This is a genomic window from Exiguobacterium sp. s70 (assembly GCF_018618315.1).
Lineage (GTDB): Bacteria > Bacillota > Bacilli > Exiguobacteriales > Exiguobacteriaceae > Exiguobacterium > Exiguobacterium chiriqhucha.
Genome location: NZ_JACSLV010000002.1, coordinates 287,401 through 518,086 on the forward strand (window position 1 = coordinate 287,401; position 230,686 = coordinate 518,086).

Genomic DNA, 230,686 nt, shown 5'->3' on the forward strand with positions numbered 1-230,686 from the left:
TCGTCGGGGACCGGGATCAATTGCCTTCGGTCGGACCGGGCCAAGTGCTCGCCGATTTGATGGCGACCGACGGCATCCCGGTCGTCCGCCTTGATGTCGTTCATCGGCAGGCGTCCGAGTCGAGCATCCTGCGCCTAGCGCACGCGCTCAACGCGAAACAGATGCCGGACGATTTGCTCGCGGCGCTGCCGGACCGCCGCTTCTATACGGCTAACCAAGAGACGGCGCTTCAAGCCATCTGCCAAATGGCAGGGGCCGCGCTACGAAAAGGCTATTCACCGTTCGATATCCAAGTGCTCGCGCCGACGTACCGCGGGGTATGCGGCATCGACGGCTTGAACGAGGCACTTCAAAACGTGTTCAATCCGAAATCGGCGGCCCGGGAAGTGAAGCACGGCAACCGGACGTATCGAAACGGGGATAAAGTGCTCCAACTCGTCAATAATGCCGAGGAGAACGTCTACAACGGCGACATCGGCGAAATCACGAATATCTTTTACGCCAAAGAAAACGTCGACAAGGTCGATAAAATCTATATCCGTTTCGATCAAACCGAGGTCGAGTATAACCGGAGCGAATGGGACCAATTCACCCACGCCTACGCCATCACCATCCATAAGTCGCAAGGGTCCGAGTTCCCGATCGTGCTCATGCCCGTCTTCTTTAACGGTGGCTTCCGCTCGTCGCGCAACTTAATTTATACGGCCGTCACGCGGGCGAAGAAGAGCCTGCTCTTGTTCGGGGACGTGCGTGCGCTCGAGGCGGCGACACGGGAAGAGGAACCGGTGCGCCGGACGAAACTCGTCGAGCGGCTAGGCGGCAAGTCTTGACGTCTCCCGATTGACGTGTGATAATGACCAATAGAAAACTGAAACGATTAAAGACGATGAAGGAAATGAGTACGTCGTAACCGCCTCACCAGAGACATCTTCCTAGGCTGTGAGAAGATGGGGGTCCGGTCGACCGAAGCTAGTCTGGAGTCCCCACTCACCCTGGGCGCCTCATCCGCGTTATCGGATGTTCGAGGCACGGCTTTGCCGTGCGAACGAGGGTGGTACCACGAAGCGATGCTTTCGTCCCTTTCCACAGGGATGAGCATCGCTTTTTTTCGTTTCGTTTAAACTGAAGGAGGAATTGTTGATGAAACCGCTCAAACCATTAACTGGCGCACAGATTCGCCAAATGTATTTAGATTTCTTCAAATCAAAAGGACACAGTGTCGAGCCGAGTGCCTCGCTCGTACCGGTCGAGGATCCGACGCTTCTTTGGATCAACTCAGGTGTCGCGACGCTTAAAAAATACTTCGATGGCCGCGTCATTCCTGCCAACCCCCGCATCGTCAATGCGCAGAAGTCGATTCGGACGAACGACATCGAGAACGTCGGGAAGACGGCTCGTCACCATACGTTCTTCGAGATGCTCGGAAACTTCTCGGTCGGGGACTACTTCCGCGAAGATGCGATTAAATGGGGCTGGGAACTCCTCACGAGCGATGAGTGGTACGGACTCGATCCGGACCGCCTGTCGGTGACGATTCACCCGGAAGATGAAGAAGCGAAACAAATCTGGCTCGCACTAGGCGTTCCGGCTGACCGCATCATCCCACTTGAAGAGAACTTCTGGGAAATCGGGGAAGGCCCGTCTGGCCCGAACACGGAAATCTTCTTCGACCGCGGACCGGCGTTCGGCGACGACCCGACGGATCCGGAACTATACCCAGGCGGCGAGAACGAACGCTACCTTGAAATCTGGAACATCGTCTTCAGTCAGTTCAACCATGACGGGCACGGGAACTACACCGAGCTCCCACGGAAAAACATTGATACAGGGATGGGTCTCGAGCGGATGGCGAGCGTCATGCAAGACGTGCCGACGAACTTCGATACCGATCTGTTCATGCCGATTATCCGTGAGACAGAAAAAATCAGCGGCGAGGCGTATCGCGCCGACAACAGCAAAGATGTGGCGTTCAAAGTCATCGCCGACCATATCCGGACCGTATCGTTCGCGATTGGTGACGGGGCCCTCCCGTCGAATGAAGGCCGTGGCTACGTCCTTCGTCGTCTGCTCCGCCGTGCCGTTCGCTATGCGAAGATGCTAGGGATCGAACGTCCGTTCATGTATGAGCTCGTCGACGTCGTCGGTGACATCATGGTCGACTTCTATCCGCAAGTCCGTGAGAAGAAAGACTTCATCAAGAAGGTCGTCAAGAACGAAGAAGAGCGTTTCCACGAGACGCTTCATGACGGTCTTGCCATTTTGAACGAAGTCGCGAAAGCACAGAAAGCAGCCGGTTCGAACGTCATCAGCGGAGAAGATGCATTCCGTCTTTACGATACGTACGGTTTCCCGCTCGAGTTGACGATTGAGTATGCTGAAGACCATAACCTCTCAGTCGACGAGGACGGCTTCAAACAAGCGATGAACGCCCAGCGCGAACGTGCCCGGACAGCCCGCGCCGACGTCGAGTCGATGCAAATCCAGTCAGGCGTACTCGCAGACATCACGCTCGCGTCATCATTCGTCGGTTACACGAACCTCGGCACGGAAGCAAAAATTATCAGCTTGATTCACGATGGTGAGCTCGTCGACGTCGTCGCAGCAGGCGAAGAAGCGCAAGTCATCCTCGACCAGACGCCATTCTATGCAGAGAGCGGCGGACAAATCGGTGACAAAGGCCAAATCGTCGGGTCGGACTTCGTCCTTCACGTGAAAGACGTCTCGAAAGCACCGAACGGCCAAAACTTGCATACGGTCACGGTCACATCGGGTGTCGCCAAGGCAGAGGTCGCGGTGACGGCGACAGTCGACTTCGACTCACGTCAAGCGATTATCAAAAACCACACGGCGACGCATTTGTTGCATCGCGCGTTGAAAGACACGCTCGGTGAGCACGTCAACCAAGCGGGTTCACTCGTGACACCGGATCGCCTCCGCTTCGACTTCTCGCACTTCGGTCAAGTGACAGCTGAAGAGCTTCAGTCGATCGAGCGTCAAGTGAACGAACGCATCTGGGCGTCAATCGCTGTTGATATCGAAGAGATGAACATCGCCGACGCGAAAGCGAAAGGTGCGATGGCGCTCTTCGGTGAGAAGTATGGGGACGTCGTCCGCGTCGTCGCGGCCGGTGACTCGGTCGAGCTTTGCGGTGGTTGTCACGTCGGCAACACGGCTGAAATCGGACTCTTCAAAATCTTGTCGGAGTCAGGAATCGGGGCCGGTACACGTCGCATCGAGGCAGTCACAGGCGCTGGGGCTTACGAAGTGATGAACCAGCATATTGAGACGCTCGAGACGGCAGCGAAACTGCTCAAGACAAAACCGCTCGAAGTGCCGACACGTGTCCAAGCGCTTCAAGCTGAAATGAAAGAACTCGAACGCGCGAGCGAATCGCTCAAAGCGAAGCTTGCGAACATCGAAGCGTCGTCCCTCACTGACGCCATCGAAACGTTCGGCGATGTCCAATTGATTGCCAAACGCGTCGACGGACAAGACATGGACGCGCTCCGTGGCATGGTCGACGAATTGAAAGGCAAGCTCGGTTCAGCCGTCATCTTGCTCGGTTCGGCGAACGGCGACAAGGTTAACCTCGTCGCAGGGGTGACGAAAGATTTGAACGACCGTGGCTTCCATGCCGGGAAATTGATTAAAGAAGTGGCAACACGTTGCGGCGGTGGCGGTGGAGGCCGTCCTGACATGGCACAAGCCGGAGGCCGTGACGCGACAAAACTGGACGAAGCATTGAAGTTTGCTTCACATTACGTTCAATCACTGGCATAATAGAATGTGAAGTGCAAACGGAAAGAGGTGGATTCTTGTGAGCCAAATGGATCGCACGATGCAATTCAATTTTCCAGAAGATGATAATCGAGCCAACACTCGGGAAACGCTGATCACGGTGTATCAAGCACTCGAGGAGAAAGGCTACCAACCGATCAATCAAATCGTCGGATACTTGTTGTCAGGTGACCCTGCCTACATCCCGCGTCATAACGATGCGCGAAACTTAATTCGCAAAATCGAACGAGATGAGCTGCTCGAAGAGCTGGTCAAATCGTATTTGAACGATCGTAGAGAGGATTAATATGAAGCGAGTCATGGGGCTCGATGTCGGTTCGAAGACGATTGGGGTCGCCGTGAGCGACCTCATGGGATGGACGGCACAAGGTGTGGAGACGGTCTACTGGACCGAGCCGGACTTTGACGAAGCCGTCCGCCTGCTTCAACCGATTATTGAGCAGTACGATGTGAAAGAAGTCGTTGTCGGTCTTCCGAAAAACATGAATGCGACAATCGGACCTCGGGGCGAGGCGTCACAGGCGTTTGCCGCGGCCCTCACCGAGGCGACCGGTTTGCCGACGGTTCTCGTCGACGAGCGTTTGACGACGATGCAAGCGGAGCGGATGCTGATTTCAGCAGACGTCAGCCGAAAAAAGAGAAAGGCCGTCATCGATAAGATGGCAGCCGTCATGATTTTACAAAACTACCTGGATCGCGCAGGCAAATAAGGAGGAATTACGTATGGCAGAACTTAGCCGTAACGAAGAAGAAATGTACCGAATTCCAGATGAAAATGGAGACGAGCATTTATTCGCAGAAATTTTCCGTATGACGAGTGACCGCACGAACAAGACGTTTGTCGTTCTTGAGCCGGTCGGCAACCCGGAGACGGAAGACGAAGATACAATCGAAGTATACGCGTTCGAAATCGAAGAACTTGAAGATGAAGAGTTCGTCTTGAAGATCGTCGAAGACGACGCTGACTTCGAGGAAGTCATGGAAGCGTTCGATATCGTCAATGACGAAGTTGGATTAGACTAATACGTGGGCGGGCGACTAGGGGAAACCCTCGTCGCCCATCTTCATAACAGAAGAACAGGGGAGAAATGCGCATGAACCATCCATCGATGTTTGATGAGAAGCGTGCACGTAACCGGATCGTTCGGCGAATTACGGTCATCATCCTTGCTGTCTTTCTTCTAGTTATCGCCACAGGTGCCGCGGTGTCGTATGCGTTCGTGAAACGATCGCTCGAACCCGTCGACCCGTCTTCGACCGAATCGGTCGAGGTCGAGGTTCCACTCGGTGCAGGTTCAGGGTACATTGGCGAACTACTCGAAGAGAATGGGCTCGTGAGGAATAGCACGATTTTCCGTTTTTATACACGATTTAAAAATGAATCATCGTTCCAAGCGGGGACGTATACATTGTCTCCGTCACAGTCGCTTGACGAGTTGATCGCCACGCTGAAAACTGGGAAAGTCATCGTTGTCCCGGATATCAAATTGGTGATTCCGGAAGGCTTTACAATCGATCAGGTCATCTCACGTCTCGCTAAAGTTGCAGAAATCCCGAAAGAAGAGATTTCGGCCCAACTGAGCGACGAAGAGTATATCCGCTCGCTCGTCAATGAGCATGAGATGTTGACCGACGAAGTACTCGCTGATGGGATTTACCATCCGCTCGAAGGTTACTTGTTCCCGGCCACGTATGAGTTCGACAAAGGTGTCACACTCACACAGATCATCGATGAGATGTTGAAGCCGACCGAACAGCTCTATCTCGAGTATGGGGATGCGGTTAAAGCGTCGGGACGTACGTTCCATGAGACGCTTGCGCTCGCCTCGGTCGTTGAGAAAGAGGCCGTGTCGACAGAAGACCGGCAAGAGATTGCCGGCGTGTTCGAAAACCGTTTGGCCGATGGCATGAAGTTGCAGTCTGACCCGACCGTCTGGTACGGCACAGGGGAGACGTCAATTTTCACATCGTTCAACGACCTTGAAAACGACTCGCTCTATAACACGTACCGCTACGAGGGCATCCCGATTGGGCCGATTGCTTCGGTCAGTCGTGACGCACTCGTCGCCACACTCAATCCGAACGATACGGATAACGTTTATTTCTACGCTCGACCACCGCGCGAAGGGTTCCCGAACGGGGAAGTCTTGTTCGAAGTGGAATATGATGCGCACCAACAAAACGTGAACAAGTACCGTCCGGAGTGGGAAGCGTTCGAAGAAGCAAACAACAATTGACGGATATGCGACCGGAAGCCTTGGCTTCCGGTCGTTTGAATGAATAGAGAGGTTGAGGTGTACGACGTGGAACATTCATCCTATGAAGGTTACGTGGAGAACTTGGTCACGCCACGGTCCCCGCTGTTAGCGGAGATGGAGGCGTTCGCGAAAGAACATCACGTGCCAATCATGGACTTGACCGGTTCAGAAGTGCTGCTGTCACTCCTCGCGATGCAACGTCCGAAGCGCATCCTCGAGGTCGGGACGGCCATCGGCTACAGCGCGATTCGCATGGCCGAACTGTTACCGGACGCTGAAATCGTCACAATCGAGCGGAATGCACGACGGCACGAAGAGGCGCTCAGTTTTATCGGACGCTCGGACGTATCGGACCGAATCACCGTCATTCATGGGGATGCGGTCGAGTTAATCGGGACGATCGAAGGAGAATTCGATGCGGTCTTTATCGATGCGGCCAAAGGTCAGTATCAAAAATTCTTTGATGGGTATGGCGCTTTAGTACCAATTGGTGGTACGATTTACAGCGATAATTTATTTTTACGAGGGGACGTCCTGCTCGAAGACGTGTCGGTACTTGACCGTCGTCGTCGCCGTCTCGTCCGTCTCGTGAAAGAGTTTACTGAGCAATTGATGGCACGGACCGATTATCATACTGCAATTTTGCCCCTTGGTGATGGCCTAGCAATCAGTCGTAAATTACGATGAGGAGGACTTAACTTTAATGCAACATAAACCCGTCATTATCGGCGTGGCCGGGGGGACCGGATCAGGCAAGACGACCGTGGCCCGCGCACTCGTAGATGCGTTCGAAGGACAATCGGTCGTCATGATCGAGCAAGACGCGTATTATAAAGACCAGTCAGAGATGACGATGGAAGAACGGTACAAGACGAACTATGATCATCCATTCGCGTTCGATAACGATCTATTGATCGAACAGATTAAACAACTGCAAGAACATAAGGCCATCGAGAAGCCCGTCTATGACTATGCGGCACACACGCGTTCGGATCAGACGATTTTGATCGAACCGGTCGATGTCGTCATCGTGGAAGGTATTTTGGCGCTCGAGGACGATCGTCTCCGCGACTTGATGGATATTAAAGTATTCGTCGACACGGATGCGGACGTCCGCATCTTGCGCCGGATGCAACGTGATTTGAACGAGCGGGGCCGGTCAATCGACTCGGTCGTCGCCCAGTACACGAACGTCGTCCGGCCGATGCATCTTCAATTTTGTGAGCCGACGAAACGCTATGCGGATATCATCGTGCCTGAAGGCGGAGAGAACTTTGTCGCCATCGATTTGCTCGTGACGAAGATTCGCTGGGTACTCACAGAACGTAACCGCGCGTAAGGGAAATAAATCGTTTTCAATTTAACCTAGCTGTAATATACTAGGAGACAATGAAGGAGTGACAGAAATGGCTGAAAAACAACATTACATGACGTTAGACGGAAAAGCGAAAATCGAAAATGAATTGAACGAACTGAAGACGGTGCGCCGTAAAGAAGTCGTTGAGAATATTAAGATTGCCCGCGATTTCGGAGACTTGTCTGAGAACGCTGAATATGATGCAGCGAAAGAAGAGCAGGCAATGGTCGAAGGACGAATCGCTCAACTTGAAGAGATGCTTCGTAATGCAGTCATCATCAAAGATGATGTAGCTGACAACTCGATGGTCGCGATCGGGAAGACCGTGACGTTCTTCATTCAAGAAGATAACGAGAACGAGACGTATACGATTGTCGGTGGCGCCGAGGCTGACCCGTTCACAGGGAAAATCTCGAACGAATCACCGATTGCGAAAGCGCTCCTCGGCCGTACGGTCGGAGACGTTGTCAACGTCCAAACGCCAGGCGGCGACATGGTCGTCGAAATTAAAGAAATCAAATAACACAAACGAGCGACTTCCGCATGGATGTCGCTCTCTTTCTGAGGAGGCAATTATAATGAAAATCGGAATCATTGGAGCGATGGAAGAAGAAGTGAACTTGCTCCGCAACGAATTGACAGAACGAACGGACACTGAAATCGCCAACTATCACTTCTATGAAGGCTACCTCGGCAACGTCGAAGTCGTCATTTTGAAGTCGGGAATCGGGAAAGTGAACGCGGCCATCGGCACGACACTATTAATCGACAAGTTCAAACCGGATGTCGTCATTAATACGGGTTCAGCTGGCGGCTTTAAAAAAGGGATGAAGGTCGGCGATGTCGTCGTCTCGACCGAAGTCCGGCACCATGACGTTGACGTGACTGCGTTCGGCTACGAGTACGGACAAGTGCCAGGCATGCCGGCAGCGTACACGGCTGACGCTCATTTGATTGATGTCTGTAAAGAAGTGATTGAGAGCCTCCATGATGTGAACGTCCATACGGGCCTAATCGTGACAGGTGACTCGTTCATCAACGACTCGAAGCGTGTCGCCGACATCCTTGGCCATTTCGAAGGCGTCGCGGCCGTCGAGATGGAAGCCGCACCGATCGCACAGACGTGCTATCAGTTCGGGATTCCGTTCGTCGTGACCCGTTCGATCTCGGACAGCGCCGATGAGGAAGCGAACTTGTCGTTCGACGAATTTTTGGAGACGGCATCGATCAACTCGGCGAAAATGGTCATGGCCGTCACGAAACGACTCGGTCAAAGTGAATAATCGAGAGGGATGCGTTGACATCCCTTTTTTATTCCCTTATATTAGTACCAGATACTAAGAATAGGGGTCATCAATATGAACATTGGAATCATTGGGATCGGTTCGTTCCTTCCGGATAACCGGATCACGAACATCGATTTGGAAAAACGAATGGATACGAGCGACGAATGGATTCGGACCCGCACCGGGATCGAGGCACGACATTTGGCCGACGCCGACTTGAGTGTCGCCGATATGGCCACACACGCTGCCGAGCGGGCGCTCCAAAGCGCAGGTGTCTCGATTGAAGACATCGATGCGATTATTTGCGCGACGGCGACGGCGCCATCGTTCCCGGCGACGGCTTGTCTCGTCCAGGCCAACCTTGGAGCCAAGCAAGCGGTCGCTTTCGACGTCAGTGCCGCCTGTAGCGGCTTCATCTTCGCGATGGATACGGCGAAGAGCATGATGCTCGCGAAAGGCTTGAAACGGACGCTCGTCATCGGGGCCGAGAAGATGGGCAACCTCATCGACTGGGACGATCGCTCGACCGCCGTCTTGTTCGGTGACGGGGCAGGTGCCGTCGTCCTCGGTGAAGACGAAGTGGCCGCCATCGATTCGATCGTGCTCGGCAGTGATGGGACAGGCGGAAAGTTCTTATATGAGAATGAAGAAGGTAAAATCGTCATGAACGGACGTGAAGTATTCAAATTCGCCGTTCGTAAAATGCCAGATATCGTGCTAGAGGCGCTACAAGGTGCCGGGAAATCGATTGATGACCTGGACGTTCTCGTGCCGCACCAAGCCAACCGTCGCATTATCGACGCGGCGATTGAACGGCTAGGGCTTCAAGAAGAAAAAGTCGTCGTCACGATTCAAGACCATGCGAACACGTCAGCCGCTTCGATTCCGCTCGCTTTGGCCGAAGCGGTCAAGCACGGTAAGATTTCAAACGGTCAGACGGTCGTCGTCGCCGGATTCGGCGCCGGGCTCACATGGGGAGCGAGTTGTCTAACATGGAATAACGCTAACATCACGGAGGAGATTAACGCATGAAACGAGTAGTCATCACAGGATTAGGAGTCGTTTCCCCACTCGGGAACGACGTTACGGCAATGTGGGAGCGACTGTTGAACGGGGAAAATGCAGTCGATACGTTAACGAAGATTGATATTAGCCAGTATCCGGCGAAAGTCGGGGCAGAAGTCAAGGAATGGAACATCGATCACTTGGTCGAACCGAAAGAAGCGCGTAAGATGGATTCGTTCATCCAATACTCGATTTTAGCCGCTGACGCCGCACATCGGGATAGCGGTCTAGATGTGAAAGCAATCGCGGACGACGTCGGGATTTGGATTGGAAGTGGCATCGGTGGTGTCGAGACAATCGACAAACAAGCGAGCATCTTGCATGAGCGTGGGCCACGTCGCATCAGCCCGTTCTTCATCCCGATGATGATTCCGAACATGGCGAGCGGTCAAGTCTCGATTTATCTCGGAGCGAAAGGACCAAGTAACTGTTCGGTCACGGCTTGTGCCTCTGGGACGAACTCAATCGGGGAAGCGTTCAAAGTCATTCAACGTGGCGATGCGCTCGCCATGTTCGCGGGCGGAGCCGAGGCACCGATTACACCGCTCTCGTTCTCAGGATTCTGTGCCAACAAGGCGTTGTCGACGAATCCGGACCCGAACACGGCGTGCCGTCCGTTCGATGCGAACCGTGACGGTTTCATCATGGGTGAAGGCGCGGGCGTGCTCGTTCTCGAGGAATATGAGCATGCGAAAGCGCGTGGAGCCAAAATGTATGCGGAAGTCGTCGGGTACGGTATGAGCTCGGACGCCTACCACATCACGGCACCGTCACCGGAAGCGGAAGGCGGCTCGAAAGCGATGAACGAGGCACTTCGGGACGCGGGGATTCGTCCAGAAGACGTTCAATATATCAACGCTCACGGGACGAGCACACCGCTCAACGATATGTTGGAGACGAAAGCCATCCACAACGTCTTCGGGGAGCACGCGCACAACTTGGCAGTCAACTCATCGAAATCGATGATCGGGCACTTGCTCGGTGCTGCCGGCGGAGTCGAGGCCGTCATCACGGCGCTATCGATTCATGAGGGACGGATTCATCCGACCATCAACTGTGAGACACCGGCAGACGATTGCGATTTAGATTATGTCCGTGACGGAAATCGGGAACTTGATATCCAGTACGCACTCAGCAACTCACTTGGCTTCGGAGGCCATAACGCGACGCTCGCGTTCGCGAAAGTAAACGACTAATAGTAGAAAAAAGTGGCAAAAACGGGTAGGGTATAAGGGTTGAGCTAACAGAGAGGAGAATGCCAGATGAAACGATTTTTCATCGGTGCCGCCTTGTTGGGTTCAGTCCTTATCCTTTTTTTCGTTATATGGTATGGACAACGAGAGCAGGCACGAGAATTAGTACCACCTGAAGAACAAATCGTGACGATTCATGGGGAACCGTTACCGGAGCAACCGAATACGCTGCTCGCCATCGATCCGAGTTCACAAACCGTGTTATCGCATATTTATGAAGGGTTGTATCGCTTCGGTGCGGACGGGGAGATCGAACCTGGACTCGTCAAGACGATGACTCGATCAGAAGACGGGGCGACATACACGTTCAAATTGAAAGAAAGTCAAACCGTGAACGGGAATGCGGTCACGGCCGAAACGTTCGTTGATCATTTCCGGATGCTCGCCGATGATGATACGAATTCTCCGTTCAGTTTCCTCCTTGAGGACGTATTGAACGGAAAAGCGATCAGCCTCGGGACGAAAGAACCAGAGACGCTCGGCGTGAAGGCAATCGACGAGCAAACACTTGAACTGACGCTCGAACGACCGATGGAAGGGTTCGAGCAGATTTTAGCGATGCCGGCCTTTTTGCCGCAGACGATGGTGGGGGAATGGCAAGAGCTTGATGCGAACGGCCCATTTCAGATTGAGTCGTTAGATGCGGCTCAAGTCACATTGACGAAAAACGAGGCGTATTACGACGCCGATCGTGTCACGCTTGAAAAGATTATGATGTTGGCGGATGAAGGACTGGATTCAGAACCTAATGGTATCCATCCGATTCCATACGGCACGGACGAGACGACGATTGACTCGCTCGAAGGGAAGCTCGTCGACGTCTCGCGAAGTGGCGTCTTCTATTTGAAACCGAATGTTGACGAGTATCCGTTCGATGATGCCGATTTCCGGCGCTCGCTCGCCCTCGCCTTGAATCGGGAAACAGTGGAAGATTCGCTCGCACGGGCTGAAGTGACGACCGAACGATTGCTCGTCACCGACGAAGCGGAACTCGACATTTCGATCGATGGGGAAGCAACCCCACTGTTCGAGGAAGTGCTCGAGCGGCTCGAGGAAGACGAGATTGAAATCGAGTTGCTCAGTTTTGTCGATGAGGAAGCGCGACAAATCGCCCAGACGATTGAAACGGAACTTGAAACACTTCCGGGTCTTCAAGTGAATGTCGTCGAACTCCCACTTGGGGACAAAGTTAGGAAAGAAGTCGCAGGCGAGTACGCGTTGTCCCTTTCCGGTTGGCAACCGGACTACCCGGCATTCAGCGCCTATTTGACTCAATTCGAGTCAGATAACTATTTGAATTCGAGCGGATTTGCCGATAAACCGTTCGATCGGTTGATGGAACAGGCACGTACGACCGAGGCGGTTACAGACAGGAACGAGACGTATCGACAAGCCGAGAAACGATTGTTGGAACAAGCTGTCGTTATTCCAATCTACCAAGCTGGAAGATCTTACACGGTTGATTCCAAATATGCGGAAATCGGTTTTCCGGTCATCGGTCCTTCGTACGTCCTAACATTTTCTAAAGTTTATGAAAAATGAGCTAAAAGCCCGTCTCCCTAGGCGGGCTTTTAGCCTATAGTAAAAATTTTTTAGAAAAATCAAAATAAACACTTTGCAAAATTATCAGAATATTGTATTATTGCTTCAACGGGATTGTGGTAACAAATTTTGTAAAGTGAACTATCAGAATTTTCTACCATCGTTCATTTCGTTAAAACGAAAAAAATCAGGGGGTCATCGCAATGAATAAGAAAAAAGGTTTTGCTTTAGCAACGTCGGTAACACTTCTATCTAGCGCATTCCTAGCGGCATGTTCGACAGGGGAAGAAGAGGGAGCAACAACTGACAATAACGCATCAGAAAATGCTGATGAAGCGCAAGTCCTCAACTTGCTCGATAGCTCAGACATCCCTTCACTTAACCCAACGCTTGCAACAGACGCAGTTTCATTCAACGTCTTGAACAACGTTAACGAAGGTCTCTATCGTATGGACGACGAAGATAACCCAACACCAGGGATCGCGGAGTCACACGAAGTTTCTGAAGACGGTAAAACGTACACGTTCAAAATCCGTGAAGGCGCAACTTGGTCTAACGGCGAGCCTGTAACTGCAAACGACTTCGAATACGCTTGGAAAGAAGTCCTTAACCCGGACAACGCTTCACAATATGCTTACGTCATGTCAATCATCGAAGGTGCTGAAGCCTATAACACAGGCGAAGGCGAGCGCGACGCTGTCGGCGTCACAGCTACTGATGAGCAGACACTTGAAGTTAAATTGACTGCACCAGCTGAGTACTTCCTCGGTCTCACAAGCTTCGGCGTATTCATGCCTAAACTTGAGTCGTTCGACAAAGAGCAAGGCGAGAACTTCGGTACATCTGCAGAGACAACTCTCTACAACGGACCGTTCAAACTCGAAAGCTGGGAGCGCGAGCAAGGCTGGAAAATGGTCAAAAACGACGACTACTGGGATGCTGAAGCCGTCAAACTTGACGAAATCAACGTTAAAGTCGTTAAAGAAGTTTCAACAGGCGTTAACTTGTACGAAAACGGCGACGTTGACCGTACTGGTTTGACTTCTGAACTCGTTGCTCAATACCAAGACAACGAAGACTTCTCTACTGTCGTTGAGCCAACACTCTTCTACCTCCAGTTCAACACTGCGGTTGAAGCACTCGACAACCAAAACATCCGTAACGCGATTGACGCGGCTTACGATAAAGCAGCGATCTCTGAAACGCTCCTTGCGAACGGTTCAATCCCTGCCAACTACCTCGTACCAAAAGACTTCGTAACTGGACCAGACGGCGCGGACTTCCGTGAAGCTAACGGCGACATCGGCGGCTACGACGTGGACAAAGCGAAAGAACTTTGGGAAAAAGGACTTGAAGAAATCGGTCAAGACTCTGTCGAAATCGAGCTCCTCAACTACGACTCAGAATCTGCGAAGCAAATCGGTGAGTTCATCAAAGGTGAACTTGAGAAGAACCTTCCAGGTATCACACTTACAATCAAGCAACAACCGTTCAACAACAAACTTGACCTTGAGAACAAAGGTGATTTCGAGTTGACATTCGCTGGATGGGGCCCTGACTACCAGGATCCAATGACATTCGTTGACCTCTTCGTCACTGACGGACCATACAACCGTGGTAAGTGGTCGAACGAAGAATTTGACAAACTCATCGAATCTGCGAAATCAAGCACAGATGCTGAACAGCGTTGGGCTGACCTTCAAGCTGCAGAGAAAATCGTTCTTGAAGAGAACGCAATCTCGCCAGTTTACCAACGTGGATCGGCTCGCCTCACGAAGCCATACGTTAAAGGAATCGTTGAACACGCGTTCGGCGCTGACTACTCGTACAAGTGGGCATTCATCGAAGGCAAAGAGCAATAAGAAACAACATGCATACGAAAAGAGACAGGGACGCCTGTCTCTTTTTTTGTGCCTTCAGATGAAGTTAATATACCGTACAAAAAAAGCCGCCCCTTGCATGCAAAGGGCGGCTAAACGTTATTTCTTCACTTTGGCCCGTTTCCGGTTGAGTCCCATCGCTTTCTCGATTTTGGCGAGGTTCTTGTTGGCGACGGCTTCCGCTTTCTCACGGCCCGCATCGAGGATGGCATCGAGCTCAGCTGAGTCGACGAGTTCGTGATAGCGATTCTGGATTGGCTCAAGCATGGCGACGACCGCTTCGGCGACGTCTTGCTTGAACGTTCCATAATTCGAATCCTTGTAGCGCTCGACGAGATCATCGATTGGGGTATCGGTCGAGAGCGAGTAAATCTCAAGCAAGTTCGAGATGCCCGGTTTGTTCTCACGGTCGAAGCTGATGACACCGCTCGAGTCCGTGACCGCGCTCTTGATTTTCTTACGGATGACGTTCGGCTCATCGAGCATCGAGATGAAGCCCTTCGCGTTCGCGTCTGATTTTGACATCTTTTTGACTGGGTTCGTCAAACTCATGATGCGCGCGCCTTCTTTTTGAATGAGCGGCTCAGGAATCGTGAACGTCTCATAGTATCGTTTGTTGAAGCGTTCGGCCAAATCACGCGTCAATTCGACGTGTTGTTTTTGGTCATCGCCGACCGGGACGAGTTCCGTGCCGTACAAGAGGATATCGGCTGCCATCAAGGTCGGATAGACGAATAGGCCAGCGCCGATATTCTCACTGTTCTGTAATTTGTCTTTATACTGCGTCATGCGGCTCAGTTCACCCATGCCGGCGATGCATGTCAACATCCATCCGAGTTGGGCGTGCGCCTTCACTTCCGATTGGACGAAAATCGTCGATTTCTCAGGATCGAGACCGCAAGCGAGATAGAGTGCCGCAAGTTTGCGCGTGTTGTCCATCAACTCGACGCGGTCCAATTGAACCGTGATCGAATGGAGATCGACGACACAGTAAAACGCTTCGTGTTCTTCCTGCAGCTCGACGAACTGTTTCATCGCGCCTAAGTAGTTGCCGAGCGTGACGACGCCGGTCGGTTTAATGCCAGAAAAGATTTTTGCCATGATTGCACCTCCAGAGAATATAAAAAAACCGCGGTTCCCCGCCCGATAAATCGGGACGAATAACCGCGGTGCCACCCAAATTTGCATGAAACTCATGCCACTTGATCGCGTTAACGGGCGTGACCGTCTCGCCGTACTATCGTTCAGGCGAGCCACTCCGAAGTCCATTCGCTCGACGCTTTCCATCTACTCGCAGCAACGTAGACTCTCTGAGGGAAAGGGGATTCGAGGTACTTGTCTTCTTCATTGTGTTTCCTATTGTTCTAGGCATAGTGTAGCATATCGACAGTGAAATCGGAAGGTCAAACGAGGGTGATCACGTAAGAAAGAACGACGCTCGTGACACCGACATAGACCCAACGCCACGCCGAACGTTTTTGATTGGCTCGATCTTCTGGTGAGGCTTCTTCGTCTTCTTCGTAGTCAGGGTCGATTTCTTTCAACTTGGCCCGACGATTGCGTTTGAACCCGTACATGAACCCGTCAAATAATCCGGTGGCACCCATATGAGAGAACATCCCGACCGCGAAGACGAGTATACCGGCCACGAACAAGCCGCCACTCAAATGGAACCCGATCGTCTCGTCTTGGTAGTATGACAAGTTCGACCAAACGGTGTAGGCAATTGTGACAATTCCCCAAACGATTAATATACTTCTAAAATTTTTCAATGTGACAAACTCCTTTCAGCGTGGATGCGCTCCATCGAGTCATCCGCCTTATGGCTCTATGATACCTGTTGTGCCACATATATGGCGAGAAGTTCGTGTTAAAAATGACAGCGGTTTATTGGGGAGTTGACAGTTTGATTAAAAATTTTTTACAATAGCCCTAACGTTCTTTCGTCGGATACAAAATGAAATATTCAGAAAATTAAAGAAAAAGTAAGATGTTACGGTCCGACGAAACGCCATGCTTCACGATTCAGAAAGGGGACATCGCAATGAAGAAAAAATCGATTCTGCTCATGATGACACTCATCTTGGCACTCGGTTCAGTGCTCGCCGCTTGCTCGACTGGCGGAGACTCTGACGGCGGTTCGTCTTCGAACGGAGAAAAGATTCTCCGCTTGACGGACACGTCTGACATTACAACAGCTGACCCGGCGCTCGCGACGGACGCTGTGGCGTTCAACTTGATCGCCAACACGATGGAAGGTCTCTATCGTCTTGACCAGGAAGGAAATGCCGTTCCAGCCATCGCTGAAGGAGAACCAGAAGTGAGTGAAGACGAAACGGTCTACACGTTCACACTTCGTGACGCGGAATGGTCAAACGGAGAACCTGTCACAGCGAACGACTTCGTCTACGCTTGGCAACGCGCCGTGGATCCTGAAACAGGTTCACAATACGCGTACATCATGAACACAGTTAAAAATGCCGAAGCCATCAACACGGGTAAACTTCCTAAAGAAGATCTCGGTGTGAAGGCAATCGATGAGAAGACACTTGAAGTTACACTCGAGCGTCCAGACCCATCATTCATCTCGCTCACATCGTTCGGTACGTTCACACCGATTAACGAAGCTTTTGCGACTGAAAAAGGCGAAGACTTCTCGACGACTCCAGAAAACCACATCTACAACGGTCCATTCACATGGTCGGAGTGGGATCGCGAGCAAGGATACGTATTGACGAAAAACGAATCGTACTGGGATGCTGAGAATGTAGCTCTAGAGAAAGTCGACGTTCGCGTCGTCAAAGACACATCGACAGTTGTCAACTTGTATGAAGCAGGAGAAGTCGACTACGCCGGCCTCTCATCTGAACAAGTTGCAGCGTTCCAAGAGAACGACGACTACAGCACAGGTCTTCGTTCAACAGTCGGTTACTTCAAGTTCAACCATGAAGATGAACTCTTTGCTGACGTCAACGCCCGTAAAGCAGTCGCTCGTGCGGTCGACCCAGCCGGGATTATCGATCAGTTGTTGAACAACGGTTCAATCGCCACGACTTCGTTCGTCCCGAAAGAATTCATCAAGTATGAAGACGGAACGGATTATGCAGAAGGCGTAACACACTTTGAGACGAACGCTGACGAAGCGGCATCACTTTGGGAAGAAGCGACTGGCGGCAAAGCTGTCACAATTGAACTTCTCTCATTCGATAGCGAAGTAGCAAAACAAATCTCAGAGTACATGAAAGGCCAACTCGAATCGAACTTGCCGAACGTGACCGTGAACATCTCACAACAACCGTTCAACAACAAGCTCGAACTCGAAGCGAACGGAGAGTATCAGATGTCATTCGCCCTTTGGGGACCTGACTATCAAGATCCACTCACGAACCTTGGTATTTTCACATCTGACAACGGTCAAAACGACATCAACTACAAGTCGGCAGCATACGATAAGTTGATTGATGAAGCATCAGCTGAAACAGCAATCGATGCGCGTTATGACAAGTTTAAAGAAGCAGAAACGCTCTTGATTGAACAAGACCAAGCCATCATGCCGCTTTACCAAGCGGGTGTCGCTTACTTGCTCCGTCCGAACGTCGAAAACTTCAACCGTCAACTATTCGGTGCTGACTACCAGTACAAATACGTCGATATCAACTAAATGAGAAGGGGGCATGCACCACGCATGTCCCCCCTTTTCTAAAAAAAAATCAGAAATTAGAGAAAAAACTATTCAAAAGTTTTGTTGGTAAAGTATAATGTAGTAACAGTGAAAATTCAGAATACTTTACAAACTAAGGATTCTTCGATTTTCATGTGCTGTGCTAAGAGCCTTGAGATGACGTTTGACCTATTCTTTCAGAAAATTCCTTTCATTTTGTGAATTCATGAAAAGGGAAATATGTCATAGTGACGCTGTTGGTGCAAGCATAGACACATTAGAAAAACAGGGGGTATTTATTTATGGGACGTTATATTCTTCAGCGGCTGACTTACGGCCTCATCACGTTCTTCTTGATTGCGACGTTCACGTTTTTCCTGATGGACCTGCTTCCAGGTTCGCCGTATCAAAACCAGGAGAAATTGACAGAGACACAAATTCAACTCTTGAACGACCGCTACGGACTCAATGATCCGCTTCCAGTTCGTTATGCGACCTACTTAGGAAACCTTGTGCAAGGGGACCTCGGTGTATCGTTCCGTACGGCCAACCGGCCAGTGACGGATTTGATCATGGAACGAATCGGTCCTTCAGCTCAACTAGGTATTCAAGCACTTGTGCTTGGGACGTTTGTTGGATTGTTGCTCGGGATCGTGGCAGCCATTCGTCATAATACGTTCATCGACTATGGTTCGATGTTCATCTCGGTAATCGGGATTTCTGTCCCATCGTTCGTCTTTGCAGCACTTCTCCAGTACTACGTTGGGGTTAAGTTGCAATTGCTCCCTGTTGCGTTCTGGGATTCCCCGGCGCATACGATTTTACCGACCATCTCGCTCTCACTCGGGGTCACGGCGTCTATCGCTCGTTTCGTCCGGACCGAGATGTTAGAAGTTACCGGACAAGATTACGTCACGCTCGCGAAAGCGAAAGGGTTGACCGGGAATGCGATCGTCTGGAAACACATGGTGCGTAACGCGATGATTCCAGCAATCACAATCCTCGGACCAATGACGGCCGGTCTATTGACGGGTACGTTCGTCATCGAAAAAATCTTTGCGGTACCTGGTTTAGGTGAATTGTTCGTCACATCTATTACGTTGAATGATTACTCGGTCATCATGGGCACGACGCTCTTCTTCTCTGGCCTGTTTATTATTATCATTCTACTTGTCGATTTGCTCTACGGAGTCGTTGACCCACGTATTCGTCTTGGGGGGAATAACTGATGATTGAAAACAAAAAGAATTTCGAGCAGTTCGACCAAGACATGTTCCAACGTGTCGAAATGAACGAACAGCTCGCTGAACGAATCGCTGGTAAAAGTCTAAACTTCTGGCAAGATGCTTGGATGCGCCTAAAGAAAAACAAAGCGGCCATCTTGTCGTTATCGATTATCGTCATTCTTGTCTTGCTCGCTCTATTCGGCCCGATGCTGTCTGGTCGTGATGCTTATACGCAAAACATCTCGCAAGCGAAACTTCCACCTAAAGTCACAGGACTTGAGTGGGCAGGGTTCGACGGGATGGCTAACCTCGGTGGCCGTGAAATCGACTTCTATGAACAAAAGAACGTCGAAGAGAACTACTGGTTCGGTACGGACTACCTCGGCCGTGATCTTTGGTCACGTGTTTGGGAAGGTACACGTATCTCACTCTTCATCGGTTTAATGGCCGCAATCGTCGATACGGTTATCGGTGTCGCCTATGGTGGTATCTCGGCTTACTTCGGAGGCCGTACGGATAACATCATGCAACGGATTGTTGAGATTTTGACTGGTGTCCCAAACTTGATTTTGATTATCTTGTTCATCTTGATCTTTGACCCAGGTGTCTTCACCATCATCTTGGCGATGGCCATCACCGGCTGGATCGGGATGAGTCGACTCGTCCGCGGTCAGATTTTGAAATTGAAGAACCAAGAGTTCGTCTTGGCTGCCCGTACACTCGGCGCTTCAAGTACTCGTTTGATTTTCAAACACTTGATTCCGAACACGCTCGGCGCCATCATCATCACACTTATGTTCACGATTCCATCTGCCATCTTCTTCGAGGCATTCCTTAGTTTCATCGGGATCGGACTTCAACCGCCACAAGCATCACTTGGTACGTTGATTAACGACGGATACAAAGAGCTACGGACGTTCCCGTACTTGCTCGTGATCCCGTCAATCATCATCGTCTTGCTCATGGTCAGCTTCAACTTGCTCGCCGATGGCTTGCGTGATGCGTTCGACCCGAAAATGCGTAAATAATTATAGAAACAGGGGGACTCGTGCATGGAAACGATTTTATCTGTCCGAGACTTAGCGGTCTCGTTCCATACGTATGCTGGAACGGTACAAGCCGTTCGCAACGTATCGTTTGATTTGAAAAAAGGCGAGACGCTCGCCATCGTGGGTGAATCGGGTTCTGGTAAATCCGTCACATCGAAAGCGATTATGCGTCTCATTCCGAACCCGCCAGGTGAAATCACGAACGGAGAAATCTTGTTCGAAGGCAAAGACTTGGCGAAGTTGTCGGAAAAAGAAATGCTTAAAATTCGTGGACGCGATATCGCAATGATCTTCCAAGATCCGATGACATCGCTCAACCCGACGATGACAATCTACAAACAGATCGCCGAAGGATTGAAGCAACACCAAGGACTCACGGGTGAGGATGCGAAGAAGCGTACGCTTGAATTGCTCACACTCGTTGGGATTCCAAACCCTGAGGCACGCCTCAAGCAATACCCGCACCAACTTTCAGGCGGGATGCGTCAGCGGATCGTTATTGCGATCGCGCTCGCATGTAACCCAAAAGTATTGATTGCCGATGAGCCGACGACGGCCCTCGACGTAACGATTCAAGCTCAGATTTTAGAGTTATTGAAAGACATCCAGCAAAAAACGGGCACAGCGATCATCTTCATCACGCACGACCTCGGTGTCGTTGCGAACATGGCAGATCGCGTTGCTGTTATGTACGCTGGTAAAATCGTCGAGAAGGGAACGGTCGATGAGATCTTCTATGAGCCGCGTCACCCATATGCATGGGGACTACTCGGATCGATGCCGCGCCCATCCGATGACCCGAACGAGGCGCTTCCGGCCATCCCGGGTACACCGCCGAACTTGCTCAGTCCGCCAAAAGGCGATGCCTTCGCACCACGTAATCCGTATGCGATGAAAATCGACTTTGAAAAAGAACCACCGATGTTCCAAATTAGCGACACACACTATGCGGCGAGCTGGCTATTGCACCCACAAGCCCCGCAAGTGAGCCCGCCGAAAGCGATCCGTGACCTTGCGCTCAAGTATCGTCCGGACAGCGCGTTCGCGAAATCGATTTTGAAAGGTGGTGCTGAATAATGGAACGCGAGAAATTACTCGAAGTAAAAGACCTGAAGCAGCACTTTAAAATCGGCCGAGGCCGCGTCGTCAAAGCGGTCGACGGCATCTCGTTCGATATTTATAAAGGTGAAGTGCTCGGACTCGTAGGGGAGTCTGGATGTGGGAAATCGACGACAGGTCGTACCATCATCGGACTTTACGATGCGACTGACGGGGATGTCATCTTCAAAGGTGAGAACGTCCACGGCAAGAAGAGCACCGCTGAAAAATTGAAGTTCAACCGAGCGATGCAAATGATTTTCCAAGATCCATACGCATCCCTAAACCCGCGTATGACCGTCGCTGATATCATCGCCGAAGGCATCGATATCCACGGTCTTGCCAAGACGAAAGAAGACCGGATGAACCGCGTCTATGACCTTCTCGAGACAGTCGGTCTTACAAAAGAGCACGCGAGCCGTTACCCGCACGAATTCTCGGGCGGTCAGCGTCAGCGGATCGGGATTGCCCGCGCTCTCGCAGTCGAACCGGACTTCATCATCGCTGATGAGCCGATTTCGGCTCTCGACGTATCGATTCAAGCCCAGGTCGTCAACTTGATGAAAGAATTGCAACGCGACCGTGACCTCACGTACTTGTTCATCGCCCACGACTTGTCGATGGTCAAGTATATCTCGGACCGGATCGGTGTTATGTATCAAGGTCACCTCGTCGAGCTCGCTCCTGCAGCGCGCCTGTATGAGAACCCACTCCACGCTTATACGAAGTCACTCCTCTCAGCAATCCCACTTCCGGATCCTGAGCATGAGCGGACACGTAAACGCATTGTGTATGAGTCGAAGTCACTCGGTGCCGTCGGACGTTCGGATGAGGATTCAAGTATCCCGCCACTCCGCGAAGTCGAGCCAGGCCACTTCGTCTCAATGACAGACGAAGAGTACGAAGCTTACAAAGTACAACTCGTATAATAGGAAAGTCCCGAATCCAGATGGATTCGGGACTTTTTTCGTACAAAAAAAACACCGTCCATAATGACGGTGTCAGGCGTTTGAGATGCGTGGCAAATTCGAGAGCCGGTCGACAACCGCGTCAATCAAGCGGACGCGGGCCAGGGCGTCTTCGATATCCATCGTCTCATAGTGGTGCAATCCACCAGGCTGTTCGACGTACGTGTCCGCATCGTGAACGAGCTGTTGGAGCGGCGTCCGTTGAATCCGGTTGGGCGGCAAGTAGGAGTCGGTGTGAAGTAATATCATGACCGAGATCTCTTTCGCGCGGGCCGGGTCTTCGCCGAGACGAATCAACAGCTTATGGGCACGTTCGGCGCCTTTAATGGCATGGATATCGTTTTGACGATACAAATCATAATTCCATTTTCCTTCGGTGTACCATTCATAATGACCGATGTCATGGAGCAGGGCGGCTTTCGTCGCTAAATCCGTATCGAGGCCTCGTCGCGTCGCCAATTCGAGAGCGCGTTCACACACATCGACGGCGTGTTTCAAGCCAGAACGGGTCAAGTATTTCTGGGTGACCGGGTGTTGCATAATCGTCTCTAACGTAATTCTCATCATCGCTCTCCTCCTTGGTGATTTCAAAGGTTATTTCTATTAACTATACGGGAATGAGATAGGAAAAGCAAATTTGGAACGTGTGAAATGATGAAAAACTTGGAGATTGTTCAACTATTTTCATAAGAATGTGCTATAATTTAAATGTAGATTAGTGCAAGTTCAAGATTTTCAGATTCAGTAACGGTCGGTCCGGTCCTTTTGGCGTTGGGGGTGAGAGACCATGAAAGAACGTAATAAAGTTTTGCAACAGAAAAAGAAACTTCTAAAAGAAGTCCTCAAGAAGAAATTGAAAGACTTGCAAGTGAAGCCAGGCAAAGAGACGGTATCACAACCGGTTTCTCGAATGCCGGCGTCCTAGAACGGTCGATCAAGGGTCGCATTCTCGAGAATGCGTCCTCTTTTCTTACCCGAGTGAGAAAAGTTATCATTGAAGTTTCAATTGATAAGAATTATTATAATTAAGTGAACGATTTTTTGGGTATACAAATAGAGTCACTTGAAAAAGATGAACGAACATTTGATCAGGGAGGAACGAAAATGGTCACACTTTACACGTCTCCGAGCTGCACATCGTGTCGAAAAGCACGGGCTTGGCTTGAAGAGCATGATATCCCATTTACGGAACGAAATATATTTTCAGAACCACTCTCACTTAATGAGATCAAACAAATCCTACGTATGACAGAGGACGGGACGGATGAAATCATCTCGACCCGGTCTAAAGTTTTCTCTAAAATCGACGTATCGGTCGATGCGCTCTCGCTTCAACAACTATACGATTTGATTCAAGAGTATCCTGGATTGCTTCGCCGTCCAATCTTGATTGATGAAAAACGTCTTCAAGTCGGGTATAACGAAGATGAGATTCGTCGATTCTTGCCGCGCAAGGTCCGGACGTTCCAACTTCAAGAAGCGCAACGACTCGTCAACGAGTGAGGAAGCATACTGTCTAAGCAGTGTGCTTTTTATTATTCCGTTTTTCCGATAAAATAATAGTAACAACCCCATTATCAATAGATTGACACGTTAAAAAAAGGGTACTATGATAACAAGACAATTTCCCCTCTCCTCCTTAATTGTTGAAGTAGGAGTGAGGTGAGAAGGGAGTGGACAATCGTGAAAATTGAGCGCATCAATGACAATACCGTCAAATTTTTCATTACGTATGTCGATATCGAAAAACGCGGTTTCGCTCGTGATGAAATCTGGTATAACCGAGAACGTGGTGAGCAGCTGTTCTGGCAGATGATGGACGAAGCGCACGAACGAGAAGATATCTCGTTTGATGGTCCACTATGGATACAAGTACAAGCTTTTGAAAAAGGACTCGAAGTGACCGTGACGATCGCGAAAAACGTGATTGGCGCCGAAGACGATTCTGAGCTCGGATCACTCCTACGCTCGGCAATCGATGAGGCACGCGATCAACAATCGGTGCTCGACCAGTTGAGTGAACTCGATGAAGAAACCGAGCAGGAGGCGTGGGCTCCGCTCGCTATGGAAACGGATGACTTTGAGGCGATCATCTCGCTCAGCAAACGGGCGGGAGAGACGTTAAGCAACGTCGACCTCAAACTGTTCCACTACGATCAGAAGTATTACTTGTGGATCGATTTCCCGGAAGAGATGGAACCAGAGGAAGAAGAGAACGTATTGAGTCTCTTGGCCGAGTATTTGACGTTCAGCACGCAGACGTTAGCGATGCTCGAAGAATACGGCAAGCTTATCCTCGATGGGGATGTCTTCGCTAAAGTACGTCACTATTTCTAAACCCCAACCGCCTGTTCATATGGACAGGCGATTTTTTTCTAACTAATACATAAACGAGGTGTCGTGATGTTCAAGCGTTTGCAGTTGATGTTGGCCGATAGTGCCTGGTTTGTCCCGTTTTTATATGGGATCGGGGGGATTGCCTTGACGTTCCTGACCCAATACTTCGGGAACTTCTTTCGGGAACTGTTGCCCGAAATCGTCTATTTAGACAAGGATTCGGCAGCAACCGTGCTGTCCTCGTCCTTCACGAGTCTGATGACGATGATGACGTTTAGTTTCTCAACGATTCTCGTCGTCTTGACGACGTACTCGTCACAGTTCTCACCACGAACAATCAATAACTTTTTGACGAACTCGGCATCGAAACATACGCTCGGCTTGTTCATCATGACGACGGTGTACGGGATTACGAACTTATTTTTAATTCGGACGTCGGATGAGGATGTCGTACTCGCCTCGGGCGTCAGCGTGTTGCTCGTCGTCAGTTCCATCTGGGCGTTCGTCAAGTTCATACAAACGATTAGCGTCTCAATTCAAGCCGAACGTCTCTTGTCAGCCCTGCATCGCGAGGCGTTGTCCGTCATCGAGACGCAACAGCAAGCGGTGGAGGACGGAAAGATGCACATCGTTCCCGAACGTTCGGTCCACACGTTCGAGGGCCAGGCCATCTATGCGCCGCGCACCGGCTATATCCAATTGTTCGCAAGCGAGAAACAAGAAAGCCATGATGTCGATTTCGAGTCGGTCGTGGCCGTCGGGGATTTCGTGGCGAAAGGAGACTTGCTCGGCTATTGGCTCGGAGAAGAAGCGCTCGATGTCGACGTGTTCCAAATTGGGGAGATTCGCTCCTCGATTCAAGACCCGGCCTTCGTCATCGAGAAATTGAGTGAAATCGCGTTGAAAGGCATCTCGCCCGGGATTAACGATCCGAATACTGCGATTCACGCCATTCATTACATCGGCGACATTTTGCGAGAACTGAGCCGATTACCTGAAGGGGATTTCTTATTTTCCAATGACAAGAGCGACTGGCACGCCAAACGTAAACCGATGGAGGCGACGTTGTTCGAGGCGCTCACCCCAATCAAGACGTATGCGAGCCATGACATCTTTGTGATGGCATCCGTGTTCGAGGCGATCCGAATCGCCCGACTGGAAGCACATGCCTCACACGAAGAGACGTTCGAGGGGTTCATCGACTATTTCGAGGAGTCGCTCGATTTTGAAGAGTTGCATCCGAGAGAACGCGCGTTTCTGACGAATCAGATGATGCGTGCCCGAAAAGTACAGACGTAAAAGGGAGGGGTCACTCGAGACCCCTCCCTTTTGGTACTTATGAGAGTGTATAACCACCGTCCACCGTGATGGCTTGACCGTTAATATAGCTTGACGCTTCGCTCAATAGGAATGTGACGACCGGTGCGACTTCCTCCGGTTTGGCGGCATGTCCCCGGAAATGATGGGTCATCGCCTCTTGGAATTTGGCCTCACCGCCATACAGTTTATGACTGAGTGGCGTATCGACCGGACCGAAACAGACCGCATTGAAACGTATTTTGCCTTTCATCCGATGGGCGAACGTCTTCGTCAAGGCGATGACGGCCGCTTTCGAGGCGGCGTATGGACCGAGCATCGGCGGAAATTTGACGTGGCCGACGATTGCAGCGTTATTGACGACGCTCCCTCCCGTCGCCAACAGCGGGATGGCGCGTTGGATAAGCCGGTTCACAGCCAACACGTTCAGTTCGAATACGTCGTCAAACGCGGTCGCCGGCAACCGCTCCGGTGTCCCGGGACGACCGAACGTCGCGGCGTTGTTGAATAATCCGTTGAGGACGACCTTGTCCTCGCTCAAGCGGTCCATCAATGCTTCAACTTGCTCGGATTCGGCTAAATCACATGTAAGGAAAGTGATGCGTGGTGAGGCGTCTTCGAGTGCGGCACCTCGTGTCTCGTCGCGGCCGATGCCGATGACGTCATGTCCGTCCTCAGCCAAACGAAGGGCGACGGCCCGTCCAATCCCGCTCGTCGCTCCTGTAACCAAAAATGTGCCCATATTTTGTTCGCTCCCCTCAAAAGATGGTGTTAAGTTGTATAATTATGATAATACAAGACAGAAACGAGGTCAGTTTATAATATGTTGCGACGCATACAAGTACTTTTATCCCTGATTTTGCTCGCAGGTCTCATTGCCGTATTATCGTATTACTGGAGCTCGCAAGTGATCGGGTTGTTCTCGGTGCTCGTCTTTTTGACGACGTTCAGCATCCTGCTCGTCATCCTGCTCGAGAATCGAAATCCGCAGCGGACGCTCATTTGGGCCATCGTCATGCTCGGCTTCCCGGTCGTCGGGCTGTTCGCCTATTTTGTGTTCGGACAGAACTATCGCCGGAAGCGCATGTTCAAAGAGAAGGCCATGTTGGACGAAGAGACGTACCTCGCTTATCGACAGAAGGCGATGACGTTGTCGCCGTCGCTCATGTTCTCCCATGACGATTATGTGAAGTTGCTCCATTTGACGTCGTCTCTGAATCAATTACCCGTTTCGTCGAACACGTATACGCAAGTACTGACGAATGGACAACAGAAGTTCTCGAAGTTGTTGCCCGCTTTGAAAGGGGCGACCCGCCACATCCATCTCGAATATTATATTTTCCGGGAAGATCGTATTTCTCGGGAAATTCAACGGATTTTGATTCAGAAGGCGAAGGCAGGGGTCGAGGTGCGCTTTCTATATGACGCGGTCGGCTCGATTCATACGAGCGGGACGTTCTTTGACGAGATGCGCCAAGCAGGTGTCCATGTCAAAGCGTTCTTCCCGGTCGTCCTGCCGCTCGTTTCGAGTAAGACGAACTATCGGAACCATCGGAAAATCGTCGTCATCGATGGAACAGAGGCGTTCACAGGCGGGTTGAATGTCGGAGATGAATATTTGGGCGAGCATTCGAAGTTCGGTTTTTGGCGTGACACGCATCTATACGTCAGAGGGGAAGGGGTGTCGGAACTCCAGCTCATCTTCTTGCAGGACTGGTACTACATGACGGGTGAGCGTCTATTCACGCCGTTCTATCTAGAGCCGCTCGAGACGGTGCGAAGTGCGAGTGGCGGCGTACAGATTGTGGCGAGCGGACCGGATGAGCCGTACGAGACGATGAAATCGATTTATTTCGCGCTGATCAATGCGGCGAAGAAGTCGGTATACATCTCGTCCCCGTACTTGATTCCAGACGAGGACATCATGAGCGCGCTCAAGACCGCTTCGTTATCAGGTATCGATGTCCGTATCGTGCTTCCGAGCTATCCGGACCATAAAATTGTCTTTTATGCGAGTCGCTCATATTTTGAGGAACTACTCAGCGCCGGGGTCAAGATTTACTTGTATGAGGAAGGGTTCATGCATTCGAAAGTCATCGTCGTCGACGATGGGTTGGCGACAATCGGAACGGCGAATATGGACTTCAGAAGTTTCCACCTCAATTTCGAGGTGAACGCGCTCTTGTATAACACGAACTCCGTCCATCAGCTCAAACAAGATTTGTATAAAGACTTTGAAGGGTCACACGAGTTGGAGATTCGGGCGTTCTCGGAACGATCCTACTTCATCAAACTCGTCGAATCATTGGCCCGAATGTTTTCACCACTATTATGAGGGGGAAGCGGGATGCGATTTGCCATCGGTCGAACTGGAGGGTATGTGGATGCCCTTACGTTGAGTCGGGGGCGGATTGAACCGTTTGCCCCTTTTTCGTGCCCAGAATGCGGGGAACGGGTCATCGTCAGGCAAGGTGTGAAACGGCGTCTCCATTTCGCCCACGTCAATCCTTGCGGATGCGGCGAGTCGACCGGACACCATGAAGACAAATGGGGAGTGCGGCAATGGCTTCAAGGGCAAGGGTATGAAGTCGAGCAAGAAGTCGTTATCGGCGCACGTCGTGCCGATTTGGTGGCAGTACGCGACGATACACGGCTCGTCGTCGAAATCCAGGCGTCCACGCTCTCAATCGAGTCTTACGTCGACCGGACGAGACATTATCGCGACAATGGACTTGACGTCGTCTGGCTGGCGAGCGGGCTGCAGCCCGGGGGTGTGACAACGTTCAAACCGTGGATGCGGGCCGAACTGGCGCGACGACATAGCCTGGTCGTCCCGACCGGACAGGCGTTATACCGCTTCGTCGGCTTTCCGGTCTCCATCCGAGCGGGCGTCGGGCAATGGCAGGTCGCGACCTCGTTCGATGTCTCGCCGTTCGCGGCATATTATGGCTTCGATGCCCATCGTTGGACCCAAGTCATTCGGCGGAGGCGGATGACGCCACCTTATCCGACGCCACAGTATCGCCGCCTCATCTTGAACCGACTGTATCCGCTCGGGATGTTGCCCTCGTTGTTACCGAGCTACTGTTATTTGCCGTTGCCGTCACTGTGGGGGGTTCATGTCCATCCGTTCATGTTCCAGACGGTGCTCTACTTGAATCGACGGGATTGCCCCGGAGACTCCATCAATTGGAGCATCGAGAAGACGTGCCGCCAGTTCGACGTGACCCCGACAAGCGACTTTCTGCAAGCGTTTGAAGTACAATGGAGACAGCTGTTGAACGTATTCGACGTGACGGAGGCGGTGCGCGATTGGCACGTGCCTAAGACGTTAGACACGGCGTTGCTTCACGATTTTCGATACTTTCAAGGGTTTCAGCGATTCATGGCGAAATCGTATACAAACTAAGAAAAGGAAGTGGACATATGTCAGAAGTACTTACACGACAACAAGTACCCGTCGAGGAGACGTGGAACTTAGAGACGATTTATGCAGACGATCAAGCTTGGGAACAAGATTTTGAGGCGCTAAAAGCAAGCGTACCGGCCTTGGTCGAGTTCAAAGGGAAACTCGGAGAATCAGCGGCTTCTTTATTCGCAGGTCTGCAACTACGCGACGACATTTCGCGTCAATTGCATAAGCTGTATACATACGCCCATATGCGCTACGACGAGGATACGTCGAACAGCCATTATCAGGCACTGAACGACCGTGCCGGTTCTCTCGCCGCCCAAATCTCGGCTCAGCTCGCGTTCATGACGCCAGAGCTGCTCGCCATCGACGAAAGCCAAATCGAGGCGTTCATGAGTGAGCACGAGTCACTCAACGTCTATCGCCACGCGTTCGACGAGTTGGCACAAGAACGTCCACACGTGTTGACGGAAGCGGAAGAGGCGATTCTCGCCCAAGCCGGTGACGTCCTCGGGCAGTCGAGCTCGACGTTCGGCATGCTCAACAACGCCGACTTGAAGTTCCCGAAAGTGAAGAACGAGAAAGGCGAAGACGTCGAATTGACGCATGGCCGCTATATCACGTTCCTCGAATCAAGTGACCGCAGCGTCCGCGAAGGCGCATTCAAGGCGATGTACGGGACGTACGAGCAATATTTGAACACGTTCGCCTCGACGTTGTCAGGTAGCGTGAAAAAAGACAACTTCTATGCGACGGTCCGCAAGTTCGAGAGCGCCCGCCAAGCGGCGCTTCACCATAATGCCATCCCAGAATCCGTATACGACGGGCTCGTGGAGGCGGTGAACGAACGTCTCGACTTGTTGCACCGTTATGTCGCGCTCCGGAAGCGGGCACTTGGTGTGGACGAGTTGCATATGTACGACTTGTATACGCCGCTCGTCAAAGACGTGGACATGAAAATTCCGTATGCCGAAGCGAAAGACTTGATGGTCGAGGGGCTCGCGCCGCTCGGAGACGAGTACGTCCAAATCGTCAAAGACGGACTTGCTTCACGTTGGGTCGACGTTCGTGAGACACGTGGCAAGCGGAGTGGCGCCTATTCATCAGGCGCGTACGACACGCAACCGTTCATCTTGATGAACTGGCAGGACAACGTCAACAACTTGTTCACGCTCGCCCATGAGTTCGGCCATTCGGTCCATAGCCATTATACGCGGGCGACGCAGCCGTATCCGTACGGGGACTACTCGATTTTCGTGGCTGAAGTGGCTTCGACGACGAACGAGGCGCTCTTGAACGATTATTTGTTGAAGACGCGCACGGACCGCCAGGAGCGGCTCTATCTGTTGAACAATCAGCTCGAAACGTTCCGGGGCACACTGTTCCGTCAGACGATGTTCGCCGAGTTCGAGCACATGATTCATAAAGCGGCCCAAGAAGGCGTCTCGCTCACACCTGAGTATTTGAATGAGACGTATCTCGAGCTCAACAAGCGATACTTCGGAGACGAACTCGTTATCGATGGTGAGATTGCGTTTGAATGGGCCCGTATCCCGCACTTCTATTACAATTACTACGTCTATCAGTACGCGACAGGGATCTCAGCATCGGCCGCGTTGTCGCAACAGATCATGGAAGAAGGCGAACCAGCTGTCCGTCGTTACATCGACAAGTTCTTGAAGGCCGGTTCGAGCGACTATCCGATTGAAGTATTGAAGGCGGCCGGCGTCGATATGACGACGAAAGCGCCGGTGCTCGCAGCACTCGATCAGTTCGAGGCCGTCCTCGACGAAATGGAGACGTTATTATTTCAATAAGAAGTATGGCGTGAACATTATGTGACAATATGAACAAAGTGCTTGTCACGGTGCGCCCGTCTCGGTATATTATAAGTGTGAAATCAATCACAAACCCCTTTATTGACCGTAAACTTTCTCCCAACCTGTGATCTGTATAGATACTCGGGTCGTGATGTTTTCCGTCCCCGCGGAGAACATCGCAAAAAACCCACGGCTCCCCGGCCGTGGGTTTTGTTGTGTCATTTATTCGTCGCCCAAGCTTGTCCGCTGCAACCTGGGACAGGTCGGCACCGTTGCTGGAGTGACAGTTTTTTCAGTTCTCTCTCGATGACCGGCTTCTCGAGCTCCAAGATGAAGGCGAGCTCGGTGATGGTCGAGGCATCGTAGCGCCCCAATACTTTCTCGACGTTCCACTCGGACTCCCGGGTTGGGACGTAACCGAGCAGTTCGGCCATGACGGCCTGATAGACGTCGTACGGGTACAATCCTTCGATTTTGAGTGCTTCGTCACGCGTGACGAACGTCAAAGCAGGAAGTGACTCAATTTCCCAATCTTTTAAGATCTCATGGTCAACAGCTAGAGCGCTGAGCAGTTGATTGGATTGGATATCGGCCGCCAACTCCTCGATGTCGAGCCCGTAATCGACGAACGAGCGGGCAATTTCCCACAAATCGCTGTCGCTAGAGCCATCCTTCAAAAAGATATCGTTTATATGCAGATGGCGTAAGAAGCGCATCGCATGACGTTTCCCTTGTAACTCCATAGCCTTAATCATCGTGAGAAGGCGAACCTCTTCTTGACATCCGCCAACACAACTAGGAACCGTCGAAACCATACGGAAACGAATCAAATGCCCGTATTCAAGTTCGAGCTTTTTAATGAGCGTCATCACATGAAGTCCATCTGGATCAGAAATGTCCATGAAATAGAATAACTCTAATGGTTTATAGGTTGCTTGGATAGGAGATTCTTCCAGTGAACAGGATGACTCATTACATTGTTCTAGTTCCATTGTGTCGCCTCCTCTCGTAAACAAAAATCAAATATATCGTATGCTCATTGTAGCAACGAAAAAAAAAGGTTGGCAACGTATCTGCTCAACCTTGATTTCGACGCACCTTTTCTTCCATGAATCGAACGATTTTATTTTTAGCGGGACGAAGAGGAATGCCATGCTCGCGAAGGAGCTGTTCGAACGCGATTTTCCCTTTCGCCTCGTCGGTCACTTCAAATTCTATTTCATAGTCGTGAATCTCCAAATAATGACTTTCATCAAGGACGAGCAAGCCGTCCGGCGTCGCGATTTCGGCCCGTTTCGTCTCGAGACGGCCGAGGTGTTCGAGCGGTCCAGACAAGTTGAATGGAGCGAGCGCGGCCGTCATTTGATCATCGTGGATGATGCCGTATTTGAACAAGTTCTCGGCTTCCTCTTCGTTGATGGCGGCGTGCGTCTCGAGCAAGCCGACTTCATGCGGCTGCTTCAGTGTCAGCACTTGGCCGTTCTTTTTCTCACGGATGCGAAGGGCGGCACCATGGTTCTTCAGTTCGAACGTTGGCGTGTCAAAGTAGTCGTTGGCTTGCCATTTCACTTCGTCTGTCAAATCGTAGGCGGCGAGCAACATTTCGTACTCGTCTTTTGTCAACATCGATTTAAATTCAATTTCCACTTCTTGGGTCATAAATCATCGCTCCATTCTATGAACAATTGTTGGTTTATGATACCATACAATCGGATACATACGGAAAAAGCAGGGCTTTCCGATACGAACGAAAGTGGTGACAGCATATGCAATCCATGGATTGGGATCAATATTTAGTGCCGTATCAAATCGCGGTCGATGAACTGAAAGTGAAATTCAAGGCGATTCGAAAGCAATATAAATCTCAAAATGACCATTCTCCCATCGAGTTTGTCACCGGAAGAGTGAAGCCGGTCGGCAGCATCCTCGAGAAGGCGAAGCGAAAGCAAATTCCTTATGACAAATTGTCGACGGAGATGCAAGATATCGCCGGACTCCGCATCATGTGCCAATTCGTGGACGATATCGTCCACGTCCTCGAACTGCTCCATCATCGGACCGACTTTAAAATCGTCGAGGAACGTAACTATATCACGAACCAAAAGGAATCGGGCTATCGCTCGTACCATTTGATTCTCGAGTACCCGGTGCAAACGATTCATGGCGAGTTCCCGACACTCGTCGAGGTCCAAGTACGGACGCTCGCGATGAACTTCTGGGCAACGATCGAGCATTCGCTCAACTATAAATACGACGGGGATATGCCGCTCGAAGTTCAAGAGCGTCTGCGGCGAGCGGCCGAGGCGGCGTTCTTGCTGGATGCCGAGATGAGCCAGCTTCGCGTCGAGATTCAAGATGCACAGCAAGTGTTCCGGGATAAAGAAATGAACGTCCAGACGGACCAAGACTAGGGGGCCACGGCATGCAGTTTGCGATTGTAGCACGGGGAGACGCGCGGTCGGCTGACATCGCGCAAGAGTTGACGAATAAATTGACCGAAGCGGGGCATTCGGTTTCGAAAGAGCCACGCATTGTCGTCTCAGTCGGAGGCGACGGGACGATGCTACAGGCGTTCCACGAGTATATCGACCGGCTCGATCAGACGTTGCTCGTCGGCATCCACACAGGCCATCTCGGATTTTACGCCGACTGGCAACCGGATGAACTCGATGAGTTGACGGAGATGATTACAAGCGAGTCGTTCGAACCGGTGTCATACCCGCTTGTCGAGGTACTCATCGATTACGAGGATGGGACGACCGATCGACAGCTCGCCATGAACGAATGTACGATTAAAAACTATAAGCGCACACTCGTCTGTGACTTATCGATTCGCGATGATTACTTCGAGACGTTCCGGGGCGACGGGTTGTGCATCTCGACGCCGTCCGGGTCGACGGCCTATAACAAAGCGCTCGGCGGAGCTATCGTCCATCCGTCCATCGAGGCAATTCAAGTGACGGAGATGGCGTCGATTAACAACTTGGTGTACCGCACGATCGGGTCACCGCTCTTATTGCCGAAACATCATCAAGTGAAGATTGCTCCGCACACGAAAACCGAGTTTGAACTCGCGTTCGATCATCAAGAAGCGTTGTCGTGGTCGAACGTGCGCTCCATCCGCTGTGCGGTCGCGAAAGAAAAAGTGACGTTTGCCCGGTTCCGGCCGTTCCCATTTTGGCGACGGGTCCGCGAATCGTTCATTGAAGAAGGGAAGTAACCGATGTACAGATTTACATTGCGTCGCGTCGCGGAGACAACCGTCCCGTTGCGCGACTTTTTAATGACAGACTGTGGCATCTCACGAAAGATGTTGACCCAAATCAAACAAGGTGGCCTCATCCTCGTCGATGGCAAGCCTCGCACCGTCCGCTATGACATCCGAGCAGGGGAGGCAGTGACCGTCCACTTCCCGGTCGAACAGCCCGCAGAGACGATGGTCCGTTCCAAGCGGCCGCTCACGATCCTATTTGAGGATGACTATTTGCTCGCGGTCGACAAACCGGCAGGCATTGCGACAATCCCGTCCCGGCTCCATCCGGATGATACACTCGCCAACGCCGTGCTCGGCTATTATGAACAGATTGGATTGCAGTCGGCGATTCACGTCATCAACCGGCTCGACCGTGACACAAGCGGGGTCGTCCTGTTCGCAAAATATGCATACGTGCATCATCGCTTTAGCGAGTTGCAACAGACTGGCGGCTTGTCGCGGACGTATCTCGCGTTAGTCGAGGGGCAGCTTGAACCACAGACGATCGATGCCCCAATCGGCCGCGCCCCCGATTCGATTATGGAGCGAATCGTGACAGCGGACGGACAGCATGCTGTCACACATATTCTCGAAGCGGAGGCGCATGGCGCATATACGGCACTATCGATTGCCCTTGAGACCGGTCGGACGCATCAAATCCGGGTCCATCTGCGCCATATCGGCCATCCGTTGCTCGGGGATACGATGTACGGTGGCAAGACCGTTCTCGACCGTCATGCGCTCCATAGCGCTTCGGCGGCGTTTCATCATCCATTGACCGGCGAGAAGTTGTTCATCCAAGCCCCTGACCCGGCTGATTTCCAATTCATCCTGTAACAACAATAGTCCCGCACTCGGATGAGTGCGGGACTATTGTTTAGTCGTCGTCGAACATATACGTTTTTGATTTAGAGGCGACGTTCATGACGAGCCCGATGGCGATCATGTTCATGATGATCCCGGTCCCACCATAACTGATGAACGGTAACGTCAGACCGGTGATCGGAAGGACGCCGATCGTCATCCCGATGTTTTGGAAAATTTGGAACGTGAACATGGCGATGACGGCCGTGACGATGTAGCTTCCGAACGGACTGCTCGCTTCGAGGGCGATATGGATCATTCGGTACAAGAACAAGAAGAAAACGATAATCACGATCGCTGCCCCGATAAAGCCATAATGCTCGGCGATGACGGCGAAGATGAAGTCGGTTTGCGACTCAGGAAGATAGACGAGTCCTTGTCCATAGCCGGCCCCGAACATTTGGCCAGATCCAATCGCTTGAAGCGATTTGATTAACTGGAACGCCAGGTCATCGGAATACTCATACGGGTAAATCCAAGCTTGGAATCGATTCAAGGCGTGGCCTGGCACGAAACTTTGTAACAACTCGAAATGCGAGAAGAACAAATACATGAAGCCACCGATCGTTAAGGCAGCGGCGCTGAACAATCCGAGCAACCACTTCCACCCGATACCAGACACGATGATAATCGCTCCGAGCATCGTGATCAACACGAGCCCTGTGCCTAAGTCTGGTTGCGTCACAATCAGCGCGAGAGGCGGAATGGCGAGGAGCACCAATTTCATTAATAGCCATGTGTCCTGTTGGGACGAACCGTAGCGTTTATTATGGTCATAGACGATCGTCGCCATGGAAATAAGTAAGAACAACTTCATGAATTCGGCTGGTTGGAAACTGAATCCCGGTACGTTATACCAGCCGTACGCCCCGTTGATGTTCGGAACGAGAGTCGTATCGCGGAGCGGAATCAAACCGGCTAGTAGCAATAACCCGAAGCCATACAAATACCAGTGTATTTTTCGCAACTGTTCATATTCGATGGTCATGATGGCGAACATGGCGAAGAACCCAATGATGTAGCGGATTCCTTGGTCAAATGCGAAATTAATATGTTGCAATCGCGTCGGCAACATCGGTTGGGCCGTATAGATGGCACCTAAACTGATGATCATCAAGAAAAAGACGATTGTCAAAAGTGTTGTGTCTAAACTTTTAAAATAAGATTGAATGCGGTTCATGATGAAGTCGTCTCACCCTTTCTCTACGTATTTTATCTTACCGTAAGTTAAAAAAATCGCAATACGTTACGCGCTAGTTGACAAAACAGACACCATTCTGTAATCTGATAACAGATATTATCACCAGGTACTAAAAAAAAGGGGAGTTTACGATGTCAATCTATCCAACGTTAACGAATAAGACGTATGTCGTCATGGGAATCGCCAATAAACGCTCGATCGCTTGGGGAATCGCGAAGACGCTCGACGCAGCAGGCGCGAAGCTCGTGCTCACATATGCGGGCGAACGCTTCAAGTCAGGACTCGAGTCGCTTGCAGCCGACTTGAACGGAGAAGCCTTGCTGTTAGAGTGTGACGTTACGAACGACGAAGCCATCGACACGACGTTCCGGACGATTCATGAACAAGCAGGCCCGATTCAAGGGATTGCGCACTCGATCGCATTCGCAGACAAAGAAGCACTCCGCGGTGAATTCTCAGAGATGACACGCGGCCAGTTCGCGCAAGCGCTCGATATTTCGGCATACAGCTTGACGGCTGTCGTCAAAGCGGCCAAACCGTACTTCGCAGAAGATGCATCGGTCATCACGCTCACATATCTCGGCGGCGAACGCGTCGTCCCGAACTATAACTTGATGGGTGTCGCCAAGGCGGCGCTCGACTCGAGCGTCAAATATTTGGCAAACGAGTACGGCCCACACGGCGTCCGCGTCAATGCGATCTCGGCTGGCCCGATTCGGACGTTGTCGGCTAAAGGAGTCGGCGACTTTAACAGCATCTTGTCTGAACTCGAGCAAAAAGCGCCATTGCGTCGCAACGTCTCGGTAGAAGAAGTGGCCTCGACCGGCCTGTTCCTCTTGTCGAGCATGGGCAGCGGCGTGACAGGTGAAGTCATCCACGTCGATAGCGGTTATCACATTTTATAAAGATGGGGAAGGGCGTAGCGATACGCTCTTTTTTGTATTATCGTTGAAGAATTTCGGGTAATGACTTGTGAAGGAGGTTGGATCATGGGTCCTTATCAGATTGATTTCACAGTCGTCCAATATGGAAATCGCCAAGTTCAACCAACAGAACGGGCGAATATCGAGCCGGTCACACGCATTCAACGTGTCCAACGAATCCGGCCCCGTCAAGAAGAATGGTTAGAAGCCGAACAACAAAACAGCCCCGGTCGTTTCGTCGACCGGAGCGTGTAATCTTATCCGCGGAACCGGAACGTCTCATAGACGTTCCATGTTTCGTTTTCGAGCTCATACATGACGGCCATGCGATTGATCGTCTCCTCGAAATGCACTTGTTCCATTCGCATCCGTTCGAGCACGTCGAACAGTTCGGCATCGGTCAAGTCTTGACCGATGGTGATATGCGGCAGAAACTCGTATTTCGGAGGCTGCTTGAGCAGACCGTCGTGCAGTTTGTCGTGAAGCGCTGACAGTTCGCGCGTCGGCAATACTTTTAAGTAGAGGACGTTGTTCGTCGGTGCGAACGAGCGGACCCCGTCGATTTTCAATTGAACCGGTTTGGTCGAGTCTGCGACTTGCTGGAGATACTCGAGCACTTTTGGCAAATCGGCCTCGTCGATTTCAGTGCGTTCCTTGATCGTCACGTGAGGTGAGATCAAGGCATACTTCGTGTCGTATCGCTTCCGATACGAGTTGGCGAAGTCTTGAACTTGTTTTGATGGAAATAAGACTACCCCAATCTTCATTCCAGTTCCCCCTTTATAAAGTGGTCTACTTTTTTATGATGACCGATTTATTGAATGAAGTCAAAGCGGGCTTAGTCTTTTTTTCGAGTTTTCAGTATAATAGACATTGAGTACTTCGAGAAGCTCTTCTCGAGATGAAAGGATGTGTAGCGGGAATGTTCCCGCATCTATGATGAAACATGTACCACACTCACGCGATGTACGCGACGCGGCACGGGCTCGCTTGATTGAACGGGGCGTATCGATCGAATCGATCGCCGAAATCGTCTATCAAATGCAAGCACCGTATTCGCCACACTTGTCATTGAAAGACTGCATGGACTCGGTCGAGGCCGTGTTAGATAAACGTGAGCTCCAACACGCGATTCTCGTCGGGTCGGAACTCGACATGCTCGCCGAGCGCGGGCAATTGTCGGAGCCGCTCTTGTCGATCGTGGCGTCGGATGAAGGGTTGTTCGGTGTCGATGAAACGATTGCAATCGGGGCCGTCAACACATATGGTTCGATTGCCGTGACGACGTTCGGATACTTAGACAAAGCGAAAATCGGGATCATCAAACAGCTCGACACGAAAATGGACGACGGCCAAGTCCATACGTTCATGGATGACCTCGTCGGTGCCATCGCGGCGAACGCCTCAGGTCGGTTGGCGCACCGTCTGCGTGACATGACCGACTTCGGCGAAGACGAGATGCGGGAACGGAAAGGGTTGTATTGATGACTTCTCGCTCACAAGAGCTGGCGATCACCGGGACGATTGGATTCGTTCTCTTCTCGGTGGTCGTCGTTTTAGGTTGGGTCGTACCGGTCGACCGCTTCGTCACGGCTTCGCTTGAACCGCTCGCTGGACCATTGTTCGTTTATGTGACCGAGCTCGGCAGTGTGAAAGTGTTGATTGGTCTATCCTTTATTGGCATGCTCTATTTCTTATGGCGAGGGAACCGCTTTGAGGCGTTCCGTTTGCCGATTGTCGTCATTGCCACGCTTCTCGTGACACAAGTGTTGAAGCTCGTGTTCGGGGTTGACCGACCGTCAATCGATGCCGCGCTCGACGCGACGACATATAGCTTCCCGAGCGGTCACGCCTCTGGATCACTCGCCTTGTACGGTATGCTGGCGATCTTGATGTACCGCCGCAATGAAAACTTGATCGGGTTCGGCTTGCTTGTCGCGATGGTGTTGGCCGTCTCGTTCAGCCGGGTCATCTTGAACGTTCACTATTTTAGTGACGTCATCGGCGGGTGGCTCGTCGCGCTCGTCATCGTGGCAGGGTCAGAAGTAATAAGGAGGAAACGAAATTGATTTTAGTCTCACAAGTCGAAACATGGTTGTTCATGGACCAAACTCGAGCGGACGCGGCCGACGCCCCGACGATTTTGGTCGAAAAAGATGCGTCCGGAGCCAAGTCATTCACGGCGATGCGAACGTTGTTCCAACTCAAGAAGTGGACGGGACAACGCCGCTTCGTGCCGCTCTTATCGTGCGATGAGACGGCGTATCGAGCCTATGAAGTGTTTCATGTCGACGCGGTCCCGCCGTTCGCCATCCTCGATTCGGGCCGAGTCTTATTAAAGGACAACGAAGTGGATGCGGCCTATGCGGTCGCCCTCGACGACGCTGCGCCAAAAACGTACGGTGAACGGCTCGCGTTTGTAGCCGATTATGTGGAGCGGGCACTCGGTGAAACGGTCGTGCTCGCCATCGATGAGCCTGTCGCGTCTCATCCTCAGGTGCCGGAAGATGTGTTCGTTCCGGAAAATGTGATGCAGACGAGCGAACGATTGTTCGCCTGGGCAAACCGACAACAAACGGAGAGGGATGAAGTGAAATGAACGAGTGGGAACCAAAAATTCAAGAACTTCTCGACGGGACGGTCGACGAACTCATCGTCCCGAAAGACGACTTTTTGACGGTCCGTTCGCTCTTGGTCGACAAGGGCTGGCTGTTTGAAGTCGTCGGTGAAGCGAAACACGGCGGCGTGACGATTTATCGCCGGAACGAATCGGGATCGGCCGTGTGACTCGATCATATAGAGGTAAGGTGAAGGACTAGTCATCCTTCGCCTTTTTTGCGTAGAGACAGAAGTTTGGGGAGTCTGTCCCGAAAACCCTGTCGTAAACGCTTACATAACCAGAAAGAAACTGTCTTATACTAAAGGTGTAGGAGGCCACTACCATGCTACTGAATGAAAAGAGTAAACGAATATTGAGTGTCATCATGCACGAACAGAACGTGACGGTCGAATCACTCGAGTTGATGCTACCGTATTCACGTCGCACTCTCGAGTATGAGCTCGATCGTATTCAAGAATGGTTGAGCGACTGTGGATTATCGCCGCTTGAACTAGAGGGAACGTCCATAAGGTTGCACGTCACACGTGAGTTGACGGAACGATTTGAACAGGCGGGAGTGATTTGGTCGGAGGAAGAGCGGGAGCTGCTCATCGTCTTGTTTACGTTGGTGAACCGGGAGTTCTTATCCGCCTTTCATTTTCAACAGCTGCTCGATGTCTCGAAATTCACGGTACAGGAAAGTTTGAATGCGGTGAAGCGAAGCGCTGCCCATTTTGGTCTCGATTTCGCCTACACCCGGAAAATCGGTTATCACTTTAACGGGCATCCTCAAACCGTCACCTTGTATTTGTTTCGAACCATCGAACGGCTCGTGATCCGCTCGACGAAGGGACGTCTCATTAGCGCAGTACTTGACGACTGGGAAGATGAGTATCATCAACTTCTGAGCCAGATTGAATCGTATGAGACGACACGGCAGTTTCAATTGGTCGAGAGCCATCGTGAAAAACTCGCCTACTTCCTCTTGTTCGGAAGTCGAGTCGAACTGTTGGCATCAATCGATGAAGAAGACGTCGTCATGGCGGAGAATACGGACGAAGTGCTTCGAGCCCACTTCAGTCAAGTGCCGCACCTTTGGGTGACGCTCGACTTGTTGATGAAGAGCGGCCCGAAAATCGAGGAAGACATGGATGAATCGACGCAATACGAATTGTCGAGCGTCATGATGGAAGTGATTGAGCGTTTCGAACTGCTCAGTTGCACGTATATCATCGAACGAGAAGCGCTTTGTCAGAAACTCGTGCTCCACTCGAAAGCGACGATGCAACGCGTCTACACAGGGCTTGAGGCACCGGAAGAACTGGAACGCTATGTGATGAAAGAACACCAAGTGCTGAACGTGCTCGTCGAACGTTCGCTCGAACCGTTCCGAAACCGTCTTGGCAAAGACGTGCCGGCGACAGAAGTGATGTATTATACACTCCATTTCGCGGCTCATTTGCATCAACAAGGTCAGCATCTCGATGAGCAGCTGAAAGCGATTGTGGTCTGTCCGAGCGGCATTAGCGTCTCGCACATGCTCGACCACATTTTGAAGAATCAATTCCCGGAGATTATCTTCTTGCCGCCGATCTCACAGCGGGACGTCGCGCAATATGCCCAACTCGTTGATTTGATGTTCACGACCGTCCCGTTGCCACGCGACATTCATGCACTGACGAACGTGACGCTCGTCCCGGCCTTGCCGACGCGACTGGAACAAATTCAGTTGAAACGGCAAGTCGAGCAACGGTTCTTAAAACGGGGCGACCGTGTCGCGATTCAACTCGAAGACGTGCTACAAATCGTCAAACAACATGCGACCGTCACCAATGAACGGCAACTGCGCCAAGACTTACGTACGTTACTGTACGCTGACACGACTCAAACTGTACACCAGGGGGGACAGCCGGTGCTAAATGAACTGATCACGCAAGAAAATATCCAAGTGTTCGATCACATCGAAGATTGGCGAACGGCCATCCGTCTCGCGTCCAAGCCGCTCGAAGCGAACGAATCGATTATGACGAGTTATATCGACACGATGATTGCCAACGTAGAAGAACATGGACCTTACATTGTGCTCATGCCGGACGTGGCCATCCCGCACGCCCGCCCCGAGGATGGGGTGCGTCAACTCGGGATGAGTGTGCTGAAGGTAGAAGAACCTGTCGTCTTCCCGGACGATAAGCCGGTCCGACTCTTCTTCGTGCTGGCAGCCATCGACCAGACGACACATTTGAAGGCACTCGCACAACTGACAGAACTTCTCAGCAACGAGGAAGATTTGACGAAATTGTTGTCGGCTCAGACGAGTGACGACATGTTACCGGTCATCAACAAGTATTCAGAGGAGGAATAAGTTATGAAAAAGATTTTAGTAGTATGTGGAAACGGGTTAGGATCAAGTTTCATCATGGAGTTGAACGTTAAGAAAGCGCTCGATCAAATGGGCGCCGAGGCTGAAGTGTCGCATACCGATATCGCGACGGCACGGACGGAACCGGCCGACATCTATCTAGGGGCCAAAGATATCATCGGGACGCTCGATGACGGGACGCGCGAAATCGTAGCGCTTGAGAACGTCATGGATATCGAAGGAATCAAAGCTCAACTAGCAGGAAAACTGTAAACGACTTCGGGGGTCGGAAGGGGGAACAATGAATGCTTGATTTGATTATGCGAGACATATTGGGGACACCAGCCATCTTGGTCGGTCTCTTCGCGCTAATTGGTCTGTTGCTTCAAAAGAAAGATGTGGCATCGGTCGTCTCGGGCACACTGAAGACGATTATGGGATTCGTCATCATCGGGGCCGGAGCGGGTGTCATCATTGCGGCGCTTGATATTTTTGGACAAATGTTCGATGAGGCGTTCAGTATTCGCGGCGTCATCCCAAACAATGAAGCGATCGTCGCGGTCGCCCAAGACGCATTCGGCGTCGAGACGGCGATGATTATGGTGTTCGGGATGGTCATGAACATCGTGCTCGCTCGGTTCACACCATTCAAGTACATCTTTTTGACAGGACACCACACGTTGTTCATGGCGAGTTTGCTCGCCGCGATTCTATCAGTATCAGGACTTGAAGGGGTCGTTCTCGTCGCGGTCGGTTCGGTCTTGCTCGGGTTATGTATGGTCCTGTTCCCGGCGCTTCTGCAACCTTTCGTACGTCAGATCACAGGATCAGACGACTTTGCGATTGGCCACTTCGGTTCGCTCGGGTATTTCGTCTCGGGGACGATCGGCAAATATGCCGGTAATAAAGAACACTCGACCGAGCACATCCAAGTTCCGAAACAACTCGGATTCTTGCGCGATACGTCGGTTGCGGTCTCTTTGACGATGACGCTCTTGTTCGTAGTCGTCGCTATCTTCGCCGGACCAGGGTTCGTCGAGAGTGAACTTTCAGGTGGCTCGAACTATATCGTCTTCTCCATCATTCAAGCGATCACGTTCGCAGCCGGGGTATACATCGTCCTCGCTGGCGTTCGGATGTTGATTGCCGAAATCGTACCGGCGTTCAAAGGGATTGCCGATAAGATGGTGCCGAATGCGAAACCGGCGCTTGACTGTCCGACAGTCTTCCCGTTCGCTCCGAACGCGGTCATCATTGGATTCTTGGTCAGCTTTGCGGCGGGCCTCCTCTCGATGTTCTTCCTGCCACTATTCGGTCTTGCCATTATCGTCCCGGGATTGGTCCCGCACTTCTTCACGGGAGCGACGGCAGGCGTGTTCGGCAATGCGACGGGAGGGCGCCGCGGGGCGATTTTAGGAGCCTTCGCGAACGGTGTGCTTATCAGCTTCTTGCCGGCACTGCTCCTACCGTTGCTCGGGAACCTTGGCTTTGAGAGTACGACGTTCGGCGACTCAGACTTTGCGCTCGTCGGGATTCTCATCAGCTGGTTCGTCTCCTTGTTCACATGAAGTTGAATCCAAACGAAAGACCACGTCCAAACGGATGTGGTCTTTCTAATGTTTTAGGCGTTAGAAGCCAATTTGATTTTTTGTCGTTTTAACTTGTGTAATAACCAGGCATGTAACACTTCACAAGAATGGTGAGGAAGGGTCAGTTCGACAAGTGGGTGTGACTGACCGAATATAGTGAAGCGCGAATGGTCCTCGTCGAGCATTGAGACTTGAATATCGGTCGCTTCTTGAAGCGAAATCCGTTGCTCGCCGGCTACTGCATCTTTTAGTTTCAGCATTTTTCCATTCGTCGCAAACTTGGTGAACGAAGACATTCCCTGTACTTTCAGTTGTTCCATCTCGTGTATCTATTCATCCGCGTGATGAATAGATTTTCACCTCGCTTTCTCTATATTGCCTTCCATTCCTCCAGAAGGTTATTCCTAGTATACCCTCCTCGCGATAAAAGAAAAGAGTTAATTTAACGAAAAATTAAGACAATTTGTTATCAATTTTTAAAAATAGTGTCTCAGGCGCTTGGTGATGGGATTTGAAACGTAATCCGTATGAGCGGGATAACAAAAAAGAACCTGATTGGCTCAGGTTCGATAAAGATTATTGCACGGGTGAACTCAAAATCGTTCAATCTCCCACGTACGACGGCGATACGTCAATTGTCCTTTCAACGCGATCGATTCTTTTTTCGCATCAAAGTCTTCTTCGAGCACCGACATGTCCTCGTAACGCCCGGCGACATAGAAGGCAATCGAGACTTGCCGATTGAACAGGCTCCGCTTCGTATGATCGAAATCGATAATCAACCCTTGCGGTGATAACGCCAAAATCTCATCGATGACCGGGAGCGGGATCGGGACGAAACTGATGTTGCGAATGTCGCGGTCGAGCTTGCTTTGCAGCACGCTCTGCAAGAAGTGCGAGATCGTCGACCAGTCTTTTATGTACAGGCTGCTATGACGATCGTTCGATTCGTTGAAGAAGGCAATCTCGTTTTGAATCGAGTTCAAGAAAGGTCCTTTTAAGCCACGTTCCATATGACTGAGGAACAAGATTTCAGCGATTTCGTGATCCGATAACGATTCAAGCAGATGATAGTCAGGAAAGTCGATGGCGGTGAAACTCGTTTGGTTATTTAAATACTTGGTCGAGAACGTCGACAGTTCGTGCGCCTCGATATAGCGAAACCGGGTCCGGGACGACTGTCTCATCCCTTTCATGTCCGTCCGACAAATAATCATCGGGCGGGCGAGTGATAACGCCTCGGTGACATCGTTTAAAGTGACGCCATGCAGTGTAAAACGTTGCAGTTCTCGGTCTTGTTTAATATAGAACAACTGTTTTGACATAATTATCCCCTCAGTTCGAAGTCACTATAGTTTGATTTTAGCAAATCCCTTCGTGGCGCGCCATGTTTGAGCGGTTCTAGAGGATTGAGATGATGGTTTTTTTGGGAAAATGGTTATAATTGAGGAAAAGAAGCAGAAAGGCGGATTCCATATGTGGGGGTTGAAAAAAAGCTTTCCCGAGCTCGTGACGAGCCGGTTCATTTTGAGGGAACTCGAACCCCGTGACGCGAGGGCGCTCTATGTGATTCTTTCGACTGAGGAAGTGATGCGTTATTACGGGTCCGATCCTTTACTGGCTGTTTATGAGGCGAAGAACGTCATCGCTTATTTCAAAGATCAATTTCAGCAAGGAAAAGCGATTCGCTGGGCGATCTGTGACCGCGACACGAACGAACTGATTGGGACGATCGGCTTTCACAACTGGACCCCGCAGTATTTTCGGGCCGAAATTGGCTTCGAGGTCGCGCCGAGCCATTGGCGCCGGGGTGTTGCGTTCGAGGCGGCGTCTGCCGTCATTCGATACGGGTTTGACGAGTTCAAGTTTCATCGGATCTCGGCGCTCGTCGCTCCAGGGAACGAAGGGTCGAACCGGTTGGTGCAAAAGCTCGGCTTTACGGAGGAAGGATTGCTCCATGACTATGCCTATAGTCACGGACGTTTCATGGATTTGACGATGTATCGTCTCTTGAAAGACGAATGGAACGAAAGGGAGGAATGACGTTGAGACAAGTTGTACTGTTACATGGATTGTGTGGATCACCTGACTATTTTGAGGAACTCATCCCATTGATGGACGCGGACGTATACGCGCTGACATTACCGGGACATGCCGGGACGGAGGCCGGACCAGAGACGATGGATCAGTTTGCGGATTGGATGCTTTCTGAGATGAAACTGCGCGATCTCAAGCGTCCAATCGTGCTCGGTCATTCGTTCGGGGGCTACATCACGACAAACCTCGTCCGCCGTTATCCGGACGCGCTATCCGGTTTCGGATTGATTCATTCGACAGCGGCGGCTGATCCAGAGACGGCCAAAGTGAAGCGGAATGAAGCCATCGAACGAGTGATGGAAGAAGGGGTACATCCGTTCATCGACACGATGATTCCGGGTGTGTTTGCCGCTGATTCCGACACCGCGTTGATTGAACGCGCCAAGCAAATCGGCTACGAGATGTCAAAAGAAGGAATCATTTCCGCGCAGATGGCCATTCGCGACCGTGCCAATGAAACGGAGACGGTCCGGTCGACGAAATTGCCCGGTCTTTTCCTCTATGGATCTAGTGATCCGAACATGGATGCGGAACGCGCTTTCCTAGGGGCGGACCGTCATACGAAACAGACGGTACCGGCTAGCCATATGGGGATGATGGAACAGCCAGAACGAGAAGCGCAACTCATCAATGATTGGCTCAAGGAGGTACAGGATGTCTAAATTCAAACTCGTTGCCGTATCAGGAAGTCTTCGTAAGGCGTCATATAACACGGCGCTGCTCCATTCCATCATCGAGCTCGGGCAAGATCGGTTCGACGTCGAGATCGCTTCGATTGAGATGCCGCTCTATAACGACGACTTGATCGACCCGGATGAACCCGAAGTCGTACGCGACTTCAAACGAGCCGTGCGTGAGGCGGACGGTCTGCTCGTCGTCACCCCGGAATATAACCACAGCATCCCGGGTGTGTTGAAGAACGCAATCGATTGGCTGTCGCTCGAACCAGGCACGCCGCTCCGTGAGAAACCGGTCATGATTGCCGGGGCGTCTCCGGGTATGCTTGGGACGGCGCGATGTCAAATTCATCTCCGTCAAGTATTTGCCACAAATCGTGCTAACGTTTTACCAGGAAATGAAATCTTTATCACGCATTGTAAAGAAAAGATTGATGATACTGGATTACACGATGAAAAGTCTCGGCAACAAATCGACCGAGTGTTATCTGAGTATTATAACTGGATTGATTTTTGGAAGCGTCACGCAAAAAATTAACTTGAAGTCGCCCTGATTGTTTGATAGAAATGAATTGTGAAAACAAACACAAAGGGAGCGACGACAAACATGCAAACGTATATTGAACTGTATAATGGCGGCGAGTTGGAGGACCGGGCAATCATCAATGACGGGATGACGTTCGGCCGGGTGACGATTGTGGAATTGTTCTATCAAACGAGCCATATCTTCGGATACGTCAAAGCCGATGGGGAGAAGCGCTTCTTCCTTGAGCCTGTGTCAGCAGATGATACGTTCATCGTCGAAGGAGAAGAGTATTCGCTCCAACAGTTCATCGCCCTATTTTGATTGTTCACGACGCAAGCGACTCGCTTGCGTTTTTTTGTCGTTTTCGTCACGATTGAGAGTGAGGTGATGAGAATGAAATTAGTAGCAATCGAACCAACTCCAAGTCCAAATAACTTGAAGATTATCGTCGAACCGGCGTTCACGGGCCGTGGTGTCACGTATGACAAGGCGAGCCGTGATATGCCGCCGATCATTGAAGACATCGTCGGCTTACGCGGGGTCAAGTCGGTCTACGCTGTCTCCGACTTCCTCGCCGTCGAACGCCATCCGAAACATGACTGGCACGACGTCATGAACGAGATTCGCCGCGCGTTCGGGGAAGACGTGCCGGAAGTCGAGGCAAGCCAAATGGCGGCGGACTACGAACCGGTGCACGTCTCGGTCCAGTTCGTCCTCGATGTGCCGATGCAATTGAAACTCGTCAAAGGCGATTCGGAAAAACGGGTCGGCCTGTCAAAACGGTTCGTCGACGCCGCACTTGACGTGCAGGCCCAAGTGAAAAACGTCATCCAAGACCGACGCTGGGTCGAACAAGCCCCGCGTTACGGTGAGCTCGAGGATGTGAGTGTCGTCGCGCAAGAAGAACTCGAGGCGGCGTATCCTGAAGAGCGGGTCGCTCGCATCGTCGCCCGGGCGTTTGGCCGGGAAGCTGACTATGAAGCCAATGCGAACCAATTGCAATCAGACGATTGGAAAGCACGTTTGGCGTTCTTGGACGAGCTCGAGATTACCCCGGACAACATGGTGTACTTCCGCCGCGCCCTCGAGGACAAGGTGATGGCCATCCGTCGACAAGCGGTCGTCATGATTGGCATGTTCGAAGAGAATCGGGAAGAGTATGTCACGTATATCGAACAGGCACTCGTCGACTCGTCACCGATTGTACGGCGTACGGCCGGCGACACGGTGTCCGATTGGGCGTTGCCGCAGTCGCAACCGTCGATGATTGAGGCGCTCAAGGATAAGAGCAAGCTCGTCCGGTGGCGGGCCGCTCGATTCTTGTTCGACTGCGGAGATGAACAGGCCGTACCCGCCCTCAAAATCGCCGAAGACGATCGTGAGTTCGAGGTGTCGTTGCAGGCACGCCTTGCCAAAGAACGGATCACGAGCGGGGAAACGGCACTCGGGACAGTGTGGCAACAAATTTCAAACCGAACGAAGTAACAAATCATTCGACAATCATGAATTTAATTTTTTTACAGTTACAGGAAGAGAGACGAATCGGATTGCGATTCGTCTCTCTTTTTGCACGAATAATTTGATAATTCATCCAAATGACTAACAATCGATACCAGCAATTCGACAGTTGGGTAAACGGGTCTTTTGGCCTGTCGAACGATGGGACGTTATTCTCAATATAATCGTTGATACACTATACATATCTTATAACCGAAAAGGAGCCACACTCATGATGCTTTTTGCAGAAACACCAGAACTCGTAGCCTATAAGGAAGTCGTCGATGGTATGATCACGGTCATCTTTGAGTCGATTCACAGCGAGACGTTCTCGATCTCTGCACAAGTTCGGTCCGATATCGACGTCGCTGACGCGTTGTTCATGACAGGATGGCAGCAATACGTGGAAAACGTCCAAGTTTCATAATAAAGGTGAATAATATCCGTAAACCCATTACAAACGTCTGCACGAACGTTTACACTAGTGCTATAGACGTTTTTTATTTTTCAGAGGAGAGTGGGATACGTGAAGAAAACTTGGTTATTGGCAATCGTTACGGCGATGATGTTGGTCGTCGCGGCTTGCAGCAAAGAAGAAGCGAACCCGAGCGATGTGGACGGTAACGCGTCGACACCGCCTGCCTTATTGACACTCGAGACGGACGTGAGCTACGATGCCGAGTCCAAACAGTTGTCGGCGACGGTATCGATGACGAATCCGAACGAGGAGCCCGTCAACGTGACGTTCAATTCGTCGCAACGCTTTCAGATGACGGTGATGAACGGGGATACGACCATCTTCGACTATGGCAGTGAATATATGTTCACAGAATCGATTATCGAAGAGACGTGGGCACCAGGTGAGAAGAAAGTGTTCGATGAAGTATTCCCACTCACGCTCGAAGCGGGTGAGTACACGGTGGACTTCGTCGGTCTGGCCCAAGTCGAAGGTGCACCTGAGATGGCGGTCACCGATCAACAGTCGCTGACCGTTGAAGCTTCCGAGGTGCTGACTGAAGAAACACCGGAAGAGCCGGCCGAAGAAACGACGGAAGAAACGACAGAAGAACCCGTTGAAGAGCCGAGCGACCAACCCGCGCAAACGGACGGTTCGTTCCGCGATGTGGCCATCAAATTGAACGGTAACGCGATCGATGTTTCTGGATACACGGACGTCGAAGAGTTCGAATGGAGCGTGTCGGACGGTCATAATCTATATGCCCAAGGTGCGGCCGAAGTGACAAGTGGCAGCTTCACATTTGGTGTCTTAATGGATGAAGAACCACCGGCAGGAAAAGCATTATTCTTGGAGATGACACCGATCGGCGGCGACGTCGCATCGTTCCGCATTCAATAACCGGACGACGGAAACTTAGGTTTCCGTCGTTTTGTTTCGGGAATGAAACAAGTTGACGGCATTCATAGATTGTCAGACAATTAGGCAAACCGATATCAGATAGGGAGGAAGTTGAGAATGCAGCAACATATTATTGAGACGACACACGTCAAACCATCCATCAACCCAGCCGAAGAGATTCGTCGCCGAATCGATTTTTTAAAGGCTTATGTCAAACGAGCAGGCGCGAAAGGGCTCGTCCTCGGCATCTCGGGAGGACAAGACTCAACGCTCGCCGGCAAGCTCTGCCAGCTGGCGATGGAAGAATTGCGTGAGGAAACAAGTGCGGACTTTACATTCTACGCCGTCCGTCTGCCCTATGGCGAGCAACATGACGAGGCCGACGCCAAACGTGCCCTCGACTTCATTCGACCGGACAAAACGTTCACGGTCAACGTGAAACCGGCCGTCGATGTCTCAGCCAACTCGTTCCATGAAGCGACGGGACTCGAACTTGGCGACTTCCATAAAGGGAACACGAAAGCGCGCGAGCGGATGAAAGTGCAATACGACATCGCAGCCACGTACGGTGCCCTCGTCGTCGGCACGGACCATGCGGCCGAATACGTCACTGGTTTTTACACGAAGCACGGGGACGGGGCGGCCGACTTGACGCCGCTCACAGGATTGAACAAGCGCCAAGGGAAAGCGTTGCTCCATGAACTTGAAGCGCATGAGAGCTTGATTTATAAAGTGCCGACGGCTGATTTGGAAGATGACAAACCGGGACTCCCGGACGAGGTCGCTCTCGGGATGACGTATGATCAACTCGATGATTATCTCGAAGGGAAATCAGTCGATCCAGCCATCGCTGAACGGATTGAGACAATCTTCAAACGGTCGCGCCATAAACACCATATGCCGGCCTCGCTCTATGACGAGTGGTGGCAGTGATCTTAAGAACCAGCCCCCGGCTGGTTCTTTTTTATGTGGTAACTTTCGAACCGTCCCGTTAGGCGCCCATGCTTTCAGCAGGCAATCCCGTAGCCTCCTCGCGCCGAATCCGGCACTGCGGGGTCTTCGTCGGATTGCTTTCCTGCATGAGTCAGGGCGCCACGGGCCGGATCGAAGGGACTTCCCTATGCTACAAATCAATCGATGCCAAAAGCCGGCAACCGAACTCCTAGGGGAGAGCGATGCAAGGACGACCCCGTAAAGCGCGATTCGCGCTGCGGAGGCATCCGCATCGCCCCAGAAACGAAGGATGCCGGCCAAAGCAATCGTAAATCAAACAAAAAAACCGGTCGGTAGACCGGTTCTTTTGTGTATCACAGATTAGCGCTTCGAGCGTGTCGGCACGAATTGGATGAGCAAGATGAGTGTGAACGCGATCAAGCTGAGCAGCGGGATCGTGATGAATCCGAAGTAGTTCACCCAACGAATCAAACAGTCGTTACTGCAGAACGCGTCGCCGTTTGGGATGCGTTCGAGAATGACGTGATAGAGGGCGATTGCCCAACCCGCCCCGGCCATGAGACCGACGAACAATTTGTTCACAGCACGGTTCGAGAGAAGCACCGTCAAGTAATAGATGGCGAGCGGATACATAAATATGCGTTGGAACCAGCATAACTTGCATGGCACGTACAGCATGATTTCCGAGAAATAAAGACTGCCGAGCGTCGCGATGGTGGCGACAATAAAGGCAAAATGATGACGTTGCATCTGATTTCCTCCTGACGATTCAAAACTAATCGACAAACATGATATGATACAGTGAAGCAATAACGTATCCAGTATACAATCTTTGAAACGATAGAGAAATAGGTGACGTCATGCAAGTATCAGAAGTGGAAGTGTTAATCGTCCTCGCCGAAGAGTTGAATATGCGGAAAGCGGCGGAGCGCTTGTTTGTCTCCCAGCCCGCACTCAGTCAGCGCCTCGTCACAATCGAGCATCAGTGGGGCAAGAAAATTTTTGTCCGTTCGACCCGGGGCCTCGCGCTCACGCCGGACGGTGAAAAAATCATCGACTTCGCGAAGAAGATGTATAGCGAGGAGCAGGAGCTGCGTGGGGAGTTGACAGCGCAACAAGGTGAGGTGTACGGTACATTAAAAATCGCCGTCGCATCCATCATGGGTCAGTATTGGCTACCGCGCGTCTTGAAGCGATTCGTCGAGCGGTATCCATCGGTTCGAGTCAAACTCGTCACGGGCTGGTCAAGCGAGATGATGCGCTATATGCTAGAGGAAAATTTCCATATCGGCATCATTCGCGGGAATCCGGATTGGCGCGGCGAGAAGATGAAATTGTTCTCAGATTCGCTTCACCTGGTCGACTTGCGGATGACCGATTTGAAACAATTAAAAAATAACGAGCGTTCGTTCATTCAATTCAAGAGCGACTCGACGTATTATCAAGAAATTTTGGAGTGGTGGCAAGAGCGCTTCTCGAGCCCGCCGCTCACGACGCTCGTCGTCGACCAAATCGAGACGTGCAAACAGATGGCGTTACACGGAATCGGATTCGCGATTTTACCTGAGTCGACGATTCGCGATGTCGAGGCAATCAATAAGATTCCGCTCACGTCGTCGGATGGGATTCCGCTCGTCCGGGATACGTGGATGTTATCGACCGAGTCGATGCTCGAGTTGGCGCAAGTGAAGGCGTTTTGGGAGATTGTTGATGAAGTGACGAAGGAGAGTGTGGAATGAGTTGGGCAATTGAGGCAAGACGGCAATTACATTTGATTCCAGAACGAGGTTATGAAGAGTTCAAGACACAGGCGACGCTTGAGGAACTGATTCGATCCTTGAACTCGCCGCGCGTGCACATCTCGCATTGGCGTACCGGTTTGTTCGTCCGCATCGACGGGCTTGTCGGTGAAAAGACGATTGGTTACCGGGCCGACATGGACGGCTTACCGATCACCGAAGAGACGGGCCTCGAGTTTGCCTCGGTCCATGAAGGGATGATGCACGCCTGTGGCCATGACGTTCATATGGCAATCGCTCTCGGGTTGATTAAGCGAGCCGTCGAAGAGCCGCTCGACCATCACCTCGTCATCTTCTTCCAACCAGCCGAAGAAGGTCCGGGCGGTGCTGAACCGATGGCCATGTCGGAACTGTTCTATCATTTCCGCCCCGATGCGATGTTCGGACTTCACGTCGCACCAGAATATCCTGTCGGCACGATCGCGTCGCGTCCAGGTGTTTTGTTCGCGAGTGCGCGCGAGTTGCATTTGACGATTCATGGGAAAGGCGGGCATGGTGCCTTCCCGCACGCCGGAATTGATGCCGTCATCGTTCAGGCCGCGTTGATTATGCAGCTGCAAACAATCGTCTCGCGGAACATCGACCCGATGGGCAGCGCGGTCATCTCGATCGGGAAAGTGATGGCTGGGACGAAAGAGAACATCATCGCGGACACGGCGAAGCTTGACGGTACGATTCGGGCCTTGTCGGACAAGGAGATGGTCGTGCTCGAACGACGCATCCGTCAAATCATCGCCGGGGTGGAGATGACGTATAACGTCCACATCGACCTCGAGTTCGGCAATCGTTATCATGAGGTCGTCAACGACGAGCGTTATTTGTTCCAATTCGAAGAAGCGGTCGAGGAAGTCGGATACTCATACAAGACGTGCGTACCGGCCATGACCGGTGAAGATTTCGGATACATGCTGAAACAAGTTCCAGGCTTTATGATCTGGCTCGGCGTGAACGATATGGGGTCGGGGCTTCACCAATCGACGCTCAATCCGGATGAGCGGGCCATCGATGTCGCCATCGAGCTGTTCGATCATTTCTTTAGAACGGCCATCATTAAATGAAGCAAGCGGACACGACGGTGTCCGCTTTTTTGTATGAAATGTGTAGAATTGTGCGTGAACCGTTAAAGATTTGGGAAAAAAGTAAGAGTTGTAAAGCGTCGATATTGTTAAGCATGCTCAAATGTGAACATTTTGCGAACTCAAGCATTGAGACATTACAGCGCTATATAAAATCATTATGATAAGGGTATCCAAGGGAAATCATCTGTGATGTTGCGCGATAGACATTGGTTTAAAGCGCTAGAGAGAGATAGGAGGTAATCGATAGATGTTTCAAGATCCTGTCCTGATGAGCCGGGCGTTAACGGCACTCACGTTGGGTTTCCACGTGATATTTGCCACAATCGGCGTCGGGGTTCCATTACTCATTTTATTGGCAGAGTTTCTAGGTATTAAAAAGAAAGATCCGAAATACACCTTGATGGCCCGTCGGTGGTCACGGGGATATGTCGTCACAGTAGCGGTCGGTGTCGTGACAGGTACGGCAATCGGGCTCCAGCTGTCTTTACTTTGGCCGAACCTCATGCGGGTCGCCGGTCAAACGATCGCACTTCCACTGTTCATGGAAACGTTCGCTTTCTTCTTTGAAGCGATCTTCCTCGGGATTTATTTGTACACGTGGGATCGATTTAAAAACCCGTGGCACCATATGCTAGTCGGGATTCCAGTCGCGGTCGGTGCCTTGTTCTCAGGGTTCTTCATTACGACCGTCAACAGCTTTATGAACCAGCCGGTCGGATTTGATATTGTCGACGGTCGACTCGCCAACGTGAGTCCAATCGAGGCGATGTTCAGCCCAGCAATGCCGACCAAAATGGCGCACGTCTTGACGTCGGCCATTTTGACATCGGCGTTCATTCTAGCCGCCATCGCCGCTGTCCAGTTGCTCCGTCAGCGACGGAACCAGCTTGATAAGTTATCAATCGAGTATCATAAAAAAGGTCTTCGCTTGACGATGACCGTCGCGCTCATCTTCGCGATTGCGACTGCACTCGTCGGCGACTTCTCAGGTAAATACTTGGCGAAGTACCAGCCGGACAAATTGGCGGCTGCGGAGTGGCATTTTGAAACCTCCTCGGAGGCTGAGCTGATTCTAGGCGGATGGCTCGAGGAAGACGGAGAGGGCGGTTACGAAGTACGTGGCGCCTTGAAGATTCCGTACGCCTTGTCAATCCTAGCGGGCGGTGTGCCGAACTACGAGGTGACCGGTCTTGATGAATTTGCGAAAGAAGATCAACCTCCACTATTCATCCACTACCTGTTTGATGCGATGGTCGGGATTGGGATGTTGCTGGCATTGATTTCGTTCTTGTTCGTGCTCGGACGATATATCAAGCGACTGCCTCAATTCAGTAAACCGATGCTCATCGCTATCGCCGCAGGCGGTCCGCTCGCGATGATGGCCATCGAGTTTGGTTGGTTCTTCGCAGAGTTCGGTCGTCAGCCGTGGGCGCTTTACGATTTGATGCGCACGAGTGAGGCGGCGACGACATCGGCAAACGTAGGATGGATGCTTATCGCCTTTGCGATCCTGTATGCAGTTCTTGGCGTGGTCACGGTACTCGTCTTGACTCGTCTGTTCAAAGACAACCCAGTAGGGAAAGAACTAAAACAATCGGAGCATCGCGGTGAAGCGATGTTCGCGGATGAAGTGTGATCGGAGGGTATGACATGCAGATTCAAGAATTAGGGATTGCCGTACTATGGACGTTTTTGTACGGCTATCTCATCGTCGCATCGATTGATTTCGGTGCCGGCTTCTTCGCTTTCTATAGTAAGTACACGAAGCGGGACCAAAAGATCAACCGTCTGATTGCACGGTATTTATCGCCGACGTGGGAAGTGACGAACGTGTTCTTCGTCTTCTTCTTCGTCGGGATCGTCGGGTTTTTCCCAGATACGGCTTACTATTACGGGACGGCACTTCTCGTACCGGCCTCGGTCGTGTTGATTCTGTTGGCGATTCGCGGTAGTTTCTACGCGTTTGCCAACTACGGCTCAAAAGAGAGCACGTTCTATATGTTCTTATATGGGGCGACCGGGCTGTTAATCCCGGCCTCGATGTCTACCGTTCTTACGGTCAGCCAAGGCGGATTTATCAATGAGACCGAGTCGGGCGTCTTCTTTGACGGCATGAAGTTGTTCACTAACTTCTACTCTTGGACCGTCGTCACCTTGGCAATCGTGTCGGTGCTCTATATCAGTGCCATGTTCCTCTTGTTCTATGCCGATAAGGCGCGTGACGCTCAGGCGGTCCCACTCGTTCGAAAATGGGCCTTGTTCTGGAGCGTTCCGACGATTGTCGCGTCGGGCCTCGTCTTCTTCGGGTTGAAGTCGCAGGCAGCTTGGCATTATGAGAGCATCTTAGCGGGCAACTGGTGGTGGTTCGCTGCAAGTTTCATCTTCTTCGCTGTAGCCGTTGCACTCGTCTACATGAAGCGAAACTACGGCATCGCGTTCTTGATGGTCATGGGTCAGTTCTTTATGGCTTGGTTCGGATACGGATATACGCACTTGCCGTACATTCTTTATCCGTACATCGACATCAACGGAAGCGTCGTCAACGAGTCGATGGCCATCGCCCTCGTCGTCGTCTTCATCCTCGGATTGCTCTTGCTCGTACCGGCGCTGTATCTCTTGCTACGCCTGTTCTTGTTCGACAATGACTATGTACGCGGAAAGCGTTCGAGTGGTAAAGCGTAAAGACCGGATATTCCGGTCTTTTTTTATATAGTTTTTTTGAGGGGAATCGGTTACACTGTACGAAGAATCGGGAACAGAAACAGCGTAGGAAAGGGATGTATGAAATTATGACAGGTGAATTTGCAGTCATCGGATTAGGACGGTTTGGCGGCTCGATCGTTCGTGAATTGTCGGCGAACGGTTATGACGTGTTGGCGATCGATGCGGATGAAGAACGCGTCAACGAGTTTATGGGATTGGCGACGCATGCGGTCATCGCGGACACGACCGACGAGAACGTATTGAAAAGTCTTGGCATTCGCAACTTTGAACACGTGATTGTGGCCATCGGTGAAAACATTCAAGCCTCGATTTTGACGACACTCATTTTAAAAGAGCTCGGCGTTCAAATCATCACGGTCAAGGCGACGAATGATTATCACGAGAAAGTGTTGCGTCGCATCGGGGCCGATAACATCGTCCACCCAGAGCGCGACATGGGCATCCGGATTGCGAACGGATTGATGAGCCAAAGCATCCTTGACTACCTCGAGCTCTCGAACGAGCACTCGATCGTTGAAATCAAGGCGTCGGACAAACTGTCGAACAAGTCGCTCATCGATTTGGACCTTCGCGCCAAATACGGCGTCAACATCGTCGCGGTCCGCCGCAATGATGACGTCATCATCTCACCGCAAGCCGACGAGATGATTTTGCCAGAGGACATCTTGATCATCATCGGGAAAGATACGGACTTGGATAGACTCGAACGCACACTTCGGTCCAGATAAAAAAACGAGAGGCGCGCGCCTCTCGTTTTTCATTAAATGAGCTTCATTGATTTTAAGCCGTACTCGATTCCATCTTCGAGAATCGATTTCGTCACGAAGTCGGCGACTTCTTTCGCTTCGACCCGGGCATTGCCCATTGCGATGCCCGTTCCGACGTATTGAAGCATCGCCAAATCGTTCAAAGCGTCGCCGAACGCGTACGTGTTCTCGAGCCGATAGCCGTTCGTCTCGATGAAGTGACGGATACCGTCGGCTTTACTGGCGCCACGATTGATGACGTCCATGGCGTGCGGATGCCAGCGGATGAAATCAAACTCGCCGTACGCATCCAAATAGTGATGTTCTTCTTCAGGCGTGCAATACAGGAGCGTCTGATAGACGGCCTGTTCGATATGGAAATTCGGATCATATGTCGGAATCGGCATATCAAGTTCTCCGAGTGACTGTTCGACGACATGGTCGTTCGCTTTCGTGGCACCGCCACGGTGTTGTCCGAGATAGACGAGCGTATGGTCGTTTGAGCCGGCATGTTCGGTCAAGCGACGGAGCGCGTCGGTCGGCAACGTGTTCCGATAGACGACCTCGCCTTGGTGGACGACGATTTGTCCGTTGTAGCAGACAAAGCTGTCGATGCCGAGCTGTTCTGGGATATCAGACAGCATCGCCGGGCCACGCCCTGTCGCGATGAACGTCTCGACGCCGTTGTGACGTAGCTGCTGAATGGCCGCGATCGTCGAAGGGGGAATGTACGACCCTTCATGGAGCAACGTGCCATCGATGTCAAAAAAGACTACTTTCTTATCTTCCATTTTTCTTCACCATGCTTTCTCTGTCTTGATTAAGTCAGTTGTATACTAAAAAGCATAACACGAAATCGAGAAACCGCCCTCAATCTTACGTCAATAGTGAAATATTGTCACAATATGAGCTATAATGAAGAAAGAATCTTACGGAACGTAATTATATTGCGAGAATCACTTATGTTTCACATAGATGAACATCAACTACTTGTAGTAAGGAGAGATTAAATGAAGTTTGTAAAGAACCACCAAACAGCTGTGTTCGCACTAGGCGGACTCGGAGAAATCGGGAAGAACACGTACGTTGTTCAATTCCAAGATGAAATCATCGTCATCGATGCGGGCGTCATGTTCCCGGAGGATGACTTGCTTGGAATCGACTACGTGATCCCTGATTACTCATACTTGATTAAAAACAAAGACAAAGTCAAAGGGGTGTTCATCACCCACGGTCACGAAGACCATATCGGCGGCATCCCGTTTCTCTTGAAACAAGTGAAGCTTCCGATTTACGCGACGAAACTCGCGCTCGGCTTGATTAAAGTGAAACTCGAAGAGCACGGGTTGCTCCGGGAAGCGGAACTGCATGAGATTGATGAGGACGCCATCGTCAAGTTCAGAAAGACGAGCATCTCATTCTTCCGCACGACTCACTCGATTCCGAACTCGCTCGGTGTCGTCGTGAAGACGCCACAAGGGAATATCGTCCATACCGGTGACTTTAAGTTCGACTTCACACCGGTCGGCGAACCGGCTGACATCGCCAAGATGGCAGACATCGGGAAAGAAGGCGTGCTTTGCCTCTTGTCCGATTCGACGAACGCAGAAGTCGAAGGCTTCACGATGAGTGAAAAAGTTGTCGGCGGCACGATCAGTGAGACGTTCCGAAAAGCCGAAGGGCGCGTCATCTTCGCGACGTTCGCCTCGAACATTTATCGCCTGCAACAAGTCGTCGACGCTTGTGCCGAGACGGGCCGTCATTTGGCCATCTTCGGCCGTTCGATGGACAAGGTCATGACAATCGGGCAAGAGCTCGGCTTCATCAACGTCCCGAAAGGCATGATCGTCGAAGCGAATCAGTTACGGAACTACGAGCCACATGAAGTGGCGATTCTTTGTACCGGTTCACAAGGTGAGCCGATGGCTGCGCTCAGCCGCATCGCCAACGGGACACACCGTCAAGTATCAATCATTCCTGGCGACACGGTCATCTTCTCGTCGTCTCCGATTCCGGGTAACGCCATCTCGGTCGGGAAGACGATCGACCAATTGTATAAAGCCGGCGCGGACGTCGTTTATGGAAAATTGACGAACATTCACACGTCGGGTCACGGATCGCAACAAGAGCAATTGCTCATGATTCGCTTGCTCAATCCGAAATTCTTCATGCCGATTCACGGGGAGTACCGCATGTTGGTGAAACACGCCGAACTCGCCGAATCGGTCGGCATCCCGAAAGAGAACAGCTTCATCATGGACAATGGTGAAGTGCTAGCTGTCGACGCTGACTCGGCCGCCATCACCGGGAAAATCTCGGCCAACGCCGTTTACGTCGACGGGAACGGTATCGGGGACATCGGCAATATCGTTTTGCGCGATCGCCGCATCCTCTCAGAAGACGGACTCGTCGTCGTCGTCATCAGCATCGACGGCAAGACGCGTAAACTAGTCTCAGGTCCAGATATCATTTCACGCGGCTTCGTCTATATGCGTGAATCGGGCAGCTTGATTCGTGACGGCGAGCGCTTGCTCAAGAAGACGGTCGAGCAAGGCTTGTCGAACAAGCAGATGAAATGGTCGGAGTTGAAACAACTCGTCTCAGATACACTCACGCCATACTTGGCACAAAAAACACGAAGACACCCAATGGTTCTTCCGATTATCATGGAAGTATGAACGAGCGGGCTGTAGAGGACTACAGCCCGTTTTTTAGAGGTCAATAATAAAGGAGATGGTGCTCGATGGAACGCAAGAAACGGAAGAAAGGATGGCTGAAATGGGGCTTGGCCGTATTCGCCTTACTCTTCCTCATCACGATGGTATATCATCAAGTCAAACCGTTGCCAGACGGCGTGTCACGCGCGTCAGAACCGGTCGCGATTTCAGATGACCAAATCGATTTTTTAGCTGATTTGACGTATCAAGGGGAAGACACGGAAGTGAACGAGCAAGAGATTTTTCAAGACGTCGAGCGGTCAATCCGTGAGGCGCGGGAATATATCGTCATGGACTTTTTCTTATTCAACCCATATTCGAACGAAGACCGGCAATATCCGGACATCACGGCCAGTCTGTCATCGGCCTTGCTCGAACAGATGGAAGCCTATCCGGACATGAACGTCGTCTTAATCACGGATGAAATCAATACGACCTATAACGGACACGCGTCCGATCATCTCGACGTCTTGAAGGAAGCGGGCGCGGAAATCGTCTACACGAACCTCGATGCGCTCCGCGACCCGAACATCTTATACTCGACGCTGTATCGGATCGGGTTCCAATGGTTCGGGGACAGCCAGAACGGCTGGTTGCCGAACCCGATGGCCAAATCGGCACCGGACATCACGATCCGGTCGTATTTACGGCTGTTGAACGTGAAAGCGAACCACCGCAAAGTGATGGTGACCGAGAATGACGGCTTCGTCTTATCGGCCAACCCGCATGATGCGAGCGGGTATCATTCAAACGTCGGGGTGCGGCTCGATGGCCCGATTTTAGCGGACATCCTCGAAGGGGAGGAAGCGATCGCGACGTTCTCGAAAGGGGATGCCGAACGTTTCCCGAGCGAGGAGAAACTCGCGAATCTGCGCGACGAGCCGTCGGAAGGCCCGATGCAAATCCGCTACGTCACGGAATCCAAGATTCAGGACGCCGTCATCAAAGCGATGGAAGAAGCGGAATCAGGCGAGACGATTTGGATCGGCATGTTTTATTTGGCCGACCGTAACATCATTCAAGCTATTCACGAGGCCGCTGAGCGCGGCGTCTTCGTCAAACTGATTCTTGACCCGAACACGAACGCGTTCGGGCGCGACAAGTCAGGATTGCCGAACTTGCCGGTCGCCGCGGAATTGAACACGGTGAACCCGGAGCAAATCGAGATTCGGTGGTACGAAGTCGGCGAAGAGCAGTACCACCCGAAAATGCTGTACGTGGAAGGGGACCGTCGCGTCGTCGTCATCGGGTCGGGCAACTATACGACCCGCAACATGAACGATTACAACTTGGAGGCGGATGTCGAAGTCGTCACGACCGAGGAGACAGCATTCATCCGCGAGGTCGACGGGTACTTCAAGCGTCTCTGGAACAACGAGCAAGGAACGTATACGCTCGCCTATGATGAGATTCAGACCGATTTGCCAATCGGAAAGTATGTGATTTATTGGCTCCAGAAACTCACTTGGACGATGACCTACTGATACGAGCCCGCCTTCCTGTGAAGGTGGGCTTTGTTGTGGACGGGCTACCATCGACATGACGACGAACAAAACCCGCTCTCACAAAGAGAGCGGGTTTTCATCATTTCGTTTCGACTGGATTGAATTCGTTCGTGAACTCGTAGAGGAACCGGCCCGTGTCGCGGAGGACGTCTGTCTTCCGATGAAGCGAGAAGTGATCGTATGGGACGGTTTCCGTCTCGATGTTGTTCGTATATTCTTCGAGCAAGAGCGAACTCGCTGGCTCAATCAAGTTGAACTCGCCACCGCGTCCCGAGAAGGAGAACACTTGGACGGAGCGTGGCCACGTCTCAAGTTTTTCTTGGAACGCCTGCAATCCGTCAGAACTCGGGGACAAATCCCGGATGGCAGGACTGCCGGTATTGATCCCGAAATTACTGGCGGACAGACCGAAGTTGGCAAGTCGTGTTCCGGCGAACGGACTATCATACGTCACGAACTTATCGACGATGTATTCGTCTTGATTCAAGATATAGTTCGCTGCCGCCACACCGCCCATGCTGTGACCGATCAAATACATCCGGTCGAACGAACGGTTTCGTTCCTGTTTATAGCGTTCGATCGCCGCATTCAACCACTTCGTCTGGTTGTTGAGCGATGCCTCGGCATCCTCATATTCAATCCGGACAATCGGTCGGTTCGAGCTGTAGTCATTGATGACGCAATCGGCCGCGCCTTTCACCGTCACGGTACAGAGGGCACCATCTTTCGCCAGCCCACGCTGTTCCATATACTGCGAGAAGCGGAGGAATGTGCGGTCGGTCCCGAGCAAGCCGTGAACGGCGAACGTCGGGATGAACTCGTCCGTCTGCGCCGCTTGGCGAATCGCCTCAGATTTCCGTTCCGTCGTCAACTCTTCTCGAATAGTCACGATCATCAACGCGAGGGTCAAGACGAGGATGAAGCCGCCGAAGATGCGAGAACGAATCGACGTCTTGTCCGGATTACCGACGTTTTGACGATATTTCCGCCAAACAAAGAAAGCGACTAGGCCAAGGACGACGATGATGACGCCTGTGATAATCCACGCCTTGACGTTCGGCACGTGGGCGACGAGCGTCATATTATTTTGACGGCCACCGTACACTTGCCACTCGACATGTTTCATCGACCGTACATCGAGTCCAGTACCGTCTTCGACGAACACCCCGGTCGGCACGGTCAGATTGAACCGGATATCGGCTTGACGAACGTAACGTTCGGCCAGTTGTTTCGGGGAGCCGCTTAAATTCAGACCTGGCAAATCGACGCGGTCGAGCCGCAGGTCGAGGTTCGTGTTCATGACGTATGAGTCAAACCAAATCCCATCTTCTTTGTCGACATCAAACTTCATATCAGGTGGGACGAGGATACCGGCCGGACCGGTCTTCCACTCCTCTTTAATGTTTTGAAGGTCATCGACGTTGTCGAACGTCTTCTTGAGCACCATGCCTTCATAGTCGTCTTGACTCGAGTAGTCACGTGTCGCATATCCGTTCTCATTCGCCTGTTGTTTCCATGTATCCCAATCGAGCCGCAAATTGAGCAGCTTCATGACCGGATGGTCGCGGAAAGCATACGTCGTCTCTAACGTGACCGATTGGTCGTAGTGGACGGTCGCATCATATTCGATTCGGACACATCCCCCGATTAAAAGAAACAGAAATGGGAATACTAACAACAGTGCCTTTTTCTTCAAGCTCGTCACCTCAAATCGGCTCACCGTAGGTCTCTAACGGGTTAGTCGTGTTGATGCGGTCGTAGAAGAGCACCCCATCTAAATGGTCGAGCTCATGTTGACAGACGATGGCGCGCATACCGCGGAGCCGCAATTTAATCGGGGCGCCGTCACGGTCGAACCCTTCAATCGTGATGCGTCGGTATCGGGGCACGTTGCCTTTGACGACACGGTCGACAGATAGACAGCCTTCACCGCCATTCAAATACGTCTGTTCGACCGAGTGGCTCGTAATCTTCGGATTGAAGATGGATAGTTTGAACGTCTCTTCTTCTTCGTGGAGCAGGACCGTGAAGAAACGGCGATTGACGCCGAGTTGTGGTGCGGCGATGCCGACACCGCCCCGAAGTTCATACTTCGCGCTCATCTCTGGATCTTGGCTGTTGACGAGGAACGTCTCCATCTCGTCGAGTAGCGCGAGGTCTTCTGCCGTCGGTGGGACCGGCACTTCGATTGAGCGGGCGCGGAGCCGCTCGTCTCCTTCACGAATCACATCTTTCATCGTTAACATGCAAAACTTCCTTTCCCATTGCGATATGACCAATTATATCATATTTATTAGTCATTTCGCTTAGATGGTACAGAAGGTGAAATGAAAATGATACAGAGGCGAAATAAGGGAAAAGATGTGTTGATGTAAGCGTTTTTATAGAGTGAGCATATTTTTTGCGTTATTATAACAACCCGTTTTATACTGACTAGGAAACGGCAGGATAAGTGTAACTTTCCTGAATCACGTTAATACAGATTGCTTTTTTGGACAGATACACTTAAGATTTGAGGTAGTGTTTGATCACAAAAAAGACAATTGTCTCATAGTTGAAAGGATGAGGTGAAACGAATGAACAACGTTCAGGTACTTCAAAACGTGGAAGAAAACTTCCAAACGTTCCGTATTCTCGACGAGAAGGGCGAGGTCGTCAACCAAGACGCAATGCCAGATGTAACGGACGAGCAACTTCAGGAGCTTATGCGCCGCATGGTCTATACACGAATCTGGGACCAACGTGCCATCTCGCTCAACCGTCAAGGACGCCTAGGTTTCTACGCGCCAGTGGCTGGTCAAGAAGCAACGATGATCGGGACGCAATATGCGCTCGACAAACAAGACTGGATTCTTCCAGGCTACCGTGATATCCCGCAACTCGTATTCCACGGACTTCCGCTTTATCAAGCGTTCTTGTTCTCACGTGGTCACGTCGCAGGTAACCGTATTCCTGAAGACGTTAACGTCTTGATGCCGCAAATCATCATCGGGGCACAAATCATTCAAACTGCGGGTGTGGCAATGGGCCTCAAACGCAACGGCAACACAAACGTCGCCATTACTTACACGGGTGACGGTGGTTCATCACAAGGTGACTTCTACGAAGGATTGAACTTCGCAGGTGCATTCAAATCACCAGCCATCTTCGTCGTTCAAAACAACCGCTTTGCCATCTCGACACCTGTTGAGAAGCAAACTGCAGCTAAAACGATCGCGCAAAAAGCTGTCGCAGCGGGAATCAACGGAATCCAAGTTGACGGAATGGACGTTCTTGCTGTCCTCGCCGCAACACAACAAGCGCGTAAAGACGCACTTGACGGAACTCCGACGCTCATCGAAGCACTCACATACCGTTACGGACCACATACGCTCGCAGGGGATGACCCAACGCGTTACCGTACAAAAGAACTCGATACAGAGTACCAAGAGAAAGATCCACTCGTTCGTTTCCGCCTCTTCCTCGAAGGCAAGAAGCTTTGGAGCGAAGACATGGAGAACGAAGTCATCGAACAAGCGAAAGCAGACGTGAAAGAAGCGATCAGCCTCGCTGACAAAGAACCAAAACAAAAAGTTTCGGACTTCATCAACAACATGTTCGAAACACTTCCTTCAAACTTGAAAGAGCAGCTTGAAGAATATACAGCAAAGGAGTCGAAGTAAGTTATGGCTCAAATGACAATGATCCAAGCGATTACTGATGCGATGCGCGTTGAAATGAAGCGCGACGAGAAAGTACTTCTTTTCGGAGAAGACGTTGGTAAAAACGGTGGGGTTTTCCGTGCAACGGAAGGTCTCCAAGACGAGCTCGGCGAAGACCGTGTCTTCGACACGCCGCTTGCTGAGTCTGGTATCGGTGGTCTTGCCATCGGTCTCGGTCTTACAGGCTTCCGTCCGATCATGGAAGTTCAATTCTTCGGATTCGTATTCGAAGTGTTCGACTCGATCGCAGCTCAAATGGCGCGTATGCGTTACCGTTCAGGCGGCGCTTACAGCCAGCCAATCACAATCCGTTCACCATTCGGTGGCGGTGTTAAAACACCAGAACTTCACGCGGATAGCCTTGAAGGCTTGATGGCTCAGACACCTGGTCTTAAAGTCGTCATCCCGTCAACGCCATACGATGCAAAAGGTCTTTTGATCTCAGCAATCCGTGACAACGACCCAGTCGTATTCCTCGAGCACATGAAACTTTACCGTTCATTCCGTGGCGAAGTTCCAGAAGGCGAATACACGATCGAGCTTGGAAAAGCAGACGTGAAACGCGAAGGAACTGACGTTTCGATCATCACTTACGGTGCAATGGTCCACACGTCACTCAAAGCGGCAGAAGAGCTCGAAAAAGAAAACATCAACGTCGAAGTCATCGACCTCATGACAGTGAGCCCGCTTGATATCGATACAATCGTCGAGTCTGTTAAAAAGACTGGCCGTGCGATCGTCGTTCAAGAAGCACAACGTCAAGCAGGTATTGCGGCTAACGTCGTAACTGAAATTCAAGAACGCGCAATTCTTCACCTCGAGGCACCAGTGCTTCGTGTAACTGCACCAGACACAGTCTTCGCTTTCGCACAAGGTGAAGACGCATGGTTACCTGACCATAAAGATGTCGTTGCAAAAGTTAAGGAAGTTATCAACTTCTGATCGTGTTCATTTAACGATGAGGGAGAATTGTCTCCCTCATTGTGTTTACATGATTAATTGATGGGAGGAAAAACCAGTGGCAGTATTTGAATTTAAATTACCAGACATCGGTGAAGGAATTCACGAAGGTGAAATCGTCAAGTGGTTCGTAAAAGCAGGGGATACAGTAAAAGAAGATGACATTCTTCTTGAAGTACAAAACGACAAAGCCGTCGTTGAGATTCCTGCTCCAGTTGATGGAACAGTTAAAGAAGTCAAAGTCTCTGAAGGTACAGTTGCGGTCGTCGGCGACGTCCTCATCACGTTCGATATCGAAGGTGACGCACCAGCCGGTGAAGAAGAAGCAGCTCCTGAACAGCCTAAAGCTGAAGAGAAGACTGAAGATGTGAAAGAAGACGTGAAAGAAGACGGCCCGCGTGAAGTTCAACTTCACAAATCGGAGCGCGTTATCGCAATGCCTTCAATCCGCAAATACGCTCGTGAAAAAGGCGTCGACATCCGTGAAGTCCAAGGTTCTGGCGACAACGGCCGCGTCTTGAAAGAAGACATCGATGCATTCGCAAACGGAGAAGCACCAACAGCAGAAGCTACAACAGAGAAAACAGAATCTGTAGCTCCAGCAGCGGCTGCGAAAACGGAAATCAAACCTTACGAGTCAGCGACGCCTGAACTCGAAACGCGTGAGAAAATCCGTGGTATCCGTAAAGCAATCTCGAAAGCAATGGTTAACTCGAAGCACACAGCTCCACACGTTACACTCATGGACGAAGTCGACGTTACGAAACTCGTCGCACTCCGTAAAGAGTTCAAACAAGTGGCTGCTGACCAAGGCGTGAAACTCACGTACTTGCCGTTCGTCGTTAAAGCATTGACTGCTGCAGCGAAAGCTTACCCAGCGATCAACGCGTCAATCGACGATGTGAACGAAGAAATCGTCTACAAAAACTATTACAACATCGGTATCGCTGCTGATACGGACAACGGTCTCGTAGTTCCTGTCGTCAAAGAAGCGGACCGTAAATCAATCTATGCACTCGCTACAAACATCAATGAGCTTGCCGGTAAAGCACGTGAAGGCAAACTTGCTGGGGACGACATGAAAGGCGGATCGATCACAATCACAAACATCGGTTCAGCTGGTGGACAATGGTTCACACCTGTCATCAACCACCCAGAAGTTGCAATTCTCGGTATCGGTCGCATCGCTGAAAAAGCTGTCGTTAAAGACGGTGAAATCGTCGCGGCTCCAGTCCTCGCGCTTTCATTCAGCTTTGACCACCGCCTCATCGACGGTGCAACAGCTCAAAACGCACTCAACATGGTGAAACGCTTGCTTCAAGATCCAGCACTTCTAATGATGGAGGGATAAGAACATGGTAGTAGGAGAATTCGCACAAGAAACTGATTTGCTTGTCATCGGCGCCGGTCCTGGTGGATACGTCGCAGCCATCCGTGGCGCACAACTCGGCCTTAAAGTCACGATCGTCGAAAAAGGAAACTTTGGTGGCGTCTGCTTGAACGTCGGTTGTATCCCATCGAAAGCATTGATCACTGCTGGTCACAACTTCCAGCACGCTAAAGGTCACTCTTCAATGGGGATCACGTCTGATAACGTGTCAGTCGACTTCACAAAAGTCCAAGACTGGAAACAGTCGGTCGTCAATAAATTGACTGGCGGCGTCAAAGGCCTTTTGAAAGGTAACAAGATTGAAATCGTTCAAGGTGAAGCTTTCTTCGCATCTGAAGACACAGTACGTGTCATCACAGAAGATAGCTCGACTCCTTACAAGTTCAAAAAAGCGATCATCGCGACTGGTTCAACACCTATCGAGATCCCATCGTTCAAATGGTCAAAACGCGTCCTTTCTTCAACTGGCGCATTGGCTCTTCCTGAAGTACCGAAGAAACTCGTCGTCATCGGCGGCGGCTACATCGGTATGGAGCTCGGCACAGCGTACGCGAACTTCGATACAGAAGTCGTCGTCGTTGAAGGCGCAAGCGACATCTTGTCTGGCTTCGAGCCGCAAATGACGCAAATCGTCAAAAAGAAACTCAAACAAAAAGGCAACGTCACGATTCACACGAACGCTCTTGCAAAAGGCGTCGAGGAAACAGAAGACGGCGTAACAGTTAAGTTTGAAGTGAACGGCGAAGAGCAGTCTGTTGAAGCGGACTACGTCCTCGTCACAGTCGGCCGTCGTCCAAACACTGGCGACATCGGTCTCGAAAACGCGGAAGTTAAAATCAGCGACCGCGGCATCATCGAAATCGACGACCAGTGCAAAACGTCGAACGAAAATATCTACGCAATCGGCGACATCGTACCTGGACCACCGCTCGCGCACAAAGCTTCTTACGAAGCGAAAGTCGCAGCGGAGGCAGCTGCCGGTAAGCCAGCTTACCTCGACTACTCAGCAATCCCAGCGGTCGTCTTCACTGACCCTGAACTTGCAACAGTCGGTTACACAGAGCCACTCGCAAAAGAAGAAGGACTTGAGATCACTGTATCGAAATTCCCATTCGCAGCGAACGGCCGTGCCCTCGCTCTTGACGAGCCAGACGGCTTCATGAAGCTCATCACGCGTAAAGAGGACGGTCTCTTGATCGGTGCTCAAATCGCGGGAACTGGCGCTTCAGACATGATTGCCGAGCTTGGTCTCGCCATCGAAGCAGGCATGACTGCAGAAGATATCGCGCTTACAATCCACGCTCACCCATCACTCGGTGAGATGGCAATGGAAGCGGCAGAAATCGCAATGGGTATGCCAATCCACGTCGTTAAATAAGTCAAAAGCTCTCTCGCTTACTCGCGAGAGAGCTTTTTTACGTAATGGACGGTCCGTTCGACTTCTTGGAAGCCGATGCGTTCATGGAACCGTTGGCTTCCGTCGTTCTCGATTTCCGTATCGGAGGCGAGCTCGTCACATCCTTTCGACCTGGCGTAGGCGGAGGCTGCTTCGACGAGCCGTGTCGCCACGTCTTGCTGTCGCACGGATGCAACGACGTAAATTCCTTCTAAAAAGGCGGTCGGGGAAGCGGTCGTTCCGGGGACGTAGTCATGACGGAAGCTGAGCTGGCAAAAGCCGACCGCTTCATCCGTTTCCGCGATAAAATAGTGCATCTTGCCGGAACGAATCCCGAGCCGCACCTCAGGGATCAGTTCGGCTTCAGGCGCGTCTGGCCATAATTGCCGCATGAGTCGCACCAGTTCGTCGCAATCTTGTTCGTTCGCTTTTCGAATCTTCATAAGTCGTCCTCCTTATGTTTCGTACGTTCAGTATAAAGGAAAATAAGGAATGAAGTGAGAAAGGAGGGAACGATGATGGCGTTCGATGAAGAATTGTTATATACCGTCTCTGAGACGAGCCGTGTCCGCTTCACGGGAATCGAGACCGAGACGTCACGTTATGACTTCGGCTTTGTGTATACGCATCAATTCATGGGGAAAGTGCTCGTCGTCTGTATGCAGACCGGGCAGTCTGCCCTTCTTGACATCCATGCGCTCGAAGAACCGAGACAACTGTATCCGATGCTCGGGATCGCGTTGCGTGATACAGATCACGTCGCCGAGTTTTTACGACTCTGTCTGGACGAAAGTGGGCAAGAACAAGAACAATCGCCAAATTCTACCCTTGAAAAAATGTAAGCGTTTTCTTATAATGGTACGTAGGGGAAGCAATTCGATCATCATAAGCTACCTTTTCTTTTGATGACACAAAGCGAGCCGGTCCATATGGACCGGCTCGCTTTCGTCTTAACGGATGGCTTTTGTCTGTTGGATGACTTTAATCATTTGAAGCGATTCATCTTCAAGTCCTTGGACGGGAAGACCGGCCTCGATGTTCGCCATGATATAGTCGAGCGTCGAAGTCGTGATGAGTTCTCCCGGGATGATGATCGGGATTCCTGGTGGATACACCATGATGAACTCGGCCGAGATGCGTCCGACGGCGTTCTCGAGCGGAATCGTCTCCGTCTCCTCGTAGAACGCGTCACGCGGGCTGAGTGCAAGCGGTGGAATCTCAGGGAGCATGATCGATAGTGAATCGTTTCCTGACTGATCGTAAACCGATACGACGTCACGCATGCCGTCAATCAACGCTTGAATCGTCGATTCGTCGTCGGCGCTCGTCACGATGAACAGTACGTTCAACAAATCTGACATCTCGACTTCGATGCGATGCGTCTCACGCAAATACTTCTCGACTTCAAAGCCGGTGATCCCGAGCTCACGGACAGAGACGAGGATTTTCGTCTCGTCGAGCGCGTACGTCGACTCTGAATGGAGTTCGGCGTGACCGTATACCGATAAGTGCGGCATATTGTCGATGGCCGTACGAGCCGTACGTGCGAGCGTGAGGGCACGTTCGTTCATCGCTTCTCCTTTCGTCGCCAATTGACGACGGGCCGCGTCGAGCGACGCGAGGAGGAGGTAAGACGTCGATGTCGTCGTAATCATCGACAACATCGCGTGAATCCGTTCCGGGGAGACGAGACCGCGACGGACGTTCAAAATCGAACTTCCCGTCATCGAGCCGCCGAGCTTGTGTACGCTCGTGGCCGCGACGTCCGCTCCGGCTTGCATCGCCGAGAGCGGGAGCTCGTCGTGGAACGGCAAGTGGACACCGTGTGCCTCATCAACGAGGACCGGTACGTCTTGCGCATGGGCGACGGCGACGATGCGCTCTAAGTCACCGGCGATGCCGAAGTAGGTCGGGTTGATGACGAGGACTGCTTTCGTGTCCGGGTGCATCTCGAGGGCGCGTTCGACGGCGCTTGCTGTGATCCCGTGGGCAATCCCGTACGTCTCATCATATTCCGGATGGATGAAGACCGGGTGGGCCCCGGTCAAGATGAGGGCGGACATGACGGATTTATGCACGTTCCGGGGAACGATGATTTTCTCGTTCGGACCGACGACGCCCATAATCATCGCCATGATGGCACTCGACGTCCCTTGGACCGAGAAGAACGTCTCGTCGGCACGGAACGCCTCGGCAGCGAGGCGCTCGGCCTCGGCAATCGACGCTTTCGGATGATGGAGATCATCGAGCGGGGCGATGTTGATCAAATCGATCTTCAAGGCGTTTTCGCCGATGAAGTCACGGAATTGAGGGTCCATCCCTTTTCCGCCTTTATGGCCAGGGATATGGAACGCGATCGGGTTCGTATCCACGTGCGTGAGCAACGTGTCAAAGAGCGGTGTCTCGAGCTGTGTAGCACCTTTAAGTTTCAATAGTAAGTCCTCCTTGATAACAGTGTGTATATGGGTTGTCGGTTTGGTTTCAAGCTTTGGGCAATCTGAACATTTCGATTCAAAAACAATGCAACAAAAAAACTATAGTGATTTCTATCCCAACTTGCAATAGTTTTTTTTGTTGATACAATGGTTGTCGAGGTGAAGAATATGCAAATTAACTATCCGATTAATCCGGACTGGACGACAGATGAACTGATTGAAGTCGTCGAGTTCTATAACCAAGTCGCCTTGGCCAATGAAGGCGGTGTCGACCGGGAGTCGTTTTTGGACGCGTATCGGTCGTTCAAACAAATCGTGACGTCGAAGTCAGAAGAGAAACAGCTGAGTGCCGTTCACGATGAGCAGACCGGATACTCTACCTATCGTACGGTCCAAGCGGCCCTAAAATCAAATGCAAAGATTATAAAGTTGTAACTGCTGGAAAGCATGGGAGGACGTAACCGTTTTCTCATGCTTTTTTTGTTATTTCTCTAATAAATAGGGTACATATCATTAATAGTTCAATCAGGTTTAGGCTTAGTTGAAATGGGAATATACTCACTAAGATAAAAAATTCAAAATAGTCAGACAATTCTCTTTCTTTTTTGAATCTCATCTGATATACTCAATTCAACTTACTAAACCGTAACTTGTAGCCCAACTAAAGGAGTGTGGCATCTCATGAAACAAGTGATCGAGGCATTCAAAAGAAAAGACGCAGAAAAACGGATTCCGGTGCTGCGCTTAGAGATTGATTATGAATTGGCAACGCTCTTCGATGCAATGGCGTCAAAAGATGATGCCACTGTCCAGGCTAGCAAGCATCGGTTAGAGAAATATCGCCAAGAACTATTGCGTCTCGAAGCCTGACCCACAACCACCCATTCAACCAGTATTCCATGCGGATACTGGTTTTTGTTTGGTACAATACATAATAGAGGTGATAAACATGTTGGAATGGTTCGCGATTGACTTGATTAAACAGGCAGGGGAGTATATCCGCTTACAGATTGACGAGAGCTATCGAATCGAACGCAAGACGGGGAAAGGTGATTTGGTCACGGAAATCGATCGGGCCGTCGAACAGTTGATTGTCGACCGGATTCGTGAGTCGTATCCCGAGCATCATATTATCGGGGAAGAGGGTATCTCGACGGAACCGGATGATTTGTCGGGCACGGTCTGGTTCGTCGACCCGATTGACGGCACATTGAACTTCATCCATCAAAAGCGGATGTTCGCCATCTCGATTGCCATCATGGTCGATGGGGTCGTCGAGTACGGCTTCGTTTACGATGTGATGGCGGATGAGCTGTTCGTCGCACGCCGTGGCGTCGGGACGACGCTGAACGGCCGGAAACTCCCGATCATCAAAGAGCACCACGTCCGGGATGCTTTCCTCAGTATGAACGCGACATGGGTGACGCCGAATCAGCAAATTGCACCGGAAGTGCTCGCGCCGATTGTGCGCGATTCCGTCGGCACGCGGGCGCATGGGGCCGCCTCGCTCGAACTCGCCTGGCTCGCAGCGGGACGAGTCGACGGGTATATCACGATGCGCAATATGCCGTGGGACTATGCTGCCGGTAAACTGCTCGTCGAAGAAGTCGGGGGACGGGTCGTCTCGATTTATGGGGAGCCGGTCCGTTATGACGGGAAGACGTCCGTTCTCGCGGGGAGCGAGACGTTCGTCAAGGACGTGGTGAAGCATTACGTCATCGCCAAGGGCGCGACCCCTGAAGTGAAGCCGGACTTGCAAATTGGAATCAACGGGTCTTACGACCGCGTCCGTGACTTGCTCGTCCTGGCCAACCCGAATGAAACGATGGTCCGCGATCAATACAAAGCCGGGACGACATATGAGGCCACGCTCGGCGGGGAACGTGTCGGGGCGTACATGCTCGTCAAACGCAGCGAGACGTTAATCGAGCTCGTCAATATCGCCGTCAAACCGGAACGGCAGAACCAGACGATCGGGCAACGCCTGCTCCAAGACGCGATTCGTCGGGCCGAGAGCAGCGGGGCGAAGCAAATGCTCGTCTGTACGGGCAACTCGAGCATCGTCCAGTTGCGCTTCTATCAACAAGCTGGTTTCCGCTTTGAATCAGTCGAGCGGGATTACTTCCCGGACCACGGTTATCCGCCAATCGAAGAGGACGGGCTCGCCTTGCGTGACCGCATCTGTCTGACGCGCGACCTATAAGCGTGGGCGTAAAAAGGACAAAATCATAAAGAAGGCCCGGGCAAAACGCCCGGGCCTTGTGTTATGGACGTCGGTTCGAGAGGACCCGGCGGCGCAAGTTGATTCCAAAAAATGTGGCGATGCCGCTCAAGGCGAGACTGCCGATGATGATGGCGGCACTTCCTTCAGCGACACCGATGCCGATACCGACGAAGCCGGCGACGACCGCGGTCGCGATTAAAACGAACATGAGTTGCATGGAGATTCCCCCTTCTTTCGCTAGTCTTCTTCATTGTAGTCAAAAATGATGCGTTTGAAAACGTTAACAGTTGATAACACTCGACAAAGGTGGTGGGACGTGTGCTATACTCTTAAAGTTGAATAAAAGATGAAACTTTTTTAAATAAGAGAGGACTAACTACATGAATGTAAGAACTAACCTTCGGAACGTAGCCATCATCGCCCACGTTGACCACGGTAAAACAACGCTCGTCGATGAATTATTGAAACAGTCTGGTACATTCCGGACAAACGAAATGGTCGCAGAACGCGCCATGGACTCGAACGACATCGAACGTGAACGCGGAATCACGATTCTCGCGAAAAACACGGCAATCGATTATAAAGATACACGCATCAACATTGTTGATACACCAGGTCACGCCGATTTCGGTGGTGAAGTAGAGCGTATCATGCGTATGGTTGACGGCGTTATCCTCGTTGTCGATGCACGTGAAGGCTGCATGCCGCAAACGCGTTTCGTATTGAAGAAAGCACTCGACCAAGGTCTCCGTCCAATCGTTGTCGTTAACAAAATCGACAAGCCGATGGTACGCCCACTCGACGTCGTCGACGAAGTTGTCGACTTGTTGATCGACCTTGGAGCAGATGAAGATCAACTTGAATTCCCTGTCGTCTATACGTCTGCTGTCAGCGGTTCAAGTTCGTTCGATCCTGATCCAGAGAAGCAAGAAGATACAATCACGTACGTGCTCGACACGATTCTTGAGAACACACCGGCACCAATCGATAACTCGGATGAGCCGCTTCAGTTCCAAGTCACGATGCTCGACTACGACAACTACCTCGGCCGAATTGGTGTCGGTCGCGTCTTCCGTGGGAAAATCAAAGTCGGCGAATCAGTGTCACTTTGCAAAACAGACGGATCAATCAAACAATTGCGCGTCACTAAATTGTTCGGTTACTTCGGCCTCAAACGTGTTGAAATCGAAGAAGCCAAAGCTGGTGACTTGATCGCCATCGCCGGGATGGAAGACATCAACGTCGGTGAGACGGTCACGCCAGTCGGTAAAGAAGAGCCACTTCCGCTTCTCCGCATCGATGAGCCGACGCTTCAAATGCGTTTCATGACAAACAACTCACCGTTCGCAGGACGCGAAGGCGATTTCGTGACGGCACGTAAAATCGAAGAGCGTTTGATGAAACAACTCGAGACGGACGTTTCACTCCGTGTCGAGAACACTGATTCACCTGACCAATGGGTCGTTTCAGGCCGCGGTGAGCTTCACCTCGGGATCTTGATCGAGAACATGCGTCGTGAAGGCTACGAACTTCAAGTTTCGAAACCACAAGTTATCATTCGTGAAGACGAAGATGGTACGAAAATTGAGCCGTTCGAACGCGTCATCGTTGATGTGCCAGAAGAGTACACAGGTTCAGTCATGGAATCAATCGGTCTCCGTAAAGGTGAACTTGCCAACATGAACACGAACGACAACGGTCAAACACGTATGGAATTCATCGTTCCTTCACGTGGTCTCATCGGCTATCGTAACGAGTTCTTGTCAGCGACACGCGGATATGGAATCTTGAACCACACGTTCGAAGAGTATCGTCCGTTCATCGCTGCTGACATCGGCGGACGCCGCAGTGGTGTCATGGTTTGTATCGAACCTGGTAAGTCGACGGCTTACTCGATCGGTGCCCTTGAAGACCGTGGAACGATCTTCATCGAGCCAGGTGTAGAAGTATACGAGGGAATGATCATTGGTGAATGTAACCGTGACGTCGACCTCGCAATCAACGCCGTCAAAGGAAAACAGTTGACGAACATGCGTGCTTCAGCAAAAGACTCGACACAAGTCTTGAAACGTCCACGCGTCTTCTCACTCGAAGAATCGCTCACGTTCTTGAACGATGACGAGTACTGTGAAATCACGCCGGAGTCAATCCGTCTCCGTAAAAAAGTCTTGAACAAGAACGAACGCGAGAAAGCTGACAAGCGTCGTAAACTTGGTAAAGAATAAGTCTTAAAAAAGGGAGCGCCTAGGCGTTCCCTTTTGTTTTGGATAGTGTAGAATGGGTGTGTAGGAAATAAAGGGGGATTATCAGCTTGAAAGCTTCTCAAACGATGGACATCACACAAATCGATGTGCCGTGGATTGCCTCGCTACTTGGCGTCGGCAGTGACGCGAACGACTTCTCGGTCGGGTTCAACGCGTTAATCATCACGGTCATCTTATTGACGATCCTTGTGTTTAAATTAGGTTTTGCGAAACAATTGACGTGGTGGAAATCACTCGTCGTCTATATGCTGCTCGCACTCGGGGCAGGCACGATGGCGCTCGTCTTCTTCACATGGCCGATTCCAGAAGTTCTCCTTGTCATGGCTGTCGTCTTGGCAATCTACCGGGGCCGCCTTTGGTGGAACCGTCGACAAGGCATCGAATCACATTAAAAAAATGGACGCTTCGCCCTCGGGCGAAACGTCCATTTTTGCTTACCATCTCCGTTTTTGGCGGAACGATGGATATAGGTGGAATTGGCCGGTCGCGGCACGCTCCGCTGTTCGCGCGGTGATGCGTTCTTGACACGTCTGGCACATATACGTTTTAGCAGGTTTATTACGAAGTCGTTTCGCTTCGAACGACCACGAATCAATCGTATCGATTTTGTCACAAAGAGAGCACTTTACGCGCATGGTCTCACCTTCCTCTTCGTTGATTATAGCATGATTTCAGGAGAGAAAAGCAGGGAAAGAGGTTTGTAAGGGCGAATCCATTTCGTATACCCGTTCGGGAGGAGGGGAGTCTATGGCGAGTAAAGCTGCGTTCGAACTTTCGAGGGCGCAACAAGACGTATTGAACGAGATGCCGTTGACGTTCTTAGTCACATTTGATGAGCCGAAACGGTGGCCGATCACCCATGCGATCAGCTGGGTGCAAGCGCCGAACGAGAGGACGATTCGCTTGGCGTTGACGAAGAATTCGCATGTGATCACGTTGCTCTCGTATGAGAAGACAGCGAGTCTCATCTTTCTTGAAGGGGGACTTGCCTACAGTATCGCCTTGTCACACGTACACGAATTCGAGCCGAGCGTGAAGCCGGCGTTACACCTTCGCTTTTTTGAAGGGAAAGTCGAAGAGGTCCGTAACATTTCCTTTTACGGGGCAACCTATGGACAACCGGACATCGTCAAGACGTACGATGTCGAAGCAGCAGAAAAGTTGGACCGTGAAGTCAAGGAGAGTTTGAATTCTTGATCACCAACAATTTTCGAGGGGCGGCAAAGTCTATGAAAAAAACGTATGTGCTCGATACGAACGTACTCTTACACGACCCACTATCCTTGTTCCAATTCGATGAGCACGATGTCGTCATTCCCGCCATCGTTTTAGAAGAGCTTGACGGTAAAAAACGTAATATGGATGAAGTCGGCCGCAACGCCCGAGAAACGGCGCGCGTGCTCGATCAATTGCGGACGACCGGTAAACTGCACGACGGGGTCCCGCTCGAGAACGGCGGACGATTGTTCGTCGAGATCGGTCACGAGCATACTGTCGATTTCCCGTTCGACGTCATGACGAACGACAATCGTATCCTGACCGTGGCACTTGGACTGATGAAACAATACGAGCACGACCGGACCCGTAAAGTCGTGGTCGTCTCGAAAGATATACTCGTCCGTGTCAAAGCGGACGCCATCGGCATTGAAGCCGAGGATTACTTGACCGACCATATCGTCGATACGACGAATTTATACGCCGGCTATCGTGAAATCGAAGTCGATCAAGCCATCATCGATGAATTTTATAAAGTCCGACAGCTTCCGCTAGAAGCCGTTTCAAAAAATCAGCTATATCCGAACTCATTCGTCGTCTTAAAGAGTAACGTCTCGAAAGCGAGCGCACTCGCGGTCGTCGATGGGTTGCAACCGATCCTCCGTCCGCTCTCGCTAGACGTCGAACACGTGTGGGGCATCCATCCCCGTAACGTCCAACAACGGATGGCGCTCGACTTGTTGTTGCGGGACGATATTCCGTTCGTGACACTGCTCGGGAAGGCAGGTACCGGGAAGACGTTGCTCGCGCTCGCGGCAGGCCTGTCGCTCGTCGAAGACGAACGTCGCTTCAACAAGCTCGTCGTGGCCCGGCCGGTCGTCCCGATGGGGAACGACATCGGTTATTTGCCCGGTGAGATGGAAGAGAAGCTCCGGCCATGGATGCAGCCGATTTATGATAACTTGGAGTTCTTGTTCAACGCCAACTCGAAAGACGAACTCGGGAACATCTTGGCCGGCATCAAATCGATTCAGCTCGAGGCGCTCACGTATATCCGTGGTCGCAGCATGCCGGATCAGTTCATTATCATCGACGAGGCCCAAAACTTGACGAAACATGAGATTAAGACGATTCTGACCCGGGTCGGCGAGAACTCGAAAATCGTCCTCGTCGGGGACCCGTATCAAATCGACCATCCGTATTTGGACGAGTATTCGAACGGTCTCACGTACGCCGTCGAACGCTTCAAAGGTCAAAACGTATTCGGACACGTCCAACTCATCAAAGGGGAGCGCTCGTCGCTCGCCCGGTTGGCCGCCGATTTACTATAACGAAAAACGCCGAGCGGCCGCTCGGCGTTTATTTCGTATTTGGATGGAGTGCCACTTGCACGTTCGATTTTTCCAGGAAGGCGTTCATCAGCATAATCAGACCGGTCACGATAAACAGTGCCGAGAATCCGAAGTGGGCGACGACTTGCGAACCGAACAACGGTCCGAGCAAGTTGCCCATGAACTGGGCCGATTGGTTATAAGAGAAGATGCGGCCGGTCGCCCGGCTCGGCGTATGTTGGCGGAGTAACGACTGTACCGACGGCATGAGTGCCGCCGTGGCGAAGCCGAGGCCGAATCGCATGATGACGAGTTGTGTCGTCGACGTCACGAACGCCTGTGGAATCAAGAAGGCGCTATAGACGATGAGCGCCCAGAACAGGATGCGTTCGGCCCCGTAGCGGTCGGAGAGCCGACCGAGACGTTGTGCGGAAATGAGGGCGGCCACACCAGGAGCTGACGCGACGATCCCTGCGATAAAGGCGAGCGACGTCGTATACGGGTTCAATTCCCGGACATACAGCGTCAACAGCGGGCCAATCGATTGGGCCGAGAACGTGATTAAGAACGTCGTCAGAAACAGACTAAATATGAGTTGCGGGTTACGGAGCGAGGCGATCATCGATCGCGTCGAATCAAGCCGCTCGCGCGCCACCGGCACAAAGTCCTCTTTGACGAACACGAGTGTGATGAGGAACGTGATGAATAAGGCACTGCCGGTCAAGAGAAAAACGGGTCGAAGCCCAATCAAGTCTGCGAGGAGTCCTCCAATCAAGGGACCGAGGAGTCCGCCGGTGATGCCACCGGTCGACAGTGTGCCGAGCGCCCAGCCACTTTTCTCTTTAGGCGTTTGTGAAGCGACGAGGGTGATCCCCGCCGAGATAAATCCGGATACGGCACCCATTAAGAGCCGTAAACCGACGAGCTGATACACGTCTTGGACGAAACTGATGAGCGTCATGACGACGGCCATACCGAGACTAGCGCGGATGAGCATCAATTTGCGGCCTTTTTGGTCGGCGAGCCGTCCCCACAGCGGGGAGACGATGGCAGCCACGAGGAAAGTGGCGCCGAATGCGACCGCGGACCACGTAACGACTTGGTCGGGATCGGTGACCCCGAGTTCTTCGATGAACAAGGGGAGGAACGGTAGGACTAGACTCATCGAGGCCGCCGTCAAAAAGCTACCGATCCAGACGATGATTAAGTTTTTCTTCCATAAAGGGTACGTAAGCGTCACGACCTTTCGAGATTGAAGTTTTTCGATACCCTATATGTTACACTTTATGAAGTAAAAAGTCTAAAAAAAGAGAAGGCGCTGTGCCTTCTCTATCATGCCTCTGTTCGCACGGCGATGTGATGGACACCGCGCCATACTTGTTGATTGTGCAAGACGTACACCGGACCGTCCGCGAGTACTTTTCCGTCTCGAGAGAACTGTAAGTAAACGCTTCTGGCCTCGTCGATTGGCAACGTGAGCACCGTCTCCCCATAAAAACTGACGTGCGTCGCCGTGGCGATCGGTTCGGCATTTTGAAGGAATGGCACGAACGGCATCGCGAACGAGTCGCGCAGCGCCGCATCCTTATCAGCCCGAGACATCGGTTTGTTATGGTCGACGCGTGACCCTTGCGTCAAGCCGTCATCCCATGCCTTCCCCATCTTGGCATAGTATGCGTCGTTGTCACTTTCTACCGCGCGGTCGAGATCCTCGACGTTTCGCTTGCGGTCATCAAAAATCCATACGGTCGGGTCGATCGTCAGCGCGTGACGAACCGCTCCGTCTAGTGGAAAAATCATGGATACGCCCCCTTTATTCACAATACACTGTACATTATACAGCTCTTTCTCAGAAAAAGGGAAACTGCGAGAAACTCGCCGCGAATCCAGACTGTTCATTGAATTATGATGAAATATAATGTACAGTTGAGTTATGACAAACAGTCTGTCATTGTACGGAGGAGGGGTCGTAGTGGCGACAAATTTGGCTGCAGTCCAACGGGAGCAAGCGCTTCAACTATTAGAGGCAGACGCAGAAAAAATCCGTTGTTTGATTGAAGTGCAGTTAGAAAACCTAAAAATGCCGAAGTGCCCGCTTTATGAAGAGGTGCTTGATACACATATGTTCGGTCTATCACGCCAAATTGATTTTGCGGTCCGTCTTGGACTCATTTCAGACATTGAAGGTAAAGGACTGCTCGATTCATTGGAACAAAAGCTGTCCGCCCTCGCGGAAGCTTCAGATTTATGAACCTTATACTCAAACTGTGCAAGCGGCGCTGTTTGAGTATTTTTTTATAATGGGTCAGTGATTGTTGTACATAAGGAAGTGAAAACATGAAAACTCGGTTTCGGTATTTTGATTTCTCGTTGTTCATTGCAGTGCTCATGCTCGTCGGAATCAGTTCGATCATGATTTATAGTGCGAGCGTGTGGAATCGCGGCGATTACGCGAACAGCGGCTTGTTCTATCGCCAACTCGTCTACGCAGGAATCGGGATTGTCGTCTACTTCATTGCGACGATGTTCCGCTATGAGAACTTTAGAAAACCTAATATTTTGTACGGCCTCTATTTCGTATCGGTCGTACTGTTGTTCATCACGTGGGCGATGCCACCGCTCAACGGGGCGCGCGCCTGGCTCATCATCGGCAGCTTTACGATTCAACCGGTCGAGATCGCCAAATTCGTGTTGATTCTACTGCTCGCCAACTATTATCACCAGTTGTGGAATGGGGAGCTGAAAGGGTTGCCTGGTCGACTAGGGCGAGCCGCTATCACTAAAAAAGGAATCCGGGCTCAGTTTGGTGCCTTCTTCATGATACCGGTCATCTACTTCTTTTTCCCATACGCCATCGCCATCAACGGACAGCCGGATATGGGGGGCTTGTTCGTCCTCGGGGCCATCATGTTCCTCATGTGGCTTGCCGTCGGGGCGCCGCTTCGGATCATCGTGCCTGCTGTGCTCGCCGGGTTTGGACTTGTCTATCTGATGTTCACGACAATCTTCTCGGAGAACCAGCGCAGCCGAATCGAAGTCGTTTTCAATCCATTCATGGACCCTGAAGGCTACGGGCACCAATTGCTCATGTCGATCATCTCGATCGTCCATGGGGGCTTGACCGGCGTCGGTCTCGGGAACAGTTATCAGAAGTATGGGTACTTGCCGGAACCGGAGACGGACTATATCATGTCCATCATCGCTGAAGAGCTCGGCTTTATCGGGGTCGTCGTCGTCCTCGCCTTGCTGTTCTTCATCGCTTTCCGGGCCGTCAATATCGCCAACCATAGCGATAGTCATTTCGCGATGTTCGTCTCGTTCGGCATCGCCGCTCAAATCATGGTCCAGACCGGAATCAATATCGGTGCCATGTCCGGTTGGTTCCCGGGTACAGGTGTCACGCTCCCGCTCGTCAGTTACGGCGGGACGTCACTCATCATGACGATGGGGATTCTCGGTGTGCTCAGTAGCATCTCGATGCGAAATCGGCACCGGGAAGCGACGAAACGGGCAGAAATTCGGGAGAAATCCGCAGAAAACGTTCAAAGTTCATCATTGCATGTTGTAAGGTAAAAAGGATTGAACTACTTAAATGGGGGGATTTATGTTGAAATCAATTAGCAAATTACTCGTAGCCAACCGTGGTGAAATCGCCATTCGCGTGTTCCGTGCCGCCACTGAATTAGGGATGCGCACGGTCGCCGTCTATTCTCAAGAAGACAGCGGCTCGTTACACCGCTTTAAAGCGGATGAAGCTTATTTGATTGGTCTCGATAAAAAACCGATTGACGCCTATCTCGATATCGAGGACGTGATCCGCATCGCGAAACAGTCGGGGGCTGACGCGATTCATCCAGGTTACGGATTCTTGTCTGAGAATATCGAACTCGCACGTCGTTGCCGTGAAGAAGGCATCATCTTCGTAGGTCCGAACGAATCGCACCTTCATGCGTTCGGGGATAAAGTTCGGGCCCGTCAAAGTGCGATCGCAGCCGGACTCCCGGTCATTCCAGGTTCGAACGGACCACTCACGTCTTATGAGGACGCTTTAGACTTTGCGAACGAGCACGGCTTCCCGCTCATGGTCAAAGCCGCGATGGGAGGAGGCGGCCGCGGGATGCGCGTCATCCGTACGGAAGCCGAGATGAAAGATTTGATTGAACGTGCCAAGTCAGAAGCGAAGCAAGCGTTCGGTTCAGACGAAGTGTACATAGAAAAACTAGTGGAACGCCCGAAACACATCGAGGTCCAAATCCTCGGGGATGACCACGGGAACATCATTCACTTGTTCGAACGCGACTGCTCGGTCCAGCGCCGTCACCAAAAAGTCGTCGAAGTCGCACCTTGTGTGACGTTATCGGATGCGTCGCGTCAAGCCATCTGTGACGCAGCCGTGAAACTGATGCGCCACGTCGGCTACATCAATGCCGGTACGGTCGAATTCCTCGTCACGGAAGACGAGTCGTTCTACTTCATCGAAGTCAACCCACGTATTCAAGTCGAGCATACGATCACCGAGATGGTGACCGGATTCGATATCGTCCAGACGCAACTCATGATCGCACAAGGTGAGTCGCTCCACGGCGACGTCATCCACATGCCGAAACAAGAAGATATCAAATTGCTCGGTTACGCGATCCAATCGCGTGTCACGTCGGAAGACCCGGCCAACAACTTCATGCCGGATACCGGTAAAATCATGGCCTACCGTTCTCCGGGCGGCTTCGGCGTCCGACTTGACGGTGGGAATGCCTACGTCGGTGCCGAGATTTCACCATATTATGATTCGCTCCTCGTGAAGCTGTCGACACATGGCATGACGTTCGAACAGGCCGCTTCGAAGATGGTCCGTAACTTGAACGAGTTCCGGATTCGTGGCATCAAGACGAACATCCCGTTCTTAATCAACGTGATGAAGCATCAGAACTTCATCAGCGGCGACTATAACACGTCGTTCATCGATGAGACGCCGGAACTGTTCGTCTTCCCGAAACGGAAAGACCGCGGGACGAAATTGCTCAACTATATCGGCGATGTCACGGTGAACGGATTCCCGGGCGTCGGTTTGAAAGACAAGCCGATCAGCCGCTCGGTCCGGATTCCGCAAGACCTGCCGGCTGAAGCCGAACCGGGCACGAAACAGATTTTGACGGAACTTGGTCCGGATGGCCTCGCCGACTGGATTAAGCGCCAGCCCGAACTGTTATTGACGGATACGACGATGCGCGACGCGCACCAGTCTCTGCTCGCGACACGGATGCGGACGCAAGACATCATCAATATCGCCGAACCGACGAGCAAGCTCATGCCGGAGCTGTTCTCGGTCGAGGCATGGGGCGGGGCCACGTTCGACGTCGCCTATCGTTTCCTCTCAGAAGACCCTTGGGTACGCCTCATGCGTCTCCGTGAGAAGATGCCGAACGTGTTGATTCAAATGTTGCTCCGCGGTGCCAACGCCGTCGGGTATAAGAACTATGCCGACAACGTCATCGAGAAGTTCGTCCACGAAGCGGCCTATGCCGGCGTCGACGTGTTCCGGATCTTTGACAGTTTGAACAACCTCGAGTCGATTCAACTCGCGATTGACGCGACGTTACCGACCGGCAAAGTCGCCGAGGCAGCGGTTTGTTATACGGGTGACTTGTATGACGGTAGCCGTCCGAAATACCACTTGCCGTATTACGTCGACTTGGCGAAGAAACTTGAAGCGAGCGGGGCTCACATCCTTGCCATCAAGGACATGGCCGGCCTGCTCAAACCGGAATCGGCGTACGCGCTCGTCTCGGCATTGAAAGATGCCGTCGACTTGCCGATCCACTTGCATACGCACGACGCGTCGGGCAACGGAATCTTCACTTACGCCCGGGCGACAGATGCGGGCGTCGATATCGTCGACGTGGCTGCGAGCTCGATGTCGGGGATGACGTCACAGCCTTCAGGCGGCAGCTTGATTTATGCGCTTGACCATCACGCGCGTCAACCGAAAATCGATGCGAAGCATTACGAGGTCATCAGCGATTACTGGCAAGACGTGCGTCATAACTACGAGCCGTTCGAGAGCGACATGCGCGCTTCGAACCCGTCGGTATATGAGCACGAGATGCCGGGCGGACAGTACTCGAACTTGCAGCAACAAGCGAAAGCGGTCGGATTGGGTGACCGTTGGAGCGAAGTGAAGTCGATGTATGCCCGTGTCAACATGTTGTTCGGGGATATCGTCAAAGTGACACCGTCGTCGAAAGTCGTCGGCGACATGGCGCTATTCATGGTCCAGCATAACTTGAGCGAACAAGATGTGATTGACCGCGGTCACCAACTCGACTTCCCGGATTCGGTCGTCGAGATGATGCGCGGCGAACTCGGGACGCCTCCAGGAGGGTTCCCGACCGATGTCCAGCAAGAGATTCTTAAAGGTGAGAAGCCGCTTGACGTACGTCCAGGTAAGTTGATTGAGCCGTATGATTTTGAAGCGGCCCAGTCGAAACTGTTCGAGAAACTCGATCGTCCGGTAACAGATTTCGAATTGCTCTCGAACGCATTGTATCCGAAAGTGTTTGAAGACTATGTCACGCATTCGACGACGTACGGGGATGTATCGGTGCTTGACACGTTGACGTTCTTCTACGGATTGAACGTCGGTGAGACGATTCAAGTTGAAATCGAGACCGGGAAGACACTCATCATCAAACTCGTTCAAATCAGTGCGGCGAACGAGGACGGCATCCGTCTCGTCTCGTACGAGATGAACGGCGTCCCGCGTGAAATCGAGATTAAAGACGTGAACGTGAAGTCGGCGACGACGAGCCGTCCGAAAGTAGACCGGGCGAACCCGAAACAAGTCGGCGCTTCGATGCCAGGTTCAGTGTTGAAAGTGCTCGTCGAACCGGGTAGCCGTGTCCACCGCGGGGAACAGCTCCTCGTCACGGAAGCGATGAAGATGGAGACGACGGTCCAAGCCGCGCAAGACGGAGAAGTCAAAGCGGTCCATATTAAAGAAGGCGACACAATCCAAAGTGACGACTTATTGATTGAGTTTGTATAATGAAAAGAAGCATAGCCGCGCTATGCTTCTTTTTTAGATAGGAGTGGGAGAGATGAGACGAGTATGCTGGTTTCGATCGGATTTTCGATTGACAGATAATCATATGTTACACCGGGCCTTGAAAGACGCTGATTCCGACGATGAGATGGAGTTCGTTTTTTGGTTCAACCCTAACTATTGCGAGCCGTTCGAGACGCGCCACGATTACTTTTTCGCGACGATGCGTCAATTCATGGACGAGTTGGAAGAACGCGGGCTCGGACTTCGGGTCATCGTGGCCGATACGGCAGAACAGTTCGTCGAAGCGCTCGGTGAGCTCGATGTGCTCTACTTCAACGCCGAGTATGTCGAACCGTTCAAACAGCGGGACGACGCCGTCATCCAAGCGCTCGGGGAAGCGGTCAAAGTCATCCGCCTGCTCGACCGCCATTTGTTCGCCCCGAATGCGTTCACGAAAAAAGACGGCGATCCGTATAAGGTATACACGCCATTTAAAAAAGCAGCCTATGCCGAGGCGCCGCCCGCGCCGTATGAGGTCGACGTGAATGCGTTGAAGCGTCACGTGACGACAGGGCATGTAGTCCCGGTCGAATTGAAGCGTCAGTTCGATCGCTGTGAGCGTTCGTGGAAAGCGCTCGGCGAAGCGGCAGCCAAACGTCGTTTGAGCGACTTCGTCGCGAATCGGATCGATGCGTACGATGAAGACCGCGACATCCCGGCCATCGCCGGCACGAGCCGTCTGTCTCCGTATCTCCGGACCGGGGTGCTCTCCATCCGGACCGTGACGGAAGCGGTGTTGAAGGCGCCGAAATCGAGCGGACGCGACACATATTACGATGAGTTGTTATGGCGCGAATTTTACTATATGATCATGGTCCAATTCCCGGGACTGAAAGACCGTCCGTTCAACGACAAGTATAAGCATCTCGATTGGGAGAACGATGACGAGAACTTCCAGGCGTGGTGTGACGGAAAGACGGGCTACCCGATCGTCGACGCGGCGATGCGGCAATTGAATGAGACGGGCTGGATGCATAACCGGCTTCGCATGATTGTCGCCTCGTTCTTGTCGAAGCATCTGATGATCGACTGGCGGAAAGGGGAACGCTATTTCGAACAGAAGCTGATCGACTATGAAGCGGCCTCGAATATCGGGGGTTGGCAATGGGCGGCCTCGGTCGGGACGGATGCGGTGCCGTACTTCCGTATCTTCAATCCGACGACGCAGTCCGAGAAGTTCGATGGGGACGGGACGTTCATCCGGAAGTACGTGCTCGAACTCGCGAATCTCGACAAAAAAGCGATTCATTTCCCTGACTTGACCGAGCGGGATGGATACGTCGACCCAATCGTCGACCATAAGGAAGCGCGTGCCCGGGCACTCGAGCGGTTCAAGGACGCGCAGTAAATAGGCATCAAAAAAAGGAGCGATGCCGTCGCTCCTTTTTGTGTACGTGATTAAATGGATTGTTGTCGTGCGGCCTCGGTCGTCTGTTTCTGACTCCGATACGCATGATATGCCAAGTACGAGATAATCCCGAAATAGCAGGTAATCAAGAAGGCGTGGAGAAGCGGGACGTACGTGGCGTGTCCCCCAAGGACGATCCACGCACCCGTGCCGACTTGAAGCAGGATGAAGAACAGCGAGGCCCACATGCCGGTCTCGACGAGGCGGTTCGTCTCCCGACGTGCCAAGTAGAGGACGTATAACGTATAGAAGACGAGCAGTCCGGCCATGATGCGGTGCCCCATTTGGACGTATGACTCGAACGTCCACACGTTCTGGTCACAAATCGGCCAGCCGACACAGGCGTACGTCGCGCCGAGGTGACGGACGTAAGCGCCCGTATAGACGACGACCATCGTATAAATCGTCAAGCCGTAAAGATGAACCTTCAACCGTTCGGAGACGGCCCGATGCACGCGTTCCCCTTCGAACAAGAGAATCGTCAAGATGAGCAGCGATGCGAACGAGACGAGCGAGATGCCGAAGTGGAGCGCGAGAATCGCGTCCGACTGTTGCCAGATGACGGCCCCGGCACCGATAATCGATTGGATGAGCATGAAAATGAACGCGAGGAACGCGAACACTTTGACATCATACCGGTTCTTGACGACCGCAAACGTCCAAATCGTCAAGGCGATGATGAGCAGTCCCTCGATGCCAGAGACGACACGGTGACTGTACTCGATCATCGTTTCGACGCTCGGATTGGTCGGGATCAGTTTCCCGTGGCAGAGCGGCCAATCCGTTCCGCACCCGTCGCCGGAGTCCGTCTTTGTCACGGTTCCACCCATGATCAGGACGAGCATCATCCCGAGCGTGACGAGCGCTGAAAATAGTGCGAGTTTTTTATGCATTCGTTTCCACCTGCTTTTGAGAAAAATCACTAGAATTGTGCCTTGTAAGTTTATATTTTTTTCGCCATACTTATTATACGGCTTTACGTCGTAAAAACGAAACGGAAAAGCTTGCAATCGCTATCAAAATCGTTATTCTAGTATTAACATGGCGTTTTTACTGTGACAATTATCACACGTTTGTCACAAAAAACTAGCTATTTTACAAGCATAAACGACGTATTCTTTTTGAAAATATGGTATCTTTGTTATGAGTTAGGTGAACTTTGTTCATATTGTGTTTTTTCTGTGAAAAGAATACGTGGATTTCGTGATTAGTAGGGGGGTCAGTATGACAAAAGTCAACCCAGGAACAATGGCAGAAGTAGAATATACAGAATCCGCCTCGTTCCGCGACTATGTTGCTCTGGCAAAAATGGGAATCGTTCGCGCCAACTTGTTGTTGGTATTCGCCGGTTTCTTTGTAGCAGCAACATATCAGAGTGATACGCCAGTCTTTTATTTATTTGAGGTTTGGCCGCAGCTCTTATTAACGATGTTAGGAAGCGCACTCGTCATCTCCGGGAGTTGTTACCTAAACAACTTCGTGGACCGTGATATCGATTACTTGATGGGACGTACAGACAATCGGCCGAGTGTCACCGGTAAAATTTCGGGAGAACGGATTTTGCTCCTTGGATTAACGCAGCTTGCGATCGGGACATTGCTCTTATTGATCGTCTCGTATGTGGCAGCAGTCTTCGGTTTAATCGGGGCATTTTTTTATGTCGTCATTTATACGATGTGGCTTAAACGGACGCACACGTTGAACACGGTCGTCGGCAGCATCTCCGGAGCGGTACCGCCGCTCATCGGTTGGGCAGCCATCGATCCCGCGCTTCATATCGACGCGTGGCTCATGTTCCTCGTCATGTTCTTGTGGCAACCGCCACACTTCCTCGCGCTCGCCATGCGGCGTGTCGAGGAGTATCGAGCGGCCGGCATTCCGATGCTACCGGTCGTCAACGGCTTTGCGATTACAAAGCGTCAAATCATCTGGTGGATTGCGACGCTGATTCCAGCATCGCTCTTGTTCATGCATTACGGGTTAGTCTACGTAATCATTGCAGCCGGTCTTGGGGGCTACTGGTTATATCTCGGGTTGAAAGGTTTTAAAGCCGAGGATGAAATCAAGTGGGCAAACAAAATGTTCTTTTATTCATTAATTTATTTAGTCGTGTGGATTGTCGCGCTGATTTTGACGGCAGCACTAGCGTAATCACACTCACTATATAGAAACCATTACACATCATTTTGGGAGAAAGTGGGGATTGTTGTGAAATCATTTAAAAAGCTTCTGTTTGGCATCGTCCCGATGATGATGTTCGCACTGCTATTATCAGGGTGCGGCGTTGAGGGATTGTCTGCATTGAAGCCGATGGGAGAAGGCGCTGAAATTCAGCTCCGGATCATTATCATCAGTTTGGTACTTATGCTCTTCGTACTCGTCATCGTATCGATCATTTACGTTTACGTGCTCATGAAGTTCCGTCGTAAAGACGATTCGATTCCGAAGCAAGTCGAAGGAAGCAGCACGCTCGAGATGATTTGGACAGTCGTACCAATCATCTTGCTCATCATTCTCGCTGTCCCGACAATCACGACGACTGTCGAACTCGCGAAAGCGAAAGAAGCGAAAAAAGAAGAAGAAATCAATGTTACGGCTAACTTGTACTGGTGGGAGTTTGAATATCCGAACGCAGGCGTCGTCACGGGACAAGAACTTGTCATCCCGGTCGGCAAACGTGTCGGCATCAACTTGACATCGAAAGACGTCATCCACTCGTTCTGGGTACCGGCTTTATCTGGTAAAACGGACACGAACCCAGGCCTTGATAACGAAATGTGGTTGCATGCAAATGAGCCAGGTACGTTCTTCGGAAAATGTGCCGAGCTTTGCGGACCGTCACACGCGCTCATGGACTTCAAAGTCATCGCACTCGAGCAAGAAGATTACGACAAATGGCTCGAAGACATGAAAGCACAACAAGACGCGAACACAGAAAAACTTGTTGCCGATAACCAAAACTTGACGACAGGTGAGGCCGTTTACGTCGAGAGCTGCTTGAGCTGTCACGGCGGCGGGAAAGTCGCGCCTAGTCTGACAAACTTCGGTGATCGTGAAAAGTTAGCTGGTTATCTTGAAAACAACGAAGAGAAATTGAAAGAATGGATTCGTGATCCTCAAGAATTGAAACAAGGCGCGCTCATGCCTGGCTTCGGTGAAGGCCAAATCAGTGATGAAGAGTTAGATGCACTCGTTGACTTCTTGTACGATCAGAAGATTGACTAACGGGAAAAGGGGGATTTCACGTGGCACAGACCACTGCATTGCAGCAACCGCGTAAATACAATGGCATCATGGATTGGGTTACGACGGTTGACCACAAAAAAATCGGTATTTTGTATTTGTTCTCAGGAATCTTCTTCCTCCTTCTCGGTGGAATTGAAGCATTACTTATTCGGTGGCAACTCGTTCGTCCGATGAACGACTTCGTCAGCGGCGAAACGTTTAACCAATTGATTACGATGCACGGGACGACGATGATCTTCCTAGCGGCCATGCCGATGTTATTCGGATTCATGAACGCCGTCGTACCACTTCAAATCGGGGCACGCGATGTCGCGTTCCCGTTCATTAACTCACTCGGATTCTGGTTGTTCTTCTTCGGTGGTGTCATGTTGAACCTTAGCTGGTTCTTCGGCGCAGCGCCGAACGCAGGCTGGACGGCGTACGCGCCGCTCTCGACACAACCGGAAGCATCAGGGGTCGACTTCTACGCCCTTGGTCTTCAAATTTCAGGTTTCGGTTCACTCATGGCCGGGATTAACTTCCTCGTCACGATTTTGAACATGCGTGCTCCAGGTATGAAACTCATGCGGATGCCGCTCTTCACGTGGACGACGTTCGTCGCTTCGGCGTTGATCGTCTTCGCGTTCCCACCGCTCACAGTCGGATTGTTCATGTTGATGTTCGAACGCTTGTTCGGGGCCGTTTACTTCGACCCGGCAGCCGGCGGTAACGTAGTCATCTGGGAACACCTCTTCTGGATCTTCGGACACCCGGAAGTATACATCTTGATTTTACCGGCGTTCGGTATTTTCTCGGAAATTATTCCGACATTCGCTCGTAAACGCCTATTCGGTTATACAACGATGGTCTTCGCAACGATGCTCATCGGTTTCCTCGGATTCATGGTTTGGGTCCACCACATGTTCACGGTCGGTCTTGGACCGGTCGCCAACTCGATCTTCGCTGTCGCAACAATGGCCATCGCCGTTCCGACAGGGGTCAAAATCTTCAACTGGTTGTTCACACTATGGGGCGGACAAATCAAGTTCAACGTCGCGATGCTCTACTCGGTCGCATTCATTCCATCATTCCTCGTCGGGGGAATGACAGGGGTCATGCTTTCGGTCGCACCGGCCGACTATCAGTACCACGATAGTTACTTCGTTGTCGCTCACTTCCACTACGTTATCGTAGGTGGAGTTGTCTACGGTCTATTTGCAGGACTTTACTACTGGTTCCCGCTCATGTTCGGCAAAGCGCTCTCTGAGAAGCTTGGCTACTGGCAGTTCTGGTTGTTCTTCATCGGGTTCCACTTGACGTTCTTCCCGCAACATTTCCTCGGATTGTTCGGGATGCCACGCCGCGTCTTCACATACCTTCCGAACCAAGGGTTTGAGACGATGAACTTGCTGTCGACAATCGGAGCCTTCTTCATGGGTGTGTCGACGATCGTCTTGCTCGTCGCTGTTGTGAAAGCATTCTTGTCGAAACAACGCGTCAAGCCGGACCATTGGGAAGATGGACGTACATTGGAGTGGACGCTTCCTGTACCGACTCCAGAGTACAACTTTGCACAAACACCGCTTGTCAAAGGTCTCGATACGTTCTGGCTCGAGAAGATGGCGGGCAACAAACGGGTATCTGTCGCTGAACCAGTAGCAGACATCCATATGCCGAACAACTCGATTATCCCGTTCTTCATGTCACTCGGCTTGTTCATCGCCGGACTCGGAGCGATTTTCCAAATGGATAACGCGGTTGTCGGTTGGTCGCTCATCGTGATCGGATTGCTCATCACATTCGTGTCGATGTTCCTCCGTTCATGGATTGACGATCATGGCTTCTACATTCCAAAATCGAAGATCGAAGCGGATTTGAAAGCGATTCGTGAGAAAGGAGACCAATAAATGGCACATGCAGTCGAAAAACACCCGGTGACCGGAATTCCGGCCAATCCAGAGAAAGCCACGCTGGAAGGGAAAAATAAATATGTAGCCTTCTGGTTCTTCCTCGGTGGAGAGACCGTTCTCTTCGCCTCGCTCTTCGGAACGTATGTCGGTCTACTCAACTCTGGTGCGCCAGAGGAACTTCGTTCGTACAATATCTTTGAGATGGGGCTCGTCTTCTTAATGACGATGCTCCTCCTCACAAGTTCGCTCACAAGTGTTCTCGCCATGATGAACATGAAAGCGAACAATCCAGGCCGCATGAAGTTTTGGTTGGTGATCACGCTTCTCCTCGGGGCAGGTTTCCTTGGAGCTGAGATTTACGAGTTCATCCACTACTACCATATCGGTCACACGTTCACGTCGAGCGCGTTCGGATCTGCGTTCTACACGCTCGTCGGTTTCCACGGCGCGCACGTCACGTTCGGTCTACTTTGGATCACGACGTTGTTAATTCGCAACTGGAACCGTCCGATCGATGTGTACAACGCACCGAAGTTTTACGTGTCGAGCCTATACTGGCACTTTATCGACGTCGTCTGGGTTTTCATCTTCTCAATCGTCTACCTCTTAGGGATGGTGAGCTAACATGGAAAAACAACCAATCAACGAATCGCACAAACAGTTAGAGCTCGAAGTAAAAGCCGAGTCACGCCGCGAATATCAACTCCAGTTGATCAGCTTCGCGATGATGATCTTGCTCACATTCGTCGCGTTCGGCGCCGTATACGCTGAACTCATGCCGGTGTGGGCAGCAGGTGGTTTCTTAATCATCCTCGCCATCATCCAAGTGTTCTTGCAGCTGTATATCTTCATGCATATGAACAACCGTGGCAACACGTGGATCGTCGGAATGATGTGGCTTGGCATCTTTGTCGCCATCATTACAGTCGCTGCACTTCGCTTGCTCATTTGGTAAATGTGACAAAGGATTGAACATCTGTGGAAACACAGATGATTCAGTCCTTTTTGCTTTACTTCAAAAATAAAGGAATAGTAATCTTGAAGTGAACGGTTTCATCGGTTTGGGAGAGAAAGAAAAGGGGTGAAGGGATGCTCTGGAATACATCAGAGCTACTCAAACAGTTCGATTGGATGACACTTTGGAGTCCATGGTTCGGATTGTTGATGGTAGGGTTGTACGTCCTCTATGCGGTCGTCACAGAGAAAATGGCGAAGCGAGGGTACGAGTCGACCACGTTACTACAAAAGTTCAGCATGTTATCCGCCATTTTATTGTATTATATCGGCTTCGGAAGTCCGGTCGATGTCCTTGCACACATCATCTTCTCGGTGCACATGTTGCAGATGGTGCTCGTCTATGTGCTCGCACCGGCGCTCGTCGTGTACGGGATGCCGTATTGGGTGTTCGAGAAATTATTTAGCTATAAGGTGATTGGGCCGACGCTCAAGTTTATGACAAAACCTTTGATCGCACTCGTTTTGTTCAATGCATTGTTCACGTTTTACCACATGCCATTCATCTTTGACTACGTCTTGACAAACTATGGTGTGCATCGTATCTTCCACGGCGCCCTCGTCGTCTTCAGTTTGACGATGTGGTATCCGGTCATCGCACCGTTCCTCTCAGAAGAAGAGGAAGGGATGTCAGATTTGAAGCGGATGGTGTACATCATCGCGAACGGTGTGCTCTTGACACCTGCCTGTGCGTTCATCATCTTCAGCCAAGGCATCTTGTATGACGCCTATACGGACGCGGAGACGTTCGCAACGGTGCTCGGCTACTGTATGCCGAACGGCGATGTGTCGGGTCTCGATTTGAATGCGCTCATGGGAGCGACGAACAGCGCTCTTGAAGACCAACGCTTCGGCGGGGTATTGATGAAGCTCGGTCAAGAAGTCGTATACGGTTTCTTCTTCGGCTGGACGTTCTTCGGTTGGGTGCGCCGGACGAAATCGCTTGCGCTTGACGAAGGCATGTCGTTCACACCGCAAGAACCAAAAGAGAAAAAATGAACTAAATCAAAGGGGAAACTACGATGAACTATCTTGCCTTGATCAGTGTGACATTCATTGTCATCAGTGCTATTTTAGTCGCAATCGGATGGACGATCATTGCGCGCGATCGCCGCAACGTCGACAAACATAAGAAAGTCATGACGGCCGCCGCGATCGCCGCGACGACATTCTTCATTCTCTACGTCTCACGGACGATTTTCGTCGGCAATACCGCCTTCGGGGGACCGGATTCAGTGAAGCCTTATTATTTGGCGTTCATGATTTTCCATATCCTGCTCGCGACGACAGGTGGGGTCCTCGGATTGATCACGCTTTACCTCGGCTATAAAAATAAAGTCGAGAAACACCGTAAAATCGGACCGAAAGCCTCAGTCGTCTGGTTTTTCACAGCGATTACAGGCGTGACGGTATACGTCCTCCTTTATGTCGCCTATGACCCGGGTGAGACGACAAACGTCTTCCGTGCCATTATCGGTGGGTGAATCGAGAGAGGGGGATGAGGATGAAACGGAACAGCTATATGACGGTCGGCTTGACGGTCGCCATTCTGGTGGCGATCGGTGTGGCCTCGTACTTCTTATTCTTTAAAGAAGAGGACCTGCCCGTCATCCAAGAGCCGACCCCGTTCACGTTGACGAATGCGCTCGACGGTCAGTCGTACAATTCGGACAATGGCAAAGTCAAAATCGTCACGTTCTTCTATACGAACTGTCCGGACATCTGCCCGCTCACGTTGCGTGACTTCATGAAGCTCGAGCAAGAGTTGAAAGCGAACGACTTGTACGGGACGGACGTCGAGCTCGTCGCCATCACTGTCGACCCTGAAGTCGATACGGTGCCGGTCCTAGAGAATTACGGGGAGGCATTCCAAGCCGAACCAACGGGTTGGAAGATGTTGACCGGTGACCAGGCCGATATCGACCGCATCACGCGTCAGCTTCAATTCTATTATTCGAAAGCGAACAGCGGACTCGTCACGCATGCGACGACGATGTATATCATCGACCGTCAGCACGACGTCCGTGCGGTCGCCCAAATGGCCACGGCAGGAGAAAAACCCGTCGATATCGAAACCATTATGGAGGACGTGTTAGTACTCGCGGCAGAAAAGGAGTGAAGAAGATGAATGATACGATGGCTGTCATCGGAAATGATTATTCCTATGGAGATGTGACGATTGCTGAGCGGGCGATTGAGGATTTGATTGCTTGCAGTGCAATCGAATTCGGATTACGTGAAGTGAAGGTCGTGTCCGTCTCGAAAGAGCGATACGATTATCAAATCGTTGCACCCGTCTCACTCGTTGAGGCTGAACGCTTATATCGGTACGTGCGCGACCAGTTCGACTTATTGCTCGGACAAGTCGATGTGACGCTCAACGTCATCGCGACATGACAAAAGGGAGGCCCTCGGCGGGTCCTCCCTTTTTTGTTTGTTGATGATGATTGTTGTCTATATTTTCCAGTGGTGAACTCTGGTATGATGAAGGCAGTAGTCACGACACGCGACTCATCGAGGGGGAAATCAGATGCAACAGCAAGCATTGGTCGTCATCGACATTCAGAATGACATCACGAAAAATTACAAAGCGGTCATCGACAACATCAACACATCGATCGATTGGGCGGTCGACAAGGGGATTCCCGTCGTCTATATCCGACATGAGAACTTATCCGCGGGGACAAGAACGTTCAAAACCGGGACGCGCGGGGCAGAATTAGCGCCAGATTTGAAGATTGTGTCCGATCACGTATTCACCAAATACAAGGGCAACGCCTTGACGAGCGAGGCGTTCGCGGCGTTCATTGAACAGCATGGCATCGACACGTTCTATATCACCGGTGCCGATGCGACCGCCTGTGTGAAGTCAACGTGTTACAATCTACGGAAATCCGACTATACGGTCAGCGTCCTGTCGGATTGCATCACGAGCTATGACTTGAAGAAAATCGACGACATGATCGCGTATTACGAGGGTAAGGGCTGCACCATCATCCAATCAGAGGACTTGTCGGCGTAATCTGCTCTGCCGATGCTTACCTCGGTTCGTTATATGTGTCCATAAGAAAAACCCCTTCGCTTATGCAAGGGGTTTTACTTCGAGTGTCTCAGCGAGTGCGGCTAGACGACGCTCGCAATCACGGACGATTTCTTCTGGGAACTCTTCGTCGTACTCGACGCCGTGCGGGTAGTAATGTTTTCCGAGAATCGGTGTCAACATTTTGACGACCGCATGACGGTCCTCGATTTGGCCTTCGATTGCATATACCGGTAAGCGAAGGTAGAACGTCTCGCCTGTCGATTGTTTCTCGTACTTCATGTCATACGTTGCACGCTCATAGTCCCAAGCGCCTTCACGGATGAAATGATGATGATCCATGATCGTCTCGAGCAAACCGAAGCGGATCTCTTTTCCCTCGATGTGGAACTGCTCAAATTTCATCATAATCCCCCTTTTCCCTAATAAACCTCATATGTCATCATATCATATTCGAAAACGTTCTTGGAATAACGTGTGTTCAAATTGTGAAAAAAAGATGAACGCCTCAAGCGCGGGGATCGAGGTATTGGGCGATCTTGTCCGAAAGCCTCACCCCGAGCGGCATGAGTCCCTCTGAGCCGAAGAAGACGTTGAACTCTAAAATGTAAAATTCACCGTCGGCGACGATGACGTCGAAGGCCGCGTGATTGATGTGGAGCGTCTTGGCGATGTCGAGCACTTCCGCGACGACGTCTTCCGGGATATCGTCATACGAGAACTGGGCGCCTTGGGCGACGTTGTTCAAGAACGCCTCGCTGACACGCCAATACGAACCGACGACTTCTTCACCGATGACGATGATCCGCAGGTCGCGGTCGTTCGGGATGTATTGCTGGACGTAGAACGTCTCGTGCTTGTCGACGTACTCGAGCCAATCCTGTTCATGCTTGATGAGCCAGACGCCTTGTCCCATCGACGACTTGGCCGTCTTGGCGACGAACGGATACTCGAACTCTTCCAAAACACGCTCGATCGTATAAGGGTTTTTCCCGTAGATGAGCGTCTTCGGGATTCGGTGCGGGAACGTCGCCTTGAAGGCGCGCGTCATCTCGATCTTATCGTGTCCGAGATGATACGTGGCCGGGGACGGGAAAATCGGTTTGTTGAGTCCATAGATGATTGAGTTGACCATCCAATATTCAGGGAACAAGACGAGGTCGGCTGCTCTTACTTTATCGAGCTGGTCGTAATAATATTCAGGTTTCGCATAGTCGGTTTTAATGCCGGCCGAGCGAATCATATTGAATGAGACTTTTTTCATAGCGAGGTGCAGGTGCGCACCTGTTCACTTCCTTTCTGGTTGGACGCTTGACAGTCACGTTCAATTATAAAGCCGATTGCTTACAGAGGGAATCAAATGTGTTAAAATCATGGCAGAAAGGGTGAAAGCCATGATTATTACTGAACAGACGATCGCCCTGCTCGATCAAACGGAATCGTTAGCCGATTTGATTGAAGCGAGCGAGTCGTTCCAAACATATATCGCCACGAAACAAGCGCGAGCCCAATCAGAGGAAGCGCGCATCGTGGAACGTGAGTTCTTGCGGATGAAAGAAGATTACGAGTACGTACAACGGTTCGGGAAACATCACCCGGACCACGATCGCATTAAAAAAGAGATGCATCTCGTCAAACGGCGTCTCGATGTCCAGCCAGAAGTGGCCGCATTTAAAAAAGCGGAACGCAGTTTAGATAAACTGCTCGGGGAAGTGAGTGAGCTGTTGGCCTTCTCGGTTTCTCCAAAAATCAAAGTCCCGACCGGAAACCCGTTCTTCGACGAAGGCGGATGTTCAGGCGGAGGAAGTTGTGGAGGCGGAAGCTGTGGATGTGCCATCTGAGACGTTTGAGTTGAATGGTCGAATCGGGTTCGTCGTCTACGTCCAATCGTTGAAACAAGTGAAGGCGTTGCGTCGCTATGCGAACCTGTATTACGTGTCAAAGCGGGAGAAGTACGCCTTCTTGTATACCGACCTTGATGGACATGAGGCGATTCTCGAACAAGTGAGCGCGTTGCCGTTCGTCGAAGCGGTCGTCCGCAGTGAGCGGCCGTTCGTCGCGGAGACGTATGAATCGAAGCAGAAATAACACAGAGATGAAGGCGGCACCGCCTTCATCTTTTGTGGTGAAGGAGAACTGATATGCGAGTGATTTCAGGAGAACGAAAAGGGACCCGACTCAAGGCGGTCCCGGGGTCGGCCACACGACCAACGACAGATAAAGTAAAAGAATCGTTATTCAACATCATCGGTCCTTATTTCGCCGGGGGCGATGCGCTTGACCTATACGCCGGGAGCGGCGGTCTAGGAATCGAGGCGTTGTCACGGGGGTGTGACCATGCCGTGTTCGTCGACAAGCAACGGAAGGCGGTCCAGACGGTCACAGACAATTTGCAGACGACACGTTACGAGTCGAAAGCGACGGTGCTCCAACAAGACGCCCGCTCGGTTCTCGACCAACTCGTCCTCAAAGGTCAGCCGTTCAAACTGATTTTCATGGACCCTCCGTATCATGCGGAGGAACATGTGCCGTTTTTACAGATCATTGAAACGAACCGGCTGTTGACGGACAACGGCGTCGTCGTCTGCGAGCATGGCAGCGACATGACGTTGCCGGACCGAGTCGGCCAGTTGGAAAAAATCAAGGTGCAACGCTACTCGGACGTGATTACGATCAGCTTTTACGAGTATGCAGCGACCGAGGAGTGAGAACATGTCAAAACGTATCGCGATTTGCCCGGGGAGCTTTGACCCGATTACGAACGGCCATTTAGATATCATCGAGCGGGCGGCGGCCATCTTCGACGAAGTCATCGTCGCCGTGCTCGAAAACTCGAGTAAGGCACCTCTCTTTAACGTGGAAGAGCGTCTGTCGCTCATTCGTGAGGTGACGACACATTTACCGAACGTCACCGCCGACGCGTTTGGGGGTTTACTCGTCGAATATGCTGCCAAGCGTGAGGCAGCGACCATCGTCCGTGGCCTGCGTGCCGTCTCGGACTTCGAGTATGAGCTTCAAATCGCATCGATCAATAAAAAGTTGAATGAGAACGTGGAGACGTTGTTCATGATGACGAACAGCCAGTACTCGTTCCTCAGCTCCTCGATCGTGAAAGAAGTTGCCAAATACGGGGCGTCCGTCGCCGAGCTCGTCCCGGAGCAAGTCGAACTCGCGTTGCGGCAAAAATATGAAGTGAGTCACGGACAATGAAGTCGCTCAAAATCGGTTTCGGTCTGCTCGTGGCCGTCCTGATTTTCTTGTTCGTGCCACTCCCGTATTACATCACGTATCCGGGCGAGGCGACGACGATCGAAGAGTTCATGACGGTCGAGGGCGGGGACAAAGAACCGGGCGAACTGAAGATGGTGACCATCTCGCAACGCCGGGCGACACCGCTCTGGCTCGTCGGCAGCTGGTTCACCCCGTTCACGGAGGCGAGTCCGGCCAGCCGCTATCTGTATGACGGGGAAAGCGAGGCGGACTACGAACGCAGACAAGAGTTGTTGATGTCGTCGTCGCAACAAGCGGCGATTCAATACGCCTATGAGTTGGCGGACGCCGATGTGACGGTGACGTTTGACGGCATGTACGTCTCGGCCCCAATCACGGGGTCGCTCGCCGCGAACGTCTTGAAGCCGGGTGACATCATCACGGCGCTCGATGGCCAATCGTTCGCATCGCGCCTTGACTTTATCGAACGCGTCGCCTCATTTGAAGCCGGCGATGAAGTCTCTGTCACGCTTGAACGTGACGGTCGCGAACGTGAGGTCGATACGCTGATTCAACCGATTGACCGGAGCGGGGACCGGGTCGGGCTTGGGATTTATGAGCCGCTGCCCGTCCAGGACGTGCGCACGGACCCGGACGTCTCGTTCGAACTGACGAACGTCGGCGGACCGTCGGCCGGCCTCATGTTCACGCTCGAGATTTTTGATCAGTTGACGCCGGGCGATTTGACGGGCGGTGCCGTCATTGCCGGAACGGGAACGGTCGATGAGTTAGGGAACGTCGGGCCGATTGGCGGGGCATGGCAAAAAATCGTAGCTGCGGACGAGGCTGGGGCATCCGTGTTCTTCGTGCCGGCCGGGTCGAACTACGACGAGGCGATGGAGTCGCTCGACCGACTCGAGAGCGACATTGAAGTCGTTCCCGTCAAGACGGTCGAGGAAGCCATCGATTATTTAGAATCGATGAATTGAGGAGTTTGCATATGTTCGACGAGTGACCGATTTCCGAGCGGAAGGCGATACGCCTCGGTCACTCGAGCCTCGAACGCAAGATCGGGATGGTACTTGCTGAGGAGCGGTACGTCTTTTTTTATGTCCTTTAACACAGTGCGCCCGATCGTGTTGAACGCGAGCGGTCGGATATACGGTACGTCGTCGAACCGTTCCGGCAACTCGTCCTGTCGCCAATGGATGAGGATGGCGACGAGCGCGCGTTGGATGGACGTCCGGGTATAACGTCTCGTCAATAAGCGGGCGAGCGCCTGTTCGAATGTCGGCTCGAGCCCGGCTTGAATCAAGCGGGGCGACAGCGAGCTGTCGATACCGACGAGTTGCTCAAGTACGTCTTTCGGGGTCGTCCGCAGCTTATATTGAAGGACGGGCCAATAAAGTGACCAATGCGCCATCGGATTGTCCTGAAACAGCGTTCTCGTGGCGTCAGGGACGGCCCGGACCATACCTGACTCTAAGTAGTGGGCGCGCACGCCCGTGGCCGACATGACGTCTGAGACGCTCGGGTCATGGTATCCGGCCCCGAGACGGCGAATCGTGTGCAGTTCGATGGACGTCGCCGCTTTCGCGTAGTGATAGGCGAGGATGTTGTTCGGGAGCGTCAAATCAAAGTCGGGATAGAGTGACCCGAACGCCTCGCTCGACGCCTTGGCGGAAGAACGTCCATTGTCCAACGCTTCTTTGAACGCCGTCTGATAGGCTGGAGTCGCTTCGATGTTGGCCGCCGCGGCCTGGGTCACGGCGCTGATGTCGCCGCTCTCGCTACCGAAGGACAGCGTTTGACAACGTACGCGCTCGGCGATGGCGACCGCGGCGCTCGCGAACCGGTCGGCCCGGTGCACGCCGAAACGCGTCGGGAGTTCGATGACGAGGTCGATCGCGCCCGTTTGGACGGCGGCGCGGGCCCGGCTCCATTTGTCGAAAGCTGCCGGCTCGCCGCGCTGGGTGAACTGGGCACTCATGACGGCGATGACGGCGTCAGCGTCGGTTTCGATCCGGGCTCGTTCCGCCTGATGGAGGTGCCCGTTATGGAACGGATTGTACTCGGCAATGATGGCCGTTTTTCGCATAAAATTACTCCTTTGCATTGTCGATTGGATTGGTGTAAGATGGATAAGTACGCTTTGGCAAAGCGCCGTCGTCAACTGATTTTAGTGTAAAGAAAAAACATTGACAAAACAAGTTGGCCTATCTATAATTCATATTGTTGCAATTGAGGTGATTCGGATGAAGTGGTCTATTGCACAGCTACTTAAGCTACGAAACCAGGGTGACAGTTTTACCATCGATGAGATGGTCGAACTACCAGAGCTTACTCAGCTCCATCCGGATATCCGTTCGATTCGTCCGGTGCATGTGCACGGGAATGCGTCGTTCACATCTAATCAAGTTACATTCAATCTGAAGATTCAAGGTGACCTGACGTTGCCAGATGCGCGTACGTTGGATGATGTCATTTATGAATTCGATATTGAATCGCTCGAGCCTTTCTTTTTGGAGAATGGGCGTTATACGGAGCAATTCGATGATGTCAATTTGCCAGAAGGAAATACGATTGATCTGCGACCGATCGTAAAAGAGCTCATCATGTTAGACGTCCCAATGCAAATCTTTGGGAACGAAACAGACAAAACTCAGGTTGAAGGGGAAGGCTGGTCCGTCATTGACGAGCAGCCGGACGACCAACCAAAAATTGACCCGCGCCTCGCGGGGCTCGCTGACTTGTTCTCTAAAAAAGAGGACGAGAACGGCTAACTTTTCAAGGAGGTGGACAACGATGGCAGTACCATTCCGTAGAACGTCGAAAACTCGCAAACGTCTTCGTCGTACTCACTTCAAACTCAACGTACCTGGTATGAACGAGTGCCCGAACTGTGGCGAAATGAAGCTTTCTCACCGTGTATGCAAATCTTGCGGACACTACAACGGTAAAGAAGTAACAAGCAAATAATGCGAAAAGAAGCGGTCTCCTCGGAGGCCGCTTCTTTTTTTATTTTTGGGTCGTGGAAACAGATTGTGGTAAACTTTTCAGTGCAGACTAGACGTGGAGGGATGGCCAATGAAGCCGATTAAACGAATTGGGATTATCGGGAACGGCGCCGTCGGCATGTTGATGGCTTCGCTGTTCGAACCGGACTATACGGTGACGCTCTATGGCCGTGTCGACGAGGCATCGACTGTGACGATCGAACGTACCGGCGTCACGCAAGGAACGGTTCAGGTTCGCCTCTGTCCGGTGACGAAAATCATCGAGACGGAGCAGGACGTATTCTTTGTGACGACGAAAGCACATCAGGTCGAGGCGGCGACGGAACGATTGTCCGGCGACGTGCCCGTCTTCATCTGTTCGAACGGAATCGCGCATCTCGACTATGCACGTACGAAAGGATTCCACCTTGGTGTGGTTGAACATGGCGTGAGCCGCGATGGCCATCGGCTTCAGCATACCGGGCTCGGGCGCATCCGCATCGGCAGCCTCGGCTCGCTCGAAGAGATGTCGTTCAACGCATCTCCACTCGATGTCGTCTGGGAGACGGATATCGAACAAGTCGTCACCGAGAAACTATTCGCCAACGCAATCATCAATCCGATTACGGCGCTCTGCCGTGTCGAGAACGGTGCGGTCGCCATACCGCCTTGCCGCGATATCGCGACGGCGATTTACGAAGAACTGACGATGTTGTTCGACCGTCACGTCCCGTATACATATATCGACACGATTATCGACAAGACGGCACACAATCGTTCTTCGATGCTACGTGACATCGAGGCGGGGCGCCAGACCGAGGTCGACGCCATCTTGACGCCGCTCTTGAAACGGGCCGACGAACGAGGCGTCACATTGACCGTCATTCCGGTCATGCAAAAATTAATTTTAGGAGCGAGCGTATCGTGCTAGTGTATATCGTTTCATTTCCACTCGTCATTTGGTTTATGGTGTATATGATACTTAGAAAAATTATGCCGAAATCGGTTAATACGTTCAAACTCGCCTGTGACGCCGGCGTGATCCTTTGGTTTTATGCATGTGCGGTTCTGCTCGAAGCGATTGTCGGGATCGATTTGATCTGGCTGTTGCTTGCGGTCTGTGCCGCCATCTTCCCGGCCAACGCGATTTGGCAACGGATTCGCCATGAGGATGTCGTCTATTCGAAGATGTTCGTGCACGGGTGGCGTTTGTTGTTTTTAGTGCTCGTCCCGGCCCACATCGTCTTGTTTACGATCGGCATCGCACGAGAGATGATGTATTAATCGTTTGAAAGGAAGTCGTTATACGTGAGGATAGAGTCGCTAGACGCCATGTACGCCCCGTCGTCTCCGATGATGCAAGTGGAGACGGGCTATTCGAAATGGTTGGACTATACAGGGATGGATGAGCTCGAGGTGAGGGCGGATGAACTGATGAACCGTTCCTTCACGCATTTGCCCGCGCTCGTCGACATTTTGCGAGACCAACAAACAGTCCACGGTCCGATTTCTCCCGAGCTCGAATCAAAACTCGAAGCGTTGGCCGCCGGTGAGGCGTTCACGATGGTGACCGGGCAACAAGTCGGGGTGTTCGGCGGTCCGTTGTTCGCGGTGTATAAACTGTTGACCGTGCTGAAGAAGGCCAAACAGGCGGAAGCGAAATTGAACAAACCGGTCCTCCCGATCTTTTGGATGGCGACGGAGGATCACGACTATGCAGAAATCAACCACGTCTTCGTGAGCCAGCCGCTGTCGCGTCAACTGCGCAAAGAAGCGTTGTCGACCGTCCCGCTCGCCGGAAAGGCGTCGGTCGGGGAATTGGAGTTCGATCGCCTTAAAATCGAACTCGTGCAAATGTTGCAACGTCTCTTGTTATCTGAGACGGAGACGCGTTACACGACGATCCTCTATCATGAGCTCGTCGATGTGATTCAAGCGAGCCACTCGTTCGCCCAATTCTTCGGTCAGATGATGCGACGGTTTGTCGGTAAAGACTTCATCCTGTTCGACCCGCACCAACCGGAAGTCCGGGCCCTCGAGCGCGATGCGTTCAAACGCTTGATCACGGAACACGACCGCTTGCATGCGGCGTTGCACGATTCGTTCGAGGACGGGATGCCGACCGTCGAGTTGAATCGCGAAGCGGCCCATTTGTTCTATCACGATGGGACACGCGAACTGTTGACGAAGCAGGACGGGCTCTTTACGACGAAGCGGGGACACCGCTTCACGGAGGCCGAGCTAATCCAACAAGTGGAAACGCACCCGGAGCGGTTCTCGAACAACGTCGTGTCCCGCCCGCTCATGCAGGACCACTTGTTCCCGACACTCGCCTATATTGCGGGCCCCGGTGAAATCGCCTATTGGCTTCAACTTCGGCCCTTGTTCCACGTCCTCGATTGGAAGATGCCGCTGTTGATTCCGCGGCTCGGGGCCGTGCTCGTCTCGACGAACGATGAGAAGAAGCTCGCCCAAGAAGGCGTGACGCTCGTCGACTATTTGGCGGACCCGTTACCGGACCACACGTTCGACGACGAAGCGTTCGACCAAAACCTGTACGCGTACCGGACGCTCACGGAAGCAATCGGACGCGAGGCAGGCAAGCACGGGCACCGGTTTGATGCGAAGGCACGCCACGTGCTCGAACGTCTCGGCGACGAGATGCGAGCCGAAGCGAAACGCGACCAATATCGCTTGAACAGTCGACGGATTCATCTATCGACACGGCTCTTGCCGATGGACGCTCCGCAAGAGCGGATTTGGTCGATGGTCCCGTTGTTGAATCGTCACGGTCTCGATTTGTTCGAGCGCTTGCGCCGGTCTTATGAACAAGCTGATTTCGAGCGATGTTTGGTCAAATTGTAACCGAAATGAGCTCGATAGAGATGGTTCCCAGAAATTTGTGGGAACCATTTTTTGTTTGTTACCTTTTTGTTTCCTCTTTTCGCTAAAAAGCTATGCGGCGCTTGACATTTTTATGATAAAGTAAACGTAATAAAATAGTTGAAAAATGTAGGTTGAGAGGGTTTTTGTATGTTTGAGCATGAAACGGTATTAAAAATGGAGTCCATTGAGGGATTAAATATTAAGCCAGACGGGATTTATGTCGATTGTACGTTAGGAGGAGCCGGTCACAGCGAAGAAATCGTCAAGCGTTTGACGACAGGCCATCTATACGCCTTCGACCAAGACGACGTCGCGCTCAAGCACGCGAGTGAGCGGCTGGCTCCATATGAGGACCGGGTTACGTTCATTAAAAGCAACTTCGTCCATTTGAAAGACGAACTGTTGGCGCGGGGGATCACTCAGGTCGATGGGGTATTGTTCGACCTTGGCGTGTCGTCGCCGCAGCTCGATGAGGCCGAACGTGGCTTTAGCTACAATTACGATGCACCGCTCGATATGCGGATGGACCGTTCCCGCGAGCTGTCCGCGTATCACGTCGTCAACGAATGGCCGTTCGGAGATCTTGCCCGCATCTTCTTTACATACGGGGAAGAAAAATTCTCCAAACAGATTGCGCGCAAGATTGAGCAGGCCCGTGCCGTCAAACCGATTGAGACGACGTTCGAACTCGTCGAATTGATTAAAGACGCGATTCCGGCGCCGGCCCGACGAAAAGGCGGTCATCCTGCGAAGCGGACGTTCCAAGCCATTCGCATCGCCGTCAACGATGAGTTGAACGTGTTCGACCGTGCCGTCCAAGACGCGATCGACATGCTCGCCATCAATGGACGCATTTGCGTCATCACGTTCCACTCGTTAGAAGATCGAATTTGTAAGCAAGTATTTAAAGAGAAAAGCCAGCATCCGCCGTTACCACCCGGATTGCCGGTCATCCCGAAAGAGTTTGAACCCGAACTGAAATTGATCACGCGCAAGCCAATCACAGCCGGGGACGACGAGCTCGAAGGCAACCGCCGGGCCCGTTCTGCCAAACTCCGGGTCGCAGAAAAACAAAAATAGACTGTACGTAGGAGGGATACCTGATGCCAGAAGCTGCTCGCAAGGCTCTGCAGCCTCAAGTTACGCCGAATCGAAATCCGATTCCGCAAGAACGACCAATACCAGCTCCAAAACGACGTACGTTGACCTTGTTCGAATCCATCCTGTACCCGACCATGATTGGTTCAGTTGTCCTGTTCGGTGGCATCACGGTATCGAAACATAATGAAGCGTACAATATCATGCGCGATACGGCTCTGATCACACAAGAGACGAACACGATCGCCAAAGAGAATGAAGAATTGAAGTATGAGATCGCCCAACTAAGCTCACCTGAGAGAATCTATGCGATTGCTGAAAAGCTCGGAATGCAATTCAATGAGAACAACGTCAAGGTGATTGACTGATGAATTCTCTACAACAGAGTAAAAAAAGAGTGGCGTGGGTGGCGATTGTTTGCTTCACACCACTCTTTTTATTTTTTGTCGGTTGGTTCTTCTATTTGTCCGTCTTCCAGACGTACAAAGGAGAGAACATGCTCGCGTTCGCCGAGGAAGAGCGTTGGAAAGCGGTCAGTACGCTAAAAGCGGAGCGGGGCGAGATTTATGACCGGTTCGGACAACCGATCGCCATCAATATCCCTTCGTACCGAATCGTGGCCGTGTTGAAACTCGGCGGCGAGCGGGTCGAGGACAAGACGCTCATGCCCGAGGAGTTCGCCGAGGCTGCGAAGCAGCTCGCGACCGTCATACCGATGGCCGAGGCCGACATTTTAAAGCGGCTCGAGCAGAACAAAGATCGCGGTCAAATCGAGTTCGGTGTTCCAGGGCGCGATTTGACGGTCGATCAAAAAGAAGAGATTGAAGCGTTCGAGATTCCAGGGGTCACGTTCGTGGAAGAACCGAAGCGCTACTATCCGAACAAAGTGTTCGCTTCAAGCGTCGTCGGCTACGCCCAGAAAATCGACCAGAACGGACGGATCGAACTCGTCGGTGAACTCGGCATCGAAAAATCACTCAACGACGTCTTAAGTGAGTCGTACGGGTTGTATCGGTTCGAGAAAGACTTGGCTGGACGCCAAATCGTCTCGAGCGACGAGCAATTGAAGATCGACCCAGAAGACGGGGCCGACGTGCAACTCACGCTCGACCACCGGATTCAACAGCTGCTCGATACGAAAATGGAAGAGCTGTATCAAGAATACAAGCCGAAGAATGCGACGGCGATTATCATGGACCCGAAGACCGGCGAAATCATCGCCTTGTCGGACCGCCCTTCGTTCGACCCAAACACACGCGAAATCAGCTCGTATAGCAACTTCTCGGTGTCATCCCGCTTCGAGCCGGGATCGACGATGAAAATCTTCACGTTGGCCGCCGCCATCAACGAAGGCGTTTATAATCCGAATGAACTGTATAAATCGGGATCGTACAAGTATGGCAAGACCGTATTCAATGATTACAACATTACCGGATGGGGTACGATTCCTATGGTAGAAGGCGTCTGGCACTCGTCGAACGTCGCGTTCTCGATTCTCGCGAACGAGCGTCTCGGCTTGAGCCGCTACGAGGATTATTTCAACGCCTTCAAGTTCGATCAACGCACGGGCGTCGATTTACCGGGTGAGGTCAACAGCCAATTCGATTTCGAGAGCCCGTTGAACGTCTTGATCACGGCATGGGGCCAATCGACGGCCGTCACGCCGATGCAGATATTACAAGCGACGTCGGCCATCGCGACCGATGGGACGATGAAGCAACCCCATGTCATCAAGAAAGTCGTCAACCGTGAGACCGGTGAAACGATTCGGACGACGAATCCAAAAATCGTCGGACAACCGATCACGGCCGAGGCGGCCAAACAGACGCGGGAAGCGCTCGATGGCGTCGTCAACAGCGATGTCGGGACGGGGCAATTGTATGCCCTCGACAACTATCGCGTCGTCGGTAAGACCGGAACGGCGCAAATCGCCGAGAACGGGAAGTACTTGAGTGGACAATACATCCATTCGTTCGTCGGCATGGCGCCGGAAGACGACCCGGAACTCGTCATGTATATCGCCGTCGACCGTCCGAACGGTGACTCATCAACGACGGGACCACGCATCATGGCACCGCTGTTCAAAGATGTGATGGACGTCGCGCTCCGCTATCGGAGCGTCGAGCCAGACAAGCAAGCGAAATCGATTGACGCCTCGACGAAAACGACGGCATCGTTCGTCGACCAAGGTCGTGACGACGCTGTGAAGGAAGCCAAAGCGGCCGCGTTCACACCGGTGGCACTCGGTAACGGTGAGACGGTCACGGCGCAAAGTCCGGTCGAAGGCCAACCGTACGTCGTCGGTGAGCGGTTGCTGTTAAAGACGGCGGAGTCGTTCGCGATGCCGACGCTCAAGGGGTGGTCACTTCGTGACGTGAAGCGGTTGGCTACGCTTTATCAATTGAATTTAGAAATAGACGGCACCGGCTTCGTCACGTCCCAATCGATTGGGAAAGGCAAGCCCGTCAAGACGGGGGCGACGCTGAAAGTGAAGCTCGCGTCACCGTCGAACTAACGCAAAGGGATGAAGAGGGCCTCGGCTCTCTTTTCCTTTGTCACAGGAGGAAATGGTTATGGAACAGTTGACGATTCAAACACTCGCATCTTGGTTTGGGATGGAAATAAATGATTCGCGCGAGGTCCGCCACGTCGCGACCGACTCGCGAGACGACAATGCCGACGGCTTGTTCGTCCCGATTATCGGGGCGCGCGTCGATGGCCATGATTACATCGAGGCTGCCATCAAGCAAGGGGCAATCGTGACGTTTTGGGAACAAGACCGTCCGTTGCCGGAAGGGATTATCGCCATCCCGGTCGCCTCACCGTTAACAGCACTTCAAGAAGCGGCTGCCCGATATTTGGCGGAAATCAATCCAAAAGTCGTCGCCATCACCGGGTCGAACGGGAAGACGTCAACGAAAGACATGATTGCCGTCGTGCTCGGCGAGACGTTCAAGACACATAAGACGGCCGGAAACTTTAACTCGGACGTCGGGTTGCCGCTCACCGTGCTCCGGATGCCACGCGACACCGAAGTCGCTGTCCTCGAGATGGGCATGAACGGGTTCGGGCAAATCGAGTTGCTTTCGAAGCTCGCTAAACCGGACATCGCTTTCGTCACGAATATCGGCGAGTCACATGGCGAACAAGTCGGGGGGCGCGAGGGGATTGCCAAGGCGAAGCTCGAGATTAAAGCCGGGTTGAAACCGGATGGCGTCTTAATCGTCGATGCCGACGAGCCGCTCCTCCGTGAGGCAGGCGGTTACCGCGTCGGATACGATTCGACCGCGGACGGAAAGCTCGAAGTCGTAGAGGCGACGTTTGACGCCTCGATTTTCCGCTACAATAATGAACTGTATGAGTTGAAAGTGCTTGGGGCCCATCAAATCCGTAACGCCGCCTATGCGATTGCCTGCGGTCTCAAGTTCGGATTGGGGCATGATACGATTCAACGCGGCCTCGACCGCGTCCAGCTGACGTCGATGCGGATGGAGAAACGGATGTTCGGCGATGCCCACTTGGTCAATGACGCCTATAACGCGAGCCCGACCTCGATGGTTGCCGCCGTCGAGACGATTAAAACGCTAGAAGGGTTCTCACGCCGCGTCCTCGTCCTCGGGGACATGTATGAACTCGGGACGGACGAGATCGCCCAGCACGAACAAGTCGGTCACGCCATCACGGCCCCGGTCACCGATTGCGTGCTCATCGGAGAGAAAGCAAAATGGATTGCGGCAGGCATCACCGACCCGCGTGTGAACGTGACAATGGTGCCGACGGTCGAGGAAGCGAAAGTCCTCCTCGGCAGTTATCAACGCCCCCAGACTGTGATATTGTTAAAAGCATCGCGAGGACTGGCGCTCGAGCGTCTAGTTCAATAAACAGAGTAGTGAGGTACGAACATGTTAATCAGTTTAATCGTCTTAATCAGTTCATTATTGACCGTATTGGTCGTCATGCCGCGGGCCATCCCGGCACTTCGTAACTTAAAGTTTGGCCAAGAAATCCGTGACGAAGGTCCAGGTTGGCACCAAAAGAAATCAGGCACGCCGACGATGGGCGGAATCGTCATCTTGCTCGCCCTCATCATCGGATTCCTTGTCTCAGTCATCTTCGGTGAAGCCGTCGCTGGGTTTGGCACGCTCTTGTTCGTGACCCTCGCCTTCGGAGTGATCGGCTTCCTCGACGACTACATTAAAGTCGTCAATAAACGCAACCTCGGTTTGACGTCGCTTCAGAAATTGATCGGTCAAATCGTCGTCTCAGTCTTGTTCGTTTGGTTCCTCTCACTCGGTGGGGCACTCGATACGACGATTCAAATCCCGTTCACTTCGATTGCGTTTGATACGGGCTGGTTGTATGTCGCCATCGTCATCTTCTGGCTCGTCGGCTTCTCGAACGCGGTCAACTTGACAGACGGCCTCGACGGTCTCGTCTCGTTCTCGGCCATCCCGACGTTCGCCTTCTTCGGCATCTATGCGCTCGGACAAGACGAAGCGGGCATCGCTTGGTTCGCCTTCAGTGCGGTCGGCGCCTTGCTCGGCTTCCTCGTCTTCAATAAATACCCGGCGAAAATCTTTATGGGTGACACGGGATCGCTCGCCCTAGGTGGTGCGGTCGCCGGCCTCGCTCTCATGCTCAAGCTCGAGCTGTTGCTCGTCTTCGTCGGAATCATCTTTGTCATCGAGACGCTTAGCGTCATCTTGCAAGTGCTCTCGTTCAAGACGACGGGCAAACGAATCTTTAAGATGAGCCCGATTCATCACCATTTCGAAATGGTCGGTTGGTCAGAATGGCGCATCGTCTTGACGTTCGGTGGAATTAGTTTGATCACGGCAGTCTTGTCGTTACTACTCATGTAATGGATGGTGGAAGACATGCAACAACAGTGGAACGATAAACGAGTCCTCGTACTCGGCGCGGCACGGAGCGGCATCGCCGCAGCCGCTTACTTAAGAAATGTCGGCGCGGACGTGACCCTCAATACCGGGAGCGAACCGTCAACGGAAGAACGGATGAAAATTGAAGCGCTCGGCATCAACGGCGTTTTCGGTGCCCATCCGCTCGAATTGCTCGACACGACGGACATGATTGTCAAAAACCCGGGAATCCCGTATCACATCCCGCTCCTTCAAGCAGCGCTTGAGCGGAACATCCCGATTTATACAGAAGTGGAACTCGCCTACTTGGCGACCGATGCCACGTTCGTCGCCATCACTGGCTCGAACGGGAAAACGACGACGACCACACTTGTTCATGAATTGCTTAAAGGGGGAAGTCGTCCTGTCCATGTGGCAGGGAATATCGGTTTCCCGGCAATCGAAGTCGCATCGAAAGCGAAGCAGGGCGACATCATCGTCATTGAACTATCGAGCTTCCAACTGATGGGCGTCGAACAGTTCCATCCGCAAGCGGCGGCACTGTTGAACTTGTCACCGGCGCATTTGGATTATCATGGTGACTTCGAGTCGTATGCCGACGCCAAAGGGAACTTGTTCCGGAACATGACGGCATCAGACCGTGTCGTCGTCAAGGGCAGTGACACCGAAGTGATGAAACGCGTCCCGGCCGATCTCGATGCTTCGACGTTCGGTTACGACAGCGGGGATGCGCATGTCACCGACGGCTGGATTACGTTGCACGGCAAGCGGGTCATCCGGGTCGAGGATCTCGCCCTCGGCGGGGCCCATAACGTGGAGAACGTGTTGGCAGCCTTGTTGCTCGTTGAACCGTTCGATATCCCGGCCGAACATATCGATCGTGTGTTGCGCACGTTCGGTGGCGTGGCCCACCGAACGGAAAGTCTTGGCCAAGTGCTCGGACGCCGGGTTTATAACGACTCGAAAGCGACGAACAACGTGGCGGCCGAAGCGGCATTGAGCGGATTCGATGCTCCGATCGTTTGGGTGTGCGGGGGACTTGAACGTGGAGCCGAATTGGATTCACTCATTCCGGCGCTCGGACGCGTCAAAGCCATCGTCTCGTACGGTGAGACGGCAGGGCGTTTCCAAGCACTCGGTGAAGCCCAGCAGATTCCATCGTTCGCGGTCGATACGCTCGACGCAGCCGTCCCGCTCGCATTTGAACAGTCAGCCCCAGACGACGTGATTTTATTGTCACCGGCCTGTGCGAGCTGGGACCAATATAAGACGTTTGAAGAGCGCGGCGAACATTTCGTCCGCCTCGTCCATGCATATGAGGAGGCCAATCGATGAAAATCATGATTTCTGGTGGAGGAACGGGTGGCCATATCTACCCGGCACTCGCTCTCCTTGATACGCTCAAACAGCGCCATCCGAACCTCGAGGTGCTCTACATCGGCACTGAGAACGGTCTCGAGGCCGATCTCGTCCCACGCGCTGGTGTGCCGTTCAAATCGATTCGAATCGCCGGGCTCAAACGGTCGTTGTCGCTAGACAACGTCAAGACGGCCTATTTGTTTGTCCAATCCGTCCTGACGTTGCGTAAAGAGATGAAGACGTTCCGTCCGGACGTCGTCATCGGCACGGGCGGATTCGTCTCAGGTCCGGTCGTCTTCACCGCACAACAACTCGGCATCCCGACGATTCTGCATGAACAGAACAGCATCCCAGGCTTGACGAACAAGTTCTTGTCGAAGAAAGCCGACCGGGTCGCCTTGTCGTTCGCCGGTTCGGAATCACAGTTCCCTGATGCGAACGTCCGCGTCATCGGTAACCCGCGCGGGAGCGAAGTGTTGAAGACAACGGTGAACGAAACGTCCGTCCGGGCCGAATATGGTATCGATGAACGTCCAATCGTCTTGATTTACGGCGGCAGCCGTGGAGCCGAGGCCATCAACCGGGCCGTCATCGAGGCCATCCCGGAACTTGCGAGCGAACCGGTGAACGTGCTCTACGTGACCGGGAACGTCCATTATGACAACGTCGTGGCGAAGGCGCCAAAAGCTGATAACGTCCATGTGTTGCCATACGTTTACGACATGCCTGAACTGCTCGCGTGTGCGAGTCTCGTCGTGTCGCGGGCCGGTGCCTCGACCATCTCGGAATTGACGGCGCTCGGTTTGCCGAGCATCTTGATTCCGAGTCCGTACGTGACGGCCGACCATCAGACGAAAAACGCCTCGGCGCTCGTCGAAAGCGGCGCGGCCGAACTGATTAAAGAAGGGGATTTGTCGGGCGAGACGCTCGTTCGCTCGATCCGACACGTATTGGCCCATCATGATGAGATGGCCGCAGCCTCGAAACGGTTAGGATTCCCGCACGCCGCGGAGTCGCTCGCCGACCTCGTCGAAGAAGTCCGCGCTTGAAAGGAGAGTAGCCATGGAGACACGTCAGAATACCGTTCGTAGTTTGGAAGACCGAATCCCGTATATGAAAGATCAACGTCGTAAGAAAGCGAACCGACGTTTGTCGACGATCCTGTTGTTGTTCGCGGTGTTGATTGCGCTCGTCGTATATATGCAGACATCGGTGTCTGACGTGAAAGCGGTGAACGTGAACGGCCTGTCCTGGTTGACAGAAGCGTATGTGCTCGCCGAAACGGATATCGACACGTCCACGAAAATCGTTCAAGTGTCGCCGAACGGGATTGAACGGGAACTTCGTAAAGTGCCTGGCGTGAAAGACGTCTCGGTCGATCGCTCCTGGTATAACGTCGTGACGATTGACGTCGAAGAAGAGAAAATGATCGCCTATTCACGAACGGACGACGAGGAAGTCGTCGTCCTCGCTGACGGTTCTTTGCACCCGACTGGATCGATTACGGATCCAGAGAAGCTAAAAGACGGTCCGTTGTTGCGTGAATTCACCGATGCGGCGGAACTCGAGAAAATCGCGACTGAACTCGAGCAAGTCGACGACGCGATGCGGGCCAGGATGTCAGAGATTGTCTTCTCGAAACAGAAAGGCGAACCGACACGATATGAGATTTATATGAACGACGGCAACACGATTCAGACGCCGACGTTCAAGCTCAGTCAAACGGTATCCAAGTACGGCGAAATCTATGAAAATATTCCAAAAGGACAGCGGGGAACCGTCGTCATGGATGGCGGATATTATTTCGTTCCGTACGAAAAACCGAAAGAATAATCTGAATTTTTACAGCCCTTAGACACATAAGGGCTGTTTTTTTATCGATTGTAATCGAATTGACACCCCAAAACCGCGTAATTTGTAGGATTCTACCTTTTCTCACTATCTTATTTGTTGTAAACTTAGACGTGAGATATCTTGCCGGACCTAACAATATTTTTGGATATCTGTAACAATGTAACGGAATTCAAGCACAGAAATTAAAGCGCGGAGGTGTTTCCCTTTTGGAAGCGAATGGTTATGTGGCCGCATTGGATATAGGAACGTCAGAAATTAAGCTCGTCGTGGGTGAATTACTCGGGGGAACGCTTAACATTTTGGCGGAGGGGTGTGCCCCGTCTGCAGGAGTAAAACGTGGCGCCGTCGTCGACATCGATAAGACGGTTCAAGCCATCAAGCAAGCCGTCGAACATGCCGAAGCGGCGCTCGGTGATCAAATTCGGTCGGTATACGTTGCCATCGAAGGGGAACATATCCAAATCGCCCCATGTCATGGAATTGCATCAGTCAAACGAGAAGACCAAGAAATTACGGACACAGACGTCATCGAAGTCATCAATTCGGCGCAAGTTATGCGCTTGCCGGATGAGATGAGCGTCATCGATGTGATTCCTTCTTCTTTCACGGTCGATCAACAGACAGGTGTCGTCGATCCCCGCGGAATGCTCGGTTACCGTTTAGAGATGCACGGTAAGATGGTGACCGGTTCGAAGACGATTTTACATAGCATTCGTCGTTCCATCGAACGGGCAGGATTGAAACTAGAAGGTTTCGTCCTCGGCAATTTGGCGCTCGGCATGAGTGCGGCTTCGGTCGATGAAATCGATTTAGGTATCGGCTTGGTCGATATCGGTCATGAAAAAACGACCGTCTCGGTCTTTTATCGAGGCGACCTCGTCTACTCATATATCCTTCCGGTCGGAGGCGATCATATGACGCGCGACTTGGTGTACAAGCTCAATTGTAAATACCAAGACGCCAAAGTGGCGAAAGAAGAATACGGACTTGCCCTCGAAGAGATGGCGGACGCCTCAGAAGGGTTCTCGTTCACGAACATCAACGGGGAAGTCACGTTCGAACCGCAATCAGAAATTAGTTACGTTTTAGAGGCAAGAATAGAGGAAATGTTCACGCTTGTGTTGAATAGAGTGCAAAAGGTAGGCGTTCCAACGCTCAGCGGAGGTTATCTCCTCTGTGGTGGGGCCGCTGCTTTACCTGGCATCCAAGAACTAGCGACTCGTGTCATGGGTCAAAAGACGAGACTGTATCAGCCATCGTCGATTGGCGTCAGACATCCGAAATACGCGACCGCGGTCGGCGTCCTCAAGTACGTACTTATGAGCGATCACCACGTCTCGAAGTCACGACTTGAAAAGCCGGATGACCGTGTGGCCGTCGCAAATCCAGACGGCACGTCTCAAACCGGGAACGTCCAAGACCACGACGATGATGTGGTACGGGACGACCGCGAGACGAAAAACGGTTTCGGTCGATTAATGGAAAAATTATTTGGCGTGTAAATTTGACGTTGTGTTAACAATTGGAAATTACGTAGGGGGATACCTGAAATGATGTACTTTGATGAGGCGATTGACGCCGTAGCAAAAATTAAAGTAATTGGAGTCGGGGGCGGCGGTTCAAACGCTGTCAACCGCATGATCGAGCACGGAGTACAAGGTGTCGAGTTCATCGCCGTCAACACGGACGCGCAAGCACTCAACATGTCGAAAGCGGACGTGAAGCTTCAACTCGGCGCGAAATTGACGCGTGGCCTCGGTGCCGGCGCGAATCCGGATATCGGTAAAAAAGCGGCAGAAGAGAGCCGCGAGCAGTTGATTGAAGCGCTCGATGGCGCGGATATGGTCTTCGTCACAGCAGGTATGGGCGGAGGAACTGGAACGGGGGCAGCACCTGTCATCGCCGAGATTTCAAAAGAAATCGGAGCGCTTACGGTCGGTGTCGTCACGAAACCGTTCATGTTCGAAGGACGCAAACGCATGCAACACGCCCAACACGGGATTCAAGCGTTCAAAGAAAAAGTCGATACACTCATCGTCATTCCAAACGACAAGTTGCTTGAAATCGTCGAGCGCAACACGCCGATGATCGAAGCGTTCCGCGAAGCGGATAACGTCCTTCGCCAAGGTGTCCAAGGAATCACGGACTTGATCGCCATTCCTGGTCTCATCAACCTTGACTTCGCTGACGTCAAGACGATCATGACTGAAAAAGGTTCGGCGCTCATGGGTGTCGGTGTCGCCACTGGCGAGAACCGTGCCGTTGAAGCAGCGAAGAAAGCCATCTCATCTCCACTTCTCGAGTCTTCAATCGAAGGCGCGAAAGGTGTCTTGATGAACATCACAGGCGGACTTAGCCTCAGCTTGTACGAAGTCACGGAAGCTGCCCAAATCGTTCAAAGTGCCGCTGATGAAGAAGTGAACTTGATTTTCGGTTCGGTCATCAATGAAAACTTGAACGACGAGATTATCGTTACCGTGATTGCAACTGAATTCGCAGAAGAAGCGCAAGGGACGAACCCGTTCCTTCAGCAACCGAAGAAACAACCGGAAGCTGAAGTGAACCGTGAGGCTCAACCGAAAGCGCAAGAAGCTGCGCCACAAGATGAAGGGAACTTCCATAGACCGGTCTATGGTGGGGACGTCCCAGACGAGACGATCAACATCCCAGCGTTCGTAAGACAACGCCGTAACTAAACAACAGGGGGTGCCGGTTCTCGGCATCCCCTTTTTCTAAAAAAGGAGAATCATATGCGACTGTTACATACATGGGAAACCGAGACGTATCGCTATCAGGCTTATGTGACGACCCGGACGGACGGACATAATGAAGGCAACGTCGGACTCCACGTTGGCGATGACGCAGAACAGGTCGTCGCCAATCGGGAGTACTTCTTTGACGCGGCGGGTCTCGCCCTCGCGGATTCGGTCTGGGCTGACCAAGTTCATCAGACGAACGTTGAAGTCGTCGGCGACGCCGACCGCGGCAGAGGCGCATATCGCTATGACGAGACGATTCCGGCGACAGACGGTCTCATCACGACGGCCGACGCGTTGCCACTCGCCCTCGTCTTTGCCGACTGCGTCCCGCTGTTCTTCTGTGCCGAGGACCACGGCGTCATCGGTGTGGCGCATGCCGGTTGGAAAGGGACGGTCGGGAACATTGTCGCCGCGATGACGGATGCGTTCGCCACGCTTGGTGTTCCGGCCGAAGCGATTGACATGTTCGTCGGGCCAGCCATCACAGCCGAGCATTATGAGGTCGACCGCCGCGTCCTGGATGCGGTCGAAGCGGTCTCACCGGCTGCATATACGTCATCGGTCATGGACGAACGAGCAGGCCACGCCCGTCTATCCCTGCAACGAGTGAATGAGACGCTCGCTGTGGAACGAAATATCGAGGTCACCCAATCGAACTTGTCGACCGTTTCTGATCAAACCTTTTTCTCGTATCGGAACGGAGACGCCAAGCGTCGCTTTGCGGCCGTCCTCGTCAAGGAGAAGAAATCGTGAGTATAGCCAACAATGTGAATCAAGTCAGACAGACGATCGACGCGCATCGGACCGATCAAGCGGTGACGCTCATCGCGGTCACGAAATCGGTCGGTCCCGACGTGGCGAACGCCCTCTATGCAGAAGGCATCCGCGACTTCGGCGAAAATCGTCCTGAAGGATTGCTTGAAAAAGTCGAGCAGTTGCCGCCTGATGCCAAGTTTCATTTCATCGGCAGCCTGCAGACACGTAAAGTGAGACAAATTATCGACCATGTGGCAGCGATTCATTCGCTCGACCGTCTCTCGCTCGCTGAAGAGATCGATAAACGCGCCCAAGGCGTGATCGATTGTTTCGTGCAAGTGAACGTATCGGGTGAAGCATCAAAACATGGTCTCGAAAAAGAGGAAGTCATCCCGTTCATCGAGAACTGTAAACAGTATCCTCACGTGCGGATCATCGGATTGATGACGATGGCCCCGTTCACAGAGGACGAGACGGTGATTCGGGAGACGTTCCGAAACTTGAGACAATTGCGCGATGACGTCGCGCGTCATGCTTATCCGCATGCACCGTGTACCGAACTGTCAATGGGTATGTCGAATGACTACACGTTGGCGATTGAAGAAGGCGCATCGTTTGTTCGTATTGGAACCGTACTTGTGCAATAATATATTTTAAGGAGGAATCCGTTATGTCAATCAAAAACAAAATGAAGGACTTCTTTGGACTCGAGGAAGATCCGAACAACCAGTTCGAAGGAGACGAGTATGCTGTCGCCGAAACGAAGACACAACCGATGACGGAGGCAATCGTCAAAACTGAGGACCGTCCGAAAACATCGAACAATATCGTCGCGTTGAACACGAAGAAGAAAGAACGTTCAAAAGTCGTCTTGGCCGAGCCGCGTGTATTCGCCGAAGCCCAAGACATCAGCGACCAGTTGAAAGAAAACCGGGCCGTCATCGTCAACCTTCAACGGATGTCGAAAGAGCAGTCTCGTCAAGTCGTCAACTTCTTGTCAGGTGTCGTCTATGCGTTAGAAGGGACGATGACGTCGATTGGACATAACACGATTCTATGTACTCCGAACAACATCGAGTTGACGGGGTCGATCTCGAACTTGATTTCGGAGGACGAACTCAATAGTAAAGGGTGGTAACTGAATGGAAAATGCTATACCTGCGTTAGGCAACACGATCGTTACATTACTTGGATATTATAGTTGGGTCTTGATTGCCTATATTTTATTATCGTGGTTCCCAAATGCGCGTGAATCAAAGTTTGGTCAAATCTTGTCGTATCTTTGCGAACCGTTTTTGAATCCGTTTCGTCGCATCATCCCACCAATCGGCGGGATGCTCGACATCTCTCCAATCGTCGCTTTATTTGTGCTACGGATGGCGCAATTTGGAGTGCGTGCGATTTTCGGTATTTAAATGAGCGTCTTCGATCATTATCGACCGAACGAACGGGCATTTATCGAGCAAGTGCTTGATTGGGTTCAACAAGTCGAGGACAACTATATGTTGAAAGTGACGGACTTTTTAGATCCACGCGAGCAACAAATCGTCCGGCAACTCGTCGGAAAGCAGCTCGCGATTTACGAGGATGGCGGATTTGTCGGCGCGGAACGGCGTCGTCTCATCCTGGCTCCGGATTATTACGAGCTCGACCCGAACGATTTCGAGATTGCGATTCGTCAAATCGACTATCCGACCAAGTTCGTCGAATTGACGCACCGTCAAGTGACGGGAACGCTCTTGAACGCCGGGTTGAAGCGGCAGAAGTTTGGCGACGTCGTCCTCGATGATGGCATCGCCCAGTTCGCCACGACGCGTGACGCGGCCGGTTTCATCGAGATGAACGTCGATCGGGTCGGCAAGGCCCGGATTCGCATCTCCGAAGTGGCGCCCGAGGCTGTGCTCGTCGTACCTGAAGTCAAATGGAGCGATGAGTTCGGTATCGTCTCATCACTCCGGTTTGACACGGTCGTCAGCGAAGTGCTCGGTTTATCTCGGCAAAAAGCGCAGGCGCTCGTCAAACATGGAGACTGTAAAGTGAATCATAAACCGATTGATGATCCGAGCTTCATCCTTGAACCAGACGATTTGGTCTCGATCCGAGGGTATGGCCGTGTCAAACTGACGGCGATTCTCGGCTCGACAAAGCGTGAGAAAATAAAAATCCAGTATGGCATCATACGTTGAACTTAGGAGGAAAGTCGAATGGCGTTGACACCGATTGATATTCATAATAAAGAGTTCTCGACTCGTTTTCGCGGGTACGATATCGATGAGGTCAATGAATTTTTAGATCAAATCATTAAAGAATTTGAACTATTGATTCGTGAGAATAGAAGGTACGAAGAGCTCGTCAACGATATGCAAGCCCGTATCGACTACTTCTCCTCGATGGAAGACACGTTGAACAAATCGATTATCGTCGCCCAAGAAGCAGCTGAAGAAGTGAAGACGAACGCGGCCAAGGAAGCGAGTCTCATTTTGAAGCAAGCCGAACGCGAGGCGCTCGCCCGTGAGGAAGAAGCCTCACGCAAAGAGCAGCTCGCCGAACGTGAAGTCATTCAAATGCTCAAGAAAGTCGAATTGTACCGGACCCGGTTCCGCGTCCTCGTCGATGCTCAGATGGAGCTCTTGAACAGCACGGAATGGGACACGATTGTCGGGGAGCCGCCGGTCCAGACGGTTCTTGACGATACGACCGAACTTGCGTATAATGACGACGAAGTCATACCAACAAAACATCACGGATAATACACAATACGTCGATTAGGACACGTCGATAAAGTCATACCTACGAAGCGACTTAGGGAAGGTGCAAGCCTAAGAGAAAGACTTTATCGGTATCCCCTATGAGTGTCGGGCTGAAGTTAGTAAGCGCGACCGCCTGACCTCGTTATCGGTTACCAAGAGCGGTCTCGGGGTTTTTCCTGAGATTAGTAGGGTGGTACCGCGAGTCGACCAACTCGTCCCTATTAGGGGCGGGTTTTTTTGTTGTCAAAAAAAGATGCAGGAGGAGTTTCAATGAACTACAAAGACACACTATTGATGCCTGACACAGAATTCGCGATGCGCGGAAATCTGCCGAAACGTGAGCCAGCGATGCATGAGGCTTGGGAACAGATGGACCTATACAACCGCGTCCAAGAGAAAAACGCCGGGAAACCGCAATACATCCTTCACGACGGACCTCCGTACGCGAACGGTGACATCCATATGGGCCACGCGCTCAACAAAGTATTGAAAGACATCATTGTCCGTTTCAAATCATTGAACGGCTACCAGTCACCGATGATTCCGGGCTGGGACACACACGGTCTCCCAATCGAGAACGCGCTTCAAAAAGCGGGTGTCAACCGCAAAGAAATGACGGTCGCCGAGTTCCGTGAGAAGTGTGCAGCGTATGCGATGGAACAAGTGAACTCGCAACGTGAACAGTTCAAACGCCTCGGATTGCTCGCTGATTTTGACAACCCATACATCACGCTCCTCCCAGAATACGAAGCGGCTCAAATCCGTCTCTTCGGGACGATGGCCGAAAAGGGCTACATCTATAAAGGGAAGAAACCGGTCTATTGGTCACCTTCTTCTGAATCGGCGCTCGCTGAGGCGGAAATCGAATACTATGACAAGAAGTCACCGGCCATTTACGTGGCGTTCCAAGTCGTCGACGGGAAAGACGTTCTTCAGACGACCGATCATTTCGTCATCTGGACGACGACACCGTGGACAATTCCAGCCAACCTCGGGATCGCGGTCAGCGACGAGTTGACGTACACGCGTATCGAGCATGACGGCAAAGGCTATATCGTCGCCGAATCGCTCGTGGAAGAAGTGACGACGGCACTCAAGTGGACGGATTACACGGTGAGCGGTTCTTGGAACGGACGTGAGTTCGAGTACATGACGGCGCAACACCCGCTCTACGACCGGACCTCGCTCGTCATGATCGGCGATCACGTCACGGCTGATGCGACAGGTCTCGTCCATACGGCACCTGGACACGGGGAAGACGACTATCGTGTCGGACAAGCATACGGACTCGACGTCTTGTGCCCGGTCGACGACCGTGGTTATATGACGGATGAGGCGCCAGGTTTCGAAGGCTTGTTCTATGAAGACGCGAACAAACAAATCGGGATGAAGCTCGAAGAGAACGGCTATCTCCTCAACTTGAAATTCATCAAACACTCGTACCCGCACGACTGGCGTACGAAGAAACCGGTCATCTTCCGCGCGACACCGCAATGGTTCGCCTCAATCAAAGACTTCCGTGCCGATATGCTCCGTGAAATCGAAGAAGTGAACTGGGTGCCGGAATGGGGCATGACACGTCTCTACAACATGGTCCGTGACCGTGGGGACTGGGTCATCAGCCGTCAACGTGCCTGGGGTGTTCCAATCCCAATCTTCTATGCCGAAGACGGAACGGAGATCATCACGAACGAGACGATCGAACATATCGCCAACTTGTTCCACGAGCACGGATCGAACGTCTGGTATGAGCGTGAAGCGAAAGACTTGTTGCCAGCAGGCTTCACACACCCGAACAGCCCGAACGGCGAGTTCCGTAAAGAGCTCGACATCATGGACGTTTGGTTCGACTCAGGTTCGTCACATGCGGGCGTACTCGAACAGCGCGACAACTTGCGCCGCCCGGCCGACTTGTACCTTGAAGGATCGGACCAATACCGCGGCTGGTTCAACTCGTCACTCTCGACGGCTGTCGCGACGACTGGCAAAGCGCCGTATCGCAACGTGCTCAGCCACGGTTTCGTTCTCGACGGAGACGGACGCAAGATGTCGAAGTCACTCGGTAACACGATTGCACCGAACGACCTCGTCAAACAGTACGGAGCAGAAATCGTCCGTCTTTGGGTGTCGTCGGTCGACTATCAGTCAGATGTCCGCGCGTCACACGATAACTTTAAACAAGTGTCGGAAGTATACCGGAAAATCCGCAACACGTTGCGCTTCTTGCTCGGTAACTTGAACGGATTCGACCCGTCGATGCGTGTCGCGTTCGAAGACATGCCGGAAGCGGACCGCTTCATGGCGACAAAACTCAAACAGCTTCAAGCGAAAGTCGTCAAAGCATACGACACGTTCGACTTCATGGCCGTCTATCACTTGAGCCATAACTTCTGTGTCAACGAGTTGTCGTCATTCTATCTCGACTTCACGAAAGATATCTTGTATATCGAGCGCGAAGATGACGCGCGTCGTCGTGCCGTTCAAACGGTCATGTATGACACGGTCGTCACGCTCACGAAATTACTCGCCCCAATCCTTCCGCACACGGCGGATGAGGTATGGCAAGAAGTGCCGGCGAAACAAGCGGATAGCGTCTTCTTGACGGACCTTGACGAAGTAGCGGCATTGTCGGAAGACGAGAAGGCGTTGCTTGCGAAATGGTCGAAGTTCCTCACGTTCCGTGACGACGTCTTGAAAGCAATCGAGATTGCCCGTGGTGAGAAATTGATCGGGAAACCGCTCGAAGCGAAGTTGCTCGTTGCGCCGAAAGGTGAGACGAAACAGTTGCTCGAGACGATCGACAACGTGCGCCAATTGCTACAAGTGTCACAGCTTGATTACGTCGACTCGGCTGATGTCGATTATGCGACAGCAGAAATCAGCGTCTTGAAAGCTGATGGTGCCGCTTGTGCCCGCTGCTGGACGTACTCGACTGAACTTGGTCAAGACGAACAGCACCCAGAGCTTTGCCCGCGTTGTACAGAAGTCATCGCATAAGCCGGACCGGAGTGGCGATCGTCCACTCCGGTTTCTTATGACTTGAAAGGAGAATCTGATGAAACGTTACTACGGATTAGCACTTTTCCTCATTTTGCTCGACCAAGTGACCAAATGGATCGTCGTCCAGACGATGACGATCGGACAGTCGATTGAACTCATCCCTGGGTTGCTTTATTTGACGTCTTACCGTAATAAAGGTGCGGCTTGGGGCATGCTCGAAGGGCAGATGGTGTTCTTCTTTATCGTCACGGCCATCGTCGTCGTCGGTTTGATTTACTTCTTGCATAAAGAAGTGAACGGGTTCGATTTGCTCGGTTATAGCGTCGGGTTACTACTCGCCGGTGCCATCGGGAACTTTATCGACCGTCTCTTCCGCGGAGAAGTCGTCGACTTTGTCGACACGTACCCGTTCGGATACAACTTCCCCATTTTTAATGTCGCCGATATGGCGCTCACGTTCGGGGTCATCTTTATGATCATCGGCGTCTTGTTCGAAGAAAAATTAAACAAAGAAAGGGGACAATCGTAATGGAAACTTACACATTTGTCGCCGAAGAAAAGGCTCGTATCGATAAATGGATGAGCGAACAAAGTGATTGGTCACGTTCGCAAATCCAAGACTGGATCAAGGCGGGAGACCTGCTCGTCAATGGACAGATCGTCAAGCCGAACTATAAATTGCAAGAAGGCGACGAAATCGTCGTGACGGTCCCAGATGCCGTCGAACTCGAAGTATTACCTGAGAATATCCCGCTCGACGTCGTCTATGAGGACGAGGATGTCATCGTCGTCAATAAGGCACGCGGCATGGTCGTCCATCCGGCGGCCGGCCATACGTCAGGGACGCTCGTCAACGCGCTCCTTTACCACTGTGACGATTTGTCAGGCATCAATGGCGTCAAACGTCCAGGCATCGTCCACCGCATCGACAAAGACACGACCGGTCTTCTCATGGTCGCGAAAAACGATGTGGCCCACGAATCGCTCGCGAGCCAGTTGAAGGATCGTAAAATCAAGCGTGAATATATCGCCCTCGTCCACGGCGAAGTCGCCCATGAACTTGGGACAATCGAAGCGCCAATCGGGCGTGACACGAACGACCGTCAACGGATGACGGTGACCGACAAGAACGCGAAAGAAGCGATCACGCACTTCCGTCTGCTCGAGCGATACAAAGATTTCACGCTCGTCGAGTGTAAATTGGAGACGGGACGGACGCACCAAATCCGCGTTCACATGCGTTATATCGGCCATCCGCTTGCTGGTGACCCGAAATACGGTCCACGCCGTACGATTCAATTGAACGGTCAAGCGCTCCACGCGGCGACGCTCGGTTTCTTCCATCCGCGCACGAACGAATGGCTTGAATTCGAGGCGAAACTCCCAGCCGACTTCGAGGCGGAGCTTGCCAAATTAGACAAAATCGAGAAAACGCGTTGACTTTCAACCGATTCCGATTTATAGTCTAGGAAGCATAACACCTTTAAACCCAGTCCAGAGAGGCTGTGAAAGGATTGTGGCCGCGGCCACGACACGTCGATTATTTGAGGCAGAGGTCTGCCCTCACATATGAAGACTTCCTTTTCCAGCCGGATGAGGAAGTCTTCTTTTTTTATATAATTTTTGAGAGGGGGGAACTAGTTGAAACGTTCCACCATTTTAGACGAAGCGGCCATCCGCCGCGCACTTACCCGAATCGCCCATGAGATTATCGAGCGAAACAAAGGGACGGACAACGTCGTACTCGTCGGGATTAAAACCAGAGGCGAGACGCTCGCCGACCGGCTCGCCCGCCGAATCGAAGAAATCGAAGGCAAACCGATTGCCCTCGGCAACTTAGACATCACGCTCTACCGGGATGACTTATCAAAGAAATCACTCGACCCGGAAGTGAAAGCGACCGAGTTACCGCATGATATCAACGGCAAGACGGTCGTCTTGATAGACGACGTCCTTTATACAGGCCGGACAGTGCGGGCTGCCATGGACGCGCTCGTCGACCACGGTCGGCCGGATTATATCCAGCTCGCCGTCTTGATTGACCGCGGACACCGCGAGTTACCGATTCGCCCCGACTTTGTCGGCAAGAACGTCCCGACGTCGAAGTCGGAACAAGTCGTCGTCAGACTCAGTGAAGTCGATGCGACAGACGAAGTATTCATCAAACAGCAATAATCAAAAAACCTTTAAGGTGGTCCAGAGAGGCCAGGAAGGAGAACCACATATGAAACCCATCCTCAACATCCACGAGCGTCCCGCTCACTTACCGCAATGGCTGCTCTTCAGCCTGCAACACGTCTTCGCCATGTTCGGAGCGACGATTTTAGTCCCGATTTTGACGGGCCTAAGCACGTCCGTCGCCCTCGTCGCTTCCGGTGTGGCCACGCTCTCATTCCTAGCAATCACACGCTTCAAAGTCCCAACTTATCTCGGATCGAGCTTCGCGTACATCGCGCCGATTATCGCCGTCAGCCAACAATGGGGTGTCGAAGCCGCCTTGTTCGGAGGCATCATCGCCGGTTCCGTCTACGGCGTCGTCTCGCTCGTCATCTATAAGACCGGCGTGAACTGGTTGCTACGCTTGCTGCCGCCGGTCGTCGTCGGTCCGGTCATCATGGTCATCGGCTTATCGCTCGCACCGGTCGCCATCGACATGTCGATGAATAAGGACGGGGCATACAACGGAACGTTCATCACCGTCGCATTGCTCACGCTCGGTATTACGATTCTCGCCATGACGACGCTCAAAGGAGTATGGGGCGCTGTCCCGATCTTGTTCGGCATCATCGGCGGTTACCTCATCGCCGCACTGTTCGGAATCATCGACTACTCGGCGCTCGGACAAGCGAGCTTGTTCCAACTGCCTGACTTCACGATGGTGTTCGTCGACTACATGCCGATGTGGCAAGTCGGGGCACTCCTCGCCATCGTCCCAGTCGCACTCGTCACGATGACGGAACATATCGGCGACCAGATGGTCACGTCGAAAATCATCGGCCGCGAGACGATGAAAGACCCAGGTCTCCATCGGACCCTCCTCGGCGACGGGGTCGGGAAAGCGGTCGCCTCGGCACTCGGTGGTCCACCGTGTACGACTTACGGTGAGAACAACGGGGTCATGGCTATCACGAAAGTGTATAGCGTCTACGTCATCGCCGGAGCGGCGCTCATGGCCATCAGTTTCGGATTCCTCGGACACGTCGAAGCGTTCATCTCGACGATTCCGAACCCGGTCAAAGGCGGCATCTCGATCCTCTTGTTCGGGGTCATCGCCTCGAACGGTCTCCGGACGATGGTCGAGAGCAACGTCGATCTCGCCGAGAAACGCAACCTCATCATCGCCTCGGTCATCCTCGTCATCGGACTCGGTGGGGCGATGGTCCAACTCGGTAGCTTCCCGGTCCAAGGGATGGCGCTCGCAACGGTCGTCGGGATTCTCTTGAACGCCTTCTTGCCAAAAGCGGAAAGCGTGGAAGAACCTGCTGCCGAAACAACTGAAGACACACGACAAGCAAGTAACTTTTAATTCGATCCCGTGAGGTCGGCAAAGTGAAGGCTCGTTTATTTGGGTGTGTTCTGCCCAGATAAAGGCGTCCCTTCACGTAGGTGAAGAGACGCCTTTTCTCTTTGCCTTCACATAAAAGGAGGAGACGAACATGAACATCATCAAACAACAACCGAAGCATTTTGTCAGCCTGGACACGCTATCCCTCGACGAGATTATGGGTTTGATCGAGGAGTCACTCCGCTATAAACAAGGGAACATGCCCCCATTGTTCGATGGGAAGACGGTCGCGAATTTATTCTTTGAAAACTCGACGCGAACGAAAAATTCGTTTCAAATGGCCGAACGGCACTTGAAGGTCCAGGAGATCCCGTTCGACGTGGCGACGTCATCGGTGACGAAAGGTGAGACGCTCTACGACACGTGCAAGACGCTCGAGGCGATCGGGGTCGATGCCCTCGTCATCCGCCATCCGGAGTCGGGCTACTACCATGAACTCGTCGAAACATTGAATATCCCGGTGTTGAACGGCGGTGACGGGAGCGGGGAACATCCGTCTCAGTCACTCCTCGACCTCGTCACGATCTTTGAAGAGTTCAAGACGTTCGAAGGATTGAATATCGCCATCTGCGGTGACCTCGTCCATAGCCGTGTCGCCCGCTCGAACGCCTCGGTGCTCAAGCGGCTCGGCGCGAACGTCGTCGGCTGCAGTCCCGCCTCCTGGTGGGACGAGTCGATGGGGCTCGAGCATCGTGACCTCGACGACGTGTTGGCCGACTGTGACGTCATCATGTTGCTGCGCGTCCAGCACGAACGCCACATCATGGGCGATATCTTCTCGAAAGAAGATTACCATGTACGCTATGGCTTGACGCCGGAACGCGTCGAGCGGATGAAACCGCAAGCCATCATCATGCATCCGGCCCCGGTCAATCGGGACGTCGAGATTGCCGGCAGTTTAATCGAACATCCACAGTCGCGTATCTTTCCACAGATGACGAACGGTGTTTACGCCCGGATGGCCATCTTAAATCGAGCATTAGGGGGACAATTATGATACTTCAACACGCAACTTGGTATGACGGGAACACGAAACGGACGACGACACTATTGATTGAAGACGGCGAGATCCGCTCGGTAGACTATAACGGCACGACTGAAGGACACGAAGTGATTGATGCGACAGGGATGCTACTCATCCCAGGACTCGTCGATGTCCACGTCCACTTGCGCGAACCGGGTGGGGAGAAGAAAGAGACAATCAAGACCGGGACAGAGGCGGCTGCAGCCGGCGGATTCACCACAATCTGTGCGATGCCGAACACGCGTCCGGTCCCAGACGACCGCGCAACGATGGACCAGCTGTTGGCTAAAATTGAGCAAGACGCCATCGTGCGTGTCCTGCCATACGCCGCCATCACGAAACGACAGCTCGGTACCGAGCAAGTCGACATGGCCTCGCTCGCAGATTCGTTCGCCTTCACCGACGACGGAGTTGGCGTCCAATCGGCAGCGATGATGCGCGCGGCGATGCGGGAAGCGAAACGACTCGACAAGGCGATTGTCGCCCATTGCGAGGACAATACGCTCAAGGCCGGTTCAGTCCACGAAGGCCGATTCAGTGAAGAACATGGCATCCAAGGCATCCCGAGCCTCGCCGAGAGCATCCATATCGCCCGGGACGTTTTGATCGCCGAAGAGACAGGCTGTCACTATCACGTCTGCCACGTCTCTTCACGACAGTCAGTGCGCGTCATCCGCGACGCCAAACGAGCCGGCATCCGGGTCACGGCCGAAGTGACACCGCATCACCTCGTCCTCTGTGAAGACGATATCCCGGGCCTCGACCCGAACTTTAAAATGAATCCACCGCTCCGGAGCGCGGACGACCGGGAGGCGTTACTCGAGGGCTTGTTCGATGGCACGATCGATATGATCGCGACCGACCACGCCCCGCACACGGCCGAGGAGAAAGCGGCCGGCATGGAACGGGCCCCGTTCGGGATCACCGGTTTCGAGACGGCGTTCCCGCTCTTGTACACGACGTTCGTCAAAACGGGACAGATGGAAGAGGCGGCGCTCATCGAGTGGATGACGAAACGACCGAGCGACGTGTTCGGGTTGCCGTACGGTGTGATTGAAGTCGGCCGGGCGGCGGACCTCGCCCTCATCGACCCGGAGACGGAGCGGGTCGTCGATCCGACGACGTTCCGCTCGAAAGGGAAGAACACACCGTTCGCTGGGAAGAAACTAGTTGGCTGGCCGGTGATGACCATCGTGGCTGGGAAAATCGTATATAAGGGGAGATTCGATGAAACGAACATTATGGCTTGAGGACGGTACTTCATTTGTAGGAACAGCGTTTGGTGCAAGTGTGGAGACGATCGGGGAAGTCGTCTTCCAGACCGGGATGACCGGATATCAAGAGATGTTGTCTGACCCGTCTTACTGCGACCAACTCATCGTGTTGACGAATCCGTTGATCGGGAACTATGGCGTCAACCGCGAAGATTTCGAGACGACCGTTCCGATGGCGAAAGGGCTCATCGTCAAAGAAGTGTGCGACACACCGTCGAACTTCCGCTCGACCGCGACGCTTCATGATACGCTCAAACGCTTCAACATCCCGGGTCTAGCAGGAGTCGACACACGCATGTTGACGCGTCACTTGCGCTCACTCGGCGTCATGCGCGGTGTCATGGTCGACGGCGACTCGACGTGGGAGACGGTCCAACACCGCTTCGATGTTCTCCTGCCGACCAATCAAGTCGAGCGTGTCTCGACGAAGCGGGCGTATGTCAGCACCGGCAGCGGCCCACGGATTGCCCTCATCGATTTCGGCGCGAAGCTCGGCATCATGCGTGAACTCGTGAAGCGCGACTGTGAAGTCGTCGTCTTGCCGCACGACGTGACGGCCGAAGAAGTGATGCGCTATGAGCCGGACGGCGTCATGCTGTCGAACGGACCTGGGGACCCGAAAGACGTCCCGACGGCGTTACCGCTCATCGAGCGCCTCATGCCGACACTCCCGATTTTTGGGATCTGTCTCGGTCATCAGTTGATCGCACTCGCGAGCGGTGCCAACACGTTCAAACTCCCGTTCGGTCATCGCGGTGCCAACCATCCCGTGGTCGAACTTGAGACCGGAGCGGTGACAATCACGTCCCAAAACCACGGCTACGCAGTCGATGAAGCATCACTCGCGACGACAGGGCTCGTCGTCACGCATCGCGCCGTCAACGATGGTACGGTCGAAGGTGTGAAGCATCTGCATCATCCGACGTTCTCGGTCCAATACCATCCCGAGGCGGCACCGGGTCCATACGACGCCAACGATTTATTTGACCGTTTCATGCAACTCGTTCAAGAAAACAAACAGAAAGTAGGAATGTGACATGCCAAAACGACCAGATATTCAGAAAATCCTTGTAATCGGATCCGGCCCAATCGTCATCGGACAGGCGGCAGAATTTGACTATGCTGGTACCCAGGCGTGTCTTGCCTTGAAAGAAGAAGGATATGAAGTCATCCTCGTCAACTCGAACCCGGCGACAATCATGACCGACCCGACGACGGCGGACCGTGTCTATATCGAACCGCTCGAACCGGAGTTCGTCGAACGGATTATCCGTCAAGAGCGACCGGACGCGCTCCTGGCCACACTCGGCGGCCAGACCGGTCTCAACTTGGCGATGGAACTCGATCGTCGCGGCGTGCTTGAAGATTGCGGCGTCGAATTGCTCGGGACAAAATTATCGGCCATCGAACAAGCTGAGGACCGGGAACAGTTCCGCGACCTCATGTATAAGCTCGGCCACGGGGTCCCGGAAAGTGAGATCGTGCAGTCGCTCGAGTCGGCTTGGGGCTTTGCCGACCGGATCGGCTATCCGATTATCATCCGTCCGGCGTACACGCTCGGAGGAACCGGTGGCGGGATTGCCCATGACCGGAATGAATTCGAACAGTTCGTCGAATCAGGACTGAAAGCGAGTCCAGTGACACAAGTGTTGCTCGAGAAATCGATTGCCGGCATGAAAGAAGTCGAGTATGAAGTGATGCGCGATTCGAGCGACCAGGCCATCATCGTCTGTGCGATGGAAAACTTTGATCCGGTCGGGGTCCATACGGGCGACTCGATCGTCTTCGCTCCGACGCAGACACTGTCGGACCGCGACTATCAGATGCTCCGCAGCGTCTCACTCGACATCATCCGCGCTCTCGGCATCGAAGGGGGATGCAACATCCAGTTCGCCCTTGACCCGGACAGTTTCACGTACTACGTCATCGAGGTCAACCCACGTGTCTCCCGCAGTTCGGCGCTCGCCTCGAAAGCGACGGGATATCCGATCGCCAAGTTGGCTGCGAAAGTAGCGGTCGGATACAAGTTGTCAGAATTGAAGAACCCGGTGACGGAGACGAGTTACGCCTCGTTCGAACCGGCGCTCGACTATGTCGTCGCTAAGATTCCGCGCTTCGCCTTCGATAAGTTCGAGACGGCTGACCGCCGGCTCGGCACTCAGATGAAAGCGACCGGGGAAGTGATGGCGATCGGCCGCAACTTGGAGGAAGCGCTCCTTAAGGCTGTCCGTTCGCTTGAACTCGGGACAGAAGACTTGGCCGTACCACGGCTCGCACAATTGACGACGGATGAGCTCGATCGCGAGTTGACGACGCCGACGGATGAGCGACTCTGGATGCTTTATGAGGCACTCCGTCGCGGTTATTCGACGGAACAGTTGCATGAGCTGACCAAAATCGACCGTTTCTTCTTATCGAAACTCGCACGGATTTGGCAACATGAAGAGACGCTCCGGCTTGAGCCGCTCACGAAAGAACGACTCGTCGAAACGAAGCGTCTCGGGTTCAGCGATAAGATGATCGCCCGCATCGTAAACGAGAACGTGGAGACGGTGACGACGCTTCGGAACGACTGGGGCATCCGTCCGGTGTACAAGATGGTCGACACGTGTGCGGCTGAGTTCGCCTCGGAGACACCATACTTTTACGGGACGTACGAAGTTGAGAACGAGGCCGTGAAGACGGACAAGCCGTCGATTCTCGTCCTCGGTTCGGGCCCGATCCGCATCGGTCAAGGTGTCGAGTTCGACTACGCGACCGTCCACTCGATTCAGACGATTCGTGACGCAGGTTATGAAGCGATCATCATTAACAACAACCCGGAGACGGTGTCGACCGACTTCTCAATCTCGGACCGACTCTACTTCGAACCGCTTACGACCGAGGACGTACTCGAGGTCATCCGCAACGAACAGCCACTCGGCGTCATCGTCCAGTTCGGGGGCCAGACGGCCATCAACTTGGCAGCCTCGCTCGAAGCAGAAGGGGTCCAGATTTTAGGGACATCGCTTGAAGACATCGACCGCGCCGAAGACCGGAAAGCGTTCGAAGCGACGCTCTCGGCCGAACAGCTCGCCCAGCCTCCAGGCAAGACGGCGGTCACGGTAGAAGAGGCCGTCGCGTGTGCCGACATGCTTGGCTATCCGGTACTCGTCCGCCCATCATACGTCCTCGGCGGCCGGGCGATGGAAATCGTTTATGAGCGCTCGGAGCTCGAGCGGTATATGCGCCACGCCGTCGTCGCCTCGAAAGACCGTCCCGTCCTGATCGACCGCTACTTGACGGGCATCGAGATTGAAGTCGACGCCATTTGTGACGGGACGGACGTCTACATCCCGGGCATCATGGAACATATCGAACGGGCCGGGGTCCACTCGGGCGACTCGATTGCCGTGTACCCGCCGCAGCGGTTGAGCGAAGCGTTAAAACAGAAAGTCGTCGATTACACGATTAAACTCGCCAAAGCGTTCCGGATCAAAGGGTTGCTCAATATCCAGTTCGTCTACGCGGACGACTTATACGTCATCGAGGTCAACCCGAGGGCGAGCCGGACCGTCCCGTTCATCTCGAAAGTGACGGGCCTTCCGGTTGCACGCATTGCCACGCAGACGATTCTCGGAACGAGTTTGAAAGACCTCGGGTTAGGGACCAGCTTGCATCCGGAAGCGGACGCGATTTCGGTCAAAGTCCCTGTATTCAGTTTCGCGAAACTGAAAGAAGTCGACCCATCACTTGGGCCGGAGATGAAATCGACCGGTGAAGTCATGGCGACAGACCGCACGCTCGAAAAGGCGTTATATAAAGGACTCGTCGCCGCCGGCATGACGATCGCCTTGAAAGGGAACGTCCTGTTGACGGTCGCCGACCAAGACAAGGAAGAGGCGCTCGACATCGCCCGCCGTTTCAACCGACTCGGATTCCGCCTGATGGCCACGTCTGGCACGGCGCATGCGCTTTCGACAGATGGCTTGCCGGTCCACCCGGTCGGGAAAATCAATGAGGCCGGAGAGACGATGCTGAGCGTCATCGAACGAGGGGAAGTCGATATCGTCTTGAACACGACGACGCGTGACGCCCTTGCGACGAAAGACGGGTTCATCATCCGTCGGGCCGCGGCCGAGCAAGGGGTGCTCTGCCTGACGTCGCTCGACACGGTCGAGGCGCTGCTCCAAGTCATCGAGAGCCTGTCGTTCCAAACGACGAGTTTACCGGCCTTCACGACATTCGGGGTGACCGTATGAGACAACTCGCGACCATTTTATCGAACCGATTGATTGCGACGGCGACGATGGAGATGAAAATCGAGATCGCACCGCAGGCCGTTGCGCCGGGCACGTTCTTCCATGTGAAGACGTCAGAGCTGTTGCGCCGGCCGCTCTCGGTCGCGAACGTCGAAGACAACGTCGTCACATTCCTGTATAAAGTGATCGGCAGCGGGACGGCAGATTTGGCCGCGCGTCGGACGGGAGACGTCTTAGACGTCCTCGGACCGCTCGGCAACGGTTTCCCGCTCGAACAGACGGGTAAACGGGTCGTGCTCGTTGGTGGGGGCATCGGGGTGCCGCCGCTCTACTACACGCGGCGCCTGCTCGCCGCTCGTGGCATCGAGACGGTAGCGATTCTCGGGTTTGATACGAAAACGAGCATTTTTTATGAAGACGCGTTCCGTGAACTGGGGGAGACGATCATCACGACGGTCGATGGAACGTATGGAGAAATGGGATTTGTGACAGGTCCGCTCGCGCGGGTCGACGCCGATGTCTTATTCAGCTGCGGGCCGGAACCGATGCTGAAAGCGGTCGCCGCGTCACATATCGAAGAGCGATATATCTCGATTGAGAATCGGATGGGGTGTGGCATCGGCGCTTGTTTCGCTTGCGTGTGCGAAGCGCCAGGCGGTTACGTCAAAGTGTGCAGTGACGGACCGGTATTTCGGGCAGAAGAGGTGACGCTATGAGACTACACGTCGATTTGCCAGGCTTACAGTTAAAGAATCCGATTATGCCGGCATCAGGCTGTTTCGGATTCGGGGAAGAGTTCGCCAAACTCTATGACTTATCGATGTTAGGCGGTATCATGATTAAAGCGGCGACAGGCGAGTCACGGTTCGGCAACGGGACGCCGCGGGTCGCCGAGACGGCACAAGGCATGTTGAACGCCATCGGCCTCCAAAACCCGGGTGTCGACGCCATCATCGAACACAAATTACCGTTCTTGTCCGCGTTCGATACCGAGATTATCGCCAATGTGGCCGGCTCGACGCCCGAAGAGTACATTCATGTCGCGCGAGAGCTCAGTGCCGACCCGACCATCAAGGCGCTCGAACTGAACGTCTCGTGCCCGAACGTGAAGTGCGGCGGGATGCAGTTCGGGACCGATCCCGACATGGCGGCGGAATTGACCCGACTCGTCAAAGCGGCGTCAACAAAACCGGTATACGTCAAACTGTCACCGAACGTCACGTCAATCACAGCGATGGCGAAAGCGGTCGAAGCGGCCGGGGCCGATGGCATTACGATGATTAACACGCTCGTCGGGATGCGCATCGACGTCACAACTGGGCAGCCGATTCTCGCCAACCGCATCGGTGGTTTGTCTGGACCGGCCGTCAAACCGGTCGCCATTCGGATGGTCTATGAGGTCGCCCAGGCCGTCGAGATCCCCATTATCGGGATGGGCGGCGTGCGGACGGTCGACGACGTCTTGGAGTTCATTTATGCGGGTGCTTCGGCAGTCGCGGTCGGAACGGCCAATTTTGAAAATCCTTACGTCTGTCAGGAAATCATCGAAGCGTTGCCAGGGCGGCTCGACGAACTTGGGATTGATCACATTTTAGACATCAGGGGGAAAGCTTATGAACAGACTGTATCTCGCGCTTGATGTCGAAACGGGCGCCGACGCGTTTCGTTTATTGGAACGAATCGAACAAAAACCGGCCGTCAAAGTCGGGATGGAACTGTTCTATCGGGAAGGGGGCCGCTTTGTCGAGCAACTCGTCGACAGCGGGTACCCGGTCTTTTTAGACGTCAAAGTTCATGACATCCCGGAGACGGCACGGCGGACGCTCCGTCAAATCGGCCGCCTCGGCGTCGAGTTGACGAACGTCCATACGCTCGGCGGCGAGACGATGATGCGTTACGCCTTGGACGGTTTACGCGAGGTGACCGATACGACGAAATTGATTGGGGTCACCCAGTTGACGTCGACCGATGAACGAATGCTCGCCGAAGAGCTACACATCGAAGGTGGATTGGAACAGGCCGTCCTTCGCCAGGCTGCCATGGCCGACCGGGCCGGGCTCGACGGAGTCGTCGCGTCCGTGCATGAGGCCCACTCGATTCGCCAAGCGCTCGGCTCGTCATTTTTGACCGTGACGCCCGGTATCCGCATGAACGAGACAGCGGACGACCAAGTCCGGATCGCCACGCCGAAAGCGGCTCGTGACGCAGGCGTGTCGGCCATCGTCGTCGGCCGACCCATCACCCGGGCCGAAGACCCGAACGCTGCCTATGCATACTACTTACAAGAATGGAGTCGAACTTATGAGACAAATCGCTGAAGCTTTATTACAAATCGAGGCCGTGACCCTGTCACCGGAAAACCCGTATACGTGGTCGAGCGGGATGAAGAGTCCGATTTATTGTGACAATCGCTTGACGCTCAGCTATCCTGACGTCCGCAACCTCATCATCGACGCGCTCGTTGAGGTGATCCGTCCGCTCGATGTCGACGTCATCGCCGGGACAGCGACAGCGGGAATTCCCCATGCGACGCTTGTCGCCGACCGGCTCGGGTTGCCGCTCGTCTATGTCCGTTCGAGTGCGAAAGGACATGGGAAAGGGAATCAAATCGAGGGCCGGTTTGAACCGGGGGCTCGTGTCGTCGTGATTGAAGACTTGTTGTCGACCGGCTCGTCGAGCATCGAGGCCGCCAAAGCGATTGAGGAAGCCGGCGGGGAAGTCGTCAAGATTCAAGCGATTTTCTCCTATAGTCTGAGCCGCCTCGCCATCAATCTGTTAGACTCGGGCTTCACTGCGCATGCACTGATTACACTTTCGGATTTGCTCGACGTTGCCGTTAAGAAGCGAATCATCAGTAAAGAAGAATATGCTTCCTTACGGGACTGGCGAAACGATCCGACAGGTTGGAGCGAACGTGTCTTATCTTCATAATCTGTAACGAGAATCCACCTCCGGGCGGATTCTTTTTCTATTCGGTACATGGCATACTGAACATGTTAGAATAGGGAAAGCAGTCAATAAAGGAGATGTGTATGGCGTATTCTAGAATGAAGGGAAAATCCTTGAAAGTCCGTTTTCAAGCGATCCCGAAACATCGTAAACTTGCGTTCGGACTCGTCCTCACCGTCTTGCCCCTCATTTTCTTCTTGAATTTATTCATATTCAGTCACGTGTTGGCACTTGGGGACACGTACGAGGACCGCTATCAAATGAAGAAACTTCGGCTCGAGACGGCGCACGGCAATGTCGAATTCGTTCGTAGCACGAATGAGAAAGTCCATATTGATGTGTTACAGACGAACTCGAAAGAGCGTCGCATCAAAGTCAAATCGGTCGGCGATACGATTTCGGTCGTCGAGCGCTACGGCCAATTCAGTCAATTCGGTAGTCGGGCGAGTGATGAACCATCCCGTTATAAAATCCGAGTCGCCTTGCCGAGCTCGATGACATCGATTGAAGTCGAGGCCGAGCAAGTGACCGGCCAAGGATTGATTGCCAAGACGATCGTCTTGGAGGCGAACGCCGTTAATGTAAAAAAACTCGAAAGTGATCGGCTTCGCGTCGAAACACGGAGTGATACGACACTCGAAACCGTCCGTGTCGTCACGGGAGATATCCGTTCATATCGGAACGCGACCGTGAGCGACATCGTCGTCAATCAAAGCATGACGATTCAGACGGAGGCGGGGACGCTCGCGTACGCGCCGCGTAATGCGACCGGACAAGTGAACGTCACGACCACAGGCAACGTGACGGCGTCGGAACGGTTCAACGAAATCGGGGGCGGCGTGTACCATCTGTCGAACTCGAACCGACCAAACATCGAACTCATTTCCGAGACAGGAAAGGTCGAGCTTAAATGATGAACAAACGTTACATCCCAAAAGTCGGACTTCGAACTTTGAAAACCGGCATCGCCGTCGCCATCACCATCGCTTTGTCCTGGTACGTGTTCGGCATCTATTCAGGCATGGGGGCCATCGCGGCCGTCGTCGCGATGCAACCGACCGTGAAGCGGTCATCGAAAATCGTCTTCAGCCGCATCTTCGGAACGATGGTCGGGCTCATGTGCGGTCTCCTGATCGTCTATGCGTTCGGGGTCAACCCGATTTCAATCGGGCTCGCCGTCATCGTCGCGCTCACGCTCAATACGACGTTCGATAAGACGCACATGTCGACGTATGCGGCGTTCGCGATCGTGCTCATGCTCGAGAACCCGACGACCGACTTCTTCCACTATGCGTGGACCCGTTCATTGTTGACGGCCGTCGGTGTCTTCGTCTCGCTCGGTGTCAACTATGCGTTCATGCCGCCTCGTTACGAGGAGCGGTTGCTCAGTGAGATTCGGAAGACGTCGGCGTATATGTTCCAGCACTGGCGCGAGCTCGTCGGGTCCCCGTCCGAGTTGCTCGAGACGCGGGCCCGTATCCTCGGCCATCAGGAGCTGCACATGATGCTCCAAGAGGATATGAAAGTGACGAACGTGAAATTGAAGCATTTGACGATGAAGCAATACCGGTTATTGATTCACCTTGAGGATAAGCTCGTCTTATTGCTCGAGAGTCTCGCTGAACATCGGGAGGCGCTATTGGTCATGGACGAGGAAGAACGCCGGGTGTTCGAGTCCGAGTTTTTATACCTCCTCGCGCATCACCACGATATCCTTTATACGTGTGACAAGCCGCATGCGCTGTTCACGTTGCCGCATGAGGATTTATCCGTTTCTGAAATCTTACACGGGCACTTGCTCGACTATCATGAACAGCTCGAAGCGTTCAAACATAACCCGAAATAAACGAAGGCCCCGTTTTAGCGACGGGGCCTTTACTTGTTGTCAATGTAAGTGGACATGTCATATTTACACATGCCTTTGGCGACACCCTCCGTTCCTGGGGCGATGCAGCTCCGGGGTTGCCTGCGGAAAGCGTGGGCGCCGAGAGGACGAGTGACCATGGACTAACAAGAAAAGACCACGTCATGTGACGTGGCCTGTACTTACTGCTGGAGTGATTTGACGAGCCGCTCATCCGGCGTGACGTACACTGTCTGCTGGTCCGTATAGATGACGAATCCAGGCTTGGCACCGCTCGGCTTTTTCACGTAACGTGCTTTCGTGTAATCGACCGGCACACCGCTCGAGGCACGGGCCTTCGAGAAATAGGCGGCGACGGTTGCCGCCTCGAGCAACGTCGTCTCGTCAGGTTCGCCCGAACGGATGATGACGTGGGATCCGGGAATATCTTTCACATGAAGCCAAATCTCGTCGCGACGGGCGAACTTGAACGTCAAATGATCGTTTTGCGTATTGTTCTTCCCGACGAAGAACTCTGTCCCCGTCGACGACGTATACGCCTCGAGCGAAATTTTCTTCGTCTGTTTCTTCTTTTGATTCCGTTGCTTCATGTAGCCGCCTTCGGCCAACTCTTCTCGAATCTCGACGATATCGGCCGGTGAGGCGACGTCGAGCTGGGCGACGAGCGTCTCTAAATACTCAATTTCGGCGTCGTTCAATTCGATTTGTTTCTGCACTTCGACTTTGGCGACTTTCAACTTGTTGTATTTCTTGTAGTACGCTTGTGCGTTCTCGTTCGGTGTCTTGAGCTTGTTGAGCGGGATGTCGATCATGCCGCCTTCCTCGTCGTAATAATCGACGACGTGGGCGACGGTCATGCCTTTCTCGAGCTGGAACAAGTATGTTGTCAACAGCTCCCCGTATTTCTGAAGTTCGTCGGACCGTTCCGTCGCCTTCAAATCGTCAAGCAGTCGCTTACGCTTCAACAGGTTTTTCTCAAGCTCGGACTTGAGCAGACGCTCGACATCGTGAGCTTGTTGTTTGACACGGTCGCGGTTCGCTTTCTCATAGAAGAAACGGTCGAGCACGTCTTTGCTCGTCTCATAGCTCTCTTCAGAGGTGATCTCACCGGACGTGAGCACGATTGGACTGAAGCGTTCTTTGCCCGACGCGAGCTGTTGGAAGACGTAAGGGCCTTCGAGGTCGCTCATCACGCTGACGAACGACTCCTCGATGCTGGCCCGGTTCGGGAGTTTGGCCCGGTGGACGATCTCTTGGGCGATTTGCGGGCTGAGCCCGGCGAAACTGGCCACGAGCTGCTTGTCGAGCGAGCCGGCGTTCCAGTCGATACGTTTCAAACCGGCTTCACGCTCCGTCAACGGATCACACTTGTCTTGGGCCGGTGGCAGTAAGTACTCGCTGCCCGGCATGATTGTCCGGTATGTGTTTTGTGACGGCGGAAGATGTTTGATGGCGTCTAAAATCTTGCCGTCCTCGTTCGTCAAGACGACGTTCGAGTGACGCCCCATCAGTTCGATATACACTTTCTTATTCTCTTCGTCGCCGAGCTCGTTTCGTGAACGGATCGACAGGACGATGACACGGTCACGTCCGACTTGTTCGATTGCCGTGATGAAGCCGCCTTCGATGTGTTTTCGGAGCATCATACAAAACATCGGCGGTTCTTGCGGGTTCTTGGTCGGGTTGTCGGTCAGTTGGAGCCGTGCGTACATCGCATTCGCCGAAACGAGCAATTGGACGCTTTGGCGGTTCGAGCGGACTTGAATCATCAAATCGAGCGAATACGGTTGGTGCACGCGATTGATGCGCCCCCCGACGAGCGCTTGTAATTCTGTTACAACACGATATGTCATTAATCCATCATATGCCACTAGTCTCATCACCTTTGTTCTTTTTCTGTCTCTACGTTATCAGATTCACGGAAAATATGGTACGATGAAGTAGGAAATCCGAACTTCTTCTTGCCGGAACAATTGATTGACTGCTATTATAATTAAATGTGATGTTAGAAGATGGAGGTCTTGCAGTGAATTTTAAAGAACGAGGATTATTAATCGTCTTGTCTGGCCCGAGCGGCGTCGGGAAAGGTACCGTTTGTCGAGTACTCCGTGAAGAGAAGGACAACAACCTTCAATATTCGGTCTCGGCGACGACCCGCAAACCGCGCGAAGGAGAAGTGGAAGGCGTACACTACTTCTTTAAGACGAGAGAACAATTTGAACACATGATCGAGCATAAACAATTGCTCGAGCACGCTGAATTTGTCGGCAACTATTATGGGACACCGGTTGAATGGGTTCGTGAGACACTCGAAAGCGGGAAGGACGTCATCCTCGAGATTGAAGTCCAGGGCGCTTTCCAAGTGAAAGAGCGTTTCCCGGAAGCGGTCTTTTTATTCTTGGCTCCGCCAAGCCTGCAAGAACTACGTAACCGCTTAGTCGGTCGAGGCACGGAATCGGAAGACGTGATCAAGCAACGCTTGCTCGTCGCCCGGGAAGAAATTGAATTGATGGATGCATACGATTACGTCGTTACGAATGATGAAGTGGATAAAGCGATCGATCGTATCAAAGCGATCGTGACGGCCGAACATTGTAAACGTGAACGTGTCGCGTCTCTCTATAAAAAAGCCATGATGGAGGTCATTTAATGTTATACCCTTCGATTGATGCCTTACAACGTATCATCCCGTCGAAATACACAATCGTCACGGTGGCCGCGAAGCGGGCCCGCCAAATCCAGGACGGAAAAGCAACAAAAATCGCCGCGCCAAAATCGTATAAGCCGGTCGGTCAAGCGCTAGAAGAATTGTATTCGGGTGACACGACAATCATCACGAACGAAAAAAACAACGGATGAAGTGTGACCCAAGTCGGATGCGACTTGGGTCTCATTGTCTATAAGGGGGAGAATTGTGAATGTTGAACGATCGGAATATCTTGATTTGTGTGAGCGGCGGTATCGCGGCGTATAAGGCGTGCGCGCTCACGTCGAAACTCGTCCAGGCCGGTGCGAACGTTCGAGTGGCGATGACCGCGTCAGCCGAAGAATTCGTCGGCAAAGCGACGTTTCAGGCGCTCAGCCGAAATCCGGTATACACCGACGTGTTCGAGGAACACGATCCGACCAAAATCGCCCACATCGACGTCGTCGATACGAGTGACTTGATCGTCGTTGCACCCGCCACGGCGAACATGATTGCGAAACTCGCAGCCGGTATTGCCGATGACTTCATCACGACCTCGATTTTAGCGGCCAAATGTCCCGTCATCGTCTCACCGGCGATGAACGTCAATATGCTCGAACATCCGGCTACGCGCCGCAATATCGAGATGCTCAAAACGTTCGGCTATCAAATCATCGAACCGGGCGTCGGCAATCTCGCGTGCGGGTGGATCGGTGGCGGACGCCTTCCGGAACCGGAAGACCTCGTCCGTATCGTCGAGAGCCAGTTCGTCCCGAAACATCTGCTCGGGAAACGCGTGCTAATCACGGCCGGTCCGACGGTCGAACGCATCGACCCGGTCCGCTTTTTATCGAACGACTCCTCTGGCAAGATGGGCGTCGCGCTCGCCGCGGCTGCCCGCGACATGGGCGCACACGTCACGCTCGTCCACGGACCGCTGCAAGTACCCGTACCGGACGGCGTGACCGCCATCGCCGTCGAATCAGGCACGGATATGCTCGAGACGGTGCTCGCGCGTTTCGATGACCAAGACCTCGTCATCAAATCGGCCGCCGTCGCCGACTATCGCCCGAAGACGGTCCATAGCGAGAAACATAAAAAAGTGCACGGCCCGTTGACGATCGAACTCGAAGAGACGACCGACATCTTGAAGACGCTCGGGGAGAAGAAGACGCATCAGCTCCTCGTCGGTTTTGCGGCCGAGACGGAGAATCTCGAGCAACACGCCCGCGATAAAATCGCCCGTAAACGGGTTGACTATCTCGTCGCCAACGATGTGTCCCAGCCAGATATCGGCTTCCGCGCCGATGACAACGAAGTCACGTTGTTTCGGGCGGACGGGGCTCATGTCCGCTTACCGCGACAGAGCAAACGTGCACTCGCTGTCGAGTTGCTCACACATTTTAAGGAAGATTTGCGATGATCGCCCACGTCCATGTCGATGCGCCCGTCATCACGATCGACCGTCCGTTCGATTATGAAGTGCCGCCCCAGTTCGAGACGTTAATCGAACCGGGCATGCGTGTCTCGGTCCCGTTCGGCTCACGACGCCTGCTCGGAATCGTCACCGGTGTCTCAGAAAGGACGCGCGAAGGGTTGAAACCGCTCGAAGCCCTATTAGATGAAGAATCATCACTGACGGACGAATTGCTCGATTTATCGACCCACGTGAAAGAGACGACACTCTGCTTCCGGTCGTCGGCACTCCTCGCCATGTTGCCGGCAGCGCTGAAAGTGAGTTACGACAAAGAGATTAAAGGCGAGACGCTCCCGGACGGCGTTCGAGCCGGCACCCATCTTTCGGAGTATCCGAAAGAGACGCAGTCCATCATCTTGGCGCTCGCCAAAAAAGGGGACATCTTGCTCGCGCCGGTGTTAAAAGAGAAACGGACGGTGAAGACGGACCTCGTCATCGAGCTCATCGATGCGACGCTCATCCCGGCCCGGGCGAAGAAACAACAAGAAGCGATTCAGTTGCTAAAGGACGTCCCGCGGATGTATTGGTCGTCGTTACGTCAAATCGGCTTGTCGCGCGCACAATTGCAAAAGATGGAGTCGCTCCGTGCCGTCAAAGTGACCGAGGTCGAACTGAACCGCGACCCGTACGCCACGATTGAACAGGTCATCGAGACGGTCGAATTGAATGAAAGTCAAGCCGCGGCCGTCCATGCCATCCGCGATGCGGAAGCCGGGGAGACATTACTCTTGCACGGTGTCACCGGCAGTGGGAAGACCGAGGTCTATTTAGAAGCAATCGGTCAAGTCGTCGATGACGGCAAGCAGGCGATTTTGCTCGTCCCGGAAATCTCGCTCACGCCGATGATGGTCAAACGATTCAAACGTCGCTTCGGAGACCGGGTCGCCGTGCTCCATAGCGCCTTGTCACAAGGAGAGAAATATGACGAGTGGCGCAAAATCAAACGACGTGAAGTCGATGTCGTCGTCGGGGCACGCTCGGCGATTTTCGCACCGCTCGAAAACATCGGCCTCATCATCTTGGACGAAGAGCATGAGACGACGTACAAGCAAGAAGAGAACCCGCGCTATCACGCGCGTGACGTCGCGATTTGGCGGGCCGAGTACCACGAGTGCCCGGTCGTCCTCGGAAGTGCGACCCCGTCACTCGAGTCTTACGCCCGCGCCCAAAAAGGGGTCTATCGCTATTTGCAACTGAGCGAACGGTACGGTGGCGAGATGCCGCCTGTCCATATTATCGACATGCGGCGTGAGCTCGCCAAAGGCAACACGACGATGTTTTCAGAAGATTTATTTGTCGCCATCAACGACCGCATCGCTAAAAAAGAACAGTGCGTCATCTTGCTCAACCGTCGAGGTTTCACGACGTTCGTCATGTGTCGCGACTGTGGGGAAGGGCTTACCTGTCCGCACTGCGCCGTCAACTTGACGTATCACCAACACGGCGACCGGCTCAAATGCCACTACTGCGGCTATGAGATTGGTATGCCGTCGAAGTGCCCGACGTGTGACAGCAAGAAAATCAAACAGTTCGGCACCGGGACGCAAAAGATCGAGACCGAGCTGTTGAATCGCATCCCTGAGGCGCGGATCATTCGGATGGACCAAGACACGACGTCACGCAAAGGGTCGCACGAACAACTATTGAAACGCTTTGAGGATGGGGAGGCCGACATTTTGCTCGGTACCCAGATGATCGCCAAAGGGCTCGATTTCCCGAACGTCACGCTCGTCGGCGTGCTCGCGGCGGATGCGACGCTCGGCATGCCCGATTTCCGGGCGACCGAGCGTACGTTCCAACTCGTGACCCAAGTCGCCGGTCGGGCCGGACGCGGTAGTCTGCCGGGTGAGGCGTACGTTCAGACGTACAACCCGGACCATTATGTCATCGAGACGGCGAGCGAACATGATTATGAATCGTTTTACGCCCGGGAGATGCAACTGCGCCAAGTCGGTAATCATCCCCCATATTGGTACGTCACGCTCGTCACGTTCGCGGCGGAAAGTCCGCTCGTCGCCCAAGCCGAGGCCGAGCTGTTCGCCGCCGATTTCGTCGAGGCGCACGTGGCCCAGTCGCGACTGAACGGGCCGATGCCGGCACCGTTGTCGAAACTGAAGAACTTGTTCCGCTATCAGTTGTTCATCAAGACGAAACATCCGGAAGCGTTATATCCGGTCCTCGCCACGCTGCAACAGGCACGGGCAAAGGCGATTAGCAAAAAAGAATATCAATTGAGTATCGACGTAAACCCATACGTATTCATGTGAGGTGGAACCAGATGTATAAAGTAGTAGAGATTCCAAATGAGATTTTACGGGTCACGTGTGATCCGGTGACAAAGTTTGATAAAAAATTGCGTCAGACGGTCGATCGACTGTTCGACACGATGTATGAATATGATGGGGTCGGCGTGGCCGCCCCACAGGTCAATTTGAATCAACGGCTCGCTGTCGTCCATACGGATGATGAGACGGGACCGCTCGTGTTGATCAATCCGGAAATCATCGAGACGTCCGGGACCGAGATCGGTCTTGAAGGCTGCTTGAGTATCCCGGGTGAGTTCGGTTTCGTCGAACGGCATGAGACGATCGTCGTCAAGACGCAGGATTTGAAAGGCCGCACCCAACAAGTGAAGGCGAGCGGATTCTTCGCTAGGGCGATTCAACATGAGATCGACCATTTGGACGGAGTATTGTTCACGGACAAGCTCGCCGTGCCGGACAAAGGGACGGATCAGCGTATCGTCTTCATGGGGACGCCGACGTTTGCCGTATCCGTACTTGAGCGCTTGCTCGAAGAAGGATACAATGTCGTAGGTGTCGTCTCGCAACCGGACAAACCGGTCGGCCGTAAACGCGAACTGAAACCGACGCCGGTGAAAGAGTGTGCCCTGCGCCACAATATCCCGGTGTTACAGCCTGAAAAGGTGCGGACCGATTACGCGGATATCTTGGCACTCGAACCGGACTTGATTGTGACGGCGGCGTACGGACAAATCGTCCCGACCGAACTGTTAGAAGCACCGAAACATGGCGCCATCAACGTCCATGCCTCGCTGTTGCCGAAATATCGAGGTGGCGCGCCGATTCATCAAGCCATCCTCGATGGGGACAAAGAGACGGGTGTCACCATCATGTATATGGTCGATAAGCTCGATGCTGGCGACATGATTGCCAACACGGTCGTCCCGATTGAAGAATTGGACACGGTCGGTACGTTGTTCGACAAGCTCGCGGTCGCAGGATCAGACTTGTTGCTCAAGACGCTTCCTGCCTTCCTCGCTGGTTGGATTGAAGCCGTACCGCAAGACGAGCGTGACGTCACGTTCGCACCGAACATTAGCCGAGAGCGGGAACAGATTGACTGGACCCGTGCCGGTGCAGATATTTATAACCACATCAGAGGGATGAATCCGTTCCCGACGGCGTATACGACGATTGCCGGTGAACGGGTCAAACTGTTCTTCGGGTCGAAAACGACAGGGACGGGTGAACCGGGAACGATTGTACGACTTGAAGAGGATGGATTTGTCGTCGCGACAGGCGACGCGGTCGCCATTAAAGTGGTCGACTTGCAACCATCTGGTAAAAAACGAATGGACGGGGCCACATTTATGCGTGGGGCCGGCCAAAAGTTACAAGTCGGCGATCGACTAGGAGGATAATATGAACGTACGAGTTGCAGCACTGGATACGCTAATCAAAATCGAACAAGGCGGCGCCTATTCGACGATTGCGGTCAACGATTTATTGAAACAGAAGAAATTGGCGACGAAAGATGTCGGCCTATACACAGAGCTCGTCTATGGGACGCTCGGCCGGAAACGGACGCTCGATTATATTTTAGAGAAGCGGGTTCAAAACCCGAAAAAATTGGACCGTTTCGTCTTGCCGCTCTTACGGATGAGTGTCTATCAACTGTTTTACCTCGACAAGATTCCGGATCGGGCCGTCTTGCACGAAGCGGTCGAGATTGCGAAAAAACGGGGCCATTCGGGTACCGGTAAGTTCGTCAACGGCGTGTTGCGAAACGTCATTCGGGACGGGTTCCCGGATTTGAGCACGCTTCCGGACGCTGAACGGATTGCCATCGAACATAGCCATCCCGATTGGCTCGTCGCCGAATGGGTGGAAACGTACGGTGTCGAAGCGACCGAGGCGATGTGTAAATTAAACAATGAGCCGGCTCCGGTCACGGTTCGGGTCAACCGCCAGCGCGTCACGGTCGAAGAGATGATTGAACGGCTCGCCGAAGTCGATGTCGTCGCGACACGCTCGGAGCTGTCAGCGGACGGACTCATCATCGAATCCGGAAACGTTCACTCGACAGCGTTCATCGATATGGGCTTGTTGTCGATTCAAGATGAGAGCTCGATGATCGTCGCCGATGCGCTTCAAGCCGGGAAAATGGAACGCGTCCTCGATGCGTGTGCCGCACCAGGTGGAAAAGCGATGCATACGGCAGAACGCATGGACGGTGGAACGCTCGTCGCCCTCGACTTGCATCCGCATAAAGCGAAGTTGATTGAACGTCAAGCGAAGCGTCTGCATATCGATGGAGTGACCGCACTTGCCCTCGATGCCCGCCAGGCCGGGGATAAATTTGAACCGGAGAGCTTCGACCGGATTTTACTCGACGTCCCATGCTCGGGACTCGGTGTCATCCGTCGCAAGCCCGATATCAAATGGACGAAAGACAAGTCCGCCCTCGCCGGACTGCCGAAAGTCCAACGTGAAATCATTGACGCCGTCTTGCCACTGCTTAAACGAGGTGGTACGCTAGTGTACTCGACATGTACCATCGACCCTACTGAGAATGAACAGCAGGCAGATTACATTTTGTCGAACGGATTGACGTGGGATGAGACACTCCAAGACCGTCTTCCACAAGTATTGCACCCGATGATGTCATCGGACCGCGCTGAACTCAAATTACTCCCGACGTCGTTCGGGACGGACGGTTTCTATATCGCCGCATTCAAGAAAGAGGTATAAACATGAATCCAAAAGCAGTTGAAAAAAATCCATTAGTCGGTGCCAAGCCGTCACTCTATTCCCTCACGTACTCAGAGCTCGAACAATGGCTGATTGAGGCAGGAGAAAAATCGTTCCGCGCGAAACAGTTATATGACTGGATGTACGTCAAGCGTGTGACATCGTTCGACGATATGACGAACGTCTCGAAACCGCTCCGCGAGAAATTAGACGCGGCGTTCCAATTGACGACATTGAAAGAACTCGTCCGTCAAGAATCAAAGGACGGGACAATCAAGTTCTTGTTCGAGCTTCAAGACGGTTATTCCATCGAGACGGTACTCATGCGCCATGAGTACGGAAACTCGGTCTGTGTCACGACGCAAGTCGGCTGCCGCATCGGTTGCACGTTCTGTGCTTCGACGCTCGGTGGTTTGAAACGTAACTTAGAGGCCGGTGAAATCACGGCCCAAGTCCTCGACGTCCAGCGCGCGCTCGACGCGAGCGAAGAGCGGGTCGACTCGGTCGTCGTCATGGGAATCGGCGAACCGTTCGATAACTACGACGAATTGATGCGCTTCTTGCGCACGGTCAACCACGATGACGGCTTGAACATCGGTTCACGTCACATCACCGTGTCGACGAGTGGGATCGTACCGAAGATTTACAAGTTTGCCGATGAAGGCATGCGCATCAACTTCGCAATCTCGCTTCACGCGCCGACGACGGAGATTCGGACACGCCTTATGCCGATCAACCGTGCTTACAACTTGGACAAGTTGATGGAAGCCGTCAACTACTATACAGAGAAGAGCGGTCGCCGCATCACGTTCGAATACGGTTTATTCGGCGGGGTTAACGACACGGAAGAACACGCGCATCAACTCGCTGACTTGTTGAAAGGCGTCAAATGCCACGTCAACTTGATTCCAGTCAACCACGTGCTCGAGCGCGATTACGTCCGCACACCACGTAAACAAATTTTTGCCTTTGAAAAAGTGCTCAAAGATCGAAAAGTGAACGTGACGATTCGTCGCGAACAAGGTTCGGATATCGATGCGGCTTGTGGGCAGCTTCGAGCGAAGGAGCGCGAACAAGAAACGAGGTAATCACGAAGATGGAATTAGCATACCGAACCGACCGAGGCCAAGTGAGAGCACAGAACGAGGATGCCGTCTTGATTTTAGGGGACGAACATGCCGGAATTGCTCTCGTGGCCGACGGGATGGGGGGACATGAAGCCGGGGAGGTCGCGAGTCAGCTCGTCATCGAGCAGTTTCGCCGTGCCTTCTCGACGCTTCCGGCCTCGCCGATGGAGATGGAGAATTGGTTCCGCCAAAACGTGGAACTGGCCAATGATCAAGTGCTCGATTTCTCGAAACAAGCCAACCTCCTCATGATGGGGACGACGATTGCCGGTGTCTGTTGGCACGACGAGACGATCGTCATCGTCCACGTCGGGGATAGTCGTGTATATGCCTTGAGAGATGATAAGCTGCAGCAATTGACGGAAGATCATTCCTACGTGAACGTGTTGAAACAACTCGGCGAATTGACCGAGGAAGAGATGCGCGTCCATCCGAAACGTAACATTATCACCCGTTCAATCGGCTCGAATGAGCATGTCGAACCTGATCTGCAAGTGTTTGCCGAACCCGAGTTTGACACGATTTTAATCTGTACGGACGGCTTGACGACTCATTTGACTGATGAGGAAATCAAGCAAGTCTTGAAACGTCCCGTCTCGGCGGACGTCAAGGCGGATCAATTGATCGATCAAGCCAACCGTTTGGGTGGGAGTGACAACATCACCGTTGCCCTCGTCCAGTTCACAGATAGAAAGAGAGGATGAATCCGATGCGAAGTGGAGAACGAATCAACGATCGTTATCGGATCGAACAGCAAATCGGCAGCGGCGGCATGGCAAATGTCTACCGGGCTCACGATGAGATTTTAAACCGAACCGTCGCCATCAAGGTGTTGCGATCTGAATTCTCGCATAACGAACAATTTATACGCCGGTTCGAACGGGAAGCCCACGCGGCGACTAGTCTGAACCATCCGAATATCGTCGCCATCTACGACGTCGGAGACGAGCGTGACATCTATTACATCGTCATGGAACACGTCGATGGGATGACGCTCAAACAATATTTGCAAGAAGAGTACATATCTGTCGACGAGGCGCTTCGCATCATGGGACAGATTTGTGATGCCATCGACCATGCCCATGCGAATCGAATCATTCATCGGGACATCAAACCGCAAAACATGATGATCGATCAGAGCGGCAACGTCAAAGTGACGGACTTTGGGATTGCGGTGGCCATGTCGAACGCGACGCTGACCCATACGATGTCAGTGCTCGGCTCGGTCCATTACTTTTCTCCAGAACAGGCGCGCGGAAAGTTCGCCGATGAGAAGTCAGATATTTATTCACTCGGTGCCGTCCTGTATGAACTCGTGACCGGACGCGTTCCGTTCATCGGCGAGACGCCAGTCGCCGTCGCACTTCAACATTTGCAAGACGACCCGATTCGACCGATGGATTTGAACCCGAACATCCCGCAAGCGCTTGAGAACTGCATCATGCAGGCGCTGGCGAAATCACCGGGCGCCCGTCACACATCGGTCGCCGCCTTTAAGAAGGATTGCATGACGGCGCTCGACCCGGAACGTGCGAACGAACCGAAACGCCTCAGTACGGAACAGGACGCATTCGATCAGACGCTCGTCATGTCACCGGTCGTCCCGGACGAACCGAACGTCAAAGAGACACCGGAACAACCGGTCGCACCGAGCGAACCTGAGACAGTGAAATCGAAGCCGAAACGGAAGAAGAAGTGGTGGCTTTGGCTCCTACTCCTCTTCTTGTTGATTGGCGGCGGAATCGGGGCATATGTCATCGCCGATGAGATGTCCCGTGCCGTCGTGCCAGACGTCGTCGGGATGACGAACGACGAAGCGACGACCGAACTCGAAACAGCCGGTTTTGTCGTCGAAGCGACAGAGCGGGCGAGCGATAACATCGCCGCTGGCGACGTCATTTCGCAGACACCGCAAGCCGGTCGGAAACCGAAACGCGGAACGACCGTGACGATTGTCGTGTCGGCCGGGAAAGAGACGGTCGCGATGCCGGACGTCGAAGGATTGTCTCAGTCGGCGGCCGAGCGGACGCTCAAAGACCTCGACTTTGCGGATATCGAAATTCAATCCGAGGCGTCGGAGACGGTCGATAGCGGCGATGTCATCTCCCAGTCGATTGCTCCGGACAACGAGGTCGTCCCGTCTGAAGAGACGGTGACGCTCGTCGTCTCGACCGGTAGCAATAAAGTCGAACTCGCCAATTTAGCCGGGTATACGTTTGAGGAAGCGACGACGTACGCCGAACAGAATAGCTTGAAAATCGTCAAACGAGACGAGTATTCAACGAGCGTGCCCGCCAACCAAATCATTCGTCAGTTACCGACGGCCGGAACAGCCGTCGACCCGGGGACGGAATTGACCGTCATCGTGTCGCAAGGGGTCGAACCGACCGACGTCTCGATTGAACGGGAAGTCAACGTCGAAATCGATCCGCCTGCTGAAGGCGAAGAACCTGTGGCACTCGAGGTCGTCATTCGGACGGTAGACGCCCGTGGCGAAGTCGAAGTGTTGCGTGATAAGATAACGGAGACGACGACTTACTCGTATACGCTCGTCATTGCACCGGACGAAGTCGGAACCGCGACGATCGAAGTCGACGGGGAAGTCGTCCGGACGGATACGGTGACGTACGCACAAGCAAAAGATTCACAATGAAGAGGTGGCGCGCGCGTCGCCTCTTTTTCTAAGGAGGTCATAGGATGAAAGGTACGATTATTCGATTACAAGGCGGGTTTTATGATGTCATGACGGAAGAGAAACAAGAGATCCGTTGTCGCGCCCGCGGCAATTTCCGCAACCGGAACATCTCGCCGGTCGTCGGCGACGATGTCGATATTCAAGACCAAGGGGACGGCACAGGCTATATCTTGGCCGTCGATGAGCGGTCGAACCATCTCGTCCGCCCGCCGATCGCTAACATCGATCAAGCGTTCTTGCTGTTCTCGGTCAAGGAACCGGCATTCTCGTTCCATCTGCTCGACCGTTTCCTCGTCTTAATCGAATCGAAGCAAGTCCATCCGATTATTGTCTTAACGAAAATGGACTTGTTGACGGAGTCGGAACTCGAAACGATTCAAGCGGCAGCGGCCTTATATCGGTCAATCGGCTATGAGGTCATCGAGACGTCGACGGAGACCGGGTCGGGGATTGAACAAATTCGTGGGTCGTTTAAAGAGAAGACGAGCGTGTTTGCCGGACAGACCGGAGTCGGCAAGAGTTCGCTCTTGAACGCGGTCGCGCCGGAACTAGAACTCGCGACCGGGAAAATCTCGAAGTCGCTCGGCCGAGGCAAGCACACGACGCGTCACGTCACGCTCATCACGCTCGCTGACGGGCTCGTCGCTGACACGCCTGGTTTCTCAAGCCTCGAGTTCCCAGAAGAACTCGAAGTCGAGGAGATGCGCTGGTGCTTCCCTGAGTTCGTCGAGCGGCACGACGACTGTAAGTTCCGAGGCTGTGCCCATTTGAACGAACCGGGTTGTGCCGTCAAAGCGGCCGTCGAGGCGGGAGAAATCGCTTCCACCCGTTATGAGAATTATGTTACGTTTATGGCAGAGTTAAACGATAGACAACGGAGGTACTGACATGATTAAAATTGCACCCTCGATTTTAGCGGCGGACTTCGCCAACCTAGAGGCAGAAGTGAAGGCGGTCCAAGAGGCCGGCGCGGATTATATCCATTTTGACGTCATGGACGGTCAATTCGTCCCGAACATCTCGATCGGTCTCCCGGTGCTCGCGAGCTTACGGAAGAAGTCGGACATGGTGTTAGACGTCCACTTGATGATCGACCAACCGGAGCGCTTCGTCGAAGACTTCATCAAGGCGGGAGCGGACATCGTCACCGTCCACGTCGAAGCGACGAACCATTTGCATCGCGTGCTTCAACAAATTAAGGCGGCCGGAGCCAAGTGTGGCGTCGTTCTCAACCCGCATACGCCGCTGTCATTGATTGAACACGTGCTCGGTGACGTCGACATGGTACTTCTCATGACGGTGAACCCTGGCTTTGGGGGTCAGAAGTTCATCGAATCGGTCGTGCCGAAAATCGCGGCGTTGAACGAGATGCGCCAAGCGCGCCGTCTCGACTTTGAAATCGAGATTGACGGCGGCGTCAACGCGGAGACTGCGAAATTATGTATCGATGCCGGTGCTGACGTGCTCGTGGCCGGCTCGGCCATCTATAACGAGCCGAGCTATAAAGATGCAATCGATAGCATTCGCAACGCATCTCGTGTATAATCGTCCATAGAACAACAAATATTGTCGCAAGGGGTGTCACATTCTGTGGCTGAGAGGCATACGCTAACCCTTTGAACCTGTTCCGTTCACACGGACGTAGGGATGTGGCGAAAATGCACGTTGCTACTCGATAGCAGCATGGCGTTTACGTCATGCTGCTTTTTGTCGTTCGCTCATATTTTAAGGAGGGAAATAGATGAAACAACGTTTAAAATTACAGGCGCTCATTGAAATCTCATTGTTCGCCGCACTCGGTTTGATTTTTGATTTGCTCATCCCGTTCCGGATGCCGCAAGGCGGGTCAATCAGCTTGGCGATGTTGCCGATTTTCGTCATGGCGTATCGTCACGGTTTGAAAGGCGGACTTGCGACCGGTGCACTTGTCGGAACGCTGCAACTGCTGTTCGGGGCCTATATCTTCACGCCTGTCCAGTTCCTGCTCGACTACACGTTCGCTTACGGTGTCGTCGGGATGGCGGGACTGTTTGCTGGTCAAGTGAAACGAGCCGCCAAGGATGAGGCGAAAAAGACGCTCGTCGTTTATTTGGTGCTCGGCGCGCTCCTCGGTTCACTGCTTCGTTACGGCGCCCACGTCTTGTCGGGGATCGTCTTCTTCGCCGAATACGCGGAAGGTCCGGTCGTCGCCTACTCGTTCGCCTATAACATGACGTACATGCTCCCGTCCTTCCTCGTGTCGGCCGTCGTCCTCGTCCTCTTGTTCGTCTCGGCGCCGCGCTTCGCGACGCTCGCGACCCGGGACGTCCGCTAATGCGGGTGTTGATTGTGGCGGCCAGCCCGGAACCAATCTCGGGACTCCCGCGTGACGTCGATTACATCATCGGCGTCGATGGGGGGTACGAGACACTGTTGAACCACGGGCTGAACCCAGATCTCGTCGTCGGCGATTTCGACTCCTTCACGGGCGAAGTGCCGATCGACGCCGTCCGCTATCCATCTGAGAAAGATGTGACCGACCTCGAGATCGCTCTCGAGGCGGCACGGGGGCATAGCGCGACGGAGATGATTGTCTACGGTGCGCTCGGCGGCCGGCTCGATATGACGCTCAGCAATATCGGTCTGCTCGAGGCGTATCCGGAGATGCGTCTCGTCACGGCAGGGCAGACGGTACGACTCGTCGGGTCGGGACGCTATGAACTCCCGCGTCAAGACGGTCACTATTTGTCGCTCATCCCATGGAAGCAGGCGAACGTGACCATCCGCGGCGTCAAATATCCGCTCGACCGTCACGATGTCGTCAGCCATGAGGCGCTCACCATCTCGAACGAATGGGACGATGAAGCGGCGGATTTGATCGTGCACGAAGGCATGGTGCTCGTGCTGTATGTCAAAAAATGAACACAAAAAAATCCCATCGGCGAATGCCGCTGGGATTTATTTCGTTCGTGTATAAAAATTATACGCGTTCAACGAGACCTGATTTAAGAGCGCGAGCTGAAACCCAAACTCGTTTAGGTTTACCGTCAACGAGAATACGAACTTTTTGTACGTTTACACCCCAAGTGCGTTTTGTCTTGTTGAGTGCGTGCGAACGGTTGTTACCTGATTTAGGTGATTTACCTGTTACGTAGCATTTACGTGCCATGCGTTTCCCCTCCTTTTTTATGTGGGTTCGTCCTAATAGACACTCGTTTATATTAGCACGGGTTTTTTCACGATGCAACTAGAAAATCATAGGATGACAAGAAAAAAACTTGACATTACTGGAAAGGATTTTAATAATGAATGAGGGTTACGGCTACAATTGACCGAGTTTATGGAGCAGGTTCTTTTAATAACTAGGTACTTATTGTAGAATGTAGTGAAGGAATCATTCCGAATAAAGGAGGCTACTCCATATGGCAATTGAAATGAAGACAACATATGGCAATATTGACATCACGAACGACGTGGTCGCGACACTCGCAGGCGGTGCGGCGATGGAATGTTTCGGCGTTGTGGGAATGGCGTCTCAAGCTCAATTGAAAGACGGGATCGCAGAACTATTGAAACGTGAAAACTACGCCCGAGGCGTGGTCGTACGTCAAGATGGAGAAGACGTACATATCGACATGCACATCATTGTAAGCTACGGGACGAAAGTGTCGGAAGTCGCATACAACGTGCAAAGCCGTGTAAAATACACGCTCGGTGAAACTTTAGGATTAAACGTTTCGTCGGTAAACATATTCGTACAAGGCGTTCGTCTGACGAATGACTGACGAGAACGAAGGAGGATTTGGTGTGGGTTTAAAACGTTTAGATGGATTGGTGTTCGCGAACATGGTCGCGAACGGTGCAGCCAACTTGAGCCAGAATGCGGATTATGTAGATTCGCTTAACGTCTTCCCGGTGCCGGACGGCGACACGGGGACGAACATGAATTTGACGATGACATCGGGTGCGAAAGAAGTGGCCGCACTCAACTCGGCGAATATCGCTGACGTCTCATCGAAGTTTGCACGCGGTCTCTTGATGGGGGCACGTGGGAACTCGGGCGTTATTTTGAGCCAGTTGTTCCGTGGTTTCGGTAAAGCAATCGAAGGCAAGACAGAAGTGTCGACAGTCGATTTCGCCGAAGCGTTGAAACGTGGCGTCGATACGGCATACAAGGCGGTTATGAAACCGGTTGAAGGAACGATTTTGACGGTTGCTCGTGAAGCGGCCGACGAAGCGCTCCGTGCTTCAGAGTCGACGAGCGACTTCAACGAGTTCATGGAACTCGTGATTGTCGAAGCGAAAGCTTCACTCGAACGGACACCGGACTTATTGCCGGTCTTAAAAGAAGTCGGCGTCGTCGATTCAGGCGGCCAAGGCTTGCTCGTCATTTATGAAGGGTTCCTCGCAAGCCTCGAAGGCAAAGAACTTGAGAAACCACATGCACCGGTCATGGATGCGCTCATTGAAGCTGAACATCATGCCCACGCCGCGCAAGGATTCATGTCGACGGAAGACATCGAGTTCGGCTATTGCACGGAAATCATGGTCCGGTTCCAAGACGAGAAATTGAAGGACGCGCCGTTCAACGAGGACGCGTTCCGCAATGAATTGTCTGAAATCGGTGACTCGCTCCTCGTCGTCGCAGACGAAGAGTTGCTCAAAGTTCACGTTCACGTCGAGACGCCAGGTGACGTCATCACGAAAGGACAGCGTTACGGGGAACTCGTCGCTGTCAAAATCGAGAACATGCGTCAACAGCACTCGACCATCTTAGAAGAAGAGCATGGCGCCAACCAGCACGGCGTTCAAACGGCTGCTCCGACGGCTCCGAAGGCGAAAGCGCCGTTCGCGATCGTTACGGTCGCGATGGGCGAAGGGGTCAGCGAATTGTTCCGTTCACTCGGGGCGGCCCACGTCATCGAGGGCGGTCAGACGATGAACCCATCGACGGAAGATATCGTCAAGGCGATTGAAGCGGCCAACGCGGATCACGTCTTCATCTTCCCGAACAACTCGAACATCATCATGGCTGCTGAACAAGCGGCCTCGGTCGCACCTTGCGGCGTCTCGGTCATTCCGACGAAGACGGTGCCACAAGGACTCGCGGCAGCGATCGCCTTCAATCCGGAAGCGGATGTGGAAACGAACGAGAGCGTCATGAAGGCTGCGGCAAGCGCCGTCAAGTCTGGTCAAGTGACGTATGCGGTTCGTGATACGAGCATCGACGGTGTCGAGATTCGTAAAGACGACCACATGGCGATTGCCGAGAAGAAAATCGTCGCCTCATCGGCTTCGAGCCTCGAAGCGGCGAAAGCGCTTGTCGACGCGCTCGTGGATGCCGATGACGAAATCATCACGATTTTGACGGGCGAAGGTTCGTCAGCGGAAGACGTCGCAGCACTCTCGGCGTATATCGAGTCGAAGAACGACGAGATTGAAATCGAGGTTCATGACGGGAAACAACCGCTCTACTCCTACATTTTTAGTGTGGAATAAGCTGTAACTCAGCCCTACCTTCTGTATAATGAAGGTAGGGTTTTTTTGAAAGGGGGAAATGCGATGAAATATCGCAGTGTGTTTGATATCATCGGTCCGGTCATGGTCGGTCCTTCGAGTTCGCATACGGCCGGAGCCGCGCGCATCGGCCTCATGGCTGGGAAGTTGTTCGGGCGTACGCCACGGCTCGCGCACATCACGTTTTATGGGTCGTTCGCCGATACGTATCGGGGGCACGGTACCGATGTCGCCATCGTCGGCGGCATCATGGGCTTCGATACGTTCGATTTGCGCATCCCGCAAGCACTCGATATCGCCAAAGAGCGCGGCATCGAGGTCGTCTTTGAGACGAGCGATGCGTTGACAGACCATCCGAACACGGCCCGGGTCCACCTCGAGGACGAGGATGGAACGTTCGAAATCGTCGGGATTTCAATCGGCGGCGGGACGATCGAGATTACCGAGTTGAACGGATTCCCGCTCAAACTGTCAGGCGGTGGTCCGGCACTCGTCGTGTTGCACCATGATCGCTTCGGGGCGATCGCGGCCGTGACCGGCATCTTGGCCCGGCATGAGTTGAATATTGGGCATATGGAAGTGAGTCGTCACGAGAAAGGCAAGCAAGCGCTTATGGCGATTGAGATTGATGAACATCTGTCAAAAGACGTGTTAGCGGAAATTGAGCGGTTACCTCAAATCGAGCGGGTAGCCATCTTTGGGGAATAAGGAGAAACCAATATGTTTAAATCAGTAGAAGAATTAGTCAGAACGGCAACAGAGCGAGGCATTCCGATTTCAGAAGTGATGATCGAGCAAGAAGTGCACGTCAGACGCTCGACGCGGGAAGAAGTCGTCGGCATGATGGAGCGCAATCTAGAAGTGATGGAAGAAGCGGTCGCCCGGGCACTCGAAGGCGTGACGTCCGTGACGGGTCTCACGGGGAACGATGCCGTGCTCATGACCGACTATATCCGTTCCGGCAAATCGCTCGCCGGAGACTTGATTTTAGATGCGGTCGCAAAAGCGATCGGCACGAATGAAGTCAACGCGGCGATGGGACGCATCTGCGCGACCCCGACCGCCGGAAGCGCCGGTGTCGTACCGGGTACGTTGTTTGCGGTCAAAGAACGTCTGGAGATGGACCGTGACGCGATGGTCCGCTACTTGTTCACGTCAGGAGCGTTCGGCTTCGTCGTCGCCAACAACGCCTCGATTTCGGGAGCGGCTGGTGGTTGTCAGGCGGAAGTCGGATCAGCGACCGGGATGGCCGCCGCGGCCATCGTCGAAGCGGCCGGCGGGACGCCGGAACAATCGGCGACGGCGTTTGCAATCGCACTGAAAAACATGCTCGGTCTCGTCTGTGATCCAGTAGCTGGGCTCGTCGAGGTACCGTGCGTCAAACGGAACGCGATGGGCGGGGCGAACGCCATCGTTGCGGCCGATATGGCACTCGCCGGAATCACGTCCCGCATCCCTTGCGACGAGGTCATTTCCGCGATGCATGAGATTGGTCAGATGATGCCGACCGCGTTGAAAGAGACAGCGCGTGGTGGTCTCGCCAATACGCCGACGGCACGCCGTCTCGAACGAAACATCTTTGGAGAGAAAGAAAATGTCCAGAAGTGAGGCGTTGACGACGCTGAAAGGGGTCGGGCCAGAGATGGCCAAAAAATTAGAGACGATGGGTCTCGAACGAATCGAGGACGTGCTGGAGCACGTCCCGTTTCGTTATGAAAATTATAATAGCGGCACGGTGACGACGGCCATTCACGGCGACCTCGTCAAATGGAGCGGCACCGTACAGGCGGCACCGCTCGTACGCTATTACAGCAAAGGCAAGAACCGGCTCCAATTCCGCTTGTTGCTCGAGGAGCGCTACGTCGTCCACGTGACGATGTTCAACCGGGCCTTTTATAAAGACAAGCTCGCGCTCGGCTCCACGGTGACGGTCAAAGGGAAATGGGATATGAACCGGATGACGATCAGTGCGACCGACCTCGAGTTCGGTGAGCTCTCCGATGGGTTGCAACCGATTTATTCGCTCCGGGCCGGACTGACCCAAAAGAATTTCGGACGCATCGTCAAACTCGCATTCGAACAGACGACCTCGTTCGAGAATCGCCTGCCCGAATCGATTCGGCAACGTTATCGTCTCGAGGACCGGGAGACGATGTTGAAAGGGATGCATTTCCCTGATTCGGTCGAGACGTATAAACAGGCACGCCGAAGTTACGTCTATGAAGAGTGTCTGCTCTATCAATTGAAACTCCAGGCGTTCCGTAAGATGGAGCGGGCGGGGAAAGGGCGCGCGCTCACGCTCGACAAGCAGCGGTTGAACGAGTTCGTCAAACAGCTCGCGTTCCCGTTGACAGGGGCACAGACACGTGTCATCCGGGAGATTGTCGGCGACTTAGAAAAGCCAGAACGGATGAATCGGTTGTTACAAGGGGATGTCGGGAGCGGAAAGACAGTCGTTGCCGCGATCGCCTTGTATGCGACGGTGTGCGCCGGCTATCAAGGGGCGCTCATGGTCCCGACGGAGATTTTGGCCGAACAGCATCTCGCCTCGTTGCAGGCGCTGTTCGAACCTTACGGCATGCGCGTCGGGCTACTGACGAGTTCGGTCAAAGGCAAGGCTAGGAACGAATTGCTCCAGGCGATTAAAGACGGCGACGTCGATATCATCGTCGGGACGCACGCCTTGATTCAAGGGCCGGTCGAGTTTTCGCGTCTGCATCTGGCCATCACCGATGAGCAACACCGGTTCGGGGTCGAACAGCGGAAAATGCTCCGTGACAAGGCGGAACTCGCCGACGTGCTCTATATGACAGCGACGCCGATTCCACGGACGCTCGCCATCAGCGCTTTCGGGGAGATGGACGTCTCGACGATTGATGAGATGCCGGCCGGGCGGAAGCCGATTGAGACGTATTGGGCCAAGACCGATCAAATTGACCGGGTCCATGCGATGGTGAACCGTGAGCTCGCCCTCGGACGTCAAGCGTATGTCATCGCGCCGCTCATCGAGGAATCGGACACGCTCGAAGTCGAGAGCGCGACCGCGCTCTACGACATGTTACGGGAGCGCTTCCCGAATTATGCGGTCGGTCTCATGCACGGTAAACTGTCGAGCACCGAGAAAGACGAGGTCATGAAGGCTTTCGCTAGCAACGCCCTCCAAATCCTCGTCTCGACGACGGTCGTCGAGGTCGGGGTGAACGTGCCGAACGCCTCGCTCATCATCATCCACGACGCCGAACGATTCGGCTTGGCGCAACTGCACCAGCTGCGTGGGCGTGTCGGTCGAGGCGCCGATCAATCTTATTGTATATTGGTAGGGGATCCAAAGTCCGACGTCGGGAAACTTCGTTTAAAGACGATGACCGAGACGAATGACGGATTCGTGCTCGCCGAGAAAGACTTGGAACTCCGCGGGGCCGGTGACTTCTTTGGGACGGCCCAGAGCGGTCTGCCAAGCTTCCGCGTCGCTGATCCAGTACTCGATTTAAAAGTGATGGAAGTGGCGATGCAAGACGCCGTCCGGCTGCTCGGGAGCGAGGCGTTTTGGAACGAGGCGACGTATGCCCCGCTCCGACACTATTTGAAACGACTTGACTTACTCGTCGGAGAACGATTGGAATGACAAACAACACTTGAAAATAAAATCTAAAGAATATATACTGCTATTAGTACCAGGTATTAAGTTCTTTAGCATAGAGTTTAGGAGGGAACTGAATGCGGGTACCTAAGAAAGAGCGGCAACGCTTATTGCAAGAAACGATTGATCGCAACCCGTTCATCAAAGACGAAGAGCTGTCGAAACAGTTTGCAGTCAGTATTCAAACGATTCGACTCGATCGGATGGAGTTAAAGATTCCGGAAGTGAGAGAACGGATCAAGCACGTTGCCTCAGAACACCTCGATGAAGTGAAGTCGCTCGCCATGAGCGAGGTCATCGGTGATATGATTGACTTGAAGCTCGATGAATCGGCCATCTCGGTTCTCGACATTGAGAGAGAACACGTCTTTAGCCGCAACGAGATCGCCCGGGGACACGTATTGTTCGCCCAGGCCAACTCGTTAGCGGTGGCGCTCATCAATGATGAATTGGCGTTGACCACTAAAGCGGACATCCGGTTTAGTCGCCAGGTCCATCTTGGAGAGCGAGTCGTTGCCAAGGCTCGTGTAATCAAACTACGTCGGGACGGAAGAACGGACGTCACAGTGGATAGTTATGTCGGCGAAGAGTGTGTCTTTAGCGGAGACTTCACGATCTATCGTCGCGGTGAGGAGGAACAGGCATGAAATTAGCAATCGATGCAATGGGCGGGGATCATGCCCCGAAAGCAATCGTGGAAGGCGTCAAACAGTTTGCCGACGCGTTCCCGAATGAGCAAATGGAACTGTTTTTAGTCGGAGATGAGGTCAAACTCGCCTCTTATGGGTTGACCGACCCGCGAATCAAAATCGTTCCGGCAAGTGAAGTCATCACCGGAGACGATGAGCCGGTCCGGGCCGTCCGCCGTAAAAAGGACAGCTCGCTCGTCGTGGCGGCCAAACTCGTCAAAGACGGAGAGGCCGACGCCCTCGTCTCGGCTGGGAATACCGGCGCCCTCATGGCGGCGTCACTATTCGTCATCGGACGGATTCCCGGCATCGAGCGTCCCGCGTTGTCACCTACGTTCCCTACATATACGGGTAGCGGTGTCGTCATTTTAGACGTCGGGGCCAACCCGGACGCTAAGCCTGAGCACTTGGTCGACTATGCGATCATGGGCTCGCTCTACGCTGAGCACGTCCGCGGCGTCAAGCGCCCGCGCGTCGCGCTACTGAACATCGGGACCGAGGCTGGGAAAGGAAACGCCCTCACGAAAGAGGCGTACCCCCTCCTTGAACAAGCACCGGTCCACTTTGTCGGCAACGTGGAAGCACGTGAGGCGATGTCCGGTGACGTGGACGTCATCGTCACCGAAGGGTTCGCCGGAAACATTTTGCTCAAAGGTGTCGAAGGCTCGTCATCGATGCTCATGAAGATGATGAAAGAGCAGTTCACGAGCGATTTCGTCTCGAAGCTCGCCGCTCTCGTCTTAAAACCGAAGTTGAAACGATTGAAACAAACATTAGATTATCGGGAACACGGTGGAGCCGGGTTATTCGGCATCAACGCCCCGGTCATTAAAGCGCACGGTTCGAGCGATGCGCTCGCCATCATGAGCGCGCTCAAACAGGCGAAAATCATGGTCGATCACGACGTCGTCGCGAAGATCAAGCAAGCCAAAGCTACAAACTAATTCAAAGAAGGTGAGTACATGGGGAAAACAGCATGGGTATTTCCAGGACAAGGGTCACAAGCCGTCGGCATGGGCCAAACGTTCCTCGACAATCCTGAGCAACTGCACGCGATCGGCCGTCGCCTCGGATTTGATTTACTCGACGCCATGGCGGCAGGATCAAAAGAAGAGCTTCAACGGACAGAACTGGCCCAACCGGCCATCGTGGCGCATGCGGCATCACTCGCACAAGCTCACGCCAAAACAGGGGCCGCGCCAGACATGGTGATTGGTCACAGCGTCGGAGAATATGCGGCACTCGTCATCGCCGGCGTCATCGATTTGGAAGAGGCGAGCGTGCTCGTCCACGAACGCGGTAAGCTCATGTCAGAAGTGAAGGATGGGGCGATGGCAGCCGTCATCGGGATGACCGATGTCGACGAGGCGTTCCATGTGACGGAGAAAATCAGTGCTAGCGGGAACCTTGTACAAATCGCCAACTACAACTGTCCGGGTCAGTTCGTCATCTCGGGACACGTCGACGCGGTCAAACAAGCCGAGACGGACTTGAAACAGGCCGGCGCGAAACGCGTCTTACCGCTCAACGTCTCTGGTGCGTTCCACAGCTCGTACATGATGCCAGCCGCGACGCGGTTCAAAGACGTGCTCGCTTCGTCACCGTTCAAACCGGCGGCGATCGGGATTATCTCGAACGTCGATGCCGAGGTCCACACCGACCCGGAGAAATTGAAAGCACTCCTCACCGAGCAACTGTACGCATCGGTCCGATTCGAGGCGTGTGTCCGCAAAGCGATCGACGCTGGCGTCGACACGTTCATCGAATTCGGTCCGACGTCGCCATTGTCGGGTCTCATCAAGCGAATCGACGCGAACGTGACGATCAAACAGGCGACGACGCTCGAAGAGGTGGCCGCGTTAGGAGGAGAAGTACGTGCATGACCAAGTAGCAATCGTGACAGGCGCGTCCCGGGGGATCGGGGCCGCCATCGCGAAGCGTTTAGGGGAAGACGGCTTTCGGGTCGTCGTGAATTACTCGGGTAGTGTTGAGAAAGCAAAGGCTGTCGTCAGTGAGATTGAAGCGAACGGGGGCGAGGCCATCGCCGTCAAAGCGGACGTCTCAAACGCGGATGACGTGAAGGCGCTCATCAAGACGACGGTCGACACGTTCGGCCGCATCGATTGCCTCGTCAACAATGCGGGCATCACGCGTGACGGTCTGCTCATGCGCATGAAAGAGGCTGACTTTGACGATGTCTTGTCGACGAACTTGAAAGGTGCGTTCTTGACGTCGCAAGCTGCGACGCGGACGCTCTTGAAATCGAAGTCGGGCCGCATCATCAATATCGCCTCGGTCGTTGGCATCACGGGCAACGCCGGACAGGCCAACTATGCGGCGGCGAAAGCCGGGCTAATCGGCCTGACCAAATCAGTCGCGCGTGAACTCGCCGGACGCCATGTCACGGTGAACGCCGTCTGTCCTGGATTTATCCAGACGGACATGACCGATGCCTTGACCGACGCCCAGCGTGAGGCGACGCTCGGACAAATCCCGTTCAACCGCTTCGGCCAAGTCGAAGACGTGGCGAACGTCGTCTCATTCCTCGCTTCACACCAGGCGGCTTACGTGACGGGTCAGACGATCGCCGTTGACGGCGGGATGACGATGGCTTAAAATCAGAACTTTACCAATCGAATCACATTTTATATACTTTAATTTGGAGGGATTTTATCATGACAACAGAACAAATCTTAGTAGACGTACAAGCAGCAGTGGCAGAGAAACTCGGGAAAGATGTATCTGAGATCACAGCCGACAAATCATTCAAAGACGACCTCGGTGCGGATTCGCTCGAAGTTATGGAAATGGTCATGGACCTTGAAGACAAATTCGATATCACAATCGAAGATGAAGATGCAGAGAAACTTGCAACTGTCGGCGACGTTGTCGCTTACATCGAAACTAAATTGTAATCAAGCCTCCCACCGCTCGTCATGAGCGGTGGGCTTGTGCTTATTCACGGAGGGAATTATGACAAAGGACAAGCGACGGTTTGACCGTCAAGGGTCGGCGCAACGACGCCGACGAAATGAGCTCGAACGGTCTCGGATTCTCGAGCAGTTCAAGACACTTGAAGAACGGCTATCCGTTCGATTCACGAATCAAGATTTATTGATGCAAGCGTTCACCCACTCCTCATACGTCAACGAACAACGCGGTCTGAAAAAAGACAATGAGCGCTTAGAGTTTCTAGGCGACGCGGTGCTCGAGTTGACGGTGTCTCGGTTTTTGTATGAGACGTATCCGGAGCGCTCCGAGGGGGAATTAACGAAGTTGCGGGCGGCCATCGTCTGTGAGCCGTCACTCGTCAACTTCGCGGAAGCCTATGCTTTCTCTGATTTTATCTTGCTTGGGAAAGGCGAAGAGTTGACCGGCGGTCGCAAGCGTCCGGCGTTACTCGCCGATGTGTTCGAATCCTACATCGGTGCGCTCTATCTGGACCAAGGGATTGAACCAGTCGAACAGTTCCTCGCCGAAGCGGTTTTTCCGAAAGTCTTAGCCGGTGTGTTTGAAGAACAGACTGATTATAAGAGCCAGCTCCAAGAGAGCGTGCAACGCGAAGGGCTCGGGCCCGTCTCGTACACGATTATCGAAGAGCGCGGGCCGGCCCATAGCCGGGAGTTCGTCGCCCACGCCCGTCTGTCTGACGACATCGTCGGGGAAGGCATCGGCCGATCGAAGAAAGAAGCCGAGCAGCTTGCGGCAAAAGAGGCGTTAATCGAATTCAATCGGCAATACGCCGGCCTCTAATACAAAAGGAGTGGACCTCTCAACGGGTCCACTCCTTTTTGTATCATCTAGTTACGTCAATTGCCCGAGTTCTTCGACGATTCCATCCACTTCAGAAATCGACAACGATGAACGATTCATCACGTAGTCGTAAATCTCTTTGACGGCCGAGGCGTCGGCACGGTTATATTCTTCCGCTTTGATAGCGCCGCGGTTGATGATGTTCATTTTGTCGAGAATTTCCTCAATCATTTGTTCGTTAGTCATCGGTCGTACCCCTTTCTACAGTTCTTTTTAGAATAGCATGATTCTAGCATTTTGACGAACTGGCAACTGTGGTAAAATAAACAAATGAATGCTTACTGAGGATAGGATGGTCACGATGCACTTAAAACGAATCGAACTCGCTGGCTTTAAATCGTTTGCCAAGCGGATTGAACTAGATTTTCGTCCCGGCGTCACAGCCGTGGTTGGACCGAACGGGAGCGGAAAATCAAATATATCGGACGCTGTTCGCTGGGTACTCGGTGAGCAGTCGGCCAAATCGCTCCGCGGAGCGAAAATGGAAGATGTTATCTTTGCCGGCAGTGAAGGGGAGAACCATCGTAACGTCGCCGAAGTGACGCTCGTGTTGGACAATACGGACGCCCATTTGCGGCTGCCGTATGAAGAAGTGAGCGTCACGCGCCGTGTCACGCGGAGCGGCGACAGCGACTACTTTATGAACAAGAAGCCGTGCCGTCTCAAAGATGTGATTGACCTGTTCATGGATACGGGTCTGTCGCGTGATGCGTTTGCCATCATCGGCCAAGGCCGGGTCGAGCAGGTCATCTCCGGGAAACCGGAAGACCGCCGGGCCGTCATCGAAGAAGCGGCCGGTGTCTTGAAATACCGCCAGCGTAAAAAACAAGCGGAACGGAAACTGCAGGACACTGAATTGAACTTGTCCCGCGTCGACGATATCTTGTATGAACTCGCCGACCGGGTCGAACCGCTCCGTGAACAAGCCGCGCTCGCCCGTGAGTATCAAGTCGCAAAAGCTCGGCACGATGAGCTCGAGACAGGTATTCTCGGTGCCGAGATTACGGAACTCGGAACAGGAATCACCCGTACGAACGAACAACTCGGGACGGCGTCCGCCCATCTCGCCGAGCAAGACGGCGCGTTGAACGCGATTGTGGCGGAACGGACGGAGCTCGAGGCGACACTCGCCGTCGATCGGGAAACGCTCGATACGCTCCACCAGGACGAACGGACGCAGGCGACCGAACTAGAACGATTGACCGGCGAAATCAAGCTCGCGAAAGCCCGGGAAGAGCACGGGGCGGAAACGAAAGAACGTCTCGAGCGCCAACGGGTCGAGTTGGCCGAAGAGGCCGAACAGTTGACGCAGAAATTGCACGTGGCCGAGGCGGATTTGGCGTCTAAAACCGAGGCGTTACATACCGTCGAATCGGCACGCGTCAAACTCGACACACAATTGACGGCAGCGACACGCGATTTTAACGCGGAAATCGAACAGCTCCAAGGTGAGGCGTTCGAACTGGCGACGACTCGCGCCACGCTCAGCAATCAACAGAAGCGGGAACGCCGGGATATCGAACAAGCCGAGGAAGCGAAAGCCCGCCTCCTGCGTGAGAATAAGGATCGCCTCGATGTGCGGACCGAACAGACGGCTTCGCTCGAGGCCGAGCAGGCTCGTCTCGACGAAGCGCGGACGACGTGGGAGACGCTGCTCGCGCAAGAAGCCGATTTGACCGAACAAGAGACGACACTGCGGGACAAGCTGGCCCGGGCCGAGCAGTCGTACCACGACCTCGACCGCCGGCGTCAGAAGACCGAGGACCGCATCGAATTGCTCGAGCGGATGAAGCAGTCATATGAAGGCTATTTCCATGCCGTTAAATTCGTGTTGAAAGAACGGGGGCCGGGCGTGCTCGGTGCGGTCGCGGAATTGATTCGCGTTCTCCCGTCCTACGAGGCCGCCATCGAGACGGCGCTCGGTCAGACACAACAACATATCGTCGTCGAGACGGATGTGGTCGGTCGCCGAGAAATCGATCGGCTACGGAAGGCGAATGCTGGACGGGCCACGTTTGTGCCGATGACGAGCGTGAAGGAACGTTACGTCCCGAGTGAAGTCGCGCACCGGCTCGAATCGCTCGACGGATTCGTCGGAATCGCCGCCGACCTCGTCGAGACGGACCCGGCCTACGACAAATTGAAACGGTCCCTTCTCGGTGCCGTCATCGTCGCCAGCTCACTCGAAGTCGCCAACCGGATCGCCCAGACGACCGGGTATCGCTATCGCATCGTCACGCTCGACGGGGACATCGTCAACGTCGGCGGTTCGATGACCGGGGGTAGCCGGAAGCAAGGCGTCGCCTTGTTCACGCAATCGCGTGAACTCGATGACTTGAAGCACGGATTGACGCAAGGGCTGGCCATGCTCCATGAGCAACAGTTGCGCGTGACGACGTATACCGATGAGATGTCCCGGTTGCGGGAGTCGCTCCAGTCAATCAGACTCAAGAAGCGCGAGGCCGAAGAGACGCTCCGGTCGACGGAACAGGCGTACCGAAGCTTGGAGAGGGTGTCACAAGACGCCAAGGCGCAACTTGAACTGTTCGATCATGAAATGGCCCGCTATGCCCATACGATTGAAGCCGCAACGAACGAATTGACGCGGCTCGCACAAGAGCTCGAGGCGACCGATGCGTTGCAAGCCTCGATTCGGACCGAGCTCGAGGCGCTCCGCGGTGAGCAGGCGAAAGGTGCCGCGACGACGGGGCAACTGCAAGAAGCCATCCGTCAAAACGAACTCGATCGCCAACGGCACACGCTCGACCTCGACCGGGTCCGCTCGGAAGTCGAACGGCTCGAGGCCGAGGTCGCCAAACAGACGGCACGCCTTCATCAAATCGAACGTGAGCTCGAACATGTGGCGAGCGGCCGGGTCGTCTCTTCAGCCGAACTCGAGCTCGAACATGTCGAGGCGGTCAAACAGATGGATGCGCTCAAAGCGCGCCTGACGCAACAGTTGAACCAGCTCCATGCCGAAGAAGAATCATACCGAATTCTAAGGCAGCGCGAACAACAGGCGACGGACGTGCGTCGTCGACTCGATGCGGACGTCCGTAAACTCGAGACCGACGTGAACGAACTGGAGTTGAAACGGAAGTGGAAACTCGATGCGCTCGACGAACGTGGACTCGTCTTCGATTTGCTGCCGACGCTCACAATCCCGCTCGATGAGGCGAAAGAGGAGTTCAAACTGCTCGTCCGCCAAATCGAGGAGATCGGTCCGGTCAATTTGAATGCGATTGAAGAGTTCGACCTCGTCAATGAGCGGTTCATGTTCTTGTCTGAACAGCGGGACGACCTCGTCAGCGCCAAAGAGGATTTGTACGACATCATCAACGAGATGGACCGTGAAGTGACACGATTGTTCAAAGAGACGTATACGCTCGTCCGCGGTCACTTCAAACAGACGTTCCAGGAACTGTTCGGTGGCGGCGAGGCCGATTTGAAATTGGTCGACGAGTCCGACTTGCTCAATACGGGCATCGATATCGTCGCCAAACCACCCGGGAAGAAACTGCAGACGCTCAGTCTGCTCTCGGGGGGAGAACGGGCCTTGACAGCGATCGCGCTCTTATTCGCGATTTTGAAGACGCGTCCGGTGCCGTTCTGTGTGCTCGATGAAGTCGAGGCAGCGCTCGATGAGGCGAACGTCCATCGGTTCGGGGAGTATATCCGGACGCTGTCGATTGATACGCAGTTCGTCATCATCACGCACCGGAAAGGGACGATGGAGGCGGCGGATACGCTCTACGGCGTGACGATGCAACAAAACGGGGTCTCCGAGGTGCTTTCGGTCGAACTATCTGAAGCGAAGCGCGTCGTTGAGACGGAAGAAGAGATGGAGGAATTAAGTTGAGTTTTTTTAAGAAGCTAAAAGATAAATTGACGACCTCGACGCAAGAAGCGTCACAAAAGTTTACCGATGGATTGACAAAGACCCGCGACGGGTTCGCGAATGCCGTCAACGATCTCGTCTATCGGTTCCGCGAAGTCGATGAGGATTTCTTCGATGAACTCGAGGATCTGCTCATCCAGGCGGACGTCGGGGTGACGACGACGATGGACCTCGTCGAAGATTTGAAAGAAGAAGTGAAGCGCCGCAACTTGAAAGATCCGGTCGCTGTCCGCGATGCGCTCGTCGAAGTCGTGGCGAAGCGACTCCAAGAGGACGAGTCGGACCGTGAGTTGAACATGCAAGACGGATTGACGGTCATCTTGTTCGTCGGCGTCAACGGCGTCGGCAAGACGACGACGATCGGCAAGCTCGCCCATCAATTGAAGTCGGAAGGCCGTTCGGTCATGCTTGCGGCGGGCGACACGTTCCGGGCCGGTGCCATCGACCAGCTCCAAGTATGGGGCGAACGCGTCGGAGTCCCGGTCATCCGTCAAGCCGAAGGTTCGGACCCGGCCGCGGTCGTGTTCGACGCCGTCCAGGCAGCGAAATCACGCGGTGTCGACGTCTTGATTTGTGACACGGCCGGACGTTTGCAAAACAAGGTCAACTTGATGAACGAGCTTGAAAAAGTGAAGCGGGTCATCGAGCGTGAAGTGCCGAACGGACCGCATGAAGTGTTGCTGGCGCTTGACGCGACGACAGGGCAGAACGCGATGGTCCAGGCGAAAGCGTTCAAACAAGCGACGAACGTGAGCGGCATCGTCTTGACGAAGCTCGACGGCACGGCTAAAGGTGGGATCGTGCTAGCGATTCGTAACGAGCTCGATATTCCAGTCAAATATGTTGGGCTCGGCGAGAAAATCGATGATTTACAAGCGTTCGACCCGGAACAGTTCGTATACGGATTATTCGGGGACATCTTCGAAGAAAAACAACAGACAAACGATGACCTCGCCTAAGTTTCTCTGTTAAGAAAAAAACTTGACAAGAGCTAGGGACGGCTGTACTATTGGTAGTTGTAAAGGGATTTCACTTAACATGTGGAGGTGGAGGTCATGTCGCTCGAAAAGACGAATCGAATGAACTACTTGTTCGATTTTTATCAAGCACTACTCACACCGAAACAGCGCAACTATATGTCTCTTTATTACCTAGATGACTACTCGCTCGGAGAGATTGCGGAAGAGTTTGAAGTCAGCCGTCAAGCGGTCTACGATAACATAAAGCGTACCGAAGCGATGCTTGAGCAGTATGAGGAGAAGTTGGCCTTGTTCGAGAAGTTCGAACAGCGGCAACAACTGCTTCAGACGCTCAAACGTCAAGTCGAGCATTCGCCCGACGCGACGGAAACGATTTCGGCGCTTGAGAATTTAGAGTAGGGGGCTGAAGCATGGCATTTGAAGGATTATCCGAACGGTTGCAATCGACACTGGCGAAAATGCGGGGGAAAGGTAAAATTTCCGAAGCAGATGTCAAAGAGATGATGAGAGAAGTTCGTCTCGCTCTCCTTGAAGCCGATGTCAACTTCAAAGTGGTCAAACAGTTCGTCAACGACGTGAAAGAACGGGCCATCGGCCAAGACGTCATGAAATCGTTGACACCGGGCCAACAAGTTGTCAAAATCGTTCATGAAGAGCTAACGACTTTGATGGGAAGCGACGTCGTCCCGATTACATTTAACCCAAAACCACCGACAGTCGTCATGATGGTCGGGTTACAAGGTGCGGGGAAAACGACGACGACCGGGAAGCTCGCGAACTTGATTCGCAAAAAGCATAACCGGAGTCCACTTCTCGTCGCGGCGGATATTTATCGGCCCGCGGCCATCAAACAGCTCGAGACACTCGGCAAGCAACTCGATTTACCGGTGTTCTCACTTGGCGACCAAGTGAAGCCGGAAGAAATCGTCACAAAAGCGCTCGAGTACGCCAAAACCAATCATCACGATTTCGTGTTGATCGATACGGCCGGTCGCCTTCACATCGACGAGACGCTCATGGGCGAACTCGAAAACGTGAAGACGATTGCCAAACCAAATGAAATCTTCCTCGTCGTCGATGCGATGACGGGTCAAGATGCGGTCAATGTGGCCGACAGCTTCAATGAGAAACTCGGAATCACCGGCGTCGTGCTCACAAAGCTCGACGGTGATACACGTGGTGGGGCAGCCCTTTCAATCAAGGCAGTCACGGGAGCGCCGATTAAGTTCGTCGGTCTCGGTGAAAAGTTGGATGCCCTCGAACCATTCCACCCGGAACGCATGGCGTCACGGATTCTTGGGATGGGGGACGTGCTCACACTCATTGAAAAAGCCGAGTCACAGATGGACCAAGATGCTGCGAAGGAGCTTGAAAGCAAAATTCGCGATGCATCGTTCACGTTCGATGATTTTATCGAGCAGTTGGGTCAAGTGAAAAACATGGGCCCAATTGATGAATTGCTCTCGATGTTACCTGGTGCAGGTAAGATGAAAGGGTTGAAGAACGTCCAAATCGACGAGAAGCAACTCGATCATGTCGAGGCGATCATTCGCTCGATGACAAAGCATGAGCGCTCCAATCCTGAAGTGCTCAACGCGAGTCGTCGCAAGCGGATCGCAAAAGGGAGCGGTCGTTCCATCCAGGAAGTGAACCGTCTCATCAAACAGTTCGATGACATGAAGAAGCTCATGAAGCAGATGTCAGGACAAATGAAAGGGAAGAAAAAAGGTCTCGGCCTTCCGTTCTTCTAAGAAAACTTTTGTCAGTCGGGCAAAAAAACAGTATACTATTAAAGTTGTCAATTCTTAAACACATGATGGAGGTATATTACCATGGCAGTTAAAATTCGTCTCAAGCGCATGGGCGCAAACAAATCACCTTTCTACCGGATCGTTGTAGCTGATTCACGTTCACCACGTGATGGCCGTTTCATCGAGCAACTCGGTCACTACAACCCGGTTGCAAAACCAGAAGCAGAAGTTCGCATCAACGAAGAACTCGCTCTCAAATGGTTGGCAGACGGCGCGAAGCCATCTGACACAGTACGTAACTTGTTCTCTAAAGCAGGGATCATGGAGAAATTCCACAACGCGAAAAACGCGAAGTAAGGATGTGGCCGACCTTTTATGAGGTCGGCCCATTTTTTTGAGGAGGCATAACAATGGAATGGTTATACGTAGGTAAGATCGCCAATACCCACGGCTTGAAAGGGGAACTGAAGTTGCTCGCCGCGACCGATTTCCCGGCCGAACGCTTCAAGAAAGGCGAGACGCTCTATTTGGACGTCGATGGCAAGAAGCTTCCGTTCGAGGTGACGACGTATCGTCCACATAAGCAGTTCCATCTCGTGACGTTCAAAGGGCTTGAGAATATCAATCTCGTCGAGAAGTATAAAGGGATGAAACTATACGTTCACGTCGAGCACGTTCACGAGTTACCGGAGCATGAGTTTTACTATCATGAGATTATCGGTTGCGAGGCCGTCGTCGACGGTGAGGTCATCGGTGTCGTCGACGATATCTTCGAGACTGGTGCCAACGACGTCTGGGTCATCAAACGCCCTGGCAAGTCGGACGCCCTCATCCCGTACATCGAATCGGTCGTGAGCGACATCGATGTCGAGGCGAAACGTGTCGTCATCACCCCGATTCCGGGAATGATTGACGATGAAGATTGATGTTTTAACGTTATTCCCCGAGATGTTCGCCCCGCTCGATCATTCAATTGTCGGACGGGCCCGTACCCTCGGACAAGTCGAGATGGCGTTCACGAACTTCCGTGACTTCTCGACGAACAAACACCATAAGGTCGACGACTACCCGTACGGAGGCGGGGCGGGCATGTTGCTCACCCCGCAGCCGATCTTTGACGCCTTCGACGCCATCGACAAGAAGCGTCCCCGCGTCATCGTCACGACGCCGACCGGACGCCGTTTCGACCAACAGATGGCGGAAGCATGGGCGTCCGAGGAACACTTGATCTTTTTATGCGGCCATTATGAAGGGTTCGACCAACGGATTCATGATGAGCTCGCGACGGACGAAGTGTCAATCGGTGACTTCGTCATGACCGGCGGTGAGCTCGCCGCGATGGTCATGATCGATGCGACGGTCCGTCTCATCCCGGAAGTACTCGGCGATCAGGCGAGCCATGAAGATGACTCGTTCTCGACAGGGCTACTCGAATATCCGCACTATACACGCCCCGCGGAGTTCCGTGGTCTGAAGGTGCCTGACGTCCTCTTGTCGGGCAATCACGCCAAAATCGAAGCGTGGCGCCGAGAGCAGTCGCTCCTGCGCACGTATCGCCGGCGACCGGACCTGCTCGAGCGCATCGAACTGTCGAAGGCAGATAAAAAATTCATTGAATCGTTGCGCGATTGACCGAATTGTGCTATGTTTGAGCATGTGGGTTAACCCCACCAATTACCGATGTTCCGCTGTTGGATGCTTGGGCAGATGAAGATATGAACATTGAAGAAAAAGGAGAACTATTCATGAACACACAAAAACTGTTCCGTGAAATCACAGAAGAACAATTCAAATCAGACGTACCTGCTTTCCGTCCTGGTGACACAGTACGTGTCCACGTTAAAGTCGTAGAGGGAACGCGCGAGCGTATCCAGATCTTCGAAGGCGTAGTCATCAAGCGTAAGGGTGGCGGCATCGGCGAAACATTCACAGTTCGTAAGATTTCTTACGGCGTAGGTGTTGAGCGTGCATTCCCGCTTCACTCACCACGTGTCGCGCAAATCGAAGTCGTTCGTTACGGTAAAGTCCGTCGTGCGAAACTCTACTACCTCCGCAACCTTCGCGGTAAAGCAGCACGTATTAAAGAAATCCGTCGTTAAGATGGGGATTAAGCTTGTCGCTTGCGACAAGCTTCTTTTTTTCTAGTACAATAAGTTCAAACGGACAGAGGAGTGAGGCAAGTTGAAAGAAGTGTTCAGTTGGCTTAAGGCGATCGTCGTTGCGCTCGTCATCGCGTTCGTGATCCGGACGTTCATCTTTGTACCTGTTATCGTCGAAGGAGAGTCGATGATGCCGACGCTCCAAAATGCCGATCGCATGATCGTCAGCAAAATCTCGAACTACGTCGGTGAGCTCGACCGAGGCGATATTATCGTCTTCCACGCGACAGAATCGAAAGACTATATCAAACGCGTCATCGCCATTCCTGGCGACACGCTCGAATATCGGGACGACACGCTTTATTTGAATGATGAGGCGGTCGAAGAACCGTATTTAGAGGATTTCCAGGCACAGATGAACGGCTTTCCTCTTACCGAAAACTTTACGCTCGAACAAGTGACGGGCGAGACGGTCGTCCCTGAAGGCTCGTACTTCGTCATGGGTGACAATCGTCAAAACTCGAAAGACAGCCGTGAAATCGGCTTTGTCCCGAAAGAGGACGTCGTCGGCAAAACGAACTTCGTGTTCTGGCCGCTCGGTGATTTCGGGACCGTACAAGAATAAGGTGGTGTTTGTTTGGCAATTCAATGGTTCCCTGGCCACATGGCCAAGGCACGAAGACAAGTAACAGAAAAGTTAAAGCTCATCGATGTCGTCATCGAACTCGTCGATGCACGTGTTCCACAATCGAGCCGTAACCCGATGGTCGATGAGATCACGGAAGGCAAACCGCGTCTCATCGTCTTGAATAAAGCCGATATGGCCGATCCGGTCGTCACTGACGCCTGGCTCCGCGCCTTGAAGCGCGATGACATCGAGGTCGTCGCCGTCGACGCGAAACATAGCAAAGGCTTGAAACAGCTCATGTCGGGCGCCGAGAAGCTCATGCAAGAGAAGCATGTCCGTATGCGTGAGAAAGGCCGGAACCCCGGCCCGATCCGCGCGCTCATCATCGGCATCCCGAACGTCGGCAAGTCGACGCTCATCAACCGTCTCGCCGGACGTAACATCGCTGTCACCGGCGACCGTCCGGGTGTCACGAAGCGTCAGCAATGGATCAAGATGAAAGGCGGCGAGATGGAATTGCTCGATACGCCAGGGATTCTTTGGCCGAAGTTCGAGGACCAGATGGTCGGCTATCGCTTGGCGGCGACCGGTGCCATCAAGGATGATATCTTGAACCTTGATGATATCGCGCTCTATACGGCCCGCGAATTGTCGGCCCGCTATCCGGACCAGTTGAAAGAGCGATTCAAAATCGATCAACTGCCGGAAGATGCCGTCGAACTGCTCGAATTGATTGGGAAGAAACGTGGACTCGTCAGCGGCGGTTACGTCGATTTCGAGAAAGCGAGCGAATTACTATTGAACGAACTGCGTCATGAGAAAATCGGACGTGTCTCCCTCGAGACGCCGGCCGACCATGACATGGCGTGAAGTCCTGTGCAAACAGGGCTTTTTTGAATAGGAGGAACGGAATGACGATTCAAGCGATTAAACAACGGCTACAGACGGTCCGATATGAAGAGTGGGAGCAGGTACGGGCCGAGTTGAAAGACGACCCGCGGACGGGCGTCCAGACGCTCATCCGGCAACGGGAGCGACAGTTCGCACAAGAACATGCCCTCCGTGCCGACTATACGGCCCGTCAGGCGTTCGAAGACGATTGGAAGGCCCAAGGGTTCCGTCTCATCGGCGGCGTCGACGAGGTCGGTCGAGGGCCGCTCGCGGGACCAGTCGTCGCGGCGGCTGTCATCTTGCCCGAAGGGTTTTATCATCCCGGCCTGAACGATTCGAAAAAGATGTCGAAACGGGCGCGGGAACTGGCATACCGCATCCTCATGGACGAGGCATCGGTCGGTGTCGGCATCGTCGACGCTGACGTGATCGACCAGGTCAATATTTATGAGGCGACGAAACTGGCGATGGTGGAAGCGGTCCGGCAGCTCGGAACGGTCGATGCGCTGTTGATTGACGCGATGCGCCTCGACCTCGACATCCCGCAGCAGTCGCTCATCAAAGGGGATGCCCGGAGTGTCTCGATTGCGGCGGCGAGCGTCGTAGCTAAAGTCGTTCGCGACAATATGATGGAGGATTACGCCGTCCTCTACCCCGGTTACGGATTCGAGCGGAACGCGGGCTATGGCACGAAAGACCATTTGACCGGCCTCGCGGAACACGGCATCACACCGATTCACCGGAAATCGTTCGCGCCGATTAAGCATATGTAGGAGGGATAACGATGCGTATCGATCACCAAGGCGTCCTGCCGTTCAAGGTCACCGAACAAAATTCACGGCAACTGCTCGTCGGCAATACGGTCGTCGGCCGGGTGCTCCAGCTGTTGCCCGGCGGTGAGGCGGTCATGCAGCTGCCGCAAGGCATGTTTCGGGTCGGGGTGAACGCCGACGTCAAAGAGAACGTGACGTACAAGATGGTCGTCACGGAGCTCGAACCGAAGCTCGTCTTGAAAGTCGTGTCGCAACAAATCGAGGCACAGCAGGCGGTCCGGTCACCACTCGCCCAGCTCGGCAGCGAACTCGGGCGCCTGGCCCGCCAGCCGTTCGATACGCCCGAGCCGCTCCAGGCGCAAGGCCGACAACTGCTCGAGAGTGGCGCCGGGGCCGATGTGAAGCAGCTGATCGGCGAGCTGTTCAAAGCGAAGGGTGACCCGAAGTTCGAACAGTTCGTCCGGGCCCAGGAGACGTTCAACGCCGTGCAGGCCCCGCCCTTCGTCGTTCAAGCATTTCACATACCGCATTTTGGCCCGTTTGAGCAAGTACGATTCCGTCTCGAGGCACCGAAAGGCGAGGTCATCGACTCCGACCATGCCCGCATCGTTCTATTCCTCGAGACCCCGAAGTATGGAGAAACGGGTATCGATTTGCTCGTCCAGAAGCGGCACGTGTCGGTCAAAGTGTTCAACGAACACCATGACTTGAGTCCGTTCGTCAATGCTTATGAGCCGTTGCTCGGGCACGCACTCGAAGCGAGCGGCTATGAGTTGTCCCGCTTCTCGTTTGAAGCAAAGCGGGAAGTGGTGCCGGACACGTTTGCCCCACTCGGAAAGGTGGACCAACGCGTATGACCGATCGCAAACAAGCCATCGCCTTGTCCTATGAGCAATCGATGGAGTCACCGCGCGTCGTCGCCAAAGGGGGCGGACTCGTCGCCGAGCGCATGCTCGCGCTCGCGCAAGCGAACGGTGTGCCGATTCATGAGGACCCGGCCTTACTTTCACTCTTGTCCGCGCTACAGATTGAAGAGCAGATTCCAGACGACCTGTACCAGGTCATCGCCGAGCTTTTCGTGTTTCTTTATCAGATGGAACAAGGAAAAATCGAGGATGTCTAGGGGTAGATGTGAAAAAAAGATGAAAACTTAAAGCAAGAACGATAGACAGCGCTTTCAGTTTTTCGTTACAATAGACGTGCCGATATTAAAGGGGACTAAGGGGGAAACGAAATGAATATCCATGAGTATCAGGCGAAAGAATTGCTTCGGGCGTTTGGAGTGGCCGTACCTACGGGCTATCCAGCGTTCACGGTTGAAGAAGCAGTCTCAGCCGCCGCCAAGCTAGACGGTGAACTAAAAGTTGTCAAAGCTCAGATTCACGCAGGAGGCCGCGGTAAAGCCGGCGGTGTCAAACTTGCGAAGTCAGATGAAGAAGTCAAACAGTACGCGTCAGAGATTCTCGGCAAGACGCTCGTCACGCATCAGACTGGACCAGAAGGAAAAGTCGTGCAACGCCTTTACATTGAAGAAGGCTCTGCCATTGACCAAGAATTTTACTTAGGACTTGTGCTTGACCGTTCGATCGGCCGAATTGTCATCATGGGTTCATCAGAAGGCGGTATGGACATCGAGGAAGTCGCTGAACATACACCTGAAAAGATTCATAAAGAAGTCGTCGACCCAGTCGTCGGACTCCGTCCGTTCCAAGCACGCCGTCTCGCGTTCAAGATGGAAGTGCCGACCAAACTCGTCAACAAATTCAGCGACATGGTCATGAAATTGTATAAAGTGTACGTCGAGACAGATTGCACGATCGCGGAAATCAACCCGCTCGTCACGACGAAAGACGGCAACGTCATCGCACTCGATGCGAAGCTCAACTTCGACAGCAACGCGCTTTATCGTCATAAAGACATCGTCGACCTTCGCGACACGACAGAAGAAGATCCGCGTGAAGTCGAGGCGTCAAAACACGACCTTAGCTATATCGCGCTCGACGGCAACATCGGTTGCCTCGTTAACGGGGCTGGCTTGGCCATGGCGACGATGGATATCATCAAGCATTACGGCGCCGAACCCGCTAACTTCCTCGATGTAGGCGGCGGTGCAACGAAAGAAAAAGTAACGGAAGCGTTCAAATTGATTTTGTCAGACGACCAAGTCAAAGGAATCTTCGTTAACATCTTTGGTGGCATCATGAAGTGTGACATCATTGCTGAAGGTATCGTCGCGGCGACGAAAGAAATCGGTCTCGATTTGCCACTCGTCGTCCGGTTAGAAGGCACGAACGTGGATGCGGGACGACGCATTCTCGATGAATCTGGACTTGCGATCACTTCGGCGAGCTCGATGGCTGACGGTGCAGAAAAAATCGCGGCACTCGTTCGATAAGGGGGAAACGACATGAGTATTTGGGCGAATCAAGATACAAAAGTGATCATTCAAGGGATCACGGGGAAACAAGGTCTGTTCCACGGCGAACAGATGCTGGCATATAACACGAAATTGGTCGGAGGGGTGACACCTGGTAAAGGTGGCACGACCGTCCTTGACGGCGTACCGGTCTTCAACACCGTATCCGAGGCAGTCGAAGCGACTGGCGCGAACGCGTCAATCATCTACGTGCCACCTGCGTTCGCAGCCGATTCGATTATGGAAGCGGCCGATAGCGGCATCGAGTTGATCATCTGTATCACAGAAGGTATCCCGGTCATCGACATGATTCAAGTGAAGCGTTACCTCGAGGACAAACCGGCCCGTCTCATCGGACCGAACTGCCCGGGGATCATCACGCCAGGGGAAGCGAAACTTGGCATCATGCCAGGCTATATCCACACGAAAGGCCACGTCGGCATCGTCTCGCGCTCAGGGACGCTCACATACGAAGCGGTCCATCAGTTGACGACTGCCGGAATCGGACAATCGACAGCTGTCGGGATTGGTGGAGACCCGGTCAACGGAACGAACTTCATCGACACGCTCCAAGCGTTCAATGAAGACGAGGACACGAAAGCGGTCATCATGATCGGTGAAATCGGTGGAACGGCTGAAGAAGAAGCTGCTGAATGGGTGAAAGCGAACATGACGAAACCGGTCATCGGTTTCATCGGTGGACAAACAGCCCCTGAAGGCAAGCGGATGGGCCATGCCGGCGCCATCATCTCAGGCGGAAAAGGTACAGCTGCTGAGAAAATTAAGACGTTGAACGCCAACGGGATTGAAGTCGCCGAGACGCCTGCCGTCATCGGAGAGACACTCATCCGGGTGTTGAAACAACAAGGTTTGTATGAAGCTTGCGTGACGGGTCAACCGACAACGTAAACCATTCGGAATGAGGGATGCGCGGCATCCCTCATTTTTTTAGAGGTGATTGTGATGAATCAAACAATCGCTCGATTCGCAGCCGAACGGTTGCCGGTCGAGTTCGTCCATCATTACTTGTCGCACGTGCATATGAACATGCAGCAGTTCCATCCGAGCGTCCGAAGCAAAGCAGAACGGGCGCTTCGTTCCACGGTCACGTACGACCGTTTTTTGACGTGGGAGGATGAATTGTTCCCGTCCGCGCTGCTCCATATTCCGAATCCTCCATATTGTTTGTTTTATCGAGGTGATTTAGAGGTACTACATCAACAAACGACCGCATTGGTCGGAAGCCGTGAATTGAATCGTATCAGCCGACGACTCGTCGAACATTTCCGTCCTTTAATAGAAGAAACTGTCTCCGTCTCGGGTGGGGCGCTCGGCATCGACGGTCTCGTCCATGAGCTGTCGCTCAATCATGACCGGCCGACCATCGCCATCCTCGGAGCGGGCTTTTCGCACTTGTATCCACAGGTCCATTCGCCCTTGTTCGAGCGGATTTCGCGACACGGGTTACTCCTCACAGAATACACACCGGAAACACCTGTCAAAAAATTTCAATTTTTAGAACGAAATCGTCTCGTCAGCGGACTTGCCGATCGTCTCGTCGTCATCCAGGCTCGTCAAAAGAGCGGGACGATGAACACGGTCGGACATGCCCTCGAGCAAGGAAAGACGGTATTCGCGGTGCCTGGAAGCCCGCTCGATCCGCTCGCGGCTGGTCCGAATCAATTGATTGAAGACGGGGCGATTCCATTGACGACTGCCGATCAAATTCTAACATGTTCAAGGATTGGACGTTGACAAACCATCGACAACATGAATATTATGGTAGGGATTTAAATGACCTCTAAAAGGGGAGCAGATGTATGGCAAAATACTTGGTGATCGTCGAATCACCCGCGAAAGCGAAAACAATTAAACGTTATTTAGGATCGAATTACACGGTCAAGGCATCTATGGGTCACGTCATCGATTTACCGAAGAGTCAACTCGGTGTCGACGTGGAACATGACTTCGAACCGAAGTACATCACGATCCGTGGCAAAGGCCCAGTTTTGAAAGAATTGAAGACGGCAGCCAAAAAAGCGACGAAAATCTTTCTCGCGGCTGACCCGGATCGCGAAGGGGAAGCGATTGCTTGGCATTTAGCACGTGCCCTCGGTGTCGACGAAACGACGGAATGTCGCGTCGTCTTTAACGAGATCACGAAAGATGCGATTAAAGAGTCGTTCAAACACCCGCGTAAAATCAACCATGACCTCGTCGACGCCCAGCAGGCGCGTCGAATTTTGGACCGTCTCGTCGGATACGGGATGAGCCCATTACTATGGAAGAAAGTCAAAAAAGGATTATCGGCCGGACGCGTTCAATCCGTGGCCGTTAAAATGATTATCGACCGGGAGCGGGAGATCAATGCCTTCGACCCAGAAGAGTATTGGACCATCAAACTCACCCTCAACCATGAAGGCGAATCGTTCGAGACTTCGTTTTATGGTAAAGACGGGAAAAAAATGGAGCTCAAGAGCGAGGCAGATGCCGACGCGGTGCTCAAAGCGATTGACGACTCATTCAAAGTCATCGACGTCACGAAGAAAGAGCGGAAGCGCAACGCGTCGCTCCCGTTCACGACGAGCTCGCTCCAGCAAGATGCGGCTCGTAAATTGAACTTCCGTGCTAAGAAGACGATGATGCTCGCGCAACAGCTATACGAAGGGATCGACCTCGGGAAGAAAGAAGGCACCGTCGGTTTGATCACGTATATGCGTACCGACTCGACGCGTATCTCAGATTTGGCGAAAGCGGAAGCGAAAGAGTATATCGAATCCACATTCGGAGAAGAGTACGTCGCGTTGCAGAAGCAAAAAGAGAAGAAAGCCGCGAACGCCCAGGACGCCCACGAAGCGATTCGTCCGACTTCGGCGTTACGCGACCCGGCCTCGGTGAAAGCGTACTTGTCGCGTGACCAGCTCCGCTTGTACAAGTTGATTTGGGAGCGCCTCGTCGCGAGCCAAATGGCGCCGGCCATCCTCGACACGGTGAAAATCGACGTCGAGTCGAACGGCATGATTTTCCGTGCCAACGGGTCGACCGTCAAATTCCCTGGTTTCATGAAAGTGTATATCGAATCGAAAGATGAAGATATCGAAGACACGAACCCGGAGAAAGAAGGGTTGCTTCCACCGCTCGAAGTGGATGACCTCGTCAAGTTCGAGACAATCGAACCGAAGCAGCACTTCACACAGCCGCCGCCACGTTACAGTGAGGCGCGTCTCGTTCGGGCGATGGAAGAACTCGGAATCGGTCGTCCGTCGACGTATGCACCGACGCTCGATACGATTCAAAAACGCGGATATGTCGTCCTTGAAGAGAAGAAGTTCGTCCCGACAGAACTTGGCGAACTCGTCATCGAGATGATCGATGAGTACTTCAACGACTTTATCACCGTCCAGTTCACGGCCGACATGGAGACGCTCCTCGACTCGATTGAGAACGAGGAAGTCGAATGGACGGAAGTCGTCGCTCCAATCTATCGCAGTTTCGAGAAACGTCTGAAACGAGCCGAGTCAGAGATTGAGAAAATCGAAGTGAAAGATGAACCGGCCGGCATCGACTGCGAAGTGTGCGGTTCGCCGATGGTCATCAAGATGGGCCGTTACGGGAAATTCATGGCATGCTCGAACTTCCCGAACTGTACGAACACGAAACCGGTACAAGTCGAAATCGGCGTCCCATGTCCGAGCTGCAAAGACGGACAAGTCGTCGAACGACGCAGTAAGAAGGGTCGTCTGTTCTACGGTTGCTCGAACTATCCAGACTGTGAGTTCGTCTCATGGGACAAGCCGGTCGCGAAACCGTGTCCGGAATGTGGTAAGATGATGGTCGAGAAAAAAATTAAAGACGGTGTGAAATATCAATGTACGAACTGTACCCATGCCGAGGTACATCAGTTAGAGGAGGATTAACTTTGCAGCAACGTGTAACTGTGATCGGAGCGGGCCTCGCCGGCTCCGAGGCGGCTTGGCAACTCGCGAAACGCGGAATTCAAGTCGATTTGTATGAAATGAGACCGGTCCGAAAAACACCGGCACACCATACGGACCAATTCGCTGAACTGGTCTGCTCGAACTCGCTTCGAGCGAACGGGCTACAAAACGCGGTCGGCGTCTTGAAAGAAGAGATGCGCACGCTCGACTCACTCATCTTGAAAGCGGCCGACACGGCAAGTGTACCGGCCGGCGGCGCTCTCGCCGTCGACCGTCATGACTTCGCCGGATTCGTGACGGACACGTTGAAGAACCATCCGAACGTGACCGTGCACAACGAAGAGATCACGGCGATTCCGGACGGGATCGTCATCATGGCGACCGGTCCACTCACGTCACCGGACCTCTCGGCTTCGCTCAAAGCGTTCACAGGTGAAGATTACCTTTACTTCTACGACGCCGCGGCGCCGATTTTGGACGGCGAGACGATTGACCGGGACAAGGTATACTTGAAATCACGTTACGACAAAGGTGAGGCGGCGTACCTCAACTGTCCGATGACGGAAGAAGAGTTCGACTTGTTCTACGACGAGCTCGTCAAAGCAGAGGTCGTCCCGCTCAAAGAGTTCGAGAAAGAGATTTACTTCGAAGGCTGCATGCCATTTGAAGTTCTTGCCCAACGCGGCAAGAAGACGCTCTTGTTCGGACCGATGAAACCCGTCGGCCTCGAAGATCCGAAGACGGGCAAACGTCCGCACGCGGTCGTGCAGTTACGGCAAGATAACTCGGCCGGCACGCTGTTCAACTTGGTCGGATTCCAGACCCACCTCAAATGGGGTGAGCAGAAACGGATCCTTCAACTCATCCCGGGTCTCGAGAACGCTGAGATCGTGCGCTACGGTGTCATGCACCGGAACACGTTCATCAACTCACCGAGCCTGTTGAAACCGACGTATCAGGCGCGGACACGCGACACGTTGTTCTTCGCCGGGCAGATGACCGGTGTGGAAGGGTACGTCGAATCGGCGGCGTCAGGACTTCTCGCTGGGATTAACGCAGCGAAACTGATTGCCGGTGAAGACCTCGTCGTCTTGCCACGCGAGACGATGCTCGGTTCGATGGCGCACTATATCACGACGACGGACGGCAAGCACTTCCAACCGATGAACGCAAACTTCGGTCTCGTGCCGTCGCTCGAGGATGCACCGCAGAAGATGAAGAAACAAGAACGGTACGAACGTTACGCGAACCGTGCCCTTGAAACGATTCAGCAATATAAAGAGATTTAAGGGAAAGGAGCCATTTTTTGGCTCCTTTTTTGTGAATTTAAATTTCAATTGTGTAATTTGTACAACACTTTGAAAATTTTCAGATTATTGAGGGGCTATCTATTGTCACCTCTGACGGTGTATGCTATGCTAATTTCGATTTGACGAGAACATGCGTTTTTAAGTTGAAAACGAGGGGGCGAGAGAATGGGATTCGGTGACGATCAACAGTCATTTTTGCGCTATTGCCAAGTCGAACGCCGGCTGTCTCCTCACACGAAACGCTCTTACGAGCAGACGCTCGACCAGTACGCCGCTTATTGCCAATCGACACATCAAGATCCGTATGATGTGCAGTCGGCGCGGCGTTATTTATATGCCCTTTATGAGACCGACAGCGCCACGACGACGGTCGCCCAAAAAGTATCGTGCCTCAAGCAATTCGGGAAATTTGTGGCACGTGAGACGGGTGTCGAGCCTCTTTTCCACGGCCTAACGTCTCCGAAACGGCGCAAGACGCTGCCGACGTTCGCCGTGCCTAGCGAAGTCGAACAGCTCATCGCGACCGCGGACGGACAAGATGATCCGTTCCTGCGGGCCCGTGACGTCGCCATCGTCGAGATGTTGTACGGGACGGGCATGCGCGTCGCCGAGTTGTGCGGGATGGACGTGTCGTCCTACGATGCCGACCTCGCCTTCGTGCATGTCGTCGGGAAAGGGAAGAAAGAGCGCTACATCCCAATCGGACAGTTCGCCATCGCGGCGCTCGATCGTTACCTCGACGTGCGCCAAACATGCGCTTCCCCCCAAGAAACGGCATTATTCCTCAGTCAAAAAGGGAATCGAGTGACAACAGACCAAATTCGCTACGTCATGAAGCGTCTGAGGAAGCAAGGCGGCCTGCATAAGCCGTTGACGCCTCACTCGCTCCGTCATAGTTTTGCGACGGACCTGCTCGAGCGCGGGGCTGACCTCCGTGCCGTCCAAGAGTTGCTCGGTCACGAGTCACTCTCGACGACGGGTCGTTACACTCACGTCTCGACGGAGCGCTTGCGAGCGGTCTATCAAGCCACACATCCGAGAAAGTAGGAGGTCATCAGATGTTTCACGCAACCACGATTTTCGCAGTCCGCCACAACGGGCATGGTGCCATGAGCGGGGATGGACAAGTCACGTTCGGAAACGCCGTCATCATGAAAAACAAGGCCAAAAAAGTACGACGTCTCTACGGCGGTAAAGTCGTCGCCGGGTTCGCCGGAAGCGTGGCCGACGCATTCACGCTCTTCGAGAAGTTTGAATCGAAGCTAGAGATGTACAACGGGAACTTGCCGCGTGCGGCCGTCGAGCTGGCTAAAGAGTGGCGCGGGGATAAGATGCTCCGTCAACTCGAAGCGCTTTTGATCGTCATGGACCGTGAGCACCTACTGCTCGTGTCTGGGAACGGCGAAGTGATCGAACCGGATGATGGCATTTTAGCGATCGGTTCGGGCGGGAACTATGCGCTCGCTGCCGGGCGCGCCCTCGTACGCCATTCGCCTGAGAAATCAGCGGAAGACATAGCCCGCGCCGCTCTCGAGATTGCCGGAGAGTTGTGCGTCTATACAAACGACCAAGTCATCGTAGAAACGATCGGAGGCGATTCTGAATGAAACGTGAACTGACACCACGCCAAATCGTAGCGGAACTAGACCGCTTCGTCATCGGACAAAAGGATGCCAAGCGCGCCGTCGCGATCGCACTCCGCAACCGTTATCGTCGCCAAAAATTGAGTGCCGACCTGCGTGATGAAGTGACACCGAAGAACATCTTGATGATCGGCCCGACCGGTGTCGGGAAGACGGAAATCGCACGCCGCTTGGCCAAACTCGTCGGCGCGCCGTTCGTCAAAGTCGAGGCTACCAAATTCACTGAAGTCGGCTACGTCGGCCGCGATGTCGAATCGATGGTCCGTGACCTTGTCGAGGCGTCGGTCCGTCTCGTGAAGGAAGAGAAGAAAGAAGGCGTGAAAGAGCAAGCGGAAGTCGCTGCGACTGAACGCATCCTTGACGCTTTGCAAGGCAAGGCCAAAGTCGAACCGACCGCATCGAACCCGTTCGAGGCGTTGTTCGGCGGCCAAGCTCAAAAGACCGAAGAGCCGACTAACACGCAGTCGTCCGACCGCGCACAGTTGCGTCGCTTGCTCGAGCTCGGTGAACTCGAAGAACGATTAATCGAGGTCAATCTCGAAGAAAAGCAGACCGTAGACTTGTTCCAAGGGCAAGGCATGGAAGGTTTATCGAACTTGCAGGACATGCTCGGTCAAATCGTGCCGAAGAAACGGAAGAAACGCAAGTTGCCGGTCCGCGAAGCACGTCCGCTCATCGTCGCCGAGGAAGCGGAGAGTTTGCTCGATATGAACGAAGTTCATGACGAGGCCGTGCGCCGTAGTGAGCAGATGGGCATCATTTTCGTCGATGAGATCGACAAGATTGCGACGAAGTCGCAAGATCATGCCGGTGTCTCACGAGAGGGAGTCCAACGTGACATCTTGCCAATCGTCGAAGGATCGACCGTCGTCACGAAGTATGGACCGGTCAAGACGGACCACGTGCTCTTTATCGCCGCCGGAGCATTCCATATGGCGAAGCCGTCCGACTTGATTCCTGAGCTACAAGGACGTTTCCCGATTCGCGTTGAACTGAGCAGCCTGACCGAAGAGGACTTCGTCAAGATTTTGACGGAGCCGTCCCAGGCGCTCATCAAGCAGTACACGGCACTCCTCGAGTCGGAGGAGATTAGCGTCGAGTTCACTCATCCAGCCATCGAAGAGATTGCGCGCATCGCGACGCACGTCAACCGAGAGACGGATGACATCGGGGCCCGCCGTCTGTATACGATTATGGAGCGCGTCCTCGAGGACTTGTCGTTCGAGGCGGCCGACATGCCGCAAACGCATGTTCAAATCACACCGGCCTATGTGAAAGAGAAAGTCGGCTCGATTGCGGAAGATCGAGACCTTAGCCAATTTATACTATAAGATTCTGTATGCACATACAGGGAGGAAAATAAGAATTATGAACTTACTAGACAAAACACGCCAATTGAACACGATGCTTCAACAAGAGGCAAGCGCGCACGTAGACTTTAAAGAAATGGCGGATAAGATGCGCGAAGTACTCGAAGCAAACACGTTCATCGTCAGTCGTCGGGGCCGTTTGCTCGGCTTTGCCATCAAACAACAAATCGAGAACGAACGCATGAAGGCGTTCTTGGTCGACCGTCAATTCCCGGAGCCATACGCCTCAAACTTGTTCAACGTCAAAGAGACGACGGAAAATATCGGCATCGACAGTGAGTATACGGCGTTCCCGGTCGAGAACCGTGAGTTGTTCCTCGACTCGATGACGACGATTGTTCCAATCATCGGTGGTGGCGAGCGTCTCGGTACACTCGTGCTCGGTCGGCTCAACAACGAGTTCACGGAAGATGACCTCGTCTTGGCCGAATATAGCGCGACCGTCGTAGGGATGGAGATTCTTCGTGAGAAAGCGGCCGAAGCGGAGGCGTCAGCCCGTAAAAAAGCGGTCGTCCAAATGGCGATCAACTCGCTCTCGTATTCTGAGCTTGAAGCGATCGAGCACATCTTCGAAGAGCTTGGTGGCAACGAAGGTTTACTAGTTGCTTCCAAAATTGCCGACCGTGTGGGAATCACTCGTTCGGTCATCGTTAACGCACTCCGTAAATTGGAAAGTGCGGGTGTCATCGAGTCACGTTCTCTCGGTATGAAAGGAACGTATATTAAGATACTGAATGACAACTTCTTGTTCGAATTACAAAAGTTGAAATCGAATTGAAATAAACTAGATTCAACTGACGAATACTAGAAAGTCTATCGAATTAGGACTTTAGACTTACAAAGTCGCTCCCGACGTAATGGGAGCGACTTTTTTTAGTGCAAAAGTAATTATTTTCAGAATTCGTCGTAAATTCGACAAAAACAGAAGACAGCATTTACCTGTTTTAATAAAAATATCTTTCAACACTGTTACAGATTTGTTTCAATGAAATAGTGGATTTTCCAAATAAGGTATATACATGCATTCTTTTAGTGAAAGCGAGTGAAACGCATGAACTGGATCGGTAGCGACTATCAATTAATGAAGCAAGCGATCAATCATTCGGTCGTAAATCAAAAAGTCATCAGCCATAACCTATCGAATATCGATACCCCGAACTTCCGGGCGAAGCAGGCCGTGTTTGAACAGACGCTGAACAACGAGATGCGTCTCAAGCTGGCAGGCGGTCGTCCGAGTGAGCGCTCGGCGACGACGATCACGGACCGGGCCGGAGGCGCGATGCGAAGTGACGGCAATAACGTTGATCTCGATTACGAGATGAGCGAGTTGGCACGGAACCAGCTTCAATACGAAGCGATGATGGAACAGTTGAACCGCCGGCTCGGCGGACTCAAAACCGTCATTAGAGGAGGGCGTTGACGATGGGCATGTTTGATAGTTTTCATATCTCGGCGACGGCACTGACGTCGCAACGGTTACGGATGGACACGGTGTCCGCGAACATCGCGAACGCCCAGACGACACGCGGCAAGTTAGTCGACGGGGAGTGGCAACCGTACACGCGAAAGATGACCGTGATGCAGGAAGCACCGTTTCGCCAACAGCTGTCCGCTGTCAGCGGCGGGGTCGAAGTCTCACAGATTGTGGAAGATGAGAGCCCGTACAAGCTCGTCTATGACCCGAGCCATCCTGATTCGGATGACCGGGGCTATGTCCAGATGCCAAACGTCGACCTGTTGAAAGAAATGGTCGATTTGATGGGAGCGACACGGTCGTACGAGGCGAACATCGCCGCGATGAACGCCACGAAGGCGATGCTCGTCAAAGCGATGGAAATTGGTAAAGGATAAGGAGTGATCGAGGATGCAGATTAACCCCATTCAATTGATTGGCACACAACTCACAGTCGCGCCGGCCGTGAAAGAGACGCCATCCCAGTTCGGAACGTATTTGAACGAGGCGATGCGCTCATTAAATGACGTCCAACAAGCGACGAGCTCGGCCCGAGCCGATCTCGCCGTCGGGAAAGCCGATTTACATCAAGTCATGATTCAAAGCGAAGAGTCATCGATTGCGATGCAACTCGCCATAGAGGTGCGGAACAAAGCGGTCGAGGCCTATCAAGAAATGATGCGAATGCAAGTTTAAAGTAGAGGATGACGAGTAGCGATGAATGAAAAGTTAAAAGAACGATTCGGTTCACTGACCGGTTCGCTTCAAACGATGAAAACGAACCGAAAAATCATTTGGGGTCTCGTCATCGTCGGCGTGATTCTTGTCGCGGTGCTCTTGACCGTCTTGCTGTCGCGCCCGAACATGGCCCCGCTCTATACGAACCTGTCCGCTCAAGAAGCGGGCGAGGTGACGGAACAGTTGACGGCCGACGGAGTGAAGGCTGAGATTAAAGCGACTTCGAACGGTGTCAGTGTATACGTACCGAGTGAGCAAGTCGACCAACTGAAAGTCAGTCTGGCGGCAGCAGGCATCCCGAAGTCGGGTGCAATCGATTATAGCTTCTTTAGCGAGAACGCTGGCTTTGGAACGACGGACCGTGAGATGGCCGTCATCGAACGGAGCGCGATGCAGACCGAGCTCGAACGGTTGATCACGCAAATCGAAGGAATCAACCAGGCGAAAGTCATCATCTCGATTCCAGAGAAATCGGTCTTCTTGGCCGAAGATCAAGGTGAACCGACGGCCTCCATCGTCTTAAATTTAGGAGCTGGTACGAATCTCGAGCCGGCGACGGTGAAAGGGCTCTATCATTTAATCAGTAAGAGCGTACCGAACTTGAAACCTGAAAACATATCGGTCATGGACCAATATTTCACGTATTACGATTTAGACCAGACGACGACGGCCGGTGGATCATCGACCGACCCGCTCGTCTTGAAACGCCAAGTCGAGAAAGATGTCCGTCAACAGATTCAACAAATGTTGTCGGTGTTGCTCGGCGAACGAAGCGTGCTCGTCTCGGTCACGGCCGATATCGACACGACGCAAGCGGCTGAAGAGCAAAACCTCGTGACACCTGTCAATGAGGACAGCATGGAAGGCATCGTCACCTCGGCCGAGCGGATTGCTGAAGCGTATACAGGCGGAACCGGCGCAGCGACTGCTGCCGGGACGGCCGAGAACGATACGGTCAATTTCCCGGCCGCCACGGGCACTGGGGAAGAAGAGAGCGAAAAGAATCATGAAATCATCAATTATGAAGTCAACCGAATCACGAAACAGATTCAGAACGCACCGTACTCGATTCGTGACCTCGGCGTCCAATTGATCGTCGAACCACCGAACGGGGCGACGACAATCGACCCTCAACTCGAGGGTGACCTCGAGACGATGATGTACTCGATTATCCGGACGTCACTCGCCAAGACCGGAGAGGCACTCACTGAGGCGGAACTTGAACAGAAAGTCGTCGTCGTCTCACGTCCGTTCGCAGAAACGGAAGAAGCGGCCGTGGTCGAACAACCGACCCAATGGTGGATGTATGCCGCCGCAGCCGGTGCCGTCGTCTTGCTCGCGCTCTTGTTCTTCGCGATGCGCAAGCGCAACCGCGAACCAATCGCCGAGTCGAACGAGTGGGAAGTCCCATATGAAGACGAAGTGCCGGACCTCGACCTCGAAGAACGGGGCGAAGGGGCCGTCAAGAAGAAACAGTTGGAGAAATTGGCAGAGAGCAACCCTGAAGAGTTCGCCAAACTTCTCCGTACATGGATGTCTGAGGAGTGAGTACTGTGAATTACGCCAAACAACCGAACCGAGAAAAAGCGGCCATGCTCATGATCTCGCTTGGACCTGAAGTGGCAGCGAGCGTCTACAAGCATCTGTCCGAAGAAGAGATGGAGCAATTGACGCTACAAATTTCGGCGTTGAAAAAAGTATCATCCGAACAAAAAGAAGCCATCATGGGCGAGTTCCACGAGCTCGCCATGGCGCAGAGCTATATCACGCAAGGGGGCATCGGATTCGCGAAAACGGTGCTCGAGAAAGCGGTCGGAGAAGAGAAGGCGATGGCCCTCATCCACCGCCTCACCTCGACGCTTCAAGTTCGACCGTTCGAGTTCGCCCGCAAGGCCGACCCGAAACAGCTGTTGAACTTTATCCAAAACGAGCATCCGCAAACGATCGCCTTGATTTTGGCGCATCTCGAACCGGTCAAGTCAGGACAAATTTTGTCTGAGCTCCCGCCTGAGATTCAGTCGGAAGTCGCCAAGCGGATCGCGACGATGGACCGACTCAACCCGGACGTGATTCATGAGATTGAACAGATTCTCGAGAAGAACTTGTCCCAAACGGATATGCAAGATTATGCCCAGTCTGGTGGCATCGAGGCGGTCGTCGAAGTGCTCAACGGCGTCGACCGTACGACCGAGCGCACGATTCTCGATGCGCTTGAAATCGAAGACCCGGAATTGGCCGAAGAAATCAAAAAACGGATGTTCGTCTTCGAGGATATCGTTACACTCGATTCACGGGCGATTCAGCGGATTATCCGCGAAGTGGCGAACGACGATCTCTTGCTCGCCCTCAAAGTCTCGTCCGACGAAGTCAAACAGATCATCTTCAAAAACATGTCGCAACGAATGGTCGAAACGTTCAAAGAAGACATGGAATTCATGGGGCCTGTCCGGTTGCGTGACGTCGAAGAGGCACAAAGCCGTATCGTCGGCATCATCCGTCGCCTAGAAGACGTCGGAGAAATCGTGATTAGCCGCGGTGGAGGAGATGACATCGTTGTCTAACGTAATCAAACGCCACTATGCGACACCACTCGAGCCGCAACGGATTGATTCAAAGCCGTTCCTCGAGCCGGTGAGTATGCTACACCAGGATGAAGAGCGGGAGCGGTTGGCCCAAACGCGTGCGCAACTAGACGAGCAAGCAGCCACACTCGAAGCGCGCCGCACGGCGATGGAACAAGAACTCGCCGACTTACGGGAAGAAGTGCTCGTGTCGGCTAGACAAGAAGGCTACGACGCAGGCTTTGAGCAAGGAAGACGGGACGGCAAGGCCGAGTATGAGGAATTGACGACCCGCTTAAACACGGTCAGCGTCGAACTCGAGCAGTTGTTTGACACGAAATGGCGGGACGCCGAGCAACAGCTCGTCGCCCTCGCCGTTGAGGTCAGCGCTCGCGTGACGACAGAACTCGTCCGAAACGATGAGGCGTTGTTCGCCGATCGTGTCCGTGAACAGTTGCTCCGTCAACTCGATGCGGAATCATTGACGGTGTACGTCCATCCAACGCGACTCGCCTCGATTCAACGCTTTGAAGCGGACTGGGTCATTCCAGACGGCCCGGGCATCAAATACCGGGCGGATGCAGGCTTGGATGAGACGAGCGTAAGGATTGAGACCCCTCATCACGGGGATGAGCTCGATTTGAGCTATAGCTTTGATCGCGTACGTTCCAAAATCGAGGAGGTCCTGGCCGATGGCGCTTATTGACCGCGTGCTCGAGTCGATTGTGTCCTCGCCCGATGACGAGTACGTTCGAAAAGTCGGACGCGTCTGTCGGGTAGTCGGTCTGATGATCGAGTCGAATGGACCGAGTGCTTTTATCGGAGAACGTTGTTTGATCGAGCTACCATCCGGTCAACACGTCGAAGCCGAAGTTGTCGGATTCAATGAGGCACGCGTCCTCCTCATGCCTTACGGCGAAACGACCCAAATCGCACCGGGATGTATGGTCAAAGGGACAGGCCGGATGCTTCAAGTGCCGGTCGGCGACGAGTTGATTGGCCAAGTGCTCGACGGTCTCGGCCGTCCTTTGTCCGGTGAGGGTGCAATGCCTGGCGCACGTTACGACGTGCTTCGTAAGCCGCCGAACCCGCTTGAGCGGCCCCGCATTTTAGACGTCCTCTCGACAGGCGTTCGCGTCATCGACGGTCTCTTGACGGTCGGGAAAGGACAGCGGGTCGGATTGTTCGCAGGTTCCGGCGTCGGGAAGTCGACATTGCTCGGCATGATCGCGAAACGATCATCGGCCGACATCAACGTCATCGCCTTAATCGGAGAGCGTGGTCGGGAAGTGAAAGAGTTCATCGAGAAAGAACTCGGACCAGAAGGGATGGCCCGCTCGGTCGTCATCGTGGCGACGAGCGACCAACCTCCGCTCGTGCGGTTGAAAGGAGCTTATACAGCGACAGCCATCGCCGAATACTTCCGCGACCAAGGCAAAGAAGTCGTCCTCATGATGGATTCGGTGACCCGGTTCGCCATGGCGCAACGGGAAATCGGACTCGCCACAGGGGAACCACCGACGTCTAAAGGGTATACGCCTTCCGTCTTCGCGATGCTGCCGCAACTGTTAGAACGAAGCGGGACCGCCGTGACAGGATCGATTACTGCGTTCTATACCGTCCTCGTCGACGGGGACGATATGAACGAGCCGATTGCGGATGCGGTGCGAGGGATTTTAGACGGACACTTCGTCATGGACCGCTCGCTCGCGAACCGTGGACAGTTCCCGGCGATTCACGTCTTGAAGTCGATCAGCCGCGTCATGAACCAAATTGCCACGCCGATGCATCGGGAGGTCGCGCAGACGTTCCGGGGTTGGCTGGCCACGTATTTGGATGCCGAAGACTTAATCAATATCGGTGCTTATAAAAAAGGGACGAACCCGGCCATCGATACCGCCATCGAGCAGTATCCGAACTTGTTGACGTTTTTAAAGCAATCCATCGAAGAAGAGGCCCCGCTCGAGGAATCGTTAGAGCGCCTGGCCCAAATCGTGCGAGGTGAACGATGAACAGATTATTGTTAGAGCGCATCATGCCGATCGCAGAACACGAGAAAGAAGAGTCGGCGACGGAGATGAGACAACATAAAGCGCGGTTCGAGACAGAGATGGAGACGCTGTATCGGCTCTTGTTGACGTACGAGTCGCTCATGAAGAGTCAAGACGAACAAGCTGGCGTCATTGATTTGCTCATGTCGCAATACCGTGAACAGACACGCGAACGGTTGAAACGCCAAATCGAGACACAACAACTCGTCGTCCAGCAGGCGCGTAACCGCTACCATTTGTCGCAGGAACGTCTGCTCGGAAAAGTCGTCGAGGAAAAGAAATATGTAACGTTGCATGAAAAAGTCAGTCAAGATGAAGTGGCCGCGACAAAGCTCATCGAACAGCATTTCATCGATGAGTTGGCAGTGATTCATCACGGGAAAGGGAAGTAAACCGATGGAAAAAGACAACACGAAGCGAGGCAGACAGCTATTGGTCGCGCTCGTTCTCGTCCCGGCCATCTTTCTACTCGTTGGAGGGATTGTCGTCATGAACTATGCGATGGACCGTCCGTTGTTATCGGTCCCGTTTCTAGAGACCGGTTCAAAACAAGAGCCGGAAGAAAAAGTGAAGACGAACGTGAACGTGACCGGTGTGGATACTGATGCCGCGAATCGCTTGAAAGTGGCGAATGCCGAGATTGAGAAGCTTCGGGCCGATAACGCCGAGTTGACGAACGAAGTGAAGGCTAGACAAGAAGAAGTCTCGAAGTTGATTCAGGAACGTGACCGACTCGTCGCGGAATTGGCGACGGCCAGTGCGGTCGAAGAAGAAACCTCGGACGTGTCTCGTGTCTATGAGGAGATGTCAGCGAAACAAGCCGCTGCCATCATGAACGAACTCGAGAGTCCGCAAGTGGCGAACCTATTGAAGGAATTGTCGCCGAAGCAACAAGCCGACATATTGGGACGGATGGATGCCCAACAGGCCGCCGTCGTCACCCAGTTGCTCCAGTGACTGGAAAGGAGGACATGATGATGAATATCGCCTTACTGGCCCAATCGATGCAAGGGGCACCACAAAAAGGCGGGGACGCGAGTGCGACCCCGACCGGACAGTTTTTAGAATTGCTCTCGGCCATGCTCGGAACGACGCCGACCGCGTCGCCTGAAGCTATGGCTGTTCCGGAAGACGAAGCATCACTCCCGCTCGAGAACGTATCGAATCGGTTAGAGCAGTGGCTGCAACAGCCGGATAGCCTGCAATGGTTGAAGTCGTTGCCGGCCGATGCGTATCGCAAGTTCATGGATGCCTATATCGGAATTTTGAATCAAGTCGCCCCGGAGCCTGCAACAGCCAAGGCCCCGGACGCAATCCCTGCACTGCTCACAAGCCAAGCGGCGGCGCCGACGCTCTCGTTTACGCTCACGAAGAAAGAGACGGACACACTCGTCCAAACAGTGCCGGTCGATCAAGTAGAGGAGAACGTGCGCATCATCCAGCAAGTCGTTGCGCAGTTTAAAGGGACGCTCGGACAGACCCCAAAACCTTTACCCGGTGTGACGCAAACTGAAACGCAATCCGCACAGATGCAACAGCCGATCAAAGAAACCGACTGGATGCCGAAAAGCATGACGTGGTCGAAACCGAATATCGACTCTGAGATGGTGATGTACGCCTCGAAAGGCTCATTACCTGAGAACATGCAGGCCCGCATCGAAGCGGCCTTGCACCGGGCACCGTTCAAGAGCGGGGCCGATGGGTCGAAAGTGTTCACGGTCCGTCTTTATCCGGAACAGTTAGGGGAACTCGTCGTCAAACTCGAACGGCAGAACGGGGAACTCGTCGTCAAGCTGTTTGCGAGTAACCAAGAGGCGAAGCAGTTATTGCAATCACAACTAGGACAGTTGCAACAGACGCTCCAGCCCGCGAACCCGAACGTCCGTGTCGAGGTCAACTTGACCCAACAAGCGCTAGAGACGAAAAACTCGAGCTTCAATGAGTTCGACCAACCTGAACCGGAACACCATGAACAACCGAAAGGAGACCCTGACGATGACGACAATCCAGCCGAAGACGAATGACTATACGCTACCGGATCAATCGATGCCGAAAGCGACGAACCAATACGATCAAAGCATGTTCTTGAAACTGTTGCTCGCCCAACTCGCCAACCAAGACCCGATGTCACCGATGGAAGACCGTGAGTTCATCTCTCAGATGGCTCAGTTCTCTTCTCTCGAACAGATGCAGACGATTTCGAAACAACTCGATTCCGCGCTCGTCGATCGACAAATGGCCTCGATTTCGGAGTTCAGCAATATGATCGGGCAAACGGTCGCTTATACAAACGAAACGGAAACCGAGACGATTAAAGGCTCGGGACGTGTTCTCTCGATTTCGAAGACCGAAGCCGGCTATGTGGCCGACCTTGAAGACGGAACGTCCGTCAACGTGTACAACATCACTTCCATCAAACAAGCATAGGGGGATTCATCATGTTAAGAGCAATGTACTCAGGAATCAGTGGTTTAAAGAACTTCCAATCGAAGCTTGATGTCGTCGGGAACAACATCGCCAACGTCAACACGTTCGGCTATAAAAAGGGCCGGGTCACGTTCAAAGACCTCGTCAGCCAACAAGTCGGTAGTGCGACGGCGGCGAACGGTGTCAGCGGTGGGGTCAACCCGAAAGAAGTCGGTCTCGGGGGCACGATGGCGACCGTCGATAACGTCTATAACCAAGGCGCCATGCAAAACTCAGGGAGAGCGCTTGATGTCGGGATCTCAGGAGAAGGATTCTTCGCCTTGGACGTGAACGGCCAGACACAATACACGCGGGCCGGTAACTTCTATACGGATAACACAGGAGACCTCGTCAACGGAGACGGTGCGTATGTCCTCAGCATGACAGGAGACCGAATCAACATCCCTGCCGGTGCGAAGTCGCTCTCAATCGGGAAAGACGGACAAGTCAGCTACGTCGATAACGCCGGAGCTTCGACAGTCGTCGGCCAAATCCAAGTCGTCACGTTCGCCAACAACGCCGGATTGTCAAAAGTCGGCGCGAACAACTTCATTCAATCGCAAAACTCAGGTGAGCCGAACATTGGTATCCCTGGACAAGATGGGCGTGGCGAACTCGTCTCGGGTGCGCTCGAGATGTCGAACGTCGACTTGTCGGAAGAGTTCACAGAAATGATTGTCGCGCAGCGTGGTTTCCAAGCGAACACACGAATCATCACAACATCGGACGAGATTCTCCAAGAACTCGTCAACTTGAAACGCTGATGATTCGCGTCACGACGCTCCGGGGTGAAGAACTTGTGCTGAACGCCTTGTTCATCGAGACGGTCAAAGCCGAGCCCGATACGATCATTCACTTGTATAACGGAAAGACGTATATCGTCCGCGAGACGAAACAACAAATCATCGACCGGACGACGGCGTTCTATGCCTCGGTCGGTCTGGTTGGAACGATAGGCATACGAGGTGAAGAAGATGAGTGAAGAAAAACAAAAAGGCGGCGCCATGAAGATGGTGCTCATCCTGCTAGTCGTCCTGCTCGTCATGGGCGGGGCCGGATTTATGACTTATAAATACTTGTTCGGTGACAACGTGACGGCGAAGACGAAACCTGTCACCGCCGAAGAATTGGCCGAACGCAGCTTCACAACGGACGATATGACGACGAACATCCAAGATGAGCGTTTCATCAACGTCCAGTTCACAATCGTGACGGATGCTGCGGAGACGAAAGAAGATCTCGAACTTCGAAAGTTCCAAGTGCATAACGTCATCCTCGGCGATTTGGCCGGCATGACGAAAGCGAAGCTCACGACGAAAGAAGACATGCAGAAGTTTGAGCAGTCGCTCCGCAAACAATTAAACGGACTGTTGGAGTCAGGTGAGGTCCAACGAGTCTACATGACGAAGAAAATCATACAGTGAGGTGGCATCATGGGAGAAGTCTTATCTCAACAAGAAATTGATGCCTTGCTATCGGCGTTAAGCAGTGGCGACGTCGAAGCCGACTCCTTTTTGGCCCAGGAAGAAGAGCGGAAAGTCCGGCAGTATGACTTTAAACGGGCGGTCCGCTTCTCGAAAGACCAAATCCGAAGCTTGACCCGGATTCATGAGCATTTCACACGGATGCTGACCACGTTCTTCTCGGCCCAGCTCCGGACATACGTCCAGTTCACGGTCAACTCGGTCGAGCAGCTTCCTTATGACGAATTCATTCATTCCATTCCGAGCATGACGATGATCAACTTGATTGAAGCGCCGCCGCTCAACGGCCGTTTCATCATCGAAGTGAATCCGAACATCTCGTACGCGATGCTCGATCGCCTACTCGGCGGTCCCGGGGTCGAGATTGAAAAAGTCGAGAGCTTCACGGAAATCGAGATGCGCATCTTGACGCAATTATATAAACGAGCGTTTGCAGGATACGGAGACGCCTGGGAATCGATTGCCGAGATCAAGTCAGAGATGACAGCGGTCGAGGTCAATCCCCAGTTCCTCCAACTCGTCTCGCCAAACGAGACGGTCGTCCTCGTCTCGATCGGTGTCACCATCGGCGAAGTGAGCGGGACGATCAACGTCTGCTTACCGTTCGTGACGATTGAGCCGGTGTTATCGAAACTGTCGAGTCATTACTGGATGCAAGAGGCCAATCGCCGTAATGCGAGCGGGAACAGCAAAGAACCGCTCAAAGCCCAGTTGATGAACTCGTCGGTCGAGGTCGTGTCCCTGCTCGGGGAGACGACGATCACGTTCGGTGACTTGTTGCATTTAGAGGTCGGGGACTGTTTGACCCTCGATCAATTGGTGAAAGACCCGTTATCGATCATGGTAGGGGAAAATAAAGTGTTCAGAGGGCAAGTCGGTGTGAGCGGGAAGCGGATGGCGGTCCAAGTGCTCCACCGGGTGAAGGAGGAAGAGCAATGAGTGAGATGTTGTCACAAGATGAAATAGACGCGTTATTGCGCGGGACGAGCGAGTCGTCAAAACCGGAGGCGAATCCTGAAGAACATCTTGATTCGATGGAAAGCGACGCCTTAGGGGAAATCGGGAATATTTCGTTCGGTAACTCGGCGACGGCGCTATCGACGTTACTGCAACAAAAAGTAGAAATCACGACTCCAATCGTCAGTGAGGTCACAATCGATGCGCTCCGTGAGCGTTATCCGACGCCGCACGTGGCACTTCGAGTCGGCTATACGGAAGGCTTGAAAGGCGAGAACGTGCTTGTATTGACACGTGAAGACGCCGCCATCATCTCAGACTTGATGCTCGGTGGAACTGGGATTGGCGTCGATCCGGAAGGACTCGATGAAATTCGTCTTTCAGCCGTCCAAGAAGCGATGAACCAAATGATGGGTGCGGCAGCGACATCATTGTCGACCGTATTCTCGAAAAAGATTGATATTTCACCACCGCTCGTCGAAGTGTTCGATGCGACGAAGAACCAGACGATTATCGACCGCCTCGAGCTTTGGGAGACGATGGTCTTAATCGAGTTCAACTTGAAGGTCGGTACGTTAATCGATTCGAAAATCGTTCAAATCGCCCCGGTCCAGTTCGGGAAACAACTTGTCAACGAACTGATGGCCGCCACATCGCCAGCCCCTGTCGCACCAGCTCCGGCAGCTGCCCCGGCCGCGCCGAAGCAGGAAGCGCCGAAGGCACCGGCTCCCGCCGCCCAACAACCGGTTCGTCCGGCAGCGAAGTCGGTACCGGAAGTCGCGGTCAGCCAGGCCGAGTTCATGCCGCTCCACGCACCGGCGACGAACGACTCGATTCCAGCGAATCTGGGATTGTTGTATGACGTGCCGCTCAACGTGACGGTCGAACTCGGACGGACGAAACGTTCGGTCCGAGAAGTGCTTGAGCTGTCACAAGGTTCGATTATCGAACTCGACAAGTTGGCCGGTGAGCCGGTCGATATTTATGTGAACCAACAACGGATCGCCCGCGGCGAAGTCGTCGTCATCGAAGAGAACTTCGGCGTCCGCGTAACAGAAATTATCCAACCGCACGAGCGGATTGGCATCGTTTAAGGAGGAAGAACAATGAGTGCAAAAATTTTAGTGGTAGATGATGCGGCGTTCATGCGCATGATGATTAAGGATATCTTGACAAAGAATGGATTTGAAGTCGTCGGAGAAGCGGAGAACGGTGTCGATGCAGTCGCGAAATATCGTGAGCTCATGCCCGATCTCGTCACGCTCGACATCACGATGCCAGAAATGGACGGCTTGGCAGCCTTGAAAGAAATCCGTGGGTTCGATTCGAACGCGAAAGTAATCATGTGTTCGGCGATGGGACAACAAGCAATGGTCATCGATGCGATTCAAGCAGGAGCAAAAGACTTTATCGTCAAACCGTTCAACGCTGAACGCGTCGTCGAGGCAGTCTCAAAAACGGTCGCACAATGAACAAGTGGTGGTTGATTATCCTTCTCGTGGCTGGGTTATTCATCCCGGCCACGGTCGAGGCCGCCACCGTCGACCAACAGTTCGAACAGCAACAACCAGACACGAAAGAGGAACCGGTCACATCGGCCGTCTCATCGGTCGGCACGGCCATCAAGCTCATCTTGAGCCTGGTCGTCGTCATCGGTGGGTTCCTCGTCCTCGTGCGATGGTTGAACGCACGGACACAAGGCGTGAAGTCGGCTCAGCATTTGACCCATCTCGGTGGTGTCCCGCTCGGCAAAGACCGTTCGGTGCAACTCGTCAAGCTCGGTGAACAAGTGTACGTGCTCGGTGTCGGCGACTCAATTCAATTGCTCGACCGGATTGATGCCGAAGCGATGGACGAGGCGGCGCTCGATGCCCCGACCTTGAACCAGTCGAACTCGTCGGCTTTCCTCGACACGTTTAAACAACAGTTGGCCCAGATTGAAGAAGTGAGGAAGAAACGATGACGACGATTGAACAATTAATCAACTTGGAGACGCCAGACAGTACATCGACCTCGATCAAATTGTTGGTCGTGCTCACCTTGCTCACGCTCGCGCCATCGTTTTTAATCTTGATGACTTGTTTCACACGAGTCGTCGTCGTGCTTTCGTTCATCCGCCCGGCACTCGGGACGCAGCAGACGCCACCGAACCAGCTGATTATCGGGCTCGCCCTGTTCATCACGTTGTTCGTCATGTCGCCTGTACTATCGGAGTTGAATGATCAGGCGTTGTCGCCATATATGGACGACGAAATCAGCCAAGACGAGGCGTTCGAAGAGGCGGGGAATACGATGAAGCGGTTCATGGCCCAATATACGCGCCAAGAGGATTTGCAATTATTTATTAAATATGGGAACTATGAGCAACCTGAGTCGGTCGAAGATGTCCCGCTGCTCGCGATGGTCCCGGCCTATGCGATTAGCGAGTTAAAAACGGCGTTCCAAATCGGGTTCATGATCTTCTTGCCATTTTTGATTATCGATATGGTGGTGGCGAGTGTCCTCATGTCAATGGGGATGATGATGCTTCCGCCGGTTATGATCGCATTGCCGTTCAAATTGTTACTGTTTGTGTTGGTGGATGGATGGCACTTGATTGTGGAGTCCTTGCTTAGAAGTATGTAGGAGGAACGAATATGACGCAGGAAATGGTCATTTATTTGGCGACGGAGAGTGTGTGGACGTTATTGAAAATCTCGATGCCGCTCTTGTTGATCTCGCTCGTCGTCGGTCTCGTCATTTCGATTTTACAGGCGACGACACAAATTCAAGAGCAGACGCTATCGTTCGTGCCAAAGATCGTCTCGGTCTTTATCGGGCTCGTCGTCTTTGGGCCTTGGATGCTGCAACAGATTGAAGGGTTCACCCGTTTGATTTTTGAACTGATGGTCGAGGTCGCCTCGAAATGAACGCGGTCGATTTCATCAGTCTCTATGGATTGACGTTTGCCCGTCTTTCCGGCTTCTTCGTGAGCGTCCCGTTATTTTCATCCCGGCAACTGCCGGTCATGCACCGCGTCGCGTTCAGTGCCTTTTTAGCGTATTATGCGATGTTCACGGTGACAGAGCCGCTCGATCTCGGTCAAGCCTATATTTTACAGGTGTTGTACGAGGTGTTGATCGGGTTAGTGCTCGGTATTTTGATTAACATTTTATTCTTTGCGCCTCAGATTGCGGGTGGCGTCATCGATTTACAGCTCGGACTCGCGATGGCATCGGCCTATGACCCGATGTTCGGAGGCCAGTCGCCGCTGATTGGTCGATTCTATTATATTTTTACGTTGTTTATCATGCTGTCGAGCAACTTACATCTGTTGCTGATTGATGGTATCTATTATAGCTTTCAAATTTATCCGCCGGGTCAGCCGATCATCGACTTTAGCGAAGCGTCACTCATGATGGCCGTCAAGGTCGTCACGATGACAATGATGGTCGCCTTGCAGCTTGCCTTTCCGCTCATGGCGTCGCTCTTGCTCGTCGACATGGCGCTCGGGTTCTTGGCGAAATCGGCGCCGCAGTTCAATATTTTTGCAATCGGATTTTCATTCAAGCTGATTGCGGGATTTTCGGTCATGGTCGTCATGATGGGCTTGACCTTGAACGGCATCAGCCAATTCATCCCGATTCTACAAGAAGTGTTACGTGATTTTATGACTGTGCTAGGAGACGCCTCATGAAGCCTCTATATACCTTATCGGTCGATCTTCAATTTTTTGCAGGAGAAAAAACCGAAAAAGCAACACCACGTAAACGAGAGGATTCGCGTAAGAAAGGCCAAGTGGCCAAGTCAGCCGATTTGACCGGTGCCTTCGCCTTGTTCGCGATGTTTCTCATGTTATCGTTCTTAGGGCCGTATCTCGGCAAACAGTTGTTCAGTGTGACGAAAGAGTTGCTCGGTCCGAGCTACTTGCTGTTCGATCTGTCCAACGGGTTGTCCGGCATGCTCACCGACTTGTTGCTTCGGGTCGGACTGATCGTAGGCCCGTTCTTCGCGGTCGCCGTCGTGTTCGGGATTTTAATCAACTACCTTCAAATCGGGACGTTGTTCTCGGCGGAAGCGATTCAACCGAAACTCGAACGAATCGATCCGATTAAAGGGGTCAAACGGATTATCAGTATGAAAGCGGTCGTCGAATTTTTAAAGTCCTTATTCAAATTATTGATTATCCTGACGACTGCCGTCGCCGTGCTCTGGCAGAATCAAAAAGAGCTGTCCCGCATGGCGGTCGAACATATCCGTGAATCGGTCATCGCGCTCGCCCATATCACGATCGAACTCGGACTATGGGTGAGTGTGGCCTTGCTCGCGCTCGCGTTGCTCGACTTCTTCTATCAACGATTCGATTTTGAGAAATCGATTCGCATGTCGAAGCAAGATATCAAAGACGAGTATAAGAATAGTGAGGGTGACCCGCTCATCAAATCGAAAATCAAACAACAACAACGGGAGATGGCGATGCGCCGTATGATGCAAGAAATTCCGAACGCGGATGTCGTCATCACCAACCCGACCCACTATGCCGTCGTCATCCGGTACGACGACACGAAAGACTTCGCGCCGCTCGTCGTCGCCAAAGGGGTCGATCGTGTCGCCTTCAATATCCGTGACGTGGCCAAAGAACATGACATCCCGATTGTCGAAAACAAACCGTTGGCCCGTGCGCTGTACGCCCAAATGGATATCGGGGAAGTCGTTGACGAGTCGTTTTATCAGGCGATCGCCGAAGTGCTCGCATTCGTCTATCAATTGAAACAACCGTCTTGAGGAGGAGTATGTATTGGCAGTAAAAGCTAAAGATTTTGCGGTATTGATCGGCGTTCTGTTAATCGTCGTCATGCTCGTCATCCCGTTACCGGGGTTCATGTTAGATTTCTTAATCATTGTCAACATACTGATTGCGTTGCTGATTTTACTCGTCGCGATGAATGCACGTGAAGCACTCGACTTCTCGGTCTTTCCTTCGCTCTTGCTGATCGTGACGTTGTTCCGGCTCGGATTGAACGTGTCGACGACACGTTCGATTTTATCGACCGGATACGGTGGAGAAGTCATCGAGACATTCGGTAACTTCGTCGTAGGCGGGAACGTGCTCGTCGGGTTCGTCGTCTTCCTCATCCTCGTCATCATCCAATTCGTCGTCATCACGAAAGGGGCCGAACGTGTATCCGAAGTGTCGGCGCGTTTCACCCTCGATGCGATGCCAGGGAAACAGATGGCCATCGATGCCGATTTGAATTCGGGCTTGATTGATGACAAAGACGCGCAAATCCGGCGGAAAAAGATTCAAAGTGAAGCCGACTTCTATGGGTCGATGGATGGGGCCTCGAAGTTCGTCAAAGGGGACGCCATCGCTGGGATTATCATCGTCGCCATCAACTTGATTTTCGGAATCATCATCGGTACCGTCCAAATGGGTCTTCCGGTCGGTGAGGCGTTCCAAACGTTCTCCCTCATGACGATCGGCGACGGGCTCGTCGGTCAAATCCCGGCGCTCCTCATCTCGACGGCAACCGGGATTATCGTCACGCGTGCCGTCTCGGACGGGAATCTCGGCGAGGACGTCGTCGATCAGCTCGGTCAAAACCCGACGCTGCTCTATATCGCCGGCTCCATCGTCATCATGCTCGGCTTTATTTCGCCGAGTCTGCTCCCCGTGACGCTCATCATTGCCGGAGCCACGTTCTATGGTGCCTATACGATGCGTCGCAATTTGAAACGGGTCATCGATACGCCGTTACCGGAAGAAGAACCGTCGGCACCGACCGAGACTGTCGTTTCGCTGTTACAGATTGATGCTATCGAGTTCGAGTTCGGCTACGGACTCATTCCGCTCGCCGATGAATCGCAAGGCGGCGACTTGCTCGACCGAGTCGTCATGATTCGTCGTCAGCTCGCGCTCGAACTTGGGTTCATCTTGCCGACAGTACGGATTCGCGATCATCTGCAATTGTCACCGAACGCATATCGCATCAAAGTGAAGGGCAACGTCGTCGCTGAAGGCGAACTCTTGCTCGATCATTACTTGGCAATGAGTCCTGGGATTGAAGATCCGGAAGTATATGGGATTGAAACGACGGAGCCGGCGTTCGGTCTCCCGGCGTTATGGATTGATGAAGAGACGCGCACCCGCGCAGAGATGAGCGGGTATACCGTCGTCGATCCGCCATCCGTCGTGGCGACACATTTGACGGAGACGCTCAAGAAACACGCTGCCGACCTGCTCGGCCGTGAAGAGACGAAACAGCTCGTCGAGCATTTGAAAGAGACACATCCGGTGCTCGTCGAAGACGTGACACCATCCGTCTTGTCGATTGGAGACATTCAAAAAGTGCTCCGTCATCTGTTGAAAGAACACGTCTCGATTCGCAATTTACCGCTCTTGTTCGAGACGATGGCCGACTATGGCAAAGTGACGAAAGACGCGGATATCCTCGGCGAATACTGCCGGCAAGGTCTGTCGCGTCAATTGACCGACCAAGTCAGTCCGCCCGACGGACCACTCTACGTGGTCACGCTCGGCGGCCAGACCGAACAGCTGATTCAAGACGCCGTTCAAAAGACGGAGTTCGGCAACTATTTGGCGCTCGACCCGGAACAAGCGCGCGAGATTATCGAACGCTCGGGCGAGCAGCTGTCGATGTTCGAACGCTACGGGGCATCGGCCGTCATTCTTTGTTCGCCGACGATCCGCCTGTTCGTGAGACAATTGCTCGAACGGTATTATCCGGATGTGCCGGTCCTCGCCTACAACGAACTGCTCAGCTCGATTGAAGTGAAAAGTATTGGGGTGATTTAAGTGCAAATCAAAAAATATACAGGCAAGACGATGGCGGAAGCGATGGCGAAAGTCAAACAAGAGTTTGGCGACGACGCCGTCATCTTGAATTCGCGCCAAGTGAAGAAAGGATGGCTCGGCTTGTTCGCCTCACAACACGTCGAGGTCATCGCCGCGCTCGAGAAGGCGCCACTCGCCGTCAAACCACGTACGGTTGCGAAGCCGGTCGCGGCAACGAAACCTGAGGCAACGCCAAAACGTCAACCGCAACCACGGAACGTCGCGTATGCTGCGCCTGAAATCTCGGGAGCGAGACGGTTGCCGGCACCATTGGCACACGTCGAAGCGCTGCTCGCGTCCGAATCGTTTCAAGGTGAAGCGTGGGACGAAGCGATTCAGGAACTGTATTACACGACAAAATCGGTCGACGCCGTCGAACGTTACGTCCGCGATCAAATCCAAAATTCTTTCTTGCCTGTACCGGAACCGAAGCGGTACATGATGCTCGTCGGTCCGACCGGTGTCGGCAAGACGACGACGCTCGCGAAACTAGCCGCCCACTATAAGCTCGAGCATGGACTCTCGGTCGGCCTCATCACGACGGATACGTATCGAATCGCTGCCATCGAGCAGTTGAAGACGTACGCCGAGATTCTAGACATCCCGGTCGAGGTCGCCTACGATTTTGATGATTTCAAGCGGGCGAAGCAGCTGTTCGCTCGAAAAGACATCATTTTGATTGATACGGCTGGCCGCAATTTCCGCGACGAGGCGTATGTTGAGCAGTTCGAGCGGCATCATGACTTTTCGGAGATGAGTCTCTCGCTCGTTCTCAGCTTGACGTCAAAGATGCGGGACATGGAAATGATATATCGTCAGTTCGAGCCGTTGCCGCTCGGGTCGCTCATCTTCACGAAAGCGGACGAGACGAGCGACATCCATGCGATGTATCGGATGGTTCGCGAAAGTGGGCTGCCGGTCGCTTGGCTGACGGATGGACAAGAAGTGCCTGACGACCTCGTCAACGGGGACCCTTCCCGGCTGACGGATCGGTTGCTTGAGAAAGAAGGGTGGACCCAATGGACCAAGCAAGACGTCTAAGGGCGAAAACAGAGACCCCACCGACGACGATCGCTTTCGCGAGCGGGAAAGGCGGGGTCGGCAAGACGAACGTCTGTGTCAATACGGCCATCGGCCTCGTCGAGCTTGGGAAGCGCGTGTTAATCGTCGATCTCGACATCGGGATGGCGAACGTGCATATCTTGTTGAACGCCTCGAGATCACGGACGATGATGGATTCGGTCAAAGCCCGAATTCCGCTGGCCGCCTCGGTTCAGAAAGGTGTGCATGGTGTCGATATATTACATGGGGGGAGTGGACTTGATGAACTAGTCCAATTCTCACATGCCGATATGCAATTTTTTATGCGTGAACTCGAAGTGCTCACTGAATACGATTATGTCCTGTTCGACATGGGGGCCGGGGCGACCGACACATCACTTCAATTCATTGAAGGATGCGATGAGATGTTTCTCATCTTGACGCCTGAACCGACCTCGCTCATGGATGGGTACGCCTATACGAAGCTGGTGCATCGACAAAGCCCAGACTTACCGCTCGGCGTCATCGTCAATCGGGCCCAATCGGGTGAGGAAGCGCTGCAATGTTTTGAACGAATGGAAGTTGCGTGTGAGCAGTTTTTAAAGAAATCGATTCGATTCCTCGGGTATTTACCAGATGACGCCACGGTCAGACGAGCGGTCATCGCCCAAGTCCCGTTTTACCATTTGGACCGAAAAAGTGATATCAGTTGGCGGTTAGAGCGGATTTTAACGACATTGACCGGGACACCGCCGAAACCGCGTCATTTTATGGATCGCTTGATGGGGAACTTGAAACGTCAGTGGAACCGAGTCTAACGACAGGGAGGCATTATAGATGGACGTGAACGAATACTTAGGATTGTTTTTAGATGAGTCGCAAGAACATATTCAATCGGTGAACACCCAACTGTTAAAACTTGAACAGACGGGCAGCCAAGAGGCGATTCAAGAGATTTTCCGCTCCGCGCATACGCTCAAAGGAATGTCGGCGACGATGGGTTACGAGAGTGTGGCCAACTTGACACATGAGATGGAGAGCGCGCTCGACTTGGTTCGGGCCGGTAAGAAAGAGAGCAACCAGCTGTTGCTTGATACGATGTTCTCAGCGATGGAACAAATCGAAGAGATGATCGCCAATATCGAGACCGGCGGCCGAGGCGCGAACGTCGATGTCGCTGCGACGGTGTCTGCGTTCCAGTCGTTCATCGGCAGCTCGCCAAAGGCGGCTCCGACGGTCGAAGCCAATGTCTTCACGGCCGACCTTTATACGGATTCGGTCATCACCCAAGCGAAGGAGACGGGCTTCGAGGCGTTCCAATTGCACGTGAAACTATCCGATGCCGTCGTTTTGAAAGCGGCGCGTGCCTATATGGTATTCGATCGCCTGCAAGAACTCGGCGAGGTCGTCCGGACGTTACCGGAAACCGAGGCCATCGAACAAGAGCAGTTCGACCTCTCGTTTGACGTCTTGTTTGTGTCACAAGAGACGGCAGATGTGATTGAACACGCCGTGTCCCAAGTGTCAGAAGTCGAGCACGTCCTCGTGACGGTGTATACGAGTGCATCGAGTGAAACGGAAGTCGCCGTCAGTGCCGAGACCGTCGCCGTCGCTGAAGCGAAACCGAAAGTCGAGGCGGACGAGCCGAAAGAACAGGCTGTCGCCCAGGCGAAGACGATTCGCGTCAACTTGGAACGGATTGATCGTTTAATGAACTTATTCGAAGAGTTCATTATCGACCGCGGTCGTCTCGAGCGGCTCGCCGACGAAGTCGGACAGCCTGAATTGAACGAGACGGTCGAGAAAATCAAACGCGGGACGAACGAACTCCAATCACTCGTCCTGACGCTCCGGATGATGCCGATCGAGCAAGTGTTCAACCGCTTCCCACGCATGGTACGTTCGGTCGCGAAAGACATCCATAAAAAAGTCCAGCTTGAGATCACAGGCGCGGAGACGGAACTCGATCGGACGGTCATCGATGAGATTGGCGACCCGCTCGTTCACTTGATTCGCAATGCCATCGATCACGGCATCGAACTACCAGAAGTCCGTGTCGCCGCCGGGAAACCGGAGCAAGGGAGTCTTGCACTCCGGGCTTACCATGGCGGCAACCGTGTCTTCATTGAAATCGAGGACGACGGGGCAGGGATCCATGTCGATAAAGTCCGGTCGAAAGCGCTCGAGCGCGGCGTCATCACGCCGGAAGAAGCGACAGCGATGACCGATAACGAAGTCGCTATGCTCATCTTCGCCCCAGGCTTCTCGACGGCAGATGTCGTCACTGATTTGTCTGGTCGCGGTGTCGGTCTTGACGTCGTGAAAAACAAAATTGAATCACTCGGTGGGGTCGTCACGCTCGAGACGGTCGTCGGACAAGGGACAAAATTCCAAGTCAGCCTTCCGCTCACGCTGTCCATCATCTCGGCGATGCTCGTTCAAGCCGGTGAGGAGACGTACGCCATCCCGTTGTCATCGATTCTTGAGACGACACTTCTTGACGAGGCCGACATTTTGACGGCCCATCGCGAACGTGTCTTCGATTTCCGAGGTCAGCTCGTCCCGCTCGTCTATTTAAAAGAAATGTTTGCGATTGAGACGGAAACGAAGACGCAATTCCCGGTCGTCGTCGTCCGTAAAGGAAATAAACTCGTCGGCGTGGTCGTCAACGATTTGATTGGCCAACAAGAGATTGTCATGAAGCCGCTCGGTACGTATCTCGAGGGCATTCCGGCCATCTCTGGTGCGACGATACTCGGAGACGGGCGTGTCGCTTTGATTGTCGACAGCAACGATCTGTTCTAAGGAGGAAGAAGGATGGAACAAAAATGGGTAGTCTTTTCACTGGGAACGAACACATACGGGATCGATGTCCAGTCGGTCCGCTCGATTGAACGGGTACAACCGGTCACACGCGTCCCGAACGCACCGGCTCACGTCAAGGGCGTCATCAATTTGCGCGGTGTCGTCACGCCGGTCATCGACCTTCGCCTCCGCCTCGGGTATGAGGCGATTGAACCGACCGACGAGACTCGGATTTTAATCGCCTCGCTCAATCAAGGCGATGCCGGTTTTATCGTCGATCGCGCCAACGAGGTCGTGGAAAGCGAGGACGTTCGTCTCGAGCCGATTCCTGAATCGAGTCGAGACATGTTGTCGGCTCATTTGACGGCGATTGCGAAAGGGGAGGACAAACTGTTCTCGCTTCTCGACGCCAACGCGTTGTTCGAGGAACAACATGCTGAGTGAGTTCGAGCAAGATTTATTGAAAGAACTTGGCAATATCGGATCAGGCCACGCAGCGACGGCATTGTCGACGCTCTTGGCCAAGCCGGTCAACATTACCGTCTCCTCGGCCGAGATGGAACCGATCACGTATCTGCCGGAACGGGTCGGCGGTCCTGAGCGTCATGTGGCATCCGTGCTATTAGAGCTCGGAGGCGACATCAGCGGCATGATCCTCATCTTATTTCCGGTCGACGACGCCGAGATGATGGTCTCATCACTCATCGGGAGCGGGTTCACGTTCCAAGCGGCCGATGAACTCGGTCAGTCGGCATGGGAAGAGATTGGGAATATCATGAGCGGGGCATATGCCCGGGCGCTCGGCGATTGGTTGAATACACCAATCCCGATTCAAGTCCCGGCGACAGCGGTCGACATGGCCGGTTCGATCGTCGAATTCGTCGTCACATCGGTCCAGCCCGAAGAAGATGCGGCGCTCTATATCGATACGACGTTCCGCATCGACGGAAAAGTAAGTGCCGGACATGTGTTGTTCCTACCGACGCATGGCTCGCTCGAACGGATTAAGCAGCGGTTGATGGGCCATGGCTGAAGTACTCAAAATTGGGATTGCGGAATGGAAGCAGACGACGGCGCCGAACAAGTTGCGGACGGCCGGACTCGGTTCGTGTGTCGGGGTCATCCTGTACGACGTCCGGCTCCAAGTCGCGGCGATGGCTCACGTCATGTTGCCGGATTCGGCGATTGCCCGCAAACATCAAACGATTGAAGTAGGGAAATATGCGGATACGGCCATCGATGCTCTCGTCGCTTCATTGAAACGGGCCGGGGCCGGTCGGTTGCAAGCAAAGATGGCCGGCGGCGCCCAAATGTTTCAATTTAAATATGAGAATGAGGCGATGCGCATCGGTGAACGAAATGCCGAGGCCGTCCGCAATGCGTTGAAAGCGCACCGGATCCCGCTCATCGCCGAGGACTGTGGCGGACATAATGGGCGGACGATTGAATTTGATGTGGCGACTTGCGTCCTCTCGATTCGAACGGTCAGCGTAGGAACAAAGGAAATTTAGGGGGGATCGACATGACGACTCAACTTACCGAGTTGTGGGATCGTTGGAATACTGACCGCGATATGGATACGGCGAATGAACTATTGACGCACTATGAGTTCCTGATCCATTATCACGTGCAACGAATGATCGTGACGCTCCCGAAGAGCGTCGAACGCGACGAATTGAAAAGTTTGGGTTACATGGGATTGTACGATGCCCTCATGAAATATGATCCAGAACACAACAACAAGTTTGACACGTACGCGGCGTTTCGGATTCGGGGCGCCATCATCGACGGATTACGGAAAATCGATTGGTTGCCGCGATCGGTGCGTGAACGGGTGAAGAAGATTGACCACGTCGCCGAACAGCTCGAACAGAAGTTGCATCGGGCCCCGACGAAAGAAGAACTGGCGCACGCGTGCGAGCTGCCGGTCTCAGAAATCGAGAAAGCGATGGCGGAAGGGTACTTTGCGAACATGTTGTCAATCGATGAGGCGGTGACGCTTCAAGAGGAAGGCAAGGTCATGTCCGTCACGTATTTTGACCCCGACTCCGAAAAACCGGAAGACACGCTCCTGCAGCGCGAGTTGCTCGATGTGTTGACGAACGAGATTGAGCATTTATCTGAGAAAGAACGACTCGTCGTGTCGTTATTCTATTTCGACGAGTTGACGTTAACGGAGATCGGTGAAGTGTTGGAACTATCGACGTCCCGCATCTCACAAATTCATTCCAAGGCGCTGAAGACGTTGAAGCTTGCGCTCGGACGTTCCTATTTAGAAGAAAAGACATCGTGAAGGAGGGATGGAGATGACCGTCGTCTATATCGGAATCGCCTGTATCGTCGCGTACGGACTGTTGATTTTGTTTCGTCAAGTCCAGGCACTGACGGCTCGTGTCACGCGGCTCGAACAGGAGAAGCGTGAGACCGAGGCCCTCCTGTTGTCGTTCATGGAATCGATGAACGATGTCGTGAAACACCCTGCGCCATCGAGCGAGGAATCGGCTGTGGAACCTGCACTTGAGGATTCGCCGATGGAGGCACCGTCGTCCCGTGAGCGCCAACAGGCACCGCACGTCGAGGACGTTTTACTGAACCATTCGGTCCGAGAGACGGCCCGACTGCTCGGAAAAGGTGAGGGAGAAGTCGCCCTTTATGCCAAACTTCGCAAAAAGTGAGAGTTGCCGGATTGGCTGACATATGCTATAGTAATTTTCGGTGTTAAACACATCACACACGTCTCGGGATGGTATTCCTCGGTGCCGAAAGGTCGGAATACAACGATGAACGAGGCGGAGGACTTTTTTAAACCACAAGGAGGAAATTTATCATGGCAGTAATCTCAATGAAGCAATTGCTCGAAGCTGGTGTACACTTCGGTCACCAGACACGCCGTTGGAACCCAAAAATGGCGAAATACATCTTCACGGAGCGTAACGGAATCTACATCATCGACCTTCAAAAAACGGTCAAAAAAGTAGACGAAGCTTACAACTTCGTTCGTGAACTCGCGGCAGAAGGCGGAAACGTCCTCTTCGTAGGTACGAAAAAACAAGCTCAAGACACGATCAAAGAAGAAGCACTCCGTTCAGGTATGTACTTCATCAACGAGCGTTGGTTGGGTGGAACACTCACAAACTTCTCAACAATCAAAAAGCGTATCAACCGCTTGAAGCAGCTTGAGAAAATGGAAGCTGACGGTACGTTCGAAGTACTTCCTAAGAAAGAAGTCATCATCTTGAAAAAAGAAATGACACGTCTTGAGAAGTTCCTCGGCGGAATCAAGGACATGCCAGGTGTTCCTGATGCCCTCTTCATCGTTGACCCACGTAAAGAGCGTATTGCGATTGCAGAAGCTCACAAATTGAACATCCCAATCGTTGCGATTGTCGACACAAACTGTGACCCAGACGAAATCGACTACGTCATCCCAGCGAACGACGATGCGATTCGTGCGGTTAAATTGCTCACTTCTAAGATGGCAGACGCGATCATCGAAGCGAAGCAAGGCGAAGAAGAAGTAGCTGAAGAAGCAGTAGCTCCAGAAGCTGAAGCGACAGAAGCTGAGTAATCGGTCAGACAACAGGTGATAAAGGGAAAGCCTTTTATCACCTTTTTTTAGGACACGTATATAAAGCCTTAGTGCTTTTTCTTAAAAATTCGTAAGTTTTACAAGGAGGAATTTCCGATGGCAGTTACAGCAGCAATGGTAAAAGAACTTCGTGAAAAAACAGGCGCAGGTATGCTCGATTGCAAAAAAGCACTCACTGAAACAAATGGTGACATGCAAGCGGCAATCGACTTCCTTCGTGAAAAAGGGATCGCTAAAGCAGCAGCTAAAGGCGACCGCATCGCAGCAGAAGGTTTGACGGCAGTAGCGGTTGACGGCAACAAAGCTGCGCTCGTCGAAGTTAACTCAGAAACAGATTTCGTTGCGAAAAACGAGAAGTTCCAAACACTCGTTTCAGACGTGGCGAATGCAGTTCTCACTTCAGGCGCGACTTCAGTAGAAGCGGCACTTGCTTCTGAATTCGTAGCAGGTAAAACACTTGAGACGCACATCCAAGAAGAAGCTTCGACAATTGGAGAGAAAATCTCACTCCGTCGTATCGCTGTTCTTCAAAAAGCTGACGATGCAGTCTTCGGCACGTACCTTCACATGGGTGGACGCATCGGTTCGGTCGTCATCATCGACGGTACAACGGACGAGACAGTTGCGAAAGACGTAGCTATGCACGTCGCAGCAGCACGTCCACTTTACGCGACACGCGACGAAGTATCGGCTGAAGAAGCAGATCGTGAGAAGAAAGTCTTGACTGAGCAAGCCCTCAACGAAGGCAAGCCTGCCAACATCGTCGAGAAGATGATCGCGGGACGTATGAACAAGTACTTCGAGGAAATCTGCCTCGTCGACCAAACATTCGTTAAAGACGGTGACTTCAAAGTTGGGAAATACGTAGAGTCTAAAGGCGGCCGTGTCAACTCATTCGTACGTTTCGAAGTTGGAGAAGGTATGGAAAAACGCGAAGAAAACTTTGCTGAAGAAGTAATGAACCAACTTAAAAAATAATCTGCATCACGCGTGATGCAATCAAAAATGGGAACACGTCTGTATAACCTTGAGTTAGTTCGTTAAGGGAGCGTGTTCCCTTTTTTCAAGCAAGAGGAGGCAAAGTATGGAACCGAAATATAAGCGAATTGTGTTAAAATTGAGTGGAGAAGCGCTCGCAGGAGATCAAGGGTACGGGATTGACCCGGCCATCGTCAACTCGATCTCTGGACAAATCAAAGAGTTGGTTGCCTTGGGCGTCGAAGTAGCCGTCGTCGTCGGAGCCGGAAACATCTGGCGCGGGAAGACGGGCAGCGAACTCGGCATGGACCGGGCGAATGCCGATTATATGGGCATGCTTGCCACGGTGTTGAACTCGCTCGCACTTCAAGATAGCCTTGAATCGAACGGTGTCCAGACGCGCGTCCAAACCTCAATCGAAATGCGCCAAGTGGCTGAACCGTACATCCGTCGTCGGGCGATGCGTCACCTTGAAAAAGGTCGAGTCGTCATCTTCGCGGCAGGGACGGGGAACCCGTACTTCTCAACAGATACGACAGCAGCACTCCGCGCAGCGGAAATTGAAGCTGACGTCATCCTGATGGGTAAAAATAACGTCGATGGTGTCTATTCGGCGGATCCGAAACTCGTTCCGGATGCGGTCAAATACGACACGCTCACGTACTTGGACGTCTTAAAAGACGGACTCCAAGTGATGGATTCGACAGCCACATCACTATGTATGGACAACCATATCCCACTGATTGTATTCTCATTGCTTGAAGAAGGAAACATCAAACGTGTCGTACTCGGGGAACATATCGGGACGGTAGTAGGAGGAATCAATTCATGAGTGTTAATGACGTATTGAAAACTGCTGAAGAAAAGATGGAGAAAGCCCATTCTGCCTTGAAACGTGATTTCGGGACACTTCGTACGGGACGCGCGAGCGCGTCAATCTTGGACCCGGTCCAAGTCGACTACTACGGTGTACCGACTCCGCTCAACCAAGTGGCGAACATCAACACTCCGGAAGCGCGTCTACTCTTGATTCAACCATGGGACAAATCGATGGTGTCAGATGTCGAGAAAGCGATTCAAAAAGCCGACCTCGGCCTCTCGCCGTCTTCTGATGGAACGGTCATTCGTCTCGCGATCCCAGCTTTGACAGAAGAGCGCCGCAAAGAGCTCGTAAAAGTGACGAAAAAATATGCGGAAGAAGCGAAAGTAGCTGTCCGTAACGTTCGTCGTGACGCGAATGAAAACTTGAAGAAGCTTGAAAAAGATGGGGACTTGACTGAGGACGACCTTCGCGGTTACGCGGATGACGTTCAATCGTTAACGGATTCGTACATCAAAAAGATTGATGAATCTGCAGCGACGAAAGAAAAAGAAATCATGGAAGTGTAATCACGGAAGTGGTATACCAAAAAGCTGTGTGGGGACCCTTTTACTGAGAGGGTCCCTCTTTCATACAATCAGGAGGATAGAGTATGTTTAAATGGGTGAATCCTAAAACAAAAACCGAGGCGGAACTGAGCATTCCCGAACACGTCGCCATCATCATGGACGGCAACGGCCGTTGGGCGAAGAAGCGTGGGCTCCCTCGCATCATGGGTCACCGGGAAGGGATGAAGTCGGTCCGGGAAGCGGTGCGCACCGCCCAAGAACTTGGCATCCGTTCATTGACGCTGTATGCGTTCTCGACGGAGAACTGGACGCGTCCTGAAGAAGAAGTCAACTTCTTGATGAAATTGCCGAAGCAATTTTTAGAGACGGATTTAAAAGAATTGGATGAACAGAACGTTCGCGTGCTCGTCGCAGGCGATGTGACAAAACTGCCACGCGGGACGCGAGAAGCGGTCGATGAGGCACGGACACGGACGGCGACGAATACGGGGCTCGATCTCGTCTTTGCGCTCAACTATGGCGGACGTGATGAACTCGTTCAAGCGATGAAACAAATCGCGAGTGATGTGGCGCACGGTACGATCCAACCGGACGAGATCGATGACGTCATGATTGGTGAGCGTCTCATGACGAACATGCAAGACGTTGATTTGATTATCCGCACGAGTGGGGAACAGCGCCTCTCGAACTTCTTGCTCTGGCAAGGGGCTTACGCTGAACTACATTTCACGGACGTGTTGTGGCCTGAGTTCAAACGGGATCACTTCGTCGAGGCGATTGAAGCGTACAATGCGCGGACTCGCCGGTTTGGCGGGGTGTGACATGAAAACACGAATCATTACCGGTCTCTGGGCCGGCGCCATATTTGTCACGTTGATTGCCTTAGGCGGTAGCCCGTTCGTCATCTTGATGGGCGTGCTCGCCTTAATCGGATTGAGCGAGTTTACGTTGATGCGCAATCATAAATTGATGGCGTTCCCGTTTCTCGTGACGTCACTTCTCGTGGCGTTCCCGTTCATCTTGATGTTGCTAGAGCGTCGGCTCGTCCTCGAGGAACTGCCAATGTCGACGACGCAATGGATGGTGCTCGGTTTAATGCTCCTCTTGTTCTGGACGGTCGTCACGAAAAACCGGTTCACGTACGAAGATGCGAGCTTTTATTTCGTCTCTGCCGTCTATCTCGTCATCGGGTTCTCGAGTTTCGCACTCGTCCGCTTGTCAGAAGACGGGCTCGTCAAAGTGTTGCTCGTCTTGTTCATGATTTGGGCGACCGATTCTGGAGCCTATTTCACGGGGAAAGCAATCGGAAAGACGAAACTATGGCCGTCTATCAGCCCGAATAAGACAATTGAAGGTGCGATTGGCGGCATCGTGTCGGCGATCGTCCTCGGCATCGTCTACGTACTCATCGAGCCGGTGTTACCGATTCTCGAAGTATTGGTGCTCGCGGTCGTCGTATCAGTCGTCGGTCAACTCGGTGATTTGGTACAATCAGCATACAAGCGTCAATATAATGTGAAAGATTCCGGTCATCTGTTACCGGGACACGGTGGGATTTTAGACCGGTTTGATAGTATGATCGCGGTATTCACCGTCATTTGGGTATTTAATTTGTTATAAAAGAGGAGTGTCAAGATGAAGCGAATCAGCTTAATCGGGGCGACTGGATCGATTGGCGTACAAACATGCGACGTCATCGAACAGCACCCCGACTTGTTTGAACTTGAGGCATATGCGTTCGGAACGAACGTAGACGTGGCGGAAGAATGGATCAATCGCCTACGGCCAAAATACGTATCCGCTAAAAATATCGAGGTACTCGAACAGCTCAAGCCACGCCTTACATATGAACCACTCTTTTTCATCGGACTGGAAGGGTTGATTGCATGTGCGACCGCTGAACGGGCCGATGTCGTCGTGACGGCAGTCGTCGGGGCCGTCGGGCTGGAACCGACCCTTGCCGCCATCGAAGCGGGGAAAGACATCGCGCTTGCGAACAAAGAGACGCTCGTCACGGCAGGGCATCTCGTCACCGCAGCCGTCAAAAAGCATGGCGTCAGCCTGCTCCCGGTCGACAGTGAACATTCGGCCATCTATCAATGCTTGAACGGCGAACGTCGCGACGACGTCTCGAAAATCATCTTGACGGCCTCAGGCGGAAGTTTCCGTGACAAGTCGCGAGAAGAGCTTGAAGGGGTTACGGTCGCAGAGGCGCTCGCGCATCCGAATTGGTCGATGGGTGCCAAAATCACAATCGATTCGGCGACGATGTTCAATAAAGGACTCGAAGTCATCGAAGCGCACTGGTTGTTCGATATCGATTATAATGATATTGAAGTAGTGCTCCATCGCGAGTCGATCATCCACTCGATGGTCGAATTCAAAGATGCCGCTGTCATGGCGCAGCTCGGCAACCCCGATATGCGAGGCCCGATTCTCTATGCGCTATCAACCCCGAAACGTCTTGAAATCGAAGGGAACAAGCGGTTAAACTTGAGAGAAATCGGGACGCTACACTTCGCGGAAGCCGATTTAACACGTTATCCGGCGTTACGCCTCGCTTATGAGGCCGGGCGTGCCGGCGGTTCGATGCCGACCGTGCTCAATGCGGCCAACGAGGCGGCCGTCGAGCTGTTCTTGAACGGGGAGATCGCATTCCTCGATATCGAACGCATCGTCGAGCAAGCGATGGAGACACATACGGTAATTGCAGAACCGACGCTCGAGGAGATTCTTCAAATCGACCGAGCGGTTCGAGAACAAATTCAGCAAGGAAAGTGAAGGTGGGGAATAGACAATGACGACTTTTATCGCCATCGTTTTGATGTTTGGGGTACTCATTTCGGTTCATGAATGGGGACACCTCGTCATGGCGAAACGGGCAGGGATTCTCTGTCATGAATTTGCAATCGGGTTTGGACCGAAAATCCTCTCATTCCGAAAAAATGAGACGCTGTATACGATTCGACTATTGCCAATCGGCGGTTATGTCAAAATGGCCGGGGAAGATTTTGAGCCGATCGAAGTGAAGGCCGGGCAACACGTCGGATTGCGTCTGACGAGTGCCGGGACGGTCGATCGCGTCTATTTCCAACCGGACCAGGCCCAAGACGTTCATGTCGTCGGGACGGTCGACAAGTTTGACTCGGTCCGCGAATTGAAAGTACAACTGCTCGTCGATGATGAGGTCCGTGTCTATTCGCTCGAGCGGGACACGCTTCTCGTCGACCAAGGCATGGAGATTCAAATCGCGCCTTACGACCGCACGTTCGGAGCCCAGTCTGTCTGGAAACGGGTGCTTGCGATTGCAGCCGGTCCGGCGATGAACTTCGTCCTTGCCTTCCTCCTCCTCGTCATCGTCGGTCTCGTCCAAGGGACACCGACGGACGATGGTCAAATCGGTACGGTCCAACCGGACTCGGCCGCCGATCAAGCCGGGCTCGTCGCAGGCGACGAGATCGTCTCGATCGAGGGTCAACCGATCGACAACTGGCTCGATTTGCGGACGGTATTGGCCGATCGTGCCGACACACCGACCGAAGTGACGTATATTCGTGACGACGTCGAGCAAACGGTGACGATTACGCCGCAAGCGGTCGAACAAAATGGGGAGACGGTCGGGATTTTAGGCGTGACGAACGCGCTCGAACGTTCACCGGCCAAAGCCTTTACAACCGGGGCCGAGACGACGTGGACGATGTCGACGCTCATCTTCTCCGCGGTCGGTGACTTGGTGACGGGTCAGGTCGGCGTCGATCAGTTGGCCGGTCCGGTCGGGATCGTCCGCATGACCGACGAAGTGGCAGCGAGCGGATTCATCATGCTCCTCAACTGGACGGCACTTCTATCCGTCAACTTGGCCATTTTCAACTTGTTGCCGCTCCCGGCGCTCGATGGGGGACGACTCATCTTCCTCTTGTTCGAAGCGGTGCGCGGACGACCGATTGATCCGAAAAAGGAAGGATTCGTCCACTTTATCGGTTTCGCTTTGCTCATGCTGCTCATGTTGATTGTCACCTGGAATGATATCCAGTCATTCTTTAAATAATAAGATCTAATCGAGTTACAGAAGGGAAACGTTGATACCTATGAAACAATCGAGACTGTTCATGCCTACATTACGAGAAGTACCGGCCGATGCGGAAGCCATCAGCCATCAGCTTCTCGTCCGTGGGGGCTTCATGCGCCAAAACGCCGCTGGGATTTATTCATATCTCCCGCTCGGCCATCGCGTATTGCACAATATCCAAACGATTATCCGCGAAGAGATGAATCGGGCCGGAGCGCAAGAGTTGCTCATGCCAGCGATTCAACCGGCCGAACTATGGGAAGAGACGGGACGCTGGGGCATTTACGGTCCAGAATTGATGCGATTGACGGACCGTCATGACCGTCGTTTCGCACTCGGTGCGACCCATGAGGAACTCATCACGTCAATCGTGCGCGATGAACTCAACTCGTATAAAAAGTTACCGGTCAACTTGTATCAGATTCAGACGAAGTATCGCGACGAACGTCGTCCGCGCTTCGGATTGCTCCGGGGTCGTGAGTTCTTGATGAAAGACTCGTACTCGTTCCATGCGACGCAAGACGACTTGGACGAAGAGTATACGAATATGTATAACGCCTATTCACGCATCTTTGACCGCATCGGCTTGAAATATCGTCCGGTCGTAGCTGATTCAGGTGCCATCGGCGGGAAAGATACACACGAGTTCCAAGCGCTCGCCGAAATCGGTGAAGATACGATCGTATATACGGATTCATCAACTTATGCGGCGAACATCGAGATGGCTGAAACGCTCGACCGCTATGACATGCAAGCGGCCGACGTGCTCGCACTCGACAAGGTCGACACGAAAGACAATAAGACGATTGAAGATGTGGCGCGCTTCTTGAACGTCGATCCGAAGACGACGATCAAGTCGGTCCTCTTCAACGTCGATGGCGAGACGGTCATGGCCATCGTTCGAGGTGATCACGAGGCGAACGACGTCAAAGTGAAGAACGCTCTCGGTGGACTCGACATCCAAATGGAAGAAGAAGCGACGATTATCGACTTGTTCGGCTGTGAGCCGGGCACGCTCGGACCGATTCATTCACCGGTCAAAGTCGTGGCTGATTACGCCGTCAAATATTTGGTCGACGCGGTATGTGGCGCCAACGAGGCGAACACCCATTATACGCACGTCAACGCCGAACGCGACTTGTCGCATTTGACGTATCACGACCTCCGTTTCGTCGTCGAAGGCGACATGGCACCTGACGAGTCAGGTCCGGTCCGCTTCGCCCGCGGGATTGAAGTCGGACAAGTGTTCAAGCTCGGCACACGCTATTCAGAAGCGATGGGCGCGACGTTCTTGAACGAAGAAGGTCGGGCCGAACCGCTCATCATGGGCTGTTACGGCATCGGCGTCTCGCGGACGTTGTCGGCCGTCATCGAGCAACATCATGACGATCGCGGGATCGTCTGGCCGAAGAGCGTCGCTCCGTTCGATGTGCACTTGATTGCCATCAACACGAAAGACGAGGCGCAAGTCGAACTCGCGAACCGTTTATACGATGAGCTGTCATCGACGTACGATGTGTTGTATGATGACCGTAAAGAACGGGCTGGCGTCAAGTTTGCCGATGCTGATTTGATCGGTCTTCCGATTCGTATCAACGTCGGGAAAAAAGCGAGCGAAGGAATCGTCGAAGTGAAAGTACGTGCCACTGGCGAAGTCCTCGAGACGACAGTCGATGAGTTGCCACGTGTCATCACGACGCAACTGAACGAAGCCAAATGATCGATGAAGGTGACGGTTTCTTGCCGTCACCTTCATTTTTCGACATTGAATGATAAAAGGGGGGACTTCTTACCCGTGGAAGCTAATCAAAAAATGCAATTGCTCTTGGGTGACCTCGGCATCACGACCGAAACGGATCAATTCGACGGAGCGGAGCTGTCACGACTCGTCGTCAACAAGCAACGCCGGACATGGACGTTTTATTTCCAATTGCAACACGTGTTGCCGTATGAGGTGTATCAACTATTCATGAGCCGGCTCGAGAGTCGCTATGCGACGTTCGCGGACGAGGTGTACGCTCGGTTCACGACGACGTCAGGTGGGGGCGAACAGGACTATATCGACTATTGGCCCCGAATCGTCAGTGAATTGAGCCAAGTGTCAGGCGCGATGCGCAGTTATTTCGCATCGGTCGCACCGCGCTTCGAGCAGAACAAATTGCTCATCCCGGTGCGCTCGGCCCCTGAGGCGAACTATGTCGATAAAGAGTTATGCCAAGAAGTCCAGGCGCTCTACAGCGCCTATGGCTTTATGAAAAAACCATGCCAAGCGTTGTTCTCAGAAAATGAAGAAGCGAACCAAGCGTTGCGCGAACAAGTCGTCCAAGAAGATTTGGAACAGGCGAAGCTCGCACTCGCGGCGCAGTTCGCCAAGTCGACCGAGACGAACGATGAGCCGGTCACTGAAGTGCGGATGGGCGCCTTGATTAAAGACGAGATTGTCCCAATCAAGACGATTATCGAAGAAGAACGACGCGTCGCCATCCGTGGCCTCGTCTTCTCGGCCGAACGGAAAGAATTGAAGAGCGGGAAGAAACTGTTCACGTTCAAGATGACGGACTATACCGATTCACTCATCGTCAAAGTGTTCGCGCGCGATGACGACGATGACCGTATGCTCAGTGCCGTCAAAAAAGGCATGTGGATTCAAGCAGCCGGTCGGGTCGAGGATGACAGCTTCATGCGCGAACTGTGCATGATGGCGTCACAACTGCAAGAAGTGAAAGTCGAACCGGTCCGGGACGAATGGGCCGGTGAAAAGCGGGTCGAACTGCACGCGCACACGCAGATGAGCCAGATGGACGCGGTCACAAACGTATCGGCCCTCGTCGCACGAGCGGCGAAATGGGGCCACCGTGCCATCGCCATCACGGACCATGCCGGAGTCCAGTCGTTCCCAGAAGCCTATTACGCCGGGAAAAAGAATGACATTAAAGTGCTGTTCGGGGTCGAGGCGAACGTCGTCAATGACGGCGTACCGGTCGCCTATCATCCGACCGACGTCCCGCTCGACGATGCGACGTACGTCGTCTTCGACGTCGAGACAACGGGGCTTTCGGCCGTCTACAATAAAATCATCGAGCTCGCGGGTGTCAAAATCAAGGACGGAGAGATTATCGACCGCTTCGAGGCGTTCGCCGATCCGAAACATCCGCTCTCGGCCACGACGATTGAACTGACGGGTATCACCGATGACATGGTCCATGGCCAGCCCGACCCGGAAGTCATCGCCAAGCAGTTCGTCGATTGGTGCGGGGACGGCATTCTCGTCGCCCATAACGCATCATTCGATATGGGCTTCCTTGAAGCGACGCTCCGGAGCGGTGGGCACGAGCCGGATGACTATCCGGTCATCGACACGCTCGAGCTCGCCCGGACGATTTTACCGACGCTCAAGAACCACCGTCTCAACACGCTCGCGAAGCGATTCGATATCGAATTGACGCAACATCACCGCGCCATCTATGATGCCGAGGCGACGGCTTATTTGCTCATGAAGCTGCTCGAACTCGCCAAACAGATGTTTGAGATGGAAACGCATCGCTCGCTGAACGCGAAAGTCGGGAGCGACGTCTCGAAGATTCGTCCGTTCCATGCGACGATTTATGCGAAAACGAAAAAACCGGGACTCCGGAACTTATACGAACTGATTTCCTTGTCGCACATCGACTACTTGTTCCGCATGGCACGCATGCCTCGCTCGGAGATTATCAAGCGTCGTGAGGGCCTCTTGATCGGTTCGGCGTGCGACAATGGCGAGATTTTCGATGCTGCCCTGAACAAATCGGACGAAGAGCTTGAGAAGATGATGGCGTTTTACGATTTCATCGAGATTCATCCGCCGGCGCTCTATATGCATCTCATCGATAAAGAAATTGTCGCCAACGAACTTGAGTTGCGTGAAATCATCAAACGGATCATTCGCGTCGCAGGTCAGGCCGGACTGCCGGTCTGTGCGACTGGCAACGTCCACTATCTCGACCGGACGGACCGTTCGTATCGGGAGATTTTGATTCGGACGCAAGGTGGCGCCAACTTCATCAACACGCGGAAAGAACTCCCGCACGCTCATTTCCGCACGACGAAAGAGATGATGGAAGACTTCAAATTCCTCGGGGACGAGCTCGCCCGCGAGATCGTCATCACGAACCCGAACGCGATCGCCGATCAAATCGAGTCGATTCAAATCATCCCGGACGACTTGTATACGCCGAAGATTGAAGGGGCCGACGATGAAGTCCGGAATATGAGTTATGATATGGCCCGCTCGATTTATGGAGAACAACTGCCTGAAATCGTCGAAGCTCGGCTCGAGAAAGAGTTAAAGTCGATTATCGGTCACGGGTTTGCGGTCATTTATTTAATCTCGCATAAACTCGTGAAGAAATCGCTCGATGACGGCTATCTCGTTGGGTCACGTGGTTCGGTTGGATCGAGTTTCGTTGCGACGATGACCGAAATCACCGAGGTCAATCCGCTGCCACCGCATTACGTCTGTCCGAAGTGTCAACATTCCCACTTCTTCGACGACGGATCGGTCGGGTCCGGGTATGACCTTCCCGACAAGCAATGTCCGGAGTGCGGGACTTGGTATACGAAGGACGGGCATGATATCCCGTTCGAGACGTTCCTTGGTTTCAAAGGGGACAAAGTACCGGATATCGATTTGAACTTCTCGGGTGAATATCAACCACACGCCCACGCCTACACGAAAGTGTTGTTCGGTGAAGAGTATGTGTATCGTGCCGGTACAATCGGGACGATTGCCGATAAGACGGCGTACGGATACGTGAAAGGCTATGCGACCGAGAACGATAAGATTTATCGGAATGCCGAGGTCGACCGGCTCGTCTCGGGTGTCACCGGCGTCAAACGGACGTCCGGGCAACACCCGGGGGGGATTATCGTCGTCCCAGATTATATGGACATCGCCGAAATTTCGCCGATCCAATATCCGGCCGATGATAAGTCGTCCGAATGGAAGACGACCCACTTCGACTTCCACTCGATTCACGACAACTTGCTCAAACTCGATATTCTCGGTCACGATGATCCGACCGCCATCCGGATGCTCCAAGACTTGTCCGGTATCGATCCGAAGACGATTCCGACGGACGATCCGACGGTCATGAAAATCTTTTCGTCGCCGGAAGTACTCGGTGTCACGCCGGAACAAATCGAATCGAAGACGGGTACGCTAGGGATTCCAGAGTTCGGGACGAAGTTCGTCCGGCAGATGCTCGAAGAGACGAAACCGTCGACGTTCTCCGAACTCGTTCAAATTTCGGGACTGTCTCACGGGACAGATGTCTGGATTGGGAACGCGAACGAACTCATCTATAACGGGACGTGTGAATTGAAAGACGTCATCGGGTGTCGTGATGACATCATGGTCTACTTGATTTATGCGGGCCTCGAACCGTCATTTGCCTTCAAAATCATGGAGTCGGTACGGAAAGGGAAAGGCTTGTCGGAAGACATGGAGACGGAGATGCGGGCCAACGATGTTCCGGAATGGTACATCTCGTCTTGTAAGAAGATCAAGTATATGTTCCCGAAAGCGCACGCCACGGCGTACGTGCTCATGGCCGTCCGGATTGCCTACTTCAAAGTGCATCATCCGATTCTGTATTACGCGACGTACTTCACGGTCCGGGCCGGCGACTTCGATTTGTCGGCGATGATCAAAGGGTCACAGGCCGTGCGTAAAGCGATGTCGGATATCCGTGAAAAAGGATTTGAAGCCACGGCGAAAGACAAAGGCCTCCACACCGTGCTCGAGCTCGCACTCGAGATGTTAGAGCGCGGCATGAAGTTCCAGAACATCGATTTGTACCGTTCGAGCGCGACCGAGTTCTTGATTGAAGGGAACACGCTCATCCCGCCGTTCAATGCCGTCGATGGTCTCGGTACGAACGCGGCGAAAGCGATTGTCGATGCACGTGCCGAAGGACAGTTTTTATCGAAAGAAGACTTGCGCAAACGGGCCAAGTTGTCGAAGACAATCGTCGAGACGCTCGATACGATGAAATGTCTCGAAGGCCTCCCGGATGAGAACCAACTCTCGTTCTTTGATTTTGGGGTGTAAGTTGCGAAAAACCGGGAAAATATGATATATTGGTATCGAACAATGTTGGATACTACGACGGAAAGGAGTAGGGAACCCTACTCCTTTCTTGTATGTAAAAGCCAGAAGGAGGGATGAGAGTGTCCAAAATAACAGAAGTCGTCGAAGCGATCGCGTTGCCGATCGTGGAGCGTGAGAACATGGAATTGGTCGATGTCGAATTCGTGAAAGAAGGGCCAGACTGGTTCTTGCGCGTCTATATCGACAAGCCGGGGGGCGTCGATTTAGATGATTGCGTCAACATCAACGAACAACTCTCGGAAAAACTAAACGATAGCGATCCGATCGAACAAGCCTATTATCTTGACGTCTCGAGTCCCGGTGCCGAACGACCGCTGAAGAAGCCGACCGACTTTGAACGCGCGATTGGAAAGAACGTCTATATCAAGACGTTTGCCCCGATTGAAGGTGCCAAAGAGTTCGAAGGGATTTTGACGGAATATGACGGCGAGACCGCCATCGTCGAGACACGCATCAAGACAAGAAAAAAAGCGATATCGCTACCGGTAGACAAAATTGCACAAGCCCGCCTAGCGGTCACGTTTAGTTAAGGAGAGGTAAAGATGGGGCCACAATTACTCACAACAATCGAACAGATTGCTAACGAAAAAGGAATCGAGAAGGAGATTATCATCGATGCACTTGAGCAGGCGCTCATTTCGGCATACCGCCGAAACGTCGCCAACCCGAATGAAAACGTAAAAGTTGAATTCGACCAAGTGACCGGTGATATTCGTGTCTTCGCACTTCTCGAAGTCGTTGAACGTCTCTCGCATCCCGAGCAACAATTGTCGCTCGAAGAAGCGCATGAGATTGACCCGAACTATGAGTTAGGGGACTTCCATAAAGAAGAAGTCACACCGAGCGACTTCGGTCGCGTCGCGGCGATGACAGCTAAACAAGTCGTCACGCAAAAAATGCGGGAAGCCGAGCGCGAGCGCATCTATAACCACTTCGTCGATAAAGAAGACGAGATCATGACGGGAATTGTGGAACGGTTCGACCCACGCAACTTGTATATCGGTCTTGAAAACAATATCGAAGCGGTGCTCACACCGAACGAGCAGATGCCAAATGAATCGTACCAGATTCATGACCGCATCAAGGTGTATGTCACAAAAGTCGATTCGACGACGAAAGGGTCTGGCGCAGCCATTCAAGTCTCGCGGACGCATCCAGGTCTGTTGCGTCGTCTGTTCGAGCTCGAAGTGCCAGAAATCGCGAGCGGAACGGTCGACGTCATGTCGGTCTCACGCGAAGCGGGTGATCGCTCGAAGATTGCTGTTCATTCAGACATCGTCGATCCAGTCGGCGCTTGTGTCGGTCCGAAAGGGCAACGTGTCCAAACAATCGTCGATGAGCTCAACGGTGAGAAAATCGATATCGTACGTTGGTCGAACGACCCGAAAGAGTTCGTGAAAAACGCACTCAGCCCGGCTCAAGTCGTTGACGTGTACGTCAATGAACCGAATAAATCGACGACGGTCGTCGTGCCAGACTATCAATTGTCACTCGCCATCGGGAAACGCGGTCAAAACGCCCGTCTTGCCGCTAAGTTGACGGGATGGAAAATTGATATTAAGAGCGAGACCGATGCAGAAAGCATGGACTTGTATGATACGTACGCCGAAAAAGTTGAACCGGAGCCAGAAATTGTTCACAATGAAGTGGAACAGACTGACTCGGTTGACGTCGCCCTCGAGCCGACAACGGTGAAAGAAGAGGAATGACCATGAAGCAAAAGAAACTTCCTTTGCGCAAATGTGTGGTCACGCAAGAAATGTTACCGAAACAAGCGTTGATTCGTGTCGTTCGGACGCCGGAAGGTGACGTCGTCATCGATACGTCCGGTAAATTGAACGGACGTGGAGCGTATTTGTCGAAAGATGCGGATGTGATTCGTTTAGCAGAGAAAAAACGGACACTCGATCATCATTTAAAAGTCAAGACGAGTGACGCGCTTTATGAGCAGCTGCTTCAAGCTGTCACAGGAGCCGAATCATGAGTCAGTGGGAATCATTGTTAGGCCTTGCCGCACGTGCGAGGAAAGTAACGATGGGAGAAGAGTTTGTGTTGAAGGATGTGCGAGCTGGCCGAGCCAAGCTTGTCATCCTTGCCGGAGATGCAGGAGCGTCTACGAGAAAACGGGTTACCGACAAGTGTACATCGTATGGTGTTCCATTGATTGAAGTGAGCGACCGATATACGATCGGGGCTGCTTTAGGTAAAGACATGCGAGTCGTCGTGTCTGTGACAGAATCCGGATTTGCGAACAAGCTTAAGCAACTTCTCTCTTAACTATTAACGGAGGTGGATGCTTTGGGAAAACGCGTCTATGAATTTGCAAAAGAACAGAATGTAACAAGTAAACAAGTCATTACTCAGCTCGAGAAAATGAACAAGCCAGTGAAAAACCACATGGCTGTCTTAGATGAGGAGTCGGTCAAGCAACTCGACCGTGTCTTCAATCCTGAGAAATACCGTTCGGCTGACAAACAAGAAAAGCCAGCTGCAACGAAACCAGCTGAAACGAAGTCTGCCGAGTCAAAACCGGCTGACGCGAAACCTGCTGCCAAGCAAGAAGCACCGAAAGCACGCCCACAAGCGTCTGGCGGTCAAAGCAACCAAGCGGGCAACCGTGGTGGCAACCGTTTCGGCAACAACCGCAATGACAACCGCAACAAAAAGCGCGGTGGTAAATTCAAAGGCAAGCCTGCGAAAGCAGCCGTGCCATTAGAAGCGGATCCAAATTCGAAAACGAGTCAGCGTAAAGCAGCTCGTTTAGCGCAAGAGTCTGAAATGGGCAACGTCATCAAGTACGATGATGTACTCAGCGTATCGGACCTCGCTGCGAAGATGGATAAAAAGCCAAACGAGATCATCATGAAGTTGATGGGTCTTGGTGTCATGGCGACAATCAACCAAACACTTGATGACGAGACGATTGAGTTGCTTGCAACTGAATTCGGTTATGAAGTTGAGAAAGAAGTACTCATCGATGAGACGGACTTTGAAGAAGTAGAAATCGACTTCTCTGAGTATGAGCTTGTTGAGCGTCCAGCTGTCGTCACAATCATGGGTCACGTCGACCACGGTAAGACAACACTCCTTGACTCGATCCGCAACACGAAAGTCGTTGCTGGTGAAGCCGGCGGAATCACGCAGCACATCGGTGCTTATCAAGTTGAAGTCAACGATAAAAAGATCACGTTCCTCGATACACCAGGTCACGCCGCCTTTACGACGATGCGTGCTCGTGGAGCCGAAGTGACGGATATCGCGATTATCGTTGTCGCAGCGGATGACGGCGTCATGCCACAGACAGAAGAAGCCATCTCACATGCGAAAGCGGCAAACGTGCCGATTATCGTCGCTGTGAACAAAATGGATAAAGAAGGCGCAAACCCTGACCGCGTCAAACAAGAATTGACAGAGTTCGGTCTTGTACCGGAAGAGTGGGGCGGCGAAACGATTTTCGTACCGATCTCAGCTTTGAAAGACGAAGGAATCGATGAGTTGCTCGAGATGATCTTGCTCGTTTCTGAAGTCGAAGAGTACAAGTCGACGCCTAAAATGCCAGCTCGCGGTTCGGTCATCGAAGCGAAGCTCGACAAAGGCCGCGGTCCTGTCGCCACGCTTCTCGTTCAACACGGGACACTTCGAATCGGTGACTCAATCGTCGTCGGTAGCACGTTCGGACGCGTCCGGGCCATGGTCAACGATATCGGTCGTCGTGTGAAAGAAGTCGGTCCATCGACACCAATCGAAATTACAGGATTGAACGATGTCCCACAAGCCGGGGACCAGTTCATCGTGTTTGAAGATGAGAAGAAAGCACGTGCAATCGGAGAAAAACGTTACCAACGTTACCTCGAATCACAGCGTCGCGAATCGGCTAAAGTTAGTCTTGATGACTTGTTCAGCCGCATTCAAGAAGGCGAAGTCAAAGATTTGAACGTCATCATCAAAGCAGACGTTCAAGGTTCGGCTGAAGCACTCGCTGGTTCACTCCGTAAAATCGACGTCGCAGGCGTTAAAATCAACATCGTCCACCAAGGTGTCGGTGCAATCACAGAAGGTGACGTCATTCTCGCTTCGGCGGCAAATGCGATCATCATCGGATTCAACGTTCGCCCAGATGGTAACGCCCGGTCGATGGCCGAGCAAGAGCATGTTGAAATGCGTCTGCACCGCATCATCTATAACGCAATCGATGAAATCGAAAGCGCGATGAAAGGGATGCTCGACCCTGAGTTCGTTGAAGAAATCACAGGACAAGTTGAAGTCCGTGACGTCTTTAAAGTCTCGAAAGTCGGTACGATTGCCGGCTGTTACGTCACAGAAGGTAAAATCTCACGCGACGCCGGCGTCCGCATCATCCGTAACGGGATTGTTGTGTACGAAGGAAAACTCGATACGCTTCGCCGTTTCAAAGACGACGTCAAAGAAGTCGCGACAGGTTACGAGTGTGGGATTAAAGTAGAGAAGTTCGACGACATCAAAGTGGAGGACGTTATTGAAGCGTTCATCATGAAAGAAGTCGAACGTAAATAAAGCGAGGAGGGAACACGTATGAACATTCGTGCCCAACGCGTCGCAGAGCAGATGCGTAAAGAGATTACAGATATCTTGCTCCGTGAAGTCAACGACCCACGTACGAAGAACGCTACAATCACGAGCGTTGATGTGACGGGAGACTTGCAGCAAGCGACAGCCTACTACACGGTGCTCGGAGACGACGCCACGGTGAAGGCTGAAACGCAAGCTGGTCTTGATAAGGCGAGCGCATTTATTCGCCGCGAGATCGGGAGCCGCATCCGTCTTCGGAAAACGCCAGAATTGTCGTTCGAATACGATTCATCGGTCGCATATGGTAGCCATATCGATTCATTGATTCGTGACTTAAATCGGAACGACCAATAAATTGAAGGGGGGACTCGCGTCTCCCCTTTTTTG

At 52.9% G+C, this 230,686-nt stretch carries 240 protein-coding genes, 1 pseudogene, 1 riboswitch and 1 other annotated feature (1 of these 243 cut by a window edge); of the genes and pseudogenes, 214 read left to right on the forward strand and 27 right to left on the reverse strand.

All coding sequences use genetic code 11. The features are described 5' to 3' along the window. From recD2 to KNP84_RS06200, 14 genes are all read left to right on the forward strand, one after another. Positions 1–830 carry the 3' portion of an SF1B family DNA helicase RecD2 gene (gene recD2 / locus KNP84_RS06135; protein ID WP_034797288.1) on the forward strand. It extends 1,378 nt beyond the left edge of the window, so 830 of the gene's 2,208 nt are visible here — the last part of the coding sequence; the start codon falls outside the window, past its left edge; it ends in the stop codon at positions 828–830. A gap of 310 nt (positions 831–1,140) precedes the next feature. Next, positions 1,141–3,780 (forward strand): alanine--tRNA ligase, encoded by a 2,640-nt coding sequence (gene alaS / locus KNP84_RS06140; protein WP_215114494.1) that lies wholly within the window; start codon positions 1,141–1,143, stop codon positions 3,778–3,780. A 37-nt stretch (positions 3,781–3,817) separates the two neighbouring features. Next, positions 3,818–4,084, forward strand: coding sequence for an IreB family regulatory phosphoprotein (locus KNP84_RS06145; protein WP_029595797.1), 267 nt, complete (start codon positions 3,818–3,820; stop codon positions 4,082–4,084). A gap of 1 nt (position 4,085) precedes the next feature. Then, positions 4,086–4,508, forward strand: coding sequence for a Holliday junction resolvase RuvX (gene ruvX / locus KNP84_RS06150; protein ID WP_029595796.1), 423 nt, complete (start codon positions 4,086–4,088; stop codon positions 4,506–4,508). Positions 4,509–4,521: 13 nt separating this feature from the next. Continuing rightward, a complete protein-coding gene (locus KNP84_RS06155) occupies positions 4,522–4,821 on the forward strand; it encodes a DUF1292 domain-containing protein (RefSeq protein WP_021066932.1) in 300 nt (99 codons plus the stop codon). 71 nt (positions 4,822–4,892) lie between these two features. Continuing rightward, positions 4,893–6,035 (forward strand): endolytic transglycosylase MltG, encoded by a 1,143-nt coding sequence (gene mltG, locus KNP84_RS06160; RefSeq protein WP_215114495.1) that lies wholly within the window; start codon positions 4,893–4,895, stop codon positions 6,033–6,035. Between the two features lie 66 nt (positions 6,036–6,101). Continuing rightward, complete coding sequence (locus KNP84_RS06165; protein WP_201455024.1) at positions 6,102–6,743, forward strand: O-methyltransferase; 642 nt, start codon at positions 6,102–6,104, stop codon at positions 6,741–6,743. Between the two features lie 16 nt (positions 6,744–6,759). After that, the gene (gene udk, locus KNP84_RS06170) at positions 6,760–7,395 is read left to right on the forward strand and encodes a uridine kinase (RefSeq protein ID WP_021066935.1); all 636 of its coding nucleotides are present in this window, start codon (positions 6,760–6,762) and stop codon (positions 7,393–7,395) included. A 67-nt stretch (positions 7,396–7,462) separates the two neighbouring features. After that, entirely contained in the window at positions 7,463–7,936 is a 474-nt protein-coding gene (gene greA / locus KNP84_RS06175) for a transcription elongation factor GreA (protein ID WP_021066936.1), read from the forward strand. A gap of 55 nt (positions 7,937–7,991) precedes the next feature. Next, the gene (gene mtnN, locus KNP84_RS06180; RefSeq protein ID WP_215114496.1) at positions 7,992–8,696 is read left to right on the forward strand and encodes a 5'-methylthioadenosine/S-adenosylhomocysteine nucleosidase; all 705 of its coding nucleotides are present in this window, start codon (positions 7,992–7,994) and stop codon (positions 8,694–8,696) included. Between the two features lie 75 nt (positions 8,697–8,771). Further along, positions 8,772–9,731, forward strand: a complete 960-nt coding sequence (locus KNP84_RS06185) for a beta-ketoacyl-ACP synthase III (protein ID WP_215114497.1) — start codon at positions 8,772–8,774, stop codon at positions 9,729–9,731. Next, positions 9,728–10,960 carry a beta-ketoacyl-ACP synthase II gene (fabF, locus tag KNP84_RS06190; RefSeq protein WP_021066939.1) on the forward strand — a complete coding sequence of 411 codons (1,233 nt, stop codon included), beginning with the start codon at positions 9,728–9,730 and terminating at the stop codon, positions 10,958–10,960. The genes KNP84_RS06185 and fabF overlap by 4 nt, the downstream gene beginning before the upstream one ends. 66 nt (positions 10,961–11,026) lie before the next feature. Next, positions 11,027–12,559, forward strand: coding sequence for a peptide ABC transporter substrate-binding protein (locus KNP84_RS06195; protein ID WP_215114498.1), 1,533 nt, complete (start codon positions 11,027–11,029; stop codon positions 12,557–12,559). A 203-nt stretch (positions 12,560–12,762) separates the two neighbouring features. Next, positions 12,763–14,421, forward strand: coding sequence for a peptide ABC transporter substrate-binding protein (locus tag KNP84_RS06200; RefSeq protein ID WP_029595788.1), 1,659 nt, complete (start codon positions 12,763–12,765; stop codon positions 14,419–14,421). A 117-nt stretch (positions 14,422–14,538) separates the two neighbouring features. On the opposite strand, the gene trpS is transcribed toward KNP84_RS06200, so the two are convergent. After that, on the reverse strand, positions 14,539–15,540 hold the full coding sequence (trpS, locus tag KNP84_RS06205; RefSeq protein ID WP_215114499.1) for a tryptophan--tRNA ligase: 1,002 nt from the start codon (positions 15,538–15,540) through the stop codon (positions 14,539–14,541). A 48-nt stretch (positions 15,541–15,588) separates the two neighbouring features. After that, positions 15,589–15,796 (reverse strand) — a binding site (T-box leader). Positions 15,797–15,842: 46 nt separating this feature from the next. Beyond that, positions 15,843–16,211, reverse strand: coding sequence for a DUF3899 domain-containing protein (locus KNP84_RS06210; protein WP_021066943.1), 369 nt, complete (start codon positions 16,209–16,211; stop codon positions 15,843–15,845). Between the two features lie 272 nt (positions 16,212–16,483). On the opposite strand from KNP84_RS06210, the gene KNP84_RS06215 reads away from it, so the two are divergent. From KNP84_RS06215 to KNP84_RS06235, 5 genes are all read left to right on the forward strand, one after another. After that, on the forward strand, positions 16,484–18,100 hold the full coding sequence (locus KNP84_RS06215; RefSeq protein WP_215114500.1) for a peptide ABC transporter substrate-binding protein: 1,617 nt from the start codon (positions 16,484–16,486) through the stop codon (positions 18,098–18,100). Positions 18,101–18,402: 302 nt separating this feature from the next. Further along, positions 18,403–19,329 (forward strand): oligopeptide ABC transporter permease, encoded by a 927-nt coding sequence (gene opp3b, locus KNP84_RS06220; protein WP_021066945.1) that lies wholly within the window; start codon positions 18,403–18,405, stop codon positions 19,327–19,329. Beyond that, positions 19,329–20,354, forward strand: coding sequence for an oligopeptide ABC transporter permease (gene opp3C, locus KNP84_RS06225; protein WP_285800463.1), 1,026 nt, complete (start codon positions 19,329–19,331; stop codon positions 20,352–20,354). Before opp3b ends, opp3C begins: the two co-directional genes overlap by 1 nt. A 24-nt stretch (positions 20,355–20,378) precedes the next feature. Continuing rightward, on the forward strand, positions 20,379–21,452 hold the full coding sequence (locus KNP84_RS06230; RefSeq protein ID WP_214803131.1) for an ABC transporter ATP-binding protein: 1,074 nt from the start codon (positions 20,379–20,381) through the stop codon (positions 21,450–21,452). Beyond that, the gene (locus KNP84_RS06235) at positions 21,452–22,402 is read left to right on the forward strand and encodes an ABC transporter ATP-binding protein (protein ID WP_021066948.1); all 951 of its coding nucleotides are present in this window, start codon (positions 21,452–21,454) and stop codon (positions 22,400–22,402) included. Before KNP84_RS06230 ends, KNP84_RS06235 begins: the two co-directional genes overlap by 1 nt. Positions 22,403–22,474: 72 nt before the next feature. Here KNP84_RS06235 and KNP84_RS06240 read toward each other — a convergent pair whose 3' ends face one another. Beyond that, positions 22,475–23,008, reverse strand: a complete 534-nt coding sequence (locus KNP84_RS06240) for an HD domain-containing protein (RefSeq protein WP_021066949.1) — start codon at positions 23,006–23,008, stop codon at positions 22,475–22,477. A 220-nt stretch (positions 23,009–23,228) separates the two neighbouring features. On the opposite strand from KNP84_RS06240, the gene KNP84_RS06245 reads away from it, so the two are divergent. From KNP84_RS06245 to KNP84_RS06260, 4 genes are all read left to right on the forward strand, one after another. Beyond that, a complete protein-coding gene (locus KNP84_RS06245) occupies positions 23,229–23,366 on the forward strand; it encodes a hypothetical protein (protein WP_021066950.1) in 138 nt (45 codons plus the stop codon). Positions 23,367–23,545: 179 nt separating this feature from the next. Further along, positions 23,546–23,944 (forward strand): transcriptional regulator SpxA, encoded by a 399-nt coding sequence (gene spxA / locus KNP84_RS06250; RefSeq protein WP_015881217.1) that lies wholly within the window; start codon positions 23,546–23,548, stop codon positions 23,942–23,944. 180 nt (positions 23,945–24,124) lie between these two features. Next, positions 24,125–24,778 carry an adaptor protein MecA gene (gene mecA, locus KNP84_RS06255; RefSeq protein WP_021066951.1) on the forward strand — a complete coding sequence of 218 codons (654 nt, stop codon included), beginning with the start codon at positions 24,125–24,127 and terminating at the stop codon, positions 24,776–24,778. 66 nt (positions 24,779–24,844) lie between these two features. Beyond that, positions 24,845–26,077 (forward strand): DUF2254 domain-containing protein, encoded by a 1,233-nt coding sequence (locus KNP84_RS06260; RefSeq protein ID WP_215114501.1) that lies wholly within the window; start codon positions 24,845–24,847, stop codon positions 26,075–26,077. A 37-nt stretch (positions 26,078–26,114) separates the two neighbouring features. Here the strand turns inward: KNP84_RS06260 and KNP84_RS06265 are convergent, their stop codons facing one another. Next, the gene (locus KNP84_RS06265) at positions 26,115–26,837 is read right to left on the reverse strand and encodes an SDR family NAD(P)-dependent oxidoreductase (RefSeq protein WP_214827096.1); all 723 of its coding nucleotides are present in this window, start codon (positions 26,835–26,837) and stop codon (positions 26,115–26,117) included. Between the two features lie 81 nt (positions 26,838–26,918). Here KNP84_RS06265 and cls point away from each other — a divergent pair, with 81 nt between their 5' ends. Genes cls through pepF form a run of 3 tightly spaced genes read left to right on the forward strand, consistent with a single transcriptional unit; the run spans position 26,919 to position 31,324 of the window. Further along, complete coding sequence (gene cls / locus KNP84_RS06270) at positions 26,919–28,430, forward strand: cardiolipin synthase (protein WP_215114502.1); 1,512 nt, start codon at positions 26,919–26,921, stop codon at positions 28,428–28,430. 12 nt (positions 28,431–28,442) lie between these two features. Continuing rightward, positions 28,443–29,504 (forward strand): competence protein CoiA, encoded by a 1,062-nt coding sequence (locus tag KNP84_RS06275; protein ID WP_215114503.1) that lies wholly within the window; start codon positions 28,443–28,445, stop codon positions 29,502–29,504. 17 nt (positions 29,505–29,521) lie between these two features. Further along, complete coding sequence (gene pepF / locus KNP84_RS06280; RefSeq protein ID WP_131471117.1) at positions 29,522–31,324, forward strand: oligoendopeptidase F; 1,803 nt, start codon at positions 29,522–29,524, stop codon at positions 31,322–31,324. A gap of 221 nt (positions 31,325–31,545) precedes the next feature. On the opposite strand, the gene KNP84_RS06285 is transcribed toward pepF, so the two are convergent. Next, positions 31,546–32,070 carry a DsbA family protein gene (locus KNP84_RS06285; RefSeq protein WP_251131172.1) on the reverse strand — a complete coding sequence of 175 codons (525 nt, stop codon included), beginning with the start codon at positions 32,068–32,070 and terminating at the stop codon, positions 31,546–31,548. Positions 32,071–32,404: 334 nt separating this feature from the next. Then, entirely contained in the window at positions 32,405–32,986 is a 582-nt protein-coding gene (locus tag KNP84_RS06290; protein ID WP_214719517.1) for a CYTH domain-containing protein, read from the reverse strand. 107 nt (positions 32,987–33,093) lie between these two features. On the opposite strand from KNP84_RS06290, the gene yjbM reads away from it, so the two are divergent. The 3 genes from yjbM to KNP84_RS06305 are packed head-to-tail and all read left to right on the forward strand — an operon-like array spanning position 33,094 to position 35,417. Further along, a complete protein-coding gene (gene yjbM, locus KNP84_RS06295) occupies positions 33,094–33,738 on the forward strand; it encodes a GTP diphosphokinase (protein WP_021066959.1) in 645 nt (214 codons plus the stop codon). An 11-nt stretch (positions 33,739–33,749) separates the two neighbouring features. Next, positions 33,750–34,547 (forward strand): NAD kinase, encoded by a 798-nt coding sequence (locus KNP84_RS06300; protein WP_021066960.1) that lies wholly within the window; start codon positions 33,750–33,752, stop codon positions 34,545–34,547. 3 nt (positions 34,548–34,550) lie between these two features. Continuing rightward, positions 34,551–35,417, forward strand: coding sequence for an RluA family pseudouridine synthase (locus KNP84_RS06305; RefSeq protein WP_215114504.1), 867 nt, complete (start codon positions 34,551–34,553; stop codon positions 35,415–35,417). Between the two features lie 40 nt (positions 35,418–35,457). Here KNP84_RS06305 and KNP84_RS06310 read toward each other — a convergent pair whose 3' ends face one another. Further along, positions 35,458–36,624 carry an FtsW/RodA/SpoVE family cell cycle protein gene (locus KNP84_RS06310; RefSeq protein ID WP_021066962.1) on the reverse strand — a complete coding sequence of 389 codons (1,167 nt, stop codon included), beginning with the start codon at positions 36,622–36,624 and terminating at the stop codon, positions 35,458–35,460. A 152-nt stretch (positions 36,625–36,776) separates the two neighbouring features. On the opposite strand from KNP84_RS06310, the gene fabI reads away from it, so the two are divergent. After that, on the forward strand, positions 36,777–37,550 hold the full coding sequence (fabI, locus tag KNP84_RS06315) for an enoyl-ACP reductase FabI (RefSeq protein ID WP_058763280.1): 774 nt from the start codon (positions 36,777–36,779) through the stop codon (positions 37,548–37,550). Positions 37,551–37,634: 84 nt separating this feature from the next. Next, positions 37,635–37,823 carry a hypothetical protein gene (locus tag KNP84_RS06320; protein ID WP_021066964.1) on the forward strand — a complete coding sequence of 63 codons (189 nt, stop codon included), beginning with the start codon at positions 37,635–37,637 and terminating at the stop codon, positions 37,821–37,823. Between the two features lie 2 nt (positions 37,824–37,825). Here the strand turns inward: KNP84_RS06320 and KNP84_RS06325 are convergent, their stop codons facing one another. Continuing rightward, on the reverse strand, positions 37,826–38,335 hold the full coding sequence (locus KNP84_RS06325) for a YjcG family protein (protein ID WP_021066965.1): 510 nt from the start codon (positions 38,333–38,335) through the stop codon (positions 37,826–37,828). 172 nt (positions 38,336–38,507) lie between these two features. On the opposite strand from KNP84_RS06325, the gene KNP84_RS06330 reads away from it, so the two are divergent. The 7 genes from KNP84_RS06330 to KNP84_RS06360 all read left to right on the forward strand — a co-directional run bounded on the left by KNP84_RS06330 (position 38,508) and on the right by KNP84_RS06360 (position 44,094). Continuing rightward, positions 38,508–39,053, forward strand: a complete 546-nt coding sequence (locus KNP84_RS06330) for a phosphatidylglycerophosphatase A family protein (protein ID WP_029595773.1) — start codon at positions 38,508–38,510, stop codon at positions 39,051–39,053. After that, positions 39,053–39,637 (forward strand): phosphatase PAP2 family protein, encoded by a 585-nt coding sequence (locus KNP84_RS06335; RefSeq protein ID WP_021066967.1) that lies wholly within the window; start codon positions 39,053–39,055, stop codon positions 39,635–39,637. Before KNP84_RS06330 ends, KNP84_RS06335 begins: the two co-directional genes overlap by 1 nt. Beyond that, on the forward strand, positions 39,634–40,167 hold the full coding sequence (locus tag KNP84_RS06340; RefSeq protein WP_058763285.1) for a hypothetical protein: 534 nt from the start codon (positions 39,634–39,636) through the stop codon (positions 40,165–40,167). The genes KNP84_RS06335 and KNP84_RS06340 overlap by 4 nt, the downstream gene beginning before the upstream one ends. Further along, positions 40,164–40,355: a hypothetical protein gene (locus tag KNP84_RS06345; RefSeq protein WP_215114505.1), complete on the forward strand. Its 192-nt coding sequence runs from the start codon at positions 40,164–40,166 to the stop codon at positions 40,353–40,355. The genes KNP84_RS06340 and KNP84_RS06345 overlap by 4 nt, the downstream gene beginning before the upstream one ends. Before the next feature lie 155 nt (positions 40,356–40,510). Beyond that, positions 40,511–42,529, forward strand: a complete 2,019-nt coding sequence (locus KNP84_RS06350) for a BglG family transcription antiterminator (RefSeq protein WP_215114506.1) — start codon at positions 40,511–40,513, stop codon at positions 42,527–42,529. A 3-nt stretch (positions 42,530–42,532) separates the two neighbouring features. After that, positions 42,533–42,799 carry a PTS sugar transporter subunit IIB gene (locus KNP84_RS06355; RefSeq protein ID WP_021066971.1) on the forward strand — a complete coding sequence of 89 codons (267 nt, stop codon included), beginning with the start codon at positions 42,533–42,535 and terminating at the stop codon, positions 42,797–42,799. Positions 42,800–42,831: 32 nt separating this feature from the next. After that, positions 42,832–44,094, forward strand: coding sequence for a PTS ascorbate transporter subunit IIC (locus KNP84_RS06360; protein WP_215114507.1), 1,263 nt, complete (start codon positions 42,832–42,834; stop codon positions 44,092–44,094). A 53-nt stretch (positions 44,095–44,147) separates the two neighbouring features. On the opposite strand, the gene KNP84_RS06365 is transcribed toward KNP84_RS06360, so the two are convergent. Then, positions 44,148–44,435 carry an FHA domain-containing protein gene (locus KNP84_RS06365; protein WP_029595769.1) on the reverse strand — a complete coding sequence of 96 codons (288 nt, stop codon included), beginning with the start codon at positions 44,433–44,435 and terminating at the stop codon, positions 44,148–44,150. A gap of 273 nt (positions 44,436–44,708) precedes the next feature. Continuing rightward, complete coding sequence (locus tag KNP84_RS06370; RefSeq protein WP_021066974.1) at positions 44,709–45,440, reverse strand: hypothetical protein; 732 nt, start codon at positions 45,438–45,440, stop codon at positions 44,709–44,711. Positions 45,441–45,591: 151 nt separating this feature from the next. Between KNP84_RS06370 and KNP84_RS06375 the strand changes: the two genes are divergently transcribed. The 8 genes from KNP84_RS06375 (at position 45,592) to nadE (ending at position 51,202) form a co-directional block, all read left to right on the forward strand. Further along, the gene (locus KNP84_RS06375) at positions 45,592–46,158 is read left to right on the forward strand and encodes a GNAT family N-acetyltransferase (protein WP_021066975.1); all 567 of its coding nucleotides are present in this window, start codon (positions 45,592–45,594) and stop codon (positions 46,156–46,158) included. 2 nt (positions 46,159–46,160) lie between these two features. Beyond that, on the forward strand, positions 46,161–46,874 hold the full coding sequence (locus tag KNP84_RS06380; protein ID WP_215114508.1) for an alpha/beta fold hydrolase: 714 nt from the start codon (positions 46,161–46,163) through the stop codon (positions 46,872–46,874). Next, on the forward strand, positions 46,867–47,427 hold the full coding sequence (locus tag KNP84_RS06385) for an NADPH-dependent FMN reductase (RefSeq protein ID WP_021066977.1): 561 nt from the start codon (positions 46,867–46,869) through the stop codon (positions 47,425–47,427). The genes KNP84_RS06380 and KNP84_RS06385 overlap by 8 nt, the downstream gene beginning before the upstream one ends. Before the next feature lie 69 nt (positions 47,428–47,496). Beyond that, positions 47,497–47,736: a hypothetical protein gene (locus tag KNP84_RS06390; protein ID WP_021066978.1), complete on the forward strand. Its 240-nt coding sequence runs from the start codon at positions 47,497–47,499 to the stop codon at positions 47,734–47,736. 72 nt (positions 47,737–47,808) lie between these two features. Then, complete coding sequence (locus KNP84_RS06395) at positions 47,809–48,900, forward strand: virulence factor (protein ID WP_029595766.1); 1,092 nt, start codon at positions 47,809–47,811, stop codon at positions 48,898–48,900. Between the two features lie 244 nt (positions 48,901–49,144). After that, a complete protein-coding gene (locus KNP84_RS06400; protein WP_021066980.1) occupies positions 49,145–49,339 on the forward strand; it encodes a hypothetical protein in 195 nt (64 codons plus the stop codon). Between the two features lie 99 nt (positions 49,340–49,438). Next, positions 49,439–50,269 carry a BsuPI-related putative proteinase inhibitor gene (locus KNP84_RS06405; RefSeq protein WP_353049102.1) on the forward strand — a complete coding sequence of 277 codons (831 nt, stop codon included), beginning with the start codon at positions 49,439–49,441 and terminating at the stop codon, positions 50,267–50,269. Positions 50,270–50,386: 117 nt separating this feature from the next. Then, the gene (gene nadE / locus KNP84_RS06410) at positions 50,387–51,202 is read left to right on the forward strand and encodes an ammonia-dependent NAD(+) synthetase (protein WP_215114509.1); all 816 of its coding nucleotides are present in this window, start codon (positions 50,387–50,389) and stop codon (positions 51,200–51,202) included. 381 nt (positions 51,203–51,583) lie between these two features. Here the strand turns inward: nadE and KNP84_RS06415 are convergent, their stop codons facing one another. Further along, positions 51,584–51,973, reverse strand: a complete 390-nt coding sequence (locus KNP84_RS06415) for a disulfide bond formation protein B (protein WP_021066983.1) — start codon at positions 51,971–51,973, stop codon at positions 51,584–51,586. Positions 51,974–52,083: 110 nt separating this feature from the next. Here KNP84_RS06415 and KNP84_RS06420 point away from each other — a divergent pair, with 110 nt between their 5' ends. The 5 genes from KNP84_RS06420 (at position 52,084) to KNP84_RS06440 (ending at position 57,553) form a co-directional block, all read left to right on the forward strand. Further along, a complete protein-coding gene (locus KNP84_RS06420; protein ID WP_021066984.1) occupies positions 52,084–52,962 on the forward strand; it encodes a transcriptional regulator CcpC in 879 nt (292 codons plus the stop codon). Further along, complete coding sequence (locus tag KNP84_RS06425; protein WP_215114510.1) at positions 52,959–54,080, forward strand: N-acetyldiaminopimelate deacetylase; 1,122 nt, start codon at positions 52,959–52,961, stop codon at positions 54,078–54,080. Before KNP84_RS06420 ends, KNP84_RS06425 begins: the two co-directional genes overlap by 4 nt. A 268-nt stretch (positions 54,081–54,348) precedes the next feature. Then, the gene (locus KNP84_RS06430) at positions 54,349–55,737 is read left to right on the forward strand and encodes a cytochrome ubiquinol oxidase subunit I (RefSeq protein ID WP_021066986.1); all 1,389 of its coding nucleotides are present in this window, start codon (positions 54,349–54,351) and stop codon (positions 55,735–55,737) included. 14 nt (positions 55,738–55,751) lie between these two features. Then, a complete protein-coding gene (locus tag KNP84_RS06435) occupies positions 55,752–56,783 on the forward strand; it encodes a cytochrome d ubiquinol oxidase subunit II (RefSeq protein ID WP_021066987.1) in 1,032 nt (343 codons plus the stop codon). A gap of 107 nt (positions 56,784–56,890) precedes the next feature. Next, positions 56,891–57,553, forward strand: a complete 663-nt coding sequence (locus KNP84_RS06440; protein ID WP_029595762.1) for a potassium channel family protein — start codon at positions 56,891–56,893, stop codon at positions 57,551–57,553. A 32-nt stretch (positions 57,554–57,585) separates the two neighbouring features. Here KNP84_RS06440 and KNP84_RS06445 read toward each other — a convergent pair whose 3' ends face one another. Next, a complete protein-coding gene (locus tag KNP84_RS06445; RefSeq protein ID WP_214719506.1) occupies positions 57,586–58,362 on the reverse strand; it encodes a Cof-type HAD-IIB family hydrolase in 777 nt (258 codons plus the stop codon). Between the two features lie 219 nt (positions 58,363–58,581). Between KNP84_RS06445 and rnjA the strand changes: the two genes are divergently transcribed. Next, on the forward strand, positions 58,582–60,249 hold the full coding sequence (gene rnjA / locus KNP84_RS06450; RefSeq protein WP_021066990.1) for a ribonuclease J1: 1,668 nt from the start codon (positions 58,582–58,584) through the stop codon (positions 60,247–60,249). A gap of 65 nt (positions 60,250–60,314) precedes the next feature. Then, entirely contained in the window at positions 60,315–61,772 is a 1,458-nt protein-coding gene (locus tag KNP84_RS06455; RefSeq protein WP_215114511.1) for a phospholipase D family protein, read from the forward strand. 100 nt (positions 61,773–61,872) lie between these two features. On the opposite strand, the gene KNP84_RS06460 is transcribed toward KNP84_RS06455, so the two are convergent. Next, on the reverse strand, positions 61,873–63,498 hold the full coding sequence (locus tag KNP84_RS06460) for an alpha/beta hydrolase (RefSeq protein ID WP_031200155.1): 1,626 nt from the start codon (positions 63,496–63,498) through the stop codon (positions 61,873–61,875). A gap of 1 nt (position 63,499) precedes the next feature. Continuing rightward, positions 63,500–64,039, reverse strand: coding sequence for a peptide deformylase (gene def, locus KNP84_RS06465; RefSeq protein ID WP_021066993.1), 540 nt, complete (start codon positions 64,037–64,039; stop codon positions 63,500–63,502). 330 nt (positions 64,040–64,369) lie between these two features. Here def (KNP84_RS06465) and pdhA point away from each other — a divergent pair, with 330 nt between their 5' ends. The 4 genes from pdhA to lpdA all read left to right on the forward strand — a co-directional run bounded on the left by pdhA (position 64,370) and on the right by lpdA (position 69,222). Further along, the gene (gene pdhA, locus KNP84_RS06470; RefSeq protein ID WP_021066994.1) at positions 64,370–65,455 is read left to right on the forward strand and encodes a pyruvate dehydrogenase (acetyl-transferring) E1 component subunit alpha; all 1,086 of its coding nucleotides are present in this window, start codon (positions 64,370–64,372) and stop codon (positions 65,453–65,455) included. A 3-nt stretch (positions 65,456–65,458) separates the two neighbouring features. Further along, positions 65,459–66,436 (forward strand): alpha-ketoacid dehydrogenase subunit beta, encoded by a 978-nt coding sequence (locus tag KNP84_RS06475; RefSeq protein WP_021066995.1) that lies wholly within the window; start codon positions 65,459–65,461, stop codon positions 66,434–66,436. Between the two features lie 76 nt (positions 66,437–66,512). After that, the gene (locus KNP84_RS06480) at positions 66,513–67,805 is read left to right on the forward strand and encodes a dihydrolipoamide acetyltransferase family protein (RefSeq protein ID WP_021066996.1); all 1,293 of its coding nucleotides are present in this window, start codon (positions 66,513–66,515) and stop codon (positions 67,803–67,805) included. A 4-nt stretch (positions 67,806–67,809) separates the two neighbouring features. After that, positions 67,810–69,222: a dihydrolipoyl dehydrogenase gene (lpdA, locus tag KNP84_RS06485; RefSeq protein ID WP_021066997.1), complete on the forward strand. Its 1,413-nt coding sequence runs from the start codon at positions 67,810–67,812 to the stop codon at positions 69,220–69,222. 17 nt (positions 69,223–69,239) lie between these two features. On the opposite strand, the gene aac(6') is transcribed toward lpdA, so the two are convergent. Further along, on the reverse strand, positions 69,240–69,683 hold the full coding sequence (aac(6'), locus tag KNP84_RS06490; protein WP_215114512.1) for an aminoglycoside 6'-N-acetyltransferase: 444 nt from the start codon (positions 69,681–69,683) through the stop codon (positions 69,240–69,242). Positions 69,684–69,758: 75 nt separating this feature from the next. On the opposite strand from aac(6'), the gene KNP84_RS06495 reads away from it, so the two are divergent. After that, the gene (locus KNP84_RS06495; protein WP_021066999.1) at positions 69,759–70,082 is read left to right on the forward strand and encodes a DUF3055 domain-containing protein; all 324 of its coding nucleotides are present in this window, start codon (positions 69,759–69,761) and stop codon (positions 70,080–70,082) included. Positions 70,083–70,190: 108 nt separating this feature from the next. Here the strand turns inward: KNP84_RS06495 and KNP84_RS06500 are convergent, their stop codons facing one another. Further along, the gene (locus KNP84_RS06500) at positions 70,191–71,672 is read right to left on the reverse strand and encodes an aminotransferase class I/II-fold pyridoxal phosphate-dependent enzyme (protein ID WP_029595757.1); all 1,482 of its coding nucleotides are present in this window, start codon (positions 71,670–71,672) and stop codon (positions 70,191–70,193) included. A 171-nt stretch (positions 71,673–71,843) separates the two neighbouring features. Here KNP84_RS06500 and KNP84_RS06505 point away from each other — a divergent pair, with 171 nt between their 5' ends. The 3 genes from KNP84_RS06505 to KNP84_RS06515 all read left to right on the forward strand — a co-directional run bounded on the left by KNP84_RS06505 (position 71,844) and on the right by KNP84_RS06515 (position 73,878). Next, a complete protein-coding gene (locus KNP84_RS06505) occupies positions 71,844–72,110 on the forward strand; it encodes a UPF0223 family protein (protein WP_021067001.1) in 267 nt (88 codons plus the stop codon). Between the two features lie 246 nt (positions 72,111–72,356). Continuing rightward, entirely contained in the window at positions 72,357–72,545 is a 189-nt protein-coding gene (locus KNP84_RS06510) for a hypothetical protein (protein ID WP_215114513.1), read from the forward strand. A gap of 79 nt (positions 72,546–72,624) precedes the next feature. Continuing rightward, positions 72,625–73,878, forward strand: coding sequence for an inositol monophosphatase family protein (locus KNP84_RS06515; RefSeq protein WP_215114514.1), 1,254 nt, complete (start codon positions 72,625–72,627; stop codon positions 73,876–73,878). A 61-nt stretch (positions 73,879–73,939) separates the two neighbouring features. Here KNP84_RS06515 and KNP84_RS06520 read toward each other — a convergent pair whose 3' ends face one another. Further along, on the reverse strand, positions 73,940–74,116 hold the full coding sequence (locus tag KNP84_RS06520; protein WP_021067003.1) for a hypothetical protein: 177 nt from the start codon (positions 74,114–74,116) through the stop codon (positions 73,940–73,942). Positions 74,117–74,279: 163 nt separating this feature from the next. On the opposite strand from KNP84_RS06520, the gene typA reads away from it, so the two are divergent. Beyond that, positions 74,280–76,124 (forward strand): translational GTPase TypA, encoded by a 1,845-nt coding sequence (gene typA / locus KNP84_RS06525; RefSeq protein ID WP_021067004.1) that lies wholly within the window; start codon positions 74,280–74,282, stop codon positions 76,122–76,124. Between the two features lie 86 nt (positions 76,125–76,210). Continuing rightward, entirely contained in the window at positions 76,211–76,555 is a 345-nt protein-coding gene (locus KNP84_RS06530) for a YlaH-like family protein (protein ID WP_235045181.1), read from the forward strand. A 42-nt stretch (positions 76,556–76,597) separates the two neighbouring features. Here the strand turns inward: KNP84_RS06530 and KNP84_RS06535 are convergent, their stop codons facing one another. Next, positions 76,598–76,798 (reverse strand): YlaI family protein, encoded by a 201-nt coding sequence (locus tag KNP84_RS06535; protein WP_021067006.1) that lies wholly within the window; start codon positions 76,796–76,798, stop codon positions 76,598–76,600. A gap of 112 nt (positions 76,799–76,910) precedes the next feature. Here KNP84_RS06535 and KNP84_RS06540 point away from each other — a divergent pair, with 112 nt between their 5' ends. Together KNP84_RS06540 and KNP84_RS06545 are read left to right on the forward strand one after the other, a co-directional pair. Next, entirely contained in the window at positions 76,911–77,360 is a 450-nt protein-coding gene (locus KNP84_RS06540; protein ID WP_021067007.1) for a PNPOx family protein, read from the forward strand. A 32-nt stretch (positions 77,361–77,392) separates the two neighbouring features. Further along, positions 77,393–78,709 carry a PhoH family protein gene (locus tag KNP84_RS06545; protein WP_021067008.1) on the forward strand — a complete coding sequence of 439 codons (1,317 nt, stop codon included), beginning with the start codon at positions 77,393–77,395 and terminating at the stop codon, positions 78,707–78,709. Between the two features lie 28 nt (positions 78,710–78,737). On the opposite strand, the gene KNP84_RS06550 is transcribed toward KNP84_RS06545, so the two are convergent. Beyond that, positions 78,738–79,949, reverse strand: a complete 1,212-nt coding sequence (locus KNP84_RS06550) for a multidrug efflux MFS transporter (RefSeq protein WP_021067009.1) — start codon at positions 79,947–79,949, stop codon at positions 78,738–78,740. Between the two features lie 92 nt (positions 79,950–80,041). Beyond that, complete coding sequence (locus tag KNP84_RS06555) at positions 80,042–80,509, reverse strand: hypothetical protein (protein ID WP_215114515.1); 468 nt, start codon at positions 80,507–80,509, stop codon at positions 80,042–80,044. A 172-nt stretch (positions 80,510–80,681) separates the two neighbouring features. Here KNP84_RS06555 and KNP84_RS06560 point away from each other — a divergent pair, with 172 nt between their 5' ends. The 4 genes from KNP84_RS06560 to KNP84_RS06575 all read left to right on the forward strand — a co-directional run bounded on the left by KNP84_RS06560 (position 80,682) and on the right by KNP84_RS06575 (position 87,159). Continuing rightward, positions 80,682–80,960 carry an Fpa/YlaN family protein gene (locus tag KNP84_RS06560; RefSeq protein ID WP_021067011.1) on the forward strand — a complete coding sequence of 93 codons (279 nt, stop codon included), beginning with the start codon at positions 80,682–80,684 and terminating at the stop codon, positions 80,958–80,960. 86 nt (positions 80,961–81,046) lie between these two features. After that, the gene (locus KNP84_RS06565) at positions 81,047–82,282 is read left to right on the forward strand and encodes an FtsW/RodA/SpoVE family cell cycle protein (RefSeq protein ID WP_021067012.1); all 1,236 of its coding nucleotides are present in this window, start codon (positions 81,047–81,049) and stop codon (positions 82,280–82,282) included. 31 nt (positions 82,283–82,313) lie between these two features. Beyond that, positions 82,314–85,751: a pyruvate carboxylase gene (locus KNP84_RS06570; RefSeq protein ID WP_215114516.1), complete on the forward strand. Its 3,438-nt coding sequence runs from the start codon at positions 82,314–82,316 to the stop codon at positions 85,749–85,751. Between the two features lie 52 nt (positions 85,752–85,803). Continuing rightward, complete coding sequence (locus tag KNP84_RS06575; RefSeq protein ID WP_215114517.1) at positions 85,804–87,159, forward strand: cryptochrome/photolyase family protein; 1,356 nt, start codon at positions 85,804–85,806, stop codon at positions 87,157–87,159. 50 nt (positions 87,160–87,209) lie between these two features. Here KNP84_RS06575 and KNP84_RS06580 read toward each other — a convergent pair whose 3' ends face one another. Then, a complete protein-coding gene (locus KNP84_RS06580; RefSeq protein WP_058763310.1) occupies positions 87,210–88,112 on the reverse strand; it encodes a COX15/CtaA family protein in 903 nt (300 codons plus the stop codon). Between the two features lie 331 nt (positions 88,113–88,443). Here KNP84_RS06580 and cyoE point away from each other — a divergent pair, with 331 nt between their 5' ends. The 10 genes from cyoE (at position 88,444) to KNP84_RS06630 (ending at position 96,390) form a co-directional block, all read left to right on the forward strand. Then, on the forward strand, positions 88,444–89,370 hold the full coding sequence (gene cyoE / locus KNP84_RS06585; RefSeq protein WP_021067016.1) for a heme o synthase: 927 nt from the start codon (positions 88,444–88,446) through the stop codon (positions 89,368–89,370). 57 nt (positions 89,371–89,427) lie between these two features. Continuing rightward, entirely contained in the window at positions 89,428–90,444 is a 1,017-nt protein-coding gene (coxB, locus tag KNP84_RS06590) for a cytochrome c oxidase subunit II (protein ID WP_021067017.1), read from the forward strand. A gap of 68 nt (positions 90,445–90,512) precedes the next feature. Next, the gene (gene ctaD, locus KNP84_RS06595; protein ID WP_051627797.1) at positions 90,513–92,351 is read left to right on the forward strand and encodes a cytochrome c oxidase subunit I; all 1,839 of its coding nucleotides are present in this window, start codon (positions 90,513–90,515) and stop codon (positions 92,349–92,351) included. Next, positions 92,352–92,978: a cytochrome (ubi)quinol oxidase subunit III gene (locus KNP84_RS06600; protein WP_021067019.1), complete on the forward strand. Its 627-nt coding sequence runs from the start codon at positions 92,352–92,354 to the stop codon at positions 92,976–92,978. It begins immediately after the preceding gene. Between the two features lies 1 nt (position 92,979). After that, positions 92,980–93,309 carry a cytochrome C oxidase subunit IV family protein gene (locus KNP84_RS06605; RefSeq protein ID WP_021067020.1) on the forward strand — a complete coding sequence of 110 codons (330 nt, stop codon included), beginning with the start codon at positions 92,980–92,982 and terminating at the stop codon, positions 93,307–93,309. A 134-nt stretch (positions 93,310–93,443) separates the two neighbouring features. After that, complete coding sequence (locus tag KNP84_RS06610) at positions 93,444–94,367, forward strand: cytochrome c oxidase assembly protein (protein ID WP_021067021.1); 924 nt, start codon at positions 93,444–93,446, stop codon at positions 94,365–94,367. Positions 94,368–94,390: 23 nt separating this feature from the next. Beyond that, on the forward strand, positions 94,391–94,852 hold the full coding sequence (locus tag KNP84_RS06615; RefSeq protein WP_034777049.1) for a DUF420 domain-containing protein: 462 nt from the start codon (positions 94,391–94,393) through the stop codon (positions 94,850–94,852). A gap of 20 nt (positions 94,853–94,872) precedes the next feature. After that, the gene (locus KNP84_RS06620) at positions 94,873–95,487 is read left to right on the forward strand and encodes an SCO family protein (RefSeq protein ID WP_021067023.1); all 615 of its coding nucleotides are present in this window, start codon (positions 94,873–94,875) and stop codon (positions 95,485–95,487) included. A 5-nt stretch (positions 95,488–95,492) separates the two neighbouring features. Then, positions 95,493–95,765: a hypothetical protein gene (locus tag KNP84_RS06625; protein WP_021067024.1), complete on the forward strand. Its 273-nt coding sequence runs from the start codon at positions 95,493–95,495 to the stop codon at positions 95,763–95,765. Between the two features lie 133 nt (positions 95,766–95,898). After that, positions 95,899–96,390, forward strand: coding sequence for a cysteine hydrolase family protein (locus KNP84_RS06630; protein WP_021067025.1), 492 nt, complete (start codon positions 95,899–95,901; stop codon positions 96,388–96,390). A 60-nt stretch (positions 96,391–96,450) separates the two neighbouring features. Here KNP84_RS06630 and KNP84_RS06635 read toward each other — a convergent pair whose 3' ends face one another. Both KNP84_RS06635 and KNP84_RS06640 read right to left on the reverse strand, forming a co-directional pair. Continuing rightward, complete coding sequence (locus tag KNP84_RS06635) at positions 96,451–96,813, reverse strand: YugN family protein (protein ID WP_021067026.1); 363 nt, start codon at positions 96,811–96,813, stop codon at positions 96,451–96,453. A 103-nt stretch (positions 96,814–96,916) separates the two neighbouring features. Then, on the reverse strand, positions 96,917–97,672 hold the full coding sequence (locus tag KNP84_RS06640) for an ATP-grasp domain-containing protein (RefSeq protein WP_021067027.1): 756 nt from the start codon (positions 97,670–97,672) through the stop codon (positions 96,917–96,919). Positions 97,673–97,802: 130 nt separating this feature from the next. Here KNP84_RS06640 and KNP84_RS06645 point away from each other — a divergent pair, with 130 nt between their 5' ends. Genes KNP84_RS06645 through KNP84_RS06665 form a run of 5 tightly spaced genes read left to right on the forward strand, consistent with a single transcriptional unit; the run spans position 97,803 to position 100,607 of the window. Next, entirely contained in the window at positions 97,803–98,249 is a 447-nt protein-coding gene (locus KNP84_RS06645) for a YlbF/YmcA family competence regulator (RefSeq protein ID WP_021067028.1), read from the forward strand. After that, positions 98,233–98,496: a DUF2129 domain-containing protein gene (locus KNP84_RS06650; protein WP_021067029.1), complete on the forward strand. Its 264-nt coding sequence runs from the start codon at positions 98,233–98,235 to the stop codon at positions 98,494–98,496. The genes KNP84_RS06645 and KNP84_RS06650 overlap by 17 nt, the downstream gene beginning before the upstream one ends. A 53-nt stretch (positions 98,497–98,549) precedes the next feature. Further along, the gene (gene rsmD, locus KNP84_RS06655; RefSeq protein ID WP_215114518.1) at positions 98,550–99,116 is read left to right on the forward strand and encodes a 16S rRNA (guanine(966)-N(2))-methyltransferase RsmD; all 567 of its coding nucleotides are present in this window, start codon (positions 98,550–98,552) and stop codon (positions 99,114–99,116) included. A 4-nt stretch (positions 99,117–99,120) separates the two neighbouring features. Beyond that, positions 99,121–99,618 (forward strand): pantetheine-phosphate adenylyltransferase, encoded by a 498-nt coding sequence (gene coaD / locus KNP84_RS06660; protein WP_029595744.1) that lies wholly within the window; start codon positions 99,121–99,123, stop codon positions 99,616–99,618. Continuing rightward, positions 99,615–100,607, forward strand: a complete 993-nt coding sequence (locus KNP84_RS06665; protein WP_021067032.1) for a SepM family pheromone-processing serine protease — start codon at positions 99,615–99,617, stop codon at positions 100,605–100,607. The genes coaD and KNP84_RS06665 overlap by 4 nt, the downstream gene beginning before the upstream one ends. On the opposite strand, the gene KNP84_RS06670 is transcribed toward KNP84_RS06665, so the two are convergent. Further along, a complete protein-coding gene (locus tag KNP84_RS06670) occupies positions 100,586–101,716 on the reverse strand; it encodes a tRNA(Met) cytidine acetate ligase (protein ID WP_165569408.1) in 1,131 nt (376 codons plus the stop codon). The two genes, KNP84_RS06665 and KNP84_RS06670, sit on opposite strands and share 22 nt — an antisense overlap. 157 nt (positions 101,717–101,873) lie before the next feature. On the opposite strand from KNP84_RS06670, the gene KNP84_RS06675 reads away from it, so the two are divergent. The 36 genes from KNP84_RS06675 to KNP84_RS06850 all read left to right on the forward strand — a co-directional run bounded on the left by KNP84_RS06675 (position 101,874) and on the right by KNP84_RS06850 (position 138,855). After that, entirely contained in the window at positions 101,874–102,401 is a 528-nt protein-coding gene (locus KNP84_RS06675; protein WP_029595742.1) for a YceD family protein, read from the forward strand. A gap of 22 nt (positions 102,402–102,423) precedes the next feature. After that, positions 102,424–102,597, forward strand: coding sequence for a 50S ribosomal protein L32 (rpmF, locus tag KNP84_RS06680; protein ID WP_015881300.1), 174 nt, complete (start codon positions 102,424–102,426; stop codon positions 102,595–102,597). A 108-nt stretch (positions 102,598–102,705) separates the two neighbouring features. Next, complete coding sequence (locus KNP84_RS06685; protein WP_215114519.1) at positions 102,706–103,545, forward strand: ketopantoate reductase C-terminal domain-containing protein; 840 nt, start codon at positions 102,706–102,708, stop codon at positions 103,543–103,545. Further along, the gene (locus KNP84_RS06690) at positions 103,545–103,898 is read left to right on the forward strand and encodes a DUF3397 domain-containing protein (RefSeq protein WP_255569715.1); all 354 of its coding nucleotides are present in this window, start codon (positions 103,545–103,547) and stop codon (positions 103,896–103,898) included. Before KNP84_RS06685 ends, KNP84_RS06690 begins: the two co-directional genes overlap by 1 nt. Positions 103,899–103,922: 24 nt before the next feature. Then, the gene (bshC, locus tag KNP84_RS06695) at positions 103,923–105,479 is read left to right on the forward strand and encodes a bacillithiol biosynthesis cysteine-adding enzyme BshC (protein ID WP_276692893.1); all 1,557 of its coding nucleotides are present in this window, start codon (positions 103,923–103,925) and stop codon (positions 105,477–105,479) included. Positions 105,480–105,647: 168 nt separating this feature from the next. Then, a complete protein-coding gene (gene rsmH / locus KNP84_RS06700; RefSeq protein ID WP_021067038.1) occupies positions 105,648–106,580 on the forward strand; it encodes a 16S rRNA (cytosine(1402)-N(4))-methyltransferase RsmH in 933 nt (310 codons plus the stop codon). 23 nt (positions 106,581–106,603) lie between these two features. Then, the gene (gene ftsL / locus KNP84_RS06705) at positions 106,604–106,966 is read left to right on the forward strand and encodes a cell division protein FtsL (RefSeq protein WP_021067039.1); all 363 of its coding nucleotides are present in this window, start codon (positions 106,604–106,606) and stop codon (positions 106,964–106,966) included. A gap of 38 nt (positions 106,967–107,004) precedes the next feature. Beyond that, on the forward strand, positions 107,005–109,113 hold the full coding sequence (locus tag KNP84_RS06710; protein WP_353048897.1) for a penicillin-binding protein: 2,109 nt from the start codon (positions 107,005–107,007) through the stop codon (positions 109,111–109,113). A gap of 58 nt (positions 109,114–109,171) precedes the next feature. Beyond that, the gene (locus tag KNP84_RS06715) at positions 109,172–110,479 is read left to right on the forward strand and encodes a UDP-N-acetylmuramoyl-tripeptide--D-alanyl-D-alanine ligase (protein WP_021067041.1); all 1,308 of its coding nucleotides are present in this window, start codon (positions 109,172–109,174) and stop codon (positions 110,477–110,479) included. Positions 110,480–110,500: 21 nt separating this feature from the next. Next, on the forward strand, positions 110,501–111,460 hold the full coding sequence (gene mraY / locus KNP84_RS06720; RefSeq protein WP_029595737.1) for a phospho-N-acetylmuramoyl-pentapeptide-transferase: 960 nt from the start codon (positions 110,501–110,503) through the stop codon (positions 111,458–111,460). A 15-nt stretch (positions 111,461–111,475) separates the two neighbouring features. Continuing rightward, positions 111,476–112,813, forward strand: a complete 1,338-nt coding sequence (gene murD, locus KNP84_RS06725) for a UDP-N-acetylmuramoyl-L-alanine--D-glutamate ligase (RefSeq protein ID WP_251131173.1) — start codon at positions 111,476–111,478, stop codon at positions 112,811–112,813. Beyond that, positions 112,810–113,886 (forward strand): undecaprenyldiphospho-muramoylpentapeptide beta-N-acetylglucosaminyltransferase, encoded by a 1,077-nt coding sequence (gene murG, locus KNP84_RS06730; protein ID WP_215114521.1) that lies wholly within the window; start codon positions 112,810–112,812, stop codon positions 113,884–113,886. Before murD ends, murG begins: the two co-directional genes overlap by 4 nt. A gap of 13 nt (positions 113,887–113,899) precedes the next feature. Continuing rightward, entirely contained in the window at positions 113,900–114,670 is a 771-nt protein-coding gene (locus KNP84_RS06735) for a cell division protein FtsQ/DivIB (protein ID WP_021067045.1), read from the forward strand. A 287-nt stretch (positions 114,671–114,957) separates the two neighbouring features. Next, on the forward strand, positions 114,958–116,193 hold the full coding sequence (gene ftsA / locus KNP84_RS06740) for a cell division protein FtsA (RefSeq protein ID WP_483299377.1): 1,236 nt from the start codon (positions 114,958–114,960) through the stop codon (positions 116,191–116,193). Between the two features lie 48 nt (positions 116,194–116,241). Then, positions 116,242–117,387, forward strand: coding sequence for a cell division protein FtsZ (gene ftsZ / locus KNP84_RS06745; RefSeq protein WP_021067047.1), 1,146 nt, complete (start codon positions 116,242–116,244; stop codon positions 117,385–117,387). A 54-nt stretch (positions 117,388–117,441) separates the two neighbouring features. Next, positions 117,442–118,203, forward strand: coding sequence for a peptidoglycan editing factor PgeF (gene pgeF / locus KNP84_RS06750; RefSeq protein WP_021067048.1), 762 nt, complete (start codon positions 117,442–117,444; stop codon positions 118,201–118,203). Beyond that, entirely contained in the window at positions 118,200–118,853 is a 654-nt protein-coding gene (locus KNP84_RS06755) for a YggS family pyridoxal phosphate-dependent enzyme (protein ID WP_021067049.1), read from the forward strand. Before pgeF ends, KNP84_RS06755 begins: the two co-directional genes overlap by 4 nt. 23 nt (positions 118,854–118,876) lie before the next feature. Beyond that, on the forward strand, positions 118,877–119,344 hold the full coding sequence (locus KNP84_RS06760) for a cell division protein SepF (protein WP_029595732.1): 468 nt from the start codon (positions 118,877–118,879) through the stop codon (positions 119,342–119,344). Positions 119,345–119,348: 4 nt separating this feature from the next. Then, positions 119,349–119,621 (forward strand): YggT family protein, encoded by a 273-nt coding sequence (locus KNP84_RS06765; protein ID WP_021067051.1) that lies wholly within the window; start codon positions 119,349–119,351, stop codon positions 119,619–119,621. After that, entirely contained in the window at positions 119,622–120,392 is a 771-nt protein-coding gene (locus tag KNP84_RS06770) for a YlmH family RNA-binding protein (protein WP_021067052.1), read from the forward strand. An 18-nt stretch (positions 120,393–120,410) separates the two neighbouring features. Further along, positions 120,411–120,956: a DivIVA domain-containing protein gene (locus KNP84_RS06775; RefSeq protein ID WP_021067053.1), complete on the forward strand. Its 546-nt coding sequence runs from the start codon at positions 120,411–120,413 to the stop codon at positions 120,954–120,956. A 270-nt stretch (positions 120,957–121,226) separates the two neighbouring features. Next, complete coding sequence (gene ileS, locus KNP84_RS06780; protein WP_058763332.1) at positions 121,227–123,953, forward strand: isoleucine--tRNA ligase; 2,727 nt, start codon at positions 121,227–121,229, stop codon at positions 123,951–123,953. 58 nt (positions 123,954–124,011) lie between these two features. Next, on the forward strand, positions 124,012–124,485 hold the full coding sequence (gene lspA / locus KNP84_RS06785; protein ID WP_021067055.1) for a signal peptidase II: 474 nt from the start codon (positions 124,012–124,014) through the stop codon (positions 124,483–124,485). Further along, complete coding sequence (locus tag KNP84_RS06790) at positions 124,485–125,396, forward strand: RluA family pseudouridine synthase (protein ID WP_214755777.1); 912 nt, start codon at positions 124,485–124,487, stop codon at positions 125,394–125,396. Before lspA ends, KNP84_RS06790 begins: the two co-directional genes overlap by 1 nt. Positions 125,397–125,597: 201 nt before the next feature. Next, entirely contained in the window at positions 125,598–126,131 is a 534-nt protein-coding gene (gene pyrR / locus KNP84_RS06795; RefSeq protein ID WP_021067057.1) for a bifunctional pyr operon transcriptional regulator/uracil phosphoribosyltransferase PyrR, read from the forward strand. Positions 126,132–126,180: 49 nt separating this feature from the next. Then, positions 126,181–127,482: a uracil-xanthine permease family protein gene (locus tag KNP84_RS06800; protein ID WP_058763338.1), complete on the forward strand. Its 1,302-nt coding sequence runs from the start codon at positions 126,181–126,183 to the stop codon at positions 127,480–127,482. Positions 127,483–127,612: 130 nt separating this feature from the next. Further along, the gene (locus KNP84_RS06805; RefSeq protein WP_021067059.1) at positions 127,613–128,518 is read left to right on the forward strand and encodes an aspartate carbamoyltransferase catalytic subunit; all 906 of its coding nucleotides are present in this window, start codon (positions 127,613–127,615) and stop codon (positions 128,516–128,518) included. Next, on the forward strand, positions 128,515–129,795 hold the full coding sequence (locus KNP84_RS06810; protein WP_215114522.1) for a dihydroorotase: 1,281 nt from the start codon (positions 128,515–128,517) through the stop codon (positions 129,793–129,795). Before KNP84_RS06805 ends, KNP84_RS06810 begins: the two co-directional genes overlap by 4 nt. Beyond that, positions 129,773–130,855: a carbamoyl phosphate synthase small subunit gene (locus KNP84_RS06815; RefSeq protein WP_029595727.1), complete on the forward strand. Its 1,083-nt coding sequence runs from the start codon at positions 129,773–129,775 to the stop codon at positions 130,853–130,855. Before KNP84_RS06810 ends, KNP84_RS06815 begins: the two co-directional genes overlap by 23 nt. A 1-nt stretch (position 130,856) precedes the next feature. Then, positions 130,857–134,060, forward strand: coding sequence for a carbamoyl-phosphate synthase large subunit (gene carB, locus KNP84_RS06820; protein WP_215114523.1), 3,204 nt, complete (start codon positions 130,857–130,859; stop codon positions 134,058–134,060). Next, positions 134,057–134,776: a dihydroorotate dehydrogenase electron transfer subunit gene (locus tag KNP84_RS06825; RefSeq protein ID WP_021067063.1), complete on the forward strand. Its 720-nt coding sequence runs from the start codon at positions 134,057–134,059 to the stop codon at positions 134,774–134,776. Before carB ends, KNP84_RS06825 begins: the two co-directional genes overlap by 4 nt. Beyond that, positions 134,773–135,699, forward strand: coding sequence for a dihydroorotate dehydrogenase (locus tag KNP84_RS06830; protein ID WP_058763346.1), 927 nt, complete (start codon positions 134,773–134,775; stop codon positions 135,697–135,699). The genes KNP84_RS06825 and KNP84_RS06830 overlap by 4 nt, the downstream gene beginning before the upstream one ends. Beyond that, positions 135,674–136,378 (forward strand): orotidine-5'-phosphate decarboxylase, encoded by a 705-nt coding sequence (pyrF, locus tag KNP84_RS06835; RefSeq protein ID WP_214836328.1) that lies wholly within the window; start codon positions 135,674–135,676, stop codon positions 136,376–136,378. Before KNP84_RS06830 ends, pyrF begins: the two co-directional genes overlap by 26 nt. Then, positions 136,362–136,991, forward strand: a complete 630-nt coding sequence (gene pyrE, locus KNP84_RS06840; RefSeq protein ID WP_214719468.1) for an orotate phosphoribosyltransferase — start codon at positions 136,362–136,364, stop codon at positions 136,989–136,991. Before pyrF ends, pyrE begins: the two co-directional genes overlap by 17 nt. A gap of 116 nt (positions 136,992–137,107) precedes the next feature. Beyond that, positions 137,108–137,923, forward strand: a complete 816-nt coding sequence (locus KNP84_RS06845; RefSeq protein ID WP_021067067.1) for a hypothetical protein — start codon at positions 137,108–137,110, stop codon at positions 137,921–137,923. Beyond that, complete coding sequence (locus tag KNP84_RS06850) at positions 137,923–138,855, forward strand: FUSC family protein (RefSeq protein ID WP_235045183.1); 933 nt, start codon at positions 137,923–137,925, stop codon at positions 138,853–138,855. Before KNP84_RS06845 ends, KNP84_RS06850 begins: the two co-directional genes overlap by 1 nt. A 200-nt stretch (positions 138,856–139,055) precedes the next feature. Here the strand turns inward: KNP84_RS06850 and KNP84_RS06855 are convergent, their stop codons facing one another. Beyond that, on the reverse strand, positions 139,056–140,744 hold the full coding sequence (locus KNP84_RS06855; protein ID WP_214714076.1) for an Rqc2 family fibronectin-binding protein: 1,689 nt from the start codon (positions 140,742–140,744) through the stop codon (positions 139,056–139,058). A gap of 131 nt (positions 140,745–140,875) precedes the next feature. Here KNP84_RS06855 and gmk point away from each other — a divergent pair, with 131 nt between their 5' ends. The 14 genes and pseudogenes from gmk (at position 140,876) to KNP84_RS06920 (ending at position 154,753) form a co-directional block, all read left to right on the forward strand. Then, positions 140,876–141,523, forward strand: a complete 648-nt coding sequence (gmk, locus tag KNP84_RS06860) for a guanylate kinase (RefSeq protein WP_029595720.1) — start codon at positions 140,876–140,878, stop codon at positions 141,521–141,523. Continuing rightward, positions 141,523–141,732, forward strand: coding sequence for a DNA-directed RNA polymerase subunit omega (gene rpoZ / locus KNP84_RS06865; RefSeq protein ID WP_021067071.1), 210 nt, complete (start codon positions 141,523–141,525; stop codon positions 141,730–141,732). The genes gmk and rpoZ overlap by 1 nt, the downstream gene beginning before the upstream one ends. A gap of 59 nt (positions 141,733–141,791) precedes the next feature. After that, a complete protein-coding gene (gene coaBC, locus KNP84_RS06870) occupies positions 141,792–142,982 on the forward strand; it encodes a bifunctional phosphopantothenoylcysteine decarboxylase/phosphopantothenate--cysteine ligase CoaBC (protein ID WP_215114524.1) in 1,191 nt (396 codons plus the stop codon). Next, positions 142,979–145,303: a primosomal protein N' gene (gene priA, locus KNP84_RS06875; RefSeq protein WP_215114525.1), complete on the forward strand. Its 2,325-nt coding sequence runs from the start codon at positions 142,979–142,981 to the stop codon at positions 145,301–145,303. The genes coaBC and priA overlap by 4 nt, the downstream gene beginning before the upstream one ends. 11 nt (positions 145,304–145,314) lie before the next feature. Continuing rightward, positions 145,315–145,740, forward strand: a pseudogene (gene def, locus KNP84_RS15365) (peptide deformylase); the annotation flags it as partial. A 45-nt stretch (positions 145,741–145,785) separates the two neighbouring features. After that, positions 145,786–146,700, forward strand: coding sequence for a methionyl-tRNA formyltransferase (gene fmt / locus KNP84_RS06880; RefSeq protein ID WP_353048901.1), 915 nt, complete (start codon positions 145,786–145,788; stop codon positions 146,698–146,700). Between the two features lies 1 nt (position 146,701). Continuing rightward, positions 146,702–148,030, forward strand: a complete 1,329-nt coding sequence (gene rsmB, locus KNP84_RS06885; RefSeq protein ID WP_021067075.1) for a 16S rRNA (cytosine(967)-C(5))-methyltransferase RsmB — start codon at positions 146,702–146,704, stop codon at positions 148,028–148,030. Positions 148,031–148,032: 2 nt separating this feature from the next. Next, positions 148,033–149,118 carry a dual-specificity RNA methyltransferase RlmN gene (gene rlmN, locus KNP84_RS06890; protein WP_021067076.1) on the forward strand — a complete coding sequence of 362 codons (1,086 nt, stop codon included), beginning with the start codon at positions 148,033–148,035 and terminating at the stop codon, positions 149,116–149,118. A gap of 8 nt (positions 149,119–149,126) precedes the next feature. Further along, a complete protein-coding gene (locus KNP84_RS06895) occupies positions 149,127–149,861 on the forward strand; it encodes a Stp1/IreP family PP2C-type Ser/Thr phosphatase (RefSeq protein WP_021067077.1) in 735 nt (244 codons plus the stop codon). Positions 149,862–149,866: 5 nt separating this feature from the next. Then, positions 149,867–151,810 carry a Stk1 family PASTA domain-containing Ser/Thr kinase gene (gene pknB / locus KNP84_RS06900; RefSeq protein ID WP_215114526.1) on the forward strand — a complete coding sequence of 648 codons (1,944 nt, stop codon included), beginning with the start codon at positions 149,867–149,869 and terminating at the stop codon, positions 151,808–151,810. A gap of 44 nt (positions 151,811–151,854) precedes the next feature. After that, positions 151,855–152,739, forward strand: a complete 885-nt coding sequence (rsgA, locus tag KNP84_RS06905) for a ribosome small subunit-dependent GTPase A (protein ID WP_021067079.1) — start codon at positions 151,855–151,857, stop codon at positions 152,737–152,739. 1 nt (position 152,740) lies between these two features. Continuing rightward, positions 152,741–153,397: a ribulose-phosphate 3-epimerase gene (rpe, locus tag KNP84_RS06910; protein WP_029595716.1), complete on the forward strand. Its 657-nt coding sequence runs from the start codon at positions 152,741–152,743 to the stop codon at positions 153,395–153,397. A 19-nt stretch (positions 153,398–153,416) separates the two neighbouring features. After that, positions 153,417–153,517, forward strand: a riboswitch (TPP riboswitch). 76 nt (positions 153,518–153,593) lie between these two features. Next, positions 153,594–154,166 carry an energy-coupled thiamine transporter ThiT gene (gene thiT, locus KNP84_RS06915; protein WP_021067081.1) on the forward strand — a complete coding sequence of 191 codons (573 nt, stop codon included), beginning with the start codon at positions 153,594–153,596 and terminating at the stop codon, positions 154,164–154,166. Further along, positions 154,166–154,753: a thiamine diphosphokinase gene (locus KNP84_RS06920; protein ID WP_215114527.1), complete on the forward strand. Its 588-nt coding sequence runs from the start codon at positions 154,166–154,168 to the stop codon at positions 154,751–154,753. Before thiT ends, KNP84_RS06920 begins: the two co-directional genes overlap by 1 nt. A 58-nt stretch (positions 154,754–154,811) precedes the next feature. Here the strand turns inward: KNP84_RS06920 and rpmB are convergent, their stop codons facing one another. After that, on the reverse strand, positions 154,812–155,000 hold the full coding sequence (gene rpmB / locus KNP84_RS06925; protein ID WP_015881349.1) for a 50S ribosomal protein L28: 189 nt from the start codon (positions 154,998–155,000) through the stop codon (positions 154,812–154,814). 253 nt (positions 155,001–155,253) lie between these two features. On the opposite strand from rpmB, the gene KNP84_RS06930 reads away from it, so the two are divergent. The 11 genes from KNP84_RS06930 to rnc all read left to right on the forward strand — a co-directional run bounded on the left by KNP84_RS06930 (position 155,254) and on the right by rnc (position 165,430). Next, positions 155,254–155,616: an Asp23/Gls24 family envelope stress response protein gene (locus KNP84_RS06930; protein ID WP_016509701.1), complete on the forward strand. Its 363-nt coding sequence runs from the start codon at positions 155,254–155,256 to the stop codon at positions 155,614–155,616. Positions 155,617–155,638: 22 nt separating this feature from the next. Next, a complete protein-coding gene (locus tag KNP84_RS06935) occupies positions 155,639–157,330 on the forward strand; it encodes a DAK2 domain-containing protein (protein WP_215114528.1) in 1,692 nt (563 codons plus the stop codon). A gap of 63 nt (positions 157,331–157,393) precedes the next feature. Continuing rightward, on the forward strand, positions 157,394–158,056 hold the full coding sequence (sdaAB, locus tag KNP84_RS06940; RefSeq protein ID WP_021067084.1) for an L-serine ammonia-lyase, iron-sulfur-dependent subunit beta: 663 nt from the start codon (positions 157,394–157,396) through the stop codon (positions 158,054–158,056). Between the two features lie 12 nt (positions 158,057–158,068). After that, positions 158,069–158,956 (forward strand): L-serine ammonia-lyase, iron-sulfur-dependent, subunit alpha, encoded by an 888-nt coding sequence (sdaAA, locus tag KNP84_RS06945; RefSeq protein WP_021067085.1) that lies wholly within the window; start codon positions 158,069–158,071, stop codon positions 158,954–158,956. After that, on the forward strand, positions 158,943–160,973 hold the full coding sequence (recG, locus tag KNP84_RS06950; protein WP_215114529.1) for an ATP-dependent DNA helicase RecG: 2,031 nt from the start codon (positions 158,943–158,945) through the stop codon (positions 160,971–160,973). Before sdaAA ends, recG begins: the two co-directional genes overlap by 14 nt. Before the next feature lie 92 nt (positions 160,974–161,065). After that, positions 161,066–161,635: a transcription factor FapR gene (fapR, locus tag KNP84_RS06955; RefSeq protein ID WP_021067087.1), complete on the forward strand. Its 570-nt coding sequence runs from the start codon at positions 161,066–161,068 to the stop codon at positions 161,633–161,635. Continuing rightward, positions 161,632–162,621 (forward strand): phosphate acyltransferase PlsX, encoded by a 990-nt coding sequence (gene plsX / locus KNP84_RS06960; protein WP_021067088.1) that lies wholly within the window; start codon positions 161,632–161,634, stop codon positions 162,619–162,621. The genes fapR and plsX overlap by 4 nt, the downstream gene beginning before the upstream one ends. Positions 162,622–162,639: 18 nt before the next feature. Then, a complete protein-coding gene (gene fabD, locus KNP84_RS06965) occupies positions 162,640–163,560 on the forward strand; it encodes an ACP S-malonyltransferase (RefSeq protein WP_021067089.1) in 921 nt (306 codons plus the stop codon). Further along, positions 163,553–164,293: a 3-oxoacyl-[acyl-carrier-protein] reductase gene (gene fabG, locus KNP84_RS06970; protein WP_021067090.1), complete on the forward strand. Its 741-nt coding sequence runs from the start codon at positions 163,553–163,555 to the stop codon at positions 164,291–164,293. The genes fabD and fabG overlap by 8 nt, the downstream gene beginning before the upstream one ends. 59 nt (positions 164,294–164,352) lie before the next feature. After that, entirely contained in the window at positions 164,353–164,592 is a 240-nt protein-coding gene (gene acpP / locus KNP84_RS06975) for an acyl carrier protein (RefSeq protein WP_021067091.1), read from the forward strand. Between the two features lie 58 nt (positions 164,593–164,650). Continuing rightward, on the forward strand, positions 164,651–165,430 hold the full coding sequence (rnc, locus tag KNP84_RS06980) for a ribonuclease III (RefSeq protein WP_021067092.1): 780 nt from the start codon (positions 164,651–164,653) through the stop codon (positions 165,428–165,430). Between the two features lie 51 nt (positions 165,431–165,481). Here the strand turns inward: rnc and KNP84_RS06985 are convergent, their stop codons facing one another. Next, positions 165,482–165,676 (reverse strand): DUF1128 family protein, encoded by a 195-nt coding sequence (locus tag KNP84_RS06985; RefSeq protein WP_021067093.1) that lies wholly within the window; start codon positions 165,674–165,676, stop codon positions 165,482–165,484. Between the two features lie 115 nt (positions 165,677–165,791). Here KNP84_RS06985 and smc point away from each other — a divergent pair, with 115 nt between their 5' ends. The 69 genes from smc to rbfA all read left to right on the forward strand — a co-directional run bounded on the left by smc (position 165,792) and on the right by rbfA (position 230,653). Next, the gene (gene smc / locus KNP84_RS06990) at positions 165,792–169,349 is read left to right on the forward strand and encodes a chromosome segregation protein SMC (RefSeq protein WP_021067094.1); all 3,558 of its coding nucleotides are present in this window, start codon (positions 165,792–165,794) and stop codon (positions 169,347–169,349) included. Further along, positions 169,346–170,347 carry a signal recognition particle-docking protein FtsY gene (gene ftsY, locus KNP84_RS06995; protein ID WP_021067095.1) on the forward strand — a complete coding sequence of 334 codons (1,002 nt, stop codon included), beginning with the start codon at positions 169,346–169,348 and terminating at the stop codon, positions 170,345–170,347. Before smc ends, ftsY begins: the two co-directional genes overlap by 4 nt. Positions 170,348–170,443: 96 nt before the next feature. After that, positions 170,444–170,767 carry a putative DNA-binding protein gene (locus KNP84_RS07000; RefSeq protein WP_021067096.1) on the forward strand — a complete coding sequence of 108 codons (324 nt, stop codon included), beginning with the start codon at positions 170,444–170,446 and terminating at the stop codon, positions 170,765–170,767. A gap of 11 nt (positions 170,768–170,778) precedes the next feature. After that, on the forward strand, positions 170,779–172,119 hold the full coding sequence (gene ffh / locus KNP84_RS07005) for a signal recognition particle protein (RefSeq protein ID WP_021067097.1): 1,341 nt from the start codon (positions 170,779–170,781) through the stop codon (positions 172,117–172,119). Positions 172,120–172,200: 81 nt separating this feature from the next. Continuing rightward, the gene (rpsP, locus tag KNP84_RS07010) at positions 172,201–172,476 is read left to right on the forward strand and encodes a 30S ribosomal protein S16 (protein ID WP_021067098.1); all 276 of its coding nucleotides are present in this window, start codon (positions 172,201–172,203) and stop codon (positions 172,474–172,476) included. Between the two features lie 53 nt (positions 172,477–172,529). Beyond that, positions 172,530–173,045, forward strand: coding sequence for a ribosome maturation factor RimM (gene rimM, locus KNP84_RS07015; protein WP_021067099.1), 516 nt, complete (start codon positions 172,530–172,532; stop codon positions 173,043–173,045). Next, the gene (gene trmD, locus KNP84_RS07020) at positions 173,035–173,751 is read left to right on the forward strand and encodes a tRNA (guanosine(37)-N1)-methyltransferase TrmD (RefSeq protein ID WP_021067100.1); all 717 of its coding nucleotides are present in this window, start codon (positions 173,035–173,037) and stop codon (positions 173,749–173,751) included. The genes rimM and trmD overlap by 11 nt, the downstream gene beginning before the upstream one ends. Before the next feature lie 113 nt (positions 173,752–173,864). Next, positions 173,865–174,218 (forward strand): 50S ribosomal protein L19, encoded by a 354-nt coding sequence (rplS, locus tag KNP84_RS07025; protein WP_021067101.1) that lies wholly within the window; start codon positions 173,865–173,867, stop codon positions 174,216–174,218. 82 nt (positions 174,219–174,300) lie between these two features. Continuing rightward, a complete protein-coding gene (gene lepB / locus KNP84_RS07030; RefSeq protein WP_021067102.1) occupies positions 174,301–174,843 on the forward strand; it encodes a signal peptidase I in 543 nt (180 codons plus the stop codon). Between the two features lie 12 nt (positions 174,844–174,855). After that, positions 174,856–175,716, forward strand: coding sequence for a ribosome biogenesis GTPase YlqF (gene ylqF / locus KNP84_RS07035; RefSeq protein WP_215114530.1), 861 nt, complete (start codon positions 174,856–174,858; stop codon positions 175,714–175,716). A 41-nt stretch (positions 175,717–175,757) separates the two neighbouring features. Continuing rightward, positions 175,758–176,510 (forward strand): ribonuclease HII, encoded by a 753-nt coding sequence (locus KNP84_RS07040; RefSeq protein WP_215114531.1) that lies wholly within the window; start codon positions 175,758–175,760, stop codon positions 176,508–176,510. A gap of 11 nt (positions 176,511–176,521) precedes the next feature. Further along, positions 176,522–177,367, forward strand: a complete 846-nt coding sequence (locus KNP84_RS07045) for a hypothetical protein (protein WP_215114532.1) — start codon at positions 176,522–176,524, stop codon at positions 177,365–177,367. After that, positions 177,364–177,633, forward strand: coding sequence for an EscU/YscU/HrcU family type III secretion system export apparatus switch protein (locus KNP84_RS07050; RefSeq protein WP_021067106.1), 270 nt, complete (start codon positions 177,364–177,366; stop codon positions 177,631–177,633). Before KNP84_RS07045 ends, KNP84_RS07050 begins: the two co-directional genes overlap by 4 nt. A gap of 111 nt (positions 177,634–177,744) precedes the next feature. After that, complete coding sequence (gene sucC, locus KNP84_RS07055; protein WP_021067107.1) at positions 177,745–178,905, forward strand: ADP-forming succinate--CoA ligase subunit beta; 1,161 nt, start codon at positions 177,745–177,747, stop codon at positions 178,903–178,905. 12 nt (positions 178,906–178,917) lie between these two features. Then, positions 178,918–179,835, forward strand: coding sequence for a succinate--CoA ligase subunit alpha (gene sucD, locus KNP84_RS07060; protein ID WP_021067108.1), 918 nt, complete (start codon positions 178,918–178,920; stop codon positions 179,833–179,835). Between the two features lie 54 nt (positions 179,836–179,889). Next, positions 179,890–180,681, forward strand: a complete 792-nt coding sequence (gene dprA / locus KNP84_RS07065; protein WP_215114533.1) for a DNA-processing protein DprA — start codon at positions 179,890–179,892, stop codon at positions 180,679–180,681. Between the two features lie 65 nt (positions 180,682–180,746). Continuing rightward, positions 180,747–182,843, forward strand: a complete 2,097-nt coding sequence (topA, locus tag KNP84_RS07070) for a type I DNA topoisomerase (protein WP_021067110.1) — start codon at positions 180,747–180,749, stop codon at positions 182,841–182,843. Beyond that, positions 182,795–184,153, forward strand: coding sequence for an FADH(2)-oxidizing methylenetetrahydrofolate--tRNA-(uracil(54)-C(5))-methyltransferase TrmFO (gene trmFO / locus KNP84_RS07075; protein WP_051627734.1), 1,359 nt, complete (start codon positions 182,795–182,797; stop codon positions 184,151–184,153). The genes topA and trmFO overlap by 49 nt, the downstream gene beginning before the upstream one ends. Before the next feature lie 186 nt (positions 184,154–184,339). Continuing rightward, positions 184,340–185,221 carry a tyrosine-type recombinase/integrase gene (locus tag KNP84_RS07080; protein WP_021067112.1) on the forward strand — a complete coding sequence of 294 codons (882 nt, stop codon included), beginning with the start codon at positions 184,340–184,342 and terminating at the stop codon, positions 185,219–185,221. A gap of 11 nt (positions 185,222–185,232) precedes the next feature. Continuing rightward, a complete protein-coding gene (hslV, locus tag KNP84_RS07085; RefSeq protein ID WP_021067113.1) occupies positions 185,233–185,781 on the forward strand; it encodes an ATP-dependent protease subunit HslV in 549 nt (182 codons plus the stop codon). Continuing rightward, the gene (gene hslU, locus KNP84_RS07090) at positions 185,778–187,148 is read left to right on the forward strand and encodes an ATP-dependent protease ATPase subunit HslU (protein WP_029595703.1); all 1,371 of its coding nucleotides are present in this window, start codon (positions 185,778–185,780) and stop codon (positions 187,146–187,148) included. Before hslV ends, hslU begins: the two co-directional genes overlap by 4 nt. Positions 187,149–187,185: 37 nt before the next feature. After that, on the forward strand, positions 187,186–187,965 hold the full coding sequence (codY, locus tag KNP84_RS07095) for a GTP-sensing pleiotropic transcriptional regulator CodY (RefSeq protein WP_016508279.1): 780 nt from the start codon (positions 187,186–187,188) through the stop codon (positions 187,963–187,965). 273 nt (positions 187,966–188,238) lie between these two features. Next, positions 188,239–188,607 carry a flagellar basal body rod protein FlgB gene (gene flgB, locus KNP84_RS07100; protein ID WP_021067115.1) on the forward strand — a complete coding sequence of 123 codons (369 nt, stop codon included), beginning with the start codon at positions 188,239–188,241 and terminating at the stop codon, positions 188,605–188,607. Between the two features lie 2 nt (positions 188,608–188,609). Continuing rightward, a complete protein-coding gene (flgC, locus tag KNP84_RS07105; RefSeq protein ID WP_021067116.1) occupies positions 188,610–189,038 on the forward strand; it encodes a flagellar basal body rod protein FlgC in 429 nt (142 codons plus the stop codon). Positions 189,039–189,051: 13 nt separating this feature from the next. Beyond that, on the forward strand, positions 189,052–189,336 hold the full coding sequence (gene fliE, locus KNP84_RS07110) for a flagellar hook-basal body complex protein FliE (protein WP_215114534.1): 285 nt from the start codon (positions 189,052–189,054) through the stop codon (positions 189,334–189,336). 21 nt (positions 189,337–189,357) lie between these two features. Then, positions 189,358–190,926 (forward strand): flagellar basal-body MS-ring/collar protein FliF, encoded by a 1,569-nt coding sequence (gene fliF, locus KNP84_RS07115; protein WP_215114535.1) that lies wholly within the window; start codon positions 189,358–189,360, stop codon positions 190,924–190,926. A gap of 5 nt (positions 190,927–190,931) precedes the next feature. Next, positions 190,932–191,939: a flagellar motor switch protein FliG gene (gene fliG, locus KNP84_RS07120; protein ID WP_021067119.1), complete on the forward strand. Its 1,008-nt coding sequence runs from the start codon at positions 190,932–190,934 to the stop codon at positions 191,937–191,939. After that, the gene (locus KNP84_RS07125; protein WP_029595701.1) at positions 191,923–192,645 is read left to right on the forward strand and encodes a FliH/SctL family protein; all 723 of its coding nucleotides are present in this window, start codon (positions 191,923–191,925) and stop codon (positions 192,643–192,645) included. Before fliG ends, KNP84_RS07125 begins: the two co-directional genes overlap by 17 nt. Continuing rightward, positions 192,632–193,951: a flagellar protein export ATPase FliI gene (fliI, locus tag KNP84_RS07130; protein WP_021067121.1), complete on the forward strand. Its 1,320-nt coding sequence runs from the start codon at positions 192,632–192,634 to the stop codon at positions 193,949–193,951. The genes KNP84_RS07125 and fliI overlap by 14 nt, the downstream gene beginning before the upstream one ends. Beyond that, entirely contained in the window at positions 193,948–194,382 is a 435-nt protein-coding gene (locus KNP84_RS07135) for a flagellar FliJ family protein (protein WP_215114536.1), read from the forward strand. Before fliI ends, KNP84_RS07135 begins: the two co-directional genes overlap by 4 nt. Before the next feature lie 4 nt (positions 194,383–194,386). Next, positions 194,387–194,947: a MotE family protein gene (locus tag KNP84_RS07140; RefSeq protein ID WP_021067123.1), complete on the forward strand. Its 561-nt coding sequence runs from the start codon at positions 194,387–194,389 to the stop codon at positions 194,945–194,947. Positions 194,948–194,967: 20 nt separating this feature from the next. Continuing rightward, positions 194,968–196,014: a flagellar hook-length control protein FliK gene (locus KNP84_RS07145; RefSeq protein ID WP_251131176.1), complete on the forward strand. Its 1,047-nt coding sequence runs from the start codon at positions 194,968–194,970 to the stop codon at positions 196,012–196,014. Then, a complete protein-coding gene (locus KNP84_RS07150; protein ID WP_021067125.1) occupies positions 195,986–196,417 on the forward strand; it encodes a flagellar hook capping FlgD N-terminal domain-containing protein in 432 nt (143 codons plus the stop codon). Before KNP84_RS07145 ends, KNP84_RS07150 begins: the two co-directional genes overlap by 29 nt. An 11-nt stretch (positions 196,418–196,428) precedes the next feature. Continuing rightward, a complete protein-coding gene (gene flgG / locus KNP84_RS07155; RefSeq protein ID WP_021067126.1) occupies positions 196,429–197,220 on the forward strand; it encodes a flagellar basal body rod protein FlgG in 792 nt (263 codons plus the stop codon). Next, a complete protein-coding gene (locus tag KNP84_RS07160) occupies positions 197,220–197,438 on the forward strand; it encodes a flagellar FlbD family protein (RefSeq protein WP_021067127.1) in 219 nt (72 codons plus the stop codon). The genes flgG and KNP84_RS07160 overlap by 1 nt, the downstream gene beginning before the upstream one ends. Then, positions 197,431–197,880, forward strand: coding sequence for a flagellar basal body-associated FliL family protein (locus KNP84_RS07165; RefSeq protein WP_021067128.1), 450 nt, complete (start codon positions 197,431–197,433; stop codon positions 197,878–197,880). Before KNP84_RS07160 ends, KNP84_RS07165 begins: the two co-directional genes overlap by 8 nt. Positions 197,881–197,889: 9 nt before the next feature. Further along, positions 197,890–198,879, forward strand: coding sequence for a flagellar motor switch protein FliM (fliM, locus tag KNP84_RS07170; RefSeq protein WP_021067129.1), 990 nt, complete (start codon positions 197,890–197,892; stop codon positions 198,877–198,879). Next, the gene (gene fliY, locus KNP84_RS07175) at positions 198,876–199,991 is read left to right on the forward strand and encodes a flagellar motor switch phosphatase FliY (RefSeq protein WP_029595697.1); all 1,116 of its coding nucleotides are present in this window, start codon (positions 198,876–198,878) and stop codon (positions 199,989–199,991) included. The genes fliM and fliY overlap by 4 nt, the downstream gene beginning before the upstream one ends. A gap of 12 nt (positions 199,992–200,003) precedes the next feature. Next, complete coding sequence (locus KNP84_RS07180; protein WP_021067131.1) at positions 200,004–200,369, forward strand: response regulator; 366 nt, start codon at positions 200,004–200,006, stop codon at positions 200,367–200,369. Then, complete coding sequence (locus KNP84_RS07185) at positions 200,366–200,860, forward strand: flagellar biosynthetic protein FliO (RefSeq protein WP_214836291.1); 495 nt, start codon at positions 200,366–200,368, stop codon at positions 200,858–200,860. The genes KNP84_RS07180 and KNP84_RS07185 overlap by 4 nt, the downstream gene beginning before the upstream one ends. Further along, on the forward strand, positions 200,857–201,522 hold the full coding sequence (gene fliP / locus KNP84_RS07190; RefSeq protein ID WP_021067133.1) for a flagellar type III secretion system pore protein FliP: 666 nt from the start codon (positions 200,857–200,859) through the stop codon (positions 201,520–201,522). The genes KNP84_RS07185 and fliP overlap by 4 nt, the downstream gene beginning before the upstream one ends. Positions 201,523–201,533: 11 nt before the next feature. Further along, positions 201,534–201,806 (forward strand): flagellar biosynthesis protein FliQ, encoded by a 273-nt coding sequence (gene fliQ, locus KNP84_RS07195; protein ID WP_021067134.1) that lies wholly within the window; start codon positions 201,534–201,536, stop codon positions 201,804–201,806. After that, positions 201,803–202,573 carry a flagellar biosynthetic protein FliR gene (fliR, locus tag KNP84_RS07200; protein WP_021067135.1) on the forward strand — a complete coding sequence of 257 codons (771 nt, stop codon included), beginning with the start codon at positions 201,803–201,805 and terminating at the stop codon, positions 202,571–202,573. Before fliQ ends, fliR begins: the two co-directional genes overlap by 4 nt. Continuing rightward, entirely contained in the window at positions 202,570–203,661 is a 1,092-nt protein-coding gene (flhB, locus tag KNP84_RS07205; RefSeq protein ID WP_021067136.1) for a flagellar biosynthesis protein FlhB, read from the forward strand. The genes fliR and flhB overlap by 4 nt, the downstream gene beginning before the upstream one ends. A 13-nt stretch (positions 203,662–203,674) precedes the next feature. After that, positions 203,675–205,693 carry a flagellar biosynthesis protein FlhA gene (gene flhA / locus KNP84_RS07210; RefSeq protein ID WP_058763385.1) on the forward strand — a complete coding sequence of 673 codons (2,019 nt, stop codon included), beginning with the start codon at positions 203,675–203,677 and terminating at the stop codon, positions 205,691–205,693. Next, complete coding sequence (locus KNP84_RS07215; RefSeq protein WP_215114538.1) at positions 205,694–206,773, forward strand: flagellar biosynthesis protein FlhF; 1,080 nt, start codon at positions 205,694–205,696, stop codon at positions 206,771–206,773. Continuing rightward, complete coding sequence (locus tag KNP84_RS07220; protein ID WP_021067139.1) at positions 206,752–207,591, forward strand: MinD/ParA family protein; 840 nt, start codon at positions 206,752–206,754, stop codon at positions 207,589–207,591. Before KNP84_RS07215 ends, KNP84_RS07220 begins: the two co-directional genes overlap by 22 nt. Positions 207,592–207,610: 19 nt before the next feature. Then, on the forward strand, positions 207,611–209,578 hold the full coding sequence (locus KNP84_RS07225) for a chemotaxis protein CheA (RefSeq protein WP_214713787.1): 1,968 nt from the start codon (positions 207,611–207,613) through the stop codon (positions 209,576–209,578). Between the two features lie 12 nt (positions 209,579–209,590). Next, positions 209,591–210,022, forward strand: coding sequence for a chemotaxis protein CheW (locus KNP84_RS07230; RefSeq protein ID WP_029595691.1), 432 nt, complete (start codon positions 209,591–209,593; stop codon positions 210,020–210,022). After that, positions 210,012–210,611, forward strand: coding sequence for a chemotaxis protein CheC (locus KNP84_RS07235; protein WP_214836282.1), 600 nt, complete (start codon positions 210,012–210,014; stop codon positions 210,609–210,611). Before KNP84_RS07230 ends, KNP84_RS07235 begins: the two co-directional genes overlap by 11 nt. Continuing rightward, on the forward strand, positions 210,604–211,089 hold the full coding sequence (locus KNP84_RS07240; protein ID WP_021067143.1) for a chemotaxis protein CheD: 486 nt from the start codon (positions 210,604–210,606) through the stop codon (positions 211,087–211,089). The genes KNP84_RS07235 and KNP84_RS07240 overlap by 8 nt, the downstream gene beginning before the upstream one ends. Positions 211,090–211,100: 11 nt before the next feature. Beyond that, the gene (locus KNP84_RS07245) at positions 211,101–211,871 is read left to right on the forward strand and encodes a FliA/WhiG family RNA polymerase sigma factor (protein ID WP_021067144.1); all 771 of its coding nucleotides are present in this window, start codon (positions 211,101–211,103) and stop codon (positions 211,869–211,871) included. 13 nt (positions 211,872–211,884) lie between these two features. After that, positions 211,885–212,253, forward strand: coding sequence for a hypothetical protein (locus KNP84_RS07250; RefSeq protein ID WP_021067145.1), 369 nt, complete (start codon positions 211,885–211,887; stop codon positions 212,251–212,253). A gap of 152 nt (positions 212,254–212,405) precedes the next feature. After that, entirely contained in the window at positions 212,406–213,146 is a 741-nt protein-coding gene (rpsB, locus tag KNP84_RS07255; protein ID WP_021067146.1) for a 30S ribosomal protein S2, read from the forward strand. Positions 213,147–213,263: 117 nt separating this feature from the next. Further along, positions 213,264–214,145 carry a translation elongation factor Ts gene (tsf, locus tag KNP84_RS07260; protein WP_215114539.1) on the forward strand — a complete coding sequence of 294 codons (882 nt, stop codon included), beginning with the start codon at positions 213,264–213,266 and terminating at the stop codon, positions 214,143–214,145. A gap of 106 nt (positions 214,146–214,251) precedes the next feature. After that, complete coding sequence (gene pyrH / locus KNP84_RS07265; protein WP_021067148.1) at positions 214,252–214,977, forward strand: UMP kinase; 726 nt, start codon at positions 214,252–214,254, stop codon at positions 214,975–214,977. Beyond that, positions 214,974–215,534 carry a ribosome recycling factor gene (gene frr / locus KNP84_RS07270; protein ID WP_021067149.1) on the forward strand — a complete coding sequence of 187 codons (561 nt, stop codon included), beginning with the start codon at positions 214,974–214,976 and terminating at the stop codon, positions 215,532–215,534. Before pyrH ends, frr begins: the two co-directional genes overlap by 4 nt. A gap of 83 nt (positions 215,535–215,617) precedes the next feature. Beyond that, positions 215,618–216,355: an undecaprenyl pyrophosphate synthase gene (locus tag KNP84_RS07275; protein WP_021067150.1), complete on the forward strand. Its 738-nt coding sequence runs from the start codon at positions 215,618–215,620 to the stop codon at positions 216,353–216,355. Between the two features lies 1 nt (position 216,356). Continuing rightward, on the forward strand, positions 216,357–217,154 hold the full coding sequence (locus KNP84_RS07280) for a phosphatidate cytidylyltransferase (protein WP_031200184.1): 798 nt from the start codon (positions 216,357–216,359) through the stop codon (positions 217,152–217,154). Positions 217,155–217,169: 15 nt separating this feature from the next. Then, positions 217,170–218,315 (forward strand): 1-deoxy-D-xylulose-5-phosphate reductoisomerase, encoded by a 1,146-nt coding sequence (gene dxr / locus KNP84_RS07285; RefSeq protein ID WP_214836279.1) that lies wholly within the window; start codon positions 217,170–217,172, stop codon positions 218,313–218,315. Between the two features lie 16 nt (positions 218,316–218,331). Next, on the forward strand, positions 218,332–219,582 hold the full coding sequence (gene rseP, locus KNP84_RS07290; protein ID WP_029595687.1) for an RIP metalloprotease RseP: 1,251 nt from the start codon (positions 218,332–218,334) through the stop codon (positions 219,580–219,582). 40 nt (positions 219,583–219,622) lie between these two features. Continuing rightward, positions 219,623–221,323 (forward strand): proline--tRNA ligase, encoded by a 1,701-nt coding sequence (locus KNP84_RS07295; protein ID WP_021067154.1) that lies wholly within the window; start codon positions 219,623–219,625, stop codon positions 221,321–221,323. A 75-nt stretch (positions 221,324–221,398) separates the two neighbouring features. Then, positions 221,399–225,691, forward strand: a complete 4,293-nt coding sequence (locus KNP84_RS07300) for a PolC-type DNA polymerase III (protein WP_035385678.1) — start codon at positions 221,399–221,401, stop codon at positions 225,689–225,691. A 119-nt stretch (positions 225,692–225,810) separates the two neighbouring features. Further along, positions 225,811–226,281 (forward strand): ribosome maturation factor RimP, encoded by a 471-nt coding sequence (rimP, locus tag KNP84_RS07305; protein ID WP_021067156.1) that lies wholly within the window; start codon positions 225,811–225,813, stop codon positions 226,279–226,281. Positions 226,282–226,293: 12 nt separating this feature from the next. Further along, complete coding sequence (gene nusA / locus KNP84_RS07310; RefSeq protein WP_029595684.1) at positions 226,294–227,460, forward strand: transcription termination factor NusA; 1,167 nt, start codon at positions 226,294–226,296, stop codon at positions 227,458–227,460. Beyond that, positions 227,457–227,735 carry an RNase P modulator RnpM gene (gene rnpM / locus KNP84_RS07315; RefSeq protein ID WP_165569410.1) on the forward strand — a complete coding sequence of 93 codons (279 nt, stop codon included), beginning with the start codon at positions 227,457–227,459 and terminating at the stop codon, positions 227,733–227,735. The genes nusA and rnpM overlap by 4 nt, the downstream gene beginning before the upstream one ends. Then, complete coding sequence (locus KNP84_RS07320; protein ID WP_021067159.1) at positions 227,732–228,028, forward strand: YlxQ family RNA-binding protein; 297 nt, start codon at positions 227,732–227,734, stop codon at positions 228,026–228,028. The genes rnpM and KNP84_RS07320 overlap by 4 nt, the downstream gene beginning before the upstream one ends. Before the next feature lie 21 nt (positions 228,029–228,049). Beyond that, positions 228,050–230,284, forward strand: a complete 2,235-nt coding sequence (gene infB / locus KNP84_RS07325; RefSeq protein ID WP_021067160.1) for a translation initiation factor IF-2 — start codon at positions 228,050–228,052, stop codon at positions 230,282–230,284. 18 nt (positions 230,285–230,302) lie between these two features. Next, positions 230,303–230,653, forward strand: a complete 351-nt coding sequence (rbfA, locus tag KNP84_RS07330; RefSeq protein WP_021067161.1) for a 30S ribosome-binding factor RbfA — start codon at positions 230,303–230,305, stop codon at positions 230,651–230,653. Positions 230,654–230,686 lie beyond the last annotated feature (33 nt).

Excerpts from the sequence above, each read along its gene's own strand:
- rbfA (WP_021067161.1), top strand. The coding sequence starts at position 230,303 with ATGAACATTCGTGCCCAACGCGTCGCAGAGCAGATGCGTAAAGAGATT.
- ffh (WP_021067097.1), top strand. The coding sequence starts at position 170,779 with ATGGCATTTGAAGGATTATCCGAACGGTTGCAATCGACACTGGCGAAA.
- KNP84_RS06825 (WP_021067063.1), top strand. The coding sequence starts at position 134,057 with ATGAGACAACTCGCGACCATTTTATCGAACCGATTGATTGCGACGGCG.
- KNP84_RS06355 (WP_021066971.1), top strand. The coding sequence starts at position 42,533 with ATGAAAAAGATTTTAGTAGTATGTGGAAACGGGTTAGGATCAAGTTTC.
- KNP84_RS06770 (WP_021067052.1), top strand. The coding sequence starts at position 119,622 with ATGAGCGTCTTCGATCATTATCGACCGAACGAACGGGCATTTATCGAG.
- fliP (WP_021067133.1), top strand. The coding sequence starts at position 200,857 with ATGACGACGATTGAACAATTAATCAACTTGGAGACGCCAGACAGTACA.
- KNP84_RS06545 (WP_021067008.1), top strand. The coding sequence starts at position 77,393 with ATGAAAAAAACGTATGTGCTCGATACGAACGTACTCTTACACGACCCA.
- ileS (WP_058763332.1), top strand. The coding sequence starts at position 121,227 with ATGAACTACAAAGACACACTATTGATGCCTGACACAGAATTCGCGATG.
- fliQ (WP_021067134.1), top strand. The coding sequence starts at position 201,534 with ATGACGCAGGAAATGGTCATTTATTTGGCGACGGAGAGTGTGTGGACG.
- cls (WP_215114502.1), top strand. The coding sequence starts at position 26,919 with ATGTTGCGACGCATACAAGTACTTTTATCCCTGATTTTGCTCGCAGGT.
- KNP84_RS06245 (WP_021066950.1), top strand. The coding sequence starts at position 23,229 with ATGAAAGAACGTAATAAAGTTTTGCAACAGAAAAAGAAACTTCTAAAA.
- KNP84_RS06645 (WP_021067028.1), top strand. The coding sequence starts at position 97,803 with ATGATTATTACTGAACAGACGATCGCCCTGCTCGATCAAACGGAATCG.
- KNP84_RS06415 (WP_021066983.1), bottom strand. The coding sequence starts at position 51,973 with ATGCAACGTCATCATTTTGCCTTTATTGTCGCCACCATCGCGACGCTC.
- KNP84_RS06445 (WP_214719506.1), bottom strand. The coding sequence starts at position 58,362 with ATGGAAGATAAGAAAGTAGTCTTTTTTGACATCGATGGCACGTTGCTC.
- KNP84_RS06810 (WP_215114522.1), top strand. The coding sequence starts at position 128,515 with ATGATACTTCAACACGCAACTTGGTATGACGGGAACACGAAACGGACG.
- fliI (WP_021067121.1), top strand. The coding sequence starts at position 192,632 with ATGGCGCTTATTGACCGCGTGCTCGAGTCGATTGTGTCCTCGCCCGAT.
- KNP84_RS06535 (WP_021067006.1), bottom strand. The coding sequence starts at position 76,798 with ATGCGCGTAAAGTGCTCTCTTTGTGACAAAATCGATACGATTGATTCG.
- KNP84_RS07235 (WP_214836282.1), top strand. The coding sequence starts at position 210,012 with ATGCTGAGTGAGTTCGAGCAAGATTTATTGAAAGAACTTGGCAATATC.
- pgeF (WP_021067048.1), top strand. The coding sequence starts at position 117,442 with ATGCGACTGTTACATACATGGGAAACCGAGACGTATCGCTATCAGGCT.
- KNP84_RS06665 (WP_021067032.1), top strand. The coding sequence starts at position 99,615 with ATGAAGTCGCTCAAAATCGGTTTCGGTCTGCTCGTGGCCGTCCTGATT.
- KNP84_RS06565 (WP_021067012.1), top strand. The coding sequence starts at position 81,047 with ATGAAAACTCGGTTTCGGTATTTTGATTTCTCGTTGTTCATTGCAGTG.
- rsmB (WP_021067075.1), top strand. The coding sequence starts at position 146,702 with ATGAACGTACGAGTTGCAGCACTGGATACGCTAATCAAAATCGAACAA.
- KNP84_RS07185 (WP_214836291.1), top strand. The coding sequence starts at position 200,366 with ATGAACAAGTGGTGGTTGATTATCCTTCTCGTGGCTGGGTTATTCATC.
- KNP84_RS06275 (WP_215114503.1), top strand. The coding sequence starts at position 28,443 with ATGCGATTTGCCATCGGTCGAACTGGAGGGTATGTGGATGCCCTTACG.
- KNP84_RS07230 (WP_029595691.1), top strand. The coding sequence starts at position 209,591 with ATGGAACAAAAATGGGTAGTCTTTTCACTGGGAACGAACACATACGGG.
- KNP84_RS06610 (WP_021067021.1), top strand. The coding sequence starts at position 93,444 with ATGCTCTGGAATACATCAGAGCTACTCAAACAGTTCGATTGGATGACA.
- fliF (WP_215114535.1), top strand. The coding sequence starts at position 189,358 with ATGAATGAAAAGTTAAAAGAACGATTCGGTTCACTGACCGGTTCGCTT.
- KNP84_RS06345 (WP_215114505.1), top strand. The coding sequence starts at position 40,164 with ATGAACGAGTGGGAACCAAAAATTCAAGAACTTCTCGACGGGACGGTC.
- frr (WP_021067149.1), top strand. The coding sequence starts at position 214,974 with ATGAGTGTTAATGACGTATTGAAAACTGCTGAAGAAAAGATGGAGAAA.
- KNP84_RS06775 (WP_021067053.1), top strand. The coding sequence starts at position 120,411 with ATGGCGTTGACACCGATTGATATTCATAATAAAGAGTTCTCGACTCGT.
- KNP84_RS06400 (WP_021066980.1), top strand. The coding sequence starts at position 49,145 with ATGATGCTTTTTGCAGAAACACCAGAACTCGTAGCCTATAAGGAAGTC.
- KNP84_RS06305 (WP_215114504.1), top strand. The coding sequence starts at position 34,551 with ATGTACAGATTTACATTGCGTCGCGTCGCGGAGACAACCGTCCCGTTG.
- KNP84_RS06830 (WP_058763346.1), top strand. The coding sequence starts at position 134,773 with ATGAGACTACACGTCGATTTGCCAGGCTTACAGTTAAAGAATCCGATT.
- rnpM (WP_165569410.1), top strand. The coding sequence starts at position 227,457 with ATGACCATGAAGCAAAAGAAACTTCCTTTGCGCAAATGTGTGGTCACG.
- dxr (WP_214836279.1), top strand. The coding sequence starts at position 217,170 with ATGAAGCGAATCAGCTTAATCGGGGCGACTGGATCGATTGGCGTACAA.
- KNP84_RS06685 (WP_215114519.1), top strand. The coding sequence starts at position 102,706 with ATGAAGCCGATTAAACGAATTGGGATTATCGGGAACGGCGCCGTCGGC.
- ftsL (WP_021067039.1), top strand. The coding sequence starts at position 106,604 with ATGCCAGAAGCTGCTCGCAAGGCTCTGCAGCCTCAAGTTACGCCGAAT.
- hslV (WP_021067113.1), top strand. The coding sequence starts at position 185,233 with ATGTTTCACGCAACCACGATTTTCGCAGTCCGCCACAACGGGCATGGT.
- KNP84_RS07225 (WP_214713787.1), top strand. The coding sequence starts at position 207,611 with ATGGACGTGAACGAATACTTAGGATTGTTTTTAGATGAGTCGCAAGAA.
- fabD (WP_021067089.1), top strand. The coding sequence starts at position 162,640 with ATGGGGAAAACAGCATGGGTATTTCCAGGACAAGGGTCACAAGCCGTC.
- KNP84_RS07140 (WP_021067123.1), top strand. The coding sequence starts at position 194,387 with ATGGAAAAAGACAACACGAAGCGAGGCAGACAGCTATTGGTCGCGCTC.
- KNP84_RS06455 (WP_215114511.1), top strand. The coding sequence starts at position 60,315 with ATGGAACGCAAGAAACGGAAGAAAGGATGGCTGAAATGGGGCTTGGCC.
- fliR (WP_021067135.1), top strand. The coding sequence starts at position 201,803 with ATGAACGCGGTCGATTTCATCAGTCTCTATGGATTGACGTTTGCCCGT.
- cyoE (WP_021067016.1), top strand. The coding sequence starts at position 88,444 with ATGACAAAAGTCAACCCAGGAACAATGGCAGAAGTAGAATATACAGAA.
- KNP84_RS06510 (WP_215114513.1), top strand. The coding sequence starts at position 72,357 with ATGAAACAAGTGATCGAGGCATTCAAAAGAAAAGACGCAGAAAAACGG.
- mraY (WP_029595737.1), top strand. The coding sequence starts at position 110,501 with ATGTTAATCAGTTTAATCGTCTTAATCAGTTCATTATTGACCGTATTG.
- KNP84_RS06430 (WP_021066986.1), top strand. The coding sequence starts at position 54,349 with ATGTTTCAAGATCCTGTCCTGATGAGCCGGGCGTTAACGGCACTCACG.
- lspA (WP_021067055.1), top strand. The coding sequence starts at position 124,012 with ATGAAACGTTACTACGGATTAGCACTTTTCCTCATTTTGCTCGACCAA.
- sucD (WP_021067108.1), top strand. The coding sequence starts at position 178,918 with ATGAGTATTTGGGCGAATCAAGATACAAAAGTGATCATTCAAGGGATC.
- pyrH (WP_021067148.1), top strand. The coding sequence starts at position 214,252 with ATGGAACCGAAATATAAGCGAATTGTGTTAAAATTGAGTGGAGAAGCG.
- KNP84_RS06845 (WP_021067067.1), top strand. The coding sequence starts at position 137,108 with ATGAAGGGAAAATCCTTGAAAGTCCGTTTTCAAGCGATCCCGAAACAT.
- fmt (WP_353048901.1), top strand. The coding sequence starts at position 145,786 with ATGGGGACGCCGACGTTTGCCGTATCCGTACTTGAGCGCTTGCTCGAA.
- murD (WP_251131173.1), top strand. The coding sequence starts at position 111,476 with ATGCAACAACAGTGGAACGATAAACGAGTCCTCGTACTCGGCGCGGCA.
- coaD (WP_029595744.1), top strand. The coding sequence starts at position 99,121 with ATGTCAAAACGTATCGCGATTTGCCCGGGGAGCTTTGACCCGATTACG.
- rsmH (WP_021067038.1), top strand. The coding sequence starts at position 105,648 with ATGTTTGAGCATGAAACGGTATTAAAAATGGAGTCCATTGAGGGATTA.
- KNP84_RS07320 (WP_021067159.1), top strand. The coding sequence starts at position 227,732 with ATGAGTCAGTGGGAATCATTGTTAGGCCTTGCCGCACGTGCGAGGAAA.
- thiT (WP_021067081.1), top strand. The coding sequence starts at position 153,594 with ATGAAACAACGTTTAAAATTACAGGCGCTCATTGAAATCTCATTGTTC.
- KNP84_RS06310 (WP_021066962.1), bottom strand. The coding sequence starts at position 36,624 with ATGAACCGCATTCAATCTTATTTTAAAAGTTTAGACACAACACTTTTG.
- KNP84_RS06395 (WP_029595766.1), top strand. The coding sequence starts at position 47,809 with ATGAAATTAGTAGCAATCGAACCAACTCCAAGTCCAAATAACTTGAAG.
- KNP84_RS06350 (WP_215114506.1), top strand. The coding sequence starts at position 40,511 with ATGCTACTGAATGAAAAGAGTAAACGAATATTGAGTGTCATCATGCAC.
- KNP84_RS07080 (WP_021067112.1), top strand. The coding sequence starts at position 184,340 with ATGGGATTCGGTGACGATCAACAGTCATTTTTGCGCTATTGCCAAGTC.
- KNP84_RS06580 (WP_058763310.1), bottom strand. The coding sequence starts at position 88,112 with ATGCATAAAAAACTCGCACTATTTTCAGCGCTCGTCACGCTCGGGATG.
- rplS (WP_021067101.1), top strand. The coding sequence starts at position 173,865 with ATGAACACACAAAAACTGTTCCGTGAAATCACAGAAGAACAATTCAAA.
- KNP84_RS06505 (WP_021067001.1), top strand. The coding sequence starts at position 71,844 with ATGCAAATTAACTATCCGATTAATCCGGACTGGACGACAGATGAACTG.
- topA (WP_021067110.1), top strand. The coding sequence starts at position 180,747 with ATGGCAAAATACTTGGTGATCGTCGAATCACCCGCGAAAGCGAAAACA.
- KNP84_RS06495 (WP_021066999.1), top strand. The coding sequence starts at position 69,759 with ATGGCGTTCGATGAAGAATTGTTATATACCGTCTCTGAGACGAGCCGT.
- KNP84_RS06155 (WP_021066932.1), top strand. The coding sequence starts at position 4,522 with ATGGCAGAACTTAGCCGTAACGAAGAAGAAATGTACCGAATTCCAGAT.
- KNP84_RS07145 (WP_251131176.1), top strand. The coding sequence starts at position 194,968 with ATGAATATCGCCTTACTGGCCCAATCGATGCAAGGGGCACCACAAAAA.
- ftsZ (WP_021067047.1), top strand. The coding sequence starts at position 116,242 with ATGATGTACTTTGATGAGGCGATTGACGCCGTAGCAAAAATTAAAGTA.
- KNP84_RS06335 (WP_021066967.1), top strand. The coding sequence starts at position 39,053 with ATGACTTCTCGCTCACAAGAGCTGGCGATCACCGGGACGATTGGATTC.
- KNP84_RS06185 (WP_215114497.1), top strand. The coding sequence starts at position 8,772 with ATGAACATTGGAATCATTGGGATCGGTTCGTTCCTTCCGGATAACCGG.
- KNP84_RS06520 (WP_021067003.1), bottom strand. The coding sequence starts at position 74,116 with ATGCAACTCATGTTCGTTTTAATCGCGACCGCGGTCGTCGCCGGCTTC.
- rlmN (WP_021067076.1), top strand. The coding sequence starts at position 148,033 with ATGAATCCAAAAGCAGTTGAAAAAAATCCATTAGTCGGTGCCAAGCCG.
- KNP84_RS07000 (WP_021067096.1), top strand. The coding sequence starts at position 170,444 with ATGTCGCTCGAAAAGACGAATCGAATGAACTACTTGTTCGATTTTTAT.
- hslU (WP_029595703.1), top strand. The coding sequence starts at position 185,778 with ATGAAACGTGAACTGACACCACGCCAAATCGTAGCGGAACTAGACCGC.
- opp3b (WP_021066945.1), top strand. The coding sequence starts at position 18,403 with ATGGGACGTTATATTCTTCAGCGGCTGACTTACGGCCTCATCACGTTC.
- trmD (WP_021067100.1), top strand. The coding sequence starts at position 173,035 with ATGAAGATTGATGTTTTAACGTTATTCCCCGAGATGTTCGCCCCGCTC.
- flgC (WP_021067116.1), top strand. The coding sequence starts at position 188,610 with ATGGGCATGTTTGATAGTTTTCATATCTCGGCGACGGCACTGACGTCG.
- greA (WP_021066936.1), top strand. The coding sequence starts at position 7,463 with ATGGCTGAAAAACAACATTACATGACGTTAGACGGAAAAGCGAAAATC.
- rpsP (WP_021067098.1), top strand. The coding sequence starts at position 172,201 with ATGGCAGTTAAAATTCGTCTCAAGCGCATGGGCGCAAACAAATCACCT.
- pdhA (WP_021066994.1), top strand. The coding sequence starts at position 64,370 with ATGAACAACGTTCAGGTACTTCAAAACGTGGAAGAAAACTTCCAAACG.
- KNP84_RS06675 (WP_029595742.1), top strand. The coding sequence starts at position 101,874 with ATGAAGTGGTCTATTGCACAGCTACTTAAGCTACGAAACCAGGGTGAC.
- KNP84_RS07180 (WP_021067131.1), top strand. The coding sequence starts at position 200,004 with ATGAGTGCAAAAATTTTAGTGGTAGATGATGCGGCGTTCATGCGCATG.
- fabF (WP_021066939.1), top strand. The coding sequence starts at position 9,728 with ATGAAACGAGTAGTCATCACAGGATTAGGAGTCGTTTCCCCACTCGGG.
- KNP84_RS06285 (WP_251131172.1), bottom strand. The coding sequence starts at position 32,070 with ATGGAGTTACAAGGGAAACGTCATGCGATGCGCTTCTTACGCCATCTG.
- KNP84_RS06240 (WP_021066949.1), bottom strand. The coding sequence starts at position 23,008 with ATGATGAGAATTACGTTAGAGACGATTATGCAACACCCGGTCACCCAG.
- KNP84_RS06235 (WP_021066948.1), top strand. The coding sequence starts at position 21,452 with ATGGAACGCGAGAAATTACTCGAAGTAAAAGACCTGAAGCAGCACTTT.
- KNP84_RS07135 (WP_215114536.1), top strand. The coding sequence starts at position 193,948 with ATGAACAGATTATTGTTAGAGCGCATCATGCCGATCGCAGAACACGAG.
- flgG (WP_021067126.1), top strand. The coding sequence starts at position 196,429 with ATGTTAAGAGCAATGTACTCAGGAATCAGTGGTTTAAAGAACTTCCAA.
- sdaAB (WP_021067084.1), top strand. The coding sequence starts at position 157,394 with ATGAAATATCGCAGTGTGTTTGATATCATCGGTCCGGTCATGGTCGGT.
- KNP84_RS07045 (WP_215114532.1), top strand. The coding sequence starts at position 176,522 with ATGCGTATCGATCACCAAGGCGTCCTGCCGTTCAAGGTCACCGAACAA.
- fliY (WP_029595697.1), top strand. The coding sequence starts at position 198,876 with ATGAGTGAGATGTTGTCACAAGATGAAATAGACGCGTTATTGCGCGGG.
- KNP84_RS07245 (WP_021067144.1), top strand. The coding sequence starts at position 211,101 with ATGACGACTCAACTTACCGAGTTGTGGGATCGTTGGAATACTGACCGC.
- lpdA (WP_021066997.1), top strand. The coding sequence starts at position 67,810 with ATGGTAGTAGGAGAATTCGCACAAGAAACTGATTTGCTTGTCATCGGC.
- coaBC (WP_215114524.1), top strand. The coding sequence starts at position 141,792 with ATGTTGAACGATCGGAATATCTTGATTTGTGTGAGCGGCGGTATCGCG.
- KNP84_RS07240 (WP_021067143.1), top strand. The coding sequence starts at position 210,604 with ATGGCTGAAGTACTCAAAATTGGGATTGCGGAATGGAAGCAGACGACG.
- KNP84_RS06260 (WP_215114501.1), top strand. The coding sequence starts at position 24,845 with ATGTTCAAGCGTTTGCAGTTGATGTTGGCCGATAGTGCCTGGTTTGTC.
- pyrE (WP_214719468.1), top strand. The coding sequence starts at position 136,362 with ATGAGACAAATCGCTGAAGCTTTATTACAAATCGAGGCCGTGACCCTG.
- KNP84_RS06570 (WP_215114516.1), top strand. The coding sequence starts at position 82,314 with ATGTTGAAATCAATTAGCAAATTACTCGTAGCCAACCGTGGTGAAATC.
- rsgA (WP_021067079.1), top strand. The coding sequence starts at position 151,855 with ATGAAAGGTACGATTATTCGATTACAAGGCGGGTTTTATGATGTCATG.
- KNP84_RS06635 (WP_021067026.1), bottom strand. The coding sequence starts at position 96,813 with ATGAAATTTGAGCAGTTCCACATCGAGGGAAAAGAGATCCGCTTCGGT.
- KNP84_RS06475 (WP_021066995.1), top strand. The coding sequence starts at position 65,459 with ATGGCTCAAATGACAATGATCCAAGCGATTACTGATGCGATGCGCGTT.
- KNP84_RS06360 (WP_215114507.1), top strand. The coding sequence starts at position 42,832 with ATGCTTGATTTGATTATGCGAGACATATTGGGGACACCAGCCATCTTG.
- flgB (WP_021067115.1), top strand. The coding sequence starts at position 188,239 with ATGAACTGGATCGGTAGCGACTATCAATTAATGAAGCAAGCGATCAAT.
- codY (WP_016508279.1), top strand. The coding sequence starts at position 187,186 with ATGAACTTACTAGACAAAACACGCCAATTGAACACGATGCTTCAACAA.
- KNP84_RS06765 (WP_021067051.1), top strand. The coding sequence starts at position 119,349 with ATGGAAAATGCTATACCTGCGTTAGGCAACACGATCGTTACATTACTT.
- rpoZ (WP_021067071.1), top strand. The coding sequence starts at position 141,523 with ATGTTATACCCTTCGATTGATGCCTTACAACGTATCATCCCGTCGAAA.
- KNP84_RS06930 (WP_016509701.1), top strand. The coding sequence starts at position 155,254 with ATGGCAATTGAAATGAAGACAACATATGGCAATATTGACATCACGAAC.
- nusA (WP_029595684.1), top strand. The coding sequence starts at position 226,294 with ATGGGGCCACAATTACTCACAACAATCGAACAGATTGCTAACGAAAAA.
- KNP84_RS07040 (WP_215114531.1), top strand. The coding sequence starts at position 175,758 with ATGACGATTCAAGCGATTAAACAACGGCTACAGACGGTCCGATATGAA.
- KNP84_RS06715 (WP_021067041.1), top strand. The coding sequence starts at position 109,172 with ATGGAACAGTTGACGATTCAAACACTCGCATCTTGGTTTGGGATGGAA.
- KNP84_RS07150 (WP_021067125.1), top strand. The coding sequence starts at position 195,986 with ATGACGACAATCCAGCCGAAGACGAATGACTATACGCTACCGGATCAA.
- sucC (WP_021067107.1), top strand. The coding sequence starts at position 177,745 with ATGAATATCCATGAGTATCAGGCGAAAGAATTGCTTCGGGCGTTTGGA.
- ruvX (WP_029595796.1), top strand. The coding sequence starts at position 4,086 with ATGAAGCGAGTCATGGGGCTCGATGTCGGTTCGAAGACGATTGGGGTC.
- KNP84_RS06435 (WP_021066987.1), top strand. The coding sequence starts at position 55,752 with ATGCAGATTCAAGAATTAGGGATTGCCGTACTATGGACGTTTTTGTAC.
- KNP84_RS07050 (WP_021067106.1), top strand. The coding sequence starts at position 177,364 with ATGACCGATCGCAAACAAGCCATCGCCTTGTCCTATGAGCAATCGATG.
- KNP84_RS06215 (WP_215114500.1), top strand. The coding sequence starts at position 16,484 with ATGAAGAAAAAATCGATTCTGCTCATGATGACACTCATCTTGGCACTC.
- KNP84_RS06425 (WP_215114510.1), top strand. The coding sequence starts at position 52,959 with ATGAGTTGGGCAATTGAGGCAAGACGGCAATTACATTTGATTCCAGAA.
- dprA (WP_215114533.1), top strand. The coding sequence starts at position 179,890 with ATGAATCAAACAATCGCTCGATTCGCAGCCGAACGGTTGCCGGTCGAG.
- def (WP_021066993.1), bottom strand. The coding sequence starts at position 64,039 with ATGTTAACGATGAAAGATGTGATTCGTGAAGGAGACGAGCGGCTCCGC.
- rimM (WP_021067099.1), top strand. The coding sequence starts at position 172,530 with ATGGAATGGTTATACGTAGGTAAGATCGCCAATACCCACGGCTTGAAA.
- acpP (WP_021067091.1), top strand. The coding sequence starts at position 164,353 with ATGACAACAGAACAAATCTTAGTAGACGTACAAGCAGCAGTGGCAGAG.
- rnjA (WP_021066990.1), top strand. The coding sequence starts at position 58,582 with ATGAAGTTTGTAAAGAACCACCAAACAGCTGTGTTCGCACTAGGCGGA.
- tsf (WP_215114539.1), top strand. The coding sequence starts at position 213,264 with ATGGCAGTTACAGCAGCAATGGTAAAAGAACTTCGTGAAAAAACAGGC.
- alaS (WP_215114494.1), top strand. The coding sequence starts at position 1,141 with ATGAAACCGCTCAAACCATTAACTGGCGCACAGATTCGCCAAATGTAT.
- KNP84_RS06300 (WP_021066960.1), top strand. The coding sequence starts at position 33,750 with ATGCAGTTTGCGATTGTAGCACGGGGAGACGCGCGGTCGGCTGACATC.
- KNP84_RS06320 (WP_021066964.1), top strand. The coding sequence starts at position 37,635 with ATGGGTCCTTATCAGATTGATTTCACAGTCGTCCAATATGGAAATCGC.
- KNP84_RS06850 (WP_235045183.1), top strand. The coding sequence starts at position 137,923 with ATGAACAAACGTTACATCCCAAAAGTCGGACTTCGAACTTTGAAAACC.
- KNP84_RS06385 (WP_021066977.1), top strand. The coding sequence starts at position 46,867 with ATGTCTAAATTCAAACTCGTTGCCGTATCAGGAAGTCTTCGTAAGGCG.
- sdaAA (WP_021067085.1), top strand. The coding sequence starts at position 158,069 with ATGTTTAAATCAGTAGAAGAATTAGTCAGAACGGCAACAGAGCGAGGC.
- trmFO (WP_051627734.1), top strand. The coding sequence starts at position 182,795 with ATGTACGAACTGTACCCATGCCGAGGTACATCAGTTAGAGGAGGATTA.
- nadE (WP_215114509.1), top strand. The coding sequence starts at position 50,387 with ATGCAGCAACATATTATTGAGACGACACACGTCAAACCATCCATCAAC.
- murG (WP_215114521.1), top strand. The coding sequence starts at position 112,810 with ATGAAAATCATGATTTCTGGTGGAGGAACGGGTGGCCATATCTACCCG.
- KNP84_RS06370 (WP_021066974.1), bottom strand. The coding sequence starts at position 45,440 with ATGTCAAAACAGTTGTTCTATATTAAACAAGACCGAGAACTGCAACGT.
- KNP84_RS06390 (WP_021066978.1), top strand. The coding sequence starts at position 47,497 with ATGCAAACGTATATTGAACTGTATAATGGCGGCGAGTTGGAGGACCGG.
- KNP84_RS06420 (WP_021066984.1), top strand. The coding sequence starts at position 52,084 with ATGCAAGTATCAGAAGTGGAAGTGTTAATCGTCCTCGCCGAAGAGTTG.
- KNP84_RS06325 (WP_021066965.1), bottom strand. The coding sequence starts at position 38,335 with ATGAAGATTGGGGTAGTCTTATTTCCATCAAAACAAGTTCAAGACTTC.
- typA (WP_021067004.1), top strand. The coding sequence starts at position 74,280 with ATGAATGTAAGAACTAACCTTCGGAACGTAGCCATCATCGCCCACGTT.
- trpS (WP_215114499.1), bottom strand. The coding sequence starts at position 15,540 with ATGGCAAAAATCTTTTCTGGCATTAAACCGACCGGCGTCGTCACGCTC.
- KNP84_RS06555 (WP_215114515.1), bottom strand. The coding sequence starts at position 80,509 with ATGATTTTTCCACTAGACGGAGCGGTTCGTCACGCGCTGACGATCGAC.
- rpsB (WP_021067146.1), top strand. The coding sequence starts at position 212,406 with ATGGCAGTAATCTCAATGAAGCAATTGCTCGAAGCTGGTGTACACTTC.
- KNP84_RS06620 (WP_021067023.1), top strand. The coding sequence starts at position 94,873 with ATGAAACGGAACAGCTATATGACGGTCGGCTTGACGGTCGCCATTCTG.
- KNP84_RS06985 (WP_021067093.1), bottom strand. The coding sequence starts at position 165,676 with ATGACTAACGAACAAATGATTGAGGAAATTCTCGACAAAATGAACATC.
- rpe (WP_029595716.1), top strand. The coding sequence starts at position 152,741 with ATGATTAAAATTGCACCCTCGATTTTAGCGGCGGACTTCGCCAACCTA.
- KNP84_RS06440 (WP_029595762.1), top strand. The coding sequence starts at position 56,891 with ATGACAGGTGAATTTGCAGTCATCGGATTAGGACGGTTTGGCGGCTCG.
- mtnN (WP_215114496.1), top strand. The coding sequence starts at position 7,992 with ATGAAAATCGGAATCATTGGAGCGATGGAAGAAGAAGTGAACTTGCTC.
- KNP84_RS06230 (WP_214803131.1), top strand. The coding sequence starts at position 20,379 with ATGGAAACGATTTTATCTGTCCGAGACTTAGCGGTCTCGTTCCATACG.
- udk (WP_021066935.1), top strand. The coding sequence starts at position 6,760 with ATGCAACATAAACCCGTCATTATCGGCGTGGCCGGGGGGACCGGATCA.
- KNP84_RS07275 (WP_021067150.1), top strand. The coding sequence starts at position 215,618 with ATGTTTAAATGGGTGAATCCTAAAACAAAAACCGAGGCGGAACTGAGC.
- rsmD (WP_215114518.1), top strand. The coding sequence starts at position 98,550 with ATGCGAGTGATTTCAGGAGAACGAAAAGGGACCCGACTCAAGGCGGTC.
- gmk (WP_029595720.1), top strand. The coding sequence starts at position 140,876 with ATGTTAGAAGATGGAGGTCTTGCAGTGAATTTTAAAGAACGAGGATTA.
- rnc (WP_021067092.1), top strand. The coding sequence starts at position 164,651 with ATGACAAAGGACAAGCGACGGTTTGACCGTCAAGGGTCGGCGCAACGA.
- pyrF (WP_214836328.1), top strand. The coding sequence starts at position 135,674 with ATGAACAGACTGTATCTCGCGCTTGATGTCGAAACGGGCGCCGACGCG.
- KNP84_RS06920 (WP_215114527.1), top strand. The coding sequence starts at position 154,166 with ATGCGGGTGTTGATTGTGGCGGCCAGCCCGGAACCAATCTCGGGACTC.
- KNP84_RS06800 (WP_058763338.1), top strand. The coding sequence starts at position 126,181 with ATGAAACCCATCCTCAACATCCACGAGCGTCCCGCTCACTTACCGCAA.
- KNP84_RS06365 (WP_029595769.1), bottom strand. The coding sequence starts at position 44,435 with ATGGAACAACTGAAAGTACAGGGAATGTCTTCGTTCACCAAGTTTGCG.
- KNP84_RS06895 (WP_021067077.1), top strand. The coding sequence starts at position 149,127 with ATGGAATTAGCATACCGAACCGACCGAGGCCAAGTGAGAGCACAGAAC.
- fapR (WP_021067087.1), top strand. The coding sequence starts at position 161,066 with ATGCGGGTACCTAAGAAAGAGCGGCAACGCTTATTGCAAGAAACGATT.
- KNP84_RS07280 (WP_031200184.1), top strand. The coding sequence starts at position 216,357 with ATGAAAACACGAATCATTACCGGTCTCTGGGCCGGCGCCATATTTGTC.
- fliE (WP_215114534.1), top strand. The coding sequence starts at position 189,052 with ATGCAGATTAACCCCATTCAATTGATTGGCACACAACTCACAGTCGCG.
- pepF (WP_131471117.1), top strand. The coding sequence starts at position 29,522 with ATGTCAGAAGTACTTACACGACAACAAGTACCCGTCGAGGAGACGTGG.
- KNP84_RS07160 (WP_021067127.1), top strand. The coding sequence starts at position 197,220 with ATGATTCGCGTCACGACGCTCCGGGGTGAAGAACTTGTGCTGAACGCC.
- KNP84_RS07125 (WP_029595701.1), top strand. The coding sequence starts at position 191,923 with ATGACATCGTTGTCTAACGTAATCAAACGCCACTATGCGACACCACTC.
- flhB (WP_021067136.1), top strand. The coding sequence starts at position 202,570 with ATGAAGCCTCTATATACCTTATCGGTCGATCTTCAATTTTTTGCAGGA.
- KNP84_RS06330 (WP_029595773.1), top strand. The coding sequence starts at position 38,508 with ATGAAACATGTACCACACTCACGCGATGTACGCGACGCGGCACGGGCT.
- smc (WP_021067094.1), top strand. The coding sequence starts at position 165,792 with ATGCACTTAAAACGAATCGAACTCGCTGGCTTTAAATCGTTTGCCAAG.
- rpmB (WP_015881349.1), bottom strand. The coding sequence starts at position 155,000 with ATGGCACGTAAATGCTACGTAACAGGTAAATCACCTAAATCAGGTAAC.
- KNP84_RS06640 (WP_021067027.1), bottom strand. The coding sequence starts at position 97,672 with ATGAAAAAAGTCTCATTCAATATGATTCGCTCGGCCGGCATTAAAACC.
- KNP84_RS06815 (WP_029595727.1), top strand. The coding sequence starts at position 129,773 with ATGAAACGAACATTATGGCTTGAGGACGGTACTTCATTTGTAGGAACA.
- plsX (WP_021067088.1), top strand. The coding sequence starts at position 161,632 with ATGAAATTAGCAATCGATGCAATGGGCGGGGATCATGCCCCGAAAGCA.
- rpmF (WP_015881300.1), top strand. The coding sequence starts at position 102,424 with ATGGCAGTACCATTCCGTAGAACGTCGAAAACTCGCAAACGTCTTCGT.
- carB (WP_215114523.1), top strand. The coding sequence starts at position 130,857 with ATGCCAAAACGACCAGATATTCAGAAAATCCTTGTAATCGGATCCGGC.
- KNP84_RS06265 (WP_214827096.1), bottom strand. The coding sequence starts at position 26,837 with ATGGGCACATTTTTGGTTACAGGAGCGACGAGCGGGATTGGACGGGCC.
- KNP84_RS06195 (WP_215114498.1), top strand. The coding sequence starts at position 11,027 with ATGAAACGATTTTTCATCGGTGCCGCCTTGTTGGGTTCAGTCCTTATC.
- KNP84_RS06735 (WP_021067045.1), top strand. The coding sequence starts at position 113,900 with ATGGAGACACGTCAGAATACCGTTCGTAGTTTGGAAGACCGAATCCCG.
- recG (WP_215114529.1), top strand. The coding sequence starts at position 158,943 with ATGTCCAGAAGTGAGGCGTTGACGACGCTGAAAGGGGTCGGGCCAGAG.
- KNP84_RS06790 (WP_214755777.1), top strand. The coding sequence starts at position 124,485 with ATGGAAACTTACACATTTGTCGCCGAAGAAAAGGCTCGTATCGATAAA.
- KNP84_RS06605 (WP_021067020.1), top strand. The coding sequence starts at position 92,980 with ATGGAAAAACAACCAATCAACGAATCGCACAAACAGTTAGAGCTCGAA.
- fabI (WP_058763280.1), top strand. The coding sequence starts at position 36,777 with ATGTCAATCTATCCAACGTTAACGAATAAGACGTATGTCGTCATGGGA.
- priA (WP_215114525.1), top strand. The coding sequence starts at position 142,979 with ATGATCGCCCACGTCCATGTCGATGCGCCCGTCATCACGATCGACCGT.
- KNP84_RS06515 (WP_215114514.1), top strand. The coding sequence starts at position 72,625 with ATGTTGGAATGGTTCGCGATTGACTTGATTAAACAGGCAGGGGAGTAT.
- opp3C (WP_285800463.1), top strand. The coding sequence starts at position 19,329 with ATGATTGAAAACAAAAAGAATTTCGAGCAGTTCGACCAAGACATGTTC.
- spxA (WP_015881217.1), top strand. The coding sequence starts at position 23,546 with ATGGTCACACTTTACACGTCTCCGAGCTGCACATCGTGTCGAAAAGCA.
- KNP84_RS06375 (WP_021066975.1), top strand. The coding sequence starts at position 45,592 with ATGTGGGGGTTGAAAAAAAGCTTTCCCGAGCTCGTGACGAGCCGGTTC.
- KNP84_RS06200 (WP_029595788.1), top strand. The coding sequence starts at position 12,763 with ATGAATAAGAAAAAAGGTTTTGCTTTAGCAACGTCGGTAACACTTCTA.
- KNP84_RS06670 (WP_165569408.1), bottom strand. The coding sequence starts at position 101,716 with ATGCGAAAAACGGCCATCATTGCCGAGTACAATCCGTTCCATAACGGG.
- yjbM (WP_021066959.1), top strand. The coding sequence starts at position 33,094 with ATGCAATCCATGGATTGGGATCAATATTTAGTGCCGTATCAAATCGCG.
- KNP84_RS06805 (WP_021067059.1), top strand. The coding sequence starts at position 127,613 with ATGAACATCATCAAACAACAACCGAAGCATTTTGTCAGCCTGGACACG.
- pknB (WP_215114526.1), top strand. The coding sequence starts at position 149,867 with ATGCGAAGTGGAGAACGAATCAACGATCGTTATCGGATCGAACAGCAA.
- KNP84_RS07295 (WP_021067154.1), top strand. The coding sequence starts at position 219,623 with ATGAAACAATCGAGACTGTTCATGCCTACATTACGAGAAGTACCGGCC.
- mltG (WP_215114495.1), top strand. The coding sequence starts at position 4,893 with ATGAACCATCCATCGATGTTTGATGAGAAGCGTGCACGTAACCGGATC.
- ctaD (WP_051627797.1), top strand. The coding sequence starts at position 90,513 with ATGGATTGGGTTACGACGGTTGACCACAAAAAAATCGGTATTTTGTAT.
- KNP84_RS06630 (WP_021067025.1), top strand. The coding sequence starts at position 95,899 with ATGCAACAGCAAGCATTGGTCGTCATCGACATTCAGAATGACATCACG.
- KNP84_RS06290 (WP_214719517.1), bottom strand. The coding sequence starts at position 32,986 with ATGACCCAAGAAGTGGAAATTGAATTTAAATCGATGTTGACAAAAGAC.
- KNP84_RS07220 (WP_021067139.1), top strand. The coding sequence starts at position 206,752 with ATGGACCAAGCAAGACGTCTAAGGGCGAAAACAGAGACCCCACCGACG.
- KNP84_RS06625 (WP_021067024.1), top strand. The coding sequence starts at position 95,493 with ATGAATGATACGATGGCTGTCATCGGAAATGATTATTCCTATGGAGAT.
- KNP84_RS06600 (WP_021067019.1), top strand. The coding sequence starts at position 92,352 with ATGGCACATGCAGTCGAAAAACACCCGGTGACCGGAATTCCGGCCAAT.
- KNP84_RS07165 (WP_021067128.1), top strand. The coding sequence starts at position 197,431 with ATGAGTGAAGAAAAACAAAAAGGCGGCGCCATGAAGATGGTGCTCATC.
- fliM (WP_021067129.1), top strand. The coding sequence starts at position 197,890 with ATGGGAGAAGTCTTATCTCAACAAGAAATTGATGCCTTGCTATCGGCG.
- rseP (WP_029595687.1), top strand. The coding sequence starts at position 218,332 with ATGACGACTTTTATCGCCATCGTTTTGATGTTTGGGGTACTCATTTCG.
- KNP84_RS06575 (WP_215114517.1), top strand. The coding sequence starts at position 85,804 with ATGAGACGAGTATGCTGGTTTCGATCGGATTTTCGATTGACAGATAAT.
- KNP84_RS06540 (WP_021067007.1), top strand. The coding sequence starts at position 76,911 with ATGGCGAGTAAAGCTGCGTTCGAACTTTCGAGGGCGCAACAAGACGTA.
- KNP84_RS07250 (WP_021067145.1), top strand. The coding sequence starts at position 211,885 with ATGACCGTCGTCTATATCGGAATCGCCTGTATCGTCGCGTACGGACTG.
- KNP84_RS06615 (WP_034777049.1), top strand. The coding sequence starts at position 94,391 with ATGAACTATCTTGCCTTGATCAGTGTGACATTCATTGTCATCAGTGCT.
- KNP84_RS06760 (WP_029595732.1), top strand. The coding sequence starts at position 118,877 with ATGTCAATCAAAAACAAAATGAAGGACTTCTTTGGACTCGAGGAAGAT.